A 228,428-nucleotide genomic window follows, 5' to 3' on the forward strand; every position below is an offset into this window, starting at 1 on the left:
ATGCAGAGCGGCATCGAAAGGGAGCTTACGGGCGACCTCCCATTTCCTGGAACTTTGATCGGAGCAAACGAGATGGCGGTCTCCAGCGACGCGGAACAGAAGTTCGACCGGGTCAAGACCCAGTTGAAGGCGCGCCTGGGAGCTGAAGTCTATTCGAGCTGGTTCGGCCGGATGAAGGTCGCGGAGGCATCCAAGGGCATTGTCCGCATCTCGGTGCCCACCGCGTTCCTGCGCTCGTGGATCAACGGCCACTATCTCGACCTCATCTCCGAGTTGTGGAAGCAGGAGGATGCCGATCTCCTCAAGATCGAGATCGTGGTGCGCACGGCCACCCGCCAGGGGCGCAGCCATGCGGAACCGGAATTGGCCCCGGCACGCAAGATGACACGGCAGACGCAAACGGCATTGGCCGCCGGCACCGTGAGCCCCGGCAGGGTGGAACGTCCCCCGGTGCCGCGTCCGGGCGCCGCGATCGAGAGCGAGTTCCGCCATAATGTGCTGGGATCCCCGCTCGACCCGCGCTACACGTTCGGTTCCTTCATCGAAGGCCCGTCGAACCGGGTGGCTTTCGCCGCCGCCAAGGCCGTGGCGGAATCGCAGTCGAGCGCGGTGCGCTTCAATCCGCTTTTCCTGCACGCGACCGTCGGGCTCGGCAAGACCCATCTGCTGCAGGCCATCGCGGCGGAATCGCTTAAGCAGAACCCCAAGTCGCGCGTCGTCTATCTGACCGCGGAATATTTCATGTGGCGCTTCGCCACGGCGATCCGCGACAACAATGCGCTGACGCTCAAGGAACAGCTGCGCGACATCGACCTCTTGATCATCGACGACATGCAGTTCCTGCAGGGCAAGTCGATCCAGCATGAATTCTGCCATTTGATCAACATGCTGCTCGACAGCGCCAAGCAAGTCGTTGTCGCCGCCGACCGGCCGCCGTCGGAGTTGGAATCGCTGGAGCCGCGGGTCCGCTCGCGCCTCAACGGCGGCGTCGCGCTCGAAATGTCGGCGCCTGATTTCGCCATGCGCCTCGGCATGCTCAAGCTGCGCCTGGCCACGGCCCGGGTAGACGACGCGTCGCTCGACATTTCAGACGAAATCCTCAATCACGTCGCCCGCACCGTGACCGGCAGCGGACGCGAACTGGAAGGCGCGTTCAATCAGCTGCTGTTCCGCCAGTCGTTCGAGCCGCAGATCACCATCGACCGCATCGACGAGATCCTCGGCCATATCTATCGCACCGGAGAGCCGAAGCGGGTTCGCATCGAGGATATCCAGCGCATCGTGGCACGCCACTACAATGTCTCGAAGACGGAGTTGCTGTCCAACCGGCGCACGCGCACCATCGTCAAGCCGCGGCAGGTCGCCATGTACCTGTCGAAGGTGATGACGCCGCGCTCGCTGCCCGAAATCGGACGGCGCTTTGGCGGCCGTGACCACACCACGGTGCTGCACGCCGTGCGCAAGATCGAGGACCTGTCCGGTAATGACAACACGCTGGCGCAGGAACTCGAGCTGCTGCGACGGCTGATCAACGACCAGGCCTGATGGATCCGAGACAGGCAAGCCAGAACCGCATCGGAATTCAATGGCTTGCCTGCTCGGCGGCACCCCTGAGATGGGCTCGAGCCAGTGGCTGGCGACGATCCGGATTCCGGTTTCAGTACCCTGCGCGGCGGTCTTCGCGGCCTTTATCCCCAGAAAGCCCGCGCGGCCGGCCGGAACCGGCGGCGCGGGCTTGCGTTTGCTGGCTTTTTCCTGTCAGTTTACGCAGATTCTGAGCCTGTTCAGACCTTTCGCGGGGCGCCGCCAGCCGGAGACCCGCTCATCCTTTCAAGCGAGCCTGTTTCGTCATGCGTGTTATCCTGGAACGGTCAAATCTCCTGAAGTCGCTCAACCACGTTCATCGCGTGGTCGAACGGCGCAACACGATACCGATCCTGTCCAATGTGTTGCTCAGCGCCGAGGGCGCCAGCCTCGAAATGAAGGCGACCGACCTCGATCTGGAGGTGACGGAAGCGACGCCCGCCAAGGTCGAGCGCGGCGGCGCGACGACGGTGCCGGCGCACCTGCTCTACGATATCGTGCGCAAACTCTCGGACGGCGCCGAGGTGATGCTGAAGACGGATGAAGACGGCAACGCCATGACGGTGACGTCGGGCCGATCGAGCTTCCGCCTGCAATGCCTGCCGCAATCCGATTTCCCCGAGCTCTCGGCCGGATCCTTCTCGCATATCTTCCGGCTCGACTCGGTTGCTCTGAAGGGGCTGATCGAGAAGACGCAGTTCGCCATTTCCACCGAGGAGACACGCTACTATCTCAATGGCATCTACCTGCACACGCATGAAGTCGGCGGCAAGCTGAAGCTGCGCTCGGTGGCCACCGACGGCCACCGCCTGGCGCGCGCCGAAATCGATGCGCCGGCGGGCTCCGAGGGTATGCCGGGCATCATCATTCCGCGCAAGACGGTGAGCGAGCTGCAGAAGCTGGTAGACGACCCGGATGTCGCCGTTACGACCGAACTATCCGACACCAAGATCCGCTTCACCATCGGCAGCGTGGTCCTGACCTCGAAGCTGATCGATGGCACCTTCCCCGATTATCAGCGAGTCATTCCGACCGGCAATGACAAGAAGCTGATCCTCGACCGCCAGAGTTTTGCCGCCGCGGTCGACCGCGTCTCGACCATCTCCTCCGAACGCGGCCGCGCGGTGAAGCTTTCGATCAGCGAAGGCCAGGTGACGCTTGCGGTCAACAATCCGGATTCGGGCAGCGCCACCGAGGAACTGGCGGCCGATTATTCGTCCGACCCGATCGAGATCGGCTTCAACGCCAAATATCTGCTCGATGTCGCCGCGCAGCTGACCGGCACGGAAGCCAAATTCATGCTGGCCGACGCCGGTTCGCCGACGCTGATCCACGACATGGCCGACGAGACGGCGCTTTACGTGCTGATGCCGATGCGGGTATAGCCGGCGCCGCATCATCGATCCGGCTCTGCGACGGGACCCGCGGCAGCAACAATGGCGACTTCTACAGGCGGATAGCGGTTGCCGGCACAAACTCATATAAGTAAGCTTACACTTACTAATTTTCGCAACTACGCCTCGCTGGCGATCGATCTCGCCCCGGGGCCCGTGGTCTTTTCCGGCGACAACGGCGCCGGCAAGACCAATCTCCTCGAAGCAATCTCCTTCCTGACGCCGGGACGCGGCTTGCGCCGTGCGCCCTACGCCGACGTCGCACGCGAGGGCGGCGATGGCGGCTTTGCGCTGCACGCCCGTCTCGACGGGCCTGACGGCCAGGTCGAGATCGGCACGGGTATTTCCGGCGGTGAGGGCGAAGGCGGCAGGCGGGTTCGCATCAACGGCGCGACCGCGAGATCGGCCGAAGACATGCTGGAATGGCTGCGGGTGGTGTGGCTGACGCCCGCAATGGACGCGCTGTTCACTGGACCGGCCGCGGATCGCCGACGCTTTCTCGACCGGCTGGTCCTGGCAATCGATCCCGGCCATGGGCAGCGGGCGCTCGACTACGAAAAGGCGATGCGCGGCCGTAACCGGTTGCTGACGGATGGGTCTCGGGACGACCGCTGGTTCGAAGCGATCGAGATACAGATGGCCGAAACCGGCGTCGCCATTGCTGCGGCACGCGCCGAACTGGTGCGCCTGCTTGCCGCCATGATCGACAGGCTGCCCGACACGGGGCCGTTCCCGCAGGCCGACATCAGCCTTTCTGGCGATCTGGAAACAGACGTTTCCGCCGCGCCGGCAGTCGACGTCGAGGAGCGGTTCCGACGGGCGCTCGCCGATGGCCGCGATCGTGACCGTGCCGCGGGACGAACGCTCGAAGGGCCGCACCGCTCCGATCTCCTGGTGAGACACAGGCCCAAGGCAATGCCGGCCGAACTCTGTTCCACCGGCGAGCAGAAGGCACTGCTGGTCGGCATCGTCTTGTCACATGCCCGGCTGACCGGCGAAATGTCGGGCCTGACGCCGATCCTGCTGCTCGACGAGATCGCCGCTCATCTCGACGGCGGGCGGCGGGCGGCGCTGTTTTCGATCCTCGAGGAGTTGAATTGCCAGGCATTCATGACGGGAACCGATGCCGCGCTGTTTTCCAGCTTGCAAGGCCGCGCCCAGTTCCTCACCGTAGACCACGGCACGGTTGGGCCAACCGAAGGGCCCTGACAAGGTTTTTCAGCCGCTATATGGTCCTGACATGACCACCGCGCTGACCTCCGACGAAATCGAACGCTACGCCCGCCACATAGTGCTGCCCGAGGTCGGCGGCCCGGGCCAGCAGAAACTCAAACAAGCACGGGTCCTGGTGATTGGCGCCGGCGGGCTGGGCGCCCCAGTGCTCGAATATCTCGCGGCCGCAGGCGTCGGCACGCTCGGCATCATCGACGACGACACCGTGTCGCTGTCCAATCTGCAACGCCAAGTCATCCACGGCACCGATACGGTCGGCATGCTGAAAACCGACAGCGCCAAGGCGGCAATCACCCGCATCAATCCCAACACCGCGGTCGAGACGCACACGTTCCGGATGAGCGCGGAGAACGCCCCGGCCCTTGTCTCTCGCTATGACATTGTGGTCGACGGTTCCGACAATTTCGAGACCCGTTATACGGTGGCCGATGCCTGCGCAAGCGCGTGCAAACCGCTGGTGCATGCCGCTGTCGGTCGCTTCGACGGCTCGGTGACGGTGCTGAAGCCCTTCGAGAACGGTAAGGATGGCAAGCCGAACCCGGGCTATCGCGATCTCTTCCCCGAAGCTCCACCGCCGGGCCTTGTGCCGTCCTGCGCCGAGGCCGGGGTGCTTGGAGCGCTGACCGGCGTCGTCGGAACGCTGCAGGCGATGGAAGCGATCAAGCTGATCACCGGCATCGGCGAGCCGCTGGTCGGCAGGCTATTGCTTTACGATGCGCTTGCCGCACGCTTCGAAACGATCCGCTACGCCAGGCGCTGACCTTGACGCAAAAAATGCCCCTTTCCATCGACCGCATTTCGGTCGGCTTCAATCGTTGGGACGAGCTGCTTTCCCTGATCATGCGTGCCTTCGCCTTCATGGACGGCGTTATCGACCCGCCGTCCTCTGCTCACCTGCTCACCGTAGACACACTGCGCGACAAGGCCGGGCGGGAGACCGGTTTGGTGGCCCTCGACGGTGCCAGGATCGTCGGCTGCGTCTTCGCTCTTGAAAGGGCACATGATTTTTACGTCGGCAAGCTCGCCGTCGACCCGGACTGCCATGGGCAAGGCATTGGCCGGCGGCTGATGCGGTCGGTCGAACTGCTCGCTCTAGACCACGGCAAGGCAGCCCTGGAGTTGCAGACACGGATCGAGCTCACCGCCAACCACGCCGTCTTTGCCCGCCTCGGCTTTCGCGAGACCGAACGGACGGCGCATGACGGCTACGTCAGGCCGACCTCGATCACCATGCGCAAGGCGCTTTCGTAACCTTTGGCTTTCACTTGAAGGCGTCGAGCCCGTCAGGTCCTGAGCGGCAGAACGCGGTCCGGCGGGCGGTGGCCATCGACGAACGCCCGGATATTGATGATGACCTTCTCGCCCATGTCAATGCGGCCCTCGAGCGTCGCCGAGCCCATATGCGGCAGGAGCACGACCTTGTTCCTGGCGGCGAGCTTGAGCAGCTTGGCATTGAGCGCCGGCTCGTGCTCGTAGACGTCGAGGCCGGCGCCGGCGATCTTGCCGTCCTGGATCAGCTTGACCAGCGCTTCCTCGTCGATGATGTCGCCGCGCGCGGTGTTCACGACGTAGGCCGTGGGCTGCAGCAGAGCCAAGCGCCGTGCCGACAGAAGATGGAAAGTCGCCGGCGTCGACGGACAATTGACCGAGATGATGTCCATACGGGCCAGCATCTGGTCGAGGCTTTCCCAATAGGTCGCCTCAAGCCCGTCCTCGACGGCCGGCAGGACGCGATGGCGGTTGTGGTAGTGGATGGAGAGGCCGAAGGCCTTGGCGCGCCGAGCGACGGCCGTGCCGATGCGCCCCATGCCGACAATGCCGAGCCGCTTGCCCCAGATGCGCCGGCCAAGCATCCAGGTCGGCGACCAGCCGGCCCATTTCTTGTCGCCGGTGAGCACATTGGCGCCTTCCGCGAGCCGGCGCGGCACCGCCAGCATCAGCGCCATGGTCATGTCGGCGGTGTCTTCGGTGAGGACATTGGGCGTGTTGGTGACGGTGATGCCCTTCCTGGCGGCCGCGGCCACGTCGATCTTGTCGACGCCGTTGCCGAAATTGGCGATGAGCTTGAGGTTGTCGCCGGCCTGGGCGATCAGCGCCGCGTCGATCTGATCGGTCACCGTCGGCACCAGCACGTCGGCCTCCTTGACCGCGGCAACCAGTTCCGGCTGCGTCATCGGCCTGTCCTCGACATTCAGCCTCGCGTCGAACAGCTCGCGCATGCGGGTCTCGACCGGGTCGGGGAGCTTTCGCGTGATGACCACGAGAGGCTTCTTTTTGCCTGGCATTGTTTCCCTCGTTGAGACCTCTTTAACCAAGACCGGCGAAACTGAAAGCCGGTCGCGGTAGCCGATTTACCCATGTAACAAGCGGTGCCGCCGAAGACAAAGAAAAAGGGGCGCCGAGGTCATCGAGCCCGCGCCGAAAGGAACGAAAGTGTCTGGTTTCGCGTCGCTTCGCCTGACCCTAAGCGCAGCATTTCTCGGCGCTCTGCTTTATTCTCCCTTTGCCGTGGCGCAAAGCGCGGCAGCACCCGCCCAAAGCGTCACGCTCGGGCCGAGCGGCCTGCCGCTGCCGCGATTCGTCAGCCTCAAGCCAGCGCGCGTCAACTCGCGCGTCGGTCCGGGCGCCAACTACTCCGTCAACTGGATGTATGTGAAGGCCGGCCTGCCGATGGAGGTCATCCAGGAATTTGATACATGGCGCCGCGTGCGCGATGCGGACGGTTCGGAGGGCTGGATCAACCAGTCGATGCTTTCGGGCCGGCGCACCGCCATCATCGCGCCTTGGCAGCGCGGCAAGGGTGGCCAGATCAATCTCATGAAAAGTCCGGACAAGGACGCCAGGGTCGTGGCGATCGTCGAGCCGGGCGTCATGGGCACGATCAAGACCTGCGACGGCCAGTGGTGCGAAATGACGCTTGACGGCCACACCGGCTGGCTCGCCCAGTCGGCGGTCTGGGGCGCCTATCCCGGCGAGCGGGTCAAGGACTGAGGTCGCTCCGTTCGCGGCCGATACAGCCGGGATGGGTATCCTGAAAGCCGGTTGGCAGCTTCAGGCCATAAGCCCGATGCGCGGTCGATGGCGATTTGGGCGGTGCAGGCCGCCACGACTGCCGATTCGAGCCGGATTGTCAGGTCGGGGGTTTCATCCCTTGCCGATTATTCCGGCCTGGTCGATTGTTCTGGTCCTGCCGGTCATTCCCGGCGCTTGGGGCGCAATCTCACCACGATATCGACATTGGCGATTTCCATGCCCTCGGGCGGGTCCGGCAGGTTGGTGATCGTCACCGGGCCGCTGGCAATGTCGAAAATCCGGTTCTCGCCTTCGACGTAGAAATGGTGGTGGTCGGAGGTGTTGGTGTCGAAATAGGTCTTGGCGCCCTCGACGGCCAGGATGCGCAGCAGTCCCGCCTGGGTGAACTGGTGGAGTGCGTTGTAGACCGTGGCCAGCGACACCGGCACGCCGGCGGCCAGCGCCTCCTCATGCAATTCCTCGGCCGACAAATGGCGGTCGCCCTTGGCAAAAAGCAGGTCGGCCAGCGCAATACGCTGGCGCGTCGGCCTCAGGCCGGCTTCGCGCACCCGCTTGTCCACAGCGACATTTTCCTTCCGGCAGCCCCGGTCCATCTGGTCTTCCAAGCTTGCAGTCCCGCTTCAAGACACGCCCAGAATGGCAAAAAAATGAACGTCTGCCGAAACCGGACCCCTGCTGACATATATTCTGTCGTCCGAATGCGATCAATAGCGCGCATTGACCCGGGCAGACTGGCGGGTTAAGCGCAAACGCCGGTTTCCGGCCTGAAACAGATTGTGTTAGGACACCAACGACAAGGGCGCGCTACCGCCCGGACGATATGGGGACGAGATTGATGGCGGGTAAATCCAGCTACGACTACGAAGAATTGCTGGCCTGCGCCCGCGGCGAACTGTTCGGAGAGGGCAATGCCCAGCTGCCCTACCCGCCCATGCTGATGTTCGACCGCATCACCGAAATCAGCGAGACGGGCGGCGCCTTCGACAAGGGCTTCATCCGGGCGGAGTTCGACATCAAGCCGGACCTGTGGTTCTTTGCCTGCCATTTCATCGGCAATCCGATCATGCCGGGATGCCTCGGCCTCGACGCCTTGTGGCAGTTGACTGGCTTCTATCTCGGCTGGCTCGGCGAACCCGGCAAGGGAATGGCGCTGTCTACCGGTGAGGTCAAGTTCAAGGGCATGGTCACCCCATCGGTCAAGAAGGTCGAGTATGGCGTGGATTTCAAGCGCGTGATGCGTGGCCGGCTGGTGCTCGGCATCGCCGATGGCTGGATGAAGGCGGATGGCGAGCCCATATATGCGGCTACCGACCTGAAGGTCGGTCTGTCCAAGCAGTCGGCGGTCGCTTGACCGCAGTTCTGGCCGACCCACTGGCCAGCATCCCTGGAAGGAGTTGCGAATGAGACGTGTCGTAGTCACCGGCCTCGGCATCGTGTCGTCGATCGGCAACAATGCCAACGAGGTGCAGACCTCGCTGCATGACGCCAGATCCGGCATCAGCTTTTCCGATTCCTTCGCCGAACATGGCTTCCGCTGCCAGGTCTGGGGCGCACCTACACTCGACCCGACCGCCATGATCGATCGTCGCGCGATGCGCTTCCTGTCACAGGGCGCGGCCTGGAACCACGTCGCCATGGATCAGGCGATCGCGGATGCCGCCTTGAGCGAAAGCGACGTCACCAACGAGCGCACCGGCATCGTCATGGGCTCGGGCGGCCCCTCCACCCGTACCATTGTCGAGGCGGCCGAAACCACGCTCAAGAACGGCAGCCCCAAGCGCATCGGTCCGTTCGCGGTGCCAAAGGCGATGTCGTCGACCGCGTCGGCGACGCTTGCCACATGGTTCAAGATCCACGGCGTCAACTATTCGATCTCATCAGCCTGCTCGACCTCGGCGCATTGCATCGGCAATGGCTACGAGCTGATCCAGTGGGGCAAGCAGGACATCGTCTTTGCCGGCGGCCACGAGGATCTCGACTGGACCATGTCGGACCTGTTCGACGCCATGGGCGCCATGTCGTCGAAGTTCAACGACAGGGCATCAGCCGCGTCCCGCGCGTATGACGTCAACCGCGACGGCTTCGTCATCGCCGGCGGCGCCGGCGTGCTGGTGCTGGAAGAGCTGGAGCATGCCAAGGCGCGCGGCGCCAAGATCTATGCCGAGATCGTCGGCTACGGCGCGACCTCGGACGGCTACGACATGGTCGCGCCTTCCGGCGAAGGCGCGGTCCGCTGCATGCGCCAGGCGCTGGCGACGGTTTCCACGCCGATCGATTACATCAACACCCACGGCACCTCGACGCCGGTGGGCGATTCCAAGGAAATGGGCGCCATCCGCGAGGTGTTCGGCGAGAAGATGCCGTTCATCACCTCGACGAAATCGCTGACCGGCCATTCGCTGGGCGCGGCCGGCGTGCAGGAATCCATCTATTCGATCCTGATGATGCAAGGCGGCTTTATCGGCGAGAGCGCCCATATCGAAACGCTCGATCCTGAATTCGAGGGCATGCCGATCGTGCGAAAGCGCATCGACAACGCCAAGATCGACACCGTCCTGTCAAATTCCTTCGGTTTCGGCGGCACCAACGCGACGCTCGTTTTCCAGCGCTATTCCGCATAACGCCAGCGTTTTTCTAGAAGGATTGCCTGACATGGACGGATTGATGAAGGGCAAGCGCGGGCTTGTCATGGGTGTCGCCAACGATCATTCGATCGCCTGGGGCATCGCCCAGAAATTGTCCGAACATGGGGCGGAGCTCGCCTTCACCTACCAAGGCGAGGCCTTCGGCCGCCGGGTCAAGCCGCTCGCGGACAGGCTGGGCGCGTCGCTGGTCGTTCCCTGCGATGTCGAGGACAGCGCTTCGGTCACCGCCACGTTCGAGACGCTTGGCAATGCCTGGGGCGGACTGGATTTCGTCGTCCATGCCATCGGCTTTTCCGACAAGAACGAGTTGAAGGGCCTTTACGCCGACACCAGCCGCGACAACTTCGTCCGCACCATGGTGATCTCCTGCTACTCCTTCACCGAGGTCGCCCGCAATGCCGCGCCCCTGATGACGCAGGGCGGCTCGATGATCACGCTGACCTATGCCGGTTCGGTCCGCGTCATGCCGAACTACAATGTCATGGGCGTCGCCAAGGCCGGCCTCGAGGCCAGCGTGCGTTACCTCGCCAATGACTATGGCCCGCGCGGCATCCGGGTGAACGGCATCTCGGCGGGGCCGGTGCGCACGCTTGCCGGCGCCGGCATTTCGGACGCCCGCCACATGTTCTCCTACCAGCAGCGCAACTCGCCGCTGCGCCGTACCGTGACCATCGACGAGGTCGGCGGCTCGGCGCTTTATTTGCTGTCCGACCTGGCTTCCGGCGTCACCGGCGAAATCCACTATGTCGATTCCGGCTATCACATCGTCTCGATGCCGACGCTCGATGAATTGAAGCAGACGGATGGCTAACGAGTACTGAAACGGGTCAAGGCGACACGTTTCGGGAAACATGGATGGTGCCGTTTCGCGGAAATGGTCCTTTTCCAGTAAAGAAATAATCCTCTCCAGTAAAATTGGATGCATTCGCGGAAACTCATTTTAAGAGGATTTCCGCTATAGAGGCCCGCAATCTGGGGACCTTTGAATGCCTGCCGTCAGCAACCCGAAGCGAACACCGGTGTTCCGACTGCTCACGATAGCAAGTTCGGGCATTGGCAGTTTCGTCCTCGGCATCTGGGGTCTGAAGCACGGTCTCGGCGCCGGGTTTGCCGGCATATCGGCGGACATGATGGTCGCGATCATGGCTGCGCTTTGCGCGCTCGCGGCATCGGTGGCTGCAATGTCCTTCTTCGCCGGCGTCGATGAATCGGCGGATTTCGTTTTCAACGAAACCCATTTCGACAAGCTGACGGGACTTCTGGCGCGGCCGGCGATGGTCGGCAAGATCGCCGAGGCGGCATGCGTGACAAGCCGGACCGGGGAACCGGTGTTCCTGATCGACATCGACATCGACCGGTTCAAGCAGATCAACGATGCGATTGGCTATAGCCAGGGCGACGAGCTGATCCGCGCCTTCACCAGGCGACTACAAGACAGCGTGCCCGCACGCGCCCTGATCGGGCGCATCGGTGCCGGGGAGTTCGCGGTACTGCTGCCGGATCACCAGATCCAAGGGACGATGGAGGGCATGATCGAGCGGCTCATCGACGAGATGATGGAACCCTATGAACTCAGCAGCCATCAGCAATCGGTGAGCCTGTCCGTGGGCATCGTGGCCATGCCCAAGGATGGTGTCGATCCGGTCCTTATCCTGCGCAGGTCCAACCTGGCGCTGCAGCATGCGCGCGCCAGCGGCGTTGGCAACTGGTCGGTATTCGACAGCGAGATGGGACGAGTCGCCGATTATCGCCAATGGGTGGAATCCGAGCTGCACACGGCTTTCGAGCGTGGCGATTTCGACCTCCACTATCAGCCACAACTCGACCTGCCGAGCGGCCGCATCGTCGGCTATGAGGCGTTGATCCGCTGGAACCATCCTGAGCGAGGCATGATCCCGCCCATGGAGTTCATCCAGATTGCCGAGGAAACCGGAATGATCAACCCGATCGGCGAATGGGTCCTGCGCAAAGCCTGCAACGACGCCCGGCATTTGCCAGACGACTGTTTCGTCGCCGTCAATATTTCGCCGGTCCAGTTCATGACCAAGGACTTCGTCGGCATCGTGCGCGACACGATGCGGGCCACCGGGATCAAGCCGTCACGGCTGGAGCTGGAAGTCACCGAGACGGCGATGATGCAGGACCGCGATCGCGCTGCCGTCATCCTGAAAGAGCTGGCCGAAATGGGCATCTCCGTTGCCGTCGATGATTTCGGCACCGGCTACTCGAACCTCAGCTATCTGATCGATTTCTCCTTCGGCAAGCTGAAGATCGACCGCTCCTTCGTCAGCCGCATCGATACCGATTCCAGCTCCGGCGCCGTCGTCTCGACCATTGTCGGGCTTTCGCGTGCACTTGGCGTCAGCATCATTGCCGAAGGCGTCGAGACCGAGAGCCAGGCCACGCTGCTGCGGGCAGCCGGCTGCGAGGTGGTGCAAGGTTACCTGTTCGGCCGGCCGGCGCCGCTCAGGATCGGCCTTGGTGGCGGGCAAGCCACCGACGAGGTCCGACGCGTCGCCAATCTGCACTGAGCGCGATACGCATCGTTTCAGCGACGCGCGACAAACACCTTGAACATGCCGTCGCGGGCAAGCTCGGCGTGGCTGGCAAAGGCGGCCGACAGCACGGGCTCGTAGGGAAGCTGGCGGTTGGCGACCATGACCAGCCTGCCACCGGGCTTGAGCGCCTTGGCTGCCGCGCGGATCATGCCGGCGCCGATCTCCGGCTCCGCCGCACGGCTGCGGTGAAAGGGCGGGTTCATGGCGATGACGTCGTAGCGGCGCTCGACAGGCTCGGCGAGCAGATCCGTCCAGAAGAAGCCTTGCGCCACGGTGCCGCCGAGGTTGCCCTTGGCAGCCTCCAGCGCATCGAAATCCGCCTCGTAAAGATCGAGCCCCGACAAGCCCGGCGAACGGGTAGCCATCTCAGCCGCCACATAGCCCCAGCCGGCGCAGAAATCAGCCGCATTGCCACGGAGATCGCCAGGCAAATTGTCGGCCAGTAGTTTCGAACCCGCGTCGACGCGATCGAAGGAGAACATGCCAGGCTCGGTGCGGAACCGGCCCTCCACCAGTTGCGCCGGGTTGGCGGCACGCAGTGCCGCGGCAGCCCGCATATCCGCCGGACAGCGCAGCCAAAAGGCAATGCCGTGATATTTCGGCATATGCCCGTCGAGCGGCACGAGTTCGTCGACGCGCTTGCGCAGGCTGGCAACGCCCTCGTCCTTGCCGCCGGCGATGACGATCAGTCCGCCCGGCACCACGCGCTCGAGAGCCTCGGCGATACGCTGTTCATTCTGGCCGCGATGGCGGCCAGCGAGCACCAGGGCGGCATCAAAACCATCACCCACCGGTTGCGGCGCGACCGTGAAACCCGCCGCCTGCAACGCGCGGAAATGCGGCCGGAAGCCTTGTACGAGATGTAGCCCGGCCTCGAACGCCGACGGCAAGCGCAGGCCAGGCTCGGCGCCGAGGAAAAGAATGCGCTCACCCTTTCGCGGCATGGCAAGAGCCTCGGCCTCGAACGGATGGAAAAGCGTCTTCAGCGCCTCAGCGGGCATAGCCGTGTTCCCCATGGTCTTGCGCAATTCCCGTGGGGAAAGCGCCACGCACTTTTCCTGGAATTGCTCCAAACGAAAACGGGCGCGACATAAGCCGCGCCCGTTCCGCTTTTTCTGTCAGGTCGCTCAGGCGGCGTCTTCTTCGCCTTCGGCCTTCTTCTCGCGCACGATTTCCTTGCCGGTGGCCTGGTCGACGACCTTCATCGACAGGCGGACCTTGCCGCGCTCGTCGAAGCCCATCAGCTTGACCCAGACCTTGTCGCCTTCCTTGACGACGTCCGAGGTCTTGGCAACGCGCTCATTGGCGAGCTGCGAGATGTGGACGAGACCATCGCGGGGACCGAAGAAATTGACGAAAGCGCCGAAGTCGGCAGTCTTGACGACCGTGCCTTCGTAGATCTCGCCGACTTCCGGCTCGGCGACGATGGTGTGGATCCACTTCTTCGCCGCCTCGATCTCCTTGGCGTTCGAGGAAGCGATCTTGACCGTGCCGTCGTCCTCGATGTTGATCTTGGCGCCGGTCTTCTCGACGATCTCGCGGATGACCTTGCCGCCCGAACCGATGACGTCGCGGATCTTGTCGGTCGGGATGTGCATGACCTCGATACGCGGCGCGAACTCGCCGAGTTCGGCGCGGGCGCCGGTCAGGGCATGCGCCATTTCGCCGAGGATGTGCTGGCGGCCATCCTTGGCCTGGTCCAGCGCGATCTTCATGATCTCCTCGGTGATGCCCTCGATCTTGATGTCCATCTGCAGCGAGGTGATGCCGTTGGCGGTGCCGGCGACCTTGAAGTCCATGTCGCCGAGGTGATCTTCGTCACCCAGAATGTCGGACAGAACCGCGAAGCGCTCGCCTTCCTTGATCAGGCCCATGGCGATACCGGCAACGGGCTTGGCCAGCGGCACGCCAGCATCCATCAGCGCCAGCGAGGTGCCGCAGACGGTGGCCATCGACGAAGAGCCGTTGGACTCGGTGATCTCCGAGACGACGCGCAGCGTGTAGGGGAACTGGTCAGCGCTCGGCAGCATCGGCCGGATGGCGCGCCAGGCGAGCTTGCCGTGGCCGATTTCGCGGCGGCCCGGCGAACCCATGCGGCCGGTCTCACCGACGGAATAGGGGGGGAAGTTGTAGTGAAGGAGGAACTTCTCCTTGTACATGCCGGTCAGCGAATCGACATACTGCTCGTCTTCGCCGGTGCCGAGCGTGGCAACGACCAGCGCCTGGGTCTCGCCGCGGGTGAACAGCGCCGAACCATGGGTGCGCGGCAGCACGCCGACTTCGGAAACGATCTTGCGGACCGTCTTCAGGTCGCGGCCATCGATGCGCGAGCCGGTGTCGAGGATGTTCCAGCGCACGACCTTGGCCTGGAGTTCCTTGAACACGGAACCGATCTGCTCGGAGGTGTATTTGGGCTCTTCGCCTTCGGCCGGAGCGAACGCGGCCTTGACCTTGGCCTTGACGGCGTCGACGGCGGCATAGCGCTTCTGCTTGTCGGTGATCTTGTAGGCTTCACGAAGCTCGTCGCCGACGATGTTGAGCATTTCGCCTTCGAGCGCGGAATAGTCGGGCGCGGTGAAGTCGCGCGGCTCCTTGGCGGCAACTTCGGCCAGCTTGATGATGGCGTCGATAACCGGCTGGAAGCCCTTGTGGCCGAACATGACAGCGCCGAGCATCAGCTCTTCGCCAAGTTCCTTGGCTTCCGACTCAACCATCAGCACGGCGTCGGCGGTGCCGGCGACGACGAGGTCGAGCTTGGATTCCTGCATCTCGTCGATGTGCGGGTTGAGAACGTATTCGCCGTTGATGTAGCCGACGCGCGCGCCGCCGACCGGGCCCATGAAGGGAACGCCCGACAGGGTCAGAGCGGCCGAGGTGGCAACGATCGACAGGATGTCCGGATCGTTCTCGAGGTCATGCTGGACGACCGTGACGACGATCTGGGTGTCGTTCTTGTAGCCGTCGGCGAAGAGCGGACGGATCGGGCGGTCGATGAGGCGCGAAACCAGCGTTTCCTTTTCGCTCGGACGGCCTTCCCGCTTGAAATAGCCGCCCGGGATCTTGCCGGCGGCGTACGTCTTTTCCTGGTAGTTGACGGTCAGCGGAAAGAAATCCAGGCCGGGCTTGGGCTCCTTCATCGAAACGACGGTCGCCAGAACCTTGGTCTCGCCGTAGGTGGCGAGTACAGCGCCGTCAGCCTGGCGCGCGATCTTGCCGGTTTCGAGGATGAGCGGGCGACCGCCCCATTCGATTTCCACTTTGTGTTGATTGAACATGTCTTGTCCTTTGTATGAGGAAAGGCCGCGCCGTTTCAGCGTGCGCGGGTGCCCTTTCCTCTGGCTTCCTTTCTCGGGCAGCCACGGGCAAGACAACGGGAGGCTCGGGTTTCATCGGCGCGGTGGCCTTACGAGCGTCCTGCAATCCTGCCCCATGACCGTCCATGGGTGGCTTCGAGTGGCCCTCTGCGCGCTCGAAGCCGGATATGACCAATCGATCGACTGGCCTGCGCACAACCCCGAAACCCACGGCTTACGGAACGCGTCATGCGCAAATTCTACTTTTGGAGCGTCCGTCCGGCATCCGGAAGGGTGCGCGGCGCTCCAGTCATGCATTCGAGATCAGGTTGACCCGGGCTCGAATGCGCGACCGGCGGACTCCTTGAAGGAGCCCGCCGGTCAATTCGTCAACGGCGCAGACCGAGCTTCTCGATCAGTGTCTGATAGCGCGCGTCGTCCTTGCGCTTGAGATAATCAAGCAGGCTGCGGCGCTGGGACACGAGAGCGAGCAGACCACGGCGGGAATGGTTATCCTTCTTGTGGTCCTTGAAATGGTCGGTCAGGTTCTTGATGCGCTCGGAAAGGATGGCCACCTGGACTTCCGGAGACCCGGTATCGCCCTTGGCGGTAGCGAATTCACCCATCAATTCCTTCTTGCGCTCGGCAGTAATCGACATCGTGTTTTTCCTTATCTGTTTGAGGAAACGGGTCGCCCTCAGCCGGGATGTCGTCCAGCAGGGGCCGGTGCAAGCAAAGCGTCGTGGCGCTATGCTGCGGCGCATATAGTGCAATTCCCGGCAAAACACCAGCCCAATTCACCAAGCCGGCTTTTCAGCCCAAAATGGCAAGTTTCGCCGCAGTCAAAGCCATTTCTTCCATTTGAAGAACGCAACCAGGCCGACCGCGATAACAGCCATGAACAGGAGCGCTTCCGGATAGCCGTAATAGGCCTTCAACTCCGGCATGTTCCACGGCGAGCTCTGGGGGTCGAAATTCATGCCCCAGACACCGACCAGGAAGGTGAGAGGCATGAAGATGACCGAAACGATGGTGAGATAGCTGATGACGTCGTTGGTGCGCGCCTGGCTCAGCGACAGATGCATCTCGATCAGGCCGGTCAGCATGTCGCGCTGGGTCTCGACGAGTTCGATCAACCTGAGCGAATGGTCGAGCGTGTCATTGAGGAAGACTTTGGTCTCGGCTCTGACATAGGGCACCTCGTTACGGATCAGCGTCGCCAACGCATCGCGCATCGGCCACAGCACGCCCTTCAGCACATTGGCGTCGCGCCGCAATTCGTGCAGCTGCCGCATCTGATGCTTGTGCGGCGAATGCAGCATCTCATCCTCGATGCTGTCGACCAGGTCGCCGGCTCCCTCGATCGGCGGAAAATAGCTGTCGACGATAGCGTCGATAAGCGCGTAGGCCAGATAGTCGGCGCCACGGGTCCGCAACCGGTTGGGCGCCGAACTCTCGATGCGCTTGCGCACCGGGTCGAACGGATCGCCCTCGCGCTCCTGGAAGGTGACGACGAAGTTCTCGCCTAGGAAGAGAGCGATCTGTTCGTAGCGATGCGAGGTGACATCGTCGATCATGCGCACGACGACGAAGGCATGATCCTCGAAGAAGTCGACCTTCGGCCGCTGGCCGGTGTTGACGACATCCTCAAGCGCCAGCGGATGCAGGCTGAAGATGCGGCCGATCTCCTCGATCAGCCCGATGTTGGCGAGGCCGGTGCAGTCGAGCCAGATCACCGGCCATTTCCGGCAATTGGCCTCGACATCGGCGATGCTGGCATTGTCGATGGTCTTGAACTTCTGCGGCGAGATCAAGGTCAGCCGCAATTCGGAGCGCCGCGCCGCCGGATCGGCGATCAGCGTACCCGGCGAGGCGCCGACCGGCGGCCGCCTTGTCTTCACCGGCGCCCGCTTTTTCACCGCCTCGGCTTTTGCCATGTGCCCCTCGAGCGTAGAGTCGACGTGAAGTTAGAACCTTGTTCTCGCAATTTCGAACGCCGTTTCACCCTTTTCCCGGAATTGCGTCAGCCGGCAAAGACCCGCTTGGGCTTGAACATGCCCTGTTCGATCGCACCGATGGCGACCAGCTTGCCGCGCGCCGTCGCGCAGGCCTCCTCGGCTTCCACCGGCGCATCGCGGCCGCGAATGATGACCGGATTGCCGAGACGGATCTTGGTCGCCGCATCATCGCTGATGGCGATCTGCGGCAGGCAGTCGAGAGCCGCCGATGTGTCGACAAGAAGCGCATCGATGGCATCGAAGTCGACGGGGATTTCTATCGGCTCGGCGCCGTCGGCGGGCTCCGGTCTGTCCTCACCTTGTACTCCGAAGCGGGCCGCCTCTAGTTCGGCGATGGTGACGAAATCCTCTTGCGTGAACGGCTCGACCTCGACCCGGCGCAGGTCGGAAATATGGCCGAAGCAGCCGAGGTCGCGGCCCATGTCACGAGCCAGCGAGCGCACATAGGTGCCCTTGCCACATTCGACCTCGAAAACCGTGCGATCGGCGTGATGCTCGATGATCTCCAAACGACCGATCTCGATTTCGCGCGGGGGGATGTCAACCGTCTCGCCTTCCCGGGCAAGGTCATAGGCGCGTTCGCCTGATATCTTGATGGCCGAGAATTGCGGCGGCGTCTGCATGATGACGCCGGTGTATTTCGCCAGCAGCGCCCTGACCTCGGCTTCCGCCGGACGCACGTCGGAGCTCTTCGTCACCGGCCCTTCGAGATCGTCGGTGGAGCGCTCATCGCCCCAGGCGACGGTGAAACGATAGATCTTGGCGCCGTCCTGCACGTAAGGCACGGTCTTGGTGGCTTCGCCGAGCGCGATCGGCAGCATGCCGGAGGCCAGCGGATCGAGCGTGCCGGCATGGCCGGCCTTTTCCGCCTGGAACAGCCACTTGATCTTGGAGACAGCCTCGGTCGAGCCCATGCCGACCGGTTTGTCGAGCACCACCCAGCCGGAGACCGGCCGGCCCTTCTTCTTGCCGCGGCGCGCCATTATTTGCTGTCCTTGTCTTCGTCTTTGTCCTGGCCGTCCGCATCGAGATCGCGCGCCACTTCGGGCGACTTCAGCAGGTCGTTGATCCTGGCGAAATTGTCGAAGGAGGTATCCAGCCGGAAGCGGAACTCCGGCATGTATTTCATCTGCCGGAGCGCGCCGGAGACACGGCCACGGACGAATTTCGCATGCTTGTTGAGCGCCTCGATGACGGCGCCGGCATCCTTGGCGCCGAGCGGGGAAACAAAGGCGGTGGCGATCTTCAGATCGGGCGACATGCGCACTTCCGAGACAGAGACGACCGAATTTTCAATCAACGGGTCGAGGATCTCGCCGCGCTGCAGGGTTTCGGACAGGGCATGGCGCACCTGTTCGCCGACGCGCAGCATGCGCTGGGATGGGCCGGATGTGGTGGAACGGGGCATTTTTCTCAATCCTGAAAGCGTGAGGCGCGGGGTGGGACCGTGCCGCATGTCTCAAACGGGTCATTCTCAAAAGGCTTGGGGCGGCGGTCTTTCGACCACCACCCGATACCGACAAGTCACGCGAACTCAGAGTGTCCGGGTCACCATCTCGACACGGAAGCACTCGATGATGTCGCCGACGCGCATGTCCTCGTAGTTCTGGAAGGCCATGCCGCACTCCTGGCCGCCGGGAACTTCCGAAACCTCGTCCTTGAAGCGCTTCAGCGTCTTCAGCGTGCCTTCGTGGATGACGACGTTGTCGCGGATCAGGCGTACGCCCGCGCCACGCTCGACCTTGCCTTCGGTGACACGGCAGCCGGCGATCTTGCCGACCTTGGTGATGTCGAAGATCTCGAGGATCTCGGCATTGCCGATGAAGGTCTCGCGACGCTCCGGCGACAGCAGGCCCGACAGAGCCGCCTTCACATCATCCACGAGGTTGTAGATGATCGAGTAATAGCGGATCTCGATGCCCGCGGCCGCGGCCGCGGCGCGCGCCTGCACGTTGGCGCGAACGTTGAAGCCGATGATCGCGGCACCCGAAGTCTCCGCCAGCGAGACGTCGCTTTCGGTGATGGCGCCGGCGCCGGCATGGACGATGCGCGCACGCACCTCGTCGGTGCCGAGCTTGTCCAGCGCGGCGTTGATCGCCTCGATAGAACCCTGAACGTCGCCCTTGATGACCAGCGGGAATTCCTTCAGCCCGCTCGTCTGCAGTTGCGACATCATCTGTTCGAGCGAGCCACGCTGGCCGGCATGCCTGGCCACCGCCTTCTCGCGCGCCAGACGCTGGCGATACTCGGTGATCTCGCGGGCGCGGGCCTCGTTGTTGACGACCGCGAAGCGATCGCCAGCCTGTGGCGTGCCTTGAAGGCCGAGCACCTCGACCGGCATCGCCGGCGGCGCTTCCTTGATCTGCTCGCCGCGATCGTTGACCAGAGCGCGCACCCGACCCCATTCGTTGCCGGCGACGAGGATGTCGCCCGGCATCAAGGTTCCGGTCTGTACCAGCACGGTGGCGACGGGACCACGGCCCTTGTCAAGCTGCGCCTCGATGACGACGCCCTCGGCGGTACGGTCCGGATTGGCCTTCAGGTCGAGGATTTCGGCCTGCAGCAGGATCGCCTCGAGCAGCTTGTCGAGATTGGTGCCCTTGGTCGCCGACACTTCGACGTCCAGCACTTCACCGCCCATGGATTCGACGAAGACCTCATGGCGCAGCAGTTCCGAGCGCACCTTCTGCGGATCGGCGTCATGCTTGTCGATCTTGTTGATCGCCACGATGATCGGAACGCCGGCCGCCTTGGCATGGCTGATCGATTCGATCGTCTGCGGCATCACGCTGTCGTCGGCGGCCACCACCAGGATGGCAATGTCGGTGGCCTGGGCGCCGCGGGCACGCATCGCCGTGAAGGCGGCGTGGCCGGGCGTATCGATGAAGGTGATCTTCTGACCATTCTTCTCGACCTGATAGGCACCGATATGCTGGGTGATGCCGCCGGCCTCGCCGGAGACGACATTGGCATTGCGGATCGCATCGAGCAGCGACGTCTTGCCGTGGTCGACGTGGCCCATGATGGTCACCACCGGCGGACGCGACACGAGGTCTTCCGGACGATCGGCGATGTTGAACAGGCCTTCCTCAATGTCGGACTCGGCGACGCGGCGGACCGTGTGGCCGAATTCGGTGGCGACCAGCTCGGCCGTATCGGCGTCGATCACGTCGCCCGGCTTCAGGATCTGGCCCTGCTTCATGAAGAACTTGACCACATCGACCGCACGTTCGGACATGCGCTGCGCCAGTTCCTGGATGGTGATGGTCTCGGGCAGAATCACTTCGCGCATGACTTTCTCGCGCGGCTCATTGTGCATCGCGCGCTTGAACTTCTCCTGGCGTCGACGCATCGACGACAGCGAACGAGCCCGCGCATCCTCGTCGGAAAGCGCGGAATTCAGTGTCAGCTTGCCACGGCGACGATCTTCCTCGCCCTTGGTCGGCTTGGCCGGACGCGCCACTTCGGGCGTGACCAGGCGACGTACCGGCGCACCTGCGCCCGTCCGCTTCGGCTTGACCTCTTCCTCTTCGTCGACGGTTGCCAGTTCCGCGGCCTGCGGCGCGCGGCGGCGTGCCTCTTCCTCGGCGCGACGGCGCGATTCGGCCTCGGTCTGCAACCGTGCCTCTTCCTCGGCCTGGCGGCGCGCGGATTCCTCGCGTTCCCGCTTGCGGCGCTCTTCGTCCTCGGCGCGGCGCTTGGCTTCCTCGGCGGCGCGCTGACGGTCTTCGACCTCGCGGACCTTGGACCCTTCAAGCGCCCTGCGGCGGGCTTCCATTTCACTGCGCGACAATTCGTTCAGCACCATGCCGCTGCGCTCGACCGGAGCTGGCGGCGGAGGCGGAGGCGGCGCCTTGGGCGCTTCCTGCACGACAGGCGCTGCCGCGACCGGCGGCTTCGGCGTGAAGACAGGCACAGGGGCAGCGGCAACCGGCTCCGGCTTGTCGCCGGGCAGGGAGAACTTGCGCTTCTTGGTCTCGACCACGACCGACTTGGTACGGCCATGCGAGAAGTTCTGGCGCACGGTGCCCTGTTCCATGCCGGGGCGCTTCAGCGTCAAGGTCTTCTTCGGTGTAACACTCAACGTCTTGTCGTCGCCCGATTTCGTATCGCTCATTCCATATCCTCTGCGGGCTCATCTTCGTCAGCAACGGCCGCAAGCATTGCCAGATCGTCCGGGGTACCGCCCCGATATCGGTCGAGCGCAACCATGCGCTTCTGGACCGCCTTACCCGCGTCTCCCGCGAGGACGGCAGCATGTATCACATTTGTACCCCCCAATGCCAAGCTCAACTCGGCCTCGGAGAAAAGTTTGTAGGCAAGGGTGGAAGGGCCACCGAGATGGACAGTCGCCCGTCGCGCCTGGCTGATCTTGCGCACGCCATCGTCGGATGCCTCGGTCGCGTGGAGCACGAAAAGCGCCAGCCCGCCGCGCACGGCGCTCTCAACCTTGGTGGCGCCCAGCGCGATCGCGCCTGCCTTGCGGGCGAGACCCAACATGCCCAGCGCGGATCGGGAGAGCAGCCCGTCGACCATGCCGCCAAGATCCGGCGGCACAACCACCTGTGCCTTGAAGGCGCGGGCAAAAAGGTTCTTGGCCGCCGCCTTGTCAATATGTAGGCGGTCGGCGCTCACCCAGCAACCACGGCCGGGCAGATTTCTCTTGAGATCGGGAACGACGGCCGAATCCGGGCCGACGACGAACCGGATCAGTTCATCCGGTTCGGCCTGCTTGCGGGTGACGATGCAGGTGCGATCGTTCATCTCGTCCAAGGGCGGGTTCTGTGCGATGCGGTTTCACCTCACGCACCAACGGCTTCGTCAGCCGATGCTTCCTCGGCCGCAAGCTCGTCTTCGGAAATCCAGCCGGCCTTGAGACGGGCATTGAGCACCATCTGCTCGGCGTCGGCGCGCGAAACACCGTGATTGGCCAGCACGCCCGGATAGACCTTGGTCTCGCCGTCCTTGCGTTCCTTCCAACCGGTCAGGTCGTCGGCGGCATAGCCGGCGAAATCCTCGATCGTCTTCACGCCGTCCTCGCCGAGCGTCACCATCATGGCGGTGGTGATGCCGGGGATTTCGCGCAACTCGTCCTTGACGCCCAGCGCCTTGCGCTTCTCATCATGCTCGGCCTCGATCTTTTCGAGATATTCGCGAGCACGGGTCTGGATTTCGGAAGCGGTGTCGTCGTCGAAGCCATCGATCGAGGCGATCTCGCCGGCGTCGACATAGGCGACTTCCTCGACGCTGGTGAAGCCTTCGGAGGCCAGCACCTGGCCGACCATCTCGTCGACATCGAGGGCTTCCATGAACAGCGCCGAGCGCTCGACGAATTCCTTCTGGCGGCGCTCGGATTCCTCGGCCTCGGTCAGGATATCGATATCCCAGCCGGTGAGCTGCGAGGCGAGACGCACGTTCTGGCCGCGGCGGCCGATGGCCAGCGACAGCTGATCGTCGGGAACCACCACTTCGATGCGCTCGGCGTCCTCGTCGAGCACGACCTTGGCCACTTCCGCCGGCTGTAGCGCGTTGACGATGAAGGAGGCGGCCGAGGGCGACCACGGAATGATGTCGATCTTCTCGCCCTGCAGTTCGCCGACGACGGCCTGGACGCGGCTGCCGCGCATACCGACGCAGGCGCCGACCGGATCGATCGAGCTGTCACGCGAGATAACGGCGATCTTGGCGCGAGAGCCCGGGTCGCGGGCCACCGACTTGATCTCGATGATGCCGTCATAGATTTCCGGCACTTCCATGGTGAAGAGCTTGGCCATGAACTGCGGGTGCGTGCGTGACAGGAAGATCTGCGGGCCGCGCTGCTCGCGGCGCACATCGTAGACATAGGCGCGAACGCGGTCGCCATACTTGTAGTTTTCGCGCGGGATCAGCTCGTCACGGCGGATGATGGCTTCGCCACGGCCGAGATCGACGATGACATTGCCATACTCGACGCGCTTGACGGTGCCGTTGACGATCTCGCCGATGCGGTCCTTGTATTCGTCGTACTGACGGTCACGCTCGGCCTCGCGCACCTTCTGCACGATGACCTGCTTGGCCGACTGGGCGGCAATGCGGCCGAAATCCATTGGCGGCAGCTGTTCGGCGATGAAGTCGCCGAGCTGGGCGTCGGGATTGCGCTCGCGAGCCGAGGAAATGGCGATCTGCGTGGCATAGTCGTCGACCTTTTCGACCACTTCCATCAGCCGCTGCAGCTTCATCTCGCCGGTGTTCGGGTTGATGTCGGCGCGGATGTTGGTCTCCTGGCCATAACGCGAACGCGCCGCCTTCTGGATCGCATCGGCCATGGCGGCAATGACGATCGACTTGTCGATCGACTTTTCACGCGCGACCGCGTCGGCAATCTGCAGCAGTTCAAGTCTGTTGGCGCTTACAACCATCTTATTTCTCCCGAGCTTGTTGCCGAGCTTTTACGCCCCGCCGCTCAATCATAGTTCCTGTTAGATTTCGTCTTCCGCGCCGCCTTCAACACCCTCGGGTGCGTCATCAGGCTCACCGCGGCGTTTCTTGGCTTCCTTGCGTTCCCGGTTGTCCTTCGACAACGCCTCACGGATGAGGTCGTCGGTAAGGATCAGCCGCACATCGGCGATCGCGTCATAGGGAACACGCACCGTCGGCTCCTCGCCATAGGCTGCCTTGTCGCGCTCGATCAGCACATCGTTCTCGCCGGCCTCGGCGATCTTGCCCTTGAAGCGCTTGCGATCCGCGACGATGACCGACGTTTCCATCTTCACCAGATGACCGGTCCAGGTGACGAAATCCGATTTGCGCACCAACGGCCGGTCGATACCAGGCGAAGAGACTTCGAGATGATACGCCTTTTCGATCGGATCATCGACATCGAGCGCCGGCGACACCGCGCGGCTGACCTCTTCGCAATCCTCGACAGTCATGGTGCCGTCCTCGCGCTCGGCCATGATCTGTAGCGTCAGCCCGTTCTGGCCGGACAGATGCACGCGCACGAGGCGAAAGCCGATGCCGCGCAGCACCGGTTGGACGATCAGCGCAATGCGCGCATCGATGCCGCTTTCGCGGATGATGCGGTCGTCACTTTCGCTTGCCGTTGCAGTCATCAATTACCTGTCGTTCGTTTCGAACCTATCGGCAGGTAATAAAAAAGAGCGGGACCGGGTGGACCCACTCTTCGTCATACCGACCAAGAATTTGAGCCTGATATAAACGAACACTGCTCGTATTTCAAGCCCGCCGTGGCAAACCGACGAGGTGTCACGCCGCCGCGCCAGCGTTGCGTCAGACGCATGGCCTCCATGCAGCCGCGCCTCTGTGAGCTTTGATGCCGCATCCCCATCTGTACGGCATCACAAAAATTCAAAGGGATTTCGCAGACGCGAAAGGGCACGACCATGAGCAACCGTAAGATTTTTTCCGCCATAGGCGATCTGTTCACGACATTCGGCAGCGCGGTGGCCGCGTCGCGCGCAGTGGAAGCCGGGCGCAAGCCGCGCGCTGATGATCTGCGCCAGCTTGGCATGGATCCGGCTGTCTTCAACCGCATCGGTCGTTTCTGAAAATCCGGCGGGAGGCGCCGTAGAGAAGTTCACCGCTTTGCGAAAACGGTGAACTTCTCTAGTTTTGTTTGACGCAATTCCAGACGGAAAGCCGTTATGCACTTTCCTGGAATTGCTCGAAGGCGCCTAAATCCGGATAAAGGTCAGATAGGCCGGCGGCCGGCCCTCGCGAATGGCCTTCGCTTCGTAACGGGTGCCCGGCCAACCATCGTAAGGGCGATGCCAATCCGCCGCTTCCGCTGCCTGCCATGCGAAGGCGCCGTGCGCCCGGCAGTGGAGCAAGGTCCAGTTGACATACGTATCGATGTCTGACGCGAAGCGGAACTTTGAACCCGGCTTCAGCACGCGGGCGAAACGGTCAAGATTGACCGGGCTGACGAAACGCCGCTTCCAATGCTTCTTCTTCGGCCAGGGATCGGGATAGAGAAGGTCTATGCCGTCGAGCGAGGCCGGGGGCAACCAGTCGAGCAGCCGGGTGGCATCGTCGTCGTAAACCCTGAGATTGGCCAGCGGCCTCGCCCGCACCGCCATCATCATCTTGGCCATGCCATTGACGAAGGGCTCCACACCGATGAAGCCGACCGTCGGCGTCTCGATTGCGCGATGCAGAAGATGCTCGCCGCCGCCAAAGCCGATTTCGAGCCGAACCGCCGAAATGTCAGCCTCAAACAGAGTGCGCAGATCCGATGGCGCCTCAGCCGTCAGATCGAGCCGGTAGGCGCCAAGCCCGCTTTCCAGGGCCGCCGCCTGCTGCGGGCGAACGGGCTTGCCGCGTCGACGACCGAAGAAGGCTTCGGTCGCTCGGCTTGGCCTGTCTTCAGGGCTCATCTGGCTGGCGCGGGGTCTGTCGCGGCTCAGGCCGCGACAGCATCCTTGAGCGCCTTGGCGAGATCGGTCTTCTCCCAGGAGAAAGACCCGTCTCGGCCGGCCTTGCGGCCGAAATGACCGTAGGACGACGTCTTGGCGTAGATCGGCTTGTTGAGGTCGAGATGCCGGCGGATGCCGGACGGCGACAGGTCCATCACGCTGCGCAGCGCGTCCTCGAGCTTTGCCTCGTCGACCTTGCCGGTGCCGTGCAGGTCGACATAGACCGACAGTGGCTGGGCGACGCCGATGGCGTAGGAGAGCTGGATGGTGCAACGGTCGGCAAGCTTCGCCGCCACGACATTCTTGGCCAGGTAGCGCGCCGCATAGGCAGCGGATCGGTCGACCTTGGTGGTATCCTTGCCGGAGAACGCGCCGCCGCCGTGCGGTGCCGCGCCACCATAGGTGTCGACGATGATCTTGCGGCCGGTGAGGCCGGCATCGCCGTCCGGGCCACCGATGACAAACTTGCCGGTCGGGTTGATGTACCACATGCAATCGTCGGCAATCTTGAGATCACCAAGCGCCTCGCGGATATAGGGTTCGACGACCTTGCGGACTTTCTTGGAATCCCAGGTCGCATCGAGATGCTGGGTCGACAGCACGATCTGCGTTGCCTCGGCGGCCTTGCCGTCGATGTAGCGGACGGTGACCTGGCTCTTGGCGTCGGGTCCGAGCTTGCCAGCCTCGCCGTTGTTTTCGTGACGGGCGGCGGCCAGCAGTTCGAGGATCTTGTGGCTGTAGTAGATCGGCGCCGGCATCAGGTCCGGCGTCTCGCGGCAGGCATAGCCGAACATGATGCCCTGGTCGCCGGCACCTTCCTCGCCCTGGCGGTCGGCGGCGTTGTCGACGCCCTGGCCGATGTCTGGCGACTGGCCGTGCAGGAGAACCTCGATCTTGGCTGTCTTCCAGTGGAAGCCGGCCTGCTCGTAGCCGATCTCGCGGATCGCCTTGCGGGCGACGGATTTGAACTTCGCCGGATTCACGACCGGGTGGCCCGCCGCGTCCTTGAGGATATTGCCGGCCTTGTCCTTCTTCAACAGCGTCTCGGGGACGCGCACTTCGCCGGCGATGACGACACGGTTGGTAGTCGCCAGCGTCTCGCAGGCGACACGCACTTTCCATGGGTCCATGCCGGTCTTCTTGGCTTCACGGTAAACCAGATCGACAATCTCGTCGGAGATCCGGTCACAGACCTTGTCGGGATGGCCCTCGGCAACGGACTCCGAGGTAAAGAAGTAATTCTGCCGCGTCACGGGTGTCCCCTCTTGAAAAACGATCGGCAGGCTGCCGATTTTGGCGCGCCACGTGTTAGCGGGGCAAAGCGCCGCTCGTCAAGCGTTGCCGCCATTCTGGCATGACTGTCGATGTCAATATCTTGTGCCACCGGCGGCGGATGCCGCCGGTTCGAGTCGCGTTGAGCGTCAGTCGAGGTCGTCCGCGGCGAGCGACTTCACCAGATCGATGATCCTGCGGCGTACCTTGACGTCGGCGATCTTGACAAAGGCCCGGTTGAGCTGGAGGCCTTCGGGGCTGCCGCAGAATTCCACGGCGAAAGCCATCGACGCATCCTCGGCAAAGCCACGACTGGCCGCGGGCTCCTGGCCCGGCGCGTCCTCGAAAAAGAAGGCGACGGGCACGCCGAGTATGGAGGCAATTGCCTGCAGGCGACTGGCGCCGACGCGGTTGGTGCCCTTTTCATATTTCTGGATCTGTTGAAATGTGATGCCGAGATTCTCGCCCAGCTTTTCCTGGCTCATTCCGAGCATGTTGCGCCGAAGCCGGACGCGACTTCCAACGTGGATGTCGATGGGATTGGGTTTTTTCTTGTTTTCTTCTGTCATTTTTTCCTCGCCGAATTTTTTCGGCTTTGTGATTTTTTTCCGCCCAAACAAAGCCGGGGGCGACTGCCCCAACAGAACGATCCACCAGCTTCGAGAAATTTTCAGGCGATACAGTATGAGTTTCTAATGTGTCGACTGTCAATTCACCCGTAGCCTTTGCCTTACGTTCAACAGCGCCCCCACCACCGCAAACAGCAACATGATCAGCATTCCGTTAATGCGCCGCTGGCCCGAGGAAACGACCGTCTGTCCGGAAATCGGCACCTTCACATCGATGGCGCCACGCGCGTCGATCGCCAGCGCATCGACGATGCGTCCGTATGGATCGACGACCGCCGAAATGCCGTTATTGGCAGCACGCAGCAAGGGCAATCCGTTCTCCACCGCGCGAATCTGGGCCTGTCTGAAATGCTGATACGGGCCTGGCGTGTCCCCAAACCAGGCATCATTGGTAACGTTCACAATAAGCTGCGCTGACGTAGCGTCAACTGCCACAAGATCCGGAAAGATCACCTCATAACAAATAAATGGCAGGGCTCGGATGCCACCGGGCAGCGTGATGGCGTGCCGCTCGTTGCCGGCCGCGAACGTCACCGGCCCAGCAACAAGCTGTGCGATGCCGAACCGGTTGAGCAGGTCGGCGAAAGGCAGGTATTCGCCGAACGGCACCAGATGGACTTTATCAACGGCATCGGTGATTTCGCCCTTGTCGTCGATCGCCACCACGGAATTGTAATACCGGCTGTCGGTGGCCGCGGAGCCGCCTTCCTCGCGGACGACGCCGGCGATCAGCATCTGGCCATCGGCCAGCATGTCGCCCAGCGCCGTCAACGCATCCGGACGCTCGGTGAACAGGAATGGCACCGAGGTTTCCGGCCAGAGAATGAGTTGTGGCTTGCCGTGACCAGGGTCCGGCGCCTTGGCGGACAGGCCCAGCAAGGTGGCGAAGATGCGGTCGCGCACCGAGGCGTCCCATTTTTCACTGAGGTCGACGGCAGGCTGGACGATGCGCACATCAAGGCTGCGCTGCGCCGGCTTTTCAGGAGCGGCAAGCCTGATATAGCCGAACCCGACATGGGCGGCGGCAAGCAGCACGAACAGCGCCGCGCCCAGGCGAAGATGCCGGCGCGCCGCCAGCAGCGCGGGCAGCGAAAAAAGGAACACCGCAAGCGCATTCATACCGATCATGCCGGTCACCGAGACGCTCTGCATCAAGAGAGGCACGGGCATTGCCGCGTAACCGATCGCATTCCAGGGAAAACCGGTGAACAGGAAGCCGCGCAGCCACTCCGTCAGCCCGAAGCCGAAGGCCAGGGCGGCAATGCGGCCGATATCGCTGCTCCACAGCAGCCGGGCAACCATCGTTGCGAAGCCATAGAAAAAGGCGAGCGCGAAGGGAATACCGACCACGGCGAAGGGAAGCGCCCAGGCAAAATCATCAGCCTCGACCAGCAACGCCGAGCCGATCCACCAGAGACCGGCGAGGAAATAGCCGAAACCGAACCACCAGCCGACGGAAAAGGCCGGCCGCAGGCGCCGAAACAGGCTGCCGGAGGCATCGCCGGTCGCGCCGTCAAGCAGCCAGACCAGCATCGGAAACGAGATGAAGCAGGCTGCGAAGAAATCATAGGGCGCCTGCCCAAGCACCGTCAGCGCTCCGGCAAGAAAGGCCACGAGCGCCCGCCGCCAACCCCAAAGCAGAATTATCCGGCCGGCAAGGCGCTCCATGCATACTTCCGAGTCGCGCGAATCAGGACGCAAGATTTATCAGGCCGCGGCCTGTGCTCCAAACGGCCGATCAGCCGGGATGCCTCGACCGCCGCTCAAAAGCGCGTCGCGTCGAAACGGATTCATGCGACGCGCTTCAGGTCTTTGTTTTTATGCATCTCGTTCCCCCGAAGCCGAGGTCACTTCTGGCGACGCCCATTAACGGTGCCAGCCGTCGATGCGCAAGCCACTCAACCGCTCGGCTTCTTCGCGGGAAACGGAACGGATGGGCTGGGTGAAGGTCCAGACATGACCCTCGGGATCGCGGGCCCGATACTGGCGTTCGCCGTAGAATTGATCCGTCGGCTCCTGGATTATTTCGGCGCCGCTCGCGCGCGCCTGCTCGCAATGCGCATCCAGCCCGCCCACGAGCCTGACATAGACCGACTGCGTGTTCTTGCCCGACACCGAAGCAGGACTCGCGACATAATCGCTCCATTCTGAATCGACGATGATGTAGCAATCGCCGAACCGCATCTCGGAGTGGACGAGCTTTCCCGCGGCATCGGTCACCACCATGCTGGGCTCGAAGCCGAAAGCCGCTTCTAGCCAAGCCAGCGCTGCGCGAGGATCCCTGTAGAAGACGCCGGACCCCAGACTTGCGTGCCTGAACGGGTCGTCGATCGTCATCTAGAAGCCGAACCGTTCAGGCTTGTTCGGTGCGCGCCGTGGCCCGCCGGCGGCGCTCGCCCTTCTGGCTCTGCACGATGCGCACGCGCTTGACGCGGCGCGGATCTGCATCGAGCACATGGAACTCGAAGCCCGGAATGGCCTGTACCACCTCGCCACGCGTCGGCACGCGTCCGAGCGTGTTGAAGATCATGCCGCCAATGGTATCGACATACTCGCCGTGCTCGCCGGCGGCGAAGTCCTCGCCGATCATCTTGGCGACGTCGTCGATCTCGGCCTTGCCGTCGACGATGAACACGCCGTCACCGGCCTGGGTGATCATCGGCTCGTCATCGTCATGCTCGTCCTCGATATCGCCGACGACCATCTCGACAATGTCCTCGAGCGATACAAGTCCGTCGGTGCCGCCATATTCATCGATGACCAGCGCCATCTGCGTGCGCGTCGTCTGCATGCGGCCCATCAGGTCGGAAGCAAGCATCGATGGCGGCACGAACAGAACCTGGCGGATCAGGTTGAGTTCGCCGATGGTGCGTGCAAGGTCGACCTGGGCGAGATCGAGCTGCGTGGTGGCAGGCGTCTTCCTGGTCGTACGCCCCTTCTTGACGCGCGCGAGCTTGGTGATGTGGGCCAGCACGTCGCGGATATGGACCATGCCGCGCGGGTCGTCGAGCGTCTCGGAATAGACCGGCATACGGGAATGGCCGGACTGCTCGAAGGTGCCCAAGAGGTCGCCGAGCGTCGTGGCGATCTCGACCGCCTCGATGTCGGCGCGCGGCACCATGACGTCCTCGACGCGCACCTCGCGCAGGCGCAGGATGTTGTTGAGCATGGCGCGCTCGCCGGGCGAAAAGGATTCGGCGTCGCTCGCCGTCTCGGCCAGCGCGCCGGCGATTTCCTCACGCAGGCTGGTGCCGTTGCGTTGCCTGAACAGGCCCAGAACGCGGTCGAACAGGGAGGGGCCGGCAGACGAAGACTCGCTGGCAACGCTGCCGGTGTTGGCAACACCAGTGGTAACGGTACTCGGACTTGACCCCTCTTCCGACGTATCGGAAGCCTTGGTCGCACTGCCGGCGTCGGGGCGGGCGGCAGTCTCTGGTTTGTCGTTCATCGTCGTCCGGTCAATTGTCAGATGTAGTTACGCGTAGGGATCGGGAATGGCAAGCCTTGCAAGTGCCACGCGTTCGATGGCTTCCATCTCCTCGGCCTCGGCGTCGGTCTCGTGATCATAGCCCAGCAAATGCAGCAGGCCGTGGATGACGAGATGGGTGATATGGTTCTCCAGGGGCTTGTCTTCCAGTGCCGCCTCGCGCGCCACTGTCTCGGCGGCAAGCACGATATCGCCCAACATCGGCGGCAGAGGGCCACCGGGCACGGGCGGGAAGGCCGGGAAAGACAGGACGTTGGTGGGTTTGTCCTTGCCGCGCCAGCCGGCATTGAGCGTGCGGATATGGGCGTCGTCGGAAAAAACGATGCTGAGCTCGGAACGACCGGCCACGCCGGTCTCGGCGAAAGCAGCGTCAACCGCTCGATCGACCAGCCGCGTCAGGCTTGCCTCATCGGGCCAGTCGCCCGCTTCGACCGCTATATCGATGTCGACGGGCACCGAAGGACCCCCGTCGCCGGATAAATTGTCCTCAGGCATGAGGCCGCATCGCTGAAATCAATTCTCCGCGCCCAGGCCGCGCGCCAGCTTGGCATCGCGGTCATAGGCCCTGACGATCTCCGCCACCAGCGGATGGCGAACGACGTCGACATCGTTGAAGCGCACGGTTACCGCGCCGGCCACACCGTCGAGGACACGCAAGGCCTCGACCAGGCCCGATTTGGTGCTTGGAGGAAGGTCGATCTGGGTCGGATCGCCGGTGACAATCATGCGCGAATTCTCGCCAAGACGCGTCAGGAACATCTTCATCTGCATCGGCGTGGTGTTCTGCGCCTCGTCAAGGATAACAGCGGCATGCGCCAACGTGCGGCCGCGCATGAAGGCGAGCGGCGCGATTTCGATGACTTCGGCGGCAATGGCGCGCTCGACCTTGTCGGCCGGCATCATGTCGTAGAGCGCATCGTAGAGCGGCCTCAGATAGGGATCGACCTTCTCCTTCATGTCGCCGGGCAGGAAGCCCAGCCGCTCGCCGGCCTCGACGGCCGGCCGCGACAGAATGATGCGCTCGACCATACCGCGCTCGAGCAGCATCGCCGCATGCGCCACCGCCAGATAGGTCTTGCCGGTGCCGGCCGGACCGATGCCGAACACCAGTTCCGAGCGCTCGAGCGCCCGCATATAGGCGTCCTGGTTCAACGAGCGGGCATAGATGGTCTTCTTGCGGGTGGCGATCTGGGCGGCGGAGACCTTGCCCTTGCGCTCCAGCGTCGGCAGCGTCAGCTGATCGTCGGCGGCGACCGCCATGCGCACGGCACCGTCGACATCGGACTGGCCGATATCGACGCCTTTCTGCAGAATCCCGTAGAGATTGTCCAAGGCGCGGCGCGCCTGCTCGGCGGCCGAAGCGGACCCCTTGATGGTCAGCTGGTTGCCGCGCGAGCGGATATCGACGCCGAGCTTCTGCTCGAGCCGGGCGAGGTTCTCGTCGAACTGACCGTAAAGGGCGCTGGCAAGCTTGTTGTTGTCGAAAGTCAGAACGATGTGCGCCATGTCAGAAGCCCCAGATGCCGGTACCGGGGGCAGGTTCTTCAGCTCTGCTGCGCTCAACCGTCTCTCCTCATCTGCCGAGACCATCAGGCCAATTCGGCGAACAGGCTGTTGTAGCCCGTCTTCGTGATTCGCACCTGGATAATGTCACCGATTTCGCCGGCCTTTTCATCAACAATAACGGGCTGCAGCCAAGGCGAGCGGCCGACCTTCTGACCAGCCTGGCGGCCGGGCTTCTCGATCAGCGTGTCGATGGTGGTGCCGACAAGGCTCAAGCCGAAATCCTGCTGTTGTTTGAGGAGCAGTGCCTGCAGGCGCTGCAGGCGCTCGTCCTTGATCGTTTCGGGCACATGATCAGGCATGTCGGCGCCCGGCGTACCCGGGCGCGGCGAATATTTGAACGAGAAGGCCGAAGCGTAGTTCACCTGGCGCACCAGTTCCATCGTCGCTTCGAAATCAGCTTCCGTCTCGCCGGGGAAGCCGACGATGAAGTCACCGGACAACGCGATATCGGGACGCCCGGCGCGGATGCGATCGAGCAACGCCAGATAGTCCCTGGCCGTATGCCTGCGATTCATCGATTTCAGGATGCGGTCGGAGCCCGATTGCACCGGCAGATGCAGATAAGGCATCAGCGACGGCAGGTCGCGGTGGGCCGCGATCAGTTCGTCGTCCATGTCGCGCGGATGGCTGGTGGTGTAGCGCAGCCGGGCCAGGCCCGGAATTTCAGCCAGCCGGAACAGCAGCCGGCCAAGGCCCCACTCCTCGCCGTTCTCGCCCTGGCCGTGCCAGGCATTGACGTTCTGGCCAAGCAGCGTCACCTCGCGCACGCCGGCTTCGGCCAGGCGCTCGGCTTCAGCGACGATCTGCACCACCGGCCGCGAGACTTCCGAGCCCCTGGTATAGGGCACGACGCAGAAGGTGCAGAACTTGTCGCAGCCTTCCTGCACGGTGAGGAAGGCGGTGACGCCGCGCTTGATCACCTCGGCGCGCTTGGGCTGCGGCAAGTGCTCGAATTTGTCCTCGATGGCGTAGTCGGTCTCGACGATCTTTTCGCCGCCGCGCACTCTTGCCAGCACATCGGGCAGGCGGTGATAGGTCTGCGGCCCGATTACCAGGTCGACGGCCGGCGAACGCCTGATGATTTCCGCACCCTCGGCCTGCGCCACGCAGCCGGCGACGCCGATCAGCAGTTCGCGACCGGCAATGGCGCGCTCCGCCTTCATGTCGCGGATGCGGCCGAGTTCGGAATAGACCTTTTCGGCCGCCTTCTCCCTGATATGGCAGGTGTTGAGCAGCACCAGGTCGGCCTCACCGATGGCGTCGGTCGCGGTATAGCCGTCGGCGGCCAGCGCGTCGGTCATGCGCTGGGAGTCATAGACGTTCATCTGGCAGCCATAGGTCTTGATGAAGACCTTCTTCGTTGCCATGGCGCGAGATGCCGGCTGTCCGGCCATGGTGCCGATGTCGTCGCTTTCAATCGTGTTCAAGTCCATCCGGCGGCTTCTAACGCCTTTCCGTGACAAAAAACAGACGATTCTCGGCGTGCGCCCCCAAGGCGCATGTCGGGCTAGCGGCTCGGGCGCGGATCGGCGAGTGCCGCCTGCATCATCCCGCGCACCTGGCCTTCCATCAGCTTCGACGTTTCCTTGCGGTTCGAACCCTTCGCAAAGGCGATCGGTTCGCCGAAATGCACTTCGACGTCGAGCGCGCCTTCCGCCATCAGCACCTTGAGATGCGGCATCAGATCCTCATCGCCGATCCAGGCCGCGATCGGCCGGTGCCGCCGGCCGAGCGGCACGCCATGCAGGCGCGTATAGGTGATCGCCACCGGCTGGATAAACACCTGCTCGGCCGCACCCTCCGAAATCGCCATCGAGGCGGCGCCGAACAGCGTGCTCTTGAACGGCAGGATGACGTTGCCGTCACCGGTCGACCCCTCGGCGAACAGCACCATGGCGTCGCCCTTGGCCATGCGGCTGGCGATCTCGCTTGCCTGGTCGCCGGACGAACGCTTGCGCTCGCGCTCGATGAAGACGGTGCGCTGCAGCTTGGACAGCATGCCGATCAGCGGCCAGCCTTCCATATCGGCCCTGGCGATGAACTTCACATCGGCAAAAGAGCCCAGCACCATGATGTCGGTCCAGGAGATGTGGTTCGAGGCAACCAGCAACGGGCGCTTGGCCGACAGGGCCCCCTTGACATGGACGCGCATGCCGAGCGCCCTGAGGACAAGCCTGTGCCAGATCTTGAGGATGAAGGTTTCCGGCCACCAGCCGGTCTTCATCGACAGTATCTGCAGCGGCACCAGGACCAGCGAACCAGCAACGACTAGGCCCAGGGCCAGGAAAATCCTGATTTTTCCGATCATGCTGTCCTGGTCCTGCCATCACAGCGCCGCGCGTTCTCTTGGACGCGCAAAGGACGCCGTAATGATTTAATTTCGGCGTCTGGCTAGCGAAGATCGCGACGCATGACAAGCGCGCCGGTCGGCCCGCGATCGGGCGACCTGTAATAGTCGGGACGCTTGCCGACTTCGCGGAAGCCCAGCCGACGGTAGAGGGCGATCGCGGCGATGTTGGTCTCGTCGACCTCCAGGAACAGCGCTTCGGCGCGTTGCACATGCAGTTCGCGCAGCACGGCGTCCATCAGCTGCCAGCCCAGTCCTTGGCGGCGATGGGATCGCGCCACCGCGACAGTCAGGATCTCGCCCTCGCCGGCGGCCAGCCGGGCCAGCACGAAGCCGACGGGCGGCTTGGCGCCCTGCCCGGTTTCGCGCGCGGCATAACCGAACACGGTGTCCTGCTCGAGCAAGGCGGCGAACTCGCCATCGGTCCACGGGCGGACAAAGTCCTCGCGATGCAGCAACGAGACCGCGGGGCTGTCGGTGATCCTGAGCGGCTCGAGCGCATAGTCCCGGCGCCGCGGCTGTAAAAAAGGTATGCGCATCAATTTTGTTGCCTTGAAAGAATAAATCCGGCTTGCGGCTTTGCATCGGCGCCGCGCAGGTAAAGTGGTTTCGGCCTTTCACCCTCGCCTTTGGCGGCGGCGAGGCGGGCGTATGTGACAATGTCGGCGGTGGCCGTCCGAGGCCCGATGTCGGAAACCCGACCCGCCGACGCGGCGATCCGCACCGCCGCTGTGCCGGCAAGCACCGCAAGGTTCTCCACCGCCAAGGCCGTGGCTTCCGGCAATGTGGCCACCGCCGGACCGTAAGTCAAAACTGACATTTTGTCGTAGAGCGCGGCATGGATTTCGTCGCGGCCGGCATCGAGCGCCGCCAGTACGGCGCGGCCGGGAAATGCCGATGCGGCCTCGGCGGCCAGTGCCTCGAGCGTCGTCACCCCGATCGCCGGTATTTTCAACGCCAGCGCCAGGCCACGCGCGGTCGAAACGCCGACGCGCAGACCGGTGAAGGACCCTGGGCCGACAGAGACGGCAATGGCGCCGAGGCCGGGATAGTCGGTCGCGCCCGCCTTCAGCGCCTCGGCGATGACGGCCATCAGGTGCTCGGCATGGCCTTTGCCGAGATCGAGCACCGCGCGGCCAAGCTCCCGCCCGGCCACCGCGTCGTAGACGCAGGCGGCGCAGAGGCTGGCGGCACAGTCGATGGCAAGCACTTTCATGAAACGAACGCTTCCGAGAAACACTTCCCTGTGCCCGCCAAGGCGCGGCACCGCAAGCATAATTTGTTAAGCGGCTTCGCTTCGCCGCCTCGACGTCAAACCTGCTCGATGCGCAGCATGTGGTTGTCCCAGACATAGTCCGGTTCCGACCGTGTCGCGCCGCTGCCCTCGATGATCTCGCCGGCGCCGGTGGTTGCCATGAAGCCAGCTCCGTCCGGCGCCAGGCCGCAGACCTCGACCAGCGCACTGGTCGAGACCACCCTGCCGCTCGCCACGTCGATCACGGCAAGCGAATTGCCTTCCGGCGACGAAACGGCGACGGTGCCCGCCAAAGGATTGGCGGCGACCGAGCCGATATAGTTGCGGAAGCCGGACAGCACGTCCGGCGACATGTCGAGCAGTTGCAAATCCTTGCCGCGCGCGGCGCGCCCAACCAGCAGCGGGCGATCGATGCCCGGCCCCCTATACTGGCAGCCGAACCAGACGGTACTGGATGCGTCGGTGTCCATATGGCGGATCGACAGTTGGTGCAGGGAAGCCGGTAATTCATGCTTCTCGATCAGGTCACCGGTGACACGGTCGATCAGGACGTAGGACGGCTTCATGGTGGCGATGTTGAGTTCCGCGCGGCCATAATCGGGATGGGTCTCGATGCCGCCATTGGCGACCGCGATCGTCCTGCCATCGCTCAGCAGCAGAAGCTCGTGCGGACCCATGCCGTAAGTCGGGAATTCACCGATGCGGCTGAACTTCGCCCGCGCGTCGTAGATGCCGACGACGCCGGCAGCGTTGTCGAAGTCGTTTTCGGTGGCATAGAGCAGGGCGCCGTCGGGCGAGAACACCCCATGGCCGAAGAAATGCCGGCCGGTGACGCTGGCGATGGTCAACGGGGCGTCTCTGCCGGTATGATCGAACACCACGGCGAAGGTGCCGGGCTGGCGGGCAAAGACCACTGAACGCTTCGATACGGGATCGAAGGTGACGTCATGGCCGCGATCAGGCAGGTCGATCGCATGCAGCACCTTGCCCGCCTCGGACAGGACGGCGGCGCCAAAACTGCCGTCGCGCTTGACGAAGGCGGTGGCGAAGACGGCGTCGGCGGCAAGTGTCCTTGCCCAGGCGGACGGCGCCACCACAGCGGCAAAGCCGATGCCCGCGGCTCTCAGGAAATCCCGACGATCGATCAGCGGCGTTTTCAAGGATCAATCTCCATCGAGCGACGAGAAGCCTGCGGTCAGGCCGAATTCGGCGGTCAGCCGGGTGCCGATCAGGGTCGACAGGCTGGAGGTGATCAGGGCGAAATGCTCGAGTTTTTCGCCCAGAGCCGGGTCCGCGAGCGCCTTGTCGATCGGACCCGGGACGGACTTCGCGGTGGCGACACCGTTGACCAGCTGGATATGGATCGACTCCGCCATCCAGCGCGCATCGGGCGGCAGCGCGTCGCCAAGTTTGGAGGCCTGGAACAACGCATCGATGCCGGCGAGATTTCCCGCCAGCGAATTGGTGGTGTTTTGCGAACGCCAGTAGATCGCCTGCTTGGGCTTGTCCGCCTCGGGCTTGCCGCCAAGGAAACCTTTCAGGCGGACATCCCGGACCATCTCCAACTCGTTGATGAAGACGCCGACCAGTTCGGTCACCGCCTCGTTACCGTCGCGGTAGAGCGCGTTCTGCGGCCCCGGATTGGCCCAGAGCGCGGCAAAACCGTCCGGCTTGTTCCAAGCTGCGCTGACCTCGCCGGCCATGGTTTCGATATTGCCGGCAACCGCCGCGCCATAGGCGCAGCGATAGGGATCATCCTTGCCCGCCAGCGCATCGGCGCCGTCGCCGAAAAGCACGAATTCCAGCGCGCCCAGCCCCTGCATGGCGACGCTCTTGCCAGCAAGCTGTGCCGGATCGGTGGCTGCCGGATCCTTGTCCGACAAGGCCGCCTGCACCTGTTTGAGGCCGATGCTCTTGCGGTCCGGCCAGAACAGCATGCGCTCCAGGCGGTTGTTCTCCTTGATCGGTCCAAAACCGATGATCTCGACCGATGACCAGGCATGGACCGTGGCGGAAAACTCGGTGCGCGTCGCGTCGAGTTCGCCTTGCGACGGCGCCTCGCAGAGCTTGTGCATCGCTTTTGTCAAGGTTTCGGCATGCTGGTGCAAATCGGCATAGGCCGGGCGGACGAAGCCGTCGATCGCCGGCTGGATGATGTCGGAGGCTTTCACCGCCGCCGATGCGGGGAAGGTAACCAGCAGGGCCAGCGGAAGAGCGAGAACCAGGGCGGAACGCTTCAACATCAGAGTGACTCCAGGAATTTGACCAGTGCGTCGCGCTCGGCCGCATTGGCGGCGGCAAAGCGGTCGCGCGCCTTCTGCGCCTCGCCGCCATGCCACAGGATCGCCTCGGTCAGGCTGCGCGCACGACCATCATGTAGAAAGAAGGAATTGCCGTTGACGGTCTCGGTGAGGCCAATACCCCACAGCGGCGGGGTGCGCCACTCGCTGCCCGTCGCATCGCCCACCGCCTGGCCGTCAGCCAGGCCGGGACCCATGTCGTGCAGCAGGAAGTCGGAATAAGGCCAGATCAGCTGGAACGCCTGCGCCTTGTTAGGCGCATCGCGACGGGTGACGAATTTCGGCGTGTGGCAGGAAATGCAGCCCATCTCGTAGAAGACCTTCTTGCCGGCGAGCACATCAGGCGCTGCGAGATCGCGGCGTGCCGGCACGGCCAGGTTCTGCGAATAGAAGGTGACGAGATCCATCACCGGCGCCGGCGCCTCGACCGGACCGAGGCGCTCCTGCACGCCATTCGGCATTGCGAGGCATTCCGCCTGCGCGGCGGTGCAATCGCCCCAATGTCTTGGTTCCTCGGGTGTCGAGATGCCGATGTCGCCGGCAAAGGCATCCGCGGCCTGCTGCCGGATCGATGCGGTCTGTGCCTTCCAGCCGAAACGGCCAAGCGTCAACTCACCGCTCGGACCGTCGAGCACGATGTTGGGCCTGCCGGAAATGCCGTCATTGTCGTGGTCGACCGGATCGGCGTGGGCCAGAATGTCCGCCGGCGCGATCTGCTCAATCAAGCCAAGGCCGATCATCGGCGGCGTCAGGCGCGGCGACAGCGTGGTATGCGGATCGAGCGGCCCATAGCCGAGATCGGTGACGGAATAATTGGGCTTGCGCAGGGAAACGACGGTGCCATCCGTCAGTTCCACCTCACGTTCCTGATAGTCGACACGCATCCGGCCTTCGCCGCGCAGGCCGGGCACCGCCAGTTCCTGCAACTGCGTGCCGTAGACCGGGTCGGGAAAATTGAGCATTTGGCGGTTGGCGATGGCCGCTTTTTCCTCGGCGCTGCCGGCGTCCCGCGCCAGGCGCAGGAACATCGAGGTGGTGTCGGCATCGCCTTGCGGCGGACGGCCGCGGCCGTCCTTCAGATGGCAGTTCTGGCAGGCGCGCTCGTTGAACAGCGGACCAAGCCCGTCCGACGCCTGCGTCGAGGATGGCGACGAGACCCAGTTCTTGCGGAACAAGGCGTTGCCGAGCTTGAAAGTGCCCTCCTCCTCGAAGGTGATGTTGGTCGACGATTGCGAGAAGGCATCGCGGCTGACGTCCTTCTCAGACGTGCCGGCGCCACCTTGCATCAGCTCGAACGGCTCGGGTTTGGAGAAATCCGTGGTCGGCCTGGTGACGGCGGTGACACGCGCCTGATCCCGGGCATCGAGGTCGCCGCGCGTGGTGGCAAGGCTGGCTGGCTGAAGGTCACCCGCAATCGCGGATGATGTCAGCGCCAGGACAAGAATGGTGCAGCGCCGGCCAGCCGGGCGGGCTGGTCTTTTCGGCAGGAGCGGCGAGCCGGCGGCCCTCAGCAAGCGGCGCAGGAATTCTAAGGGGCGCCGCATTCCCGCATGCCTTTACTCCGCCTCGTTGGCCGCATCGGCGTTGAGCTGGCCGTACTTCTCCTCGCCGATCGAGGCGAGCAGGTCGAGCTGCGTCTCGAGAAAGTCGATGTGACCTTCCTCGTCGGCCAGCAGATCCTCGAACAGTTTCATCGTCACGTAATCGCCCACTTCGTGGCAGATCTCGCGCGAACGCTTGTAGGCAGTGCGCGCGTCATATTCGCCGGCAAGGTCGGATTCGAGCACTTCCTTGACGTTCTGCCCGATGCGCAGCGGCGCCACGGACTGCAGGTTCGGATGGCCTTCAAGGAAGATGATGCGCGCGATGAGCTTGTCGGCGTGGTGCATCTCCTCGATCGATTCGGCCCGCTCCTTCTTTGCCAGCTTGGTGTACCCCCAATCCTCCAGCAGACGGAAATGCACCCAATATTGGTTGACGGCTCCAAGCTCCAGAAAAAGAGCCTCGTTAAGCCGCTCGATGATCTGACTTTCGCCCTTCATGGGTTCTGCTCCCGTATTGGATGCGCAGGCCTCTGACGCGATCCAGATGTGAAACGACATCCACGCCGGTCGCCTCCGAGCGGGCGTGGTAATTTTCGGTGACCCGAATGATCGTTTCCACCACATTTGGGAAGCAGCCGCAACAGCGACCGCGCTTTTGCATGGAGTGGTAGATCTTTGCCGGCACGATAAGCTGCCAAGGGTCCTGGTCCAGCAGCCCGATGATCGTCTGCTCGATCTCCCTCTCCGTGATGATATTGCAATGGCAGATCAGCATTTATAGTGCTCGGATGGCTGACGGCGCCTTCCGCGCCGCGTGGCTTGATTGGTCCCGGAGCCCATTCCGGAGCCAATTGTCAGGCTCCGGAACCGCGCACCAGGTTCGGTCTTACTTGAACACCTTGTCGGGCGCGTCGAGGCTGTCGGAGCCTTCGAAGGCGATGGCGTTGAGTTTCAGCGAGCCGACGGCACGTTCGATCGACTTGGTCTGATCAACCAACGCGTCGATCGCCGCCTGCACGGTGGCGTTGCCTTCCTTGTTTCCTTCGGCGATTTGCTGGTCATAGGCCTCACCGGCCTCGGCCCGCGCCTTGATCGCCTCCATCTTGGCGACGGTGACATCGAGCTTGTCGGACAGTTCCTTGTCGATCGCCGGATCGGCTGCCTTGACCATGTCATGCACCGAAGGCCCCGAAACGGCGGTGCCGTCGAGCCTGGTATAGCTGGCGAGGTAGGCAGCACGAATGCCGATCGCGTCATAGAGATGCGAGTTGTAGGTGTTGTCGGAGAAGCAGTCATGCTCCTCTTCGGGGTCGTGCAGCAACAGGCCGAGCTTCATGCGCTCGCCGGCAAGTTCACCATAGGATAGCGAGCCCATGCCGGTGAAGATGACCGAGATGGCGGTGTTCGGCTCTTCCTCGATGAGGGCCTTGCGCGCGGTGCCGTCCTCCTTCCAATTACCGACCATTTCCTGCAGGTCCGAAACCAGAAGGGTGGTGGCCGACTTCAGATACTCGGCACGGCGGTCGCAATTGCCACCGGTGCAGTTCTTGAGGTCGTAGTCGGTGTAGGGGCGTTCGCCGGCGCCCGGGCCGGTGCCGTGCAGATCCTGGCCCCAGAGCAGGAATTCGATGGCGTGATAGCCGGTGGCGACATTGGCCTCGATGCCGCCGGCCTCCTGCAGCGTGCCGGACAGGAATTCCGGCGAAAGTTTCGAGGCATCGACCTTCTTGCCGTTGATCTCGATTTCCTTGTTGGCGATCACATTGGCGGTATAGAGCGAATTCGCATCCGATTCGGTGCCGTAGCTCTTGGCGACATAGTCGATCAGCCCTTCGTCCAGCGGCCAGGAGTTCACCTTGCCTTCCCAATCGTCGACGATCTTGTTGCCGAAGCGGTAGACCTCGGTCTGCTGGTAGGGCACGCGCGATGCCTTCCACGCGTCGCGAGCGGCCTTGAGCGTGTCAGCGGACGGATTGGCAAGCAGCGCGTCGACCGCCTTGTCGAGGGCCTGGGCCGTGGTCAGCGAATCCTCATATTTGGCAAGCGCGATGTCGGAGTAGGTCTTGATCACCGCTTTCGCATCGGTATCCGCCTTGGCCGGCAGCACAAACACCGCCGCCGTCAGCAGTGCCGTGGCGCCAATCGCCGCAAGCCTGCCGCCATATCGTGCCGTCATTATCGCTCTCCAGTTTTTTGAAAATTTTATAAACGGCGCGTGCGGCGGCCGGCGCCAGGCCATGCTGATGCCATGGGACGCAAGACTGGCCACGCGATCGCGCGGTTGGGGGAAGAAAGACACCAAAATGCCTCCAATCGAACGGGTTCAAGGCCCAGACATCAAAGGGATGCGCTAACGCGCGAGCTTCCATAAAGCTTCGACGCCAATGGAAGTCAATGAAAATCGTCCGGAAAAGCCAATTGAAACAATAGTTTAGAATTATTCTAAACTACAATGGTCAACTTTATGCCTCGGCTGTGCCGGCCTTGCCGCCGAACTGTACGATTGACAGCTGTCATCCCGGGTGCGACCCGCAAACGCTCTCTTGCGGCGGCGCCAGACAATTGCCACCTGGCGAGACGCTCTAGGATCGAATCGGGATTGGAATGCGATGAAGAACGGTGTGGTCATTGTCGGCGCGGGTCATGCGGGCGTGCAGGCGGCCGCCAGTCTGCGCGAGGACGGCTATGACGGGCCGGTGATCCTCGTCGGCGACGAGAACGAGTTGCCTTACCACAAGCCGCCGCTGTCGAAGACCTTCATCAAGGATGCCGAGGCCAAGCCGCAACCCTTGCGTGGCGAGGCCTTTTATACCGGCAACGCGATCGACTACCGGCCGGGCATCCGGATCGAGCGCATCGATGCCGGCCGCCGCAACCTGGAGATATCAGGCGGCGGCGAACTTGCCTTCGACCACCTGCTCCTGGCGACCGGGTCGCGCCCGCGCGTCCTGCCGCTGCCGGGCTCGGACCTGTACGGCGTCTTGTCGCTGCGTTCGCTGGCCGACGCACGGCTGATCCGGAAGCTCAGCACAACCAGCGAGGATGTCGTCATCCTCGGCGGCGGTTTTATCGGACTGGAGATCGCCGCGACGCTGCGCGCGGCCGGCCGCACGGTGACTGTGGTGGAAGCGGTCGACCGTCTGCTCGGCCGCGCCGTGGCACCCGTGGTGGCCAACCATGTCCGCCAGCGGCTGGAGGCGACCGGCGTACGCATCCTGACCGGGACCTCGATTTCAAGGCTCGAAGGCGAAAACGGCCATGTCGTGGCCGCGATCACCTCGTCGGGCGAAAGGCTGCCGGCGCGCATGGTCATCGTCGGCATCGGCGCCGTGCCCAATGTCGAGCTGGCGCAGCAAGCTGGCCTTGCCATCGCCAACGGCATCCGCGTCGACCACCAGATGCGCAGTTCGGTGCCGGAAATCCTGGCCATCGGCGACGCCGCCTCCTACCGGCACTGGTTCACCGGCGGCGACGTGCGGCTGGAATCGGTGCAGAACGCCACCGACCAGGCGCGGCTCGCGGCCCGCACGATCACCGGTCACGCGGACGCTTATTCAGCGGTGCCATGGTTCTGGTCCGATATTGGCGACATGAAGCTGCAGATGGTCGGGCTGACTGCGGGCGGCGACAGCCATGTCGTGCTGGGCGACCTGCCCGACAACAAGTTTTCCATCTATCACTACGCCGGTGACCGGCTGCTCGGCATCGAATCCGTCAACCGCCCCGGCGACCACATGCTTGGCCGCAAGATGCTCGGTGCGGGTTTCTCACCGACGCCGGAAACCGTTGCGGCTGGACCGGATGGGCTGAAGGCGGCGCTGGCCGCGTTTCAGCAGGATGAGCCGGCAAGGGCTGCGGGCTAGGCGCCCTTACCCTCCCCCCTTGTGGGGAGGGTCGCTGCGAAGCCGCGGGGTGGGGGTCGGCGCCCCCCCACCCGGACCTTTGGTCCGACCTCCCCACGAGGGGGAGGTAGAACGCTAGGCAGCGCAGACTTCGCGGATCGAGCTTTCCAGGATGTCGAGCGCCTCGTTCATGACCTCGTCCTGGATGGTGATCGGCGCCAGGAAGCGGATGACGTTGCCGTAGACGCCGCAGGTCAGCAGGATCAGGCCTTTGTCGAGTGCCTTCAGCCGGATGGCGTTGGCAATCTCCGCCGAGGGCAGGCCCTTCTTGACGTCGTTGAACTCGACCGCGTTCATGAAGCCGAGGCCCCTGATATCGACGATCTCGGGCACGTCGTCGCGAATCGACTGCAGGCGCTGCTTCAGCCGCGCGCCAAGCGTGTTGGCGCGGTCGCACAGCTTTTCGTCCTCGATCACGTCAAGCACTGCGTGTGCCGCGGCGACGCCGATCGGGCTGCCACCATAGGTGCCGCCGAGGCCGCCCGGGCCAGGCGCGTCCATGATCTCGGCGCGGCCGGTCACCGCCGACAGCGGGAAGCCGCCAGCGAGGCTCTTGGCCATGGTGGTGATGTCGGCCGCGACCTCATGATGATCCATCGCAAACATCTTGCCGGTACGGGCGAAGCCCGTCTGCACCTCGTCGGCGATCAGCAGCATGCCGTGCTGGTCGCAGAGCTTGCGCAGCGCGGTCAGGAGTTCACGGGGCGCGTCGTAGAAGCCGCCCTCCCCCTGGACAGGCTCGATGATGATCGCGGCGACGCGTGCCGGATCGACATCGGCCTTGAACAGCTTGTCGAGCGCGGCAAGCGAATCGGCGACCGAGACACCATGCAACGCCACGGGAAACGGCACGTGGTAGACGTCGCCCGGCATGGCGCCGAAGCCGACCTTGTAGGGAACGACCTTGCCGGTCAGCGCCATGCCCATGAAGGTGCGGCCATGGAAGCCGCCGCCAAAGGCGATGACGGCCTGGCGGCCGGTGGCGTTGCGGGCGATCTTGATGGCATTTTCGACCGCCTCGGCGCCGGTGGTGACGAAAATGGTCTTTTTCTCGAACTTGCCGGGCAGCATGGCGTTCAGCCGCTCGGCCAGCCTGACATAGCTCTCATAGGGCACGACCTGGTGGCAGGTGTGGGTGAAACGGTCGAGCTGCGCCTTGACGGCCTCGATCACCCTGGGGTGGCGGTGGCCGGTGTTGACGACGGCGATGCCGGAGGAAAAGTCGATGTAGCGGCGGCCTTCGACATCCCAGATCTCCGAGTTTTCAGCCCGGTCGGCGTAGATTTGCGTGGTCATGCCGACGCCGCGCGAGATCGACTGGTTCTTGCGTTCGGAAATGGCTGAATTCTTCATAATATCCCTCATCGGGCCGGCGCCCGCTCTCGTTGATCAGATGTCTTCTGACCTTATTTCATGTTTTCCTCAAGTCGGCACCACCGGATGGCGATTGGGCCTGCGACGGGCATATCTCCGCCCTTAACCAGTCGGGCGATACACGTACGAGAGCGGTTTCCTTTTTCGGGGGATCGATTATCCTCCGGATATCGGCGAGGCATCGCCGTCAACGAGTGGCCCGCGGCTGGGGGAGCCCATGAGCAGAAACGCGTCATCATCCGTGTCGCCGCCATCCGTCAAAACCTCCAGTCTTTTGTCTTTTCCCTCGGCAGTCTGCGTCTGCGCGGCCGCCCTGCTGCTGGCCGGTTGCCAGAAGCAGGAAGCGGCGACCAGGAAATTGCCGGTCATGGTGCGCGCGGAAACGGTGGCGATGGCCGACTACGCACCGAGGACCTCGCTGACCGGGGTGATCGCGGCGCGTACGCTGAACAATCTGTCGTTTCGTGTCGGTGGCCGGGTCGCCGAGCGGTTTGTCGATGTCGGCCAGCATGTCGACCAAGGCGCGGTGCTGGCCCGCATCGATCCACAGGAACAGGAATCCGATCTGCGCTCCGCACAGGCCGATCTCGATGCGGCGAAGGCGCAGTTGACCCAGTCCGCCGCCGCCTTCCAGCGGCAGAAGACGCTGCTTGCCCAGGGCTTCACCACCAGGCGCGACTATGACGCTGCCGACCAGGCGATGAAGGTGGCGCAAGGCAGCGTCGATGCCGCGCAGAGCGCCTTCGCCAATGCCCAGCAAAACCTGTCCTTCACCGAGCTCAAGGCTGGCGCCCCCGGCGTCATCACCGCCCGCCAAGTCGAAACCGGCCAGGTGGTGCAGGCGGCGCAAACTGTCTTCACCGTCGCCGAGGACGGTGACCGTGACGCCGTGTTCAACGTGCAGGAAACGCTGGTCGCCAGGACGCCGGTCTCGCCGGCGGTGACGATCACGCTGTTGGCCGATCCGCAGGTCCGGGCCACAGGCAAGGTGCGCGAAATCTCGCCGGTGGTGGACCAGGCCTCCGGTTCGATCCGGGTCAGGGTCGGCATTCCCGCCACGCCCCCCGGCATGCCGCTGGGGGCGGCCGTGATCGGCTCGATCAGCGCCAAGCCAGCGAAGGCGATCCTGTTGCCGTGGCAGGCGCTGACGTCCAGTGCCGGCAGGCCGGCCGTCTGGATTGTCGACCCGGCGACCAAGGCAGTTTCGACGACACCGATCGAGGTGCTGGCCTTCGATTCGGGCACGGTCGTCGTCGCCGGCGGTCTGAACGAAGGCCAGAGTGTCGTTACCGCGGGCGGGCAGTTGCTCAGTCCCGGCCAGACGGTGGAGATATCGAGGGCGGGCCAATGAACCGGCTGCCGCCAATCGTGCTCGGCTTGTTCGCGCTTGGCGCGCTCGCCGCCTGCTCGAAATCCGAAGAAAAACCGACGGAGATCATCCGGCCGGTGCTTTCGGTGGTGGTCGAGCCGCGCACCACCGAGACCTTCGGCTTCGCCGGCTCGGTCGAGCCGCAGGTCAGCGCCGACCTTGCCTTCCGCCTGCTTGGCCGGGTCGTCTCCCGCGACGTCAAGGTCGGCGACATCGTCACCAAGGGCACCACGATCGCCGCGCTCGACCCGACCGCGCTGGAACTGGCCGTGCAGGCGGCCAAGGCGGAGCTCTCCAATGCCGAGGCACAGTTCGCCAACGCCGCGGCGAGCGAGGAGCGCCAGCGCCAGCTGCTTGCCTCGGCCAACGCTTCCCAGGCAGTCTTCGATGCCGCTCAGCAGGCACGCAAGGCCGCGGAAGCCAGCGTCGAGCGAGCCAGGGCCTCGCTGGCCAAATCGCAGGAACAGCTTGGCTATGCCAGGCTGTTCTCCGACTTCGACGGCGTCATCACCGCGGTCGGCGCCGAGGTCGGGCAGACGGTTTCGGCAGGCCAGACAGTCGTCACCGTGGCGCGCTCCGACCTGCGCGAAGCGGTCGTCGACATTCCCGACCAGCTGGTCGGCGATCTCACGGCCGGCACACCGTTCCAGGTCATCCTGCAATCGCTGCCGACGATCCAGACCGAGGCCAAGCTGCGCGAAATCGCGCCACAGGCGGAGGGCTCGACGCGCACCCGGCGCGTGCGGCTGACGCTCTCCGATCCGCCGCAGGCCTTCAGGCTCGGCTCAACGGTAACGGCAACCCGCATGACCAAGGTGGCGCCGACGATCGAACTGCCCATGTCGGCGCTGCTCGAAAAGAACGGTTCCGACAAAGTGTGGATCGTCGACCCGCAGACATCGAGCGTGAGTACGCGCGACATCAAGATCGCTTCCAGGAATGGCGGCACCTTCACGGTGGCCGATGGACTTGAGGCCGGCATGCGCGTGGTCACCGCCGGCGTCCATAGCCTGAGCCAAGGCCAGAAGGTTAGAGTGCCCGGGGGTGGCGTCTGATGAAGGGCTTCAATCTCTCCGACTGGGCGCTCAGCCACCGCTCCATGGTCTGGTATTTCATGCTGGTCTTCGTGGTGGCCGGCATATTCTCCTATCTCAACCTCGGCCGTGAGGAAGACCCCAACTTCACCATCAAGACGATGATCATCCAGGCCAACTGGCCGGGCGCGTCGGTCAAGGAGACGCTGCAGCAGGTGACCGACCGCATCGAGAAGAAGCTCGAGGAGCTCGACAGCCTCGACTTCACCAGATCCGTCACCACCGCCGGCCAGACCGTCATCTTCGTCAACCTGAAGGACACCACCAAGGCGCGCGATGTCGTGCCGAACTGGCTTCAGGTGCGCAACATGGTCAACGATATCAAGGCGCAGTTTCCGCAAGGCGTGCAGGGGCCGTTCTTCAACGACCGCTTCGGCGATGTGTACGGCAACATCTATGCCTTCACATCGGACGGGCTGACGTCGCGCCAGTTGCGCGACTATGTCGAGGAGGTCCGAACAAAAATCCTGACCGTGCCCAATGCCGGCAAGGTCGATCTCGTGGGGGCGCAGGACGAAGCCATATATCTCGAATTCTCGACGCGCCAGATCGCGGCCCTTGGCCTCAACCAGCAGGCGATCATCGCCAGCCTGCAGGCGCAGAACGCGATAACGCCGTCCGGCGTCATCCAGTCCGGACCGGAGCGCATCAGCGTGCGCGTCGGCGGCCAGTTCACGTCCGAAGAGAGCCTGCGTGCCATCAATCTGCGCGTCAACGACCGCTTCTTCCGGCTGAGCGACGTGGCCACGATCACACGCGGCTATGTCGATCCGCCGACGGCACTGTTCCGCTTCAACGGCCAGGACGCCATCGCGCTCGCCATCGGCATGAAGCCCAACGCCAATCTGCTCGAATTCGGCGCGGCGCTGCACAGGGAGATGGACAAGGTGCTGGCCGACCTACCGGTCGGCGTCGGCGTGCATCTGGTCGCCGACCAGCCGGTGATCGTCGAGGAAGCGGTCTCCGGCTTCACCCGCGCGCTGTTCGAGGCGGTGGCCATCGTGCTTGCCGTCTCATTCATCAGCCTTGGCATGCGCGCCGGCTTCGTCGTGGCGCTGTCAATCCCGCTGGTGCTGGCCATCACCTTCACGGTCATGGAGTATCTCGGCATTTCACTGCAGCGCATTTCGCTGGGCGCGCTGATCATCGCGCTCGGGCTTCTGGTCGACGACGCCATGATCGCGGTCGAGATGATGGTGGCGCGGCTGGAGGTTGGCGACAACCTGCGCAAGGCGGCGACCTATGTCTACACCTCGACCGCCTTCCCGATGCTGACCGGCACGCTGGTGACGGTCGCCGGCTTCATCCCGATCGGCCTCAACTCAAGTGCCGCCGGCGAATACACCTTCACCCTGTTCGTCGTCATCGCCGTGTCGTTGCTGGTGTCGTGGATCGTGGCGGTGCTGTTCGCGCCGCTGCTGGGCGTAACCATCCTGCCGGCGACGATGAAGACCAAGCATCACGACCAGCCTGGCCGATTCACCTCGGCGTTCCGGCGGTTGCTGGTATTTTCGGTGCGCCGGCACTGGATGACCATCATCGTCACGGTGCTGTTGTTCGCGGCCTCGATCGCCGGCTTCGGCCTCGTCCAGCAGCAGTTCTTCCCGCCATCCGACCGGCCGGAGCTGATCGTCGACTGGAACCTGCCACAGAACTCGTCGATCGCCGAGACGCGCGACCAGATGGAGCGGTTCGAGCAGCGGGCGCTGGTCGGCAATCCAGACATCGACCATTTCTCGTCCTATATCGGCCAGGGCGCGGTGCGCTTCGTGCTGGCCTATGACGTGCAGCCGGCCAACCCCTATTTCGGCCAGACCGTGATCGTCACCAAGAGCCTCGAGGCTCGCAATCGGGTCAAGCCCGCGCTGGAGAAGTTGCTGCGCGAGGAGTTTGTCGGCACCGACGCCTTCGTCAAACTGCTCGAACTCGGACCGCCTGTCGGCCGTCCGGTGCAGTATCGCGTCGGCGGTCCCGAAATCCAGACCGTGCGCGAGTTGGCGCAGCAATTCGCCGGCCTCATCTCGGCCAATCCGAAGCTCGCGGCACCCACCTTCGACTGGAACGAGCCGCAGCGCGTGCTGAGGGTCGACGTGCTGCAGGACAAAGCGCGCCAGCTCGGCATCACCTCCTCCGACATCGCCAGTGCGCTCAACAGCACGGTCGGCGGCGCCACCATCACCCAGGTGCGCGACGCCACCTATCTGATCAATGTCGTGGCGCGCTCACGCGATGCCGAACGCGGCTCGATCGGGACGCTGCAGAACATGCAGCTGCCGACCAGCACCGGCGAAGCGATCCCGCTCGCGGCGGTGGCCAATTTCAGTTACGACCTCGAGCAGCCGACAGTGTGGCGGCGTGACCGCATTCCGACGATCACCGTGCGCGCCGGCATGGTGGGCGACACGCTGCCTGCCACGGTGGTCAACGAGCTGAAGCCATCGGTGGATGCCTTCATCGCCAAGCTGCCGGCGGGCTATTCGGTGGAAACCGCCGGCTCGGTCGAGGAAAGCGCCAAAAGCCAGGGGCCGATCGCGGCCGTGGTGCCGCTGATGCTGTTCATCATGGCGACCATCCTGATGGTGCAGCTGCAGAGCTTCCAGCGTCTGTTCCTGGTCGTGGCGGTGGCGCCGCTCGGGCTGATCGGCGTGGTGGCCGCCCTGGTGCCGAGCGGCGCGCCGCTCGGCTTCGTCGCCATCCTCGGCGTGCTGGCGCTGATCGGCATCCTGATCCGCAACTCGGTCATCCTGATCGTGCAGATCGAGGATCTCGTCCGAGAGGGTAAGGACCGATGGACGGCCGTCATCGAGGCGACCGAACACCGCATGCGGCCGATCGCTCTGACGGCGGCCGCAGCCAGCCTGGCGCTGATCCCTATCGCGCGCGAAGTGTTCTGGGGCCCGATGGCCTACGCGATGATGGGCGGCATCATCGCCGGCACGGCGATCACGCTGCTGTTCCTGCCGGCGCTTTATGTGACGTGGTTCAGGATCAAGGAGCCCAAGCAAGGGGACGAACCATCCGCTCCGGAGAACGGCGAACTGGCGCAAGGTTCGAATTAAGACCCTGCTGTATCCTCGTTATCGTTGGACGGCACAGGGAGTGATTTCGCGCGCTGCCACGGCGACGACTTGGAACTGCGCCAAGCATGCCAACCTTTCGGCAATCGGCCAATGCCAAGAGGGTTTCATCCCGCCGAACCACCTGCCGCAGGCCGACCAGCATTATCTCGCGTTCGTTCCGCTCTGGCGTGTCGCTGCGTGGATTTGCCAGCTGCCACCTTCTTCGTTGTAGATGTCGTCGTCGTCAGCTTCATGCACAACGTATGCAATCCAATCGTCAGATTTGAATATACTCTTGTCCGATAGCACCGGTCCGCCACGGGAAGAACGAGTCACGCCGTTCTCACAAACCCGTCGCTCGCCCGCAAAAGATTGCGCGTATAATCCTTGGTGACATGGCGCTCGACAAGGTCGCCCGCCGTCAGGTTCTCCACCGCCTCGCCGCTTTGCATCACCATCAGCCGCTCGCACATATGGGTGATGATGGCGAGGTCGTGGCTGACCATCAGGAAGGTCAGCTTGCGCCGCCGGCGGACCTCTTCCAGAAGATTAAGCACTTCCGCCTGCACCGACGCGTCGAGCGCCGAGGTCGGCTCGTCAAGCAGCAGGATCGATGGTTCGAGGATGAGCGCGCGTGCGATCGCCACGCGCTGGCGCTGGCCGCCCGACAATTGGTGCGCGTAGCGGAAGCGGAAGCCGTTGCCGAGGCCGACTTCGTCGAGCGCGCGCTCGATGCGCTTTTCACCATCGGCAAAGCCGTGGATGGCAAGCGGTTCCTGCAACAGGCGGTCGACGGTCTGGCGCGGATGCAGCGAGCCATACGGATCCTGGAAGACCATCTGCACTTCGCGGTAAAAGGCCTTGTCGCGGCGCGCGCCGAGCGTCTTGCCATTGACGGCGATGCTGCCCGACGCGACCGGCGCAAGGCCGGCGATCGCCCTGAGCAGCGTCGATTTGCCGGAACCGCTCTCGCCGACCAGGCCGAAGGATTCGCCCGGCCGCACGTCGAGGCTGACGCCCTTCAGCGCGCGAAAACGGTCGAAGATCACCTCCAGCCTGTCGACGGTAATCGCAGCAGTCATGCCGCCCACTCCGGCTTGCGGTCGAGCACCGGCAGCGGGTGGCGGTCGGCGCCGATCTTGGGCATGCAGTTGAGCAGGCCGCGCGTGTAGGGGTGCTGGGCCTGGCCCAATTCCGAGGCCTTGAGCTGCTCGACCACCTTACCGGCATACATGACGATGACGCGGTCGCAGAAGGACGAGACCAGCCGCAGATCGTGGGAGATGAAGATCAGCCCCATGCCGCGCTCACTGACCAGCCGGTCAAGAATGCCGAGAACGTCGAGCTGCACCGTGACGTCCAGTGCCGAGGTCGGCTCGTCGGCGATCATCATTTCCGGCCCGGCGATCAGCATCATGGCGATCATGGCGCGCTGGCCCATGCCGCCGGACACTTCATGCGGATGCAGGTCGAAGACGCGCTTGGGGTCGCGGATCTGCACCGCCTCCAGCATGGCCAGCGCCCGCTCGCGGGCCTCGGCCTTGGAAACCCTTTCGTGCGTGCGCAGCGTTTCGACGATCTGGCGGCCGATGCTCATCACCGGGTCGAGCGAGTATTTCGGATCCTGCAGGATCATGGCGATGCGGTTGCCCCGCAACGCCCGGCGTTGGCGCGCCGAGATGCCGAGCAGGTCGATGCCGTCGAAGGCCAGTTTCCTGGCCGATATCCGGGCCTGCGGCGGCGTCAGGCCCATGATGGCGCGGCCGGTCTGCGATTTTCCGGAGCCGCTTTCACCGACAATGCCGAGCCGTTCGCGGCCGAGCGAAAAGGAGACGCCGCGCACCGCTTCGATCAACCCGGTGCGGGTTGGGAAGGTGACACGCAGGTCCTCGACGTCGAGAAGCGCGCTCATTGGTCACCACTGCGCGGATCTAGCGCGTCGCGCAGGCCATCGCCAAGCAGGTTGAAGCCGAGGCTGACGATGAGGATTGCGAAGCCGGGCGCGCCGGCCACCCACCACTGGTCGAGGATGAAGCGGCGGCCGGACGCGATCATCGTGCCCCATTCGGGCAGCGGCGGCTGCGCGCCGAGGCCGAGGAAACCGAGGCCGGCGGCGGTGAGGATGATGCCGGCCATGTCGAGCGTCACGCGAACGATCAGCGAGGAGATGCAGAGCGGCATGATGTGGCGCAGCACGATACGGGCCGGCGAGGCGCCCATCAGTTGCACCGCCTTGATGTAATCGGAATTGCGCACCGTCAGCGTTTCGGCGCGCGCGATGCGGGCATAGGGCGGCCAGGAGGTGATGGCGATGGCAAGCACCGCGTTTTCGATGCCGGGGCCGAGCGCCGCCACGAAGGCCAGCGCCAGAACCAGCTTCGGGAAAGCGAGGAAGATGTCGGTGATGCGCATCAGGACGGCATCGGTCCAGCCGCCGGCATAGCCGGCGACGGTGCCGACCAGCAGACCGATGGGGGCCGCGATGATGGCAACCAGGATGACCACATAGAGCGTCCAGCGCGAGCCGTAGAGGATGCGTGAGTAGATGTCGCGGCCGAGGTCGTCGGTGCCGAACAAGTGCTGCTCGCTCGGCGCCAGCAGCCGCGCGTTCTTCAGATCGCCAAAGGTCGGCGAATAGGGCGCCAGCACGCCGGCAAGGGCGGCGATGACCAGCAGGGCGATAATGATCAGCAGGCCTACGAAAGCCAGCCGGTTGGCGGAAAAGCGCCGCCACGCGACATAGGCGCGGCCAAGCCTCGCCTGCATGCGCGAGGCCGGCCGCTCGCTGAGCAACCAGTCGCGACGAGAGAGAGGGCGGGCGTCGGAGGCGGTCATGACGATGCCTCCTGAGGCTGTCGAACCCCACTCCGGTCTGCTTCGCGGACCACCTCTCCCCCGTTCGATGGGAGAGAGGAAAGGAGCCAAGCGTGCGGCCGGCTTTTCCTCTCCCCCGGGCAGGGGGAGAGGTGGCCCGAAGGGCCGGAGTGGGGGTGATTGGCCGCAGCCGAACCCGAAAGTGAGATACCTCTGCTCATGCGGATTTCGTCCTCGGATCGAGCAGGCGGTAAAGGAGGTCGGACAGAAGATTGATGCCGATGAAGACCGAGCCGATGACGATGGTGCCGCCGAGCACGGCGTTCATGTCGGCGTTCTGCAGCGAATTGGTGATGTAGAGGCCGATGCCCGGCCAGGAAAAGACGGTTTCCGTCAGCACCGAGCCTTCGAGCAGGCCGGCATAGGAGAGCGCGATCACCGTGACCATCGGCACGGCGGCGTTGCGTAGCGCGTGGCCCCAGATGATGCGGGTTTCCGACAGACCCTTTGCGCGCGCCGCGACGATATATTCCTGGGCGAGTTCGTTGAGCATGAACGAGCGCGTCATGCGGCTGATATAGGCGAGCGAGAAATAGCCGAGCAGCGAGGCCGGCAGGATGATGTGCCGGAAGGCGTCCCGGAAGACATCCCACTGACCCTGCATCGCAGAATCGAGGAGGTAGAAACCGGTGATCGGGGTGAAGGTGTATTCGTAGACGACGTCGAGCCGTGCCGGAAAGGCCACCCATTGCAGCTTGGCGTAGAACAGCACCAGGCCCAGCAGGCCGAGCCAGAAGATCGGCACGGAATAGCCGATCAGCCCAATGACGCGCACGATCTGATCGATGATGCTGCCGCGCTTGACCGCGGCCAGTACACCAAGCGGCACGCCGAACAGCGCACCGATCAGTGTCCCGAGCGTCGCCAGTTCCGTGGTTGCCGGAAGCGCGCGGCGGATGTCGGTCATGACCGGGTTGGTGGTCAGCACCGAAGTGCCGAAATCGCCGTTCAGCGCGCCTTTCACGTAGATGTAGAACTGCTCGATCAGCGGCAGGTCGAGGCCCATCTCGCGACGCGTGCGCTCGACGACATTGGCCGGCGCCCGGTCGCCGAGCACCGCCAACACCGGATCGATCGGGATGACACGGCCAATGAAGAAGGTCACCGCGAGAAGACCAAGATAGGTCGTCACCGCGATGACCAGGAAACGGCCGAGCGATGATGCAAGGGCAACGGCGCGGGCGCCACCGCGCCCGCCTTCGTTTTCAACCGCACTCATGCGGCGCGTCCGCGGGCACTATTCCTTCGAGACCGGCCCGACGAAATTGGTGTCGAAGCTCGGGCCGAGCGCGAAGCCCTTGAGGTTCTTGCGCAGGCCGGCGACTTCCAGCTGCTGATGGATGACCACGAAGGGGCTGGTGTCGAGGATCTTCTTCTCGAGGTCCTTGTACATGTCGGCGCGCTTGCCCGAATCCTTTTCCAGCAGCGCCGCTTCCGTCTGCTTGGTCAGGTCCGGAATATCCCAGGCATTGCGCCAGGCAAGCGTCTTGGTCTTGCCTTCGTCCGAATTGTCCGGGTTCGAGGCAAAGGTCTGGGCGTTGGAGTTCGGATCGAAATAGTCCTGGCCCCATTGGCCGATATAGATGTCGTGATTACGAGCACGATACTTGGTCAGCGTCTGCTTGCCGTCACCCGGGATGATCTCAAGCTTGATGCCGGCTTGTCCGAGCGTCTGCTGGATCGATTCCGCCATGCCGGTCGTCGGCTGGCCGGTGCGCACGTCCATGGTTACGCTGAAGCCGTCGGGCAGGCCGGCCTTGGCCAGCAATTCCTTGGCCTTGGCGACGTCGAGCTTGAACGGGTTCTCGTCCAGTTCGCCAAGCACGCCCTTGGGCAGGAAGGTCTGGTGGATCTCGCCGATCCCCTTGAGGATGGTCGAGCTCAGCGCGTCATAATCGACCAGATATTTGAAGGCCTGGCGCACTTCGGGTTTGGCGAGGTTCGGGTTCTTCTGGTTCAGGCTGATGTAGTAGACCGTGCCCTTCGGCGCGCTGGTCGAGGTGAGGTCGGCGTTCTTGGCGATGGCGTCGAGATCGTTCGGCTCGAGGTTACGGGCGACGTCGATGTCGCCGGCTTCCAGCGCCAGGCGCTGTGCCGAGCTTTCCTTCATGTTGCGATAGATGACACGGGCAAGCTTGGCTTTCTCGCCGTAGTAGTTGTCATTGCGCTCCAGCACGACAGCCTCGTTGGCGCGCCATTCGCGCAGCTTGAAGACGCCGGAGCCGGCATAGCCGGTCTTCAGCCAGGCATTGCCGAAATCATTGTCCCATTTGTAGTCCGCGCTCGGCGTCACCGCCGCGACATGTTCCTTGACCAGCTTTGCATCGACAACCGAAGCGACGGTTGCCGAGAGACAGTTCAGCACGAAGCTCGGTGCATAGGCCTTGTCGACGACGAACTGGAAGGTGGTGTCGTCGACGGCCTTGGCCTTTTCGGTGACATTGTCGCCGCTGATGCCGAACTGATCGATGATGAAGGCCGGGCTCTTGTCGAGCTTGACGGCGCGCTCGAACGAATAGGCGACATCGGCAGCGGTGATCGGATTGCCGGAGGCGAATTTGAGGCCGGGCTTGAGCTTGAAAGTATACGTCAGGCCGTCGTCGGATACGGTCCAGCTTTCAGCGAGATCGCCCTTGACCTTGGAGGTGTCGCTGAGGTCGAGGCGGACCAGCAGGTCATAGGTATTGCCGGTGACTTCGGCGGTCGACAGTTCGAACGCCTCGCCCGGATCCATGGAGATGATGTCGTCGATCGCAAAACCTTCGACCAGCGTGTCGGCGGGTGTGACCGCGCCGGCCGGCGCTCCGGCCAGAAGCAGTGCCGACATGGCCGCGCCCGCGAGCAGGATGCGGGATCGTAGAGCAAGCTTTTCCATCATCATGGTGACTGTTCCCTTTTTTGTTGTTGACCTGAGTTCCCGGCTCAGGATTGAGGTCTTCTTTTCAGGGCGTATGACGGCCCCTTGTCCACTTACCGTCGTGGTTTTTGTCCATTTGGTCAACACCATATCCGGCGGCTCCGTGGCCGGCAACGAGCATTTATACGACGGCTCATTGAAGCAGGATGGCGGGTCGCGCGTCGACGCGTAGTTCGGCCAATCGAGGCAGCCGATCGAGAATAATCTGCTAGAGGCTCACCGTTTCGTGGAAACGGCGAACCTCTCTATCTCTTTGTTTTGACGCAATTCCTGACGGAAAACCGTTCACACTTTTCCTGGAATTGCTTTGATTTCGGCGCTATTTCAGCGCGGCGACCAGGCCGGCGTCGGGAAAACAGGTCGCGGCCTGGCCGTTCTTGGCCTGCCACTTGCCGATCGAGCGGCGGGTCTTGAAGCCGGGCAGGCCATCGGCGCTGCCGACATCATAGCCCTTGGCTTCCAGCGCCCGTTGCAGGGCGGCAATATCGGAACGATGCAGATCGCCGACAGGCCCCCAGCTGCCGGAAAAATCCTGATCGCCATGCGCGATGCGGTCGGCGCCATGGCCGATGAACAGTGCGTAGAGGTCGCTGGTGTTGTATTCCTTCAGCACGTAGAAATTGGGGGTGGCGATGAAAGCCGGTCCGCTGCGGCCGGCCGGCATCAGCAGGAAGCCCTCCGCCTTCAGCTCGCTCGCCGGAAACAGCTTGCCGCCGACGCGCTTGATGCCCATGCCGGCCCAGTCGGAGATCTTCTTGCCCTGATCGGGACCTTCCAGCGAGCAGGAGACGCTCTCGGGCACGGTCACCTCGAACCCCCAGCCCCGTCCCCTCACCCAGCCATAATGGACGAGATAGTTGGCGATCGAGGCAAGCACGTCGGGCGTCGAGTTCCAAATATCGACGCGTCCGTCGCCATCGAAATCCACGGCATGCTTGAGAAAGGAGGTCGGCATGAATTGCGGCTGGCCGAGCGCGCCGGCCCAGGAGGATTTCATCGCGCCGACAGGGGCCAGCCCACGTTCGACGATTTCCAGTGCGGCCAAAAGCTCGGTGCGGAAGAAGTCCTTCTTCGTCGACATGAATGCCTTGGTGCCCAGCACCTCGAATGCGTCGTAGGGCATCTTCGCCGCGCCGAAACCGGTCTCGCGGCCCCAGATCGCCAGAACGATCTCGCCGGGCACGCCATAGCGCTTCTCGATCGCGGCAAGGGTCCTGGCGTTGGCCGCCTCGCGCGTGCGTCCACCCGACGTCACGGCGCGAACCGTCTTTTCGGCGAAATAGGCGCCGGGCGAGCCGAACTCGGCCTGATGCTGCTTCTGCGGCGTCTTCGGCTTCTCGCCGGGCATGACAAGGTCGGGCAGCTTCAGGTTGGGTTTTATGCCGTCGAAGGCGGCATCGAAGGTCTTCTTGGAAATGCCTTTGGCCTTGGCTTCGGGCCAGAGATCGTTCTGCAGCCACGCGCGGTACTGGTCGTCGATCCTGGCTGCCGAGACCGAGGTGGCGAGGAAGACACCGATAAGCGTAGCGACAAGGGCGAAGGTGATCGTACGAAGGAATGCAGTCATTTCGGCAAACATCCCGCCAATTGCGTCAAAACGCCGTCCGCGAGCGCAGCGCGGCGGCCAGCGTGCCCTCATCGAGATAGTCGAGTTCACCGCCAACCGGCACGCCATGCGCCAGCCTTGTCACCTTGATGTCGAAGCCGGACAATTGGTCGGTGAGGTAGTGCGCGGTGGTCTGGCCCTCGACCGTTGCGTTGACGGCGAGGATGATTTCCTTGACCTCGCCGCCGGCGACGCGGTCGATCAGCGAGCGGATGTTGAGCTGATCCGGGCCGACGCCGTCGAGCGGCGACAGCGTGCCGCCGAGCACATGGTAGCGTACGTTCATCGCCGCCGCGCGTTCGAGCGCCCAGAGATCGGAGACGTCCTCGACGACGATGAGGGTGGCGGCATCGCGGCGCGGGTCCGTGCAGATCATGCAAGGATCCGACGTATCGACATTGCCACAGGTGGAACAGATACGCACCTTGTCGGCAGCCTCGCCCATGGCGGCGGCGAGCGGCGACAGAAGCTGCTCCTTCTTCTTGATCAGATGCAGTGCCGCGCGCCGGGCCGAACGGGGACCAAGCCCCGGCACCTTGGCCAGGAGCTGGATCAGACGTTCGATCTCGGGACCGGCGATTCGCTTGGACATCGCTCTGATCTAGAGCAATTCCAGGAAAAGTGCGAAGCGGTTTTCCGTCCGGAATTGCGTCAAAACGAAAAGCTGGAGCAGTTCGCCGTTTCCACGAAACGGTGAACTGCTCCAGGATTTTTCCGAGCGCCTTGGAACATCCGTGTCAGCGTATGGTCCGCCATGCCGCCACGCGAAGCCGTGGCGATGCGAATCAGTTGACCTCGAGCGGTCGACTCTGGCTGGCGATCATCGCGCCGATGGCGTCGGTGTTCTCCGGCGTCGACTGGAACCCCATCGCCGCCTCTTGCGGCTCACCCTGAACCGAACTGATAACCTTTTTGTTCAAGGTTCCGCCGAACCGGGCGGCATCCGGTTCTTCCATCGGCTCCTGCATCGCGACCATCGTCTGCTTCACGGTCACACGCGCCGACTTCGCCGTGGGCACCGCGGCCGCGGTCACATAGGTCTCTTGAACTGGAGCGGCCTTGGCCTTGGGCTGACGGGCCGGTTCCACAGAGGCGGTCATAAAGACTTGCTGCGCCGGAGCGACGCGGGACGTTTTGGCCGGAGGCGCCGGCTCGGCCGAGGCAACCATCGTCACCGGTGCGGCCGGCTTCACGATTTCGGACCCAGCCGAGGCAACCGCCACGGTCGGCTCATCGGGCAGCGGCTGCCAGTTACGGCCGCGCTTCTCATAGAAGGCATTGCCGCCGGCGACCATGGTGTAATGCATGTTCTTGTAGGGGAAGCGCAGGCCCGCCGTGTGGAAATACATGGTGTTCTTGAGCTTGGCCTTGCGCTCGCCCTTGAGCACGGCGTTGGCCGCTTCCTCGACATCGGGCATTGCGCGCGAATTCATCGGCCTGGTCATGACGCCCGGCGCGAATTGGCCCGGCTCGCCCACCACTTCGCAGATGGTGCTGCCATGCTGGCCGGAGCGCAGGCGGTTCATCACCACGGTGCCGACAGCGATCATGCCGTCGCGGCTCGACCTGTTGGATTCGAAGAACATCGCCCTTTCCAGGCATTCCCTGTCCTTCGGGGTGTGGCTGTAAGGCCGCGAGCTCAGGAAACTCGGCGTGATGGCATCGGTGAGGCCGGCGACGGACATGCCGTGCGAGGTTGTCTGGCTGCACGCAGCCAAAAACAGGGGAGACGTAATGACGCCGAGCAACAGCGGCGTCTTCCATCGCGTGACGATCAACAGGTTACCCTCTCACTTCGATGCCCGCCCCCAGGCTGCGGCAAGAATGAGACACTTTCGGGCAAAATGATGGCCAAAACGTTATTAACAACGTACTGTTGCCGAAAAGGCACAATTTCGAGGCTTTCCAGATAGATCGAGCCATCATTTCACAAAAGCGATGACCGCTATCCCTTCGTTTCGCCGCAATTGTCCAGGGAAAACCGCGGCGCGCTTTTCCGGAAATCGCTACCGCCCCGCCGCCATCGCGGCCGGCCGACCAGGCTCAAGCTCCTCGACTTTCTCGGAAAACAGGCCGCGCCTGAGGAACAACGCCCGCGCGTTCCTGGCCGTCGGCGCGATCTTTCCCGGCCAGTCGCTATCGATGAATTCGGCCTTGGTGAAATCGGGATTCGTCTCGGAAGCCGCCTCGAGGAATTCAGCGATTTCCAGCACGATCGCACGCTCCTCCTTCGAAAGCGCCGATGTGCCGGCCTCGATCGACGGGCGGTGCACGAAATCCTCGAACAAATAGAAATAGCCCTTGATGCCGACGATATCGACGCCGGCATCGCAATCCGCGAGGATTTCCAGGATCTCGTAGATCCTGTTGCGGATACGCTGCTCGATCAGTCTTTCAGACGGCTCTTCGGTCATGGGCGCATCACCGCTGGCTCAACTTTCGTGCACGCCGTTGCCCCAAAACCGCTGCACGGTTTTGGGCGCCATGCATCAGAACGGCAGTTTCATTCCCGGCGGGATCGGCAGGCCTGATGTCAGCGCCTTGGTCTTTTCCTGCATGATCTGCTCGACCTTGGCCTTGGCGTCATTGTGGGCGGCAAGAATCAGGTCCTCAAGGATCTCGACATCGTCCTCCTTGAACAGAGACGGGTCGATCTTCAGCGACTTCATGTCGAACTTTCCGCTCAGCGTGACGCTGACCAGGCCGCCGCCGGCCTGGCCGACGGATTCGACCGTGGCGATCTCGTCCTGCATGGCCTGAAACTTGGCCTGCATTTCCTTCGCCTTGCCCATGAGGCCGAGAAGATCTTTCATGGTCCAATCCTTGGTTCTTGGTTTGTCAGGTTCTTGGTTTATCAGGTCTCGTCGTCATCCGCCGGCGGCTCGACCGGCACTTCCGCCTCGGTCTCGTCTGCCTCCGGCGCATCGGGAATGCGCACGTCGATGATCTTGGCGCCCGGGAAACGCGCCAGTATGGCGGCCACGGCCGGATCGCTCCTGGCATCGAGGAAGGCATTTTCGCGCTTCGTCGATTCCATTTCAGCCAGCGTCTGGCCGCCCTCTTCCTTGGACAGCGAGACAAGCCAGTTGCGGCCGGTCCAGGCGCGCAGTTTCGTTGTCAGATCGTTGAGCAGCAGCTTGGGCGCATCTTCGGTCAGGCTGACGTCGATGCGACCGGGTTCGATGCGCACGGGACGGATGCAGCGCTTGACCAGCACCTTTAGGGCGATGTCGCGTTGTGCGTCGGCGAGGGCAACGATGTCGGCCAGCGATTTCAGGGGTACCGGCGGCGTCTCCGGCGCCGGTTGGGGAGGGGCGACGAAAGCCACCGGCGCGGGCGTGGCCTCGACCAACCGCATGGTCTGCGCGCCACCGCCCTGTCCGGATGGCATGCGCGTTTGCGCGACCGCGCTGGCACCACCGCCATTGCCAGCACCAGCGGGCGCCCCGTTTGGACGAGATGCGCCATTTTGAACCGGTCCCGCGCCCTCGAGCGATCTCAGCGCCTCGTCGAGCGTCGGCAGGTCGGCGGCATGCGCCAGCCGGATCAACACCATCTCGGCCGCGCTCACCGGCCGGTTCGAGGATTGCACCTCGGGAATGCCCTTGAGCAGCATCTGCCAGGTTCGCGACAGCACCTTGACGGACAACGTCCTGGCAAAATCGGCGCCGCGCTGGCGCTCGTCCTGCGACAGCGAAGCATCATCCATGGCGGTCGGAACGAAACGCAGCCGGGTGACAAGGTGGTTGAACTCGGCAAGATCGGTCAGTACGGCGGCCGGATCGGCGCCGGTGTCGTATTGAGCGCGGAACTCGGCAAGCGCCGCCGCCACGTCGCCCTTCATCACATGTTCGAACAGGTCGACGATGCGGGCGCGGTCGGCCAGGCCCAGCATGCCCCGCACGGCCTCGGCACTGACGGAGCCGGCGCCATGGGCGATCGCCTGGTCGAGGATGGAGAGCGAATCGCGGGCCGAGCCTTCGGCGGCACGCGCGATCATCGCCAGCGCGTCGTCGTCGACCGAAATGCCTTCCTTGGCGGCGATCGAAGAGAGATGCGCTACCAGCGATCCGGCATCGATGCGCCTCAGGTCAAAACGCTGGCAGCGCGACAGGACGGTGATCGGAACCTTGCGGATTTCGGTGGTGGCGAAGATGAATTTGACGTGCGGCGGCGGCTCTTCCAGCGTTTTCAGCAGGCCGTTGAAGGCCTGCGTCGACAGCATGTGCACTTCGTCGATGATGTAGACCTTGTAGCGGGCCGACACCGGCGCATAGCGCACACGCTCGATGATGTCCCTGATGTCGTCGATGCCGGTGTGCGAGGCGGCGTCCATCTCGATGACGTCGACATGGCGGCCTTCCATGATCGCCTGGCAATGCTCGCCGAGGACGGCAAGGTCGACCGAAGGCTGGTCCACGGTCGATGTCTTGTAGTTCAGCGCCCGCGCCAGGATGCGCGCCGTGGTGGTCTTGCCGACGCCGCGCACGCCGGTCAGCATCCAGGCCTGGGCAATGCGGCCGGTGGCAAAGGCGTTGGTGAGGGTGCGCACCATCGGCTCCTGGCCGACCAGTTCGGAAAAGTTCGACGGACGGTATTTGCGCGCCAGCACGCGATAGGCGGCGGCCTTTGCGTTTTCCGGGCTTTTTGGCTCCAGGCTTTTTGGCCCCGAATTTCCGGCTTCGCTCATTCGCCCGTTAAGCTCCAAAAGGCCGCGCCCAAAGGCGCCGATTCCTGCGCATAGTCTCGCCCGCGCTGCAATGCGTCGTCAATGTCGCGAGGGGGGCCGATGAGGTGGGAGGCTGGAACAATGACCCGTTCCGGGCTCGTTAGGGCTGCTTCCTTCCGGACCTGACCCGGTTGGCGAGTGGATCGTCCACCACCAACCTCCCACCGTCCATATCGGCAATTGCGCGATGAAATGCAAGTGCGCATGCGATTTGGCGCACCAAACCCTTAGAGGAACAATGATTCGCTTGCAGCCCTCTTGCCGCCGCTCTAGCGTCGTGAGTTCAAGGAAACCAAGAAAAGCAAGGGAAACGCCGATGCTGCCGGGCCTGAAGGCCGGATTCATGCTGGATGCCCGGCTGGAAGCGGACAGCGAGCAGTTGATGTGGCTTGGGCTCTGCGAATTGCGGGTAATGAACGATCGCCGCTGGCCATGGCTGCTTTTGGTGCCGCAGCGGCCGGGCGCGGAGGAAATCCACGACATGACGCCGCTCGACCAGGCCATGCTGACCTTCGAGACCAACATGGTGGCGCAGGCGCTCAAGAAAGTGAGCGGTTGCACCAAGATCAACACCGGCGCGCTCGGCAACATCGTGCGCCAGTTGCATATCCATATCATCGCCCGGTCCGAAGGCGATCCCGGCTGGCCCGGCCCGGTGTGGGGGCACGGCCTGCGCGAACCTTATGAGCGCTCCGACCTGCGCCGGTTTGCCGAAACGATAAGGGCGGCGCTATAAGCTCCCCTGTATTCATTCCAAAACATGTCCATCCCAAAGAACCAGAGTCCGCATGAGCTTCAGCCTGTTTGACGCGCCCCTGCGCGAGCCGAGCCAATTTGTCGGCTTTGCCGGCAATACCATCGACCGGCAATCCGAGAGTCGCGCCGACGATTCGGTCGACAAGGCGCTGGCCGATCCAACGACGCGGCTGCTGTTGATGAATGGCGGCCGGCTCTATCTGAAATTGGGGAATGGCAGCGGTCTTGATCCCTGGTTCGGCGCCTCCGAGAGCCAGTCTTTCAACCCTTCCCTCGACCAAAGTGTCCTGCTCGGCTTTTCCGATCAAGGACCGGTGCTCGCGGTGGTGGCCGGCGTTGACGCCGAACAGTTGCCGGAGACCGTCAAGGCGATCGACTACCGGTCGGTCTACATGCAAGGGCTGATCGACGAAGCGGCCGCCGGCGCGATGGCACAAGGGGCCGCCCTGCTCGCCTGGCACGCCAGCCACCGTTTCTGTAGCAAATGCGGCACCCAATCGCAGATGCGGGCCGGCGGCTACAAGCGCCATTGCCCGAATTGCGGCACCGAGCATTTTCCACGCACCGACCCGGTGGCGATCATGCTGACGGCAACGCGGGAGAAATGCCTGCTTGGGCGAGGCCGGCACTTCGCGCCGGGCATGTATTCGGCGCTCGCCGGCTTCATCGAGCCGGGCGAGACGATCGAGGCGGCGGTGCGCCGCGAGACGCTGGAGGAGGCCGGCATTCGGCTCGGCCGCGTCGTCTACCACGCCAGCCAGCCCTGGCCGTTCCCCTACTCACTGATGATCGGCTGCTTCGGCGAGCCGCTCAATGAGGACATCCAGGCCGACCTCAACGAGCTGGAGGACTGCCGCTGGTTTGGCCGCGACGAGGTGCGCCTGATGCTGGCCAGGGAGCACGCCGATAATCTGGTCACGCCGCCGAAAGGTGCGATCGCGCATCACCTCATCCGCGCCTGGGTCGACAGCGAATAGCCGATACTGAAAGTCATTGCAGGAGAGACAAATGATCCGCCACACCGTCGTCTTCACGCTGAAGCACCCGCCGCATTCGCTGGAGGAAAAGCGATTCCTCGTCGACGCCAAGAAAATCCTCACCGCGATCCGGGGCGTCACGCATTTCGAGCAATTGCGGCAGATCAGCCCCAAGAACGACTATCAGTTCGGCTTCTCGATGGAGTTCGCCGACCAGGCCGCCTACACCAGATACAACGACCATCCCGACCATGTCGCCTTCGTGCGCGACCGCTGGGTGCCGGAGGTCGAGAAATTTCTCGAGATCGACTATGTGCCGCTGGGCGCGGTGATCTAGAATTCACCGTTTCACGGAAACGGGGACCCGCTCCAACTCTTTGTTTTGACGCAATTCTCAAGGGAAAGCGCCAAGCGCTTTTCCTGGAATTGCTCTAATCCGCTACCTTCCATTGCTCGCGCGACTGGCTGGCCGGATAGACGCCCAGGATGCGCACTTCACGGGAGAAGAAGCGAAGCTCGTCCAGCGCCAGCTTGACCAGCGGATCGTCGGGATGGCCCTCGATGTCGGCGTAGAAAAGCGTCGCCGTGAAAGCGCCGAGCTGGTAGCTCTCCAGCTTGGTCATGTTGATGCCGTTGGTGGCAAAGCCGCCCATCGCCTTGTAGAGCGCGGCCGGCACGTTACGGACGCGGAAGATGAAGGTCGTCATCATCTTGGTGTCGGCAGTCGGCCGTTCGGCCCATTGCTTGCTCTTGGTCAGGACGACGAAGCGGGTGACGTTGGAATCGGTGTCCTCGACGTTCTCCTCGATGATGTCGAGCCCATAGAGCGTCGCCGCCAGCGCCGGCGACAGGGCGGCCATCGTGCGGTCCTTGACCTCGGAGATCATCTTGGCGGCGCCCGCCGTATCGCCGGCCACGACGGCCTTCCAGCCGTTCTTGCGGATGTATTTGCGGCACTGGCCAAGCGCATGAATGTGGCTGTGAACGGTCTTGATTTCTTCCCGCTTGACGCCGGGCAGCACCATCAACTGGAAATGGATCGGCAGGAAATATTCGCCGACGATGTGCATCCTCGATTCCGGCAAGAGATGATGGATGTCGGCGACGCGTCCGGCGATGGTGTTCTCGATCGGGATCATGGCGAGATCGGCCTTGCCGGTCTCGACCGCGTTGAAGGCATCCTCGAAAGTCGGGCACGGCAACGGCTCCATCGAGGGATAGACGTTGCGGCAGGCGGTATCGGAATTGGCGCCCGGCTCGCCCTGGAAGGATATTCTGTTGGTTTTTTCAGGCATGGCGGAGGAATTTCTCAGTTTGAAAGGATGATTCGGGCGCGCTCAAGGTCTTCCGGCGTGTCGACGCCTAGCGGCAGCGACCGGACGATCTCGGCATCGATGCGCATGCCGGCTTCCAGCGCCCGCAGCTGCTCCAGCCGCTCGCGGCGTTCCAGCGGCGACGGCTTCAGCGCGACGAAGCGCTCGAGTGCCGCGCGGCGATAGGCGTAGAGGCCTATGTGGTGATAGAGCGGCCCCTCGCCCCAAGGTGCCGTGGCGCGGGTGAAATAGAGCGCCCTCAGCCTCGTGGCAGACAGCGGCGAGCCCACGATCTTGACGACATTGGAATTGGTCTTTTCCTCCTCGCGGACGATCTCGACACCGAGTGTGGCGATATCCACCGCCCCGTCCTCGAATGGCCTGAGCGAGGCGGCGATGATGCCGGGATCGATGGTCGGCAGGTCGCCCTGCACATTGACGATCGTTTCGACCTTATGTCCAGGATCGAGCGCGACCAGCGCCTCGTGGATGCGGTCGGAGCCGGATTCGTGGTCGATGCCCGTCATCACCGCCTCGAATCCATGCGCGCGCACCGCTTCGGCCACGCTTTGCGTGTCGGTCGCCACCACCACCCGGCCAAGGCCCGCTTCGGCGGCACGGCGGGCGACATGGACGATCATCGGCACGCCGGCGATGTCGGCCAGAGGTTTGCCCGGCAGGCGGGTGGAGGCCATGCGGGCCGGTATCAGGATCAAGGTGGACATCGCTATGGCAAGGCGTTCGAAAAGAGGAGGGGAAAAGTGGCAAAAGGTCTCACTGGCAGCGCCCTTATAGGTGTTGCAACGCCCGAGCAAAAGACCTAGTTTCCGCCCGATTTGACCGGCTCTGGAGGGCGGGTCTCGATACCGACGGACGGAGTGGACGGTTCGGTCCGCCGGAAAAGGGAGCAAGGGGCGTATGGATTCCAACGAAGTCAATAAACTGCTCGCCGGATTGCTCGGAACCGTTTTCGTCGTTTTCTCGGTCGGCCTGGTGTCGGACGCACTGTTTGCCTCGCCGGCCCCGGAAAAGCCCGGCTTCGCCATCGAGGCGGCTGAGCCCGCCGAAGGCGGCCCGGCCGCGCCGGCCGCCGCGGCCAAGCCGATCGCCGACCTGCTGCAGACCGCCAATGTCGAGGCGGGCGCTGCCGTCTTCAAGAAATGCCAGGCCTGCCATTCCGGCGAAAAGGGCGGCCCCAACAAGGTCGGCCCCGACCTGTGGGATCTTGTCGACCGCCCCGTCGCCGAACATGAAGGCTTCGCCTATTCGGCCGGCATGAAGGAATTCTCCAAGGGCGGCACCGAGAAGTGGACCTACGACAACATCAACCACTTCATCACCTCGCCGAAGAAATTCGTTAAGGGCACCGCCATGGGCTTCGCCGGCCTGCCCAAGGACGAGGACCGCGCCAACGTCATCGCCTATCTGCGCACGCTGTCGGACAATCCCAAGCCGCTGCCGGCACCGGGTGCCGCCGCGGACGCCAGCGCGCCCGCCAAGCCGGCCGATGCAGCCGCCCCGGCGAAGCCGGCTGAAGGCGCCGCACCGGCCAAGCCTGCCGCTCCAGCGCCGGCACCCGCCCAGTGAACAATTTGTAATCTCCACGATCTTGAAAAAGCCGGGTTCAGCCCGGCTTTTTTGTTGGGAAAATCCAGGGTGCGGCGACAAAGCCGGCGCATTGCGGTTTTCACCAGCGCCAAATCATCTAGGATCGCGTCCTGGATGATCTGGCACGCATCGCGAAGAGGATAGTGCATGACGGTTGGCCGAACGCTTCTCAAGTCGCTGCTGGCGGCGGCCCTGCTGGCGGCGGGGTTGCAGACGACCCTGGCCGACGAGTGGCGGACCACCTCATCGCTGATCGGCCAATCCAAATACGGCGACAATTTCCAGCATTACGACTACGTCAACCCGAACGCGCCGAAAGGCGGTACGCTGAATTCGGTGCTGCTTGGCACCTATGACAGTTTCAACCCCTATATCGTCCAGGGATCGCCGGCGGCGGGCCTGGTCGGGTTTGGCGGCGGCCTGCTCTACGACACGCTGATGGAGCAGGCGACGGACGAAGGCAGCACCAGCCACCCGCTGATCGCCGATGCCTATAAATATCCTGACGACTATTCCTCGGCCACGTACCGGCTTGACCCGCGCGCGAAGTGGCATGACGGCCAGCCGATCACCGTCGACGACGTGATCTGGTCGTTCCAGGTGCTGAAGGCCAACAGCCCGCAATACAACCGGTATTTCGAAAATGTCACCGACGCGGTGGCGATCTCCGATCGCGAGGTCGAGTTCCGTTTCAACCAGAAGGGCAATCGTGAACTGCCGAAGATTATCGGCGACCTCGTCGTTCTACCGAAGCATTGGTGGGAAGGCACCGACGCCAGTGGCAAGAAGCGCGACATCACCAAGGGAACGCTGGAACCGCCGCTGGGCTCGGCCGCATACAAGATCGCCAGCTTCAAGCCGGGCTCCGAAATCGTCTGGCAGCGCGTGCCGGACTATTGGGCGGCCAAGCTGCCGGTGAAGATCGGCCGCGAGAATTTCGACACGCGCCGATATACCTACATCCTCGACGACAATGCCGCCTGGCTGGCCTTCACCAAGGGCGGACTGGAAGACATCAACCGCGAATACAGCTCCCGCAAATGGGCGACGGCCTATAATTTCCCGGCGATCCAGGTCGGCGACGTCATCAAGAAGGACTTCCAGACCCAGTCGCCACAGCCGATGCAGGGCTTTGTCCTCAACCAGCGCAGGCCGCTGTTCCAGGACCGGCTGGTCCGCGAGGCACTGACCATACCGTTCGATTTCGAGAGCATGAACCGCACCTTGTTCTTCGGCTTCAACACCCGCACATCGAGCTATTTCCAGGGCACCGAACTGGCATCCAGCGGGTTGCCACAGGGCAAAGAACTGGAAATCCTGGAAAAATACCGTGACAAGCTGCCGCCCGAACTCTTCACCCAGGAATTCAAGCTACCCGTCTACGATTCGCCGCAAGCGGAGCGAAAGTACCTGAAGCAGGCTGTCGATCTCTTCGCCAAGGCCGGATGGGTCATAAAGGGCGGCAAGATGGTCAACGCCAAGACAGGCACGCCGTTCAAATTCGAGATCCTCGGCTGGAACGACACCGACCAGGTAATCGCCAGCCCCTACATTGCCAATCTGCGCAAGATCGGCGTCGACGCCTCGCTGCGCATCATCGACCAGACGCAGTACATCAACCGCGTCAACAACTTCGATTTCGATGTCGTCACGGGCCTGTTCGGCCAGTCGGATTCGCCCGGCAATGAGCAGCGCGACTTCTGGAGTTCGAAGGCCGCCGACGCGCCTGGCTCGCGCAATCTGATGGGCATCAAGGATCCGACCGTCGATGCGCTGGTCGACCGCATCATCTTTGCCACGGATCGCGATGATCTGGTTGCCGCCACCCATGCGCTCGACCGGGTGCTGCTGTGGAACTTCTACGTCGTGCCGCAATATCACCGGTCGGCGGTCTGGCTAGCCTATTGGGACAAGTTCAAATTTCCCGACAAGCAGCCTGCCTATGTCGGTGTCGATATCGATTCCTGGTGGATCGACGTCGACAAGGAAAAGGCGCTGGCGGCCAAGTACAAGGGCGGCAATTGATGGCGCAGCGACCGATGACGGCCGTGCCCCGCCGCGATTTCCTGGCTTTGGGTGGCGCCGCCGCTGCCGCCGCCTTACTGCCGGGAAAAGCGTTCGCCGACATTGCGACCGGCACCAAGCTGCATGGCCTGTCCGCCTTTGGCGACCTCAAATATGGACCGGACTTCACCCATTTCGACTATGTGAATGTCGACGCACCTGCCGGTGGAATTTTCAATTTCTCGCCGCCGAACTGGGGCTACAACCAGGACACACAAACCTTCAACACGATGAACTCCTTCGCCGACAAGGGCGATGCGCCGCCGCGCATGGAGATGTGTTTCGACGGGCTGATGGTGCGCGCACTCGACGAGCCCGACGCCGTCTACGGCCAGATCGCCGACGGCGTGACACTGTCGGAAGACCGCAACTCCTTCACCTTCTCGCTTCGCCCCGAGGCGCGCTTCCACGACGGCACGCCGCTGACCGCCCAGGACGCCGCCTTCACCTTCAAGCTTTACAAGGACAAGGGCCATCCCGACTTGTCGTTGTCGCTGACGCACATGGTCGACGCCGTTGCTGTCGACGACCGCACGCTGCGGCTCACCTTCTCCGGCAAGCAATCGGCCCGCACCGTGCTCAACGTCGTGGAGTTCCCCATCCTGTCGAAGGCCTTCTATACGGCCAACCCGTTCGACTCTTCGCAGTTGAACCCGCCGCTCGGCTCCGGTGCCTACAAGGTCGGCCGGTTCTCGGCCGGCGCATGGATCGAATATGATCGGGTCGCGGACTACTGGGGCCGTGATCTGCCGGTCAATCGCGGCCAGAACAATTTCGATCGTATCCGCATCGAATTCTACCAGAACCGCACCGCCGGCTTCGAAGCCTTCAAGAAGGGCGAAATCACCTACCGCGAGGAATTCACCTCGCGCGTCTGGGCGACCGCCTACGACTTCCCGGCGCTGACCGCCGGCAAGGTGGTCAAGCACGAATTCCCGGCCGAGAAGCGGCCGACCATGCAGGGAACGGCGGTCAACCAGCGGCGCGAACAGTTTCGCGACGCTCGCGTGCGCCAGGCGATCGCGCTCTGCTTCGATTTCGAATGGACGCGGCGCAACTTCTTCTACGGCTCCTACGAGCGCTCGCAATCCTGCTTCGAGAAATCGGATTTTCGCGCCGAAGGTGTGCCACCGACACAAGAGCTGGCGCTGCTCGAGCCGCTGCGAAGCCAGGTGCCGGCTGAGGTCTTCGGCCAGGCCGTGGCCCAGCCGGCATCCGACGGTTCCGGCCGCGACCGCAAGCTGCTTGGCCAGGCGGCAAAGCTTCTGGCCGCAGCCGGCTGGAAACGGTCAGGCGATTTCGTCGTCAACGGCAGGGGCGGCCGGCTTTCGGCCGAATTCATGGTCGACGACGACACTTTCGTACAGGTCTATTCGCCCTGGGTCGCCAACATGAAGGCGATCGGCATCGATGCCACGATCCGGCTGGTGGATTCGGCACAATACCAGGCCAGGCAGGCGACCTTCGATTTCGATCTGCTGTCAGCGGCTTTCTCGTTCAGCGCGACACCGACGCGCGACGATCTCGAAGGCTTCTTCCATTCCAGGACGGCCAACCTCTCCGGGTCGCGCAACCTGCCGGGCACCTCAGACCCCGCGATCGATGCGCTGATCGCCACGGTGGGCGCGGCAAAAGACCGTGAAAGCCTGACGGTCGCGATGCGAGCGCTCGACCGGGTCTTGCGCGCGCGGTGCGATTGGATTCCTAGTTGGTTCCTGGCGAATCACCGAAGCGCCTATTGGGACATGTTCGGCTTTCCCGAGCAAAAGCCCGATTTCGGCTTTCCGGTCGAGACGCTGTGGTGGTTCGATAAGGGCAAGGCGGCAAAAATTGGCAAAGGCTGAGATATCGGTCCGCAGAGGGCAGGAAGCCTGATGGGCGCCTATATACTGCGCCGCATCCTTTTGATGATCCCGACCCTGTTCGGCATCATGGCGATCTCCTTCGCGGTCATCCAGTTCGCGCCGGGCGGCCCGGTCGAGCAGGTCATCGCCAAGCTGACCAATCAGGGCGGCAGCGACCGCCTCGGCGGTGGCGGCGGCGATGCGGGCGGCTCCAACTTCGACGCCGCCGGCGATGTCAGCTCGAAATATCGCGGCGCGCAGGGACTCGATCCGGAATTCATCAAGAAGCTGGAGAAGCAGTTCGGCTTCGACAAGCCGCCGCTAGAACGCTTCGGCATGATGCTGTGGAACTATGCCCGGTTCGATTTCGGCAACAGCTACTTCCGCGACATCTCGGTGCTCGACCTGATCCTGGAAAAGATGCCGGTGTCGATCTCGATCGGGCTTTGGATCACGTTGCTGTCCTATCTGATTTCCATACCACTCGGCATCCGCAAGGCGGTGAAGGATGGCTCGCCTTTCGACGTCTGGACCAGCGGCGTCGTCATCGTCGGCTATGCCATTCCCGGCTTCCTGTTCGGCATCATGCTGATGGTGCTGTTTGCCGGCGGCTCGTTCTGGGACTGGTTCCCGTTGCGCGGCATCGTCTCGGACAACTGGGACCAGTTGTCGTGGCCGGCCAAGATCGCCGACTATATCTGGCACATGACCTTGCCGCTGACGGCGCTGGTGCTGTCGGCTTTCGCCACCACCACGCTGCTGACCAAGAACTCGTTCCTGGAGGAGATCCGCAAGCAGTATGTTGTGACGGCACGCGCCAAGGGCCTGTCGGAGCGGCAAGTGCTCTACGGCCACGTCTTCCGCAACGCCATGCTGATCGTCATCGCCGGCTTCCCCGGCGCCTTCATCTCGGCCTTCTTCACCGGTTCGCTGCTGATCGAGAACATCTTCTCGCTCGATGGCCTGGGCCTGCTCGGCTTCCGGTCGGTGGTCGAGCGCGACTATCCCGTGGTGTTCGCCAATCTCTACATCTTCTCGCTTCTCGGCCTGTTCGTCGGATTGTTGTCCGACCTCATGTACACCTGGGTCGATCCGCGCATCGATTTCGAGCGGAGAGACATCTGATGTCGGAGGCAAGCGTGACCGCCGGAGTGGTGCCGGAGCGGATGCCACGGCCATTCCTGTCGCCGCTCAACAAGCGCCGCCTGCAGAATTTCAAGGCCAACCGGCGCGGCTACTGGTCGTTGTGGATTTTCCTCGTCCTGTTCGTGCTGTCGCTGTTTGCCGAATTCATCGCCAACGACAAGCCGATCATCGCTTCCTACAAGGGCGAGATCCTGTTTCCGGTGCTGGTGGCCTACCCCGAGGAAAAGTTCGGCGGCTTCTATGCCGTCACCGATTATCGCGACCCGGTGATCCAGGACGAGATCAACGCCAATGGCTGGATGATCTGGCCGCCGATCCGCTATTCCTACCAGACAGTCAACAACGCCATTCCGGAGGCCGCGCCCGCCAGGCCGTCCTGGCAGTATGACGCCGCGAAGCGCTGCAACCAGTACCCGCAAGGGGCTGCCGACCCGGCCTGCATCGTCGGCAACTGGAACTGGCTCGGCACGGACGACCAGGCGCGCGACGTCCTGGCGCGGGTCATCTACGGCTTCCGCATCTCGGTGCTGTTCGGGCTGATCCTGACCGCCGGATCGGCGCTGATCGGCGTCGGCGCCGGTGCCTTGCAGGGCTATTTCGGCGGCTGGACGGACCTGCTGTTCCAGCGCTTCATCGAAATCTGGTCGGCGATCCCGGTGCTCTATCTCTTGCTGATCGTTGCCGCCATCCTGCCGCCGGGCTTCTTCATCCTGCTCGGCCTGATGCTGTTGTTCTCCTGGGTGGCGCTGGTCGGCGTGGTGCGGGCCGAGTTCCTGCGCGCCCGCAACTTCGAATATGTCAACGCCGCCCGCGCCCTCGGCGTGCCCAACCGCACCATCATGTTCCGGCATTTGTTGCCCAACGCCATGGTGGCGACATTGACGTTCCTGCCCTTCCTGCTCTCAGGCTCGATCTCGACGCTGACCTCGCTCGACTATCTCGGCTTCGGCCTGCCGCCCGGCTCCGCCTCGCTGGGCGAGTTGCTGAAGCAGGCGCAGCGCAACCTCAATGCGCCGTGGCTCGGCATTTCCGGCTTCGTCGTCATCTCGCTGATGCTGTCGCTGCTCGTCTTTGTCGGCGAGGCAACGCGCGACGCCTTCGATCCGCGCAAGACGTTCAAATGAGCGAAGCTCCCCTGCTCAGCGTACAGGACCTCAGCGTCGCCTTCAGCCAGGGCGGCGGCCAGTCTGTCGCCGTCGACCACATCTCCTTCGACATCGCGAAGGGCGAGACAGTGGCGCTGGTCGGGGAATCCGGCTCCGGCAAGTCGGTCTCGGCGCTGTCCGTGCTGAAGCTCCTGCCCTATCCCAGCGCCAGCCATCCCTCTGGAAAGATCCTGTTCCAGGGCGCCGACCTGCTGGCGATGAGCGAGAAGCAGTTGCGCCAGGTGCGAGGCAACAAGATCACCATGATCTTCCAGGAGCCGATGACCTCGCTCAATCCGCTGCACACGATCGAGCAGCAGATCGTCGAGATCCTGAAGCTGCATCAGGGCATGGCCGATCGCCCCGCCAAGGCACGCACGCTGGCTTTGCTCAACGAGGTCGGCATCCGCGACCCGCAGAAGCGCCTCGACGCCTATCCGCACCAGTTGTCCGGCGGCCAGCGCCAGCGCGTGATGATCGCCATGGCGCTGGCCAACGAACCGGAACTGCTGATCGCCGACGAGCCGACGACGGCGCTCGACGTCACCGTGCAGGCGCAGATCCTCGAACTGCTCGCCGGCCTGAAAAGCCGCAAGGGCATGTCGATGCTGTTCATCACCCACGATCTGGGCATCGTGCGCAAGATCGCCGACCGGGTCTGTGTGATGACCAAGGGCAAGATCGTCGAGACCGGTCCGACCAAGGAGATCTTCGCCAACCCGCAGCACCCCTATACGCGCCACCTTCTGGCGGCCGAGCCGAAAGGCAAGCCACCGGCGGCCAACGCCGACGCCAAGCCGGTAATGACCGGCAAGGACATCAAGGTCTGGTTCCCGATCAAGCAAGGCTTCTTCCGCCGCACGGTCGACCATGTGAAGGCGGTCGACGGCATCGATGTCACCGTGCGCGCCGGCCAGACGCTGGGCGTGGTCGGCGAATCCGGTTCGGGCAAGACCACGCTCGGCCTGGCGCTGGCGCGGATGATCTCATCGACCGGGACCATCCAGTTCAACGGGCGCGACATCAACCAGCTCACCTTCAATGCCATGCGGCCGCTCAGGCGCGAATTGCAGATCGTCTTCCAGGATCCGTTCGGTTCGCTCAGCCCGCGCATGTCGATCGCCGAGATCATCGAGGAAGGGCTCAAGATCCACGAGCCGAAGCTGTCGCCCGATGAACGCGACGACAAGGTTGCCGACGTGCTGAAGGAGGTCGGCCTCGATCCGGCGACCCGCAACCGCTATCCGCACGAATTCTCCGGCGGACAGCGACAGCGTGTCGCCATCGCGCGCGCCATGGTGCTCAACCCGCGCTTCGTCATGCTGGACGAGCCGACATCGGCGCTCGACATGAGCGTACAGGCGCAGGTCGTCGACCTCTTGCGCAATCTGCAGGCCAAGCACGACCTCGCCTATCTCTTCATCAGCCACGACCTCAAGGTCATCCGGGCGCTTGCCAACGATGTCATCGTCATGCGCAATGGCCGGATCGTCGAAGCAGGCCCTTCCCAGCAGATTTTTGAAAATCCGCAAACCGACTATACTCGGGCGCTGATTTCGGCGGCCTTCAAGATAGAGACGGCGCCGGTCGGCATCGTCAGTCAGTGATTAGAGGGACTAAACGAACAACGATGGAAAAAGGCCGCATCCTGCTCGCCGTCACCGGCTTTCACCCGCAGCGCTGGCGCGAGCTGCTGTCGGCCGAGCGCGAGGTGGTTCTGGAGCCGGACGGTGCCAAGGATCCATCGATCACCTATGCGGTGGTGTGGAAGCAGAAGCCGAACCTTTTGTCGTCGCTGCCCAATCTGCGCGCCATCTTCTCGATCGGTGCCGGCGTCGACCATATTTTCGCCGATCCGGGCCTGCCCGATGTGCCGATCGTCAAGGTCGTCGCCGACAACCTCACGCAGTACATGACGGAATATGTCGTCTGGCGGGTGCTCGATCACCATCGCCACGGCCTGCTCTACCGGTCGCAGCAGCCAAAGAAGATCTGGCACGAGCCGCAGCAGCGGCCGGCCGGCGACATTTCCGTTGGCATTATGGGGCTCGGCAATCTCGGCCGCGCCGCGGCCTCGGTGCTCCTTTCGCTCGGCTTCGCCGTCAATGGCTGGTCGCGCAACGACCGGCCGATGCAAGGGGTCGCGACCTATTCCGGCGAGGCCGGCCTGATCCCGTTCCTAAAGGCAACCGACATACTCGTCGTGCTCCTGCCGCTGACGCCGGACACGCAGGGCATCATCAATTATGGCGTGCTGAAGGAACTGCGCAAGCGCAACGGCCTTGGCGGCTCGGTGCTGATCAACGCGGGACGCGGCCGCCTGCAAAAGGACGCCGACATCGTGCGGGCGCTGGACGACGGCACGTTGAAGGAGGCGAGCCTCGACGTGTTCGAGGTCGAGCCGCTGCCCAAGACCAGTCCGTTATGGAGCCATCCGAAGGTGTTCGTGACGCCGCACGCCGCGGCGACCTCCGATCCGATGCACCTGGCGCCGATCATGCTGCGCCAGATGGATGCCTTCGAGCGCGGCGAGAAGCTCGACAATCTGGTAGATCGCAAAGCGGGGTATTAGAGCAATTCCAGGAAAAGTGTGAGCGTTTTTCCGTCCGGAATTGCGTCAAAACAAGGAGTTAGAGTGATTCGCCGTTTCCGTGAAACGGTGAAGTGCTCTAGCCAGGATTCTTATCTGGCCAGATCCCACTGCCTGAAGCATTGCTTGATTGCTCTCACGGAGGATAGCCGCAGCTTTGGCAGGTCGAGCCGATCGAACATCGCCTGGTATCTCCGGCGGTTTTTCGGCGTAGTCACGGCAATATGGTGGATCATGTCCCATTTGACGCTGTCGCGCCCGCCTTGCAGGCCACCGCGCCTGCTCTTCTCAAACCAGCTTCGCCTGAAATAGCGCAGCAGACTTGCCGGCGTGGAGACATCCAGCAGGATCAGTCCCGTCGCTCGGCGTAAGCGTTGCGGCATGCAGATCGAATAATTTCCGTCCATCACCCAGCGCTCGCCGGCGATCGCGGCGTCATGCAAGACAATGAACTCGCTCTCGGGACGCGGTTCCCAGTCGGTGTTGGGCAGATGATGAAGCAGATCGAGGTGGACGGGCTCCAGGCCACGTTTGCGGGCAATCGCGTCGGCCAAGGTCGACTTGCCGCTGTTGGACGGCCCCAAAATGCAGATGCGATCTCCGAGGTCAGACAGTTTCATCCGATAGTACCCCTGCGCCAGCGCAACATGCTGCCGGCGATAAATCTCGCCCAAATGCCTGTCTCGTATCGTCAGCCCGGCAGAGCGAACTTCTTCTTCTGATTGTCCGGCTTGCCGCAGTCGCGGCGGTCGATGGACCGGTTCATGGCGTCGATCTCGCCAGTCGCCTTGTCGCTGTCGCGCTGGGCCTTGGAGCGCATGTCGGGCGTGAACGGACCGAAACCCATCGCGGGATTGGAGAAGGTCGGCTTCACGGTCGTCGCAAGATTGTATTGCTGTGCCAACCCATTGCGCTGCGCCAGCAACTGATCGCACGGCACGGTGTCGTATTGCAGGGAGGATTCTATGTTGGCGTCCTGCCGCTCGGACATCGAATTGCCGACGCAGCCGGCCATTGCCAGGCAAGAGGCCAAGACCGTCATGTTCCTGCGCATCCGATATGCTCCTCCTGATATCCCGCCCCTGACGCAACCAGATCGCAAATATCAGTCGCGCACGCAAATCGGACTTTTTCGCAGCAGCGCGGAGCGGTGTCGGGATTCACCGCAATGATCATGCACACTTCAAGTGGCGTGAGCCTTCAGGGCCAAGACGGCCAAGCCTTTGACGGGCTCGCGGCGATCCTGACGGATGGTCGTTGGCTCCAGCGCCAGGATCGAAAGCCCGTTGGCCTCGAGTGTCTGCCTGACATAGCTGTCGGAATGAGCGTAGCGCCGCGAGGGCCGCAGCGCGAAGTCGCCGCTTGCAAGGCTCTCGACAGAGAAAGCGAACAGGCCGCCGCCGGCGAGCACACCAGCGACCCTCCCGATCAGGCCTTCGAGCGCGCCGACATAGATCAGGACGTCGGCCGATGTCACCAGATCGGGGTTTTCGCCCGAGTGGGAGAAGCAATGCAGATCAGCCTTTGTCAGCGTGTCGTAGATGCCTTTCGTCCGCGCCTTCTTGAGCATCCTGGCCGAGATGTCGATCCCCTCCAGCCGGTCAACGATCGGCCTCAGCCTCTCGCCCATCAGCCCGGTGCCGCAGCCCAAGTCGAGCGCCAGACGAAAGCGTCCCGACCTTGCCTTGCGAACCATCTGCTCGAGGACTTCGGGCAACCGATAATCGAGCTTGCCGACCAGCATCTCTTCGAATGTCTCGGCGTAATGGTCGAACAGCGTTTCGACAAAGGCGCTGGGCGGCGCGCTGGAAACCGGGCCTTTGCCGATCAGCTGCAATTTGAGGGCCGCGCCTTGGCGATCGGCTGGATCCAGGTTCAGCGCCATCACCCAGGCCTGCGCCGCCAGGTCGAGCCTGCCTGATGCCTCCTGCATCTCGCCAAGGCGAAACCAGCCCATTGCCCATTGCGGCGCCAATTCCAATGCGCCGAGCAGGAGCTCGGCCGCCGCCACGTGATCGCCGGAGGCAAAGAGCATCTCGGCATAGTCGGCACGGCGATCAGCGTTCAAATCGCCCGATAAGGTCTGCAACGGCTTCATGATAGCGGGTTCCGCCGGCGGAGGCGGCCGGGCCGCCATCTCTGTAATGCAAAGGATGCGGAAGCTGAACCAAATTGAGCGTTCTTTGCCAGGAGAGTCAGCAGTCTCCGATGACAGGCTTCCCGCGGCGGAATTATATCCTATCTTGCAGACCATGCGCGCCAGCGACCTGCTTCATCCCCGGCCAGAAGGCCTTTACTGCCCGCCGGGCGATTTCTTCATCGATCCGGTGCGGCCGGTGGACCGCGCGCTGATCACCCACGGTCATTCCGACCATGCGCGTTCCGGCCACCGCTCGGTGCTGGCAACGCAGCAGACGCTCGACATCATGGGGCTGCGCTATGGCGAGGGCTTCGCCGGCACGATGCAACCGGCACGGCTGGGCGAGACGATCGTCCTCAACGGCGTCAGCGTCAGCTTCCATCCGGCCGGCCATGTGCTGGGCTCGGCGCAGATATCGGTCGAACATCCGGGCATGCGTATCGTCGCCTCCGGCGACTACAAACGGCGAAAGGATGCGACCTGCGTGCCGTTCGAGCCAATCCGCTGCGACGTGTTCATCACCGAGGCGACCTTCGGCCTGCCGGTGTTTCGTCACCCGCCCGACACGGAAGAGATCGCCCGCCTGCTGAAATCGGCGGCGCAGTTTCCCGAACGCTCGCATCTGGTCGGCGCCTATGCGCTGGGCAAAGCGCAGCGGGTGATGCGGCTGTTGCGCGACGCCGGATACGACAGGCCGCTCTACATCCATGGCGCGCTGGCCAAGCTCAGCGAGTACTATCAAAGCCAAGGCATCGACCTGGGGATACTCGAGCCGGCGACGGTGGAAGGCGGCAAAGGGGATTTCGCCGGCGCCATCGTGGTTGGCCCGCCATCGGCCTTCGCCGACCGCTGGGCGCGGCGTTTCCCCGATCCGATCTCCTGCTTCGCGTCCGGCTGGATGCGCATCCGCCAGCGCGCCAAGCAGGGCGGTGTCGAACTGCCGCTGATCATCTCGGACCATGCCGACTGGGACGAGCTCACCGCCACCATCAAGGAGACCGGCGCCGAGGAAATCTGGGTCACGCATGGCCGTGAGGAAGCACTGGTGCGCTGGTGCGAACTCGAAGGCATTGCCGCCCGACCATTGCATCTTGTGGGCTATGAGGACGAAGGCGATTGATGGCATGAACCGCTTCGCCGAACTCCTCGACCGCCTGGTGCTGACTCCATCGCGCAACGGCAAGCTGACGCTGCTGGTCGACTACTTCCGCAGTGTCGAGGACCCGGATCGCGGCCTGGCGCTGGCCGCCATCACAGGCGATCTGAACATAGCCGCGGTCAAGCCGGCGATGCTGCGCACCCTTGTCACCGAACGCATGGACCCGGTGCTGTTCGGCTATTCCTACGACTATGTCGGCGATCTGGCCGAGACGGTGTCGCTGGTCTGGCCGCAAACGCCGGGACATATCCCGAACCGTGAACCGACGCTCGGCGAGGTCGTGGCCAGATTGCAGACGGCAAGCCGCTCCGACGGACCGAAGGTGTTGGCTGGGCTGCTCGACAGCGCCGGTATTTCGGCGCGCTTCGCCATCATCAAGCTGGTCACCGGCGGCCTGCGCATCGGGGTGTCGGCGCGGCTCGCAAAGCAGGCACTGGCGGATTTCGGCGAGGTCGACGTCGCCGAGATCGAGGAACTCTGGCACGGGCTGTCGCCGCCCTACACGGCGCTGTTCGCGTGGCTGGAGGGCAAGGCTGAAAAACCCCGCAACACGGCGATGGCGCTGTTCAGGCCGGTGATGCTGTCGAACCCGGTCGGCGACGGCGATCTGGAAAAACTCGATCCGGCGGACTATGCGGCCGAATGGAAATGGGACGGCATCCGCGTCCAGGCAGTGGCGGAAGGCGGCATTCGCCGGCTCTATTCGCGCACCGGCGACGATGTCTCCGGCGCCTTTCCCGACCTTGCCGACGCAATGGATTTTTCCGCGACGCTGGATGGCGAGTTGCTGGTTGGCGATCTCCGACAGGCGACCGGGACGTTCTCGGATTTGCAGCAAAGGCTGAACCGCAAGACGGTGACGCCGAAGATGCAGCAGCAATATCCGGCCTTCATGCGCTGCTACGATCTGCTGCAGATCGGCGCCGAGGATTTGCGCGGGCTATCCTTCCGCGAGCGGCGCGAGCGCCTCGAAGCCTTCGTCAAGACGCTCGACCCCAGCCGTTTCGACCTGTCGCCCTTCGTCGACTTCGCGGATTGGCAGGCGTTGGAGGAGATGCGCCGCGCGCCACCTCACCCGATCATCGAAGGCGTAATGCTGAAACGCTGGGATTCGCCCTATGTCGCCGGGCGGCCCAAAGGCCCGTGGTTCAAATGGAAGCGCGATCCGCACACAGTGGATGCCGTGCTGATGTATGCCCAGCGCGGCCATGGCAAGCGCTCGAGCTTCTACTCCGACTACACGTTCGGCGTCTGGTCCGGACCCGAGGGCGAGGAGGAACTGGTGCCGGTCGGCAAGGCCTATTTCGGCTTCACTGACGAGGAGCTGAAGCAGATCGACAAATATGTCAGGGACAATACGATCGAGCGCTTCGGCCCGGTGCGCTCGGTGCGGGCGGACCGCGACAATGGCCTGGTGCTGGAAGTCGCCTTCGAGGGACTCAACCGTTCGACCCGGCATAAATCCGGCGTCGCCATGCGCTTCCCCCGCATTTCACGGCTGCGCTGGGACAAGCCGGCCAACGAGGCCGACCGCATCGAGACGCTGCAGGCGCTGCTCGATCGCTGAGTTCCAGCCGCCTAAGGCTCGATCGAGACGCGGATCTCGTAGATGTTGACCGCCTTGCCTTGCTTGTCGAAATCGGAATTGACGGCGATGGTTCCGGCCGAGCCCGGACGCTTGTTGGGGAACTGCACGTCGAACAGATATTCGTTGCGCTGCTGGCCGACCGCGTAGCGCTTGCGGCCACAGTCGCCGAGTTCGCCGAAATTGCAGTCGACGGATATTTGCGTGTCCTTGCCGTCCTCGGCGCGGGCGATGATATCGAACACGGCATGCTTGCCGGCGAGCTTTTCCAGCACGCCTTGCCCGACATCAAAGGCGATCGCCGACCCGGAGGCGCCGGACCGGATGCGCAGGAACGGACCGGTGTCGTCCTTCATCACCTCGGCCTTGGCGTCCGAAGGGGCGGCGACATGCGTCGGATCGGCCGGCGAGAACACATTGATCCAGTCGCGCGACTGGTCCACGGCACCGGGCTTTGCCGGCGCGTTGGCGCCGTCGGCCGGCGTGAAATCGTCGTCCTCCACGGTCGGCGGCGCCTCCGGCGGTGCCGTATCGAGTTGCGCCGCGGTCTTGAACACGCCGGTCTGCATGGCGAAAAACAGGCCGATGCCGATCGCCGCAAGCAGGGTCACGGTGAAGAAGATGGCGGTCAGCGGCAGGCGACGTCCGCGAATGCGGCGCTCGTCGCGATCGGGCGCCACTTCGGCCGCGGCTCCCGAAGCGGCAGGAGAGGACATGTCGATGGCAGGCGCGCCGGGCAGCGTAGCGTCCGGCATGATGTCGGGAACGACCGGCAGCACGCGTGAGCGCGGCGCGTCGGATGCGGGCTGCGCGGGGCCGTCGACGGCGACCGCGGGCGGCGCCGTGTCGCCGATCTCGATCGCGGGCGCGGCGGCGGCCGCGGGCCCGGCCGCCGGGGCATCGACCTGCGGACCAACATCCGGCACCGCCGGCAGGAACTCGGATTCGATTTCAGCGATCTTCGCCTGGATCGCCTTGCGGCGCTTGATGGCGACTTCCACGGTCACGCCGGGATTGGCCTGGAGCGCACGATCTAGCGCGGCAAAGGCCGACCGGTAGACCCTCTCGCGAAACGCCCGGTCCTCGGCATTGCCCTTTTCCAAGGCGTTCCGGATCGCTTTTTCGATGGCGTCCAAGCGAGATCCCTCTGCAAATTGCACCAATCTTCCCTGATGGTTAGCCGTAGGCGACCAATCAATCAACGGGCGTGCGCGTGCATTCTGCCTCGACGGGCCGTCGAAAGTCCATCTTGGCGATGTTCCGGCAAATAAAATCGGACTATCCTGGCGATTCTTCGGAGGCAGCGACACTCCAACCCTGGTTTTGACCGTGTTGGGCGCTCGTGCATGATTTGCCAAGTCGCATCTTGAATTCGCGGCCGGTTGAGTCTATCACCCAGCCCATCTTGGAGGCCTTGGCCTCCCGGGCCGCTTTAGCTCAGTTGGTAGAGCACATCATTCGTAATGATGGGGTCGCGTGTTCGAGTCACGCAAGCGGCACCAGTTTCCCCCCCGGTTGTCGTCCCATATGCCGCAAATGGCACATGCACTCTGCGATATGGATCGCGACGCCAGCGATCCATATCCGCCATTGTCGCGACTCAGCTTTGGTGGGAAACTCGCGGGCCTCAGCATGGGAGGTCCAAAATGCCTAACACTTTCAAGACCGGAGACGTCGTCAAGCTGAAGTCGGGAGGGCCGAGGATGACGGTCAGCGATGGGGCCGCTTCCGGCATGTATCTCTGCCACTGGTTCAACAAGGAAGGTGACGTTTGGACGCCGCAGCATGCGGGTTTCAAACCCGACCAGTTGGTCGCCGCCGATCAACCGGCGTAGTCCCTGCCCCGCCAGGAGTGGTGGCCGGCCCGGCGTGAATTCAGGCGGCGCGGAATTGCGTCACGGCGGTCGCTCTGTGGAGTGATGCCGATTCGGCATCGCAATCGAAGGTACAGGCGACCGACGGATTTTCCCGATCTCGGCGTTTAACGGTTGAAGCGTGACCACGGCATGGGCCGTGGCCGACGCGCCAACCGGAGACGCCGAAGCATGATACGCCGTTCGATCCTTGCCGCTGCCTTGAGCCTGCTGACCGTCGCGGCTCTCGCCCAGACAGCGACACAGCCCCCAGCCGCCACGCCGCCAGCCGCTGCCCCCGCGGCGTCAAATGCCAAGTCCGAACTCACGCTGGCCAAGTTCCAGAAGCGGCGGGAGAAGGCGGTCATGGCCGCCGACACCGACGGTGACGGCAAGATCAGCCTCTTGGAATGGGAAGCCTTTCAAGCCAAGCGCAACGTCAAGGGAGACGCCGCCAAATCCTTCGAGCGTATCGATTCCAATCATGACGGCTTCGTCGATCGCGCCGAGCTCGATGCGTTCTTCGCCAAGCGTTTTGCCAGGCTGGACAAGAATGGCGACGGCGTTCTGACGGCCGATGAAATGCCAGGCCACAAATCCGCTCCCAAGCCGGAGCAATGACCAAGAGGCCATGACGGGTGATGGATATCGGGAGTGCGCGAGCCGATGAGCGCCGATCCGGACGAGGAGCTGGTTCGTCGGGTCGGTGCTGGCGATCCCGCGGCGGTGCAGACGCTCGTCGCACGCAAATTGCCGCGCATCCTTTCACTTGCCGTGCGCATGCTGGGCGACGCGGCGGAGGCCGAGGACGTCGCGCAGGAAACCTTCGTGCGCATCTGGCGTCATGCCTCCAGCTGGCGACGCGGCAATGCACGCTTCGACAGCTGGATCCACCGGGTGACGCTCAACCTTTGCTACGACCGGTTGCGCCGGCGCCGCGAGCTGGTGACCGACAATTTGCCGGAAATGGCCGACCCTGCCCCGCTTCCCGACGCCCGCGAAGAGCCACATCGGGTAGAGCAAGCCTTGCAGGCCATCGCGCCGCGCCAGCGCGAGGCCATCATCCTGGTCTACTATCAGGAGATGTCCAACATAGAGGCGGCCGCGACGCTGGAGATCAGCGTCGACGCCCTGGAGAGCCTGCTCTCACGCGGCCGTCGGTCCTTGCAGATGATTCTGGCCAGGGACGGCGTCCATGACTGAGAAAGGTGCGATCATGGACGCCGGACATTCATCGCGCCTTGCGGGCGCCCGGTGGGGACCGGTCGGCCTCGTTTCCAACCCGCGTGGGCACGCGGCACCAAGGGGCAAGGGGAAAACACATGGCTGAAGACATCGAGGACGGCCCGGCAATGGATGCCAAGCGCTTCGCGGCGCTCGCCGAAGCCTATGGCGGTGATCTGCGGCGCTGGCCGAAAGCGGAGCATGAGGCAGCCACCATCTTTGCTTCAACCGAGGCGGGCCAGGCCATTTCGCGGCATGCCGGCACGCTTGACGCCCGGCTTGACAGCTATAACGTCCCGCACCCCGGCAAGACACTGCACGACACCATCCTGCGGACCGCCGGCCGGCACATCGTCCGGCGCCGGCGTCAGCGGTTCTGGTGGCTCGGGCTGGGGTTGGCCGGCATTGGGGTCGCCGGCGCCATCGCCGGACTGGCCCTGGTGACCGTCGTTACGCCCGAGGTTCAGCCCGACCACTATGTGCTCGACGCCAACGCGACGGCTTTCGGCGATGCCGGGCCCGACACGATCGAGGAAGACCTATGAGCACCGGGCGTAACCTCCTCATTGCGTCGGTGGTGGTGAATGTCTTCCTGGCCGGTGCGCTTGCCGGCGGAGCCGTCTGGATAAGAAGCGGCAAGCCGGCCCAGGGCTATTCGCTGGAAGCGGCCGGGGGCCGGCTGCCCGACCAGCAGCGCACGCTGTTTCGCAAGGCGCTGCGCGAGGTCCGCCAAGAGTCGCGCGAAATCATTCGCGATGGCCAGCAGGCGAGGCGCGAGGCGGCCGACCTGCTGCGGCAGCCTGTCCTCGACACGGCGGCCCTGTCGGCCGCCCTGGAGCGGGCCCGCAATGCCGACGTCACCGTGCGCACGCGGCTGGAGCAGCGCATCGTCGAGTTCGCGGCAGCAGCGTCCACCGAGGATCGCAACATGCTGGCGGAGGGCCTCGCGAGACGCGGCGGGACGCAGCCATCCGCCACGCCCAAAAAATCGCCCTGACGACCGACGGAAAATGTCGATGGCGCCCGTTTAACGAGATGAAGGGCAGGATCTGCCGGGCAACCTGGCGCCGACAGGTTTCAACCTCGGACAACTTCGGAGTTTGGTCATGAACCATCTGTCAAAATACGCGATCACCGCCGCTCTCGCGGTGACCGGAACGGCTGCGACGGTTGCGGCGTCCTCGGCAATGCCGCTGGCGCCGCTTGCCGCCCCGGCGGTGGTCGAGCAAGTCGCCTGGGGTTGCGGCCCTGGCTGGCATCCCAATCCCTGGGGGCGCTGCGTCCCCAATCGCGTGGTGGTCTACCCCCGCTATTACTACTGGCACGGCCCGGCCTACTACGCCTGGCATCCGCACCGCCACTGGCACCGCTGGCATCGCTGGTAAGGGCCGTGGGGCCGCCCACCGCGCCGGCCCCATGATCCCGTCTAAGCAGGCACGAACCGGCTCGAACGGGCTTCAGGCGCTGCTCGCCGGAAGCCCCAGCAATGGAGAGTTGACTTGGCTATCCCGGCCTCCAATTCCCCGCCAGACCCGACCCTCGTCGCTTTCAACCGCTTCGGGCTCGGGGCAAGGCTCGGCGACCGAGACAGGATTGCCGGCGACCCGCGCGGCTATCTGAAGGCGGAACTGCGGCAACCCGACATCGCCCTGATCCCGCTTGCCGATCCGGCCTATGGGGGCCTGCTGGGCAGCACACCGGCCATCCAGGCCAGCATGGCGGCAAATGTCCAGCGCAAGCTCGACCGCGAACGCATGGCCGCGGCACAGCCGGCGATGGCAACGGCGAGCATCCAGAACATGCCTGCCCAAGCCGCGCCGATCCAGCTCACGCCGGTCCAGAGCACACCGGTCCGGGTTGCGCCCGTCCAACCCACGCCGTCGCCCGCCGCGCCGCCAAAGCCAGCGGTTCCGCCGGTCGAGGCCACGCTGTTCCGCGCGGAAGCCCAGGCGCGCTTCGACAAGGCTCTGCGGGCCGATGCCGGCTTTGTCGAACGTCTGGTCTATTTCTGGTCGAACCATTTCTGCGTTTCCGTGGCCAAGGACAACGTCGTGCGGGCGAGCGCCGGTGCCTTCGAACGGGAAGCGATCCGCCCTTTCGTGCTCGGCCGTTTCGCCGACATGCTGATGGCCGTGGAGCGGCATCCCGCGATGCTGTTCTATCTCGACAACCAGCAGTCGATCGGCCCGGATTCGCGCGCCGGCAAGAACCGCCAGCGCGGCCTCAACGAGAACCTCGCCCGCGAGATCATGGAACTGCATACGCTCGGCGTCGGCAGCGGCTATACCCAAGCCGATGTCACCAGCTTCGCGCGCATCCTGACCGGCTGGACGATGGCCGGGCGTGAAGGTCGGCTGGGTGAACCCGGCAGTTCCGTCTTCAACGCCAATGCGCATGAGCCGGGTGACGCGGTGCTGCTCGGCAAGACCTATCCGGCCGGGGGCATGGCCCAGGCCGAGGCTGCGCTCAACGACATAGCCAGCCATCCGGCGACGGCGCGGCACATCGCCACCGAGCTTGCCCGCCATTTCATATCCGACGATCCGCCGCCGGCCGCGGTGGCGCGGCTGGCCAAGGTTTTCGCCAAGAGCGACGGCAATCTCAGGGCACTGGCCTCGACCCTTATCGATATGCCGGAGGCCTGGTCGACGCCATTGGCCAAGATGCGCTCGCCGTTCGACTACATCGCCGCCATCCGGCGGGCGGTCGGCCCGGGTGCGGCGAGCGATCCCGGCCAATCGCTCGGCTGGCTTAACGCGCTGGGCGAGCCGCTCTGGCAGCCACCGGGACCGAACGGCTTTTCCGACCAGGCGGACAGTTGGGCGTCGGCGGAAGGCATGAAGATCCGCCTCGACATCGCCTGGCAGGCGGCCCGTCAGGTCAAGGACATAGGCAATCCCAACGACATACTCGACGCCGTGATCGGGCCTTCCGCCTCGCCGGAGACGCGGCAGGCGATCGCCCGCGCCGAGTCCAGGCAGCAAGGCCTGGCGCTGCTGCTGATGGCGCCCGAATTCCAGAGACGATAGCTCGAGCGATAGGTCCGGCGCCGACAACTCCCATGGAGATGAAGTCATGAGCCTGCTGTGTGAAACCCCTCATCCCTCCCGCCGTGCCGTGCTGATGACCGGCGGCGCGCTGTTTGCCTGGGCCTATCTGCCCCGCTTCGCCCGCGCCGCCGACAATCGCGACCCACGGCTGATCGTCATCGTCCTGCGCGGCGCACTCGACGGCCTGTCGGCGGTCGGCCCGGTCGGCGATCCCGACTATGCCGGCCTGCATGGCGACATCGCTTTGTCGCTCACCGGCCCGCACGCGGCCCTGCCTCTCGATGGCTTCTTCGCCGTCAATCCGGCGATGCCGGTGTTCGCGCGGCTGTTCAAGGCAAGCCAGGCGGCGGTGGTGCATGCGGCCGCGACGGGCTATCGCGAACGCTCGCACTTCGACGGGCAGGATGTGCTGGAAAGCGGTTTTGCCGGACCCGGCCATGTCGCCACCGGATGGCTCAACCGGGCGCTGGAAAACCTGCCGGCGGGCGATCGCGTGGCCGCGCTTGGTGGTCTCGCCGTCGGCCCCTCGACGCCGCTGGTGATCCGCGGTGCTGCTCCCGTGCTCGGCTGGGCGCCGCAATCCCTGCCGGAGCCGGCCGGCGACCTCGCGGCGCGGGTTCTCGATCTCTACCAGCATCGCGATCCGGTTCTGGCGGTGGCGCTGCAAAAAGGACTAGATGCCGACCGCATGGCGCTGGACGACCAGATGGGCGGCAATGCGATGAAATCGAAGGGCGGGGCGATGAAGCCGAAAGGCGGCCTCGACAGCGCCGCCGGGATGCGGCAGGCCGCGCAAGGCGCCGCCAAGCTGATCGCCGCCGATGACGGTCCGCGTGCTGCCGCACTGGCCTTTGACGGCTGGGACACACATGTCAACGAAGGTGGCGCGACAGGCCGGCTCGCCACGCTGCTCGGCGGCCTCGACGGCGCCTTCGAGGAGTTCGAGAAGGGTCTTGGCGAACGCTGGAAGGACACGGCGATCGTCGCCATCACCGAGTTCGGGCGCACGGCACAGATCAACGGCACGGTCGGCACCGATCACGGCACCGGCACGGTGGTGCTGCTCGCCGGCGGCGCGATCAAGGGCGGCCGGGTCATCGCCGACTGGCCGGGCTTGAAGCCGGCTCAGCTTTACCAACAGCGTGATCTGGCCCCGACCAGCGATGTCAGGGCAGTGCTGAAGGGGTTGCTCGCCGACCAGTTCGGCCTTTCCGCGGCCGTGCTCGGTGACAAGGTGTTTCCGGAGTCCACGCAAGTGAAGCCGATGCGGGATCTCGTCGCCTGATGGCCCGAACGAAAAACACCCGCGCCGTTTCCGGAGCGGGTGTTCCGATCGCCCGTCTGATCGCTCGAGGGATCACCAGCCCCAATAGCCGGGGTGCCAACGGTGGTGGGCCCAGAAGCCAGGATGCCAATGGCGCGCCGGCCGGATCATCATGCGGCGGTTCGGCACGCAATTGCCCCAACGGTTCATGTGCCAGCCGGGACCGCAGCGCCAGCCGACGGTCTCGATCGGCAAAGGGGCACTTGGCCTGGCCATCGGCATGGCTTGCGAGCCGGCGCCGGACAGCATCAAAGTGCCGGCCACCAGTGCAAAGGGCAGCAAGTATTTTGTGAACATGCGTTGTCTCCGTGGTTTCGTCCCTAACCACCGTGAAACGCGGCGCACGGCCCAAACCCGTCGAAACGGGATGGATCACATCTTCGTCAGATCAGCACAGCGTTCCGGGCTCGGCACACAATGCCTCGCGATTCATACCGGCTGCGCCCGCCGAAGTTTCGATCGGCGGCGGCGCGGCTTCGTACTGACAGGACAGACCTCGACCTTTGCCGCACGGCAGATTGATCCAGATCAATGAGCGGTCCCGCGCTTGGGTTGATGGAGGCCAATTAACAGAAGTGCTCGGGCTGAAGGCCGGGTTAAGACCAGGAGATCATACCGATGATGATCCGCACGCTCTCTACCTTGGAATGCACGAAATTGCTGGCGGCCAACCGCACGGGCCATCTGGCATGCGCCAAGGACGCACAACCCTACGTCGTGTGCTTCAACTACGCCTATGCCGACAGTCACCTCTATGCATTCTCCCTGCCGGGTAAGAAGATCGACTGGATGCGGGCCAATCCCCTGGTGTGCGCCCAGGTGGAAGAACACACAAATAGGCGCGGATGGAGAAGCGTGATTGTCGACGGCCGCTATGAGGAACTGACGGATCGGATCGGCCACAAGGTTCAACGGGACCATGCATGGTCTGTGTTGAGCAAGCACGCGGACTGGTGGGAGCCTGGCGCGCTCAAGCCTGTCACGCCTCCCGTATCAGACAGCTTGCCGCACGTCTTTTTCCGGATCCTTGTCGAAAAGGTTTCTGGTCGGGAAGCAAGCGAATAGGCGCCCGGCGCCGCCTCGCGCTGGCGGCGGATCCGGCTGATGGCGGCGTCGGCGCCTTGAGCGGAATCGAGCGCCGACAGTTCCCGGCCGAATTTCGGCCGGGCACGGGGCATGGGGGCGCTGTTGGCCTTTGATCACGCAGCCTCGACCTTGGCGACCGGCACATCCTCCCCGCGCACCAGTTTGGTCACGCCAGCAAAATCGAGCTTGCCGGAGCCAAGCACCGGGACTTTCTGGACGACGCGCACTTCAGCGGGCACCATGAGGTCCATGGCACCGTTCGCCTTGGCGAACGCCAGGAACTCTGTACGTGTGGCACCGAGTGCTTCGGTGATGAGAATGAGCTTTTCGCCCTTGCGCGCATCCGCCACAGCCGCCACGGCCGACAACGAGCCCTTCCATAATTCACCCGCCAGCACTTCGACGGCGGCGAGCGAAATCATCTCGCCACCGATCTTGGCGAAACGCTTGGCGCGGCCGCGAATGGTGATGAACCCTCCGTCGTCGACCGAGACGACGTCACCGGTGTCATGCCAGCCATCCGGCAGCGGTTCGAGCACGCCCGGCTTCTCGGCGCGCAGATAACCCGCCATCACGTTGGGACCACGGACATGCAGCCGGCCGCCATCGTCGACACCGGGCACCGGATCGAGACGATACTCCATGCCGGGCATGATCTTGCCGACACTGCCGGAGCGGTTGTACATCGGCGTGTTGATGGAGATCACCGGCGCGGTCTCGGTGACGCCATAGCCCTCCAGGATACGCACGCCGAACTTCTCCATATAGGTCATGCGTGTGGACGCCTTGACCGGTTCCGCGCCGGCAAAGCAATAGCGTATCGAGCGGAAGTCGTACGGGTGCGCGGTCCGCGCATAACCGCTGAGGAATGTATCGGTGCCGAAGATGATCGTCGCGTTGGATGCGTAGATCAGTTCCGGCACGATGCGGTAGTGCAGCGGCGACGGGTAGAAATAGACCGGCACACCCGAAATCAGCGGCAGCACCGTACCGGCCGTCATGCCGAAGGAATGAAAGATCGGCAGCACGTTGAACACCTTGTCGCCCGAGTGGAAGTCGATGCGCGAGGCCGCCTGCGCGGCGTTGGCCAGGATGTTGCGGTGGGTCAGTACAACGCCCTTCGGCGTGCCTTCCGAACCCGAAGTGAACAGGATTACCGCCGGGTCGTTGGGCTTGCGCGGCGCGCGCGGCGTCGACTTGCGCAGCAGGCCGAGCAGCTTGTCCTTGAGACCGATCGTCTTGCGCAAATCGTCGAGCCAGACGATGTCGACCGAGCGACCGATTTCCTCGACCACCGCGCCGAGCTTTGCCTGCTCGACAAACGCGCGGGAGGTGAGCACCGTGCGCACCTCGGCGGCCTTGCAGGCGGACAGTATGTTGGCGGCGCCTGCGGTGAAGTTGATCATCGCCGGCACCTTGCCCGCCGACATCACACCAAGCAGCGTCGCGCATGAGCCGTTGGCGTTGGGCAGCATGACGCCGAGCGTCCGCTGATCGGCATGGAGGTTCTTGAATTTCTCGCCAAGCACTGCGGCCGCCGTCAGCAGCTTGCCATAGCTTAACGAGCCGGTGACCGGATCCTGCACGGCGAGCCGTTTCATGCCACGTTCGTTCGCGGTCAGGATGATCTTTTCCAGGACCGTCCTGTCGATGTCCTGGGTGCGGAAGACGAGATCGGACATGACCTGATAGAGGGCCGAACCCGCCGCGGCGCGGCGCTGGCGGCCTTTCAGCTCGGGCGGCACTTCCAGCTTGACCGGCTCCAGAATGGTCACCTTGACCTTCGGGAACAGGCGGCGGCGCACATGCTGCGACGTCAGCCGGGAGAAGGGGCTTTTCTCCAGGCCGTCGATGCGGATCGGCACAACCATCGAGCCGGTCTTGTCCGCCACCATGGCGGCTCCGTCATAGACCTTCATCAGCCCGCCGGTGACGGTAATGCGGCCTTCGGGAAAGATGACCAGCGGATCGCCGCCCTGCACGATCTTGATCAGCGTGCGGGTCGACATCGGCTTGGCCGGATTGAGCGGCAAAGCACGGGCGAGCTTCATGAACGGCTTCATCCACCAGGCCTGGGCAATGGTGTAGTCGATGGCGAAGACCGGTTCCTCATCGGTCAGCGTCAAGGCGAGCGGACCGTCGAGGAAGCTGACATGGTTGAGCGCCAGGATCGGCGCCTTGCCAGCCGCCTTGAGGTTCTCCATGCCCTCGACCTCAAGGCGCAGGAAGGCGCGGAACAGGATGGAAACGAAGTCGCGGAACGCGTTGGTCGGCAGGAATTTCAGCATCAGCCAGGCTGCAATGGCATTGGCTGCGGCCAAGCCGAACAGGATGCCGCCAGTGGAGACTTTCGTCTGGATCACCGCGACAACAATGCCGCCGACCGTCATGAAGCCGGCATTGACGATGCTGACGGCGGCGACGACGCGGGCGCGGCGCGCTTCGGGCGACCAGGCCTGCACCGCGGCAAAGGTCGGCACGACGAGAAAGGCGCTGGCGATAGCCATGCCGGCGAGGTCGATCGCGACACGGATCGTGTTTGGCCCGGCGAAGAACAGGGCAAGGGTTTCGGCCCTCGGCGAGGGCTGCATGCTCCAGATGGTCCAGGCCAGATGCAGGCCGAACAGCGCCAGCAGCGCGGTGCCGACCGGCGCGGGCAGCAGCACGATGCGTCCCTGCGACATCCAGGCGGCAATGGCCGAGCCGATGGCGATCGAGACGGCAAAGACCGCGAGATAGACGGTGACGGCGATCTCGTTGCCGCCGAGCGAATCCTTGGTCAAGGTCGGCAGGATCGACAGTACGATGGCGCCGATCAGCCAGAACCATGAAGTCATCAGGCCGGCGCGCCAGATGCGCTTGTCAGTGCGCAACTCGCTGACCTGGCGCCAGGTCGAGCGGAAGATGTTCTTGTCGATGACAAGGTCGGGCGCTGCGGAACCCGTGGACGGGATGTAGCGGCTGACGAACCAGCAGCCGACCGCCAAGGCCATCATGATCGGCCCGAAGACCGCGACGCCGATGCCATCGGCCGAGACGACGCCGCCGGCAATGGTGCCGCCGAGGATGGCGGCAAAAGTGGCCGACTCGATCCAGGCGTTGGCCTTGGGCAGTTCCTTGCGCTCGAGGTGATCGGGCAGGATGCCGTATTTGATCGGTCCGAACAGCGCCGAGATGATGCCGAACATCAGCAGGGCCGTCATCAGCACCGGGATCGACGACAGCGCGATGCCGGCGACGGAGACAGCCGCGGCGGCAATCTCGGCGAATTTCAGCCGCCGGGCGATGAGGGCCTTGTCAAAGCGGTCGGCGATCTCGCCGCCAAGCGCGGACAACAACAGGAAGGGCGCCATGAAGACGGCCCCCGCCAAAGTGACCAGCGAAGCCGCCTGATCGGCGGCCAGCGTGAAAAGAATCAGGAACACCAGCGTGTTCTTGAGGAAATTGTCATTGAAGGCGGACAGGAACTGCGTCCAGAACAGGGGCGCAAAGCGCCGGGACAACATCAGATGCGTGTTCATGGCGATTTCCATTTGGCGGAACCCTACGACGGCGTGCCGGAAGGCCCTGCGGGGTTGCAGGCGCTGTTTCAATCTCAGTGATATCAGTGAGCTGATTAAACTTCCTTACTGCGCTTGATGCCCATCCATGGCTTTCGGCCGTCGGAAATGAACATCGTTCACAATCGGAGCTTATCATTTTTTGAACAGCGTTCAAGCAAAAAATGAACAACGTTCACCGCAGCTGGAAACAGCGGCGGCGGCCAACGCCGTTTATAAGGGGTCAGGGCGTCCCGGTTGCCGGACCTGGTCCGAGCGTCGCCACGGTCTTCAGCGCGCCGTCGAGCATGTCGCCCTTCTCGTCCTTCAGCGCCGCCTCGCGCAGGCGGCGAATCCAGTCGGCGGCATCGGTTCGACCCTTGAGCATGGGAAGCGCCGACAGCACGCGGTCGAATTTCGATTGGGCGCGCACATGGGTGTCGCTGTAGCCCTTGATCAGCCGGCGACAGTTGAGGATTTCGACGGCGAGCGCATAGTCCTGGGACACATGGGCGAGCGCCAGCGCATACCAGCGATCGAGATGGCTCATCTCGACCTTGTGGCGCAGCAGGCGGCGGCGCCAGCGGCGCAGGCCGCCGATGAACCAGAGGGCCGCAAAGCCGGCGAAACTGTCGGTGCGGATGCGGCGACCATGGTTGATGCGCCGGTCGAGGAAGGCGGCGAGTTTCGGCCGGTTCTCGATGTAGCTGCCGAGCCCCGCCGGCAGCGTGCCGCAGAATTCCTCGATGCGCGGATGGAAATATTCGGTCACCTGCAGGACCGAGCCTTCCTTGACGCCGACCTCCTTGCGCACACGCCGATCACGGGTCGAACGCGTCTTCAGGTCGGCAACGCGGATCATGTCGTCGTAGCACAGCGCGTTGGCGAGATGCTTGGCGGCTGCGATGGACAGCGCATGGGCATGGTCGGCGCTGTCCTGCGCGGCGGCCTTGTCCAGCCGGTCGAGATACTCGCCACCATAGGCGATGTCCTGATAATCGACGACCTTCCTCAGGCCCCGCAGCGCCATTTCGCGCACGGCGACGGGCATCAGGTCGATGCGAGCGGCGAGCACCTGCCAGCCCTGCAGCAGGTTTTGCGGGCCACTCACCTGTCCGGCACCCTGGGCGGATTCCGCGATAGCAGGTTCAACTGGCCTTGGCGCCGGCGCGGCCGTGCCCCGCGCGCGGTCAAACGCGGCGCCAAAGGCGGCGAGGCTGGCCTTGACGCCACGGCCCCCGGCGCCAATCGCCTGCTCATAGCTTTCGCGCATGAACGGCAACGCGTCCGATCCCGCCAGCGCGCCAAGCAGGCTGGCCGAGATCATCGAACCGTTGTCGGCGGCGATCTTTTCCATGTCGAAGGCGATGAAGCGCTTCGATGCGGCCTCCGCCGTCGCATGCACCTTGGAGGACGAGGCCCGGCCGTCGCCCGGCTCGATCTTTTCCGACACGGCGGCAATGCGGTGCGAGGAGGCGATCAGCGTGGTGCGTTCCGGCGTAACGAAACCACGGATGATGGCGCGGCCGGCCTCCATCAATTCGGCGGCGATCAGGATGTCGACATCGCCTTGCGAAGGCGACAGCGCGAAGACCGGCAGCCGGCCGGTATCGCGGGCCATCTCGACATAGTAGATCGTCGCGCCGGTGCGCTGGGCGACGCCGGCGACCGAGGTCGATTGCGCGACGTAACCATTGCGCTCGGCGACGTCGGTGATCCAGTCGGCCAGCACGCCGCCACCTTGGCCGCCGACCGCCAGCACGGCGAGCTTGATGACGCGCTCGTCGTCCTGGGCGCCGGCCTTGGCGCGGAATGGCGGGACAGCGTCAAGCATCGGCGAAGGTCAGGCGCCGGCTTTCGCGGCGGCGCTGCAACAGGCTGATCACGGCGCGGCGCGCGCTTTCCAGGAAGCGGTCCCAACGGCTCGGATTGTGCACGACGTCGGCACGATAGAAGGACGGGCACAGCACCGCCGCATCGGCGACCTCGCCGCAATTACCGCAGCCGACGCAGTTCTGGTCGATGGACGCCACCGGATCGTCACGCAGCGGATCGTCGAGCGACTTGACCGACAGCGACGGGCAGCCGGACAGCCGCATACAGGCATGGTCGCCGGTGCAGATGTCCTCGTCGACGCCGAACTTCGGTTTGACGACCCTTGTCCCGCCCTTGATCGCCTTGTCGACCAACGGTTTTTCGCGGCGCTGGCGGTTGAGCATGCATTCGGACGAGGCGACGATGACCTTCGGCCCTTTCTCCTCCGTCGTCAGCGCCTCGCGCAGCGTGGCTTGCATCTTGCCGACATCGTAGGTGCGGTCGACATGGCGCAGCCATTTGACGCCCATGCCCTTCACCGCTTCGCTGATCGGATGTTTTGTCGACTTTGTCTTGTTGCCCGCGCGCGACGACAGGATGTCCTGCCCACCGGTGGCGGCCGAATAGAAATTGTCGACGATGACAATGACGCCGTCATTCTTGTTGAACACGGCATTGCCGATCGAGGAGGTCAGGCCGTTGTGCCAGAAGCCGCCATCGCCGACGAAGGAGATCGAGCGGCGCTTGGCATCAGGCGAATTGAACGCCGAGGCCGAGGCCGGGCCGAGACCATAGCCCATTGTGGTGGCGCCGAGTTCGAAAGGCGGCATGATCGAGAACAGATGGCAGCCGATGTCGGAGGCGATGTGATGCTTGCCGAGTTCCTGCTCGACCAGTTTGGTCGCGGCGAAGATCGGCCGCTCCGGGCAGCCGATGCAGAAGCCCGGCGGGCGGCCCGGCACGACGTTGATCAGGTCCGCGGTGTCGACGCCCTCGCCGATCTTGTTGGGCGCGCGCACTTCACCTGGGAGCAGATGCGGCGCCTCGGCGCGCAGGAACGTGCCAATGCCGTCGAGCATGACCTGGCCGGTGTATTCGCCGGCCATCGGCAGATATTCCTTGCCGACCAGCCTCGTGCCCCGCCCGGCCTTGTGCAGCATCGCGGCAAAGGCCTGTTCGATGTAGTTGGGCTGGCCTTCCTCGACGACCAGCACCGCCTGCTTGCCCTCGCAGAACGACAGGAACTCGTCGTCGATCAAGGGATAGACGGCGTTGAGCACATAGAGCGGCACATCGGTGTCGCCATAGGTGTCGGCGAGACCGAGACGCTGCAAGGCGCGGATGACCGAATTGTACATGCCGCCCTGCATGACGATGCCGACCGAGCCATGGTCCGACCCGAAGAATTCGTTGATCTTGTTCCTGGCGATGAAATCCACCGCCGCCGGCCAGCGCTTCGCCACCTTCTCCTTCTCATGCAGGAAGGAGGCGGGAGGCAGCACGATGCGGCCGGTGTCGCGACGAGGGGCCTCCAGCGCGTCGGCCACCGTCATCGGCGGGCGCTTGTTGTCCTTGGCGATGAAATGGCCGTGGACGTGGCAGCAGCGTATGCGCACCTGCAACATGACCGGCGTGTTGGAAACCTCGGACAGCTCGAAGCCGTCCTCCACCGCCTTTACGATCGACGGCAGGTTCGGGCGCGGGTCGAGCAGCCAGACCTGGCTCTTCATGGCGAAGGCATGGCTGCGCTCCTGCATGATCGAGGAGCCCTCGCCATAGTCCTCGCCGACGATGATCAGCGCGCCGCCGGTGACGCCGCCGGACGCGAGGTTGGCGAGCGCGTCGGAGGCGACATTGGTGCCGACGGTCGACTTGAAGGTCGCCGCGCCGCGGATCGGATAATGCACCGAGGCGGCCAGCATGGCGGTGGCGGTCGCTTCCGAGGCGCTGGCCTCGAAATGCACGCCGAGTTCGCCCAGAATGTCCTGCGCGTCGGCCAGCACGTCCATCAGATGGCTGATCGGCGCGCCCTGGTAGCCGCCGACATAACCGACGCCGCATTGCAGCAGCGCCTTGGTGATGGCGAGGATGCCTTCGCCGGCGAATTCCTCGCCTGCGCCGAGCCTGAGTTTCTCGACTTCCTTGGCAAAAGACCGTTCGGCCATTTCTTCAATCCTTCCGTTACCGCCCAGCCCGTTATCGGCTGGCACTGGCGGCGCGTAGGTCTAGATGTCGTGCTTGCGAATGTTCTTCAGCATCTTCTGCAGCGTCGCGATGAGTGCCGCGTATTCGGCATCGTCGACATCGTCGAACATTGCCTCGAACGCATCATGCATGGCCGGCCAGGCGCGCGTGAACTCGGCGCGCCCCTCGTCGGTCAGGAACACATGGCGGATGCGGCTGTCGGTGACGCCCTGCTCGCGCCGCACGAAGCCTTGCCCCTCCAGCGTGTCGAGCGTGCGGCTCAAGGTCGACTGCTCGATGACCGTATAGACCGAGAGGTCGTTGACGGTGACGCCGTCCGTGACCGACAGGACGGCCAGCGTGCGCACCTGCGGAATGGTCAGGCCCTGCTTGCGGAAATCGTCGCGCAAGGTGGCGTTGTAGCGGCCCATGATGCGGTTCATCAGATAGGGCGCGAATTGCTGCAGGCCGATCTGCCCCAAGGTCGAGATGCGCTGGCGCTTTTCCGCAACCTTCTGTTCCATCAGAGCCTCCCCGCCAGGAGAAAGCCGGAACCGCCGCCGAGGCCGGCACCGGGATGGGTCGAGGCGCCGATATGGTAGAGGTTCTTGATACCGGTCTGGTGGTTGCGGCTGGTCTTGAACGGCCGCCACAGGAAGGACTGGTCGATGGTCGAGGAGCCGCCATAGGGATCGCCGCCGACCAGATTGATGTTCATCGCCTCAAGATCGGCTGGCGAATAGGCGCGGCGGGCCAGGACGCTGTCCTTGAAGCCGTCGATGTGGCCGGCGAGGATCGCTTCGGCGCGGTCGGCGTAGGCCTCGCGCAATGCGTCGGTCCATTGCCCGTCAGCCGGGGCCTGCAGCTTGCCGGCGGCGTCGCCCTTGATGTGCCGGGGCGCCTCGGGCAGTTGCAGCCACAGGATCGCCTTGCCCGCCGGACAGCGCGAGGGATCAAGCGCATGCGGCTGGCCGACACAGATGGTGGGCACCTCCGGCAGCATGCCGCGCGCCGCCTCGTTGCAGGCCTTGGAGACGCCATCCAGTCCAGGCGTCAGGTGCAACAACGCCACCTTGTCCAGCCCCTCGCCGCGCCATGCCGGCGGCTTGTCGAGGGCGTAGTGGATCTGGAAGTTGCCCTTGCCGTAGCGATATTTCCGCGTCGCATCGACATCGGCCTGGGCAGCATCCGTGCCGAGCAGCCGACCGTAGAGCTGCGTCGGCGTGACCGAGCAGATCACGCTCTTCTTCGCATGGACCGTTTCGCCCGAGGCCAGCCGCACGCCGGTGGCGCGGCCTCCATCCAGGATGATGGAAGCAACGTCCGCTCCCGTCGAGATGACGCCGCCGCGCTCGGTGATCAATGCCTCGAAAGCCGATAGCAATTTCCTCGCCCCGCCTTTGACGATCGGCGCGCCGGCCGCCTCGAGCGCGAAGGCAATCACCTTGGCGATCTGGCCGGAGAACGCATCCTCGGGTCCCAGCCCGGCATGCAATACCCAGGGCGCCCAGAGTGCCCGGATGGTTTCGGACTGGTAAGTACTTTCCAGCCAGCCACGCGCCGGCACCAGGGCGTCGCCGAGAAAGGCGGCAAGGCCGCGCGAACCACGCCGCCAGGCATCGCCGGCCAACAGCTTCGCCGTCGGATAAGACCAGAGCGCCCCGCCGAGCAGGCCGAACAGCAGGCCGGCATTGCGCTCGATGCCGCCGACATCGTCCGCGTGCCGGTCGCCGTCACCCGCCGCGATCGCGTTGAGTGCGGCGACATTGGCGGCGCGGTCGGTGCCGAGCACCGCATGGCTGCCGTCCGGCCGAAGCACGCCGGTCGGCGTTGCCGTGTGGCAGAACTCCAGCCCATGCCGGGCGAGGTCGGCGCCCAGCGCCGCGAAGGCCGGCGAGGTGATGAACAGCACGAAGGTCGTCGCCATCACATCGTGGACGAAGCCGGGCGCGGTGATCTCCTCGGTGCGCATACAGCCGCCGATACGGTCGTTGCGCTCGAGAACGAGGACATCGGCGCCCTTGCCGCCAAGCATCGCCGCGCAAACCAGCGCGTTGATGCCGCTGCCGACGATGATGTGGTCGGGCGCCTTCATTGACAGTTTCTCTCGACCGTCGGGCCTGCGCGCATGATCTTCTCCCGAAGACCCACCTCGCTCTATTTGCCCGATACCAGCGCCAGTGCGCGGATCGGGCTGCCGGTGCCGTGCTCGATCTTGAGCGGCGCCGCAATCAGGATCGCGCCCTTCGGCGGCAATTGATCGAGGTTGCAGAGGCTGGCGAGGCCGTAGCGGTTGGCCTTGTGCATCAGCGTGTGCGCCGGGAATGGCGGCTCCATGCCGCCGGCCTTGCCGGCGTCGGTGCCAATGGTCTCCGAGCCCCAGCCCTTGATGTCCTTGCTGATCAGGAACTGGATGGCTTCAGCCGTCGGGCCGGGCGTATGCGGACCGGTCTCGTTGGCGTTGAGGAACTCGGCTTCCGAGCCGTTTCGCTTGTACCAGTCGGTGCGCATCACCACCCACTCGCCGGCGTTGATGGCGCCATGCTTGGCTTCCCATGCCTTGATGTGATCGACGGTGAGCAGGAAATCGGGATCGGCGGCGGCTTCCTTCGAGCAGTCGATGACATTGACCGGGCCGACGAAGTTCTGCGCCGGAATGGTGTCGGTGGCGCCGTCCGGGTAATCCTTGCCGCTGATCCAGTGCTGGGGCGCATCGAAATGCGTGCCCGAATGCTCGCCAAGCTTCAGCCAGTTCCATGCCCACCAGGGACCGTTCTTGTCGTAGCGGGAGATGTTGTGGATCTCGACCTTCGGCGTGTCGACCGCGAGTTCCGGCGGCAGCTTGATCAGCGGTGTATCGGGACCGAGCGGTGCCGACAGGTCGACCACCCTGATGGCGCCGGAAAGAAGCTGGCCGGCGACCTCGCCGAGGAGTTTTTGGGTGTCCATGGTCTCTGTTCCCTCTTTTCGATGATGATCAAGGCTCGTCTCGGCCCTTAATATCCTACTAGACGAAAACATATGCATCTGCAATTATCTTTAAGCATAAAGGAAATGGGAACGGGGCGTGAGCGAGTTCGACGCCATCTTTGTCGGGGCGGGCCACAACAGTCTGGCATGCGCTGCGCATCTGGCGCTCAAAGGCTGGAAAACCGGGATTTTTGAGCGCAGTGCAACAATCGGTGGCGCTGTCCAGACCCGCGAATTCACCCTTCCTGGGTTCCGCCACGATTTCGGCGCGATGAATCTGAGCCTGTTTGCCGGCTCGGCCTTCCATCGGAAATATGCAAATGAATTGAAAGCGCAGGGGCTGGAATTCGCGCCCGTCGCCGACTGTTTTGTCAGCGCCTTTCCGGATGGACGCTGGTTCGGCGTCAGCAACGATCTGGAAAAGACCGCGGCGCGCATGGCGGCTTTCTCCGCTGCCGACGCCGCGACATGGCGCAAGCTGGTCGCCGCCTTCCCGGCGGAGGCCGAGCATCTGTTCCGGCTGCTCGGCTCGCCGATGGGCGCCCGCGCGCTTGCCGGCACGGCGTGGAACCTGTGGCGCAAGAAGGGTGTCACCGGTGCGCTCGACACCGGTCGGCTGCTGCTGTCGTCGCCACGCGCGTGGCTGGAGGAGACTTTCGAGTCCCCACATGTGCGGGCAACGCTCGCCACCTGGGGCATGCATCTCGATTTCGCGCCCGATATCGCCGGCGGTGCGGTGTTCCCCTACCTGGAATCGATGGCCAACCAGAGTTTCGGCATGGTGCTGGGCAAGGGCGGGGCAGACACCATCATCCGGGCTCTGGCCGGCATGGTGACGTCCGCCGGCGGCCAGATCATCACTGGCGCCGATGTGGCCGAGATCACCGTATCCGGCGGCAAGGCGACGGGGGTTCGGCTCGCTTCGGGCGAGACGCATACCGCCACCAGGGCGGTCATCGCAGGCGTCGCGCCCCGGGCGCTGACCGGCAAGCTGCTGCCCAACGGTTCCGGCGACGCCGGTTTTGACACCGCGATGCAGAAATTCCGCCACGCGCCCGGTACGATGATGATCCACCTGGCGCTCGACGATCTGCCGGACTGGAGCGCGGGGGCCGAGCTTCGGAAGTTCGCCTATGTGCATCTGTCGCCCTCGCTCGACGCGATGTCGCGCACCTATCAGCAGGTCATGGCGGGCAAGCTGCCGGACGAGCCGGTGCTGGTCGTCGGCCAGCCCTCGGCGATCGACCCGTCGCGCGCGCCGCAGGGCAAGCATGTGCTGTGGGTGCAGGTGCGCATGCTGCCAGCCGACATCCTGGGCGATGCATCGGCCAGCATCGCGCCCGCGCATTGGGATCAGGTCAAGGAGGCCTACGCCGAGCGCGTGCTCGACATCATCGAGACCTATGCGCCCGGCCTGCGGGGCAAAATTCTCGGCCGGGCGGTGTTCTCGCCCATCGACCTCGAACGCGAGAACCCGAACCTCGTCGGCGGCGACCAAGTCTGCGGCAGCCACCATCTGGCGCAGAACTTTTTGTTCCGCCCGGCGCGCGGCTATGCCGGCTGGAACACGCCGGTCAACAATCTGCATCTAACGGGCGCCGCGACATGGCCGGGCGCCGGCACCGGCGCGGCCTCGGGCTTCATGCTCGCGCAACAGCTTGGCGGGAGGTAGGCCGACGATTTCATCGGGGTGACGAGAGGCAAGGCGCTGCTGCCCGCGAAGCCTGAACCAATGACCAGACACTGCCGCGCAACGACAATAACCAACAAGGGGAACGACCATGACAATCAATAGACGCGAACTGCTTGGATACAGTGCCGCCGCACTTGGTGTGGCCGCCGTTGGCCTGCCGCGGATCGCCAAGGCGGCCGCCGGCGAACTGACCATCGCCTACAATGTCAACCTGCCCTCCTGGGATCCGACCACCGGTCCCTCGGCCGTCAACCCGACGATCCAGGGCCTTTATCAATCAGTCTTCGACCAGTTCATTCCACAGAAGCCGGACCTGTCCTTCGCGCCGGGCCTGCTTACCGAATGGGGCTGGAACGACGACCGCACCAAGGTGGCGATGACGGTACGCGAAGGCGTGACCTGGCATGACGGCTCGCCGTTCACGCCCGAGGACGTGGTCTGGTCGCTGCAGCGGGCAGGCGACGAAAAAACCGGCAACCCGATCCAGTTCGTCTGGAAGAACGTCAACAACTTCAAGATCGACGGCAACAAGATCACCGGCGACGTGGTGCAGTTCGACCCGGTCTATTTCAAATGGATGTCGTTCCTGACCGGCTACATCCTGCCGAAGGCCTATTACGAGAAGGTCGGCGCCGAAGGTTTCGAGAAGGCGCCGATCGGCACCGGCCCGTACATGGTCGAAAAATTCGAACGCAACGCCTTCCTGCGGCTCAAGGCCAATCCGAACTATTGGGGCGGCAAGCCGGCCTTCGAGAATGTGACGATCAAGTTCGTCACCGACGCGGCGAGCCGCGTGGCCGAGATCGAGTCCGGCTCCTCGCAGGTGACGCTTGAAATCCCGTACGAGGAATATGACCGGCTGATCGCCAAGGACGGGCTGGCGGGCTCGTGCAAGAACGTCTCCGACATCGGCATGATCTTCTTCAACAACAAGGACGCCATGCTGGACAAGAATGTCCGCCAGGCGGCCGTGATGGCGGTGGACAAGGAGCTTCTGGTCAAGCGGCTGCTGCGTGGCTATGGCCAGCCGATCGCGACACTGGAGACACCGGAATACGCGGCCTTCGATCCATCGATCAAGGTCGAGCACAATCCCGAAAAGGCCAAGGAGTTGCTCGCCGCCTCCGGCTACTCGCCAGAGAAGCCCGCCAAAGTCACCATCCAGACGACCAAGGGCTTCAAGCCCAAGGACTACGAGATGGTGCAGGCGATCGTCGGCATGTGGCGCAAGGTGGGCATCGAGGCGACGATCGAGGTCTACGAGATTGCCAAGCACTATGAACTGCGCGCCGCGCACAAGCTGGCGCCGGCGGCCTTCTACAACTGGGGCAACGCCATCGGCGATCCGACCACCTCGACCGGCTTCGCCATGTTCGGGCCGTCGCCGCACTCGTCCTGGAAGACCGACGACCTCGACGCCAAGATCGGTCCGCTCTGGGGGGAAAAGGACGAGGCCAAGCGCATCGCCGGCTGGAAGGCGGTCGACAAATACATCGCCGAGCAGGCCTATGTGCTGCCGCTGCTGCAGTTCGCCCAGCCGATCGTGCATGCCAAGGGCGTCAACGTCGTGCAGCATATCTCCGGCGCGCTGCTGCCCGCCCTGATGACCCCGGCCTGACATCGGCCTGGGCTTGCCGCGCGCCGTCCATAGCGACGGCGCGCATTTTTCTATCAGGCATACGAGCCCGCGGGCTCCTGCAAAGATTTACATGCTCCTGCAACGATTCCTGATCCGTCTGCTGACGATGCTGATCACGCTGTTCGGCGTGGCGATCGTCGTCTTCGTCGTGATCCGCGTCGCGCCAGGCGATCCGATCGCGATGATGCTGCCGCCCGGCGCGACGGATGACGACATCGCCCGGCTGCGCGCGCTCTACGGCCTCGACAAGACCATCATCCAACAATTCTTCATCTGGCTGTCCGGAGTGGTGCGCGGCGATTTCGGCACCTCGATCTCGCTGCGGCAAGACGTGCTCGGCCTCGTCTTCAACCGGCTGCCGGCGACGCTGGAGCTGGCCATCGTCGCACTGGTCATGGCCGTGGTGCTTGGAGGCACCACGGCCGTGCTCGGCGCGCGCGAACGTGGCACGGCGGTGGAAGCCGGCATCGACATCGCCAGCGGCGCCGCGCTTTCCATTCCCGATTTCCTGTGGGGGCTGGTGCTGATCCTGCTGTTCGGCGTGCTGGTGCCGATCTTCGATATTTCCGGCCGGGTCTCGCCACAGCTCGACCTGCCCTTCGTCACCCAGTTCTATCTCTTCGAGAGCCTGCTTCGGCTGCGCTTCGACCTGACCTGGGACCTGTTGAAACACATGCTGATGCCGGCGGTGGCGCTGGCGTTGCCGCTGGCGGCGATCATCGCGCAGTTGCTGAAGCAGTCGCTGAAGGAAGTGCTCGACCTCGACTATGTCGTGCTGGCCCGGGTGAAAGGATTTTCCGAGACGCAGGTGATCCTGCGCGAAGCGCTGAAGAACGCCGCACTACCGACACTGACCCTGGTCGGCGTGCAGTTCACATTCCTCATCGGCGGCACCGTCATCGTCGAGCGGCTGTTTTCCTATGAAGGCCTCGGCAACATGGCGATCGATGCCGTCATCAACCGCGACCTGCCGCTGATACAGGGCATCGTGCTGGTCTTCGCGCTGCTGTTCGTGCTGATCAACCTGACCGTCGACATGATGTATGCGCTGCTCAATCCGAGGCTGCGCCATGGATAGAGCCACAAGACGCGGACTGAGCCCCAGGCTGTGGCTCGCCGGCGGCTGGCTGCTGCTGGCGCTGCTGGCGGCGATCTTCGCGCCGCTTGTCGCGCCGCAGGATCCGCTGGCACAGGATCTGATGCTGGAGCGACTGCCGCCGTTCTGGCTCGATGGCGCCGAGCCGGGCTATTGGCTGGGCACCGACAGCCTCGGCCGCGATCTGTTGTCCCGGCTGATCTTCGGCGGCCGCATCGCCTTCATCGTCGCCTTTGCCGCGGCCATCGCCGCCTGCCTGGTCGGCTCGACGCTCGGGCTGATCGCGGGCTATTTCGGCGGCTGGGCCGACCGCATCATCTCGCGCATCGTCGATGTCTGGATGGCGTTTCCGCCGGTGCTGTTCGCCATCCTTTTGGTGGCCGTGCTGGGCACCGGCATCAGTTCCGTCATCCTGGCCATCGCGATCATCGACTGGACGCGCTTCTGCCGGGTGATCCGCGCGGAGGCGATGGGCCAGTCGCGCATGGACTATGTCGAGAATGCCCGCATCGCCGGCTATGGCCGCATCGGCATCATGCTGCGCGAAGTGCTGCCGAATGTGGTGCCGTCGATCGTGGCGCTGCTGTCGCTGGAGATGGGCATCGCCGTCATCGTCGAGGCGATCCTGTCCTTCGTCAACCTGTCGATCTCGACCGACGATCCAACCTGGGGCGGCCTCATCGCCGAGGGCCGGCTGTCGATCCACCAGGCTTGGTGGGTGCTGGTTTTTCCGCTGATCACGCTGATCCTCACCGTGCTGTCGTTCAGCCAGTTCGGCGAAGCGCTGAAGGCGCGTTTCGACCCGGTGCTGCGATGAACGCCTGTCTCGACATCGCCAATCTCAGCGCGGTGCTGCCGAACGGCGCCCGCGTGCTGCGCTCGGTCTCGCTTGCCGTGCAGCCCGGCGAGGTCCGCGCCCTGGTCGGCGAGAGCGGCGCCGGCAAGACGATGATCGGCAAGGCGGTGCTCGGCGTGCTGCCGTCCAGCGTGCGTATCGTCGAAGGCGACATGCTGCTCGAGGGCGAAGACCTCGGCAAGATGCCACCGAAGGCACGGCGCACGCTGATCGGCGCCCGCACCGCGCTGATCCCGCAGGACCCGCTGACCGCGCTCAACCCGTCGCGCCGCATCGGCCCGCAAATGACCGATCGGCTGGTGCGCATTCTCGGCTGGAGCGGCGACCAGGCCGACACCCGCATCCGGCACTTGCTTGACGAGGTGCAGATCCGTGACCCCGACCGCGTATTGAAAAGCTATCCGCACGAGCTCTCCGGCGGCATGCGTCAGCGCGTGCTGATCGCCGCCGCCTTCGCCGCCGAACCCCGGCTGATCGTCGCCGACGAACCGACCACGGCGCTCGACGTCACCGTGCAGAAGCAGATCCTGCGGCTGATCGCTGCGTTGCAGCGCGAGCACGGCACCGCGATCCTGTTCGTCACCCACGATCTCGGCGTCGTCGCCAAGATCAGTCAGAAGGTCTCGGTTCTCTATGCCGGCAAGGTGGTGGAGGAGGCTGAGACGGCCGCTCTCTTCGCGGCGCCGCAGCATCCCTACACGCGCGCGCTGATGGCGGCGACGCCGCGCTACACCGATCCGTTCGCCTCGCTGAAACCGGTGGACGAAGCGGTGCTGGCCGGGCTTGCGGCGGAGATCGCGGCGGCGGACCAGGCGTGGAGGCCAAGCCATGGCTGAGCCGCTGTTTTCCGTGCGCGGGCTGAAGGTCGCGCTGCCCGACATGACACGCAAACCGCTGATCGGCCGCGCACCCTTGGCCGAGATCCTGAAAGGCCTGGATTTCGACCTGCCCAGGGGGTCGGTGACCGGCATTGTCGGCGAATCCGGTTCCGGCAAGTCGACGCTTGGCCGCGCTTTGGTGCGGCTCTTGGAACCCAGCGCCGGCTCGATCAGCTTCGATGGCCGCGATATCACGCATCTGCCGGAAGCGGAGTTGCGGCCGTTGCGCCGCGACCTGCAGATGATCTTCCAGGATCCGATGTCGTCGCTCAATCCACGCCGCACCATCGCCAGCATCATCGCCGCGCCGCTCAAGCAGAACGGGCTCGGCGACAGGCTCAAGGAACGTGTCGCCGAGGCGCTGCAGCGCGTCGGGCTGCCGCAGAGCTTCGCCGGCCGCTATCGCCACGAACTGTCGGGTGGCCAGCGCCAGCGGGTCGGCATTGCGCGCGCCCTGGCGCTGTCGCCGAAATTCGTGCTGGCCGACGAGATCGTCTCCGGGCTCGACGTGTCGACACAGGCGCAGATCCTCACCCTTCTGGAAAAGCTGGCGGCGGAGATGGGCCTGACCGTCGCCTTCATAAGCCACGATTTGTCCGTCATCCGTCGGCTGTGCCGGCAAGTGATCGTCATGCGCGAAGGCGTGATCGTCGAAGCCAGCGCCACCGATGCCTTGTTCGACAACCCTGGAAAGGCCTACACGCGCGATCTCATCGCAGCCATTCCGCTGCCCGAGATCGATGCCGGCTGGCTGGACATCCCTTCCGCCGGCAAGGCGCCGCCATGATTGCATAAGCACGCCGAAAAGCGGGCCTCGGACGTGCGACCGGCAAACAACCAGGTCCCGCCAATGGAGAGGACTGACATGAAAACGATACTTCGAAACGCAACGCTCGCCGCCGCTGTCCTTGGCAGCGCCGGCATGGCCTCGGCGGATTCGATCCCCGGCATGCGCGGGCACGATCACACCGGCATTACCGTTCCCGACATGAAGCAGGCGGTCGACTTCTTCACCGAAGTGGTCGGCTGCAAGAAGGCGATGTCCTTCGGCCCGTTCGCCGACGACAAGGGCACCTTCATGCAGGATCTTCTGGGCGTCGATCCCAAGGCTGTCATCGAACAGATCACCATGGTTCGTTGCGGCTATGGATCGAACATCGAGTTGTTCAAATACACCGCCCCCGACCAGAAGAACCTGACGCCGAAGAACAGCGACATTGGCGGTTTTCACATCGCCTTCTATGTCGATGATGTCGCCGCGGCGAAAGCCTATCTCGACGGCAAGGGCGTCAAGACGCGCATGGGCCCCTTGCCGGTCAAGGAAGGCCCCGCCGCCGGCCAGACCATTCTCTATTTCCAGGCGCCCTGGGGACTTCAACTGGAAGCGATCAGCTATCCCGACGGCATGGCCTATGAGAAGGGTGCCGAGACCGTGCTGTGGAGCCCGAAGAATCCGGAGAAGTGACATCAGGCGCGCGCTTGCGGCTCGAGACGCAAGCGCGCTGCCCAATATCAGCACAATGATTTCGATATAAAACTTTAAGCTTGAAATATCTTGCCGCCGGCGCGATACTTGAGGTCACAGCAAGCGAAGAGGAGATCGCACACATGAAGGTTGCGGTTCTCGGCGGCGGACCAGCCGGCCTCTACTTTGCCATTTCGATGAAGCTCCGGGACGCCGCCCACGATGTGACGGTGTTTGAGCGCAACCGCGCCGACGACACATTCGGCTGGGGCGTGGTGCTGTCGGCCGAAACGCTCGACAATCTCGCGAAGAACGATCCGGTCAGCGCCGTCTGGATCAAGAAACATTTTGCCTATTGGGACGATATTGCCGTCATCCATGACGGCGTGCGCACGGTCTCGTCGGGCCACGGCTTCTGCGGCATCGGCCGCAAGCGGCTGTTGATCCTGCTGCAACGCCGCGCCCGCGAACTCGGCGTCAAGCTGATGTTCGAGACCGATATCGCCGACCCCAGGCCATACATGGAGACGCATGACCTGGTCGTCGCCGCCGACGGGCTGAACTCCAGGGCGCGCAACACATTTGTCGACATCTTCAAGCCCGATATCGACACCCGCAAATGCAAGTTCGTCTGGCTCGGCACCAACCAGAAATTCGACGACGCCTTCACCTTCATCTTCGAGAAGACCGAGCATGGCTGGGTGTGGGCGCACGCCTACCAGTTCGACAGCGACACCGCGACCTTCATCGTCGAGTGCAGCGAGCAGACCTGGGCTGCTTTCGGCTTCGGCGCGATGACGCAGCAGGAATCCATCGCGGTATGCGAACGCATCTTCGCCAAGCATCTCGGCGGCCATGCGCTCATGACCAATGCCAACCATATCAGGGGTTCGGCCTGGATCAATTTCCCGCGCGTGCTGTGCGAGCGCTGGTCGTACAAGAACCTGGCACTGATGGGCGACGCCGCCGCATCGGCGCATTTCTCGATCGGCTCAGGCACCAAGCTGGCGCTGGAAAGTGCCGTGGCGCTGGCCGACTATGTCGAGACCGAGCCGGATCTCGATGCGGCGTTCCGTAAATATGAGGATGCCCGCCGCACCGAGGTGCTGAAGCTGCAATCGGCGGCGCGCAATTCGCTCGAATGGTTCGAGGAGGTCGAGCGCTATCTCGGCCTCGACCCGGTGCAGTTCAATTATTCGCTGCTGACACGCTCGCAGCGCATCAGCCACGAGAATTTGCGGCTGCGCGATGCCGAATGGCTGGGCGGCGCGGAGGAATGGTTCCAGCGGCAGGCGGGTGCCGGCGGCAACAGGCTGCGCCGCGCGCCGATGTTCGCGCCGTTCAAGCTGCGCGAACTCAGGCTCAACAACCGCGTCGTCGTCTCGCCGATGGCGCAGTACAAGGCCGTCGACGGCTGCCCGACCGACTGGCATTTCACCCACTATGCCGAACGCGCCAAGGGCGGCGCCGGCCTCGTCTATATCGAGATGACCTGCGTCAGCCCGCAAGGGCGCATCACGCCGGGCTGCCCCGGCTTCTACGCGCCTGAGCACGAGGTGGCATGGAAGCGGCTTGTCGACTTCGTCCATACCGAGACCGAGGCCAAGATCTGCGCGCAGATCGGCCATTCCGGTGCCAAGGGTTCGACCCGGCTGGGTTGGGAAGGCACCGACGTGCCGCTGGCCTCGGGCAACTGGCCGATCATGGCGGCATCGGCCGTCGCATGGTCGCCCGAAAACCAGGTCCCGAAGGCGATGGACCGAGCCGACATGGATCTGGTGCGCGACCAGTTCGTGGCTTCGGCCGAGATGGCCGACCGCTGCGGCTTCGACATGCTGGAGATCCATGCCGCGCACGGCTATCTGCTGTCGTCCTTCATCACGCCGGTCACCAACCGGCGCACGGACGCCTATGGCGGTTCGCTTGAGAATCGCATGCGCTACCCCCTCGAAATCTTCCACGCGGTGCGTGCCGCCTGGCCGGCAGGCAAGCCGATCTCGATGCGCATCTCGGCCAATGACTGGGTCGGCATCGAAGGCGTGACACCGGCCGACGCGGTCGAGATCGCGCGACTGCTGCATGAAGCCGGCGTCGACATATGCGACGTCTCGGCCGGCCAGACTTCGGCATTGGCAAAGCCGGTCTACGGTCGCATGTTCCAGACGCCTTTTTCCGACCGCATCCGCAACGAGGTCGGCATGGCGACGATGGCGGTCGGCAACATCTACGAGCCGGACCATGTCAATTCGATCCTGATGGCCGGCCGCGCCGACCTGGTGGCATTGGCTCGGCCGCATCTTGCCGACCCCTACTGGACGCTGCATGCGGCGGTGACGCTTGGTGACCGCAGCGTCAAATGGCCCGATCCCTACCTGCCGGGGCGTGACCAGCTCTACCGGCTGGCGGAGCGCGATGCGGCCGCGGGGCTGAAAGTATGACTGCCGCAACAGCGATCCCCGGCAAGCACGCGCTGGTCACCGGCGGCGGCTCCGGCGTCGGCCGGGCCATCGCCCTGGCACTGGCTGGCGCTGGCATCAATGTGACCATCTGCGGCCGCCGTGAAGCCGAGCTTGCCAAGGTTGCGGGCGAAAGCGACCGCATCTTCGCCATCGCCGCCGATGTCACCAACGAGGCGGCGATAGCCGCGCTCTACGAGACGGCGCAAACCGCGCGCGGGGCCTTCGACATCGTCGTCGCCAATGCCGGCATGGCCGGCAGCACGCCGGCGCACAAGACCACGCTCGCCGACTGGCAGAAGACGCTCGACGTCAATTTGACCGGCGCCTTCCTGACGGTGAAGCCGGCGTTGGCCGGGATGGCCGCGCGCAAGGCAGGCCGCATCGTGTTCATCGCTTCGACGGCGGGATTGAAGGGCTACGCCTATGTGGCGCCTTATGTCGCGGCCAAGCATGGCGTCGTCGGGCTGATGCGGGCGCTTGCCGCCGAGACGACGAAATCCGGCGTCACCGTCAACGCCGTGTGCCCGGGCTTCGTCGAGACCGACATGCTGGAGGAGTCCATCCAGCGCATCATCGAAAAGACCGGCCGCTCGGCCGGTGAGGCGCGGGCAAGCCTCGCCTCGACCAACCCGCAAGGCCGCTTCATTCAGCCGCAAGAGATCGCCGCCGCCGTGCTGTGGCTGTGCGGCGACGCGGCGGCATCGATCACCGGACAGGCAATTTCGATCTCAGGAGGCGAGACATGGTAGCCGGCCCCCTGCCCGCACCGTCGGGACCCGGCAAGGATAGGCTGCGCCTGTGGATCAGGCTGCTGCGTGCCTCGCGCACGATCGAGGCCGAACTGCGCGAGCGCCTGAAGAAGGAATTCGATACGACCCTGCCGCGCTTCGATGTGATGGCAGCCCTCTACCGCGCCCCCGAAGGCATGCTGATGAGCGACCTGTCGCGCTTCCTGCTGGTCTCCAACGGCAATGTCACCGGCATTGTCGACCGGCTGGTTTCGGAAGGGCTGGTCGCCCGCGCCCGCCGCAATGGCGACCGCCGCACCTCGATGGTGCGGCTGACGGAGGAAGGCACCAAATCCTTCGCCACCATCGCCGCGGCGCATGAGGGCTGGATCGGCGAATTGCTGGGCAAGGTCAGCGAGGAAGATGCGCGCCGGCTGACCGGCATGCTGACCTCGTTCCGCAGCAACTGGGAGGGACGCGAATGACCGGGATGGCCGGCCTCAAGCCGAAGCATTTCCTCTGGGAGGTCGAGGGCAGGATCGCCAAGGTCCGGCTCGACCGGCCGGAGCGCAAGAACCCGCTGACCTTCGACAGCTATGCGGAACTACGCGACACATTCCGCGACCTTGTCTATGCCGACGATGTCGACGCCGTGGTGTTCCTCTCCAATGGCGGCAATTTCTGCTCCGGCGGCGATGTCCACGATATTATCGGCCCGCTGGTCAAGATGGACATGAAGCAGCTTCTGGCCTTCACCCGCATGACCGGCGATTTCGTCAAGGCGATGCTGAATTGCGGCAAGCCGATCATTGCCGCGGTCGACGGTGTCGCGGTCGGCGCCGGCGCCATCATCGCCATGAGTTCCGACATCCGCATCGCCACGCCGGAAGCCAAGACCGCGTTCCTGTTCACCCGCGTCGGCCTGGCCGGCTGCGACATGGGCGCCTGCGCGATCCTGCCGCGCATCATCGGCCAGGGCCGCGCCGCCGAACTGCTCTACACCGGCCGCACCATGACGGCGGCCGAGGGCGAGCGCTGGGGCTTCTACAACAGGCTGGTCGATGCGGCAGCGCTCGAAGCCGACGCGCTCGACATGGCGGCGCGCATCGTCTCCGGCCCGACCTTCGCCCACGGCATCACCAAGACGCAGCTCAACCAGGAATGGTCGATGGGCCTCGACCAGGCCATCGAGGCGGAAGCCCAGGCGCAGGCGATCTGCATGCAGACGCGCGATTTCGAACGCGCCTACAAGGCATTCGTGGCCAAGGAAAAGCCGATGTTCGAGGGCAATTGATGGCTGACAAGAGTTTCCTCAACTGGCCGTTCTTCGAAGACCGTCATCGCGAGTTGGCCGAGCGCCTGGAGGCATGGTGCGCCAAGAACCTGCCGGTCGATCACCATGATGTCGACGCCGCCTGCCGCGAGTTGGTGGCGAAGCTCGGCCGCGACGGCTGGCTGAAGCCGACGGCTGTTGACACCGACAATCCGGGGCCGCTCGACGTGCGCACCTTGTGCATCACGCGCGAGACGCTGGCGCGCCATGACGGGCTCGCCGATTTCGCCTTCGCCATGCAGGGACTGGGCACAGGAGCGCTCAGCCTGTTCGGCACACCGAACCAGCAGCAATGGCTGGCCAAGACGCGTGCCGGCAAGGCGATATCGGCCTTTGCCCTGTCGGAGCCGCGGTCGGGATCGGATGTCGCCAACACCGAGATGACGGCGACCCACGATGGCGACAGCTACATCCTGACAGGTGAGAAGACCTGGATTTCCAATGGTGGCATCGCCGACCTCTATGTCGTCTTTGCCCGCACCGGCGAGGCGCCGGGCGCCAAGGGGATCTCGGCCTTCCTGGTGCCGGGTGATGCCAAGGGCCTCGGCATCGCCGAGCGCCTCGAAGTGATCGCGCCGCATCCGCTGGCGCGGCTGTCCTTCGACCAGGTCCGGCTGCCGGCCTTGGCTTTGATCGGCAAGCCCGGCGACGGCTTCCGCATCGCCATGTCGGTGCTGGACGTGTTCCGTTCGACGGTTGGCGCAGCAGCGCTCGGCTTTGCCCGCCGGGCGCTCGATGAAAGCATCAAAAGGGTGGCCGAGCGCAAACTGTTCGGCGCGCCGATGGCCGAATTGCAGATGGTGCAGGGGCATGTCGCCGACATGGCGCTCGACGTCGACGCGGCGGCGCTTCTGGTCTACCGCGCCGCCTGGACCAAGGACATGGGCGCGGCGCGGGTCACGCGCGAGGCGGCGATGGCCAAGCTGTTCGCCACCGACAAGGCGCAAGAGGTGATCGACAAAGCGGTGCAGTTGCATGGCGGCGACGGCGTCCGCAAGGGCCACATCATCGAAAGCCTGTATCGCGAGATCCGCGCGCTGCGCATCTATGAGGGCGCTTCCGACGTGCAGAAGGTGGTCATCGCCAGGCAAGTGATGAGCGCGGGCTGACAGCGGCATTGACGGCATTCAATTTTGACACTTGGTTTCTGGAATACGGGGAGGCTTGAAATGCACGAGGTTCTGCAGCCGGAAGGCTGGGCCAAACCGGTCGGCTACGCCAATGGCGTCGCGGCGCGTGGGCGTCTCATCTTCGTCGGCGGACAGGTCGGCTGGAACGGGCAGTGCCAGTTCGAGACCGACGACTTTGTCGGCCAGGCGAAACAGACACTGGAAAACATCGTTGCGGTGCTGGCGGAGGCGGGCGCCACGCCTCAGCACATCACCTCGATGACCTGGTATTTCACCGACAAGACCGAATATCTGGCCAATCTCAGGGGCATCGGCGAAGCCTATCGCGAGGTGATCGGCCGGCATTTTCCGGCGATGGCCGCCATGCAGGTGGTGGCACTGGTCGAGGATCGCGCCAAGGTGGAGATCCAGGCGACCGCGGTCATACCGGATTAATCTGTCGTCATTACCCGCGAAGGCCTGTCTGCCTCAGCAGCGGCAGCACGTGGTCGCAGAAATAGGGGAGTTCCTGCGTGTAGTTGACGAAGGAAAGCGCGATGCCCTGATAGCCGTGGCCGGCAATGGCGGCCATGTCGGCGGCGATCGTTTCCGGGGTTCCAATCAGGGGATAGGTGCCGGCGCCGCCGGCGAAGCGCTGGCGGTAGCGGTCATAGGCGTGCGGGTCGTGCGACTGCGAGAATTCCTTCTTGCCGGCCATATGGGCATCGACCGCGTCATGGTCGGCCAGATCGACCGCGTATCTGTTATAATAGGCCTGCGCCTCTTCCATCGTCGGGCGGCAGACGACGTGCGCCACCGTATAGACACCGACATCGCGGCCGACCTTGTCGGCCCGTTCGCGGATGTCGGCGACATGTTTGCCGGCATCGCTCATTTCGGAAAAAGTCGTGAACAGATAGTCGCACCGGGCGGCGGCGAAATCGCGGCCCGGACCGCCGAATGCGGCGTTCATGGTCACCGGACGCGGGGTCTGCACACTGGCCGGCCGGCTGACCGCTTCCTTGAGACGATAGTAGGTGCCTTCATAGTCGAGAGGCTCGGGAGAGGCATAAAGCTTTTCGAGGATTTCGATCCATTCGGCCGCCTGGTCGTAGCCCTTTTCGACGAGCGGCGTGCCGAACATGCCGAACTCCTTCGGGTTCCAGCCGCAGACGATGTTGAGGCCGGCGCGACCTTGGCTGACGTGGTCGACGGTCGCCAGCGCCTTGGCGGCATAAAGCGGATGCACCAGCGGCACATGCACGGTCATGAACAGGCCGATCTGTTCAGTGGCCACCGCCAGAGCCGCCGCCCAGGTGAAGGTCTCGAACGACCATTCGCGCACCTTGTTGCGGCCGCCAAAGCCGCGCCAGCGGGCGATCGGCAGCAGAAACTCCAGCCCGGCGCGATCGGCGATTTGCGCCGCCGTCAGATTGTCCTGCCAACTCGCCGCCCAGCGTTCCGGCACATCGGTGATGGCGAGGCCGCCATCGGCATTGGTCGAGAAGACGCCGAGCTTCAGTTTGTTCGGGCCGTGCAGGGGATGCGCTTTGATCATCTCGGGAACTCGTGGCGGGAGGCTACACGCTAGGCCCGCGTCAGAATATTTCAAGCCTGAAATAGCTTCGCCTCGCGGTCGTTTGCGGATATGGATTTGGGCAGGTCGAAAAAGAGGATGGACATGAGCGAGTTCCGCCAGAAATGCCTCGGCAAGACGGGCCTCGTCGGTTCCTTTGCCGCCATTCCCCATCCCGTTGCGGTCGAAGTGATGGCGCTATCCGGCCTCGACTTCCTCTGCATCGACTGGGAGCACGCCCAGATTTCGCGCGACATGATCGAGACCATGGTGCGAGCCGCAGACGTGCATCGCGTGCCGGCGATGGTGCGTGTTCCCGGCCATGCGCCGGAAGCCATCCAGGCGGCGCTGGACAGCGGCGCGCAAGGCGTGCTGGTGCCGCGCGTCTCGACCGCTGCCCAGGCCGAAGCAACAGTGAAAGCCTCGCGCTATCCGCCACAGGGCGAGCGAGGCGTCGGACCCGGTCGGGCCGCCGGCTATGGCTATCGTATTCCCGAATATCTTGCCGGTGCCAACGACAGAACCGTCGTCGCGGTCCAGGTCGAGACAGCGGAGGGGCTCGCCAACATCGACGCGATCGCGGCGGTCGACGGCGTCGACGTGATCTTCGTCGGCCCCGGCGACCTTTCGGTGTCGATCGACGCGATCGGACCGCAAGGCGCCGATAAGCTCAATGCGGCGATCCGGACGATCATTTCTGCCACGATCGCACATGGCAAGACAGCAGGCATATTTTGCGCCAGTCCACAGACGATCGGCCGTTGGGCAGCCATCGGTGCGAGTTTCTTCGTGCTGGCCAGCGACACGATGTTTCTGGGTGCCGGCGCGGCGGCCAACTTTGCCGCGGCGCGCGACGAATTGGCATGAAACGTGCGCATCGGGGCAAAAAAGGCGTATCGGCAGGGCAACAGGCCGCCCAAACTTTTTAAGCTTAAAACTTTCGCCTTGAAAAGTGCCGCACTTTGGATAGCATCCAAGGATCGATGGCGACCGCGATGCCGGAGGGGTTGCCGGCCAGTTCATCGCAGTGCTTCGGGTGGGAGGGGTTCAGTCCTTGTCGTTCATGCTGCCCCAGTCATCGTCCAGCGCGCGCTATGCTTTTGATGGCGTCCGCGCGCAGATCCGTGATCTCCATACCGAAAACATCGCCAACCTTGCCGTGCGCGCGCGTGAATTGGGCGACGTCATCGCGCTCTGGTACGGCGAAGGCGACATGGTGACGCCCGCCTTCATCCGCGACGCGGCCAAGGCGGCCTTCGACGAAGGTCAGACTTTCTACGTGCCGAACATGCGCGGGCTCGGGGCTCTGAATGAAGCGCTGTCGGAATACCAGACGCGCATCCACCGCCGGCCGATCCCGATCACACGAACCACCGTCACGCCGGGCGGCATGCAGGCGCTGTACCTTGCACTGGAACTGCTGGTCGATACCGGCACAAACGTCGTCTACGTCGCGCCGCAATGGCCCAACATCCACAACGCCATCCACCTGATCGGCGGCGAGCCACGGCCGTTTTCGCTCGACTTCGAGGGTGACTGGCGGCTCGACCTCGACAGGCTGTTCGCCAGCTGCGACGCCCGCACCCGCGCCATCTTCCTGTCGACGCCGTCCAACCCGACCGGCTGGACCGCCTCGGCCGAGGAGATGCGGGCCCTGCTTGATTTCAGCCGGCGCACCGGCATCTGGATCATTTCCGACGAGGTCTATGGCCGGCTCTATCTCGACGGCGACGTCGCGCCCTCGATCCTGCAGATCGCCGAGGACGGCGACCGGGTGCTGTCGGTCAACAGCTTCTCCAAGGCCTGGGCCATGACCGGCTGGCGTATCGGCTGGCTGACGCATCCATCGGGAGTGGCCGACCAGCTCGGCGCCATGACCCAATACGTCAACAGCGGCACCGCCGCTCCTATCCAGGCTGGCGCCGTTGCCGCAATTCGCCAGGGCGAGCCACTGGTCGAAGAAATTCGGCAGCGGATCAGAACCGGCCTCGACCTCGCCTATATCAGGCTGGCACAGATTCCGGGCGTCATTTTGCCGACGAAACCGCGTGGCGGCATGTATGCCTTCTTTGCCATGGAAGGCGAAAGCGATGCCAGTCGCGCCTGCGCCAAAATCCTGGAGACGGCGCGCGTCGGGCTGGCGCCCGGCCATCTCTTTGGAAGCTCGGCGACGGCATTCCTGCGCATGTGCGTCTGCCGTGACCGCGACCAGATAGCGACCGCGCTCGACCGCATGGTCGCTGCCATGAATTGACGCCCCGCTGGGAGGTGGGACGGCAAGAAACCGTGCGGGGCCAGCCCGCCCGATCAACAACCAGAGGGAATACCCCAGAGGGACGACCAATGAAGCTCACCCGTCGCAATCTCATCCTGCTCGCTGCAGCCATCGGCATCGCCGCCGGCCCCGCCACCGCCCATGCCGCCGATGTGCTCAATGTCGGCGCCTACCCGACCAATCCGCCCTTCGAATACAAGAACGAGAGCGGCACTTTCGAGGGCTTTGAAGTCGATATCGTCAACGAAGCGGCCAAGCGCATCGGCATGACCACCGACATCGCCGATCTCGGCTTCCAGGCGCTGTTTGCGGCCACCACCTCGAAGCGTATCGATGTCGCCATCTCCTCGATCACCATCACCCCGGAGCGGCTGAAGTCGCAGTCCTTCACGCAGCCCTATTATGATTCCGACATGGGCATCGCCACCAAGACCGATAGCGCTGTCAACACCGAGGCCGACCTCAAGGGTAAGATCGTCGGCGTGCTGTCCGGCTCGACCGGCGAGACCTGGGTCAAGGCGCATCAGGAAGCCGATGGCTTCAGCGACGTGAAGGGCTATGACACGCAGCAGAACCTTTTGCTCGACCTCAGCGCCGGCCGCGTCGATGCCGCCGTCAGCGACATTCCGGGCATGGAATACTCCTTCACCAAGATGAAGGACCTGAAGGTGAAGCAGCGCATCAAGACCGGCGAACAGTACGGACTGATGATGACCAAGGACCACCCGCTGCTCGGCAAGCTCAACGACGCGCTGACGGCGATGAAGAAGGACGGCACGCTGGCCGCGATCCACAAGAAGTGGTTCGGCAGCGACGCGCCGGCCGACTCGTCGACCGTCAAGGAAATGCCGATGCCGAAGGCCTGAGCGGCGACCGAGAACAGGGGCGTGCCGGCTCAAAAGGCCGGCACGCCTCGTTTTCATTGATGATCCTTCCCCGGAGCCACAGGTCAGCGCGGCAAAGCCGCTTTCGGTGTTTCCGGGCCCTGCTCCAGCGTCACGGGACGCAAAACGGTTCGGGAACGCTCCCATGTCGCTGATCGACACCTTCTTCAACGCCGACGTCATCGCGTCGAGCCTGCCCGCGCTGCTGCGCGGCTTCCTGAACACGCTGCTGCTCGGCCTGCTCAGCATCGGCATCGGCATTCCGATCGGCCTGGTGATCAGCTTGCTGCGGCTCTATGCGCCAAAGCCGCTGCGGTGGCTGGCCGTCGGCTACACCGACATCTTCCGCGCCTTGCCGGTGCTGGTGGTGCTGATCCTGATCTACTACGCGCTGCCCTTCCTCGGCATACGCCTGTCGTCCTGGGCGTCCGCGGTGACGGCGTTCGCCATCATCATGTCGGCCTATTCGGCGGAAGTCTTCCGATCCGGCATAGAGAGCATTCCGCGCGGCCAGTTCGAGGCGTCGCAAGCGCTCGGCCTGCCGTTCCTTTTGACCTTGCGCAAGGTGGTGCTGCCGCAGGCAGTGCGTGTGGTCATCCCGCCGATGACCAGCAACTGCGTCTCGATGTTCAAGGACACCTCGCTCGCCTCGACCGTGGCGCTGCCGGAACTCTTGAAGGAGGCGACCAACGCGCAGTCGCTCTACGCCAACCCCTCGCCGCTGATCGGCGCGGCACTCGTCTATCTCATCTTCCTCTGGCCGATGGTGCGCCTCGTCAGCCTGCTTGAAGCCCGCTTCAAGACCGAAAAGACGCGCTGACCATCAGACCGTTCGCCATAGCACTCCGCAGGAGACATCCCTTGAGCAATCCCCACGCCACCGACGGCTTCCCCGTCGCCACAATCCGGGCCATGTTTCCCGCCCTGCAGCGGGCCGGCGATTTCATCTTCCTGGACAACGCCGCCGGCGCGCAGATTCCGCAGAGCGTGCTCGACGCGGTGACCAACCACCTTGTCTCGCACAATGTGCAGCGCGGCGGCCGCTATGGCCGCAGCGTAACCGTCGACCAGTCGGTCGCCGATGCCCGCACAAGCGTAGCGCTGCTGATCAACGCCTACAGCCCGGCGGAAATCTGCTTCGGCATGAACGCCACCTCCTTCATCCGCCTCGTCAGCCTCGGCATTGGCCAGATGCTTGGAGAACGCGACGAGATCGTCATCACCGACATGGACCATGACGCCAACATCGCCACCTGGCTGGCGCTGGAATCGGCCGGGGCGAAATTCAAGTGGTGGCGCATGCGCGAGGACGGCAACCTGCATGTCGACGATCTGCGCCCGCTGGTTTCCGACCGCACCCGCCTCGTCGCCTGCACGGTGACGGCGCATTCGATCGGCTCGATCGTCGATGTGGCTTCCGTGGCCAAGATCGCGCATGCGGCCGGTGCCGAAGTGTTCCTCGACTGCGTGCATTACGGACCACATGGGCTGATCGACGTGCAGGCCTGGGATTGCGACTACCTCGTCTGCTCCGGCTACAAGAACTTCTCGCCGCATATGGGCTTCCTCTGGGGCCGCTTCGACACGCTGAAGCGGCTGCCGACCTTCCGCGAGGATTTCATTCCGGACGAACCACCTTACAAGGTCGAGGCCGGCACCTTCATCTACGAGAATGTCTCCGGCATGGACGCGGCCGTGCAGTATCTGGAACTGATCGGCCGCAATCTCGCGCCCTCCAACAATCGCTCGCGGCGCGAAAACATCGTTGCCGGCATGACAGCAATCCGCGACTACGAGCTGGTTCTGGCGCGCGAGATGCTTGGCGTGCTCAAGGGCTGCGGCGCGACCATCTACGGCGTCGCGGACGAGGCGCGCATCAACGAGCGCGTGCCGACCTTCTGCTTCAACATCGGCAAGCTGTCGCCGCAAAGGATCGTCGAGGAGATGGCCGAGATGCAGATCGGCATCCGTGACGGCCACATGTACGCGCCACGCCTGATGAAGCGCCTCAACCTGTCGATGGACAGCGGCGCCATCCGCGCCTCGTTGGTCCACTACAACACGGTCGAGGAGATCCACCGCTTCGGCGAGGCGCTGCGCGCCATCATCGCAAAGCTGTCCTGATGGACGAAGGGCGCCTGACGGCTGCGGCTCGCAGCCTCAGGCGGCCGCCTTCTTCTTCGCCAACCGCGCCTTGATCGAAGCGACGTCGGCGCGCGGGGTCGCGGCGAACAACGTCCGGGTGTAGCTGTGCTTGGGGTCGGAAAACACCTCGTCGCGCGAGCCGTATTCGACCGCCTCGCCGAAATACATCACCATCACATCGTTGGCGATGTAGCGCACCACGGACAGATCGTGGCTGATGAAGACATAGGTCAGCTGGAATTCGTCCTGCAGGTCGGCGAGCAGATTGAGCACCTGCGCCTGCACCGAAAGATCGAGCGCTGAGACCGGCTCGTCTAGCACCAAGAGGCTCGGGTTCAACATCAGCGCGCGGGCGATGGCGATGCGCTGGCGCTGGCCGCCCGAGAACATGTGCGGATAGCGGTTGTAATGCTCGTGACCGAGGCCGACCTTCTTCAGCATCTTCATGGCGAGGTCACGCCGCTCGGCGGCCGATTTGTCGGTGTTGATCAGCAGCGGCTCGCCCAGCACGTCGCCGATCTTCTGGCGCGGATTAAGCGAGCCGTAGGGGTTCTGGAAGACGATCTGCACCTTGCGGCGCATCTCCTTGGTCAATCCGCCCCTGGCGATGTCGACCTTGTTGCCGTCGATGAACAGATCGCCCGCCGTCGCCGGATCGATCAACGTGATGATGCGGGCAAGCGTGGACTTGCCGCAGCCGCTTTCGCCGACGATGGCGAGCGTCTTGCCCTTGTCCACGGTGAAGGAGACGCCCTTGACCGCATGCACGGTGCGCGGTCCGGTGAACAGGCCGCCGCCGATGTGATAGTCGCGAACGATGTTCTTGCCTTCGAGAACCGTAGTGCTCATGCGGAGGCTCCCGCGGCAGAGGGAGCCGGCTCGAACAGCATGTCGGACACGGTCGGCAGCCGGTCGCCGACGGCGTTTTCCGGCAGCGCCGACAGCAGCGCGCGCGTGTAGTTGCTCTTCGGCGATTCAAACAGCGACAGCACGTCGGCCTCTTCCATCTTGCGGCCCTTGTACTGGACGATGACGCGGTCGGCGGTCTCGGCCACCACGCCCATATTGTGGGTGATCATGATCAGGCCCATGCCGTATTTGGCCTGCAGCGAGACCAGGAGATCGAGGATCTGCTTCTGGATGGTGACGTCGAGCGCGGTCGTCGGCTCGTCGGCGATCAACAGCTTGGGATTGCAGGCAATGGCGATGGCGATCATGACGCGCTGGCACTGGCCGCCCGACATCTGGTGCGGAAACGAGCTCAGCCGTTCCTCCGGATCGGCAATGCCGACCAGCTTCATCAGTTCGATGGCCCGCGCCCGGCGCTGAGCGCGATCCATGCCCATGTGGAAGCGCAGAACCTCCTCGATCTGGAAGCCGACCGTGAAGCACGGATTAAGGCTGGCGATCGGTTCCTGGAAGATCATCGAAATGTCCTTGCCGACGATCTTGCGCCGTTCGGACGGACTGAGCTTCAACAGATCGACGCCGTCGAAGGCCATGCGGTCGGCCCTGACCGTCGCCGTATTGGGCAACAGCCCCATCACCGCCAGCATCGACACCGATTTGCCGGAACCGGACTCGCCGACGATCGCCAGCACCTCGCGCGGTTCGATCGAAAGGTCGATGCCTTGCACGGCCATGAACGGTCCGGCCGCGGTGTCGAAGGAAACGGTGAGGTTCTTGATCTCGAGCAGGGGCATGCTCACGACCTCTTCAGCTTGGGGTCGAGCGCATCGCGCAGACCGTCGCCGATCAGGTTGATGGCGAAGACGGTGATCAGGATGGCGAGGCCGGGGAAGGTCACCACCCACCAGGCGCGCAGAATGAACTCACGTGCTTCGGCAAGCATGGTGCCCCATTCCGGCGTCGGCGGCTGCGCGCCCATGCCGAGGAAGCCGAGCGCGGCCGCCTCGAGAATGGCGTTGGAGAAGGACAGCGTCGCCTGGACGATCAAAGGCGCGATGCAGTTGGGCAGGATGGTAACCAGCATCAGCCTGAGATGGCTGGCGCCGGCAACCTTGGCCGAGATTACATATTCGCGGTTCTTTTCCGCCATCACGGCGGCGCGGGTGAGCCGCGCGAAATGCGGTTGCAGCACGAAGGCGATGGCGATCATGGCATTGACGAGGCCAGGGCCAAGGACCGCGACCAGCACCAGCGCCAGAAGCAGCGACGGGAAGGCCAGGATGATGTCCATGATGCGCATGATCAGCGTATCGACCCAACCGCGGCAATAACCGGCGAGCAGGCCGAGGATGACGCCGGAGATCAGCGCCGTGGTCACGACGACGAAGCCGATGGCCAGCGAGAAGCGTGAGCCGTAGATCAGGCGCGACAGCATATCGCGGCCGACGGCGTCGGTGCCGAGCAGGAACTGCGCATTGCCGCCCGCCTGCCAGGCCGGCGGCGTCAGGAAGAAGTCACGGAACTGATCGTCAGGCGAATGCGGGGCGAGCAGCGGCGCGAAGAGCGCGACCAGGATCAGCAGCGCGAAGACGAAGAGGCCTATCACCGCGCCCTTGTTGATGGAGAAGTAATGCCAGAATTCCGCGAACATCTGCAGCCGCGCGTCCTGCGGCTTGACGACGGTGGCGGCTTCGACGGTGGCTGGGCCTTCGTTGGTCATGTCAATTGGCCCGTATGCGCGGGTTGATGACGGCGTAGAGCACGTCGACGATGAGGTTCACCGACATGACGATCAGCGCGATCAGAAGCAACCCGCCCTGGACGGTGAAATAGTCGCGCTTGGAAATGGCGTCGATCATCCATTTGCCGATGCCTGGCCAGGAGAAGATGCTCTCGGTCAGGATGGCGCCGGTGAGCAGCGTGCCGACCTGCAGGCCGATGGTGGTGACGACCGGGATCAGCGCGTTGCGGAAGGCATGCAGGCCGATGACGCGGCGCGGCGCCAGGCCCTTGGCACGCGCGGTACGAACATAATCCTCGCCCAGCACTTCGAGCATGGCCGAGCGCGTCTGCCTGGCGATGACCGCCAGCGGGATGGTGCCGAGCACGATGGTCGGCAGGATGAGGTGCGACACCGCCGAGCGGAATGCGCCCTTCTGCCCGGAAATCAGGGAATCGATGGTCATGAAGCCGGTCACCGGCTTGAAGAAGTAGAGTAGGTCGATGCGGCCGGAGACCGGCGTCCAGTGCAGCGTGCCGGAAAAGACGATGATCAGCAGCAGCCCCCACCAGAAGATCGGCATGGAATAGCCGGCCAGCGCGGTGCCCATGGTGAGTTGGTCGAACCAGGAGCCACGGCGGATCGCGGCGAAGATGCCGAAGGCGACGCCGAAGACGACGGCGAAGATCATGGCGAAGATGGCGAGTTCGACCGTTGCCGGGAACCGCACCAAGAAATCCTTCAGCACCGGCGTCTTGGTGGAAAACGAGGTGCCGAAATCGCCGCTGAGGATGTTGGTCAGATAGGTCAGATATTGCTGCCAGATCGGCAGGTCGAAACCGAACTGGTGCATCAGTGCCGTGTGACGTTCGGGCGACAGGCCACGTTCGCCCGCGAGCACCAGCACCGGATCACCGGGCAGGATGCGCACGAAGCCAAAAGCGAGGATGGTTATCCCGATGAAGGTCGGGATGATGAGGGCGAGCTTGCCGAGGATATAACGCAGCATGGCGGGCGAGGTGGGGCGGCACCTTGTGGCGCCGCCCCGTTTCGCGAACCTTATTCGGCGATATCGACGCCGTCAAAGCGATGGATGCCGAGCGGATCCATCGCAAAGCCGGAGACGGTCTTCTGCATCGGCATGAACACCTTGGAATGGGCGAGCGTTGCCCACGGTGCCTGTTCCTTGAAGATGACCTGAGCCTGTTCGTAGAGCTTGGTGCGCTCGGCCTGGTCGGAAACCGTCTTGGCCTTGTTGATGAGCGCATCGAAGTCCTTGTTGCACCATTCCGCGCGGTTGTTCGAACCGACGGAAGCGCAGCTCAGAAGCACGCCGAGGAAATTGTCCGGATCGCCATTGTCGCCGGTCCAGCCGACGATGACGGCGCCGTCGTGATCGACCGCCGAAGCGCGCTTGAGGTACTCACCCCAATCATAGCTGACGATGTTGACGGTGACGCCGACCTTGGCGAAATCCGCCTGGATCAGTTCGGCGGTGCGGCGCGCGTTCGGCATGTAGGGGCGCGAAACCGGCATCGCCCAGACGTTCATCTTGAGATCCTTGACGCCGGCTTCCTCAAGCAGCTTCTTGGCAGCGTCCGGATCGTACGGATCGTCCTTCACGTCCTTGTTGTAGGACCACATGGTCGGCGGGATCGGGTTGATCGCCACCTGGCCGGCACCCTGGAAGACCGCGTCGATGATGGCCTTCTTGTTGATGGCCATGTTGAGCGCCTTGCGGACGCGCACATCGTCAAACGGCTTCTGCTGGGTGTTGTACATCAGCGCGCCGACGTTGAGGCCCTCCTGCTCGTCGACCTTCAGGTTCGCATCCGCCTGCAGGCCGGCAATGTCGGCCGGGGCCGGGTACGACATGATGTTGCACTCGCCGGCCTTGAGCTTCTGCGCGCGCACCGCCGGGTCGGTGGTGATGGCGAAGACCAGGTCGTCGATCTTCTGCTTGCCGCCCCAATAGTCCGGGTTGGCCTTGTAGCGGATGGCGGCGTCGGTCTGGTAGTCGACGAAGATGAACGGGCCGGTGCCGACCGGCTTCTGGTTGAACAGTTCAGGCGTCTTGTCGGCCTGCAGCTTGTCGGCATATTCCTTCGACACGACCGAGGCGAAGTCCATGCCCAGCGTCGGAATGAAGGTGATCGCCGGCTCCTTGAGGGTGAACTTCACCGTCATGTCGTCGACCTTCTCGACCTTGGTGATGTTGTCGCCGAACTGGTCATTGTAATACTGGTAGGCAATACCGGGAATGTACTGGAACCACGGGCCGTTCTTGTCGACCTGACGCTGGAACGAGAACACCACGTCGTCGGCGTTGAAATCGCGCGTCGGGGTGAAATAGTCGGTGGCGGCGAACTTGACGCCCTTGCGCAGCTTGAACGTATACTCCTTGCCGTCGTCGGAGATCGTCCAGCTTTCAGCCAGTCCGGGCGAGACCGTGGTCTTGCCGTGATCGAATTCGACGAGACGGTTGAAAACGGTACGCGAGGACGCGTCGAACGTCTGGCCCGCGGTGTACGGCGCCGGATCAAAACCCTCCGGCGATGCTTCCGCGCAATAGACCAGGGTTTTCGCGTTGGCCACGCCTCCCAGGACGCTTGCAGCCAGCAACGCGGCTGCAAAAGTCAATTTCTTCTTCATTGAGCACTCCCTGATGTTCTTCCAAGCCCCTCTATCAGGCTCGCGAAGCGCGCATATAAGCACCGTTTTTCCGGCTTTGGAACACCCCGTTTGCTTACCCCGCGGGAAGCAGGAAAAAAATCCGTAATTTTGCTAAATGGCAGAAAAAATTAGCAGTTTTTTCCATTCACGATATTGTTAACAACCGCATTTTTTTATTGATCCGGCATCTGGCGCCATCATTGCCGCGTCGCGTCTTCAGCCGGCCGCGGACGCGGAAAGATACCGTTCCAGTGTCGCCGGCGGGGAAGATTTTCGACGGCAAATCTTTCGGCGCCTTGCCGCAAGGGCAAGACTTGCACCCCCGCCGATAGAGGCAATACATAGATGGTCTGGCTGGCGGCAGCGGAGGACGTCTCTGTTATCTGGAGGCGGGTGCGGCACCAGGCGACCAAGAGACGGGCGAACAAGAATTGCTAGGGAGGAACGGGTGGCTAAAGCATCGAAGGCGCCGGTGAAAGTGTCGGCCAAGGCGGTTTCGAAACCAGCCGCCGCCGCCGACGGTCAAGGTGAAGCTGCCGCCAAGGCCGCGACCGCCAAGGCAGGCGCAAAGCCCGCCAAGACAGCACCAGCGGCAAAGGCGGCGACCACGGCCAAGGGCGCCACCAAGCCGACCGTGAAAGCCGCCCCCGCAAAGACTTCGCCGAAGGCTTCTCCCACAAAAGCGGCTCCGATGAAGGCAGCGGCGAACAAGACCGGCGCAACGAAGGCCGCATCGCCAGCGAAAGCGACACCGACACCGGCGCCCGCACCAGGCCGGCGACTGCCGAAGGCACTCACCGAACTCGTCGCCGGCCTGCCGGAAAAACCATGGCTGAAAAGCTATCCGAAGAACATGCCGGCCGAGATCGGTCCCCTTCCCCACAGTTCCATCGGCGATTTCCTTGTCGCCGCATGCAAGCAGTTTTCCGGCCAGCCGGCCTTCACCTGCATGGGCAAGTCGATCACCTATGCGGAGCTCGAGCGGCTTTCGGCGGCATTCGGCGCCTATCTGCAGTCGACGGGACTGCAGAAGGGCGCGCGCGTCGCGCTGATGATGCCGAACGTACTGCAGTATCCGGTGGCGATGATGGCGGTGGCCCGCGCCGGCTATACGGTGGTGAACGTCAATCCGCTCTACACGCCGCGCGAACTGGAACATCAGCTCAAGGATTCCGGGGCGCAGGCCATCGTCATCCTCGAGAACTTCGCAGGTACACTGCAGGCCGTGGTCTCCAGGACCTTGGTCAAGCATGTCGTGGTCGCTTCCATGGGCGACATGCTCGGCGGGCTTAAGGGCACGATCGTCAATCTGGTGGTGCGCCGCGTCAAGAAAATGGTGCCGGCCTGGTCATTACCCGGCCATGTCAAGTTCAACGCGGCGCTGAAGGCAGGCCGCGGCATGAATTTCAAGCCGGCCACGGTGGCCGCCAATGATGTGGCCTTCCTGCAATATACCGGCGGCACAACGGGGATCTCGAAAGGCGCGACCCTGTTGCACAGCAATGTGCTGGCCAACGTCGCGCAGAACTCGCTCTGGGTCGAAGACGCCTACACGATCAAGCCGAAGCCCGCGCATCTCAACTTCGTCTGCGCACTGCCACTCTATCATATCTTCGCGCTGACGGTGAACGCGCTGATGGGCATGCAGCAAGGCGCCCAGAACATCCTCATTCCCAACCCGCGCGACATTCCGGGCTTCGTCAAGGAACTCGGGAAATATCCGGTCCACATCTTTCCCGGTCTCAACACGCTGTTCAATGCGCTGCTCAACAATGAGGATTTCCGCAAGCTCGACTTCAAGCCGCTGATCCTGACGCTGGGCGGCGGCATGGCGGTGCAGAAGGGCGTTGCCGAGCGCTGGAAGGCGCTGACCGGCTGTCCGGTCTCGGAAGGCTATGGCCTGTCGGAAACCTCGCCGGTGGCGACCGCCAACAAGTTCACATCGAGTGAGTTCACGGGCACCATCGGCCTGCCGCTGCCCTCGACCGAAATCGTCATCCGCGACGATGACGGCAACAATTTGCCGCTGGGCGAGGTTGGCGAGATCTGCATCCGGGGGCCACAGGTGATGGCCGGCTACTGGAACCGGCCCGACGAGACCGCCAAGGTGATGACCAAGGACGGCTTCTTCAAGTCGGGCGACATGGGCTTCATGGACGAGCGCGGCTACACCAAGATCGTCGACCGCAAGAAGGACATGATCCTGGTCTCCGGCTTCAACGTCTATCCGACCGAACTCGAGGAGGTCGTGGCCATGCATCCGGGCGTGCTTGAGGTCGCGGCGATCGGCGTGCCGGACGAGCATTCGGGAGAAGTGCCGAAGCTGTTCATCGTCAAGAAGGATCCAGCCCTGACCGTGGAAGCCATCACCGCTTTCTGCCGCGAGAACCTCACCGGCTACAAGCGGCCCAAATACATCGAGTTCAGAACCGAATTGCCGAAGACGCCGGTGGGCAAGATCCTGCGGCGGGCGCTGCGCGGCTAGTGATCCTTGCCGACAATGATGCACCGGACCGGCGCCTTCGCCTCGATGCGGCGGAATTCATCAAGGCCAACATGCACCTTGTCCCGGTGCCCGCACTTCCTGAAATCCGGCTCTACACCGCCCATCCGGGCAGCGGATTGAGACGGCTGGTCGAGCCTGAAGACGACGCCGGCGCGGACGCTGACGCGCCAGAACCGCAGCCGCCCTACTGGGCCTATGCGTGGGCCGGCGGCGCCGTTCTGGCGCGCTATATCCTCGACCATCCGATGAGCGTGGCGGGCCGCAGCGTGCTCGACCTGGGCGCAGGGTCCGGCCTGGTCGGCATCGCCGCCGCGAAGGCCGGCGCGTGCGAGGTGGTTGCCGCCGAAATCGACCGCAACGGCATCGCCGCGCTCGGCCTCAACGCAGCCGCCAACGGCGTCGCCATCACGGTGGTGGACGGCGATATCACCGGGGGCCCGCCCCCCTTGGTCGACCTCGTGCTTGCCGGCGATGTGTTCTACGGACAAGACGTCGCGGCGCGCGTCATGCCTTTTCTCGATCGCTGCCTCGCGGCCGGCGTCGAGATCCTTGTCGGCGATCCGGGCCGGGCCTATCTGCCACGGTCGCGGTTGCGCCTGCTTGCGGAATACAAGGTGCCGGACTTCGGAGAGACAAGAGACGCCGCGCTGACGCCGAGCGGCGTCTTTCGCCTCGAGGCCGAGACCGCGCCTGCCTGAAGCGCATCGCCGTGAACCGGACTCGTGCCGCGCACCTCGGGTCTTTGCTCCATGCATGTCGTTCTCCCAAAACCGGGGTCACTTGGGCGACATGCATCAGTGGAGGCGATCAAACCGTCTCCTTGACCCGCGTTGAAAGGAAATCCGGCAGGTCGGCAACCGAATCCAGGATGACGTCGGCGATCTCGGCCAGCGATTCGCGCGTACCGGTGCCGGAAAGCACGCCGACCGCCAGGCCACAACCGCCGGCACGCGCCATTTCGAGGTCGTGGCGGTTGTCGCCGACCATGGCGATCTGCGCCGGCTTCAGCCCAGTGAGGTCGCAGAAGGCCTGGATGGTGTCCGGCGCGGGTTTGGGATTGGCGACCGCGTCGTAGCCATAGGCTGCGTCGAAGAGCTGCGCGACGCCGAGCGTGACCAAGGTCTTTTCCGCGCCGCTGGTCGAATCATTGGTGGCGACGCCAAGCCGGTAGGATGTTTTGTGCAGCACCGCCAAGGTGTCGACGACGCCCGGCAGGGCCACCGCCATCGCCGAGCCCTGCACCGAGGTGATCTCGTTGAAGCGGGCGACGGCCAGCATCTGGTCTTCGTTCGAAAGGCGCGGAAACCAAAGTTCGACGACGTCGAGATTGGTGCCGGAAGCAAATATGGAGTCGGGCTTGAAGCGCCGGTTGGCGAAATCGAAGCCGGCGGCCGCGAGCAGCCTGTCGGCCTTCCAGCGGTCGCCATCGGATGCGTCCATGGCCATGAAGTCGGCAACGCCGAGCCAGGTCGCGTTGAAGTCGACAAGTGTCCCGTCCTTGTCGAACAATATCCCCTTGATGTCTGCCAAGTCGTTCACTCCGAACCACGCAATTGGTGGATGCGTTCCACAAGGCCCCTTGTAGAGGCGTCGCGGTTTGCGGCGCTTTCCTTGCCTTCAACGACAGGCAGCAGGCCGGTCGCCAGTTCCTTGCCGAGCTCGACACCCCACTGGTCGAAGGAATTGATGTTGAACAGCGTGCCCTCGACGAAGACGCGGTGCTCGTAGAGCGCGATCAGCCGGCCGAAGGTGCGCGGGTCGAGCTTGCGATAGAGGATGGTCACCGACGGCCGGTTGCCGGAGAAGACGCGATGCGGTGCTATCTTGTCGACATCCGCCGGCTTCATGCCCTTGGCCAGCATCTGCGCGCGGGCTTCGTCCAGCGTGCGACCCTTCATCAGGGCTTCCGACTGCGCCAGGCAGTTGGAGAGCAGCAGATCGTGTTGATGCCGCAGGTTCGGCTCATGGCCAACGGCCGCGGCGAGGAATTCGACCGGGATGAGGTCCGTGCCCTGGTGCAGCAACTGGAAGAAGGCGTGCTGGCCATTGGTGCCGGGTTCGCCCCAGACCAGCGGCCCGGTCGGCGTCGTAACGGGCGTGCCGTCGAGGGTGACACCCTTGCCGTTCGATTCCATGTCGAGCTGCTGCAGATAGGCAGGCAGCCTGGACAGGCGCTGGTCATAGGGGATGACCGCGCGCGCCGGATAGCCGCAGATGACCCGATGCCACCAGCCGACCAGCCCCAGAAGCGCCGGCAGGTTCCCGGCCAGCGGGGTGCTGCGGAAGTGCTCGTCCATCTCATGCGCGCCGTCGAGGAAGGCGCGGAAATTTCTTGGGCCGACGGCGATCATGACAGGCAGGCCGATCGCGCCCCAGACCGAATAGCGGCCGCCGACCCAGTCCCAGAAGCCGAAGACGCGATCCTGCTCGATGCCGAACTTGGCCACCAGGTCGAGCGCCGTCGAGACGGCGGCGAAATGCTTGCCGACCGCTTCCTTGCCGAGCGCCTTCTGCACCCAGTCGCGCGCCGTCTGCGCATTGGTCATCGTCTCGACCGTGGTGAAGGTCTTGGAGGCGATGATGAACAGCGTGGTCTCGGCGGACAGGCCCTTCAGCGTGTCGTGGATATGAGCGCCGTCGATGTTGGAGACATAGTGCGCGCGCGGTCCGTCATGATAGGGGGCGAGCGCCAGCGTCGCCATGGCCGGGCCGAGGTCGGAGCCACCAATGCCGATGTTGACGATATCGGTGATCTTCTTGCCGGTGGCGCCGGCTGCCTTGCCGGAGCGGATCGCGTCGGCAAAGGCACCCATCGCGTCGAGCACGGAAATGACATCCGCCTTGACGTCCTGGCCGTCGACCGTGACGCCCTTGCCGCTGAGGTTGCGCAGCGCCGTGTGCAGCACGGCGCGGTCTTCGGTGATGTTGATCCTCTTGCCGGCAAACATGGCGGCGCGGCGCCCCTCGAGATCGGCGGCGGCGGCCAGCTTTTCCAGCAGATCCATGGTGGTGGCGTCGACGGCGCATTTCGACCAGTCGAGCAAAAGGTCGCCATCGGTGGCGGAGAATGTCTTGAACCGCTGTGGATCGGCAGCGAAGGCCTGGCGCATGTCGGCTGGCGCCCCGGCGCGATGATCGCGCAAGGCGGCAAGCTGTTTCTGGAAGGCTGACTTATCCACTGGCGGGGACTCCTGGCGTTTTTCGACGCACTCTATCAGACCGGATGTTTCCGGCGCGTGTCGTCGCGACAAAACTATTGAGCCGAATTCCGTCCGGTCAATACGCGGCGATGACGCAGCGCGTCACGAAGTGATGGCATGGATTGTCACAGGAACGATACAGCGCCCGATTTCGGCTGGAAGGATCACTGGTATAAATCCCAAAGATCAGAAAAATTGATTGGCGCAACCCCTTGTGCCACCGTTACATTCGACTGGTCCAGCAAAGCGAAAAAAGCTGGCCATCGAGGAACATCTTCCATGCCACAGAGAAACGACACGGCGATATGGTCCGGCCTGTTCCGGATTTCGGCTGAATCCGGCCAGACCCTGCAGGCGCAGATCCGCCAAGCCATCGTGGCCGCCATCCTGGACCGACAGATCGCCGCTTCGATGCCGCTTCCCTCCTGCCGGATCCTGGCCGAGAAACTCGGCGTGGCGCGCGGAACCGTGGTTCTCGCCTTCCAGCAGCTCGTCGACCAGGGTTTCCTGGTGGCGCGCGAACGGCGCGGCCATTTCGTCAATCCAGACGTGCTGGCGACGCCGGCCAAGCCGCATCAGAAGGCGCCTGACCAGGCCAATGAGATCGACTGGAAGGCGCGCCGGCAGATCGCCGCCAGCGACATGCCGCCGCCGGCCAAGCACGAAAACTGGATCAAGTCGTCCTACCCCTTCGTCTATGGCCAGTTCGACCCGGCGCTGTTCCCGACCGCCGAATGGCGCGAGTGCAACCGCATGGCGCTGGCCGTGCTCGAGATCCGCAACTGGGCGTCCGACATGGTCGATCGTGACGATCCGCTCTTGATCGAGCAGATCCAGGCGCGGCTCCTGCCCCGGCGCGGCATCTTCGCCAATCCCGACGAGATCATCGTCACGCTGGGCGCCCAGAACGCGCTCTACATGCTGGCTTCGCTGTTGATGACCAAGGGCTCGAAGGTGGCAATGGAAGACCCGGGCTACCCCGACGCGCGCTCGATCTTCCGCCTTGCGGGCGCCGAGATCCAGCCTGTGCCGGTCGACCAGTCCGGCATCGTAACCTCTTCTATCCCCAATGATTCCGGCTTCGTGTTCGTCACGCCCAGCCATCATTGCCCGACCATGGTGCCGTTGTCGGCCGAGCGGCGGCAGGATCTGCTGGCACGTGCCAACCGTCACAACCAGATCATCATCGAGGACGGCTATGACAGCCAGCTACTCGACGAGGCGCCGCAGCAGGCATTGAAGAGCCTCGATCGCTCCGGCCGCGTCGTCTATGTCGGCTCGATGTCGAAAACGCTGGCTCCAGGCCTGCGGCTTGGCTACATCGTCGCGTCGGCTGGACTAATCGCGGAACTCAGGGCATTGCGCCGTTTCATGCTGCGCCATCCGCCGGCCAACAATCAGCGCGCCGTGGCGCTGTTCCTGTCGCTCGGCCATCACGAGGCCCTGGTGCGGCGTCTGTCGAGCGCCTTTGACGAGCGGCGCAAGCGTCTGGTCCATGCGATTTCCGCTTTCCTGCCGGAATGGCGTTCGACCGATTCGGCCGGCGGCACGTCGCTCTGGCTCGAGGGGCCGCGGGGCACCGATTCCCGTGGTTTGGCCGAGGCCGCCGCCTCACGCAGCGTCATCATCGAGCCGGGAGACCGCTTCTTCGACCGCACCGAAAAGCCTTCGCGTTTCATGCGGTTGGGCATTTCCTCGATCGCGCTGCAGCACATCGAGCCCGGCATCCGCGAGCTCGCCACCGCGGCCGGACGCAGGCCGGCGGCTGCCTGATCCATCCACCCGATGCTTGGACCAGAACCCCAAAGGCGGCTCCGGTTCCTTTAGCTCTGGCACATGCACCCGAACAGGCTGGCCCATAGGCTGTGCCAAAGCCGGCGGCATAGTCGTGGCACAAAGGGGAAGAAGCAGCCGATGGTGGACCAACCGCCGCCCTGCTTCTGAGAAAGCTGGAGTGTCTCCATGTCAGTGGTTCTTGAAAAGCAGGAAGCGGCGGCGGATCAGCGCTCGCGCCGCTCCGGTGGACGCGAAGCGCGCCGCGCCATGCGGGCCGCGCCGCTCGCCGACGACATCAGGCCGGTGCGCGCCGGCCTCGAGGGCGGCAGCTACGGGCCCTTGCGTGGGAACGATCAGGAGCGCATCCACGAGGCCGTGCTGACGCTGCTGGAGACGGTCGGCTTCGCCAATGCCATCCCTTCCTGCATCGAGGCACTGACCAAGGTCGGCGCCACCCATGGCGATGATGGCCGCATCCGTTTTCCGCGCGCGCTGGTGCTCGACACCATCAAGAAGGCAGCGCGCAATTTCACCTTGCACGGCCAGGACCCGAAACACGACATGGTGATCCAGGGCAAGCGCGTGCACTACGGCACGGCGGGTGCCGCCGTGCATCTGGTCGATGTGGAGAAGCGTGAATATCGCGAATCGCTGCTGCAGGACATCTATGACGCGGCCCGCATCGTCGAGGGGCTCGACAACATCCATTTCTTCCAGCGGCCGATGGTGCCGCGCGACATTCCCGATCCGCTCGAAATGGACTTCAACACGCTCTATGCCTGCGTGATGGGCACGTCCAAGCATGTCGGCACCTCGTTCACGGTGCGCGAGAACGTGCAACCGGCGCTGGAGATGCTCTATGCCATCGCCGGCGGCGAGGAGAATTTCCGCGCCCGGCCTTTCGTTTCGAACTCCAACTGCTTCGTCGTGCCGCCGATGAAGTTCGCCGAGGACGCGTGCGGCGTGCTCGAGGCCTGTGTCGAGGGCGGCATCCCGATCCTGCTTCTGTCGGCTGGCCAGGCCGGTGCGACCGCCCCGGCGGCGATTGCCGGCGCGGTCGTGCAGGCGGTGGCCGAAGTGCTGGCCGGTCTGGTTTATGTCAACGCCATCAAGCCGGGACACCCGGCGATCTTCGGCACCTGGCCGTTCGTGTCGGATCTGAGGACCGGCGCCATGTCGGGCGGCTCGGCCGAGCAGGCGGTGCTGACCGCTGCCTGCGCGCAGATGGCGCAGTTCTACGATTTGCCCGGCGGCTCGGCCGCCGGCATGACGGATTCGAAACTGCCCGACATCCAGTCCGGCTATGAAAAAGGCATCACCGACGTGATGGCCGGCCTTGCCGGGCTCAACCTGGTCTACGAATCGGCCGGCATGCATGCCTCGCTGCTCGGCTTCTGCCTGGAAAGCCTGATCATCGACAATGACATGCTCGGACATTGCCTGCGCTGCGTCCGCGGCATCGAGGTGACCGATGAGGCGCTGTCGATCGACACCATCGCCGAAGTCTGCCTGAAGGGACCGGGCCATTATCTCGGCAACGAGCAGACGCTTCGGCTGATGCAAACCGAGTATTTCTATCCGGCTGTCGGCGACCGGTTTTCGCCGAAGGAATGGAACGAAAAGGGCCGGCCCGACATATTGCAGCGCGCGATCATCGAGAAGAAGCGCGTCCTTGCCGAACGCTTCCCGCGCCATGTGCCGAAGCTGCTCGACGACAGGCTGCGCGCGCGCTTCGGCGACATGATCAAGCTGCCGCGCGCCAATATGGGCGGCTGAGCCTCGTCAAAGCAGTCAGTCGGCGCCCAGGCCGTAGCGTTCAACGACTTCGGCGTTGATCAGCTTGGCGTGCAGCGTCATCAACACGATCCGGGCGTCGAAACTGTCGCCGGCCTCGACCGCGTCCTCGATACGGCGCTCCACGTCCTGCCGCTGCTGCAAGCCGTGGGAGCGCTCGAACGTCTCCGGTCCGGCAACGCAGTAGCTGAACAGTCGCGCCACATCCGGGTAGGCCTGTGGCGGCGGCTCGTCGGACCAGCGATCCTTCATCAGATTGACGAGGGTGAGTTTCACCCCCTCCGGCACAAGCGCGGGATGAAGGTCGGCGTCACGCAATGCCGCATCAAGCTGCCTCAGATCGCCCGATCGTCCGAACATGCCAAGGAAACCGAGGGAAGAGCGTCGCTGCGCCATGATGTTCCAATCCGTTTCCAACCACTTAAATGGTCGGCGAGCGGAATACAAAGGCAGGCGAGCCTCTATCCCCTCGCCGCCAGCAGCAAGACACCGGCAAGGGCCGATCCGGCGAGCGTCGGCAGCACGCCGATCTTCAGCCTCAGGATGGCGATCATCGCGGCGCAGGAAAGCAGCGCCGCCCGCCAGTCGATCGACGAAAGCACCGGGACATTCATGCCGAGACCCATCGCGTGCACCTCGCGGAAAACGACGTGCAAGGCAAACCAAAGTGCGAGGTTCATGACGACGCCGACAACAGCGGCGGTGATCGCCCCCAACGCGGCCGACAACACCCTGTTGCCGCGCAAGGCCTCGATGTAGGGCGCGCCAAGGAATATCCAGAAGAAACACGGCGTGAACGTCACCCACAAAGTCAGCAGCGCGCCAAGCGATCCGCCAAGCAACGGGTTCAGTGACCCGGCGTGACGGAACGCGGCGATGAAGCCGACGAACTGCAACACCAGGATGAGTGGACCAGGCGTGGTCTCGGCAAGCCCAAGACCATCGACCATCTCACCGGGCGCGAGCCAGCCGAAGGACTGGACAGCCGCCTGCGCGACATAGGCAAGCACCGCATAGGCACCACCGAAGGTGACGACCGCCATCAGACTGAAGAACCGGCCTATCTCCGTCCACACGCTGGCGGAGCCAGTGAACCACCAGATAACAAGAACCGGTCCGAGCCAGATCGGCAGCCAGATCGCGACAGTGCGCGGCGCATGCCATCTGGTCGGTTCGACATGGGTCAGTTCGCCGCGCTCGAACATCAGGTCGACGGCTCCCTTGATGTCGGCAACATCGCCCTTGCCGTGCGCGGCGCCGGAAAACAGGCCGGGAACAACGCGGTCTCCCAGCCATCCTGTCAGGCCCGCGAGCAGGATGATGAGCGGAAACGGCACATTTAACGCATAGATGGCGAAGAAGGCGGCAACCGCGATCGACACCATGGCGGGGTTTTTCAGCGCACGCCGTCCGATGCGGATCACCGCCTCGATGACGATGGCAAGCACCGCCGCCTTCACCCCGAGGAACAGTGCCGCGACGAGCGGCATGTCGCCATAGAGCACGTAGAGACTACTCAAGACGAGCATGACGAGCGCGCCCGGTAGGACGAACAGGATGCCGGCGACAAGGCCACCGATCGTCCTGTGCAGCAGCCAGCCGATATAGATGGCGAGTTGCTGGGCTTCCGGGCCGGGCAGCAGCATGCAGTAATTCAGTGCATGCAGGAAACGCTGTTCACCGATCCAGCGTCGTTCCTCGACCAGTTCCTTGTGCATCAGCGCGATCTGCCCTGCCGGCCCGCCGAAGCTGAGCAGCCCGATCTCCGCCCAGACCTTCACGGCTTCGGCAAGGGTCGGTGCCGCCGGCGCTTCGGCGTTCCCCGACCTGTGTGCAGGCACAACGGCGCTCATGACGGTTTACCTGCACCGGGCCAATTGTGCGTTTCCTCGGTGGCATCACGGCACCAGCGGAAGAACGCATCGTAGAGCAGCATGCCTGCTTCCAGTTGCTCCAGATCGTCGCGAAACATCCGCGACAGGCCAAGCGAGGCAGCCAGAAAGCCGGCGGCCTGGGGCACCAGATCGAGACTTGCAGTGTCGGCCGCGCGCACAATCACCGCAAGGCGATCGAGTGCGGCGGATTCCAGGCCGAATTCCTCGATCATCGTATCGAAGGTGCAGCGTTCGCCACGATGGCTCCAGAACACGTTGTCGATGTCGAACGGCTCGGCCTGAAAGCGGTCGGCCACGGCAGGCACTTCGGCCGCCTCGACGAACAGGAAGACAGGGCGAGGATCGATGAAACGCCGGATCAGCCAGGGGCAGGCGATGCGGTCGACCTTGGGGCGGGCGCGCGTCACCCAGACCGTGCGGCCCTTTTCGTCGCGCGGCGGCAATTTGTCGGTGCGGACCAGAAGCGCGTCCGCATCGCGCCAGGCTTCGAAGCCACCTTCGAGGGTTTCGGCGGGAATCCCCCCGTGGCGCAGCCATGCGGCTACACCTTGCGAGAGTTTCCGGCCTTTCTGGCAGACCACCACCACGGGCTTGCCGGCGAAGTCGGATGCCCACGTCGAAACGGTTTTGAAATCGCGACGGACCGAGGCCGGCAGCAGGCGCGGATCGGCGTCGAAATCCTCATCAATACGGACGTCGATGATTGCAGGCGCGCCCGGCAGGCCGACCAGCCGGGAGAGTTGCGATACGGTGATAGCGGTTGTTGACGGCATGGCGTCCACCTCCTGACAGAGAAGCCTGGACGCGAACGTTGGGCTGACGCCTCACGGGGTCGTCGCGATGCACCCCTTGTTATGATCGTGGATTTGTTGGGCACGCTTGTCAAGGATCGTGACCGGTCTCGAACCACGGTCAGGACGCACAATGCCAAATGGAAGAACGGCTGGCGGCCTGATTGATCAAGCTGCCAGCCGTCGATCCGATGTCAGTGATTGTCCCCGGAGCAATCAATGATTGTCCCCGGTGTAATCAATGATTGTCCCTGGGAACGCCGCTGGTATGGGCGACGTCCAGGTATTTCACGGCCGGCTTCAGAACCATCCCTTCGGAGAACTGGTCGACCATGCCGCGCTGGATCTCCTGCCACGGCGTCTGGTGCTTGGGGTAGTGGTAGCCGCCATCGCTCTCCAGCTCGGCGCGCCGCCTGGCAAGCTCTTCATCGCTGATCAGCATGTTGGCGGTGGCCTTGCGCAAGTCAATGCGCACGCGGTCGCCGGTCTTGAGCAGCGCCAGTCCGCCGCCGATCGCGGCTTCCGGCGAGGCGTTGAGGATCGATGGCGAGCCCGACGTGCCCGACTGGCGGCCGTCGCCGATGCAGGCCAGCGAGTGGATGCCCTTCTTGATGAGATAGGCCGGCGGCTGCATGTTGACGACCTCGGCGCCGCCGGGATAGCCGACCGGGCCGGCGCCGCGCATGAACAGGATGGTGTGCTCGTCGATGCCTTGCGCCGGATCGTCGATGCGAGCGTGGTAGTCCTCCGGACCGTCGAAGACCATGGCGTTGCCCTCGAAGGCTTCCGGGTCGTTGGGGTTGGACAGATAGCGCTCGCGGAATTCCGGCGAGATGCCGCTCATCTTCATGATCGCGGAATCGAACAGATTGCCCTTGAAATTGATGAAGCCGGCATTGGTCTTGAGCGGTTTGTCGACACTGTGGATGACGTCGGCGTTTTCGTTTGCGACACCCTTGCAATTGTCGCCGATCGATTTGCCGTTGACGGTCATGGCTTCAGGATAGGGCAGCAGCCCGGCCTTCATCAGTTCGGCAACCACGGCCGGCACGCCGCCGGCATGATGATAGTCCTCGCCCAGATACTCGCCGGACGGCTGCAGATTGACGATGAGGGGCACTTTGAGGCCGACCTTCTGCCAGTCGTCATTGTCGAGCGGCACGCCGAGATGGCGGGCGATGGCATTGAGATGAATCGGTGCGTTGGTGGAGCCACCGATCGCCGAATTGACGACGATGGCGTTCTCGAAGGCCTTGCGCGTCATGATGTCTGATGGCTTCAGATCCTCATGCACCATGTCGACGATGCGCTTTCCCGTCTCGTAGGCGATCTGGCCGCGCTCACGGTATGGCGCGGGGATGGCGGCCGAGCCCGGCAGCTGCATGCCGAGCGCCTCGGCCAGGGAATTCATCGTGGTGGCGGTACCCATGGTGTTGCAGTAGCCGGTGGAGGGCGCCGAGGAGGCGACGATGTCCATGAACTCGTCATAATTGATCTCGCCGGCCGACAGGCGCTGGCGCGATTCCCAGACGATGGTGCCGGACCCGGTGCGCTTGCCCTTGTGCCAGCCGTTGAGCATCGGGCCGACCGACAGCGCGATGGCGGGAATGTTGACGGTGGCCGCCGCCATGAGCAGCGCCGGCGTGGTCTTGTCGCAGCCGATGGTGAGCACGACGCCATCGAGCGGATAGCCGTAGAGCACCTCGACCAGGCTGAGATAAGCAAGGTTGCGGTCAAGGGCCGCGGTCGGGCGCTTGCCGGTCTCCTGGATCGGATGGCAGGGGAACTCGAAAGGGATGCCGCCCATCGAGACGATGCCTTCGCGCACGCGCTTGGCGAGCTCGATATGGTGCCGGTTGCAAGGCGACAGATCAGAGCCGGTCTGGGCAATGCCGATCAGCGGCTTGCCCGACATCAGTTCGGCGCGGGTCAGCCCGTAGTTCAGGTAACGCTCCAGATAGAGCGCCGTCATTCCCGGATTATCGGGATTGTCGAACCACTCCTGCGAGCGAAATTTCTTCTTTCCTGTGGGGGCGCCAGCCATCATGGTCTCCGTATTTGTATGACAAATCGATATGACAACGCGCGGATGCAGGCAAGGGGCACGCGCGATCTGAATCCGGACTTTGGTGCGATAGACATGTATCGGGCCGCGCGCTAGGACCAATCGACATCAATTGCACGGGAGGTCTTGATGGCTTTGGTGATCGAAGGCGAGGAACGCATCGCGGCGCCCGTCCAGAAAGTATGGGAAGCCCTGAACGACCCGGCGGTGCTCAAGGAGAGCATTCCCGGTTGCCAGAGCCTGGAGAAGACGTCGGACACCGAGATGGCGGCGACGGTCGTGCTGAAGATCGGACCGATCAAGGCGACCTTCAATGGCGAGGTGACGCTAAAGAACCTCAAGCCACCGCATTCCTACACGATCCAGGGCGAAGGCAAGGGCGGCATCGCCGGCTTCGCCAAGGGCGGCGCCGACGTGACGCTGACGGCGGATGGGCCGAACGCCACGGTGCTCAGATATGCCGCCAAGGCCGAAGTCGGCGGCAAGATCGCCCAGCTCGGCAGCCGGCTGATCGAGTCGACGTCGAAAAAACTGGCCGGGCAGTTCTTTTCGACATTTGGCGAGAAGGTCGGCGGCTGACCATCCTCCCGGGAGGTCACTCGAAGACGATGCTCGGCACCGCCGCTTCGGCCGCGCCGCGCTCTTCATTGACCCTGTCCCAGACCTTGGCGGCGATGTCGCGATAGGTTTTCGCCGCGGCGCCGTCAGGCTTCGAGACGACCACCGGCGCCCCGGCATCCGAGCTTTCGCGGATGCCCATTTCCAGCGGCACTTCGCCGAGGAAGGTGACGCCGAGGCGTTCGGCCTCGCGGCGCGCGCCGCCATGGCCGAAAATGTCGTAGCGCTTGCCGGTGTCCGGCGCGATGAAATAGCTCATGTTCTCGACGATGCCGAGCAGCGGCACGTCGACCTTCTTGAACATGTTCAGCCCCTTGCGGGCATCGATGAGGGCCAGGTCCTGCGGCGTCGAGACGATGACGGCGCCGGCCAGCGGCACCTGCTGCGCCATGGTCAATTGCGCATCGCCGGTGCCGGGCGGCATGTCGACCACAAGCACGTCGAGCCGGCCCCATTCAACCTCGCGCAGCATCTGTGTGAGTGCCGACATCACCATCGGCCCGCGCCAGATCATCGGCGTTTCCTCATCGACGAGGAAGCCCATCGACATCACCTTGAGGCCGTAATTCTCCATCGGCTTGAGGATCTTGCCGTCAACCGTCTGCGGCCGGCCATGGATGTCGAGCAGCTTGGGCATGGACGGGCCGTAGATGTCCGCATCGAGCACGCCGACCCGCAAGCCATTGGCGGCAAGGCCAAGCGCCAGGTTGACGGCGGTGGTCGACTTGCCGACGCCGCCCTTGCCGGAAGCAACCGCTATGATCGCCTCGATGCCGGGCACGCCGCGCTTCCCCTGGCTGTGCGAAGCGGGGGCATGCGGAGCGGAACGTGGTGCGGCGGGCGGAGCCGGCCTGGGCGCGGGACGCGTCGGAACAGGCGCCTCCATGCCGCCGCCCTTCTTTTCCGCCGTCAACGCGACAACGGCACCGGCAACACCTGGAATTGCCTTGACGACACGTTCGGCGGCGGCGCGCAGCGGCTCCATCTCCTGCGCCCTGGCGGCGGGAACGGTGATCGAGAAGAACACTTTCGAATCGGCGATGAAAATCTCGGAAACCATGCCGAGGTCGACGATGTTGCCGGTGAAATCCGGCCCATTGACCGTCTTCAGACGCTCGGTGACGATTTCCTTGGTGACGGACATGATTTTATCCTGGCGTTGGGCTGCCGCTCAGATAGTGCAGATTGAAGCCGACTCCAAGCGCCACGATGCCTGCGGTCAACCCGTCAGGTTGACGGCGAGATAGGTAAGAGCCGAAATCGCCGCCGTCGCCGGCAAGGTAATGATCCAGGCGATGACGATGTTACCGGCGATGCCCCAGCGCACCGCCGAGACGCGGCGGGCAGCACCGACGCCTATGATGGCACCGGTGATCGTATGCGTGGTCGATACGGGAACGCCGAGCCAGGTGGCGGCGAACAGCGTGATGGCGCCGCCGGTTTCAGCGCAGAAGCCCTGCATCGGATTGAGCCGGGTGATCTTCGAACCCATCGTGTGGACGATCCGCCAGCCGCCGAACAGCGTGCCGAGCGCCAGGGCCGACTGGCAGGTGAGGACGACCCAGAGCGGCACGTAGAATTTCTCGCCGAGCATGCCTTGCGAATAGAGCAGCACGGCGATGATGCCCATGGTCTTCTGCGCATCGTTGCCGCCATGCCCGAGCGAATAGAGCGAGGCGGAAAAGAACTGCAGGACGCGAAAGGTGCTGTCGACGGCGAACGGCGTCTGGCGCACGAACAGCCACGAAACCACCAGGATCAGGACAAGCGCCAGGACAAATCCGGTCGCCGGCGAGAGCACGATCGCGGCGACCGTCTTGCCGAGTCCCGACCAGACGATGGCACCGATGCCCGCCTTGGCAACCCCGGCGCCGACCAGCCCGCCGATCAGCGCGTGCGAGCTGCTCGAAGGGATGCCGGCAATCCAGGTGACGATGTTCCAGACAATGGCGCCGACGAGAGCCGAGAAGATCACCGCCGGCGTGACGATGCTGACATCGACGATGCCTTTCCCCACGGTCTCGGCGACATGCAGGCCGAAGAACATGAAGGCGATGAAATTGAAGAAGGCTGCCCACAGCACTGCATATTGCGGCCTGAGCACACGCGTGGAGACGATTGTGGCGATGGAATTGGCGGCATCGTGCAGGCCGTTGAGAAAATCAAAGAACAGCGCGACGGCGACAAGGCCGGCCAGCAGGGGGAAGGCGATCGCGACGTCCATCGCCTAGACGTTCTCGATGACGATGCCGCTGATCTCGTTGGCGACGTCCTCGAAGCGATCGACCACCTTCTCCAGCTGACCATAGATTTCCGAGCCGATCAGGTAGGCCATCGCGTCACCGCGGCCGTGGCGCCTGAACAGATCCTTCAGACCCTGCTCATGCAAATCGTCGGCCCGGCCCTCGGCGCGCATGACTTCCTCGGCGAGAGCGTTGAGGCGTGCGCTGTTGGCGCCGACCTTGGCGAGCAGCGGGATCGCCTCCGCGACCAGCCGCGCGGCGTCGACGATGACGGCGCCCATTTCCTGCATCAGCGGATCGAACTCCCGCTTCTCGAACAGTCTTACCGTCTTGACGGTCTTGTGCATCATGTCGATGGCATCATCCATCGACTGGATCAGATCCTTGATGTCGCCGCGATCGAAAGGGGTGATGAAGGAGCGTCGTACGGCCAGCAGGACTTCCGCGGTGACGTGATCGGCCTCGTCCTCGAGATCGACGATCTTCTGGCACCAGCGATCGATGTCCTTGCCTTGGAGAAGCTGCTGCAGCGCCTCAGCGCCGCCGACCACCGTGCGGGAATGCCGCTCGAACAGGTCGAAGAAACGATCTTCGCGTGGCAGCAGCTTGCGGAACCAGCCCAGCATGTCAGTCTCCCCTCGCGCCCGGTCCACGACCGTTTCATTGACATAACGCCGCGCGATGCCGCGGGAAACAGTAAGCCGGCTGAAAGATGTGGATGCGGAACGATTGCGCATATCGCTTGCGGCAAAGAACAATTTCCCCGAGCCTGTGCGTGACGACCGGAAGGATGGCATGATCGACAAACTCGAATTCTTCATCGCGCTGGCCAAGGAAGAGCATTTCGGCCGGGCGGCGGAAGCATGTGGCGTGACCCAGCCGACCCTGTCGGCCGGCATCAAACAGCTGGAGGGGCAGCTCGGCGTCATGCTGGTCAATCGCGGATCGCGTTTCCAGGGGCTGACGCCGGAGGGCAAGCAGGTGCTGGTCTGGGCGCGCCGCATCGTTGGCGATTCGAGGACCATGCGCGAGGAGATGCGGGCGGCGCGGCACGGCCTTTCCGGCCGCATCCGCATCGCCGCCATTCCGACCGCGCTCGCCATGGTGGCGCGGCTGACGACGCCGTTTCGCGAAAAGCACCCGGGCGTCACCTTCTCGGTGCTGTCGCGCACTTCGATCGAGGTGCTGTCGTTGCTCGGCAATTTCGACATCGATGCCGGCATTACCTATCTCGACAACGAGCCGCTTGGACGGGTGACCAGCGTACCGCTCTACGACGAGCGCTATCAATTGATCACAGCCATAGGCAACCCTTATTCGGATCGCGACAAAGTGTCATGGGCCGAGATCAGTCAGCTGCCGCTGTGCCTCCTCACGCCTGACATGCAGAACCGCCGCCTCATCGACCAGCATCTGGCCGAGGCCGGCGTGCAGGTGCGGCCGACGCTCGAATCCAATTCGATGATTGTGCTGTTCTCGCATATCCGCACCGGCAAATGGTCGTCGATCATGCCGCTCAACCTCGCGGAAACATTCGGCTTTTCGGAGCCGATCCGGGCCATTCCGATCGTCGAGCCGGATGCCAGCCATACGGTCGGCCTGGTGGCCGCGCCGCGCGAACCGCACACGCCGCTGGTGCAGGCGCTGCTGGACGAGGCAATGGCGCTGGCAGACGATTTCCGCACCCATCGCTAGTTTAGACACGGTGAGCTGACCGTCATCGATAGAAGATTTCTATCGAGCAACGGATCAGCTTTATTGATTTCGCGGGTTTCCTCTGTTTTTGTAACGACTTAGCGCTCGAGCGCTACCGACCAGGGAGGGCGCTGCTTGACGATGCAGCCTGCAAGTACCGAGATCGTATCGCGCACGGCCGCGATTATCCACGAGCTGAAAGGCCTCGAAGGCCCGCTGCTGCCGATCCTCCATGGCATCCAGGAAGAATTCGGGCATGTGCCGCAGGACGCCGTGCCCGTCATCGCCGATGAACTGAACTTGTCCAGGGCCGAGGTGCATGGCGTCGTGACCTTTTATCATGACTTCCGTGCGCGGCCGGCCGGTCGGCACGTGCTCAAGCTGTGCCAGGCGGAAGCCTGCCAGTCGATGGGTTCGGATGCGGTGGCCGCCAGGGTCAAGCAGCTGCTCGGCATCGATTTCCATGAGACGACCCGCGATGGATCGGTCACGCTTGAGCCGGTCTATTGCCTCGGGCTTTGCGCCTGTTCGCCGTCGGCGATGCTGGACGGCGAGGTGATCGGGCGGCTCGATGACGACAAGATCGACGAGATCGTTGCCGAGGTGCGCTCATGATCCCCCGCATCTATATTCCCGGCGATTCGGGCGCGCTGGCGCTCGGCGCGGAAAAGGTCGCCAACGCCATTCGCGCTGAACTCGCCGAACGCGGCATCGAGGCCAAGATCGTGCGCAATGGGTCGCGCGGCGCCTATTTTCTCGAGCCCATGGTCGAGGTGGCGACCGCCAACGGCCGTGTCGCCTACGGGCCGGTCAAGCCGTCGGACGTCAAGAGCCTGTTCGATAGCGGCTTCCTGACCGGCGGCCATCACAAGCGCTGGCTGGGCGCGCCGGACAAGATTCCCTTCCTGGCCAAGCAGACCAGGCTGACCTTTGCGCGCTGCGGCATCAACGACCCGCTGTCGCTCGACGCCTACAAGTCGCTCGGCGGGCTGAAAGGCCTGCAGAACGCGGTGGCCATGGCGCCCGCCGATGTCGTCAAACAGGTTACCGAGTCGGGCCTGCGCGGCCGTGGCGGCGCGGGTTTCCCGACAGGCATCAAATGGAAGACGGTGCTGGATACGGCGGGAGACCAAAAATACATCGTCTGCAACGCCGATGAAGGCGACAGCGCCACCTTCGCCGACCGCATGATCATGGAGGGCGATCCCTTCGTGCTGATCGAAGGCATGACGATCGCCGGTGTCGCGACAGGCGCCACCAAGGGTTTCGTCTATATCCGCTCGGAATATCCGCATGCGGTGGCGACGATGAACAAGGCCGTCGAGATCGCCCGCAAGGCAGGCGTGCTCGGCGTCAACGTGATGGGTTCACCCAACGCCTTCGACATGGAAATCCGTGTTGGTGCCGGCGCCTATGTCTGCGGCGAGGAAACATCGCTGCTCAACAGCCTCGAAGGCAAGCGCGGCGTCGTGCGCGCCAAGCCGCCGCTGCCGGCGATCCAGGGTCTGTTCGGCAAGCCGACGGTGATCAACAATGTCATCTCGCTGGCTTCAGTCCCTATCGTCATGGACAAGGGGGCGGCGTTCTACAAGGATTTCGGCATGGGCCGCTCGCGCGGCACGATCCCGATCCAGATCGCCGGCAACGTCAAGCATGGCGGCCTGTTCGAGACGGCCTTCGGCCTGACGCTGGGCGAGATCGTCGACGATATCGGCGGCGGCACCGCCACTGGCCGGCCGGTGAAGGCCGTGCAGGTCGGCGGCCCGCTCGGCGCCTATTTCCCGCGCTCGCTGTTCGACACCGCCTTCGACTACGAAGCCTTTGCCGCCAAGGACGGGCTGATCGGACATGCCGGCATCACCGTGTTCGACGATACGGCCGACATGCTGAAGCAGGCGCGCTTCGCCATGAAGTTCTGCGCCATCGAAAGCTGCGGCAAGTGCACGCCCTGCCGCATCGGCTCGACGCGTGGGGTGGAGACCATCGACCGGCTCGCCGCCGGCATCGAGCCGGAAAAGAACCTCGCTCTGGTCACCGATCTCTGCAACACGATGAAGTTCGGATCGCTCTGCGCGCTGGGTGGTTTCACGCCCTACCCGGTGATGAGCTCGATCACCCATTTCCCCGAGGATTTCAAGCCCGCGCCCGCGCGCGTGGCTGCTGAATAGGAGCTGGCAGATGAACATCAAGGCCGACTTCCCGATACTCATCGAAGAACTCGACTACGGGACCCCGGAATCGAAGGCGCAAAAGCAGGTCACGCTGGTCGTGGACGGCCGCAGCATCAGCGTGCCGGAAGGCACCTCGATCATGCGGGCGGCGATGGAAGGCGGGGTTGAGATCCCGAAGCTCTGCGCCACCGACATGCTGGACTCGTTCGGCTCGTGCCGTGTCTGCCTGGTCGAGATCGAAGGGCGCGGCGGCACGCCGGCATCCTGCACGACGCCGGTCGGCGAAGGCATGGTGGTGCGCACACAATCCGACCGGCTCGACGCCATCCGTCGCGGCGTCATGGAACTCTATGTCTCCGACCATCCGACCGGCTGGAACGAGAAGGCCGGAACCGGCGCCAGCGAGTTCGACGCGGTGGCGAAGTCGGTCGGCCTGACAGAGAACCGCTACGGCATCGAGGGCCGCAACCACGTCAAGCAGGAAGATGGCGTGGCGCCCGGCCATGGTTCGCTGGCGGTCGATTATATCGCCCGCGACGAATCCAACCCCTATTTCACCTATGATCCGGCACAGTGCATCGTCTGCTCGCGCTGCGTGCGCGCCTGCGAGGAGGTGCAAGGCACCTTCGCCCTGACGATCGAGGGCCGCGGTTTCGAGTCGCGCATGGTTGCCGGCATGCATGAGGACTTCATCGCCTCCGAATGCGTGTCCTGCGGTGCCTGCGTGCAGGCCTGCCCGACGGATGCGCTGCGTGAGAAGACCGTGCTCGAGAAGGGCATGCCCGAGCGCTCCGCCGTCACCACCTGCGCCTATTGCGGCGTCGGCTGCTCGTTCAAGGCCGAGGTGAAGGGCGACGAAGTCATCCGCATGATGCCGTACAAGGATGGCAAGGCGAACCATGGCCATTCCTGCGTGAAGGGCCGTTTCGCCTATGGCTACGCCACCCACAAGGACCGCATCCTGTCGCCGATGATCCGGGAAAAGGTCAGCGATCCCTGGCGTGAAGTGAGCTGGGAAGAGGCAATCGCCCATACGGCCAAGGAATTCCGCCGGATCCAGTACCAGTATGGACGCACCGCGATCGGCGGTATCACCTCGTCGCGCTGCACGAACGAAGAGACCTATCTCGTGCAGAAGATGGTCCGGCAGGGCTTCCGCAACAACAATGTCGACACCTGCGCACGCGTCTGCCATTCGCCGACCGGCTATGGGCTCGGCCAGACCTATGGCACCTCGGCCGGCACGCAGGATTTCGATTCCGTCGAGTTCACCGACGTCGCCGTCATCATCGGCGCCAATCCGGCTTCCGCCCATCCGGTCTTCGCCTCTCGGCTGAAGAAGCGTCTGCGCCAGGGCGCCAAGCTGATCGTGCTCGATCCGCGCCGCACCGAAATGGTGAAATCGGCACATGTCGAAGCGGATTATCATCTGCCGCTGAAGCCCGGCACCAATGTCGCGGTGCTGACGGCGCTGGCCCATGTCATCGTCACCGAGGGCCTTTTCAACGAAGCCTTCATCCGCGAACGCTGCGACTGGACGGAGTTCCAGGACTGGGCGTCGTTCGTCGCCTTGCCGGAAAACAGCCCCGAAACCGTCGGCAAGCTTTCCGGCGTCGATCCCGAGCTGATCCGTGGCGCTGCCCGGCTCTACGCCAAGGGCGGCAATGGCGCGATCTATTACGGCCTCGGCGTCACCGAGCACAGCCAGGGCTCGACCACCGTCATGGCGATCGCCAACCTTGCGATGGCGACAGGCAATATTGGCCGCCCAGGCGTCGGCGTGAACCCGCTGCGCGGCCAGAACAACGTGCAGGGTTCGTGCGACATGGGGTCCTTCCCGCATGAACTGCCGGGCTATCGCCACATCTCCGGGGAAGCCGTGCGCGACATCTATGAAAGCCTGTGGGGCGTGAAGCTCGACGACGAACCTGGCCTGCGCATCCCCAACATGCTGGATGCCGCCGTCGACGGCTCGTTCAAGGGCATCTACATCCAGGGCGAGGACATCCTGCAGTCCGATCCCGACACCAAGCATGTCGCCGCCGGCCTTGCGGCGATGGAATGCGTGGTCGTGCACGACCTGTTCCTGAACGAGACGGCGAACTACGCGCACGTCTTCCTGCCGGGTTCGACCTTCCTGGAGAAGGACGGAACCTTCACCAATGCCGAGCGCCGCATCAACATGGTGCGCAAGGTCCTGGAGCCGAAGGCACGCTACGCCGACTGGGAAGCAACGCAGGAGCTCGCCCGCGCGATCGGGCTGGACTGGAACTATGAGCATCCCTCGCAGATCATGGACGAGATCGCCAAGACAACGCCAAGCTTCGCCGGCGTCTCCTTCGAGTTGCTCGACCGTGTCGGGTCGGTGCAATGGCCCTGCAACGAGAAGGCTCCGCTCGGCACGCCGATCATGCATGTCGATGGTTTCGTGCGCGGCAAGGGCAAGTTCATCCGCACCGAATATGTGGCGACGGACGAGAGAACCGGGCCACGCTTCCCGCTGCTTTTGACCACCGGCCGCATCCTCAGCCAGTACAATGTCGGCGCGCAGACGCGGCGTACCGACAACGTCATGTGGCACTCGGAAGACCGGCTGGAGATCCATCCGCACGATGCCGAGAACCGCGGCCTGCGCGATGGCGACTGGGTGCGGCTGACCAGCCGTTCCGGCGAAACGACGCTGCGCGCGCTGATTACCGACCGGGTGTCGCCGGGCGTGGTCTACACGACGTTCCACCATCCCGACACGCAGGCCAACGTCATCACCACCGACTTCTCCGACTGGGCGACCAACTGTCCCGAATACAAGGTCACCGCCGTGCAAGTCGGTGCCTCCAACGGGCCGTCGGAATGGCAACGCGAGTACGATGAACAGGCAAAAAACAGCCGCCGCATCGCCTCGCTGCAAGCGGCGGAGTAACCTTGGCCGCGCGCCGCAAAGCAACGACTGAGATATCGCGGCTGGCGCACCGTGCCAGTGGCACGGCTGCGGCCAACCGCATGGTGCCGGAGGAGACGCCGGTGGCATTCTCCTTCGCCGGCACCACGCATGCGGTAATGATGGCAAGCCCGGCCGACTTCGAGGATTTCGCGCTCGGCTTCTCGCTGACCGAAGGCATCATTGCTTCCCCTGAAGAGATCGAGGCGATCGAGGTCGAGGATCATGGCGCCGGAATCGATATCCAGATCCGGCTGAAGGACCTTGCCAATACGCGCTTCGAGGCGCGGCGCCGCAGGCTTGCCGGGCCGGTCGGCTGCGGGTTGTGCGGCATTGAATCCATCGAGGAAGCACTGCGGTCGGCTGACGCCGTTGGTGCGTCAAAACTTACGCTTGATGCCGATGACATCGTGCGCTCCGTCAGGCTGTTGTCGAAGGTGCAGCCGCTGCACACGGAAACCGGAGCCGTGCATGCCGCCGGCTTCTACATCCCGGGCAAGGGCGTCGTGATGGCACGCGAGGATGTCGGCCGCCACAATGCGCTGGACAAGCTGGCCGGCGCGTTGGCCAAAGCCGGCATCGACGGCGCGTCGGGCGCTGTCGTGGTGACGTCGCGCGTCTCGGTCGAGATGGTGCAGAAGACGGCGGCGATCGGCTCGGCCTTCATCATTGCCGTCTCGGCGCCGACCGCGCTTGCCATCCGCACGGCGCAGGAGGCGGGCATGACGTTGGTGGCGCTGGTGCGCGGCGACGATTTCGATGTTTTCACTCACCCCGACCGGGTGATCTATGGAGCCGCCCAGCATGTCGCATGACGAAGACCACATCACGAGCACGAGCGAAAAGCTGGTGCGCATGGCCAATCAGATCGCGACCTTTTTTCATTCGAGGCCGCGCGAGGAAGGTGTCGCGGGCGTCGCCGAGCATATCAACAAGTTCTGGGAGCCCAGGATGCGGCGGCAGTTCTTCGAGATGCTGGACAGCGGCGAAGGCTTCGACGAACTCGTCGTGGCCGCATCCGCCAGGATCAAGCGCCCGATCTCGCCGGCCGAGGCCGACATCAAGCTCGGACTGAACCCCTCCCCAGCCGACCTTGCCGCCTCGCAAAAGTAGCCTCCGGACCGCACGGACTTATATTTCCTTTTGCTAAAGTTTGAGCTGCCGCTATCGATGCGGCTCTGCTATGTTCGACGATCAGAAATCGTCAGGCCGGGCGGAAGAACTCGTGAGGCCGATCGAGACCCGATATGCCCTCAGTGGCGAGGTGCGGATCGCCTATCAGGTGGTCGGCCAGGGATCACTTGATCTCGTTTTCGTGCCGGGCTTCATTTCCAATCTCGACCTGCATTGGGAAGACGAGGGCTATACCAGGCTCTTGAGACGGCTGTCGGCATTCTCCCGGCTGATCCTGTTCGACAAGCGCGGCACGGGTCTTTCCGATCGTGTCGATGTCCATCACTTGCCCAGTCTCGAAATGCGCATGGATGATGTGCGCGCGGTGATGGACGCGGCGGGCAGTGGCCGGGCGGCACTGCTTGGCGCTTCCGAAGGCGCGCCCATGGCAATGCTGTTCGCCGCCACCTATCCGGAACGGACGCGGGCGCTGGCGCTCTATGGCGGCTATGCGCATTTCCACAAATGGGTGATGCCGCCCGAACGCCTCGATGCCTTCATCGCGACGGCCGAAACGGCCTGGGGCACCGGCGCCACCTTGCCCAGTTTCGCGCCGGGACGGGTGGATGACACCCGTTTTTCGACCTGGTGGGCGCGCTTTGAGCGCTTGTCGGCGAGCCCGACAGCAGCGGCGGCACTGGCGCGGATGAACGCGGAGATCGACGTGCGCGGCGTGCTGCCCGCAATCAGCGCGCCAACGCTGCTGATCCATCGCCGCAACGATGCCCGGGTCGATCCCGACGCCAGCCGCTTCCTGGCCAGGAAGATCGCGAATGCGCGGCTGGCCGAAATCCCGGGACGCGACCATCCGATCTGGACCGGCGATGTCGACCGGGTGGCCGACCTGATCGAGGAATTCCTGACCGGCGAGTGCGCCGTGGCGGAAGCCGAACGCGTCCTGGCCGCGCTTCTGGTGACGCGCATCTACGACACCGCGCGGCTTGGCGACCGGATGTGGAGCGAACGCTGTGAGCGTTTCCAGGAAACATGGCGGACGCTTGTCGGGCGCCATGGCGGGCGCTGCGTGGACATGCATGGTGAAACGATGATTTCGCGCTTCGATGGGCCAGGGCGCGCCTTGCGTTGCGCGGCGTCGTTGCGCGAGGCGGCGCAGCAGATCGGCGTGGCGAGCGCCCAGGGGGCGCATGTCGGCGAGATCGAGTTGCGCGGGCCACCGACCGGATTGACGGGCCGCGTCACGATGCACCTCGCCACGCATGCCGGGCGCGGCGACATATTGGCGTCGCGGCTGGTCGCCGACCTGGCCGCCGGGTCAGGGCTTCATTTCACCGACGCCGGCCGCATCGGCATCGACGAACTGGACGAGCCGCTGGCGCTTGTCCTGGCGATGTCCGAACAGCATCTGGAACCGGCTTGCCGCCCAAAGGCCAAGGCGACCGAGCCTGCCTGCCTGACGGCGCGCGAAAGCGAGGTGGTGAACTTGATTGCCGACGGCAAGAGCAATGCCGCGATCGCCGCCGAGCTCAGGCTGAGCGAGCACACGGTCAAGCGCCACGTCGCCAACATATTGCTCAAACTCGACCTGCCATCGCGAGCCGCGGCGGCGGCATTTTCCGTCAGGCACACTGGCCCGGACGGGCCATGAGAGCCATGGCGCTTTCGGGCGAAGCGGGCATGCCGATGTAGCGCTATCAATTTCCCCCATGCAGGCCAGGCGGATGCCGCCGGGAAGGCGCTGCGAACGGAGGAGGAAATGCTCAAGTCAAAACCGAATGTCAGATCATTTGTGATCGCGGCAGGCATTGGCGCGCTGTCCGCGATCGCTCCCGCAAAGGCCGAGGATGCATCGGCGACAGCCGCCTACAAGGACATCCAGGCGACGCTCGGCTCGGTGCCGGACATGTTCAGGACACTGCCCGACGTCGCGGTCGCCGGTGCCTGGGCCGAGATCAAGGGGGTGCAGCTCAACCCCAAGACCGCGCTCGACGGCAAGACCAAGGAGCTGATGGGCCTTGCGGTGGCCTCCCAGATCCCCTGCCAGTACTGCATCTATTTCCACACCGAGGCGGCCAAGCTCAATGGCGCGAGCGACGAGGAGATCAAGGAGGCGATCGCCATGGCGGCGATCGTTCGCCATTGGTCGACGATGCTCAATGGCAGCCAGGTCGATCTCGCCACTTTCAAGAAGCAGACCGACGACGTCTTCGCGGCTGTCAAGGCGAAGTCGCAGTGAAAGACCCTGCCCGCCGATAAGCGCCGGGCAGACTTGCAAACGTCAACCGCCCGATCGTGAAGACGGGCCATGGAGGATAAAATGCTGACCAAGACCCAAGCCGTGGATGGCGCGGCCATCAAGAAGGCGATCGAAACCCGTGACGGCAAGATGCTGTCGAGCTTCTATGCCGATGACGCGCTGGTGCGGGTGATCGACCGCAACAACCCGCCGAGCAAACCGCGCGAAATCCGTGGGCGGGCGGCGATCACCACCTTCTGGGATGATATCTGCAGCCGGGCAATGACCCACAAGGTCGATACAACGATCGCCGACGGCAACAGCCTGGCCTTTACCCAGGCCTGCGCCTATCCGGACGGCACAAAAGTGTTCGCCGCGGCGATGCTGGAACTGAAGAACGGGCAGATCGCACGCCAGACGGTCGTGCAGGCCTGGGACGAGTGAGGCCGCCATGTTCAGCGCCAGATGGCAGATCGACGCCAAATTCGGCCACAAGCAGACCGTGCTCGAATTGCTGAAGAAATGGGAACGCGAGATTGGCTCACAGGTCGGTCTCGCCGACCTCCAGTTCCAGATCATGACCGGATCGATCGGCGCGCGGGAGGCGACGGTCGAATCCCATCACCAGGTCGAGAGCCTGGCCCAGCTGGAGGCGTTTTTCGCCAAGATCGGCAAGATCGACGCACACGCCAAATGGGGCAAGGAGATGGAGCCCTACGTCGTGTCAGGCACCAGCCTGTGGAACATCTATCGTATTGTCGAGTAGCGGCCGACACCCTTTTCCCCGGCAACGGGGAGAAGGGTGCAGACACACCGTTGTTACATGAGACCGAGCTGCTTGTAGAAGCCGAGCGCGTCGTAGTAGTCGCTCTGGGTCGCGATCTTGCCATCCTTGATCGAGAACATCGAGGCACCGGTGAAAGAGAACTTCTTTCCGGTCGCAGCCGTGCCGTCACCCCAGGCCCCGGTGTTGGTGCCGGAAAATTCCCATTCGAACGAGACGCGGTCGCCGTCGACGACGGGCTTGCCCTTCATCGTCCAGACGGCGTCGGGAACAGCCTTCAGGAAATTGTCGATGACGCCTGTCTTGGCGGCGTCCTTGCCCGCGACCGGCTTTCCGACTGAAGCATCGTAGTAGGTGACGTCGTCGGCAAAATAGCCGGCGGCCTTGGCCGAGTCATGCGCATTCCAGGCCGCGACATAGGCTTCGACCACCGACTGCGCGGTATCGGCGGCGAAGGACGGCGCCACGGCAAGAAACGTGGCGGCGATGGCTGCGGATGTCAGAAACTGTCGGCGCTGCATTGTCTTTCTCCCTCTCGTTGAATGCTTGCCTTCCTTCCCAGCCTATCCATGCGCCACCATTACGTGGCGGACGGCGGTGTAGTCTTCCAGCGCATAGAGCGACATGTCCTTGCCGTAGCCGGACTGCTTGAGGCCGCCATGCGGCATCTCGTTGGTCAGCATGAAGTGGGTGTTGATCCAGGTGCAGCCATATTGTAGGCGGGCGGCCGTCGCCATGGCGCGCGAGACATCCTTCGTCCACACCGATGAGGCCAGGCCGTAGTCGCTGTCATTGGCCCAGTTCACCGCCTCGTCGACTTCCGAGAACCGGGTGACCGAGACGACCGGGCCGAAGACTTCGCGGCGCACGATCTCGTCTTCCTGCAGCGCGCCGGCGACGACTGTCGGCTGATAGTAGAAGCCGGTGCCCTCGCCCGGCTTGCCACCGGTGGTGATCTCGATGTGCTTCAGTTCCGAGGCGCGCTCGACGAAGCTCGACACGCGATCGCGCTGACGGCGCGAGATCAGCGGCCCGATCTCGTTCTCGGTATCGTCGGGCAAATTGTACTTGATGGTCGACACCGCCGAGGACAGATCGGCGACAAGCTTGTCGTAAATCTTCTTGCCGGCATAGATGCGGCAGGCGGCGGTGCAATCCTGGCCGGCATTGTAGTAGCCGAAGGCGCGCAGGCCATTGACCACGGCGCCAAGATCGGCGTCGTCGAAGACGATGACCGGCGCCTTGCCGCCAAGCTCGAGATGGGTGCGCTTGACCGACTTGGCGGCCGCCTGCAGCACCTTCTTGCCGGTGGCGACGTCACCGGTGATCGAGATCATGTTGACCTTTGGGTGGTTGATCAGCGTGTTGCCGACGCTGTCGCCACGGCCAAGCACGACATTGACGACACCTTCGGGCAGGATCTCGGCCAGGATTTTCGCCAGCTTCAGCGCCGTGAGCGGCGTCTGTTCGGAGGGCTTGAAGACGACCGTGTTGCCGCCGGCGATCGCCGGCGCCAGTTTCCAGGCCATCATCATCAGCGGGTAATTCCAGGGCGCGATCGAGGCGACGATGCCGATCGGGTCGCGCCGCACCATCGAGGTGTGGCCAGGCAGATATTCGCCGGCGACAACGCCCGGCATCGAGCGCACCGCGCCGGCAAAGAAGCGGTAGCAGTCGACGATCGCCGGGATCTCGTCATTGAGCACGGCATTGATCGGCTTGCCGCAGTTCAGTGCCTCGAGCGTGGCGAAATCCTTGGCCTCGGCCTCGATGCGGTCGGCGATCCTCAGCAGATAGCCGGAGCGCTGCGCCGGCGTGGTGCGCGACCACAAGACGAACGCCTGTTCGGCGGCACTGACAGCCGCCTCGATCTGCGCCTGGCTGGCCTCGGGCAGGTTGAGAATGGTTGCCCCTGTCTTGGGATTGAGGATCGGCTCCTCGGTCTCGGCGCCCTTCTCGAACTTCGAGCCGATCAGCATCTGGGTGTCCATCGGGTTTCTCCTTGAACCGAGGTGAGTAGTGAATAGTGAGTAGTTGGTAGTCAGTGATGAGCAGGCTCCGGCTGTGGATTTCCCTACTCACTACTCACTGTTCTCATTTGCCCGAACCCGCGATCTGATCACCGTCGCGGGTCAGGTAGTAGGCAAACAGGATGGGCAACAGCGTCACCAGCACGACGACCATGGCCACGACATTGGTGACCGGGCGCTGGCGCGGACGGATCAGTTCCTCCAGCATCCAGATCGGCACAGTCTGCTGCTGGCCGGCGGTGAAGGTGGTGACGATGACCTCATCGAAGGACAGCGCGAAGGCCAGCATGCCGCCGGCAAGCAGTGCGGTGGCGATGTTGGGCAGCACGACATGGCGGAAGGTCTGGAAACCATCCGCGCCGAGATCCATCGAGGCCTCGATCATCGAGCCGGAGGTGCGGCGGAAGCGGGCGACAGCGTTGTTGTAGACCACGACCACGCAGAAGGTGGCGTGGCCGAGCACGATCGTCCAGAACGAGAAGGGAATATCGGCCAGCGCAAAGGCCGAGCGCAGCGCGATGCCGGTGATGATGCCGGGCAGCGCGATCGGCAGGATGACCAAAAGCGAAATGGTTTCGCGGCCGAAGAATCTTGTGCGCGACACCGCGGCGGCACACAGCGTGCCAAGTACCAGTGCGATCGCCGTCGAGATGGCGGCGACGCGCACCGACAGCGACAGCGCCTCCCAGACGTCAGGCCGGTTCCAGGTGACGGCGAACCACTGCGTGGTCAGCCCCGGCGGCGGCCAGACGAAGCTCTTTTCCTCGGTGGTGAAGGCATAGACGAAGATCAGCAGGATCGGCAGGTGCAGGAAGAGCAGGCCGCAGGCCGCGGCGATCTTCAGGCCGAGCGGAGCGGATTGACCACGATCAGAGCGCATCGAAAGCCCCCATGCGCTTGGCGCCCCAGAGGTAGAAACCCATGATGACGATGGGCACCACGGTGAAGGCGGCGGCGAGCGGGATGTTGCCGGCCGTGCCTTGCTGCGAATAGACGGCCTGGCCGATGAACAGGCGCGACGTGCCGATGATCTGCGGGATGATGTAGTCGCCCAGCGTCAGCGAGAAGGTGAAGATCGAGCCGGCAACGATGCCGGGCAGCGCCAGCGGGAACAAAACATTGCGGAAGGTCTGCCCCGGCGACGCGCCGAGGTCGGACGAGGCCTCGACCAGATTGCCGGGCACGCGCTCAAGCGCTGCCTGAACCGGCAGGATCATGAAGGGCAGCCAGACATAGACGAAGACGATGAAGGTGCCGGTGAACGACACCGACAGCGAGTTGCCGCCGACGACCGGCAGCGACAGCCAGGCATCAAGCAGCCACAGCAGATGCAACTTGGCGAGCAGCCAGGTCAAAATGCCTTCCTTGGCCAGGATCAGCTTCCACGCGTAGATCTTGACCAGGTAGCTCGACCACAGCGGCAGCATGACGCCGAGATAGAACAGCGCTTTCCAGCGGCCGCGTGCATAGCGCGCCGCATAGTAGGCGATCGGAAAGGCGACGACGGCCGAGGCCAGCGTGACGAGTGCCGCCATCGTCACCGTGCGCAGGATGATGTCGAGATTGGCGGCCTGGAACAGGTCGCCATAGGTCTTCAGCGTGAATTGGCGGTTGATCAGGCCGGAGTACTCGTCGATGGAGAAAAAGCTCTGCGCCAAGAGCGCGAAGAGCGAGCCGATATAGACGATGCCGAGCCACAGCACCGGCGGCAACAGCATCAGGAGCAGAAGCAGTCGCGGCCGGCGCCAGAACAGGTCCGACAGCGCACCGCGCATGCCGCCGCTGCCCGGCAGGATGGCGGGAGCCGTGGCGCGCGGCATGGTGGCGTCGACGCTCATGCCGGCTCGTCCATCAGATGCAGGTGCTCGCGGTTGAAGGTGAGCACCACCGCCTCGCCTTCCGCCGGCAGGGCAGTGCCGGCCGGCACCACGGCGTGCAGCTTCAATCCGTCGGCATCGAGCGCCAGCCTAGTGGTGGCGCCGAGATAGTTGGTCGAGACGAGGCGGGCAGAAACCCCTTCGCCGCTTGCGGCACGGCCGACACGAATGGATTCGGGACGGAGACTGCCCCAGCGATGCTGGCCGGAATAGCGCTGGACAAAATCCGGCGGCAATACATTGGAGGAACCGACGAAATCGGCGACGAAACGGGTTCTCGGCCGCTGATAGATATCCTCCGGCGTGCCGATCTGCATGATCCTGCCGTCATTGAAGACGGCAACGCGGTCCGCCATCGACAGCGCTTCGCCCTGGTCGTGGGTGACGAAGACGAAGGTGATGCCGAGCGCCTTCTGCAGCGATTTCAGCTCTTCCTGCATGTTCTCGCGCAGCTTGAGATCGAGGGCGCCGAGCGGCTCGTCGAGCAGCAGCACCTTGGGCTGGTTGACCAGCGCGCGGGCGAGCGCGACACGCTGGCGCTGGCCGCCGGAAAGCTGGCCGGGCCGGCGGGCGCCGTAGCCGGGCAGCCTGACCAGCGACAGCGCTTCCTCGGCCGCCTTGTGGCGCTCGGCCTTGCCGACGCCCTTGACCATCAGCCCATAAGCGACGTTGTCCAGCACATTAAGATGCGGGAACAGCGCATAATCCTGGAAGACGGTGTTGACGTTGCGGCGGTAGGGCGGCACGCCCTCGGCACGCTCGCCGAAGATCGAGATCGAACCAGCGGTCGGCTGTTCGAAACCGGCAATCAGGCGCAGACAGGTCGTCTTGCCCGAACCCGACGGCCCAAGCATGGCGAAGAACTCGCCCGGCGTTATGTCGAGATCGACCGCGTCGACGGCGCGAACGCTGCCGAAATGGCGGGAGACTTTATGAAAGGAGACGGCAGAGGTCATGGGCTGTCAGTCTGTTGCCGGTTTTGTTCTATTGAATCATCTTCGCCTGCAAATCATGGCTTGGATGGCAAATTCGCGGGCCACTTTACCTCCCCCATCCATGGGGGAGGTCGCGGCGAAGCCGCGGGTGGGGGTGATCCGGCACGAACGCCCGCGCTGCCCCCAACCCGACGTTGCGCGTCGGCCCTCCCAACAAGGGGAGGGTAAAGACGATCACCGTCCGCCGATGACGCCGATATAGTCCGACACCCAGCGGTAGTAAGGCACGCACTGGTCGTTCTGGGTGACGCATTTCGAGACCGGCGTCTTCCAGAACTTGATCTTGTCGAAATTGTCGTAGCCGTTGGTCTTGCAGCCTTCCTCGCCGAGCAATTCATTGCCCTTGCAGGCCGCAGGCACGACCGGCAGCGAACCGAACCAGGCCGAAACATCGCCCTGCACTTTCGGGGACAGCGAATGCTCAAGCCACATATAGGCGCAGTTCGGATGAGCCGCGTCGGCTTCCATCATGGTGGTGTCGGCCCAGCCGGTGACGCCTTCTTCCGGCACGGTCGAGGCGACCGGCTTCTTGGCGGCGACCAGTGTGTTGACCTGGTAAGGCCACGAACCGGATGCCACGACGCCTTCATTCTGGAAATCGTCGACCTGGATGGCGGCATCGTGCCAGTAGCGGCCGACCAGCGTGCGCTGGACGCGCAGCAGGTCGAGAGCGGCCTTGTACTGGTCTTCGTTGAGCTCGTAGGGGTCCTTGATGCCGAGTTCCGGCTTGTGGAACATCAGATAGTTGGCGGCGTCCGCGATGTGGATCGGCCCGTCGTAAGCCTGGACGCGCCCCTTGTTGGATTTGCCGTCCGGCAGCTTCATCTCCTCGAAGACGACGTTCCAGCTCTTGGGCGCTTCCTTGAACACCTCGGTGTTGTACATCAGGATGTTGGGGCCCCACTGATAGGGAACGCCGTAGTGCACCTTGTCGACGGTGAACCAGGGCGCATCCTTGAGACGATCGTCGACCGCCTTCCAGCTCGGGATGAGATCGGTGTTGATCGGTTGCACGCGCTTGCCGGCGACCAGGCGCAGCGAGGCGTCGCCTGAAGCCGTGACGAGGTCGAAGCCGCCTTCGTTCATCAGCGAGACCATCTCGTCGGACGTGTTGGCGGTCTTGACGTTGACCTTGCAGCCGCTCTCCTTCTCGAAGGCGGTAACCCAGTCATAGCCCTTGTCGGTCTCGCCGCGCTCGATATAGCCCGGCCAGGCAACGATGTTGACCTGGCCTTCACCCTTGCCGAGTTCCTTGACCTGGGCAATGGCCTGACCCGAGAAGGTCAGCGCGACCGTCAGCGCAGTGCATGACTTCAGGAATGAATTCATCATCGATCTCCCATTTTGGCGCCTGATCCCGAAACCGCTCCGGTTTTCGCCAGATCAAGCGCGGACTGAAAAACTGCCGGTTCGTCCTATGGACTTGATGTCGCTCTGGTGGCGGCTTGGTCCGTGGAACGGAAGGTGCTTGGAAAATTCCGGTTTCGCAAATTCATTTATCAGAAAGGCGATATCGGTTTTTCCGATAGATGAACGCTCTTCAATCAGGGGCGTTGGCGGACCGTGCGCTGCGACTGGGCAAGGCCGACGAAGTCCCGTGCCGCCTGCGGCAGGCCGGAGCCGCGCCGCCAGACCATGCCGACCTGAACCACCGGCAAGGAGCCCGAAATATCGCGCGATTCGATGCGGTCGCCTTCCAGCGACCATGGCCGGTAGACAAGATCGGGCAGCAGCGCCACGCCGGCCCCGGTGGCGACCAGGCTGCGCACTGCCTCGACCGAGCGGGTGCGGAAGGCGACATGCGGCTTGGCGCCGATCGCCGTCAGCAGCTTGCCGGTGTTCTCCTCGATCTCGTCGACGGTGAGCATGATCAGCGGTTCGCCGGCGATGTCGCCAATGCCGATGATGTCGGCGCCGGCGAGCGGATGGCCGAGCGGCAGCCACAGGCGGTAGGCCGAGACCTCGAGGATTTCGGACTGCAGCGCCGTGCGATCGCGCAAATTGGAAGTGACCATGACGGCGATGTCGAGTTTGCCGCCGATCAGCAGATGTTCAAGGTAGTCGCCATTGTCCTCGATGGCCGAAACCTCGACGCCCGGATAGGCGCGGCGATAGCGGGCGAGCAGGTCCGACAGCACATAGCCGGCGACCAGCGAGGTGACGCCGAGCTGCAGCCGGCCGCCCGCCACGGCCTGCTCGCCAGAGAAAGAGCGTCGCGCATCGGACACGTCGGCGAGGATCTTGGTCGCATGACGCAGGAATTGATGGCCCTTGTGGGTGATGTTGAGGCCACGGGGATGGCGCTCGAACAGCTCGACGCCGAGATCGCTTTCGAGTTCCTTGATCGCTTCGGTGACCGAGGATTGCGAGATGGAGAGGTTCTGTGCCGCGCCCGACACCGTGCCTTGCTCGGCGACGGCGATGAAGAATTGCAACTGTCGGATGGTGAAAGCCATCGCCGGACTAAACACCGGCGGCCGGGCGAAGAAAAGCCGACGGCGGAACTTATCCCATGACCGGAGACTGGGGCAGCGCGCTCAGCCGAGCACCAGCCGGATGCGCCGCCGCCATGCGGGCCCATAGCGCAATGCCAGCATGAACGCCGTTTCCAGCGCCACGACAATAACGATGATGCGCAAGCCCACCGTGAAGGAATCCTGGCTGCTGCCGCGCAAGAGATAGCCTGTCAGGAGGAAGCCCGCATTCCAAATGGTGGCGCCGAGCAGCGTCGCGATCGCGAAGGGCAACGCCGGCAGACTGAGGGCGCCCGCCGCGATCGGCAGGTAGTTGCGCACTGTCGGGATGAACTGCGCCAGCAGCGATACGCGGACATGATTGCAGCGATAGGCCTGGCCGAGCTTGCGGTAGGTTGCGGGGCGCAGGAAGACATATCTGCCGACCCGTTCGATCAGGCGATCGGCACGGTCGAATCCGATCCGGCGGCCAACCCCATACCAGACAAGGCAGCCAAGGAAGGAGGCAAGCGTCGTCACCACCAGCAGGATCGCCAGTGTGAAGCCATCCGGTGCAGCCGTCATGCCGAGGAACAGCAGCAGCACATGCGAGGGCGGAACCGGCAGGATCTTCTCGGTGAAGGCAAGGCAGAAGACGCCGAACAGGCCGAAGCCGAGAATGGCCGACAGCGGCCCGGTCATGCGAAGCGCCAGTCATAGGACGTAGCAGTCTTGATCCTGGCGACGCGATAGACCGTTGCCGGCGGGAAATTGCGAAAGGTATGACCGACCCGCGTGACCTCGAGATCGAGCCGGTCGAGCAACGACTGGTCGAACGGACAGCGCCGGCCGAGCGTGAACTGATAGAGCGCCCCGCCCGGGCGAAGGTTCGCGAAAACGCCTTCGAGAATGGCAAGCGTCTTGCGCGGCGAAATCAGTCGGAAGGGCAACCCGCTGACGGCAGCGCCAACCACCGGCCCGGGAAACAGCGACAGATGGCGCAGACCGACGGCATCCGTCTCGAAAATTCGGGCGGCGGGAAAGCGGCGCATGAGAAGTGCCGCAAAATCCGGATCGGATTCGATCAACGTCAGATCCTCTTCCCTCACCCCGCGTGACAGCAGCGCCCGTGTGAACGGGCCGGTCCCGGGACCGAGTTCCAGCACGGGGCCGGTTTCGGGACCGATATCGCGCGTCATCAAGGCCGCCAGGCTGGAACTGGACGGCGTGACGGAGCCGACCCGGAACGGCGCGAAGGTCCACGCCATGAGAAAAGACAGGGCATCATGTGCAGGCATAAGCAAACCTCAATCCCGGACAACAGCACCCCAACCAATTTGGCGTGCCGCTTGATTTCGTTTCAGCGTCGGACCCGAATCCGTTGCATATCCGGGCCCGACACCTTGATGCCGGCATGGCGATTCCTGCCGGCCGGCGCTGTTTGCCGTGGCTGGATTTCATAGACATTGCGCAATAGCGCGGACGCAAAGAAAGGACTTGCCGGTCTCGGGCCATTCGGCTTTGCCATGTCTACGCAATGTTGGCGCGGTAGCGCCCGATACGGTGTGCTCGTTGCCGGGGGAGTGTGGATGCGTATCTTGCTGGTCGAAGACGAGCCCGAAATGGTCTCGGCGCTGCGTGCGGCGCTGAAGCGCCACGACATGGTGGTCGATCACGCCGGCACGTTGCTCGATGCGGAAGGCTTCGTTGCCGTCGACGGCTACGACGCCATCCTGCTCGACCGCCAGTTGCCGGATGGCGACGGGCTGTCGCTGGTGCCGAGATTGCGCGCGGCGAACAACACCACGCCCGTACTGGTGCTGACGGCCAAGGGCGAAACGTCCGACAAGGTCGACGGGCTGGACATGGGCGCCGACGACTATCTGGCAAAGCCGTTCGCCTTCGAGGAATTGCTGGCCCGTTTGCGCGCTTTGCTCAGGCGGCCGGCGCCGATGCAGTCGCAATTCATCCGTGCCGGCCATCTGGTGCTCGATGTCGGACATCGCGAGGCGGCGATCCGCGGCGAGCCGCTCAGCCTGCCGCGCCGCGAACTGCTGGTGCTGGAGGCGCTGATGCGGCGCACCGGCCGCATGGTGCAGCGCGAGGCGCTGATGGAAGCGGTGTTCGGCCTCGACGACGAGATCCAGTCCAACGCGCTCGACACCCATGTCTCGCGCCTGCGCCGCAAGCTCGCCGACGCGGAGAGCGGCGTGACGATCAACGGCATTCGCGGCGTCGGCTATCTCCTGCGCGAAACGCCATGAGTGTCGAGCGATGAGCCTCAAACGCCCGCGTTCGCTCAAATGGAGCCTGGTGCTGCGCATCGCCTTGCTGCAATGCGCGATGCTGACGCTGATCATCGTCGGTATTCTCGGCGCGTTGCTCGCCACCGGCCTCATTCCGCACGACTATGAGGACGGCACGATGGACGTGCTGGCGGATGCCGTGGCGCGCGATACGGGCGGCAAGCTTGTGCTGCGCGAGACTTCGGATCTGACGAAGCTGCGATCCGATATCCCCGGCCTGTGGTTCATCATCCGCGACAAGCAGGGGCAGCGGCTGCAGGAAGGCACGGTGCCGGCCATCTTCCAGCCCTTCGCCGACCTGCTGGACACCATCAGCGACGCGCGTATCGACAATTCCATCGGCGAGAGCGCACCGCCGGATGCAAAGATCCGCTGGACCGAGACGGCCGCCGGCAATGTCCAGATCTTCACCGGCACCAAGGGTGGGCTTTCGCTGCTGCGCCTGCTCGGACAGGCGCCGCAATTCTTCCTGCAAGGCATATTGCCGCTGGCCGGATTGATGGCACTTGCCACGCTGTTCGCGACGCCCTGGGTGGTGCGCGGCGCGCTGTCGGGGCTTGGCCATGCGGCGGCCGAGGCCGAGCGCATCGACATCGACCAGCGCGGTGTGCAGCTGCCGCTGAAGGATGTGCCAAAGGAGGTCGCGCCGCTGGTCAAGGCGGTGAACGCCGCCCTCGCACGCCTGGACAAAGGCTATGAACGCCACAAGCGCTTCCTGACCGATGCCGCCCATGAACTCAGGACACCGGTCGCCATCCTCAACACGCGCCTGGCCTCGCTGCCGGCAACACCCGAGCGGGCCCGGCTGCTGCAGGACGCGGCACGGCTTTCGACGCTGACCGACCAATTGCTCGACCTGCAACGGCTCGACCGGCAGACTTTGCCTTTCGAGAAAGTCGATCTCGTGGCAATCGCGCGCGGCGTCGTCGTCGATCTCGCGCCGATGGCGTTCTCTGCCGGGTATGAAATGTCGTTCGAGCCGGCAAAGGACACGGTTTTCGCGACCGGCGACCGTACCGCCATCGAGCGCGCGGTGACCAACATCGTCCTGAACGCCATCGAGCATGGCGGCCGCGCGGGCAAGATCACCGTCAGCGTCACCGCTCCGGCCGTCATCGAGGTGCGGGACGAAGGCGTCGGAGTGCCGCCAGCCGAGCGCGAACGCATCTTCGAGCCGTTCTACCGGCTGCGCCCTCAAGATCACGGCGCGGGGCTCGGCCTCAACCTCGTGCAGGAAATCATGCAACTACATGGCGGGCACATCGAGATTTTCGATGGCAAGCCGAGCGGCGCCTGCTTCCGGATGAGTTTTCGCGCCTCGCCGACATAGCTTTGCCTTAACGAAAAAAAGCGTTGGCGGGTTTGACATCGCCGAAATCGTAACTAATTAAGTTGCATGAAACGCAACAGCCGGCTCTCATCCATCTTGCACATTCTCGTCCACATGGCCGAGAAGCCCGAACAGGCGCTGACTTCCGAGCAGCTTGCCACCTTCATCCACACCAATCCGGTGGTGGTGCGCCGCACCATCGCCGGCTTGCGTGACGCCGGTATCGTCACCTCGTCACGTGGGCATGGCGGCGGCTGGCTGCTCGGGCGCACGCCCGAAGAAATCTCGCTGGCCGAGATCAGCGCGGCACTTGGCGAGACGCTGCTGCCGTTCAGCACCGAGCCGGAAAGCCCCGGCTGTCTCGTCGAGCAAGCCGTGATCGCCGTGCTCGACGATTTCCGCATCGCGGCGGAGAGGCTGCTGGCGGAGAAGCTCAGCCGCATCACGCTGGCCGACCTGACCGCCGATTTCCGCCGTCGTTACGACCTCACCGGAGCCTCCAGCCATGCAATATGACCTTGCCGTCGTCGGCGGCAGCTTTGCCGGCCTGTCCGCCGCGATCCAGGCGGCGCGGGCCCGGCGCAACGTCCTGGTGATCGACGCCGGCCAGCCGCGCAACCGCTTTGCCGCGCATTCGCATGGCTTTTTCGGCCAGGACGGGCGCGCACCCGGCGCCATACTCGACGATGCAAGGCGGCAATTGCTGGCCTATCCGACAGCCAAGCTCATCCAGGCGCGGGCAAACAACGCCGTCGCCAACAGCAGCAGCGATTTCGACATCACCACCGATGGCGGCGAGGCATTCGGCGCCGCGCGACTGGTTCTGGCCACCGGCGTGCGCGACATCCTGCCGGAGGTTCCCGGGCTTGCCGGGCAATGGGGCAAGACCGTGCTGCACTGCCCCTATTGCCATGGCTTCGAGGTTTCCGGCGGGCCACTTGGCGTGCTCGCAACCGGCCCGATGTCCATGCATCAGGCGCAATTGATTGCCGACTGGGGCGACGTCACGCTGTTCGGCAACGGCCAGATGGAGCCCGACACCGAGCAGATGCACGCCATGGAGGCCAAGACCATCAGGTTCGAACCCGCCACGGTCAGCGAACTCAGCGAGGACCGCTCCGGCGGCCTGATCGTCCACCTCGACGGCGGCCGACAGGTTGGTGTCAGGGCGATGTTCACCGCACCGCGCAACACGATGGCGAGCCCGCTGGCCGAACAACTCGGCTGCGGCTTCACCGACGGCTTCCTCGGCCCGATAATCACGGTCGATGACCGGCAGCAGACGACAGTCGCCGGCGTCTACGCTGCCGGCGACGCGGCGCGCGCCATGCACAACATCGCCTTTGCCGTATCGGGCGGGACTTTCGCTGGCGTGTGCGCCCACCAATCCTTGGTGTTCGGCTAAAAAGCGACTTCGCCGCCGGCAATGCTGAGCCGCGCGCCCGCCTGCGCCAGCGCCGCGGCTACATCGTGCGGCGGCGCGCGGTCGGTGGCGAGTTCGGAAAAGCCGTCGAAGCCGCAGACCTGGACCAGGCCCTGGCGGCCGAATTTCGTGTGGTCGGTGACGACGAGCGAGCGCTGGCCGCGTGACAGCACCATGCGGGCGAATTCCGCCTCCTCCAGATCATAGTCCATGACACCCGTCACGGCATCGACGGCACCGGTGGAGATGATGGCATGGCTGACGGAGAAGCGGCTGACGAACTCGATGGCCGAAATCCCGAACGCGGCCCCGGAATCACTGCGCAGTTCGCCGCCGGCCATATAGACCTTGTTGCCGTTGATCGTGGCCAGCGTGCGGGCGATATCAGACGAATTGGTGACGACCGTCAGCCGCCGGTGGCCGAGCAGTTCCCGCGCCAGGAAAGAGGTCGTGGTGCCGGTATCGAGCATGATGGACTCGCCATCGCGGATGGTGGCGGCGACCATGCGGGCGATGACGCGCTTGGCATCGGCATTCTCACGCATGCGTCGCTCGAACGGCGCTTCGCCGATCATCGACGGCAGGCCTATCGCGCCATGCATCTTCAGCACCGACCCATCAGCGGTGAGCGGCTTGACGTCGCGGCGCACGGTTTCGAGCGAAACACCCAGCCGGTCGGCGAGGCTGGCAATGGTGACGGTTCCCTCTTCCTGCAGCAGCCGAAGGATCTCGCCGTGGCGTTTGGAATGGACCATTGGGTTTCCCAGACTTAGGCTTTTGACCGGTTTTAAGGTAATTCAAGCGCTTTTAAAGGGATCGACTTCTGGTTTCGGGCAAAATACCCAAAAAAAGTCACATCTTTTTGTTGACAACCGGGCAACCTTGGCGTGAAATCCGTTGATCGACAGGCGTTTCGGAGCTGCAACGGGAGGGCGATGGCAGAGCCGCAACTCACTGGCCGGGCAGTCTCGAACGTGCCTGGCGCAAGGAATTTTCAGATCCGCGGGGGCGGATGCCGGGATCAAAAACCTGGCCAAGGGGCTCGTCGGTGCGGTGCGGGATACCGATCCTGGCGTCCCGCACCGGCGAGATTATTTGCGCTTCTCCCCGCCGTCGCTGCGCTGTCCATGGCGCCTTGTCGAAGCCCAGCAAACCAGGGATGATCCCGTGATTGCCGAAGACCGCATCCGTGCCCTGCCCTGCTGGACCGGCGCCATCGAGATCGCCCCGCTGCCCGGCGGCCTGAGCAACGCCAATTATGTAGTCAGCGACGGTGCCGGACGGCATGTCGTGCGGTTCGGTCAGGACTACCCATTCCACCATGTCTTCCGCGAACGCGAGGTGATGACCGCGCGCGCGGCCCACGCCGCCGGTTTCGCGCCGGCGGTCCATTACGCCGAACCGGGCATCATGGTGACGGCGTTCCTTGGCGCCAGGACCTATCTTGCCGAGGACGTGCGCGCCAATCTCGGCCGCGTCGCGGCCTTGATGCGCGGCTTCCATCGGGAGATGCCCAACCATATTTCCGGCGCCGGCTTCATGTTCTGGGTCTTCCACGTCATTCGCGACTACGCGCGCACGCTCGAGGAAGGCGGCAGCCGCAAGCGCGGTGACTTGCCACGGCTGCTGACGCTGGCAGACGAGTTGGAGCGGGCGCAGAAATTGCTGCCGATCGTCTTCGGCCACAACGACCTTTTGCCGGCAAACATTCTCGACGACGGCAGCAGGCTGTGGCTGATCGATTTCGAATATGCCGGCTTTAACACGGCGATGTTCGACCTTGCCGGCGTCGCTTCGAACGCGGGCATGAGCGACGAGGAATCCTTCGCCTTCCTGACCGCCTATTTCATGAAGGAACCAGACGATGCGATCCGCCGCTCGCACGCCGCCATGCAATGCGCCTCGCTGTTGCGCGAGGCGATGTGGAGCATGGTGTCGGAACTCTATCTCGACGCGCCAGGCATCGACTACGTCGCGTACACCGAAGAAAACCTGGTGCGGCTCGACGCGGCGCTGGAAAACTACCAGACAAAATACGGGATCCTGAAATCATGACCTTGCCCAGCCAGGCCGCCATCGTCGTCATCGGCGGCGGCATCATCGGCTGCTCGACGGCCTATCATCTCGCGCGCGATCACAAGGCCGACGTCGTGCTGCTCGAACAGGGCAAGCTGACCTCGGGCTCGACCTGGCACGCCGCCGGTCTGGTCGGGCAATTGCGCTCGTCGGCATCGATCACCCGGGTGCTCAAATATTCGGTCGACCTCTACAAGGGACTGGAAGCTGAAACCGGTCTTGCCACCGGCTGGAAGATGACCGGCTGCCTGAGGCTCGCCACCAATGCCGACCGCTGGACCGAATACAAAAGGCTGGCGACGACGGCGAAGAGCTTCGGCATGGACATGCATCTTTTGTCGCCGGACGAGGTCAAGGCGATGTGGCCGCTGATGGAAACCGGCGATCTCGTCGGCGCCTCCTGGCTGCCGACCGACGGTCAGGCGAGCCCTTCCGACATCACGCAGTCGCTGGCCAAGGGCGCGCGCATGCATGGCGCGAAGCTGTTGGAGGATGTCCGCGTCACCGGTTTCGAGATGAAGGGCGGCCGCATCACGGCCGTTAAGACCAATCAAGGCGACATCGCCTGCGACAAGGTGGTGAACTGCGCCGGCCAATGGGCGCGGCAGGTGGGCGCCATGGCCGGCATCAATGTCCCGCTACAGCCGGTGAAGCACCAATACATCATCACCGAGAAGATCGATGGACTGGCGACCGACGCGCCGACGCTGCGCGACCCCGACCGGCGCACCTATTTCAAGGAGGAGGTCGGCGGGCTGGTGATGGGCGGCTATGAGCCCAACCCGCAGGCATGGACGACGGGTGACGTGCCCGACGACTGGGAATTCCGGCTGTTCGACGACGACTACGACCATTTCGAACAGCACATGACACAGGCGATCGCGCGGGTGCCGGCGCTGGAAACCGTCGGCGTCAAGCAGATGATCAACGGACCGGAAAGCTTTACGCCGGACGGCAATTTCATTCTCGGCACGGCACCCGAATGCGCCAACATGTTCGTCGGCGCCGGCTTCAACGCCTTCGGCATCGCGTCCGGCGGCGGCGCCGGCTGGGTGCTGGCGCAGTGGGTGGTCGACGGCGAGGCGCCGCTCGACCTGTGGGTGGTCGACATTAGACGGTTTTCCGCCCTGCACCGCGACCGGCAATGGGTGTGCGAGCGCACGCTGGAGGCCTATGGCAAGCACTATACGATCGGCTTCCCGCACGAGGAATATGCCAGCGGCCGGCCGCGCATCATCTCGCCGCTCTACGACAGGCTGAAGCAGCGGCGCGCGGTATTCGGCTCCAAGCTCGGCTGGGAGCGGCCGAACTGGTTCGCGCCCGAAGGCGTCGAGCCACACGACATCTATTCCATGGGCCGGCAGAACTGGTTCGCGGCGGTCGGCGACGAACACCGGCATGTGCGCGAGCATGTCGGCATCTTCGACCAGTCGTCCTTCGCCAAATACGAGCTGAGCGGACCCGATGCGGCCAAGGCGCTGGACTGGATCTGCGCCAACGATGTCAGCAAGCCGGTCGGCCGGCTGACCTACACCCAGCTTCTCAACACGCGCGGCGGCATAGAGGCCGACCTGACCGTGGCGCGGCTGGCCGAGGACAAATTCTATATCGTCACCGGCACCGGTTTCCGCACGCATGACGCCTCCTGGATCCGCGACCATATCGACGAGGGCCTCGATGCCAACCTGACCGATGTCACCGAGGAATTCGGCACGCTGTCGCTGATGGGACCGCGCGCCCGCGATGTGCTTTCCGCGGTGACCGAGGCCGATGTGTCGAACACGGCATTCCCGTTCGGCCATGTGCGCGAGATCGCCATTGCCGGCCACACGGTGCGGGCGCTGCGCGTCACTTATGTGGGCGAACTCGGCTGGGAATTGCATGTGCCGATCGCGGCCACTGGTGAAGTCTTCGACGCATTGACGGCGGCGGGCGAGAAGCACCGCATCCGCCCGGTCGGCTACCGGGCGCTGGAATCGCTGCGCCTGGAAAAGGGCTACCGCGCCTGGGGCTCCGACATCACGCCCAACGACACGCCGCAGGAAGCCGGGCTCGGCTGGGCGGTCAAGCTGCGCAAGAACACCGATTTCGTCGGACGGCGCGCGCTCGAGAAACTCGATGGCATGCCTTTGAAGAAGCGCTTTGCCGGCTTCACGGTCGACAATCCGGAGATCGTGCTGCTCGGCCGGGAGACCATCCTGCGCGATGGCGAGCCGGTCGGTTACCTGACCAGCGGCGGCTATGGCTACACGATCGGCAGGAATATCGGCTACGGCTATGTGCGCAACGGCGACGGGGTGAGCGACGATTTCCTCGCCTCGGGCGACTATGAACTGGTGGTCGCTATGGAGCGGACGCCGGCCAAGATCCATCTCGAGCCGATGTACGATCCAGCGGCGGAGAGGGTAAAGGCCTAGATAAGGTTCATCGGTTCACGGAAACGCCGAACCGCCTCTTTGTGTTGACGCAATTCCCAAGGGAAAACAGCGACACGGTTTTTCCTGGAATTGCTTCAGTTTACCCGCAGGACAAGGCCCCGGCTGGGCACGGTGTCGGCCTCGCCTGGCATGGAGACGTAAGGGCGTGTCTCCTCGGCGCGGGTGACGATGCCTTGCGCCTCGAGTTCGGCGATGCGCGCTGCAAAACCCTGATCCCACAGCGTGTTCTTGACCGTCAGCACGATCACCCCGCCGGGCCGGCAGATGCGGATCAGGTCGTCCAGCCCTTCGACGCCGACATGGCCCGAGGTGAAGACGCCGGCCGAAACGATTCCGGCATAGGCATTGTCGGCAAAAGGCAGCCTACCGCCAAGCGCGAGGCAATGCAGCGCGGAATAAACCCCTTTGCGGGCGGCCTGATCCAGCATGCCTTGCGAGATGTCCAGCGCCTCGACTTCGGGATAGCCCGCAATGTTCAACCATTCACCGATGAGCCCGGTGCCCGCGCCGGCATCGAGCAGCGGCGCCAAGCCACGCGGCAGATGGCGGGCGAGCAAGGCGAGGCAGATCGTCGGATGGCGATAACCGGCGGCTGACATGTCGGCGTCATAGGTCTGCGACCAACGGTCATAGAGGGCGGCCACTTCCTCTGGCCGCTTCGACGCGTAGGCGGCGCCGAGTGCCCCATGATGTTTGCCGTCCACCATCGCCGTTCCGCCAGCCGCTCTCTTGCTCACCACGATCGGATGATAGCCAAACGGCGAAAATTGTGGAACCGTTGCGATGAGAAATAATCGCGTGGGGGCGCAGGCATGGTGACAGACGAGGCGCGGGCAGAACTTGCCGCCATTCCGGTGCTGGCCGACTATGCCGGACCACTGGACCGGCTTGGCGGCCTCACCAATCTCGTCTTCAAGGCCGGCGACTTCTGCCTGCGCATTCCGGGCAAGGGCACCGAGGAATACATCAACCGCGCCAACGAAGCGGTGGCGGCGCGCGAGGCGGCAAAGGCCGGCGTCAGCCCCGAAGTGCTGCATGCCGACGCCGGCACCGGCGTGATGGTGACGCGCTTCATCGCCGGTGCGGAAACGATGTCACCGGAGAAATTCAGGGAACGGCCGGGCAGCCCCGCCCGCGCCGGCGAAGCGTTCCGCAAGCTGCACGCGTCCGGTGCGGTGTTTCCTTTCCGCTTCGAACTGTTCGCGATGATCGACGACTATCTCAAGGTCCTGTCGACCAAGGACGTCGCCCTGCCCGCCGGCTATCATGACGTGGTTCGCGAGGCCGGGAGCGTGCGCTCGGCGCTGGCCACCCATCCCCTGCCGCTCGTCGCCTGCCATTGCGATCCGCTGTGCGAGAACTTCCTCGATACGGGCGAGCGGATGTGGATCGTCGACTGGGAATATTCGGGGATGAACGACCCGCTCTGGGATCTCGGCGACCTCAGTGTCGAAGGCAAGTTCGACGCTACGCAGGACGAAGAGCTGATGCGCGCCTATTTCGGCGGCGAGGCGAAACCGGCGGAGCGCGGACGTGTCGTCATCTACAAGGCGATGTGCGACCTGCTGTGGACGCTGTGGGGGCTGATCCAGCTTGCCAACGACAATCCCGCCGACGATTTCCGTGCCTATGCCGACGGCCGCTTCGCGCGCTGCAAGGCGTTGATGGAGACGCCGGAGTTTTCGCGGCATCTGGCGGCAATACGCCGGGGTTAGCCCCGCAATCCGGATTTAAATCTTATCCGTGCCGCCGTCCCAGGAACGCCGCGCACTTTTGGGCGACAGGCGTCAATTCACACCCTTCGGCACATTTTCGGGCGGCACCGTGGTGTCGACCACCTTTTGGCGGTGGAAAATGAAGATGCCGGCCAGAACGACGATGGCGGAGCCGATCAGGATGCGCGGGCCGGGGACGTCACCGAAGAACACCAGTCCGAACACCACGGCCCATAGCAGCAGCGTGTAGTGCAGCGGTGCCAGCGTCGAGGCCGGCGCCAGCTTCAATGCCCTGGTGATCATCAGATGGGCGGCACAGGAGACGATGCCAAGCAGGAGCATGGCGCCGAAATCGAGCGCCGACGGTGTCCGCCACGCGCCGATGGTCAGCGCGCCGCCGACCAGCAACGTGCCGATCGTCTGCCATGTCACAAGGTTGGTGTCGCTGGTGCCGCGCAAACGCCGGTTGAGGATGATGGCGAAGGCAAAGGCGATGCTGCCGACGAGGGCGAAGGCCGAGGATAGCGAGAACGCCTCCGAGGACGGCTTCAGGATGATCAGCACGCCGCAGAAACCGAGCAGGATCGCCAGCCAGCGCCGCCAGCCGACCTTCTCGCCCAGCAGCAGGTGCGACAGCGCCGCAACGTAGATCGGTCCGGCCATGTAGAAGCTCATCACGTCGGCGAGCGGGAGATAGACGACCGCGGCGTAGAACAGCCCGGTATCGGCCGTGGTCGCGAGCACGCGCAGGAGTTGGAGGATAGGCCGCTCCAAGTGGAAAAGCTTTGCGGGGCCCTGGTTGGCGATCATCGGGCCGAGCACGATGAAGGCGCCGACAGAGCGGATCAGCACCACCTGACCGACGGAGAAGCTTGCGACCAGCCATTTGCCCATCGCATCGTTCAGCGCAAACATGAAATCGCCGGCCAGCATCAGCAGAATGCCGGCCAGAAGAACGTTCCTGATTGTGGAATTCTGCGCCACGGGCTGCGTCATGCCGATCCCGATTCCTCCCTCGCGTAGAGCATTCCTGTGGAAAGACCGTCTTATACTTTCCTGGAATTGCTCCAGGCCGCGTCGTAGACGGAAGCGGCGGCTTTGACGAGGAGAAATCCCGAAATCGGCAAGGCCAGCACCGGGAATCGGCTGGCTCTGGCCCGTCCCAACCTACTTCGGTTGCGGCCTGACGATGATCGGCCGATAGATCACCGGCCGGTTCCAGGGATCGAAGTCCGGCGTGTTTCTCAGTTCCGCGCGGCGATCGAGATCAATGCGCTGCAGGCATTCGGCGAACGCGTCATTCTTCTTGAGAAAACCGTAGGACCGGCATTTGGCTTCGTCGGCGGCGCGTCGATCCTCCGCCGACATCGTCGTGCAGCCGGCGCAAAGCGCCGTCAGCGCCATCGCCACAAGAGTCTTGCGCCACATGGAACCCTCCTCGATTAAAAGTGGAGTATCACTGTAGACTTATTCGCGGACGGGCAAAGCGGCGAAGCTTGATGCAGATGCTGGCGTCCTATTGGGCCTGATGCCTGCGGTTCACCGCCGCCGGCCTGCCAGGCAGGGAAAGCCTGGTATCCTGCCTTGTCCGTTCCGCCACCACCTTGCCCCTGGCGATGACGCAAATGCGCTCGGCGCGCAGGCGCAGGGCCTCGATCGGATTGCCGGCGTCGAGGACGACGAGGCTGGCGCGCTTGCCGACGGCCAGGCCCAGATGATCCAACCCCATGATCGCGGCGTTGACGTTGGTAACCATGTCGAAGCAGCGCGCCATGTCGGCCGGGCTCGACATCTGGGCGACGTGCAGGCCCATGAAGGCGACGTCGAGCATGTCGGCGGTGCCCAGCGAATACCAGGGATCGAGCACGCAATCCTGGCCCCAGCCGACGCGGATGCCGAGCGCCTGCATTTCCTTGACACGGGTCATGCCGCGCCGCTTCGGAAAAGTATCGTGGCGGCCCTGCAGCATGATGTTGATCAGCGGGTTGGGGATGGCGGAAACGCCGGCCTCGGCGATCAGGGGCAGAAGTTTCGAGACATAATAGTTGTCCATCGAATGCATCGAGGTGAGGTGCGAGCCGGCCACCCTGCCCTGCAGGCCCAGGCGCTGCGTTTCATAGGCCAGTTGCTCGATGTGGCGCGACAGCGGGTCGTCGGTCTCGTCGCAATGCAGGTCGACCATCAGGCCGCGTTTTGCCGCGATCTCGCAAAGCTCGGTCACCGAGCGCGTGCCGTCCGTCATGGTACGCTCGAAATGCGGAATGCCGCCGACGATGTCGACGCCCATGTCCAGCGCGCGGATGGTGTTTTCACGCGCCTTCGGCGAGCGGTAAAAGCCATCCTGCGGAAACGCCACCAGTTGCAGGTCTATGTAAGGGGCAATGGTTTTCTTGACGTCGAGCAGGGCCTCGACGGCCAGCAAACGGTCATCGCAGACATCGACATGGGTTCGGATGGCGAGCAGGCCCATCGACACCGCCCAGTCGCAATAGGCGAGCGCCCGGTCGCGCACCGCCTCATGCGTCAGCAACGGCTTCAGTTCGCCCCACAATGCAATACCTTCGAGCAGCGTGCCCGAGGCATTGATGCGCGGAATGCCGTAGGACAGCGTTGCATCCATATGAAAATGCGGATCGATGAAGGGCGGCGAGACCAGATTGCCGCGGGCGTCGACCTCGGTCCGGGCGGAACTTTGCAGTTTGGGCTCGATCGCCGCGATCGTCTCACCGCTGATGCCGATATCGGCAATCCCGCCATCCGGCAGCGTGCCGCCACGAACGATAAGGTCGAAATCCATCTCTCGTCATCCCGTTCCAGAATCACCCAGCCATGGTGGCGTAAAAGACAGCTTGCCGCAGCCGTTTCTTTCGGCGATCGCGAAAGGTTTCCTCCCGCGGCAACTCCCTCTATAAGCCGCCTCTCGTCCACGCTGCGATCGGCTTCGGACTCAAGGCCATAGTCGCAAACCATGGAAGTCCCGTGTGAACTTCAACTTGCCGTTCCTGAAACGCGACGAACGCTCGATCGAGAACCAGCGCCTTATCGTGCGGCTGGTCAAAGAGTCCTTCGGACAGCATAAGTTCGGATACGGCGCCGCCATCCTGTCGATGCTGGTGGTGGCTGGCATGACGGCTGCAAGCGCCTGGATCCTGCGCGAAATCACCAATGAATTCGTGATCGACAAGCGGATCGACCGTGTCAACATGATTGCCGGCGCGGTCGCCGGGATCTTCATCCTCAAGGGCCTCGCCAATTTCGTCCAGGCCTACTTCATGAGCCGGGTCGGCAATGCCATCATCGCCGACCGGCAGCGCAAGATCTACGACCGCATCCTGGCGCAAGGCATCGAATTCTATCATTCGACCTCGTCATCCGACCTGATCACCCGCATTACCAACAATGCCCAGGCGGCACGCAACGTGCTCGACCTGATCGTCACTTCCTACGTCCGCGATCTGGTGACCCTGCTCGCCTTGATTGGCGTCATGATCTGGCAGCAACCGGCACTGTCGCTGATCTGCTTCGTCGTCGGGCCGCTGGCCATCTACGGCGTCAATCGCATCCTGAAGCGTGTGCGCAAATTCGCCGCCATGGAGTTCCGCTCGGTCGGCCAGATCATTCAGGTGATGCAGGAAACCGCGATCGGCGTGCGCGTGGTCAAATCCTTCAACCTCGAAAGCTTGATGCGCAAGCGCATGTACAAGGCGGTGGCGGACGTCGAGGATCGGGCCAACAACATCGCCGCGCTGGAAGCGGTGACCAGCCCGGTGATGGAGACGCTGGCAGGACTGGCGATCGCCGGGGCCGTCATGGTCAGCGGCTTCCTGGTCCTGCAGGGCGGCCAGATGCCTGGCAACATCATGGCCTTCATCGCGGCGCTGCTGCTTGCCTATGAGCCGGCAAAGCGGCTTGCGCGCGTGCGCATCTCGCTGGAAAGCGGCATTGTCGGCGTGCGCATGATGTTCCAGCTCGCCGACGAACCGCTGACCCTGGCCGAGAAACCGAGCGCGACGCCGCTTCGGGCCGGACCAGGCGAGATCCGGTTCGATGCCGTCAGCTTCGCCTATCAGAACGGCCCGCCGGTTCTCGACGGTTTCGACCTGACCTTCGCGCCCGGCAAGATGACGGCGCTGGTCGGCCCGTCCGGCGGCGGCAAATCGACGATCCTCAACCTGATCATGCGCATGTACGACCCGAAGAGCGGCAAGGTGCTGCTCGACGGCCAAGACATTTCGCATGCGACGCTCGCCTCGCTCAGGGAAAAGATCGCCTATGTCAGCCAGGACACGTTCCTGTTTGCCGGTACGATCATGCACAACATCCGGCTCGGGCGAGAGGGCGCGACCGACGACGAAGTGATCGCCGCCGCCAAGGCCGCCAACGCCCATGACTTCATCAAGGCGCAGGCGAAAGGCTATGAGACCGATGTCGGCGAGAATGGCGGCCTCTTGTCGGGCGGCCAGCGCCAACGCATCTCGATCGCACGCGCCATGCTGCGCAATGCCGAAATCCTGCTGCTCGACGAGGCGACCAGCGCGCTCGACGCCGAATCCGAAGCGCTGTTCCGCGAAGCACTGCAGCAACTGACCGAAGGGCGCACGACGATCGTCATCGCCCACCGCCTGTCGACCGTGCACCAGGCCGACACGATCGTGGTGCTGGAAGCCGGCAAGGTGGTGGAGAGCGGGCCACATCGTGCGCTGCTCAATCAGGGCGGGCTTTACCAGAAGCTGTATGAGTATCAGCTGATGCCGTGAGGGCCCTTTCCTTCTCCCCTTGTGGGAGAAGGTGGCCGAGCGAAGCTCGGCCGGATGAGGGGGTGCTCCAGCTTGGCAATGATGGCGATCTGTCACCCACCCCTCAACCGTCTCGGCGCTGCGCGCCGATCCACCTTCTCCCACAGGGGGAGAAGGAAGAATCGCTCTTACTCCGGCACGTGGCGCACCGCGCCCTTGTCGGCGCTGGTGGCGAAGGCGGCGTAGGCGCGCAGCGCGGTCGTCACCTTGCGCTTGCGCTTTTCCTCCGGCTTCCAGGCCAGGGCGCCCTTGGCCGCCATCGCCGCGCGGCGTGCCTCAAGCTCGGCCTCGCTGACGGCCAGGCGGATGGTGCGGTTGGGAATGTCGATCTCGATCGTATCCCCTTCCCTGACCAACCCGATCGTGCCGCCTTCGGCGGCTTCGGGCGAGACATGGCCGATCGACAGTCCCGACGTGCCACCGGAGAAGCGGCCATCGGTGACCAGGGCGCAGGCCTTGCCGAGGCCCTTCGACTTCAGATAGCTGGTCGGATAGAGCATTTCCTGCATGCCGGGACCGCCACGCGGTCCCTCATAGCGGATGACGACGACATCGCCGGCCTTGATCTCGTTGGACAGGATTGCCTTGACCGAAGCGTCCTGGCTTTCGAACACCCGCGCCGGGCCGGTGAATTTCAGGATCGACTCGTCGACGCCCGCCGTTTTCACGATGCAACCGTCGAGCGCCAGATTGCCCTTCAGCACGGCAAGACCGCCATCCTTCGAAAACGGCGTCTTTGCGGAACGGATGACGCCCGTCTCACGGTTGGTGTCGAGCTCGTCCCAGCGCCGGTCCTGGCTGAAGGCGACCTGCGTCGGCACGCCGCCGGGCGCGGCGAGGAAGAAATCGCGGACATTCTGGCTGGAGGTGCGCGAAATATCCCAGTGATCGAGCGCCTCGCCGAGGCTGGCCGTATGCACCGTCGGCAGGTCGCGGTTGATCAGCCCTGCTTCGTCGAGCTGGCCAAGGATCGCCATGATGCCGCCGGCGCGGTGGACGTCTTCCATGTGCACGTCGGACTTTGCCGGGGCCACCTTGCAGAGCACGGGAACCCGCCGCGACAGCCGGTCGATATCCTCCATGGTGAAGTCGACCTCGCCCTCATGCGCGGCGGCCAGGATGTGCAGCACCGTATTGGTCGAACCGCCCATGGCGATGTCGAGCGTCATGGCGTTCTCGAAGGCGCCCTTCGAAGCGATGCTGCGCGGCAGTGCCGTCTCGTCATCCTGTTCGTAGTAGCGCTGGGCGAGATCGACGACGAGATGGCCGGCCTCGACAAACAGGCGCCTGCGGTCGGCATGCGTCGCCAGCGTCGAGCCGTTGCCCGGCAGCGACAGGCCGAGAGCCTCGGTCAGGCAATTCATCGAATTGGCGGTGAACATGCCCGAGCAGGAACCGCAGGTCGGGCAGGCCGAGCGCTCGATGACCTTGACGTCCTCGTCGGAGATCTTGTCGTCGGCGGCCGCGACCATGGCGTCCACCAGGTCGAGCGCCTGCGCCTTGCCAGCCAGCACCACCTTGCCGGCTTCCATCGGTCCACCGGAGACGAACACGGTCGGGATGTTGAGGCGCAGCGAGGCCATCAGCATGCCGGGGGTGATCTTGTCGCAATTGGAGATGCAGACCATGGCGTCGGCGCAGTGGGCGTTGACCATGTATTCGACGGAATCGGCGATCAATTCGCGCGACGGCAGCGAATAGAGCATGCCGTCATGGCCCATGGCGATGCCGTCATCGACGGCGATGGTGTTGAACTCCTTGGCGACGCCGCCGGCCTTCTCGATCTCGCGCGCGACCAGCTGGCCGAGGTCCTTCAGATGGACATGGCCCGGCACGAACTGGGTGAAGGAATTGACCACGGCGATGATCGGCTTGCCGAAATCCGAGTCCTTCATGCCGGTGGCGCGCCACAGGCCGCGGGCGCCGGCCATGTTGCGGCCGTGGGTGGTGGTGCGGGAGCGATAGGCAGGCATGTTTTTTCCTTGGTGGCTGGCCGCGGCCAAAGCGTGGCGCGGCGGAGCTGAATTTGGATCGCAGGCGTTATAGCCGCCAGAGCTTGGTCTGGCCACATTTTTGCGATGCGCCAGATTCCGCCGAAAAACGAGAATCGACGAAAAATCGGATGCCGCTGTCGGATTGCGCGGCGCACGGCCGTCCTTGGGTAGACGGCACGGAAATGGCACCATTCTCGGGGTCAGCCGTTTCACTGCAGAAGCAAGCGAGGAGCACGACATGCAAAAGATCACCACCTGCCTGTGGTTCGACGGCCAGGCCGAAGAGGCGATGAACCACTATGTGTCCATCTTCAAGAATTCGAAGGTGCTGAGCGTTCTGCGCTGGCCCAAGGGACATGCCAATGAGGGCAAAGTGCTGATGACCACGTTCGAGCTCGACGGCGTGCCGTTCCAGGCGCTCAATGGCGGGCCGCAATTCAAGTTCAACGAGGCGATGTCACAGTCCATCGACTGCAAGACGCAGGAAGAGGTGGACTATTTCTGGGAAAAGCTCACGGAAGGTGGCGAGCCGGGCGTCTGCAGCTGGCTGAAAGACAAGTTCGGCGTCTCCTGGCAGGTCGTGCCGGAGCAATTGCCGAGGCTGCTTCTCGATCCAGACCGGGCCAAGGCCGGCCGGGTCATGTCGGCGATGATGCAGATGGGCAAGATCGACATCGCTAAGATCGAAGCAGCGGCCAAAGGGTGAGAAGCAGTCCGCGTAGCGGACGAAAAGCCAATTGCTTGGCTTTTCGAGCTTAGGCTGAACACCCGAAAGGCGGGGAGCCATTCGGAGGGCGGAGGCGCATCTCAGCCGCTAATCCTTGAGATTTGCGCTGTCCCTCATCCCCCTTCGGGCACCTTCTCCCCGTGAACGGGGGAGAAGGAAGAATGCGCTCACGCCGCCTTGTCGCGGACCTGGTAGTCCTTGATCGTGGCGAAGCGGATTGCCTTCCAGCGTTCCGCTTCGTAGTTCAGCGAGAAGGCGTGCTGGGCGAGGAACACCGGATCGTTATCGAGGTCGCGGGCGATGTCGCCGCGATGCGCCTCGATGAAGCGCAAGACTTCCGCCTTGTCGTCGGCCGATATCCAGCGGCAAACGGAAAAGCGCGACATCTCGAATTCGACGGGCAGCGTGTATTCGAAATTCAGTCGCTCCTTCAACACGTCGAGCTGCAGCGCGCCGACGACGCCGACGATGGCCGGCGAGCCGTCCTCGGGCGAGAACAGCTGGACGACGCCTTCCTCGGCCATCTGGTGCAGCGCTTCCTTGAGTTTCTTCGCCTTCATCGCGTCGCCGAGGCGGACGCGGCGCAGGATCTCCGGTGCGAAATTCGGCACGCCGCGGAACAGTATCTCCTCGCCTTCGGTCAGCGTATCGCCGATGCGCAGCGTGCCGTGATTGGGGATGCCGACGACGTCGCCAGCAAAGGCTTCGTCCGCCGTGACGCGAGTGCGGGCAAAGAAGAATTGCGGCGCGGACAGGGACATCGGCTTTCCCGTGCGAACCAGCTTGGCCTTCATGCCGCGCTCGAGCTTGCCCGAGCAGACGCGAACGAAAGCGATACGGTCGCGGTGATTGGGGTCCATGTTGGCCTGGATCTTGAAGACGAAGGAGGTCATCTTGTCCTCCGTCGCCTCGACGGTTCGCGTATCGGCGTCCTGCGCGCGCGGCGGCGGGCCGAAGGCGCCGAGCGCCTCGATCAGGTCGCGCACGCCGTAGTTACGCAGCGCCGAGCCGAAATAGACCGGCGTCAGATGGCCCTCGCGGAAGGCATCTATATCAAGAGGTCGGCAAGCCTCCCGCGCGAGCTCCAGCTCCTCGATGAAGGCCTCGCGCTCGTTTTCCGGCAGCAGGCCGGCGACGCGGTTGGAATCGGGACCGTTGACCGGCGTGCGCTCCTTCTCGTCGTCGCCCTTGCGCACCGCGTTCAGCGCCAGGTGATAGGTGCCGGAGAACGTCTTGCCGCGGCCGATCGGCCAGGTGATGGGGGCCGTGTCCAGCGCCAGCTTCTGCTCGATCTCGTCCAGGATCTCGAACGGGTCGCGGCTTTCGCGGTCCATCTTGTTGACGAAGGTGATGATCGGGATGTCGCGCAGCCGGCAGACCTCGAACAGTTTCAGCGTGCGCGGCTCGATGCCCTTGGCGGCGTCGATGACCATGACGGCCGAGTCGACCGCCGACAGCGTGCGATAGGTGTCGTCGGCGAAATCCTCATGGCCGGGCGTGTCGAGCAGGTTGAAGACATTGTCCTCATATTCGAACGTCATCACCGAGGTGACGACCGAAATGCCGCGCTCGCGCTCTATCTTCATCCAGTCGGACCGGGTCTGGATGCGGTCCTTCTTGGCCTTGACCTCGCCGGCAAGCTGGATGGCGCCGCCGAACAGCAGCAGCTTTTCGGTGAGCGTGGTCTTGCCGGCGTCCGGGTGGGCGATGATCGCGAAGGTGCGGCGACGCGCCACTTCCTCTGGTATTGTGTCGGGCATTTTTGGGATTTCCGTGTGACAGGCCGGGCTTCTAGCAGCGCAGTGCCGGGCTGTCGACCGGTCCGGCGGCGTGGACGCCGCCGGACCCCATGGCTTGCGTCAGGCCAACTCGCTCATGCGGTTCGCCTGAACGACCTCCGGAAGCCAGTTGGCGATGGCGCCGCCAATCGCGTCGGCATGGTCTTCCTGCAGATAGTGCGCGCCAGGTCCGAGATTGATGAACCGGCAGTTCTTCAAGTTGGCCGCGAATTCCTTCGCCGCCTGCGGCGAGATCAGGGCACCGGGATCGCCAGCAAACAGCAGTTTCGGATAGGTGGAGAGCCACAGCGCGCGATGGTCGTGTTCGCTGATGGCGGCAACGTCGGCGGGCTGGCCCTCGATCGGCAATTCCCGCGGCAGACGCAGCACCGGCTTGCGCGATTGCGGCGTCGGGAACGGCGCCCGGTATCCGGCCATCTCGTCGTCGCTCATGGTCCGCAACACCGAGGCCGGCAGCACCTTTTCGACGAAGACATTGTCTTCCAGGACGAGCTTTTCGCCGACACCGGGCGTGCGCAGCGCCTTGAACATTTCGCGGGCTTGCGCGCGTTGGTGGAAATCCTCCCAGCGCTCGAAGGGACGGATGAATTCCATGAAGGCGAGGCCAAGGATGCGCCGCGGCCGCCTGGCCGCGAGATGAAACGCAAGGGCCGTGCCCCAATCCTGCGCGACCACCACCGCATCGCCGATGTCGAGCGCATCGAGGAAGGCGTCGAGATAGCGGACATGGTCGAAGAAACGATAGTCGATATCGGGCTTGCCGGACTGGCCGTAGCCGATCAGGTCAGGCGCGATGCAGCGGCCGAAGGGCGCGACATGCGGGATGATGTTGCGCCAGATATGGGATGAAGTGGGGTTGCCGTGCAGGAACAACACGATCGGACCAGACGCGCCCGCTTCAACATAAGACATGGTGGAATCGAGCACGGGAACCTGAGAACGCCTTGCCGTGGTGGCACCCGTCTGGGGCATATCGATTTTCGAGTTCATGAAGCCGTCTCCTTTGCAAAAACCGTGCTGAAGATGATTTTCTTGAACCGCTCGAGCGGCGCGGGGCTGCGCTCGACCTTCATGCGCAACATTGCCCCTTGCCAGGACGACAGCAGGAAGTCGGCGAGGTCCTCTGCCTCGAACGCCCTGGTGATGTCGCCAGCCGCCTGGCCTTCGGCGATGCAGGCCGCGAAGGGCTGGCGCCAACGCTCGAAAATGGCGACGAGCCGCAAACGCAGCGGCTCACTGTGCACCGCTGTCTCGAGGCTGAGATTGCCGATCATGCAGCCGCGTGCCCAGTCATGCGCTTCAAGCTTCGAGGTGATGACGTCTAGGTAGCGGCGCAGCCTGCCGATGGGCGGCGTGCCGTCTCGCTCCAGCGCTGCTTCAACCAGCCCGCCGACATAGGCGAAGTAGCGGTCCAGCACCTCGCCGGCGAATTCCTCCTTGGAGGCAAAATGGTTGGTGAACGAGCCCGGCCGGGCGTCGGCAGCAGCAACGATGTCGCGCACGCCAGCTGCGGCATAGCCGGACTCCCATATCGTCCGGAAGCCGGCATCAAGAAGTTTTTCGCGGAGTGATTGTCTAGCCATGGCGAAATAATACGTACGTACGTATTGATGTCAAGTGCACTTTTTTTGCCGTGTCGGCTGTTGGCAAGTGACGAGCAGGGTGGCACTGGAAGAGTGTCCTCGGCGGACCACAAGGCAAGGGAGCGAACATGGCTGCGGCGAAACAGATTATCGTCGTCGGCGCCGGCATCATCGGCGCTTCGATCGCCTGGCACCTGGCCAAAGCCGGTGCACAGGTCACGGTCGTTTCCGAAAGCGGCGCAGGCGGCGTCGCGACGCCCAATTCCTTTGCCTGGATCAACGCCAGCTGGGGCAACCCCGAAATCTATTTCCGGCTGCGCACCCGCGCCATGGCCGAGTGGAAACGGCTGGCAAAAGAGTTGCCCGGGCTTCCGCTCGCCTGGTGCGGTGGCCTGTGCTGGGACCTGCCGGCCGACCGGCTCGAAGCCTACGCGGCCGAACACTCCTCCTGGGGCTACGGCATCGAACGCGTCGACCGGGAGCGGGCGGCGCAAATCGAGCCCGACCTCGCCAAGCCCCCTGAATTCGCTGTTTATGTCGCCGAGGAAGGCGTGACCGAACCGGTTGCCGCGGCCAGGACCCTGCTTGCCGATGCCGAACGGCACGGCACGCGGGTCATTGCCAGCACGGTCTCGGCGCTGGCCCAGACCAATGGCCGGATTACCGGCGTGGACACATCGCATGGGCTGATTGCCGCCGACGAGGTGGTGATCGCCGCCGGCGTCGGCGCTCCGGACATTGCCGCCACGGCGGGGATCAGCCTGCCGATCGAGACGCCGCCTGGCCTGATTATCCATTCGCGGCCATACAAAAGGCTGCTTAACGGCCTGGTGCACGACGAGAAGCTGCATATGCGCCAGACGGCCGAAGGCCGCATCATCGCCGGCTCGGATTTCGCTGGCGGCGATCCAGGCGATGACCCCGCCGCTACGGCGCGCGAATTGTTTGCAGTAGCGAAGGCGGCGTTGCGCGACGCCGGGGATCTGGAGCTCGATTTCCATACGGTCGGCTACCGGCCGACGCCGATCGACGGCTTTCCGATCATCGGTCGCCCCGAGGGCATGGACGGCCTGTATATTGCCGTCATGCATTCCGGCATCACGCTGGCGCCGGCCGTCGGCCTGTTCGCTGCGCGGGAAATCCTCGACGGCGAGCGCGACCCGCTGCTGGCGCCCTATGGATTGTCGCGTTTCGCTCAGTAGCCCGGCGGACGACGGAAGCCGCCGACGTGCGGCTCGATCGTCGCGGCAATACCAAGCAGCCGCGATTCCGACCAACGTTTGCCGACCAGTTGCAGGCCGATCGGCAGGCCGTCGGGACCTTCACCGTACGGCATCGAAAGTGCCGGATGGCCGCTGTAGTTGAAGACGGCACCGTAGGCCGGCAGCATCCAGTAGCTCTGTTCCCGACCGTCGACCTTGATCGGCTTGCCCGGCTCGCAATGCGGGAAGGCGGTGGTCATGGCGACAGGGCAGAGCAGCGCATCCCAGTCGTCGAAGAACCGATCCCAGGCGAGAATGGATTTGTCGCGGCGGGCGAGCGCCTCGAACCAGCGCGAAACCGATGCCGGCTGCGCCGGGGGCTGGGGTTGGGCAGCCTCCATCATCATGCCGATCAGCGCGCCGCCTTGCGCGAGATCGTCGTGCAGGTCGAGCCTGGGCAGTTTCGCTTCCTCCACGGTCGCCCCGGCCGAGCGCAGATTTCCGGCGAGATCTTCGACCGCCGCACCGATGCGCGCAGCCACCAGGAAGCCGGGAAAGGACGGTGCGAAGGCGATGCGCAGTGCCTTGAGGTCGAGCTTCGGCACGGCCTCGACCGGCACCGGCGCAAGATCGGTATCCCGCCCGTCCGGCCCGGCGATGATCCGATAGATCAACGACAAATCGCCCACGCTGCGTGCCAGCGGTCCGAGACAGGACATCAGCCGCACACTGCGCGCCGCGCCGCCCGGGTCCGGGAAGGCACCGGCCAGCGAGACGCGATGCTCCGTCGGCTTCAGCCCATAGACACCGCAGAAGGCGGCAGGCAGGCGGATCGAATCCTGCATGTCGGTGCCGACGTCGAATGGTGTCATCCCGGCGGCGACCGCCGCGGCGGCGCCGCCGCTGGAGCCGCCGGCGGTGCGCTCAAGGTTCCACGGATTGTTGGTGCGGCCGAACAGCGGATTGTTCGACTGCCAGTCGGAGAGCATGGTCGCGACATTGGTCCTGGCCATCAGCACGCCGCCGGCGGCCTTCAGCCTCGCAACCACCGGGCTGTCGCGGCTGGCGACATAGTCGACGAAGGCCGGGAAGCCGACCGTGGTTTTCATGCCTGCGGTCTCGTGCGTGTCCTTCAGGGTGAACGGAACGCCGTGCAGCGGCCCGGGCGTGGCGCCGCGCGCAAGTGCCGCGTCGGCGTTTTTGGCGCGCTCACGAGCGCCTTCCCTGTCGAGCGAAATGACGGCGTTGACGCGTTCATTGCGGCTGTCGATCTGCGCCAGATGGGCGTCGAGCGCTTCGACAGCGGAGATCTCGCGCTGGGCTATCGCGCAGGCGAGGTCGACGGTTGAGGAGAAGGCGACGTCCATGGTGAATGCTCCGGCTTGGCCGCGCTCATCCAATCGAGATGGGCCAACGGCGGCGTTGCTTCAGCGGAGTTGAGCATTCAGGGATAGCTTGCGTTTGATCGAGATTGCGCCGAGGCCAATTGAGGTCGGCACTCTACGGCGGCGTTTCCGACCAAGATTACCCTACCAGCGCCAGCTTCGCCGCCGTTGGCGCAAACGGGCGAATGCTGATCCCATCCCGGGTCATCGTGACAAAGCTCGACGGCGGGATCGCCTGCCAGTCGCCGCCTTCGCGGTCGAAGGGCTCGGAGACGATGCAGCGGCCGCCGCCCTTGCGCAGGATAGAGGTGTAGAGTGTCGGCGCATGCGCATCGGTGGCATAGCGAACAGCGTGCAGCGCCTGCCCGTCCGAGAAGGCGGCGGTGAGTTTCAGTGCCGGTTCGAGGCCGGCGCGGCGCGAGGCTTCGAGAACCCGGCTGGTGGCGCGCGACACCGCGCCCTGCGGGTCGCCGGCCAATCCTTCGTCCATCATAAGGAGAAAAAAGAGTTCGGAATCGGTGGTGCCTTCGCGCTGGTCGAAGACGGCATCGGACAATGAATTCTCCAGCGCGCGACGGATTTTCTCGAAACCGCCTATCTGCCCGTTATGCATGAACGACCAGCGGCCGGAGATGAAGGGATGGCAGTTCATGCGGCTGGTGGCGCCGCCGGTCGAGGCCCGCACATGGGCGAGGAACAGGCCGGATTTGATCTGCCGGCACAGGCTCTTCAGATTGGGATCGGACCAGGCCGGCAGGATGTCGCGGTAGAGGCCGGGTTCCGGACGGTCGCCGTACCAGGCAAGACCAAAGCCGTCCCCATTGGTCGGTGACTTCGCCTCCTGGGCGCAATGGCTCTGGGCGATCAGCGAGTGACAGGGCGCTGTGAGGATGTCTTCGAGAAAGACCGCTTCACCGAGATAGGCCGCCCAACGGCACATCGCTTCTGTCGTCCTCTAGGCGCGATCCGGAAGAGCCGCGGGCTCCCTGGTAGCGTGTGTGCCTCTGTTGTGCGTCCGCTCGTAAAGCTCACGGACGATTCGGCTTGCGGTAGTCTCGAAGAGAAACGGCAAGAAAGCGTGAACGAGCGCGGCACCCGCAGCCATCAGCAAACGCGAGGAAAACCAGGCGGCGAAGGCCATATGGCCGAAATAGGTTTCGCCGACCTTGGCCGGATGAGAGGTGAAGATGCTTGCGACCGACATGCTGGTCCCCTTCAGCGTGATTTCCGATATGAGTATCCTGACACGCTTCGCCGGTTCATCGGTCTCAAAATATCCTTGTATTTTGCTACCTCATGGGACAATCATCCCAACATGACGCTGGGAATCGACGAAATCGACCGAAAACTGCTCGCCGAATTGCAACGCGACGGCACGCTGTCGGTCGACCAGCTATCGGAGCGGGTGGCCTTGTCGCGCAATGCCTGCTGGCGGCGCGTCAAGCGGCTGGAGGAAGAAGGCGTCATTACCGGCCGCGTGGCGCTGGTCGATGCCGACAAGCTCGGGCTTGGCCTGTCTGTGTTCATCCTGGTCCGGACGTCGAATCATGACCCGGACTGGCTGCAGAAATTCCGCGCCGCGGTGACCGGCTTCCCCGAGATCACCGGCGTCTACCGCATGTCCGGCGACCTCGACTATGTCCTGCGCGCCCGTGTCGCCGACGTGAAGGCCTATGACCGGCTCTACCAGCGGCTGATCGCCAAGGTAGCGCTGTCGGATGTTTCGGCCTCCTTCGTGATGGAGGAAATCAAGGAAACGACGGTGGTTCCGATGGAAGTACGCTAGGCGTGCTCAGTCATAGTGATGCCCTAAAGAAAGCCGTTAATACCCCGGCGGGCGAATTGACCGAATCGGCAATCGCGCCGATAGGATCGATTTTATGCGCGCAGCCCTCCAAAACTCCTCCGTCATCGGTCCGACCGTCGGCTTCGTCAGGTTGCCGCATGCTGAAGGACTACCCCTCCCCGCCTATGAAAGCGCCGGCGCCGCCGGCATGGATCTGCGCGCCGCGGTGCCCGACGACCGGCCGCTGCTGCTCCTGCCGGGAAAACGCGCCCTGGTGCCGACCGGGCTGATCCTGGAAATCCCCGAAGGCATGGAAGGCCAGGTGCGGCCGCGTTCCGGGCTTGCTTTCAAGCATGGCCTCACCGTCCTCAATTCGCCAGGCACGGTCGACAGCGACTATCGCGGCGAGGTGAAGGTGCTGCTGGTTAATCTCGGCGATGAGGATTTTGCCGTGACGCGCGGCATGCGCATCGCCCAGATCGTTTTCGCCGCCGTGACGCAGGTGGCCGCCGAAGAACGTTCGCTGGCCGGCGGCACGGCGCGTGGCTCGGGCGGGTTCGGATCGACCGGCACCGCCTGATGCCTATCCCGAAACTTGTCATCTTCGACTGCGACGGCATTCTCGTCGACACGGAGAACCTCGCCAATCGGCGCCTCGCCGAGTGGTTGAGCGCGGCTGGCTATCCGACGAGCTTTGAATATTGCCGCAAGAATTTCTCCGGCCGCAGCATGCTCTCGGTGCAGAAGGAAATCGAAGGGCAGACCGATGTCCGCCTCGGCACCGATTTCGTCGATCGCTGGAATGCCGGCCTGCCGGACCTGTTTTCCCATGGCGTCGAGGCGATCCCCTATGTCCGGGAGTTCATCGAGGCGGTTCGCGGGGCCGGCATCCCCTATTGCGTCGCCACCTCGGCCAGGATTTCGAAGATGCACATCACGCTTGGCCAGACCGGACTGCTGCCGCTGTTCGAACATGCGATGTTTTCCTCGACCATGGTCTCGCGCGGCAAACCGTTCCCGGACCTGTTCCTGCATGCGGCCAAGACCATGGGGGTCGTTCCCGCCGATTGCATCGTCATCGAAGACAGCGTCGCCGGCACACAGGCCGGCATAGCCGCTGGCATGCGGGTGTTTTCCTATCATGGCGACCCCTATTCCGACCGCGACGGCCTGATCCAGGCCGGCGGAATCCTGTTCGACGACATGCGCGAATTGGCCGGCCTGGTGCCGATCCACTGATCCTGTTTCGACACGGCTGCACGATGCAGGAACCCGTGCTAGCGTAAGTGGCCTGATCTCCGGGGGGACACTCATGCCGACGAACCTGCTCCGCTTCACGCTCGCATTGATGCTGTTGCCGTTGTTGTCGACGGCGGCCGGCGCGCAGGCGGTAAGCTTCCCCGAACTCAGCAGCCCGCTGGCCGGCCGCAGCGATGTCACCTATCTCGACCTGGCCAAGATGGTCATCCCGGACCTCGCCGCCGACAAGGACGGTTTCTACAAGGGCGGATTGCCGATCGACATGCGCCACATTGCCGGTGGCGATGACGGCGGCTCGCCGCCAGAGACGACGAGCCTGCCCAATGCGGCAGTGCTTCCCATCAAGGCCGGCGGCAAGGATCGGCTGGCGATGCTGTTCGATCTCGGCGATTCTCCCGACAGCGCCGAAGGCTATGCGGTGCTGGCGCTCTACGACGTCGCGGCCGAGCCGAAACTGCTCGATGCGGCCAATGTCGCGGTCGATCGCAGCACCTATTTCCGCGAACCGAACAAGCTTTCGATCGGCGCCGGCGACGATGTGCTCATCTCCATGAGCACGCATTTCAATTCGAACCAGGGCTATGTGAGCACGCTGCTGATCCTGCCTCGCGAGGATCGCCTCCAATTGGTCGACACGATCAACACGTTCGACGAAAACGTCTGCGCCTACAAGCGCACCCAGGACCTGGCCTTCCTGACGCTGGACGACGGAAAGCCTTATGCGGCAATCAAGGTGACGGCGACCGACGCCACGGTGCCGAGTGGTGAAAATTGCGACGAGGCTGCGCCCAAGGCGTCGTCGCACGACATTTCCGTCACCTACCATTGGGACAAGAAGACATCACACTACGTCAAGGATTCCGACGCGTTCGAGAAATTGTCAGCAGAGAACGCGAAACGCTTCTGAGCCAAACGCATTCGTTTGCCCGACTTGAGACAGCGCGGTAGCATCCGCCCAAAACTCGTGATGGGGAGCATTCATGGACAAGGGCAAGATCTTTCGCGACCTGCATGCCTCGGCCTTCGTCATGCCCAATCCCTGGGATCCGGGCACGACCAAGCTGCTCGGCTCCTTCGGTTTCAAGGCACTGGCGACGACCAGCGCCGGCTTCGCGTTTTCGCGCGGCCTGCCGGACGGCTCGGTGACCTTCGAGCAGATGATCCATCACTGCCGCGAGGTGACGGCGGCGACCGACCTGCCGGTCTCGGCAGATCTCGAGAGGGGCAAGGGCGACAGCGCCGAGCGGGCCGCCGAAACCATCTTCGCGGCGGAAGCGGCCGGCCTTGCTGGCTGCTCGATCGAGGACCACACCGGCGATCCCGACAAGCCGATCTACGATTTTTCGCATGCGGTCGAGCGCGTCGCCGCGGCGGTGGAGGCGGCGCGGGCGCTGAAGCGAGATTTCGTGTTCACCGCGCGCGCCGAAAATTTCCTCTGGGGCAGAACCGATCTCGACGACACGATCAAGCGGTTGCAGGCCTTCGAGAAGGCTGGAGCCGACGTGCTCTATGCGCCGGGGATCGGCGACATCGAGATGGTGCGTACGATCTGCTCGGCGGTCGGCAAGCCGGTCAATGTCATGGCAAAGCCGGGCTTTACCATCGCCGATCTTGCCATGGCCGGCGTGAAGCGCATTTCACTCGGGCCATGGCTGACCAATTTCGCCTATGGCATGCTGGAGACGGCGGCGCGCGAGATCCAGCAGGACGGCACCTTCGGCTTCACCCGCGCCGCCATGCCTTTCGGCAAGTTGCAGGCGCTATACAGCAAGCCATCATGATGAACAGGCTGGGCGCATGACGCTGACCGTCGTCGACATGCATACGGGCGGCGAACCGCTGAGGATCGTCACCGGCGGCTATCCCCGTATCCCGAAGGGCACCATCCTGGAAAAGCGCGCCTATGTGCGCGACCATCTCGACCATCTCAGAAAAATCCTGATGTTCGAGCCGCGCGGCCATTACGATATGTACGGCGCCCTGCTGGTCGAGCCCGACTTGCCGGGGGCCGATCTCGCGGTGCTGTTCATGCACAATGAGGGCTATTCGACCATGTGCGGCCACGCCATCGTCGCCCTCGGCCGCTACGCCATCGATGAAGGGCTGGTGGCGAAGCAGGAGCCGATCACGACCGTCAACATCGAGGCGCCGTGCGGCCTGGTCGTCGCTTCGGTCGAGGTTCTGGACGGCAAGGCCGGCGCCGTGTCGTTCGAGAGCGTGCCGGCCTTCCTGTTAGCCGGTGACCAGCAGATCGAGCTGACAGGGTATGGCAAGATCGGCTTCGACATCGCTTATGGCGGCGCTTTCTACGCGCTGGCGGACTGCCATCAGTTCGGACTGGAATTCGGCCGTGATCGCGTGCGCGATTTTGTCGATGCCGCAACGACGCTGACGAACAGGCTCAAGGCAGAATTCCCGCTGTCGCATCCCGACCACGCCGACCTCGCCTTTCTCTACGGCACAATCCTGACCGACGGACGCGACGCGTTTTCCGGCGAGGTGACCAAGAACATCTGCGTCTTCGCCGAGGCCGAGGTCGACCGCTCGCCGACCGGCTCTGGCGTCACCGCCCGCCTCGCCGCCATGCTTGCCAAGGGCGAGATCGCTATCGGGCAGACGCGGACCTTCGAGAGCATCGCCGGTTCGCGCTTTTCCGGCGCGGTGGCGCGGACGGCTCGGGCCGGCCCGCATGAGGCGATCATCGCCCGCGTCGGCGGCCGCGCCTACTATTGCGGGCGGACGGAATTCATCGTCGAGCCCGATGACGAGCTGGGGCGAGGTTTCCTGCTCCGTTGAGCCGCGCTTAGCTCCGCGAGCGACGTGCCGCTTCCCGCGCCGAAATCGCCTTGTGCAGGTGCACCATCATGGCGGCGGCGAAGAGCGGCGTCACCAAATTGAGCAACGGCACGGCGAGGAAGGCGGCGATGACCAGCCCGGCGACAAAGACCGTGCCGGCATACTGCCTTCGCAAGGCCCTGGCTTCGTCTTCGCCGCGAAAGCGCATGGCGGCAAATTCGAAGAATTCGCGGCCGAGCAAATAGCCGTTGACGACGAAGAAGGCGGCAATGTTGATGCCCGGCACCAGCAGGAGCAGCAAGGCGACGATGTTGCCGAGGATGACGACGCCGAGGAATTTTATCGCCAGCACCAGCGAGCGCAGCGCCGGCATTGAGCGCCCAATCGGGTCACCGGGATAGTCGGTGCGCTCGACCACTTCGGCGACATCGTCGAGGAACAGGCCGGCGATCACAGCCGTCACCGGCGCGACGAGCAGCGCCGTGCCGAAGGCAAGCGCTATTGCCGCGATGATGCCGCCCAGCCAGCCGGCCCAGGAGGGCATGCCGGGCAACAGGGCCTGCAGCCACGGAAGCGCCAGCCATTCGACCAGGCTGGTCAGGCCGAACCACAAGGCGACCAGCGCCAGCACGGTCAGGCCAAGCGTCTTGATGAACACGGCGCGAAACGGCGGCGAGAGCAGTTCGAGGGCCGCGGTGCGGGCAGCGTCGAAAATCACCGTGCTTCAACCCCAAGTCAGCGACAGCGCCGTAAAGGCGGGACGTTCACGAGATAGGCAGCGCGGCTCTTGAGCACAAGCGCGTATCGCTATCGGGCAAACGCCGGCTTTCTGACCGGGATCGTCATGGCCGCGACGCCCACCACGACAAAGGCCATACCCAGCCATGCCGTTGGCCCCAGGCTTTCGCCGAGGAAGACAGCGCCGATGCCGACGCCGATCGGTACGCGCAGATAGGCCTGCGATGTCGTGCCGACCGAACCCAGCGTGTGGATGAGGCGAAAATAGATGACGAAGGCCAGCGCAGTCGAAAACACCGACAGGCCAAGCAGGGCCAGGGTCGATGCCATCGAGGGTGTCAGCGTCCATGGCTGGTCGACCAACAGGCTGAGCGGCACCAGCATGAACGCGCCGCACAGCATCGAACCGGCGGCCGGCAACATCGGATCGAGGCCCTTGAAGCCACGGCCGAAGATCGCCGCACCCGCATAGCAGATCGTTGCCACGACGATGGCGACCTGCGCCCAGAGTTCGTGACCGAGACCACCCAGCGCCTGCGTGCCGACAATGAAGCAGATGCCTGCCATGCCGGCGCCGACACCGATCAGCTTGCGCACGGTCACCGGCTCATGGCGGGTGATGAGCGCGGTGAAGACGAAAGTGAAGATCGGCGAGGTCGCATTGAGGATCGTGGCCAGGCCGGCATCGACCGAGCGCTCGGCGGCAGCGATCAGCGTGAATGGTATGACGCTGTTGAGGCATGCCTGGAAGGCGAAGCGGCGCCAGCTTGCCGCATCGACGGGCATGGCCAGCCCGCGCCAGCGGATGATGGCGAACAGGATGCCGCCGGCGATCAAGGTGCGGGCGGCGATGAAGGTGACCGGCGGGATCGTCTCGACGCCGATCTTGATGAAAGTGTAGGAGGCGCCCCACAGTACCGCCAGTACGGCAAGCAGCGCCAGGTCGATGGTCGTGTCGTTCTTCGCGGACATGGGCTCGCCGTCTTCCGGTGCTGTCGATCAGGCCCGATTTGTAGGCAATGCGGTGATGAAACGCTTCGTCCACGGTCGAATTGTCGTTAGCGCCTGGATGTTGATGCGCTGTTCTGGGGCGATCCCGCCAAAGTTGAGTCGTGCTCTAGGCAAAGCTGTCGTTAATCGCTAAACCCGCGCCCGGCCAGCGTGGCAAGAAGCCGGCTCGGGTTTTGGCGGAGATATTGATGCCGGATTATGACGTGCTTTGCATCGGCAATGCCATTGTCGACATCATCGCCCAGTGCGAGGAGGAATTCCTCGAAACCAACGGCATCATCAAGGGCGCGATGAACCTCATCGATACGCGGCGCGCCGAACTGCTCTACAGCCGCATGGGCCCGGCGATCGAGGCCTCCGGCGGCAGCGCAGGCAACACAGCGGCAGGCGTCGCCTCCTTCGGCGGACGTGCCGCCTTCTTCGGCAAGGTCTCCAACGATGCGCTCGGCGAAATCTACGCGCACGACATCCATGCGCAGGGCGTCGCCTTCGACACCAAGCCGCTCAACGGCGAGCCGCCGACGGCGCGCTCGATGATCTTCGTCACCCCCGACGGCGAGCGTTCGATGAACACCTATCTCGGTGCCTGTGTCGAACTCGGCCCCGAGGATGTCGAGGCCGAAAAGGCCTCGGGCGCCAAAGTCACTTATTTCGAGGGCTATCTGTGGGACCCGCCACGCGCCAAGGAAGCGATTCGGCAGACGGCGAAGCTGGCGCACGCGGCGGGCCGCGAAGTCTCCATGACGCTGTCGGATTCGTTCTGCGTCGACCGCTACCGCGACGAGTTCCTCGACCTCATGCGCTCGGGCACGGTCGACATCGTCTTCGCCAACAGTCACGAGATCAAGTCGCTCTACCAGACATCGTCCTTCGACGAGGCGCTGGCCAAGATCCGCAAGGACTGCAGACTAGCCGCCGTGACCCGTTCGGAAAAGGGTTCGGTCATCGTGCGCGGCGACGAGACCGTGGTCATCCAGGCGACGGCGATCCGGGAGCTGGTCGACACGACCGGCGCCGGCGATCTCTACGCCGCCGGTTTCCTGCATGGCTACACGCAAGGCCGCGACCTCAAGACCTGCGGCGACCTCGGCTCGCTGGCGGCCGGACTGGTGATCCAGCAGATCGGCCCAAGGCCGCGGCAAAATCTGCGCCGCGAGGCGGAACTGGCGGGGTTGTTGTAACAGCGTCTGCAGCTCTCCCCCACGAGGGAGGAGATCGGCAGCCGGACTATCCCGCTCGCCGTCGCGCGGTTGTCACATATCGCCCCTACACGAAATCGTGAGTGTCCCGTGACTGACATTTCGGGACGCCCGCAGCCAATGGGGTGTTGAAAAATGCAAGACAGCAAGCTGTCGGGCAGCGCGATGCGTTGCCGCCGCGATCTCCGTTTTCCGTACTAGAAATTCAGCAGTCGGCCGCGGCTGAGGGAGGAACGCGCGCGGCCGGAAGACATATGCATGAGCAGATTTCAGACACCTGGTCTTGGACAGGACGACTTCGCGGAAATGGTCGCGGAGGATGTCGAGCGCGCGCTTGCCCACTATGACGAGGCCATAAACCAGTCCACCGTGGTCTCTGTCGGCAAGATCGCCGGCAGCATAGCATCCGCCGTCACCTTGCTGTCGCCGAAGCACCAGAGGGCCATCGACGCCATCCATGCCGACCTTCCCGGCCTTGCCTCGAAATTCGTGCGCGCGCTGGCGGCGGAAGCCGCGCGCCGCAGCGAAGCCGGCACTGCCGGCACAAACCGATTGACAGCTTTGCTGGCCGATGAGCCGCTTTCTGCACCGCAGCGGTCCGACGACCTCGAATCGATGCTGATCGAGGACTGGGCCGGCCGTGTCGCCGGTTCGACCTACCTGGAAGAAAACCTTGGCATCGCCCGCTCGACCCTGCATCGCTGGCAAAGGCGCGGCGATGTCATCGCCTTGCGCAAGGGCGGCCGCAAACACGTCTTCCCGCTGGCGCAGTTCGTCGACGGCAGGCCGGTGGCAGGCATAAGCGACGTGCTCAAGCAGATCGGCAATCCGAGGCTGGTGTGGCTGTGGCTGACACGCCCGGCGGCAGAGCTCGACGGGCGCATTCCGATCGACCTGTTGCGGCAGGATCAGGTGGGGGACGTGGTCGAAGCGGCGCGGGCGTTCGCGCCAGGCTAGCCTAACGGCTGTTGGCTTTCGTCTGCAATGGCTCTCGCCTTAAGCCCTCTAGGTGACGCACGCATCTTCCGTGATTAGGGCGGCTGATCGGCCCGAAACTTGATTGCGATGTGGTTCCCCCAATCCGCCGCTGCTTCGCAGCGCCACCTTTCCCCCCTCCGGAGGGAAAGGGAGCGTTGCCGGACAAGCGTTGACGATAAAGAACTTGGTGCCTTTCCTCTACCCCGTCGATCGGGGGAGAGGTGTCTCGGCGAAGCCGAGACGGAGTGGGGGTCGACCAGCGCGGCACAAGGGAATGCATGCGCCAACCTGCCATGCACGTTATCGCCAAAGACCGGCTGCTTGGAAATGTGTGATGCCGTAGTCAAGTACCCGCCGTGTACGCCGCGATCACCGCCATATTGACGATGTCGCTATCCTTGGCGTTCAGCGACACGATCTGGACCGGCTTGTTCAAGCCGACCAGCAGCGGGCCGATCACCGTCGAGCCGCCCAGTTCCTGCAACATCTTGGTCGAGATCGAGGCGGAGTGGAAGGCGGGCATGACCAGGACATTGGCCGGGCCGGTGAGGCGGATGAACGGGTATTGCGCCATGGCGCGCGCGTTGAGCGCGACGTCGGCGGCCATTTCGCCGTCATATTCGAAATCGACGCGGCGCTTGTCGAGGATGCGCACCGCTTCCTGGACGCGCTCGGAGCGCTCGCCCTGCGGATGGCCGAAGGTGGAATAGGCGAGCATGGCAAGCCTCGGCTCATAGCCCATTCGGCGGGCAAAGCCAGCCGCCTCCTCGGCGATGTCGGCGATCTGCTCGGCGTTCGGCATGTCGTGCACGGCGGTGTCCGCGACCAGCACGGTCTTGCCCCGCGCCAACACGATCGACACGCCGATGACGCGGTGGCCGGGCTTGGCGTCGATGACGCGCCGGATATCGTCAAGCGCGGTCGAATAGTTGCGGGTCACACCGGTGACGATGCCATCGGCGTCGCCCAGCGCCACCATGCAGGCGGCGAAGTGGTTGCGGTCGTTGTTGATCAGGCGCTGGCAGTCGCGGAACAGGAACCCCTTCCGCTGCATGCGCTCATAGAGATAGTCGGTGTAGATGCCGTTGCGGCGAGACAGCCGGGCATTGATGATCTCGATGCCTTGCTTGTTGAGGTCGATGCCTGCTTGCTTGGCGTTTTCCTTGATGACATCGTCACGGCCAAGCAGGATGGCGGTGCCGAGCCGCTGGTTCACATAGGAGACGGCGGCGCGCATCACCTGCTCCTCCTCGCCCTCGGCGAAGACGATGCGCTTTGGCTGGCGGCGCACGCGGTCGTAGATGCGCTGCAGGGTCGAAGCGATCGGGTCGCGGCGGGCCGACAGTTCCTGCGCGTAGCGATCGAGGTCGAGGATCGGCTTGCGGGCGACGCCCGAATCCATCGCCGCTTTGGCCACCGCCAGCGGAATGGCCGAGATCAGGCGCGGGTCGAACGGCACGGGAATGATATAGTTGGGGCCGAACTTCGGCCGGTTGCCCTGGTAGGCGGCGGCGACGTCGTCGGGCACGTCCTGGCGCGCCAGCTCGGCGAGCGCTCTGGCCGCGGCGATCTTCATGTCGTCATTGATGGTGGTGGCCCGCACGTCCAGCGCACCGCGGAAGATGTAGGGGAAACCAAGCACGTTGTTGACCTGGTTCGGATAGTCCGAACGCCCCGTCGCCATGATGGCGTCGGTGCGGATCTCGGCCACTTCCTCCGGCGTGATTTCCGGATCGGGATTGGCCATGGCGAAGATGATCGGGTTCTTGGCCATCGACTGCACCATGGCGGTGGTCAGCGCGCCCTTGGCCGAGAGTCCGAGGAAGACGTCCGCGCCGTCGAGCGCCTCGGCGAGGCTGCGCGCGTCGGTCCTGACCGCATGCGCCGACTTCCACTGATTCATGCCTTCGGTGCGGCCCTGGAAGACCACGCCCTTGGTGTCGCACAGGATGATGTTTTCCGGCGCGAAGCCCATCGCTTTCATCAGCTCGATGCAGGCGATGCCGGCGGCACCCGCACCGTTGCAGACCAGCTTCGTGGTCTTCATGTCGCGGCCGGTGACTTCCAGCGCGTTGATCAGGCCGGCGGCCGAGATGATGGCGGTGCCGTGCTGGTCGTCATGAAAGACTGGGATGTCCATCAGCTCGCGCAGCCGCTGCTCGATGATGAAGCATTCCGGCGCCTTGATGTCCTCGAGGTTGATGCCGCCGAAGGAAGGACCGAGGAAGCGTACGCAGTTGATGAACTCGTCGGCATCCTCGGTGTCGACCTCGAGGTCGATGGAATCGACATCGGCGAAGCGCTTGAACAGCACCGCCTTGCCTTCCATCACCGGCTTGGAGGCCAGCGCGCCGAGATTGCCGAGGCCAAGGATGGCGGTGCCGTTGGAGATGACGGCGACCATGTTGCCGCGCGTCGTGTAATCGAAGGCACGGCTGGGATCCTCGGCGATGGCGCGCACCGGCACGGCGACGCCTGGCGAATAGGCAAGGCTCAAATCGCGCTGCGTCGTCATCGGCTTGGTGGCGACGATCTCCAGCTTGCCAGGCCTGCCCATGGCGTGGAATTCGAGCGCTTCCTGCGCGCTGACGGACGGACCGCTGTTCTCGGTTTTCCTTGCCATGATGCTTTTTGATTTCCTCGCCGCTGCTGCACCTCCTTGAAGCGGGTGCTTTGTTTCGGTCCGAATTAAGACCACGCGCCGCCGCGTGTAAACCGCCCCCACGCCTGAATCGCGGATCGTACAGAAATTGCGGGCACCTCTCGCCTCGGTCTTCCCCTGCTTTTCGATGACCCGGCATTAAACCCGGCCATCACATCTGCTAGCGTGCCGGGCCATGAACATGCACAGCCCGAACGAGCCCGACGCCCCCGAGGTGATGACGCCGCCACAGCCCGGCACGGCCGCGGTGACGCCGATGATGGAGCAGTTCATCGAGATCAAGGCGGCGAACCCGGATTCTCTGCTGTTCTACCGCATGGGCGATTTCTACGAGCTGTTCTTCGACGATGCCGAAAAGGCGAGCCGCGCGCTGGGCATCGTGCTGACCAAGCGCGGCAAGCACCAGGGCCACGACATCCCGATGTGCGGCGTGCCGGTGCATGCGGCCGACGATTATCTGCAGAAGCTGATCGGCCAGGGGTTCCGCGTCGCCGTCTGCGAACAGATCGAGGATCCGGCAGAGGCGAAGAAGCGCGGCTCCAAATCCGTGGTGCGCCGCGACGTGGTGCGGCTGGTGACGCCGGGCACCATCACCGAGGACAAATTGCTGGCGCCGTCGGAATCAAGCTTCCTGATGGCGCTGGGGCGGGTGAAGGGCGGGGCGGACCATTCGTTTGCGCTGGCCTGGATCGACATCTCGACGGGCGCCTTCCGCGTCGCCGAGACCACCGCCGACCGCCTGCTCGCCGACATATTCCGTGTCGATCCGCGCGAGCTGATCATTGCCGAACCGGTGTTTTATGATCCGGAGCTGAAGCCTGTGTTCGACGTGCTTGGCCGCGTCGCCAACCCGCAACCGCCGTCGCTGTTCGATTCGGCCTCCGCCACCGGGCGCATCGCTCGTTTCTTCGAGGTGGCGACACCCGACAGCTTCGGCACGTTTTCGCGGGCCGAACTGTCGGCGATCTCGGGCGCCATCGCCTATGTCGAGAAGACGCAGAAGGCCGAGCGCCCGCCGCTGTCGCGCCCTGAGCGCGAAGAGCAGGGCTCGACCCTGTTCATCGATCCGGCGACACGCGGCAATCTCGAACTCCTGCGCACGCTGTCCGGCAGCCGCGAAGGCTCGCTGTTCAAGGCGATCGACCGCACGGTAACCGGCGGCGGCGCAAGGCTGCTTGCCGACCGGCTGATGGCGCCGCTGACCGACCCGGCGGCGATCGGCGCACGGCTGGACTCGGTGTCGTTCTTCCGCACCGAAACACGGCTTTGCCAAGCGGTGCGGGCGAGCCTGAAAAGCGTCGCCGACATGCCGCGCGCTTTGTCCAGGCTGGCGCTCAACCGCGGCGGCCCGCGCGACCTCGGCGCGTTGCGCGCCGGCTTCGAAGCGGCGGGCGCCATCGCCGAGATCTTTGCCGCGATAACCCTGCCCCCGGAATTGGCGGACGCACTTGCCGCCATTCATGCGTTGCCCAAGCCGCTTGCACAGCACCTGACGCAAGCGCTTGGCGACGAACTGCCGCTGCTCAAGCGCGATGGCGGCTTCGTTCGCGGGGGCTACCACCCGGAACTCGACGAGATGCGCGCGCTGCGCGACGAGTCGCGAAAGGTGATCGCGGCGTTGGAACGTTCGCTGATCGAGGAGACCGGCATCCGTTCGCTGAAGATCCGGCACAACAACGTACTGGGTTACTATATCGAGGTGACCGCCAACCACCACGCGGTCATGACCGGCAGCGATGGCGCCAAGGCGCGCTTCATTCACCGCCAGACCATGGCCAACGCCATGCGCTTCACCACGACCGAGCTTGCCGAACTCGAGACCAAGATCGCCAACGCCGCCGACCGGGCGCTGAGCATCGAACTGGCCGCCTTCGATGCGCTGACGGCGGAAGCGGTCGGCGAGGCCGAGGCGATCCGCGCCGGCGCCGATGCGCTTGCCGTGCTCGACGTGTCGGCGGCACTCGCGCTGCTTTCGGAAAGCGAGGCGTGGTGCCGACCGGTGGTGGATTCCAGCCTCGCCTTCGAGATCTCCGGCGGCCGGCATCCGGTGGTCGAACAGGCGCTGCGCCGTTCCGGCGAGGGACCGTTCGTCGCCAATGATTGCGATCTCTCGCCGGAGGGAAGCGCCAAGAACGGCGCGATCTGGCTGCTGACCGGCCCGAACATGGGCGGTAAATCGACGTTCCTGCGGCAAAACGCGCTGATCGCGATCCTGGCGCAGACCGGGTCATTCGTGCCGGCGGCATCGGCCCATATCGGTGTCGTCGACCGGCTGTTCTCGCGCGTCGGCGCTTCGGACGACCTGGCGCGCGGCCGTTCGACCTTCATGGTCGAGATGGTCGAGACGGCGGCCATCCTCAACCAGGCCGGCGAGCGAGCGCTGGTGATCCTCGATGAGATCGGCCGCGGCACCGCCACTTTCGACGGCCTGTCGATCGCCTGGGCGGCGGTGGAGTATCTGCATGAGAAGAACCGCTGCAGGGCGATCTTCGCTACCCATTTCCACGAGATGACGTCGCTGGCCGGCAAGCTGGCGCGGCTGCACAACGTCACCATGCGGGTCAAGGAATGGGAAGGCGACGTCGTCTTCCTGCACGAGGTCGGCAAGGGTGCGGCCGACCGTTCCTACGGCGTGCAGGTAGCACGGCTGGCCGGCCTGCCGGAGGCGGTGGTGGATCGGGCGAAGGAAGTCCTGCACCAGCTGGAGGAAGGCGAGGTTTCCGGCAAGACCAACCGGCTGGTCGATGACTTGCCGCTGTTTTCCGTGGCGATGAAGCGGGAGGCGCCGAAGCCGGTGAAGAGCGACGCGCTTGGCGCGGCCCTCGGCGAGATCAATCCCGACGAGATGACGCCGAGGGAAGCGCTGGAAGCGCTGTACCGGCTGAAGGGGCTGGCCGGGAAGTAGTCAGATCATCTCCAGCCCGCGCTTGCGGGTGGGCGGGGGGAAGGCGCGGTCGAGATCGGCGAGGTCTTCGCTCGTAAGGGCGATGTCGAGCGCGGCAAAATTCTGGCGGACGTGCTCCTGGCTGCTGGCCTTGGGGATGGCGACGACGCCGTCCTGATGCATCACCCAGGCCAGGGCGATTTGAGCGGCGGTCGCATTGTGGCGGGCGGCGACGGCTTCGAGCCTGGCATTGCGCGCCAGCGCGCCCTGCTCGACCGGCGAATAGGCCATCAAGGGAATGCCGCGCTTGCGGCTCCAGGGCGCCAGATCGAACTCAAGCCCGCGCCGGACCAGATTGTAAAGCACCTGGTTGGTCTGGACGTTGCCGCCGTCGGGCAAGCCGGCGAGCTCCTCCATGTCCTCGGTGTCGAAATTGCTGACGCCCCAATGGCGGATCTTGCCGGCCTTCTTCAAGGCTTCGAAGGCCTCGACCGTCTCCGCCAAAGGCACGCTGCCCGGCCAATGCAAGAGATAGAGGTCAATGCGGTCGGTGCGCAGGCGCTTCAGGCTGTTCTCGCAGGCGCGCTGCACGCCCGCGCGCGAAGCGTTCGACGGTAGAACTTTTGAAACCAGGAAGGTCTCGGCGCGGCGCCCGGCAATGGCCTCGGCGACCACTTCCTCGGCGCCGCCGCTGGCATACATTTCGGCGGTATCGATCAGCTTGACGCCGAGATCGAGGCCAAGCTTGAGAGCATCGACTTCCGTGGAGCGCCGGCGGGAATCCTCGCCCATCTTCCAAGTGCCCTGGCCGAGAACGGGTATGGCCTCGCCAGACGGCAACGCGGTGGTTCTGACGCTCGACGGCATGGCAGGCTCCAGCTGAGGCCCGATCGCATCACAGGCCGGACAAGAAATCCAGAGCGTTCTCGCCGCGGCCCACGTTCCGATGCCTCGAAAGCTCTATTTCACCGGATGGGCGGCAAGCCAGTCCTGCATCTGCTTGATCTCGGCTTCCTGGGCGGCGATGACGCCTTCGGCGAGCTTGCGGATCTCCGGGTCCTTGCCGTTGGCGAGCTCGACCTTGGCCATGTCGATAGCGCCCTGATGATGCGGGATCATGCCGCGGACGAAATCGACGTCGGCATTGCCGGTATACTGCGATGCCATCATGTCGGCATGCATCTTGTCCATCGCCGCCTTGTAGCCTTCGGTCGAAGGGCTGGTCGCGTCCGTCGACATGCCGGCCATGTCGTGTTTCATCTCTTCGCTCTGCGCCGGAACGCTTTCGAGGAAGACGGCGAGCAGCATTCCGGCCGCCATCAGCAAAAGCACGAGTTTCTTGGCCAAGGTCATTCATGATCTCCTGTTGGTTGGGTTTTGTATTTGGGGGCTTGGATCAGAGTTTCAACGTGCGCAGCCGCAATGCGTTTGCGATGACCGAGACCGAGGACAGGCTCATCGCCGCCGCCGCCAGCATCGGCGACAAAAGCATGCCGGTGAGCGGATAGAGCACGCCGGCGGCCACCGGCACGCCAAGGACATTGTAGAGGAAGGCGAAGAACAGGTTCTGCCGGATGTTGCCGATCGTCGCCTGGGCCAGCGTTCGAGCCCGAACAATGCCGTTAAGGTCGCCCTTGACCAGGGTGATGCCGGCGCTTTCGACCGCGACATCGGCGCCGGTGCCCATGGCGATGCCGACATCGGCGGCGGCCAGGGCCGGTGCGTCGTTGACGCCATCGCCGGCCATGGCGACACCGGCGCCCCTGCGGCGCAGTTCGTCGACCAGAGCCGCCTTCTGCTCCGGCAGCAGCCCGGCACGAACCTCGTCAATGCCGAGACTCCCGGCGATGGCCCTGGCCGTGCGCTCGTTGTCGCCCGTCGCCATGATTATCCTCAGGCCGCTGTCATGCAGGGCCTTGATCGCTTCGGCGGTGGTTGCCTTGATAGGATCGGCGACGGCGACGATGCCGGCCAGCGTCTTGCCGGCAGCAACAAACATCACCGTCTTGCCTTCAGCCTGCAGCGTCTCCGTCCTGGCAGCGATGGAGGCGATGTCGATACCAAGATCGGCCATCATCGCCGCATTGCCGAGCGCGACTTTCTGTCCCGAGACGGTGCCAAGAACACCCTTGCCGGTGACCGCCTCGAAATCGCTGGCCTCTGCGATCCTGAGGTCACGGGAGCCGGCGCCCTCGACGATTGCCTCGGCAAGCGGGTGCTCCGAGCCTTTTTCCAGGGCGGCGGCAAGCGCCAGCAGTTCATTCTCAACCATGCCCCCGGCTGCGACAACATCGGTCAGTTTCGGCCGGCCTTCGGTCAGCGTGCCGGTCTTGTCGACGATCAGGGTGTCGACGGAGGCGAAGCGCTCGAGCGCGGCGGCTTCCTTGATCAGCACGCCGGCATGCGCCCCGCGCCCGGTGGCGGTCATGATCGACATCGGCGTGGCGAGGCCGAGCGCACAGGGACAGGCAATGATCAGCACCGAGACCGCCGAGACGACGGCGAAGATCAGACTTGGCTGGGGGCCGAAGACCGCCCAGGCCATGAATGCCACGATGGCGACCAGGACGACCGCCGGGACAAAGTAGAAGGAAACGCGATCGGCAAGGCCCTGGATCGGCGCGCGCGAACGCTGTGCCTTGGCGACGAGTTCGACGATGCGCGCCAGCGTGGTCTCGGCGCCGATCCGCTCGGCGCGCATGATCAGCGAGCCGTTCCTGTTGAGCGTGCCGCCGGTGAGCGCGTCACCCTCGGCCTTTTCGACCGGCAACGGTTCGCCCGTGATCATCGATTCGTCTGTGGCGGAGCGCCCTTCAATCACGGTGCCGTCGACCGGCACGGCATCGCCGGGCCGGATGCGCAGGCGGTCTCCAGCCTGAACGCTGTCCAGCGGCACATCGGTCTCGGAACCGTCTTCGGCGATGCGCCGCGCGGTCTTTGGCGCCAGATCGAGCAAGGCGCGGATCGCCGATCCGGTCTTTTCGCGGGCGCGCAGTTCCAGCACCTGGCCGAGGAAGACCAGCGCGACGATGACGGCGGCAGCTTCGAAATAGACCGGCACCGCGCCGCCATGGCCGCGGAACTGGTGCGGAAAGATGTCCGGGAAAAGCGTGGCGACGACGCTGTAGAGATAGGCAGCACCGACGCCGAGCGAGATCAGCGTCCACATGTTCGGACTGCGGTTGAGGATCGACTCCCAGCCGCGATGAAAGAAGGGAAAGGCGGCCCAAAGCACCACCGGGCTTGCCAACACCAACTCCAGCCAGGTTTTTGTCCGATCGCTGACGATGTTTTCGAAGCTCAGGCCGACCATCGGCGCCATGGCGACGATCAGAAGCGGGATCGACAAAGCAGCACTGACCCAGAACCGCCTGGTGAAGTCGACCAGTTCGGGATTTGGCCCTTCATCGCCTGTTGGTACGCCCATCGGCTCAAGTGCCATGCCGCAGATCGGGCAGGAGCCGGGCTTGTCGCGGACGATTTCCGGATGCATCGGGCACGTGTATTGCGTGCCTTTGGGTGCCGGCACCGGCGCCGGCCTGTCGCCGAGATAGGTTTGCGGTGCCGCCTCGAATTTCGCCTTGCAGCCGGCGGAACAGAAATAGAAGCCCTGGCCTTCATGGCGCACGAAATGCTTCGCCGCCGAGCGGTCGACCCTCATGCCGCAGACCGGGTCGGTGGCCGTCATGTATTTTTCCGGCTCGGCCTGGAATTTCGTGCGGCAACCTTCGCTGCAGAAATGATAGAGGCGGCCGCCATGCTCCGATGTCGGCTTGGCGGCGCCCGGATCCACGGTCATGCCGCAGACCGGATCGCGCAGAACGGCCGCATCGGCACCCTTGGGCGTGCAACAGCTGCCGTGCGCGCCATGTGAATGGTGATCGCCGCGATGGTCATGGTCTGAATGCGTCATTCCAGGAATGCCTCTATCCTCTGCCTGTTTGCGGAGGTAGTGCTTCCAGTAACTGGAAGGTCAAGGGCTGTTTTGATTTTTCGTGCTTCCCAGATCCAGCACGGGCTGTTCGCCCCGAAAAAGCCCAGATTCCGTAGCGCAGCCTGCTAATATATAAGCCGATCCCTCCAACGCGATGCCGATCCCGTCAAGACATGAAGTGTCTGGTCATCAATCTTGATCGGTCTCCTGACCGCCTTGCCCATATTACGGCGGAGTTTGCCCGCATCGGCATCGCCTTCGAGCGTATCGTCGCGATCGACGCGCGTGACCATCCCGACCTGATGCTGCAGCCGCAGCATGCGATGTATTCCATCCGGCGCCTGTCCCACAGCGAGATCGCCTGCATGCACAGCCATCGCGCCTGCTGGGCCATCATCGCACAGGACGATGCTCCTTATGGCGCCGTCTTCGAGGACGACGTCGTGTTTTCCGCGAAAGCCGGCGCCCTGCTTGCCGACGTGAGCTGGATCCCGGCCGATGCCGATGCCGTCAAGCTCGAAACATTCTTCATCAAAACCATGACCCAAAGGAAAAGAACCGCCGTCGGCCACGGCTTTTCCTTGGTCAGGCTCCGCAGGAACCACGTCGGAACCGCCGGCTACATCCTGTCGAGGCAAATGGCGCGCGACCTCCTCGATGCTTCCGCACAGGCCAGCGCGGCGGCCGATGATCTCGTCTTCAATCCGGCGTTCCCCACGTCGGGCGAAAAGGCGATCTACCAGCTTGTTCCCGCGCTTTGCGCACAGGATCAGTTCGTCGGCGACAGACTGCCAAGTTTGCTTGTCGAGGAACGCGATGCGGCATGGGACGCAAGCGGGCTGACCATCAAACGCAGAAGACCGGTCACCGAGAAAATGAGGAGGGAGACCAGACGCGTCGTCGAATGGATCATTGATTACTGCCGAATGCGGCGATACACGGTCGTTCCCTTCGACCCACCCGAAGCAGACCGATAGACTTGTTTCCAGGCTCAGGCATCCTGATACACAGATCGGACAAAACCTGCATAGATATCCGTGAAAGCTAGTTTATCTCGCACTTGCGGCCGGCAACTCGTCAAACTCATCGCGGAAAACTTGGTCTCCGTCTCGTATTTCGCCTTGCCGTGAGCGGCCCTGAATAGAAAATTCACCGCACTTCCTGTCGCATCTACTCTGCCAGTAATCCTGGGAAGATCGGCTGGGTTTAAATCTTGGCTTTCTGATCTGGCGTAAGATATCCCCAGAAAAGATCAACAAATCACGACGTCATCTGTGCTAGAGGACTCCCGCTGGACGGCTGTTCCGGTTTCGTGAAAGCAAAAGTTTCGTAGAAAAGTCGCTGGTGGAACATGAGGTGCCTGGTCATCAATCTCGATCGGTCCCCCGAGCGGCTTGCCCACATGACAGCGGAGTTTGCCCGCATCGGGACCGCCTTCGAGCGGGTGGTGGCAATTGACGGCTGCCAGCATCCGTATCTGGGGCTGCAACCACAGCATGCGCTGCACGCAGTACAACGCCTTTCCGGCAGCGAGGTTGCTTGCCTGCACAGCCATCGCGCCTGCTGGGCCATCATCGTTCAAGGCGACGCGCCCTACGGCGCCGTGTTCGAGGACGACGTGGTGTTCTCGGCGAAGGCCGGTGCGCTGCTGGCCGATGCGAACTGGGTTCCGGCCGATGCCGACATCGTCAAGCTGGAGACAACCTTCCACACGACCGTGATCCAGAGAGAACGGTTTTCCGTGGGCCACGGCTTTTCCATGTTCAGACTGCGCAAGAACCACATAGGAGCCGGAGGCTACCTGCTCTCCAGAGAAGCGGCCCGCGACCTTCTCCTGGCAACCGAGGAGGTCAACGTGGCAGTGGACAATCTCATTTTTGATCCCGCATTCGCAACATCGACCGGCAAGACGATCTACCAGCTCGTTCCAGCCCTGTGCACGCAGGAGCAGTTCGTTGGCGCCAAATTGCCCAGTCTGCTTGCGCCGGAACGGGACGCCGCGTGGGTCGCCAGCGGGCTTGCCAACAAGCGCAGGAAGCCGCTCACGGCGCGAATCAGGAGAGAGGTCCGGCGGACCGCGCGGTGGATTGCCGACTTCTGCAGGTTCCGGCGGCAGATTGTCGTCCCTCTCGGCGCGATCGAGGCAGCGGACTAGCGGCTCATCGATTCACGGAAACGCCGGACCGCTCCATCTCTGTGCTTTGACCCAACTCCAAGGGAAGGCGCTACGCGCTTTTCCCGGTTCTACGCTTTTCCCGGAATTGCTTCGGCCCGCTTGCCGGGCTGCGCGCCGGCCCCATACCCAGCGCCGCGAAAACGCGCTATAGACGCCGCCCAAAAGGCAAGGCCGACCGGTACCTATGGCGAAAATCTCCCTGAAGCTCGATGAACTGATCGACGGCGAAGCCTTGCGCCGCGAGATGACCGCGCTGACGGACGCCACGGCCGGCGACGGTTCCGGGCAGGCCGCCCGCGCCGGTGTGCTCCAGCTTCTCAAGGCCCGGCTCGCCGAAGGCCGAAAGATCGCCGAGGCCATGCTGAGGCAAGATGGCGGCGGCAACGCCTGCGCCGAGCGGCTGTCGCATCTGATGGATGAGCTGATCCGGGCGCTCTACGATTTCGCGGCGACGCATGTCTACCGGGTGAAGAACCGCTCCGTGGCCGAACGCATGGCCGTTGTCGCCGTCGGCGGCTATGGCCGCGGCACGCTGGCGCCGGGATCGGACATCGACCTCCTGTTCCTGCTGCCCTACAAGCAGACGCCGTGGGGCGAACAGACCGTCGAATACATGCTCTACATGCTGTGGGACCTGGGCTTGAAAGTCGGCCACGCCACCCGCAACATCGACGAGTGCCTCAGGCTGTCGCGCACCGACATCACCATCCGCACCTCGATCCTGGAAGCGCGCTTCCTGTGGGGCGAACGCAAGCTCTATGACGAGCTGATGCTGCGCTTCGACCACGAGGTGGTGCGAACGACCGGCCCGGAATATGTGCAGGCCAAGCTTGCCGAACGCGACGAGCGCCACGCCAAGGCCGGCGAAAGCCGCTACCTGGTCGAGCCCAACGTGAAGGACGGCAAGGGCGGCCTGCGCGACCTGCAGACGCTGTTCTGGATCGGCAAGTACTTCTACCGGGTACGCACCGGCGAGGAACTGGTCGAAAAAGGCGTCTTCACCGAGGCCGAGTACCGGGAGTTCCAGAAGGCCGAGGACTTTCTGTGGGCGGTGCGCTGCCACATGCATTTCCTCACCGGCAAGGCCGAGGAGCGGCTGCATTTCGACATCCAGCGCGAGATCGCCGAGCGGCTGGGCTACACCACCCATCCCGGCCTGTCGGCGGTCGAACGCTTCATGAAGCACTACTTCCTGGTGGCCAAGGATGTCGGCGACCTGACGCGCATCTTCTGCGCCGCGCTAGAGGAGGAGCAGGCCAAGCATGTGCCGGGGTTCAACCGCATCTTCCTGACCTTCCAGCGCCGCAAGCGCAAGCTCGCCGGCACGTCGGACTTCATCGTCGACAACCACCGCATCAACATCGCCGATGATCAGGTGTTCGAACGCGACCCGGTCAATCTGCTGAGACTGTTCTGGTTCGCCGACAAGCACGGGCTGGAGTTCCACCCCGATGCGCTGAAGTTGCTTACCCGCTCGCTCGGCCTGGTCAACAAGTCGCTGCGGCGCGACGAGGAAGCCAACCGGCTGTTTCTCGACATATTGACCTCGGACCGCAACGCCGAGCTCAATCTGCGGCGCATGAACGAGGCCGGGCTGCTGGGCCGGTTGATCCCCGATTTCGGCAAGATTGTCGCCATGATGCAGTTCTCGATGTACCACCACTACACGGTGGACGAGCACCTGATCCGCTGCATCGGCGTGCTGGCCGAGATCGAGCGCGGCGACGGCGAGAAGATCCATCCGCTATCGCACTCGCTGATGCCGGGCCTGAAGAAGAGCCGCGAGGCGCTCTATGTCGCCGTACTGCTGCATGACATCGCCAAGGGCAGGCCGGAAGATCATTCCGAGGCCGGCGCCCGGATAGCGCGGCGCATCTGTCCGCATATGGGGCTGTCGGCGGCGGATACGGAAACGGTCGCCTGGCTTGTCGAGAACCACCTCGTTATGTCGATGACGGCGCAGACCCGCGATCTCAACGATCGCAAGACCATTGAGGATTTTGCCTCGATCGTGCAATCGGTCGAGCGGCTGAAACTGCTTTTGATCCTCACTGTCTGCGACATCAGGGGCGTCGGCCCCGGTGTGTGGAACGGCTGGAAGGGCCAGTTGCTGCGCACGCTCTATTACGAGACCGAACTGCTCCTGACCGGCGGCTTTTCGGAGGTGTCGCGGGCACAGCGCACCGCCGCGGCGCGCGAACGCCTGGCCGAGGCGCTTGCCGACTGGCCCGACAAGGCCCGCAAGCGCTATGTTGGGCTGCATTATGAAAACTACCTGCTGACCGTGGATCTGCCGGACCAGCTTCGCCACGCCGTATTCATCCGCGAGGCGGACGCGGCCGGCAACAAGCTCGCCACCATGGTCAAGACCCACCAGTTCGAGGCGGTGACCGAAATCACCGTGCTGGCGCAGGACCATCCCCGCCTTCTCTCGGTCATTGCCGGGGCATGCGCCGGCGCCGGCGGCAACATTGTCGACGCGCAGATCTTCACCACCTCGGACGGCCGCGCCCTGGACACGATCCTGATCTCGCGGGAATTCGACCGCGATGAGGACGAGCGGCGGCGCGCCGAGCGCGTCGGACGGCTGATCGAGGACGTGCTGTCGGGCAAGAGCTGGCTGCCGGAGATGATCGAGAAGCGCACCAAGCCAAGGCGCGGGTCCAAGGTGTTCAAGATCCCACCGCGCGCCGAGATCCGCAACACGCTGTCGAACCGCTTTTCCGTCATCGAGGTCGAGGGGCTCGACCGCCCGGGGCTACTGTCGGAGATCACCGGGACGCTGTCCGACCTGTCGCTCGATATCGCATCGGCGCACATCACAACCTTCGGAGAGAAGGTCATCGACACCTTCTATGTCACCGACCTTACCGGCCAGAAGATCGACAGCCCGGCCCGCATCGCCACCATCCGCAACCGGCTGATGGCGACGCTCGAAGGCATCGCACCCGAACGCGGCGGCAAGGCCAAGGCGGCCGCCGAGTGACTGCCATCCCCACCTTGTCCCAATCCCTGGAGCTGTTCACCGTTTCACGAAAACGGCGAACCGCTCTAACTCTTTGTTTTAACACAGTTCCCAAGGGCAATGCGCTATGCGCTTTGCCCGGGAAAACCGCTCACACTTTTCCTGGAATTGCTCCAAGGCAGTCTTCAAACGCATGAGCCTCGTCAAGAAATTCGCTACCGTTGCTTCCGGCACGCTGATGAGCCGCGCGCTCGGTTTTGGCCGCGAGATGCTGATGGCCGCGGCACTCGGCACCGGGCCGGTCGCCGACGCCTTCAACGCCGCTTTCCAGTTTCCCAACACCTTTCGCCGGCTGTTCGCGGAAGGCGCGTTCAACGCCGCCTTCGTGCCGCTGTTCGCCAAGGAGATCGAGACGCACGGCACCGACGGCGCCAAGCGTTTTTCCGAGGAAGTGTTCGGCGTCCTGTTCTCGGCGCTGCTGGTGCTGACCATCGCCATGGAACTGGCCATGCCACTGATCGTACGCTACCTGGTGGCGCCGGGCTTCGCCGACACCCCGGGCAAGTTCGAGACGACCGTCCGGCTCGCGACGATCATGTTCCCCTACCTGATCTGCATGTCGCTCGCGGCCATGATGGCGGGCATGCTGAATTCCCTGCGCCGCTATTTCGCCGCGGCGATCGCGCCCGCTTTCCTCAACATCATCCTGATCAGCGTGCTTGGCTACGCCTGGTATCATGGGCTGGATGCACATGCTGTCGGGTTCAGCCTGTCTTGGGGCGTTCTGGCGGCGGGCATCGTGCAACTCGCCATTGTCTGGGTGGCGGTGCGCAATGCCGGCATCTCGATCGGCTTCCGCCGGCCGAAGATGACGCCGAACGTAAAACGCCTCCTTATCCTGGCGCTGCCGGCGGCGATCACCGGCGGCATCACCCAGATCAACCAGTTGATCGGCACCGCGATCGCCTCGGCGCAGGACAGCGCCGTCTCCTCGCTCGCCTACGCCGACCGCGTCTATCAGCTGCCGCTCGGTGTCGTCGGGGTCGCGGTGGCAATCGTGCTTCTGCCGGAACTGTCGCGGGCGCTGAAGTCAGGCAATCTCATCGAGGCCGCCAACCTGCAGAACCGTTCCGTCGAGTTCACCTTGTTCATGACCTTGCCGGCGGCCGCCGCACTCTGGGTGATGTCGGAGCCGATCGTGCGGCTGGTCTACGAGCGCGGCGCCTTTGCCGCCAACCATTCGACGCCGACGGTGGCGGCGATCCTGGCGATCTTCGGCCTGGGCCTGCCGGCCTTTGTGCTGATCAAGGCCTTCACCCCGGGCTATTTCGCCCGCGAGGACACGCGCACGCCGATGATCTTCGCCGCGATCTCGGTGGCGGTGAACGTCGCCACCGCGCTGACGCTGTTTCCCAGGATGGGCGCACCCGGCATTGCGGTCGCCTCGGCCGTGGCCGGCTGGGTCAACGCGCTGATGCTGCTTGCCGTGCTGATCCGACGCGGCCACTGGGGCCGCGACGTGCCGCTGCTGAAGCGCATTCCCCGGCTGGTTCTGTCGGCGGCGGTGATGGCGGTGGCGCTGTATTTCGCCGAGCATTGGCTTGCCGTCAGGCTCGGCCCCGGCTCGCCGCTGGTCGTCAAGGCGACGACGCTGCTGACGCTGGTGGCCGGCGGCGCGCTGCTCTACTTCGTCACTGCCTTTGCCACCGGCGGCGCCGATTTCGGCATGATCCGGCGCAACGTCAAGCGCAAGGGACCACCGGCGCCCAAGGAACAGTCTCCGGATCCGTGAGCCCAAGACATTCTCACAAATGTTGATGTCGGCGCCGCCCCTCATTGCCCTGCCGGGCATTTCTCCCCGTAAACGGGGAGAAAGAAGCTGAGTGCGACGACGGCGCTTCCTGCAAACCTGGCGATTGGCGAAACCGGCGATGACGACGTCCTTCTCACCGTCACCATACGGGGAGAAATGTCCGGCAGGACAATGAGGGGCGGTGCGCACCTGTCAGACTGAGAGATAGGCGCAACAAGCGCGACGCCTGCAACGAACAGACAATTCAGCCTGAAGCAATGGCGCCGCGGGCTCTCCTGCCTCTTGATCCTCCCCACACTCTCGTTCATAAGCGCGCCGTCGAAAAGACTTTCGCCGCGCGCGAAACGGCCCTCCACAAGCCCTGAGGAACCCCATGTCCGCCTTCAAGCCCCTCGTCTTCTCCGGCGTCCAGCCGACCGGCAACCTGCATCTCGGCAACTATCTCGGCGCCATCAAGAAATTCGTCGCCCTGCAGGCCACGTCCGACTGTATCTACTGCGTCGTCGACCTGCATTCGCTGACGGCGCAGCTCGTCCATGACGACCTCGCCGACCAGACGCGCTCGATCACCGCCGCCTTCCTTGCCTCCGGCATCGACCCCAAGAAGCACATCGTCTTCAACCAGTCGCGGGTGATGCAGCATGCCGAGCTCGCCTGGATCTTCAATTGCGTCGCGCGCATCGGCTGGATGAACAAGATGACGCAGTTCAAGGACAAGGCCGGCAAGGACCGCGAGAATGCCTCGCTGGGGCTGCTTGCCTACCCCTCGCTGATGGCCGCCGACATCCTGCTCTACCGCGCCACGCATGTGCCGGTGGGAGAGGACCAGAAGCAGCATCTGGAACTGACCCGCGACATCGCCCAGAAATTCAACAATGACTTTTCGAGCCGCATCGCCAGCCTTGGGGTCGGCGTCGAGATGCATGTTGGCGAGGAGACGGTGAACGGCTTCTTCCCGATCACCGAGCCGGTCATCGGCGGCCCGGCGGCACGCATCATGAGCCTGCGCGATGGCTCGAAGAAGATGTCGAAGTCGGATCCGTCGGACCTTTCGCGCATCAACCTGACGGACGATGCCGACACCATCTCGAAGAAGATCCGCAAGGCCAAGACCGATCCGGAAGCCTTGCCGAGCGAAGTCGACGGGCTGGAAAGCCGGCCGGAAGCGGAAAACCTGGTCGGCATCTATGCGGGCCTGGCCGAGATTTCGAAGGCCGACGTGCTCAAGGAATTCGGCGGCCAGCAGTTTTCGGTGTTCAAGCCGGCGCTGGCCGACCTCGCGGTGGAGAAGCTGGCGCCGATCGCCGACGAGATGCGCCGCATCCAGGGCGACCGCGCCTATGTCGACGCGGTGCTCAGGGATGGCGGCGAACGCGCCGGCGTGCTGGCCGAAACGACCATGAAGACGGTGCGCGACATTATAGGCCTGCTGCAGGGCTGATCCCGGCGGCGGTGCACCGCATTGACACTGGCACAAGGCCGGCCGCTTGCGGCCGGTCGAAGCGGGTGGCAGATTGCGGCCGAAAACAAACTCGTGTCCCTGATTTTGAAATTCGCCAGAGTTGTAATGCGAATTTCAAAATCAGGGACACGAGCAAACTATTGATTTCTAGTGTCGTTTTTGATTTCGAAGTTCGCTCGGGGCGGGATATCGAAAGCAGGCGAACTTCGAAATCACGACACTAGGTAGATAGACATGGTCTCCAAACGCCTTAGCCGCGAAGCCGGTCATCGCAGGAAATTCCTGGCGATCATCGACGACACGCCCGAGTGCGAACGCGCCGTCGCCTACGCTTCGAAACGGGCGCTGAGCACCAGTGGCACGCTGGTGCTGCTCTATGTCATCGTACCGGACGATTTCCAGCACTGGCTGGGCGTCGAGAAGATCATGCGCGAGGAGGCGACCGCAACGGCGCGCGCGGCCCTCGACGGCCATGCCAACAAGGTGCGCCAGAAGCTCGGCATCGAGCCGGAAATGGTGGTGCGCGAAGGCAAGCCGACGGAAGAGATCCACAGGCTGATCGAGGAAGACCAGGATATCGCCATCCTGGTGCTGGCAGCCGGCGCCGGCAAGGAAGGGCCGGGACCGCTGGTCGGTGCCGTTGCCGGCAAGGGGGCGGCCTTCCCTATTCCGGTCACCGTCGTGCCGCAAAACCTTTCGGACGAGGAGATCGACAGCCTCGCCTGAGATGTATTGAGATTCAGGTGAGGCCGGCCTGCCAATGGCGGCTTCCAGCGCTGCCGGTGCTCACGCACTTCAAGTACGCTCCGCTCCGGTTCTCGGAAACCGCCATTCTCGACTCGGCCTGACCTCATTCTCAACACATCCCGCGTGAGTGCAGGTGAGCAAAAACATTCCGCCAGCCAGCCGTTCCGGCGACGCGTTTCGCTTGAATGTCCAGCCAATAGAGCCTATTTAGAACTATTCCAAACTAGCTGCCCGAAATGGGCACGGAGACGGCCATGTTCATCCAGACCGAATCGACGCCCAATCCGGCGACGCTGAAATTCCTGCCCGGCAAGGAAGTGCTCCTGGAAGGTACCGCCGATTTCCGCGACGCCGATAGCGCGGCCACGGCCTCGCCGCTGGCCGGCCGGCTGTTCGAAATTCCCGGCGTCACCGGCGTCTTCTTCGGCTACGACTTCATCACCGTGACCAAGGATGGCCCCGACTGGCAGCACCTGAAGCCGGCGATCCTCGGCGCCATCATGGAGCATTTCATGTCCGGCGCGCCTGTCATGGCCAAGACCGGCCCGGCCGCCGAGACGAGCCAGACCGGCGAATTCTATGACAAGGCGGACGAGGAACTCGTCATCACCATCAAGGAACTGCTCGATACACGGGTGCGCCCGGCAGTGGCCCAGGACGGTGGCGACATCACCTTCCGGGGCTTCGAGAACGGCACGGTGTTCCTGCACATGAAAGGCGCTTGCGCCGGTTGCCCGTCATCGACGGCGACGCTGAAGCACGGCATCCAGAATCTGCTTCGCCATTTTGTGCCCGAAGTTCAGCAGGTCGAGCAGGTCGCCTGATGTTTTTTGCGCGCCGCCTCGTCGGCGTGCGGGCGCACCTGAAGCATCCTGTTCGTGAATAACAAAAAACCGGGCCGAATTGCCCGGTTTTCTGTTTGGGACGTCCGTTGTTGCCTAGACGGTCCGCGCACGAAAGGTTTGACCTGATCCTGAGATCAGGATGCTTACATCACGATGACCTTGGCGCCGACCGAGGCGCGGTCATAGAGATCGATAATGTCCTGGTTCATCAGCCGGATACAGCCAGACGACATCGCCTTGCCGATCGAATTCCATTCCGGGCTGCCGTGCAGGCGGTAACCCATGTCGCCGCCCTTGTTGAAGAGATACATGGCGCGCGCGCCGAGCGGGTTCTTGAGGCCCGGCTCCATGCCATTGGCGAACTTCGCCAGTTCCGGCTGGCGCTTGATCATTTCACGGGGCGGCGTCCAGGTCGGCCACTCGCGCTTCAGCGCGATATGAGCGGTGCCATGCCACTCGAAGCCCTCGCGGCCAACGCCGATGCCGTAGCGGATCGCGCGGCCGTCACCCTCGACGAAATAGAGGAACTTGTTCTGCGTATCGACGATGATGGTGCCTGGCTTTTCCTTGGTGTCGTAGTTCACCTCCTGTCGGTGATACTGCCTCGGCACTTTTTCGATCGGGATGCGCGGCAACTGGTAGCCAGCGTCGGACACCGCGCCGTAGTCGTTTGAGAAAATCTGCCCGCCGATGGTGCTGCAACCGGCGATAGCAGTGGACAGCGCCAATGCGGCAATTATTGCAAGCGACTTCATGCGCATGGATGATCCGGTGCCCTGCCCAACGCCAGCGGCACGAGTCGGCCGCTTTCTCACCATCATTCATGCTGGCATTTGCTTTGCTTGCCAAGCACACGATGCCTATATCCGTGGCCTTACGTGCTGGTAAGCGTATCAGTATGGCATTTCGGCAACAGCCTTCACCAGATTGTGAAGTAAATTCAATGGGCCTGAACCGCGCGGGCCACAGGATCGAGGATCTCCGCCATGAATGTCGGCGACGCCGCCCACCGTTCAGGACTGCCAGCCAAGACCATCCGCTACTATGAGGAGATCGGCCTGATCGCGCCCGCGCGTGCCGCCAACGGCTACCGTGATTATTCAGGCGACGACGTCCACCGGCTGGCCTTCCTGCGCCGCGCGCGCAACCTCGGCTTTTCCATCGACGATTGCCGCCAGTTGATGGCACTCTACCGGGATCGCGGCCGCGCCAGCGCCGACGTACGCGAGATCGCCGCCGCCCATGTCACAGCAATCGAGGAGAAGGTGCGCGAACTGCAATCCATGCGCTCGACGCTGCAGAAGCTGATCCATGCCTGCCATGGCGACGACAGGCCGGACTGCCCGATCCTGGATGACATGGCGGGGACGGCGGCGGGAGCCGACCAGGCGGTCCGCTGACCGGATCAGTCCAGGCCGCCCGAAAAACCTACCCGCCGCGATACTGCGTGGGCGACGCACCGAACGGCACCCGGAAGCGGCGATTGAAATAGGACACGTCGTTGAACCCGGCGGCAAGCGCGATATCGCTTATCTTCATCGCATCCTTGCGGACGTCCGACAGCATGGCGGATTTCTGGCGCGCCGAGAATCTGCTCGCCACGGTTCGGCGAACCAGGGACTTCAGTCTTATTTGCGCAATTGCTAATATATATGTAGGTTAGTCCGCGCGGGGACGATCATACCCAAAGCCCAAACCCGCAATGGCCGGCGCAGCCCCCCTATAGACCCAAAGCCAAACTGCGCCGGCCATTCCGCCAGCCACCTTCCGCAACGTCAAGCTTCATATGCTGAATAACTAAAGTAATGGAACGTCCAATGGACATTGACGGAACCAAAACGGTAACGTCAGACCTTTGCTTTTCTGACGCAAGACTTTAGTCCTGCCGTCCTATGGTTAGGATCGGAAGTTGATCGAGGCGAGATAGGGCCGTCTCGCAACAGGTCAATAGCAGACCGCACTTGACCGGATCATGGTGCGATCGCGGAAGGTCGCTTCCGGTTCAACGGGTTTGTCAACCATATAATCGCCCGGCACAAGGCGATTATCTGGTTGACAAACCCAAACCGGAGAGGTAGAAAGATTCCAACAACTTAGGAACTTTCGCCATGTCCGTTCTGTCTCGCCCCGAGTTCCACGACGAAGCCAAGGCTTTCGAGCATGTGGAAGGCATTCTTTGGCCGAATGGTCCCGTCTGCCCCAAGTGCGGCTCTGTTGACCGTCACTATTCCCTGAAGGGCGTTCGCACCAAGCCCTCTAAGAAGAACCCCCACGGCGTCGAGCGTCATGGCCTGTACAAGTGCAGCGCCTGCCGCTCGCAGTTCACGGTTCGCATGGGATCCATTTTCGAGGAAAGCCATTTGCCACTGACCAAGTGGCTTCAGGCCATCCACCTTATGTGCGCCTCTAAGAAGGGTATCAGCGCCCACCAGATGCACCGCATACTCGAATGCACCTATGAAGCGGCTTGGTTCCTGTGCCATCGCATTCGGCTTGCAATGGCATCTGGCGACTTCTCCCCGCTTGGCGGCAACGGCAAGACCGTAGAAGTTGACGAGACGTACATCGGTCGCCTCAAGGGTACCCCGGTTAAGTCGGGCGGCGGCGCACACAAGAACACTGTCGTTACGCTTGTCGAGCGTGGTGGCCGTGCCCGTTCCTTCCACGTCGATACCGCCCGCATGGGCAACGTGATGCCGATCGTTCGCGCCAACATCGCGAAGGAAAGCGCTTTGATGACGGACGAGAGCGGTGTCTATCGCCGCGCGGGCCAGGAATTCGCCTCGCATGATGTAGTGACGCATTCCAAGGACGAATATGTTCGCTACGAAGGCGAAAAGACCATCCACACCAACACCGTGGAAGGCTTCTACAGCGTCTTCAAGCGCGGCATGAAAGGCGTTTACCAGCATTGCGCCGAACACCATCTGCACCGCTACCTTGCCGAGTTCGACTTTCGTTACTCGAACCGCATCGCCCTTGGCGTTGATGATGGCACGCGTGCTTTCATCGCCTTGAAGGGTGCATCCGGTAAGCGCCTCACCTATCATAGACCTGCTTGACGAGAAGCGGACGCACTTCCGAAAGCCGGTGCAGCTAGAGCTTCCGCTTTGGCGCTACACGAAGCCCTCCAGTCCCGGCAAACAGATCAAAGAGATTCACAAACGAAAGCGGCGGTGATATGCTCACCGCCGCTTCCAGTTTTTGACTTGGTGGCCCACTTCGAGGCTTCGTGACCCTGCCGGTTGCGAAGCCTCTTTGTTTATCCCGCGCCATGTCCGTGGACCGTGACTACGGCTAGGGGGACTCTCCTTATCGTCACTACAGCCTCCTGTGTTCGATGCGACTCAATCTACACGCGGCCATGATGTCTGTCTAGACATTTTGAATAAGCCAGTGTATATAAGCCAGCATAAAGCCAAAGGAGATCGCGATGAACGTTTCCGACAAGCCAACGCCGGCCGTGCTGCCGAAGATCACTCAGGGGCGCAGCCCTGCATATCCATCCATCCCTTTGTCGAAGGCGGTGGAGCGTCTGCAAACCGTCATTGATGCGGGGGTTGCGCGCAATGCCTATCCGCCTGAAACGTTCTACAAGCTCTGGGAGATAGGCGCTCAAAGCAGCGGAGCCCGGGCTACAATGGCGGCCCTCAACCATTTCGGGCTTGTTGACTATGATGGGCGCGGAGATGTCCGCAAGGTCAAGGTGAGCGACCTTGGCATCAAGATTGGCTTGGACAAGGTACCTGGGAGCCCCGAGCGGGCGCAGGCATTGCAACTGGCTGCGTTAACACCAGCTATCCATTCCGATCTCTATCAACGGTATCAGAACATGCTGCCGGCCGATGTTGTGCTGGCGACCTATCTAACGCGGGATCGTGGCTATAATCAGTCGACGGTAGCGTCATTGATTGAGGAGTACAAAGACACATTGGCCTTTGCCGGCCTTGACAAGCCAGTCTCAAAAGCCGATTCTGCCATAGCGCCGCCAAGTGACCCGCCGCCCCCTCCGCAGGTCAAGGTAGGCGACTTCGTGCAGATCGAAATCAACGGGTCGTTCCTGCTAAAGGAGCCAAAGCCCATCGACGAGATTCGAGAGCACGAAGGCGAACTGTGGGTGTTCGTGAAGGGGGAGAAAGCAGCGGTAAAGATGGAACAAGTCACTTTGCAGGCTGCGCCGCCTGCTGCCGCTAAGATACCGCCGGTGCGCGAACTCCAGAACGATCCGCCGCCGCCGAACATGCCAGATGTTCGCATGGTTGGTGACCGGCTTATCATCTCGGCGGACGTAGATCTGAAAGGGCTGCGAAAGCTGCGAAAGCAACTTCGCATGTTTGAATCCATGCTATCAATGGGCGATGACGAAGAACCCGAACAAGACGACGCATGAGCGTCAAATCGATAAGTTCAAAGAGGCGGCGCGCGAACTGAAAACCGATCAGTCCGACGCCGCCTTTGAAGCCGTGGTGGACAAGATTGCCCACGCGCCGAAGCTGACCCAGGAACAGATAAAGGAATTGGTTAGGCGGCGACGCGAAACCTAAGTTCGTGGGTCGTTCGGGAGAGAACTTCCATCCGCGTTCGGAGGATAGGCTTCATCGATTGGTGCGGGTTGCACAACGGGCGCTGGTGAATAGTCCTCATTGAGTTTTATCGCTTCGTCACTCCAAGCCTCGGCGACGGATTGGAAGTGAGTGAAAAGAGCGTGATAGTACTGCCATTCGTCCTTGGCGCTATCCCACTTCCAACGCTCTCTCTGGATAAATTGAGACGCCGCATTCCAATCCCGTACAAACGGTCCGCGCATCCAATTGCGGTAAATGTCCGCATCTAGGATGTTCTGTAGAATGCCAATTGAGACCAGCTCGTAGTGATTGAGATAGTCCAAGACCTGGTGACGTTCTAATTTAAGAACGTCGGTCGCCGGGTTGTGCAAATGGGCGAAGCTTCCTTGTAACCTATTGGCCGAAAAAACCTTCTGACGGTCACGATAATGGGGTGTGGATTCGACTTTTTCGATCATATCTAAGGTCGCGCGCTGTCTCCCCATCGCTCTGGCTGACATGACGCCAGCCCATGCGACTAGCACGGAAATTAGAATGATTGCAGGCGATAAGAGATCAACCCAGCTAAACGACGGAGCGGCACAAACGTATATCGCTTGTGCCGCTCCTGAATTAGCTAGTGATGTGCAATCCACGGGTTAGTCCCGCGCACCTTCCCTAACGAGCATCGTAACCTCCATAGCTACAACCCTTGTAGTCGTAATTGACACTGACCAAAAACGGGTTTCGTGTCAACAGAGTTCCAGAAAGGGGCCAACTTTCCGTTAATAAATATGTGGAGGATCACGATCACCTTTTCAAGCGACTGACAATCCGTTTTTGCGGCCATTCCCCTATGGCTGGGTAGCGCGCCTAGCCATACAATGCGCGAGAGTCAGCAGGCGCCTCTGTGCGGTTTCCCATGCTGTAGTCCCAAAGGACGGCGCTGGCCCGTATGTGATAGTCGCGGAGTATGCCGCCACGGCCTTTAGCCATAATCACGCGATGCTCTTCGAGATTGCGCCAGCGCGCCAACGCGGCTTCGTCGCGCCAGAGTGAAAAGGACAGGTACTTTCCTGGCTCTATGGTACTCTCAAACCGCTCCGCCGATATGAAGCCGTCAATAGCTTCGAGTTGCGGCCGTATTTCCTTGGCCAAAGCAAAGTAGTCGGCGAGCCGTTCTGGGTAAGGCCACAGTTCCGAGACGACAGCTATCACCATGGGGATACCCCTCTAGTATGCAGCGGACGTTTTTTCGTCAGCTTCAACTCGTTCCCTTGGGCACGAAGAAACACGTCCACCTGAATCTATGATAGGCCTCGAACTTCATGTGGGGAATGATCGTTCGGTAGAACGTCATTAGACGCTCACAGAGATGGTAGCGGTCATCTAGGGAGGCTTGGGCGCGCTCCTTGGGGATAAACCACTCTGGCTCTTGTGGCTCATTCAGATAGGCAGGACGGGGCATGCGGACGTAGTAGCCGTCTTTGGTCTCTCTCACAGAGTGAGAGTCTATCGGATAGCAATCTTTGTTGCCGCAGCAATCATAATGCAGGACCGGGTCTTTTTTGCCGGTATACCAATCGTGTGCATCTACGTCGCCCGCAAAGAGAAGCCCTGCCAGCGCGATCCATCCCCGTGGCTGTTTCATGATCCCCTCACTTTTTGAGGGATAGAATATATTAGCTAGCTCTAATTGTCAGCATGCCGGCCTGTCAGGTTTATATTCCTATTTCACTTTGGGTTTGTCAACCAGATAATCGCCCGGCACAAACGGGTTCAAACCGTGAACAGAATCTGGCATGGTGCTTGTCATGCCAATCATCTCTCCCATCGCAATCAACCCTCTCATCGACGGTCGCCAGTCCGAACGCGCCATGCTGGTGCGGCGTGGCGTGCAGCGGCTGCTGATGGAAATGGGCGCGCATGTGCTGCCTGAACTGTCGCTGGCCACCGGCCGCCGCGCCGACCTCGTGGCACTGACCCGCCAGGGCGATATCTGGATCATCGAAATCAAATCCTCGATCGAGGATTTCAGGGTCGACCGCAAATGGCCGGACTACCGGCTGCATTCCGACCGCTTCTTCTTCGCCACCCATCCCGGCGTGCCGGCCGAGATATTTCCGGAGGAGTGCGGCTTCATCCTGTCCGACGGCTACGGCGCCGAAATCATGCGCGATGCGCCGGAGCACCGCGTGGCGGCGGCGACGCGCAAGGCGCTGATGCTGCGGATTGCGCGCGCCGGTGCCTCGCGGCTGCTGGCGGCGGAACTGGCCGGCGTCTCGGTGCCGGTTCTGGAAGGGGAAAGCGAGTAGTTCGCGGGCCTGCCCGGCATCCGCCGCTACTCGTCACCGCCCTCCGCTCCAGCAGCAGGCGCCATCAGCAGCACGGCGGCGCCGAGGATGGCGGCGATGAAGGAGCCGGCGAGAATGCCGACCTTGACCGCGTCCTGCAGGGCCACGTCGCCGGCGAAGGCAAGCAGCCCGATGAACAGGCTCATGGTGAAGCCGATGCCGCAGAGCAGCGAGATGCCGAGCATGTGTGACCAGCCGGCATGGGCCGGCAAGTCGGCCAGGCCAAGCCTTATGGCAAGCGCGGACGAGCCGAGCACACCGACGAGCTTGCCGACCACCAGGCCGGCGGCGACGCCCAGCGTCAACGGCTCGATCAGCGCGCCAAGGCTAAGGACGGCGAGCGAAACGCCGGCATTGGCAAAACCGAAAATGGGGATGATGACGAAGGGCACGATCTTGTGCAGGCCATGCTCCAGCCGGTGCAGCGGCGAATGGTCGAGGTCGTGGCCGATCCCGGCCGCGCGTTCGAGCGGGATGGTCAGCGCCAAGGCGACGCCGGCAAGCGTGGCGTGGACACCTGATTTCAGCACCAGCACCCACAGGATGGCGCCGAGCACGAGATAGGGCACCAGCGTCATCACCCGCATGCGGTTGAGCACGACGAGCACGGCAATGACGGCGAAGGCGGCGCCGAGATAGGCCAGCGACAGGCCGCTGGTGTAGAAGATGGCGATGATGATGACGGCGCCGAGGTCGTCGATGATGGCGAGCGCGGTGAGAAAAACCTTCAGCGAGGCCGGCACGCGGCTGCCGAGCAGCGACAGCACGCCGAGCGCGAAGGCGATGTCGGTGGCGGTCGGGATCGCCCAACCGGACAGTGCGGCCGAATTGTCGCGGTTGATGGCGACATAGACCAGCGCCGGAACCAGCATGCCGCCCGCCGCCGCGATGCCAGGCAGGACACGGCGCGGCCATGTCGAAAGCTGGCCATCCAGCATCTCGCGCTTGATCTCCAGCCCGACGAGCAGGAAGAACACCGCCATCAGCCCGTCATTGATCCAGTGCGAGACGCTGAGCGGGCCGAGATAGGCGTGGAGCACGGAGAAATAGGTTCCCGACAGCGGCGAGTTGGCGACGATCAGGGCAAGGGCCGCCGCCACCATCAGGACGATGCCGCCGGCTGCTTCGCTATCGAGAAATTCGCGGAAGACGGAAACCGGCCGCTGTTTCAAGTCCTGCATGTCGCCTCCGTTATACTCTGCCAAATGCCCTTACAGACGTTTGCGCTGCCCCCTCACCTGCCTGCCGGCCCCCTCTCCCCGTATAGTGACGGGGAGAGGGGGCGCTGTCATTGGCCGATTTCGCCAACCGCCGACGTCACAGGACGGGCGCCGACATTGCGGCCAGCTTCTTTCTCCCCGTCGCTATACGGGGAGAAATGCCCGGCAGGGCAATGAGGGGCGGCGCCTGCTTCGTCAATTGGCATCGTCGCCATGGGTCGAACCCGGTCCGATCCTAGCGCGGTGCGCGCTTGGCCAGTATCCGCTGCAGCGTGCGGCGATGCATGTTGAGCCGGCGAGCGGTCTCGGAAACGTTGCGCTCGCACATTTCGTAGACGCGCTGGATGTGCTCCCAGCGAACGCGGTCGGCCGACATCGGGTTCTCCGGAGGCGCGGCGCGTTCGCCCGAGGTGCGGGTCAGCGCCGCGAAGATGTCGTCGGCGTCGGCGGGCTTCGACAGATAGTCGACGGCACCGAGCTTCACGGCGGTCACCGCGGTGGCGATGTTGCCGTAGCCGGTCAGAATGATGGTGCGGGAGTCCTCGCGCTTCTCGCGGATGGCGGCGACCACGTCGAGACCGTTGCCGTCGCCGAGCCGCATATCGACCACGGCGTAAGCCGGCGGATTGGCGCGGGCCTTGCCCACGGCCTCCTCGACACTCTCGGCGGTCTCGACCACGAAGCCCCTGGTTTCCATGGCGCGGGCCAGACGGGTGAGGAACGGCTTGTCGTCATCGACGATCAAAAGCGAGGTGTCTTCGCCTTCAACCATTGCGCCAATATTTTCATCGCCTGTCATTGTCTTGAAAATTCCTGCTGCCTTAATTTTACGCAGATATAGTTTTGCGCCGCTATTGTCCAATTTACGCAGTGTCAAACATGGTGGCGGGGGCCGTTTCCGGGTTCAGGAAGACTGTTCTCGGCCACGAAATCTGGACCACGGCGCCCTCGCCCAGGCCGCTTGAATTGCGGAAATCGAGCGCGGCACCCGAGCGTTCGAGCAGTGTCTTGGCAATGAAAAGGCCGAGCCCAAGGCCTCCACCAGCCTCCGTGCCCTGGCGGGTCGACATATAGGGCTCGCCGATGCGATCGATGATCTCGGGTGGAAAACCCGGCCCGTCGTCGATGATCGAAAAGGTGACGGTCGCCTCGTCCCAGCTCCAGCGCACGGTAACGCTCTTGCGAGCGAAATCGACGGCGTTCTCGACCAGATTGCCGAGACCATAGATGACGCCGGGATTGCGGCGGCCGACCGGCTCGGGCCCGATGCGCTCGCCCGGGCGAAGCTTGATCGAGATGCCGAAGTCGCGATGCGGCGCGGTGACCTCCTCGACCAGCGAGGTCAGCGGCAGGCGGGAAAGATGCGCCTCGCCCTCGGACGACAGGCTGGTCAGGCGCTTGAGGATTTCGCGGCAGCGCTCGCTCTGCGAGCGCAGCAGCTTCACGTCTTCCCCGTATTTCGGGTCGCTGCCGAGCGCTTTTTCCATCTCCTTGGCGACAAGCGTGATGGTGGCGAGCGGCGTGCCAAGCTCATGCGCCGCGGCCGCCGCCAGGCCATCGAGCGCCGAAAGGTGCTGCTCGCGCTGCAACACCAGTTCGGTGGCGGCAAGCGCATTGGCCAGAAGCCGGGCTTCGGCGGCCACACGGAAGGCATACATGGCCGTGAAGGCGATCGAGGACAGCACCGCCATCCACATGCCGGCGACATAGATGAAAGGCATCGCCAGCGGCGCGCCTTCATACCAGGGCAAGGGCAGATGGATGAAAACCAGCAACGTCGCCGCGATCATCACCAGCCCGCCGAGAATGGCGGTCAGGCGCAAGGGCAGCGAGGTCGCCGAAATGACGACGGGCACGGTCATCAGCAGCGAGAACGGATTGGTCAGGCCGCCGGTCATGTAGAGCAGGCCGGCAAGCTGCAGGCTGTCGAAGATAAGGATGCCGAAAGCGGCTAACGGAGTGAGCCGGTGCGCGGCCGGAAAGCGGAACGCCAGGAACAGGTTCATCCAGGCCGAACAGGCGATCAGCGCGAAGCACAGGCTGACCGGCAGCGGGAATTTCAGGCCATAGGCGACGACGAGCACCGTTACGCTCTGGCCGACAATGGCAAGCCAGCGCAGCCGGATCAGCGTGTTGAGACGCAGCCTCTGGCTTTGCTGGAAATCGGGCGCACGCAAAACATTGATCATGGCCATGGATTACAGCCGCGGAGCGTCCAAGGCTAGGTCCCGCGCGGTTTAGCGCGGGCGGTAGCGGCGGCAAGCAGCGGATTCTCCGGCCAGACATGCTTGGGATAGCGCCCGCGCATGTCGGCGCGCACATCGGTCCAGGAGCCGCGCCAGAAGCCGGGCAGGTCGCGTGTCGTCTGGATCGGCCGGTGCGCCGGCGACAACAGTTCGAGCGTCAGCGGCACCGTGCCGTTGGCGATCGAGGGATGGCGGTCGAGGCCGAACAGTTCCTGCACACGAACCGCCAGCACCGGCCATTCGCCGTCATAGCGGATCGGCACATGGCTGCCCGACGGCGCGTCGAAATGCGTCGGCGCCAGGGTATCGACCTTGCGCTGGAGGTCGTGCGGCACCAGCGAGGCAAGGCCGGCCGCAAGAACCCCGGAATCGACGGCGGCCAGGGATGCGGCGCCTGACAGGAACGGCAGCAGCCAGTCGTCGAGGCGCTCGATCAACGCTTCATCCGACATATCGGGCCAAGGCGCTCCGAGGCCGCGATGCAACCAGGACAGCCGCTGACGCAGCGTCTCGGCCTCCTTGCTCCAGCTCAGCAGCGACAGCCCATGCTCGCGCAAGGCGTCAAGAATGGCGCGGTCGGCCTCGGCGCCTGAAGGAGCGGGCAACATGCGCTCCGCGAGCGTGATGGCGCCCAGGCGAACGGTCTCGCGCACCCGCACGGCGCGCCGGTCGCGATCGAAGCTCGTTTGCCGGCGCGTTTCGATCCGGTCGGCCAGCGTGGCGCGGATGTCGTCCTCGCCAATTGCCGCGGCCGCGGCGATGCGCGCGTTCTGCGCCTTGCCCTGCAGGTCGGCGACAACCAGGAACGGCTCGCCCGCCAGCGGGTCGGCGGCATCGAGCATGGCGCCGGAACCATTGGCCAGCACGAAGCGGCCGCGCTCGCCCCGCGCCTTGGCGACGCGGTCCGGCCAGGCGTGAATGAGCAAGGGACCAGCAGGAACAGCCGCGCTGTCCTTCGCGCCGCTCGCCTGTCTTGCCAACCGCTCCGCCAGCTGCCGCGCGGCGACGGCGCGCGGCGATCTTTCCGCGCGAAAGCGCATCAGCCGCCGTTCGAGGTCGGCGCCGTCGCCACCAAGGCCGCGCTCGGTCAGCAGTACGGCCAACATAGCCGCCTCCCCGGCATGGCCGCTCCTCGCCGACTCGGCGACCATATGCGCGAGCCGCACCGGCAGAGCGAGCTTGCGCATGGCCATGCCCGCTTCCGTCAGGCGGCCTGCCCCGTCGAGGGCGTCCAGCGCGCGCAGCAGCACCCTCGCCTCGTTGAGCGCCGGCGCGGGCGGCGGATCAAGGAAGGCGAGCGCCGTTGGATCGGCAACACCGAAGGCGGCGCAGTCGAGCAGCAGGCCCGACAGATCCGCCTCGAGAATTTCCGGCGGCGTGAAAGCGGGAAGCGCCGCCGTCTGTTCGGCGCGCCACAGCCGGATGGCAACGCCGGCCTGCGTGCGCCCGGCGCGGCCGGCGCGTTGGTCCGCGGAAGCCTTGCTGACACGCACGGTTTCCAGTCGCGTCAGTCCGCTCGCCGGCTCGTAGCGCGGCAGCCGCGACAGGCCGGAATCGATGACGACGCGCACGCCGTCGATGGTGATCGAGGTTTCGGCGATGGACGTTGCCAGCACCACCTTGCGGCGACCGGGCGGCGCGGGCTTGATCGCGGCGTCCTGCGCCTTGCCGTCGAGCTGGCCATAAAGCGGCACGATGTCGGTGTCGGCGCCGACCTTGTCGGCCAGCCGTTCGGCCGTGCGCTCGATCTCGCGCTGGCCGGGCAGGAAGGCAAGCACGCTGCCGCTTTCGTCGGCGAGTGCAGCGCGGATCGCCTTGGCCATGGCGTCCTCGATCGGAATACCGGCCGGCCGTTCGTCGTAGCGGATGTCGACGGGAAAGGCGCGGCCCTCGCTTTCGATCACCGGCGCGCCCGACAGGAGCTTGCCGACGCGGGCGCCGTCCAGCGTCGCAGACATGACAACCAGGCGCAGATCCGGCCGCAGCGCGCCTTGCACGTCGAGCGCCAGGGCAAGGCCGAAATCACCGTCCAGCGAACGCTCGTGGAATTCGTCGAAAATGACCGCCGAGACACGGGGCAGTTCGGGATCATCGAGGATCATGCGTGCCAGCACGCCCTCGGTGACGACCAGGATCCTGGTCCGGGCCGAGGTGCGGTTCTCCATGCGCATGGCATAGCCGACCGTACCACCCGGCTCCTCGCCCAGCAATTCGGCCATGCGCCGCGCGGCAGCGCGGGCGGCGAGCCGGCGCGGTTCGAGCAGAACGATCCGGCCGCTTCCCAGCCAGGACGCGTCCAGCAGCGCCAAGGGCACCAGGGTCGTCTTGCCGGCGCCGGGCGGCGCCACCAGCACGGCGCTGTTGCCATTGCCAAGCGCTTCGCCGAGCGCCGGCAACACAGCTGTGACCGGAAGCTCCGGCAAGGGTTTCGTCTTCATCGCGCCCGCATATCAGCGGTCCCGGTCGCCGTGCAACTTTATCGCGCTAGCGCCTGGTCAAAGCCGGGTCCGCGAAAACGGGTTCCAGCGCA

At 63.8% G+C, this 228,428-nt stretch carries 208 protein-coding genes, 1 tRNA gene and 1 other RNA gene (1 of these 210 running past the window's edge); 102 read left to right on the top strand and 108 right to left on the bottom strand.

What is annotated here, in order from left to right:
- The 5 genes from dnaA to EB230_RS00025 all read left to right on the top strand — a co-directional run bounded on the left by dnaA (window position 1) and on the right by EB230_RS00025 (window position 5,462).
- A complete protein-coding gene (gene dnaA, locus EB230_RS00005; RefSeq protein WP_056569957.1) occupies window positions 1–1,545 on the top strand; it encodes a chromosomal replication initiator protein DnaA in 1,545 nt (514 codons plus the stop codon).
- A 305-nt stretch (window positions 1,546–1,850) separates the two neighbouring features.
- Entirely contained in the window at window positions 1,851–2,969 is a 1,119-nt protein-coding gene (dnaN, locus tag EB230_RS00010) for a DNA polymerase III subunit beta (RefSeq protein WP_010913340.1), read from the top strand.
- 78 nt (window positions 2,970–3,047) lie between these two features.
- Window positions 3,048–4,187 (top strand): DNA replication/repair protein RecF, encoded by a 1,140-nt coding sequence (recF, locus tag EB230_RS00015; protein ID WP_056569953.1) that lies wholly within the window; start codon window positions 3,048–3,050, stop codon window positions 4,185–4,187.
- Window positions 4,188–4,218: 31 nt separating this feature from the next.
- Window positions 4,219–4,971 (top strand): molybdopterin-synthase adenylyltransferase MoeB, encoded by a 753-nt coding sequence (locus EB230_RS00020; protein ID WP_056569951.1) that lies wholly within the window; start codon window positions 4,219–4,221, stop codon window positions 4,969–4,971.
- 14 nt (window positions 4,972–4,985) lie between these two features.
- Complete coding sequence (locus tag EB230_RS00025; protein ID WP_056570451.1) at window positions 4,986–5,462, top strand: GNAT family N-acetyltransferase; 477 nt, start codon at window positions 4,986–4,988, stop codon at window positions 5,460–5,462.
- Between the two features lie 32 nt (window positions 5,463–5,494).
- Here EB230_RS00025 and EB230_RS00030 read toward each other — a convergent pair whose 3' ends face one another.
- Window positions 5,495–6,496: a D-glycerate dehydrogenase gene (locus tag EB230_RS00030; protein WP_056569949.1), complete on the bottom strand. Its 1,002-nt coding sequence runs from the start codon at window positions 6,494–6,496 to the stop codon at window positions 5,495–5,497.
- Between the two features lie 148 nt (window positions 6,497–6,644).
- Between EB230_RS00030 and EB230_RS00035 the strand changes: the two genes are divergently transcribed.
- Window positions 6,645–7,202, top strand: coding sequence for an SH3 domain-containing protein (locus tag EB230_RS00035; protein ID WP_056569947.1), 558 nt, complete (start codon window positions 6,645–6,647; stop codon window positions 7,200–7,202).
- Window positions 7,203–7,405: 203 nt separating this feature from the next.
- Here the strand turns inward: EB230_RS00035 and irrA are convergent, their stop codons facing one another.
- Entirely contained in the window at window positions 7,406–7,837 is a 432-nt protein-coding gene (irrA, locus tag EB230_RS00040; protein ID WP_056570449.1) for an iron response transcriptional regulator IrrA, read from the bottom strand.
- A 242-nt stretch (window positions 7,838–8,079) separates the two neighbouring features.
- Here irrA and fabA point away from each other — a divergent pair, with 242 nt between their 5' ends.
- The 4 genes from fabA to EB230_RS00060 all read left to right on the top strand — a co-directional run bounded on the left by fabA (window position 8,080) and on the right by EB230_RS00060 (window position 12,420).
- Window positions 8,080–8,595 (top strand): 3-hydroxyacyl-[acyl-carrier-protein] dehydratase FabA, encoded by a 516-nt coding sequence (gene fabA, locus EB230_RS00045; protein ID WP_010913332.1) that lies wholly within the window; start codon window positions 8,080–8,082, stop codon window positions 8,593–8,595.
- A 49-nt stretch (window positions 8,596–8,644) separates the two neighbouring features.
- Window positions 8,645–9,865, top strand: a complete 1,221-nt coding sequence (gene fabB, locus EB230_RS00050) for a beta-ketoacyl-ACP synthase I (protein WP_056569945.1) — start codon at window positions 8,645–8,647, stop codon at window positions 9,863–9,865.
- A gap of 31 nt (window positions 9,866–9,896) precedes the next feature.
- Window positions 9,897–10,700 carry an enoyl-ACP reductase FabI gene (gene fabI / locus EB230_RS00055; protein WP_056569944.1) on the top strand — a complete coding sequence of 268 codons (804 nt, stop codon included), beginning with the start codon at window positions 9,897–9,899 and terminating at the stop codon, window positions 10,698–10,700.
- A 175-nt stretch (window positions 10,701–10,875) separates the two neighbouring features.
- Window positions 10,876–12,420, top strand: a complete 1,545-nt coding sequence (locus EB230_RS00060) for a bifunctional diguanylate cyclase/phosphodiesterase (protein WP_056569943.1) — start codon at window positions 10,876–10,878, stop codon at window positions 12,418–12,420.
- 17 nt (window positions 12,421–12,437) lie between these two features.
- On the opposite strand, the gene EB230_RS00065 is transcribed toward EB230_RS00060, so the two are convergent.
- From EB230_RS00065 to rimP, 10 genes are all read right to left on the bottom strand, one after another.
- A complete protein-coding gene (locus EB230_RS00065) occupies window positions 12,438–13,448 on the bottom strand; it encodes a class I SAM-dependent methyltransferase (protein WP_056569940.1) in 1,011 nt (336 codons plus the stop codon).
- A 126-nt stretch (window positions 13,449–13,574) separates the two neighbouring features.
- On the bottom strand, window positions 13,575–15,722 hold the full coding sequence (pnp, locus tag EB230_RS00070) for a polyribonucleotide nucleotidyltransferase (RefSeq protein ID WP_056569938.1): 2,148 nt from the start codon (window positions 15,720–15,722) through the stop codon (window positions 13,575–13,577).
- A 407-nt stretch (window positions 15,723–16,129) separates the two neighbouring features.
- Window positions 16,130–16,504: a 30S ribosomal protein S15 gene (gene rpsO / locus EB230_RS00075; protein WP_269465810.1), complete on the bottom strand. Its 375-nt coding sequence runs from the start codon at window positions 16,502–16,504 to the stop codon at window positions 16,130–16,132.
- A 78-nt stretch (window positions 16,505–16,582) separates the two neighbouring features.
- Window positions 16,583–17,677 carry a magnesium/cobalt transporter CorA gene (corA, locus tag EB230_RS00080; RefSeq protein WP_056569933.1) on the bottom strand — a complete coding sequence of 365 codons (1,095 nt, stop codon included), beginning with the start codon at window positions 17,675–17,677 and terminating at the stop codon, window positions 16,583–16,585.
- A gap of 86 nt (window positions 17,678–17,763) precedes the next feature.
- Window positions 17,764–18,741 carry a tRNA pseudouridine(55) synthase TruB gene (gene truB / locus EB230_RS00085; protein ID WP_056569931.1) on the bottom strand — a complete coding sequence of 326 codons (978 nt, stop codon included), beginning with the start codon at window positions 18,739–18,741 and terminating at the stop codon, window positions 17,764–17,766.
- Window positions 18,741–19,166, bottom strand: a complete 426-nt coding sequence (gene rbfA / locus EB230_RS00090; protein ID WP_056569929.1) for a 30S ribosome-binding factor RbfA — start codon at window positions 19,164–19,166, stop codon at window positions 18,741–18,743. Before rbfA ends, truB begins: the two co-directional genes overlap by 1 nt.
- Before the next feature lie 126 nt (window positions 19,167–19,292).
- Window positions 19,293–21,875, bottom strand: a complete 2,583-nt coding sequence (gene infB / locus EB230_RS00095; protein WP_056569927.1) for a translation initiation factor IF-2 — start codon at window positions 21,873–21,875, stop codon at window positions 19,293–19,295.
- Complete coding sequence (locus EB230_RS00100) at window positions 21,872–22,522, bottom strand: RNA-binding protein (protein ID WP_056570447.1); 651 nt, start codon at window positions 22,520–22,522, stop codon at window positions 21,872–21,874. The genes infB and EB230_RS00100 overlap by 4 nt, the downstream gene beginning before the upstream one ends.
- Before the next feature lie 38 nt (window positions 22,523–22,560).
- Window positions 22,561–24,156 (bottom strand): transcription termination factor NusA, encoded by a 1,596-nt coding sequence (gene nusA, locus EB230_RS00105; RefSeq protein WP_010913320.1) that lies wholly within the window; start codon window positions 24,154–24,156, stop codon window positions 22,561–22,563.
- Between the two features lie 60 nt (window positions 24,157–24,216).
- Window positions 24,217–24,849 (bottom strand): ribosome maturation factor RimP, encoded by a 633-nt coding sequence (gene rimP / locus EB230_RS00110; RefSeq protein ID WP_056569925.1) that lies wholly within the window; start codon window positions 24,847–24,849, stop codon window positions 24,217–24,219.
- 291 nt (window positions 24,850–25,140) lie between these two features.
- Here rimP and EB230_RS00115 point away from each other — a divergent pair, with 291 nt between their 5' ends.
- On the top strand, window positions 25,141–25,305 hold the full coding sequence (locus EB230_RS00115) for a hypothetical protein (RefSeq protein ID WP_081294923.1): 165 nt from the start codon (window positions 25,141–25,143) through the stop codon (window positions 25,303–25,305).
- Window positions 25,306–25,431: 126 nt separating this feature from the next.
- Here EB230_RS00115 and EB230_RS00120 read toward each other — a convergent pair whose 3' ends face one another.
- From EB230_RS00120 to EB230_RS00205, 18 genes are all read right to left on the bottom strand, one after another.
- Window positions 25,432–26,133, bottom strand: coding sequence for a tRNA (guanosine(46)-N(7))-methyltransferase TrmB (locus EB230_RS00120; protein WP_056569922.1), 702 nt, complete (start codon window positions 26,131–26,133; stop codon window positions 25,432–25,434).
- A 26-nt stretch (window positions 26,134–26,159) separates the two neighbouring features.
- Window positions 26,160–27,425 carry a methionine adenosyltransferase gene (gene metK / locus EB230_RS00125; RefSeq protein WP_056569917.1) on the bottom strand — a complete coding sequence of 422 codons (1,266 nt, stop codon included), beginning with the start codon at window positions 27,423–27,425 and terminating at the stop codon, window positions 26,160–26,162.
- Between the two features lie 168 nt (window positions 27,426–27,593).
- Entirely contained in the window at window positions 27,594–28,013 is a 420-nt protein-coding gene (locus tag EB230_RS00130) for a helix-turn-helix transcriptional regulator (protein WP_056570445.1), read from the bottom strand.
- A gap of 138 nt (window positions 28,014–28,151) precedes the next feature.
- Window positions 28,152–29,741 (bottom strand): apolipoprotein N-acyltransferase, encoded by a 1,590-nt coding sequence (gene lnt, locus EB230_RS00135; RefSeq protein WP_172370974.1) that lies wholly within the window; start codon window positions 29,739–29,741, stop codon window positions 28,152–28,154.
- A gap of 198 nt (window positions 29,742–29,939) precedes the next feature.
- Complete coding sequence (locus EB230_RS00140; RefSeq protein WP_065005399.1) at window positions 29,940–30,410, bottom strand: VOC family protein; 471 nt, start codon at window positions 30,408–30,410, stop codon at window positions 29,940–29,942.
- Between the two features lie 16 nt (window positions 30,411–30,426).
- Complete coding sequence (locus tag EB230_RS00145; protein WP_172370985.1) at window positions 30,427–31,521, bottom strand: hemolysin family protein; 1,095 nt, start codon at window positions 31,519–31,521, stop codon at window positions 30,427–30,429.
- 27 nt (window positions 31,522–31,548) lie between these two features.
- On the bottom strand, window positions 31,549–32,055 hold the full coding sequence (gene ybeY, locus EB230_RS00150; RefSeq protein ID WP_056569906.1) for an rRNA maturation RNase YbeY: 507 nt from the start codon (window positions 32,053–32,055) through the stop codon (window positions 31,549–31,551).
- Between the two features lie 18 nt (window positions 32,056–32,073).
- Complete coding sequence (locus EB230_RS00155; RefSeq protein ID WP_019863063.1) at window positions 32,074–33,066, bottom strand: PhoH family protein; 993 nt, start codon at window positions 33,064–33,066, stop codon at window positions 32,074–32,076.
- Window positions 33,067–33,149: 83 nt separating this feature from the next.
- The gene (miaB, locus tag EB230_RS00160; RefSeq protein ID WP_244494039.1) at window positions 33,150–34,520 is read right to left on the bottom strand and encodes a tRNA (N6-isopentenyl adenosine(37)-C2)-methylthiotransferase MiaB; all 1,371 of its coding nucleotides are present in this window, start codon (window positions 34,518–34,520) and stop codon (window positions 33,150–33,152) included.
- Between the two features lie 113 nt (window positions 34,521–34,633).
- On the bottom strand, window positions 34,634–35,434 hold the full coding sequence (locus tag EB230_RS00165) for a 1-acyl-sn-glycerol-3-phosphate acyltransferase (RefSeq protein ID WP_056569903.1): 801 nt from the start codon (window positions 35,432–35,434) through the stop codon (window positions 34,634–34,636).
- 83 nt (window positions 35,435–35,517) lie between these two features.
- Complete coding sequence (locus EB230_RS00170; RefSeq protein ID WP_056569901.1) at window positions 35,518–36,012, bottom strand: N-acetyltransferase; 495 nt, start codon at window positions 36,010–36,012, stop codon at window positions 35,518–35,520.
- Complete coding sequence (gene tsaB / locus EB230_RS00175) at window positions 36,012–36,689, bottom strand: tRNA (adenosine(37)-N6)-threonylcarbamoyltransferase complex dimerization subunit type 1 TsaB (protein ID WP_056570443.1); 678 nt, start codon at window positions 36,687–36,689, stop codon at window positions 36,012–36,014. Before tsaB ends, EB230_RS00170 begins: the two co-directional genes overlap by 1 nt.
- Before the next feature lie 95 nt (window positions 36,690–36,784).
- Window positions 36,785–37,888 carry a DUF1513 domain-containing protein gene (locus EB230_RS00180; RefSeq protein ID WP_056569894.1) on the bottom strand — a complete coding sequence of 368 codons (1,104 nt, stop codon included), beginning with the start codon at window positions 37,886–37,888 and terminating at the stop codon, window positions 36,785–36,787.
- A 3-nt stretch (window positions 37,889–37,891) separates the two neighbouring features.
- The gene (locus tag EB230_RS00185) at window positions 37,892–38,971 is read right to left on the bottom strand and encodes an imelysin family protein (protein WP_056569890.1); all 1,080 of its coding nucleotides are present in this window, start codon (window positions 38,969–38,971) and stop codon (window positions 37,892–37,894) included.
- The gene (locus tag EB230_RS00190) at window positions 38,971–40,572 is read right to left on the bottom strand and encodes a di-heme oxidoredictase family protein (RefSeq protein WP_172370987.1); all 1,602 of its coding nucleotides are present in this window, start codon (window positions 40,570–40,572) and stop codon (window positions 38,971–38,973) included. The genes EB230_RS00185 and EB230_RS00190 overlap by 1 nt, the downstream gene beginning before the upstream one ends.
- Before the next feature lie 12 nt (window positions 40,573–40,584).
- Window positions 40,585–41,070, bottom strand: a complete 486-nt coding sequence (gene bfr / locus EB230_RS00195; protein ID WP_027043556.1) for a bacterioferritin — start codon at window positions 41,068–41,070, stop codon at window positions 40,585–40,587.
- Entirely contained in the window at window positions 41,036–41,347 is a 312-nt protein-coding gene (locus EB230_RS00200; protein WP_056569879.1) for a (2Fe-2S)-binding protein, read from the bottom strand. Before EB230_RS00200 ends, bfr begins: the two co-directional genes overlap by 35 nt.
- Window positions 41,348–41,458: 111 nt before the next feature.
- Window positions 41,459–42,748, bottom strand: coding sequence for an imelysin family protein (locus tag EB230_RS00205; protein WP_056569878.1), 1,290 nt, complete (start codon window positions 42,746–42,748; stop codon window positions 41,459–41,461).
- 433 nt (window positions 42,749–43,181) lie between these two features.
- On the opposite strand from EB230_RS00205, the gene EB230_RS00210 reads away from it, so the two are divergent.
- Window positions 43,182–44,435, top strand: coding sequence for an FAD-dependent oxidoreductase (locus EB230_RS00210; RefSeq protein ID WP_172370989.1), 1,254 nt, complete (start codon window positions 43,182–43,184; stop codon window positions 44,433–44,435).
- Between the two features lie 114 nt (window positions 44,436–44,549).
- Here the strand turns inward: EB230_RS00210 and EB230_RS00215 are convergent, their stop codons facing one another.
- Entirely contained in the window at window positions 44,550–45,827 is a 1,278-nt protein-coding gene (locus EB230_RS00215; RefSeq protein ID WP_056570441.1) for a 4-aminobutyrate--2-oxoglutarate transaminase, read from the bottom strand.
- Window positions 45,828–46,065: 238 nt separating this feature from the next.
- Between EB230_RS00215 and EB230_RS00220 the strand changes: the two genes are divergently transcribed.
- The 3 genes from EB230_RS00220 to EB230_RS00230 are packed head-to-tail and all read left to right on the top strand — an operon-like array spanning window position 46,066 to window position 51,370.
- Window positions 46,066–47,199: an efflux RND transporter periplasmic adaptor subunit gene (locus EB230_RS00220; protein WP_172370991.1), complete on the top strand. Its 1,134-nt coding sequence runs from the start codon at window positions 46,066–46,068 to the stop codon at window positions 47,197–47,199.
- The gene (locus EB230_RS00225; RefSeq protein WP_172370993.1) at window positions 47,196–48,272 is read left to right on the top strand and encodes an efflux RND transporter periplasmic adaptor subunit; all 1,077 of its coding nucleotides are present in this window, start codon (window positions 47,196–47,198) and stop codon (window positions 48,270–48,272) included. Before EB230_RS00220 ends, EB230_RS00225 begins: the two co-directional genes overlap by 4 nt.
- Entirely contained in the window at window positions 48,272–51,370 is a 3,099-nt protein-coding gene (locus tag EB230_RS00230) for an efflux RND transporter permease subunit (RefSeq protein ID WP_081294924.1), read from the top strand. Before EB230_RS00225 ends, EB230_RS00230 begins: the two co-directional genes overlap by 1 nt.
- Before the next feature lie 332 nt (window positions 51,371–51,702).
- On the opposite strand, the gene EB230_RS00235 is transcribed toward EB230_RS00230, so the two are convergent.
- The 5 genes from EB230_RS00235 to EB230_RS00255 all read right to left on the bottom strand — a co-directional run bounded on the left by EB230_RS00235 (window position 51,703) and on the right by EB230_RS00255 (window position 57,125).
- On the bottom strand, window positions 51,703–52,452 hold the full coding sequence (locus EB230_RS00235; protein WP_056570439.1) for an ABC transporter ATP-binding protein: 750 nt from the start codon (window positions 52,450–52,452) through the stop codon (window positions 51,703–51,705).
- Window positions 52,449–53,282 carry an ABC transporter ATP-binding protein gene (locus EB230_RS00240; protein ID WP_056569857.1) on the bottom strand — a complete coding sequence of 278 codons (834 nt, stop codon included), beginning with the start codon at window positions 53,280–53,282 and terminating at the stop codon, window positions 52,449–52,451. Before EB230_RS00240 ends, EB230_RS00235 begins: the two co-directional genes overlap by 4 nt.
- Window positions 53,279–54,205, bottom strand: a complete 927-nt coding sequence (gene nikC, locus EB230_RS00245; protein ID WP_056569855.1) for a nickel transporter permease — start codon at window positions 54,203–54,205, stop codon at window positions 53,279–53,281. The genes EB230_RS00240 and nikC overlap by 4 nt, the downstream gene beginning before the upstream one ends.
- A gap of 196 nt (window positions 54,206–54,401) precedes the next feature.
- Window positions 54,402–55,463 (bottom strand): ABC transporter permease, encoded by a 1,062-nt coding sequence (locus EB230_RS00250; protein ID WP_056569852.1) that lies wholly within the window; start codon window positions 55,461–55,463, stop codon window positions 54,402–54,404.
- Window positions 55,464–55,481: 18 nt separating this feature from the next.
- Entirely contained in the window at window positions 55,482–57,125 is a 1,644-nt protein-coding gene (locus EB230_RS00255) for an ABC transporter substrate-binding protein (RefSeq protein WP_056569850.1), read from the bottom strand.
- Between EB230_RS00255 and EB230_RS00260 the strand changes: the two genes are divergently transcribed.
- Window positions 57,070–57,333: a hypothetical protein gene (locus EB230_RS00260; RefSeq protein ID WP_171883264.1), complete on the top strand. Its 264-nt coding sequence runs from the start codon at window positions 57,070–57,072 to the stop codon at window positions 57,331–57,333. The two genes, EB230_RS00255 and EB230_RS00260, sit on opposite strands and share 56 nt — an antisense overlap.
- A gap of 147 nt (window positions 57,334–57,480) precedes the next feature.
- Here the strand turns inward: EB230_RS00260 and EB230_RS00265 are convergent, their stop codons facing one another.
- The 7 genes from EB230_RS00265 to ffs all read right to left on the bottom strand — a co-directional run bounded on the left by EB230_RS00265 (window position 57,481) and on the right by ffs (window position 63,658).
- Window positions 57,481–58,728, bottom strand: coding sequence for a lytic murein transglycosylase (locus tag EB230_RS00265; protein ID WP_056570436.1), 1,248 nt, complete (start codon window positions 58,726–58,728; stop codon window positions 57,481–57,483).
- Between the two features lie 25 nt (window positions 58,729–58,753).
- Window positions 58,754–59,359 (bottom strand): recombination mediator RecR, encoded by a 606-nt coding sequence (recR, locus tag EB230_RS00270; RefSeq protein ID WP_056569846.1) that lies wholly within the window; start codon window positions 59,357–59,359, stop codon window positions 58,754–58,756.
- 193 nt (window positions 59,360–59,552) lie between these two features.
- Window positions 59,553–60,545 (bottom strand): cell wall hydrolase, encoded by a 993-nt coding sequence (locus EB230_RS00275; protein ID WP_056569844.1) that lies wholly within the window; start codon window positions 60,543–60,545, stop codon window positions 59,553–59,555.
- Between the two features lie 228 nt (window positions 60,546–60,773).
- Complete coding sequence (locus EB230_RS00280; protein WP_056569840.1) at window positions 60,774–61,181, bottom strand: hypothetical protein; 408 nt, start codon at window positions 61,179–61,181, stop codon at window positions 60,774–60,776.
- A 75-nt stretch (window positions 61,182–61,256) separates the two neighbouring features.
- Window positions 61,257–61,580 carry a YbaB/EbfC family nucleoid-associated protein gene (locus EB230_RS00285; protein ID WP_056569838.1) on the bottom strand — a complete coding sequence of 108 codons (324 nt, stop codon included), beginning with the start codon at window positions 61,578–61,580 and terminating at the stop codon, window positions 61,257–61,259.
- A gap of 41 nt (window positions 61,581–61,621) precedes the next feature.
- Complete coding sequence (locus EB230_RS00290; protein WP_056569832.1) at window positions 61,622–63,457, bottom strand: DNA polymerase III subunit gamma/tau; 1,836 nt, start codon at window positions 63,455–63,457, stop codon at window positions 61,622–61,624.
- A gap of 104 nt (window positions 63,458–63,561) precedes the next feature.
- Window positions 63,562–63,658, bottom strand: an RNA gene (gene ffs / locus EB230_RS00295) — signal recognition particle sRNA small type.
- A 154-nt stretch (window positions 63,659–63,812) separates the two neighbouring features.
- Between ffs and EB230_RS00300 the strand changes: the two genes are divergently transcribed.
- From EB230_RS00300 to EB230_RS00310, 3 genes are read left to right on the top strand one after another with little or no spacing between them, the layout of a single operon-like run.
- The gene (locus tag EB230_RS00300; protein ID WP_056569830.1) at window positions 63,813–64,232 is read left to right on the top strand and encodes an HIT family protein; all 420 of its coding nucleotides are present in this window, start codon (window positions 63,813–63,815) and stop codon (window positions 64,230–64,232) included.
- Between the two features lie 52 nt (window positions 64,233–64,284).
- Window positions 64,285–65,229: an NAD(+) diphosphatase gene (nudC, locus tag EB230_RS00305; protein ID WP_056569828.1), complete on the top strand. Its 945-nt coding sequence runs from the start codon at window positions 64,285–64,287 to the stop codon at window positions 65,227–65,229.
- 31 nt (window positions 65,230–65,260) lie between these two features.
- Entirely contained in the window at window positions 65,261–65,566 is a 306-nt protein-coding gene (locus EB230_RS00310) for a Dabb family protein (protein WP_056569826.1), read from the top strand.
- 94 nt (window positions 65,567–65,660) lie between these two features.
- Here the strand turns inward: EB230_RS00310 and EB230_RS00315 are convergent, their stop codons facing one another.
- Together EB230_RS00315 and EB230_RS00320 are read right to left on the bottom strand one after the other, a co-directional pair.
- Window positions 65,661–66,524 carry a prephenate dehydratase gene (locus EB230_RS00315; protein ID WP_056569822.1) on the bottom strand — a complete coding sequence of 288 codons (864 nt, stop codon included), beginning with the start codon at window positions 66,522–66,524 and terminating at the stop codon, window positions 65,661–65,663.
- 14 nt (window positions 66,525–66,538) lie between these two features.
- Window positions 66,539–67,267 (bottom strand): 3-deoxy-manno-octulosonate cytidylyltransferase, encoded by a 729-nt coding sequence (locus EB230_RS00320; RefSeq protein ID WP_056569820.1) that lies wholly within the window; start codon window positions 67,265–67,267, stop codon window positions 66,539–66,541.
- 193 nt (window positions 67,268–67,460) lie between these two features.
- Here EB230_RS00320 and EB230_RS00325 point away from each other — a divergent pair, with 193 nt between their 5' ends.
- From EB230_RS00325 to EB230_RS00355, 7 genes are all read left to right on the top strand, one after another.
- A complete protein-coding gene (locus EB230_RS00325) occupies window positions 67,461–68,129 on the top strand; it encodes a cytochrome c family protein (RefSeq protein ID WP_056569818.1) in 669 nt (222 codons plus the stop codon).
- A gap of 168 nt (window positions 68,130–68,297) precedes the next feature.
- Window positions 68,298–70,175, top strand: a complete 1,878-nt coding sequence (locus EB230_RS00330) for an extracellular solute-binding protein (RefSeq protein WP_056569816.1) — start codon at window positions 68,298–68,300, stop codon at window positions 70,173–70,175.
- Window positions 70,176–70,189: 14 nt separating this feature from the next.
- Window positions 70,190–72,058 (top strand): extracellular solute-binding protein, encoded by a 1,869-nt coding sequence (locus EB230_RS00335; RefSeq protein WP_056570434.1) that lies wholly within the window; start codon window positions 70,190–70,192, stop codon window positions 72,056–72,058.
- A gap of 30 nt (window positions 72,059–72,088) precedes the next feature.
- Entirely contained in the window at window positions 72,089–73,183 is a 1,095-nt protein-coding gene (locus EB230_RS00340) for a microcin C ABC transporter permease YejB (RefSeq protein ID WP_056569814.1), read from the top strand.
- Complete coding sequence (locus EB230_RS00345) at window positions 73,183–74,328, top strand: ABC transporter permease (protein ID WP_044548852.1); 1,146 nt, start codon at window positions 73,183–73,185, stop codon at window positions 74,326–74,328. The genes EB230_RS00340 and EB230_RS00345 overlap by 1 nt, the downstream gene beginning before the upstream one ends.
- Entirely contained in the window at window positions 74,325–75,956 is a 1,632-nt protein-coding gene (locus EB230_RS00350) for an ABC transporter ATP-binding protein (protein ID WP_056569812.1), read from the top strand. The genes EB230_RS00345 and EB230_RS00350 overlap by 4 nt, the downstream gene beginning before the upstream one ends.
- A gap of 23 nt (window positions 75,957–75,979) precedes the next feature.
- Window positions 75,980–76,921: a glyoxylate/hydroxypyruvate reductase A gene (locus EB230_RS00355; RefSeq protein WP_056569810.1), complete on the top strand. Its 942-nt coding sequence runs from the start codon at window positions 75,980–75,982 to the stop codon at window positions 76,919–76,921.
- Between the two features lie 110 nt (window positions 76,922–77,031).
- On the opposite strand, the gene EB230_RS00360 is transcribed toward EB230_RS00355, so the two are convergent.
- The 3 genes from EB230_RS00360 to EB230_RS00370 all read right to left on the bottom strand — a co-directional run bounded on the left by EB230_RS00360 (window position 77,032) and on the right by EB230_RS00370 (window position 79,037).
- Entirely contained in the window at window positions 77,032–77,559 is a 528-nt protein-coding gene (locus EB230_RS00360) for an AAA family ATPase (protein WP_056570432.1), read from the bottom strand.
- A gap of 71 nt (window positions 77,560–77,630) precedes the next feature.
- On the bottom strand, window positions 77,631–77,993 hold the full coding sequence (locus tag EB230_RS00365) for a hypothetical protein (RefSeq protein WP_056569808.1): 363 nt from the start codon (window positions 77,991–77,993) through the stop codon (window positions 77,631–77,633).
- 129 nt (window positions 77,994–78,122) lie between these two features.
- Window positions 78,123–79,037 carry a class I SAM-dependent methyltransferase gene (locus tag EB230_RS00370; RefSeq protein WP_172370996.1) on the bottom strand — a complete coding sequence of 305 codons (915 nt, stop codon included), beginning with the start codon at window positions 79,035–79,037 and terminating at the stop codon, window positions 78,123–78,125.
- A gap of 154 nt (window positions 79,038–79,191) precedes the next feature.
- On the opposite strand from EB230_RS00370, the gene EB230_RS00375 reads away from it, so the two are divergent.
- Window positions 79,192–80,199 (top strand): ligase-associated DNA damage response exonuclease, encoded by a 1,008-nt coding sequence (locus tag EB230_RS00375; RefSeq protein ID WP_056569806.1) that lies wholly within the window; start codon window positions 79,192–79,194, stop codon window positions 80,197–80,199.
- A gap of 4 nt (window positions 80,200–80,203) precedes the next feature.
- Window positions 80,204–81,805: a cisplatin damage response ATP-dependent DNA ligase gene (locus EB230_RS00380; RefSeq protein WP_172370998.1), complete on the top strand. Its 1,602-nt coding sequence runs from the start codon at window positions 80,204–80,206 to the stop codon at window positions 81,803–81,805.
- Window positions 81,806–81,816: 11 nt separating this feature from the next.
- Here the strand turns inward: EB230_RS00380 and EB230_RS00385 are convergent, their stop codons facing one another.
- On the bottom strand, window positions 81,817–82,959 hold the full coding sequence (locus EB230_RS00385; RefSeq protein WP_172371000.1) for a hypothetical protein: 1,143 nt from the start codon (window positions 82,957–82,959) through the stop codon (window positions 81,817–81,819).
- 290 nt (window positions 82,960–83,249) lie between these two features.
- Between EB230_RS00385 and EB230_RS00390 the strand changes: the two genes are divergently transcribed.
- The 9 genes from EB230_RS00390 (at window position 83,250) to EB230_RS00430 (ending at window position 89,235) form a co-directional block, all read left to right on the top strand.
- Window positions 83,250–83,325, top strand: a tRNA-Thr gene (locus EB230_RS00390).
- Window positions 83,326–83,469: 144 nt separating this feature from the next.
- Entirely contained in the window at window positions 83,470–83,658 is a 189-nt protein-coding gene (locus EB230_RS00395) for a YodC family protein (RefSeq protein WP_056569801.1), read from the top strand.
- A 210-nt stretch (window positions 83,659–83,868) separates the two neighbouring features.
- Complete coding sequence (locus tag EB230_RS00400; RefSeq protein WP_056569799.1) at window positions 83,869–84,297, top strand: acid-shock protein; 429 nt, start codon at window positions 83,869–83,871, stop codon at window positions 84,295–84,297.
- Between the two features lie 45 nt (window positions 84,298–84,342).
- Window positions 84,343–84,879, top strand: a complete 537-nt coding sequence (locus EB230_RS00405; protein ID WP_081294926.1) for an RNA polymerase sigma factor — start codon at window positions 84,343–84,345, stop codon at window positions 84,877–84,879.
- A gap of 119 nt (window positions 84,880–84,998) precedes the next feature.
- Window positions 84,999–85,445: a hypothetical protein gene (locus EB230_RS00410; RefSeq protein WP_171883266.1), complete on the top strand. Its 447-nt coding sequence runs from the start codon at window positions 84,999–85,001 to the stop codon at window positions 85,443–85,445.
- Window positions 85,442–85,897 (top strand): periplasmic heavy metal sensor, encoded by a 456-nt coding sequence (locus EB230_RS00415; protein ID WP_056569794.1) that lies wholly within the window; start codon window positions 85,442–85,444, stop codon window positions 85,895–85,897. Before EB230_RS00410 ends, EB230_RS00415 begins: the two co-directional genes overlap by 4 nt.
- 109 nt (window positions 85,898–86,006) lie before the next feature.
- Window positions 86,007–86,285 (top strand): hypothetical protein, encoded by a 279-nt coding sequence (locus EB230_RS00420; protein ID WP_056569792.1) that lies wholly within the window; start codon window positions 86,007–86,009, stop codon window positions 86,283–86,285.
- Between the two features lie 114 nt (window positions 86,286–86,399).
- The gene (locus EB230_RS00425) at window positions 86,400–87,929 is read left to right on the top strand and encodes a DUF1800 family protein (RefSeq protein ID WP_172371003.1); all 1,530 of its coding nucleotides are present in this window, start codon (window positions 86,400–86,402) and stop codon (window positions 87,927–87,929) included.
- A gap of 46 nt (window positions 87,930–87,975) precedes the next feature.
- On the top strand, window positions 87,976–89,235 hold the full coding sequence (locus tag EB230_RS00430) for a DUF1501 domain-containing protein (protein WP_056569788.1): 1,260 nt from the start codon (window positions 87,976–87,978) through the stop codon (window positions 89,233–89,235).
- A gap of 72 nt (window positions 89,236–89,307) precedes the next feature.
- Here the strand turns inward: EB230_RS00430 and EB230_RS00435 are convergent, their stop codons facing one another.
- Window positions 89,308–89,571 (bottom strand): hypothetical protein, encoded by a 264-nt coding sequence (locus tag EB230_RS00435; protein WP_056569785.1) that lies wholly within the window; start codon window positions 89,569–89,571, stop codon window positions 89,308–89,310.
- Window positions 89,572–89,892: 321 nt separating this feature from the next.
- On the opposite strand from EB230_RS00435, the gene EB230_RS00440 reads away from it, so the two are divergent.
- A complete protein-coding gene (locus EB230_RS00440; protein WP_056569783.1) occupies window positions 89,893–90,339 on the top strand; it encodes a pyridoxamine 5'-phosphate oxidase family protein in 447 nt (148 codons plus the stop codon).
- A gap of 134 nt (window positions 90,340–90,473) precedes the next feature.
- Here EB230_RS00440 and EB230_RS00445 read toward each other — a convergent pair whose 3' ends face one another.
- From EB230_RS00445 to EB230_RS00470, 6 genes are all read right to left on the bottom strand, one after another.
- Window positions 90,474–93,881 (bottom strand): acyl-[ACP]--phospholipid O-acyltransferase, encoded by a 3,408-nt coding sequence (locus tag EB230_RS00445; RefSeq protein WP_056570425.1) that lies wholly within the window; start codon window positions 93,879–93,881, stop codon window positions 90,474–90,476.
- A 262-nt stretch (window positions 93,882–94,143) separates the two neighbouring features.
- On the bottom strand, window positions 94,144–95,733 hold the full coding sequence (locus EB230_RS00450) for an indolepyruvate oxidoreductase subunit beta family protein (RefSeq protein WP_056569781.1): 1,590 nt from the start codon (window positions 95,731–95,733) through the stop codon (window positions 94,144–94,146).
- Window positions 95,726–97,879: an indolepyruvate ferredoxin oxidoreductase subunit alpha gene (locus tag EB230_RS00455; RefSeq protein WP_065005406.1), complete on the bottom strand. Its 2,154-nt coding sequence runs from the start codon at window positions 97,877–97,879 to the stop codon at window positions 95,726–95,728. Before EB230_RS00455 ends, EB230_RS00450 begins: the two co-directional genes overlap by 8 nt.
- A gap of 60 nt (window positions 97,880–97,939) precedes the next feature.
- Window positions 97,940–98,422 (bottom strand): MarR family transcriptional regulator, encoded by a 483-nt coding sequence (locus EB230_RS00460; protein ID WP_056569777.1) that lies wholly within the window; start codon window positions 98,420–98,422, stop codon window positions 97,940–97,942.
- Window positions 98,422–99,993, bottom strand: a complete 1,572-nt coding sequence (locus EB230_RS00465; RefSeq protein ID WP_172371005.1) for an NAD(P)/FAD-dependent oxidoreductase — start codon at window positions 99,991–99,993, stop codon at window positions 98,422–98,424. Before EB230_RS00465 ends, EB230_RS00460 begins: the two co-directional genes overlap by 1 nt.
- A gap of 62 nt (window positions 99,994–100,055) precedes the next feature.
- Window positions 100,056–100,847, bottom strand: coding sequence for a cyclase family protein (locus tag EB230_RS00470; protein ID WP_056569772.1), 792 nt, complete (start codon window positions 100,845–100,847; stop codon window positions 100,056–100,058).
- A gap of 118 nt (window positions 100,848–100,965) precedes the next feature.
- On the opposite strand from EB230_RS00470, the gene EB230_RS00475 reads away from it, so the two are divergent.
- The 13 genes from EB230_RS00475 to EB230_RS00535 all read left to right on the top strand — a co-directional run bounded on the left by EB230_RS00475 (window position 100,966) and on the right by EB230_RS00535 (window position 114,580).
- Window positions 100,966–102,540, top strand: coding sequence for an NAD(P)/FAD-dependent oxidoreductase (locus EB230_RS00475; protein ID WP_172371007.1), 1,575 nt, complete (start codon window positions 100,966–100,968; stop codon window positions 102,538–102,540).
- 109 nt (window positions 102,541–102,649) lie between these two features.
- Window positions 102,650–104,179, top strand: a complete 1,530-nt coding sequence (locus EB230_RS00480) for an ABC transporter substrate-binding protein (RefSeq protein ID WP_172371009.1) — start codon at window positions 102,650–102,652, stop codon at window positions 104,177–104,179.
- Window positions 104,180–104,270: 91 nt separating this feature from the next.
- On the top strand, window positions 104,271–105,278 hold the full coding sequence (locus EB230_RS00485; protein WP_056569766.1) for an ABC transporter permease: 1,008 nt from the start codon (window positions 104,271–104,273) through the stop codon (window positions 105,276–105,278).
- On the top strand, window positions 105,244–106,113 hold the full coding sequence (locus EB230_RS00490) for an ABC transporter permease (RefSeq protein ID WP_172371011.1): 870 nt from the start codon (window positions 105,244–105,246) through the stop codon (window positions 106,111–106,113). The genes EB230_RS00485 and EB230_RS00490 overlap by 35 nt, the downstream gene beginning before the upstream one ends.
- Complete coding sequence (locus tag EB230_RS00495; RefSeq protein ID WP_172371013.1) at window positions 106,110–106,988, top strand: ABC transporter ATP-binding protein; 879 nt, start codon at window positions 106,110–106,112, stop codon at window positions 106,986–106,988. The genes EB230_RS00490 and EB230_RS00495 overlap by 4 nt, the downstream gene beginning before the upstream one ends.
- Window positions 106,981–107,817 (top strand): ATP-binding cassette domain-containing protein, encoded by an 837-nt coding sequence (locus tag EB230_RS00500; RefSeq protein WP_056569760.1) that lies wholly within the window; start codon window positions 106,981–106,983, stop codon window positions 107,815–107,817. The genes EB230_RS00495 and EB230_RS00500 overlap by 8 nt, the downstream gene beginning before the upstream one ends.
- Before the next feature lie 78 nt (window positions 107,818–107,895).
- Window positions 107,896–108,495: a VOC family protein gene (locus EB230_RS00505; RefSeq protein ID WP_172371015.1), complete on the top strand. Its 600-nt coding sequence runs from the start codon at window positions 107,896–107,898 to the stop codon at window positions 108,493–108,495.
- Window positions 108,496–108,638: 143 nt separating this feature from the next.
- The gene (locus EB230_RS00510) at window positions 108,639–110,933 is read left to right on the top strand and encodes a bifunctional salicylyl-CoA 5-hydroxylase/oxidoreductase (protein ID WP_172371017.1); all 2,295 of its coding nucleotides are present in this window, start codon (window positions 108,639–108,641) and stop codon (window positions 110,931–110,933) included.
- Window positions 110,930–111,703, top strand: coding sequence for an SDR family NAD(P)-dependent oxidoreductase (locus tag EB230_RS00515; protein ID WP_172371019.1), 774 nt, complete (start codon window positions 110,930–110,932; stop codon window positions 111,701–111,703). The genes EB230_RS00510 and EB230_RS00515 overlap by 4 nt, the downstream gene beginning before the upstream one ends.
- Complete coding sequence (locus tag EB230_RS00520; RefSeq protein ID WP_056569752.1) at window positions 111,697–112,167, top strand: MarR family transcriptional regulator; 471 nt, start codon at window positions 111,697–111,699, stop codon at window positions 112,165–112,167. The genes EB230_RS00515 and EB230_RS00520 overlap by 7 nt, the downstream gene beginning before the upstream one ends.
- Window positions 112,164–112,976 carry an enoyl-CoA hydratase family protein gene (locus EB230_RS00525; protein ID WP_056569750.1) on the top strand — a complete coding sequence of 271 codons (813 nt, stop codon included), beginning with the start codon at window positions 112,164–112,166 and terminating at the stop codon, window positions 112,974–112,976. The genes EB230_RS00520 and EB230_RS00525 overlap by 4 nt, the downstream gene beginning before the upstream one ends.
- The gene (locus tag EB230_RS00530) at window positions 112,976–114,124 is read left to right on the top strand and encodes an acyl-CoA dehydrogenase family protein (RefSeq protein ID WP_172371021.1); all 1,149 of its coding nucleotides are present in this window, start codon (window positions 112,976–112,978) and stop codon (window positions 114,122–114,124) included. The genes EB230_RS00525 and EB230_RS00530 overlap by 1 nt, the downstream gene beginning before the upstream one ends.
- A gap of 60 nt (window positions 114,125–114,184) precedes the next feature.
- Window positions 114,185–114,580 (top strand): RidA family protein, encoded by a 396-nt coding sequence (locus EB230_RS00535; RefSeq protein WP_056569746.1) that lies wholly within the window; start codon window positions 114,185–114,187, stop codon window positions 114,578–114,580.
- 10 nt (window positions 114,581–114,590) lie between these two features.
- Here EB230_RS00535 and EB230_RS00540 read toward each other — a convergent pair whose 3' ends face one another.
- Window positions 114,591–115,682: an LLM class flavin-dependent oxidoreductase gene (locus EB230_RS00540; protein ID WP_172371024.1), complete on the bottom strand. Its 1,092-nt coding sequence runs from the start codon at window positions 115,680–115,682 to the stop codon at window positions 114,591–114,593.
- Between the two features lie 123 nt (window positions 115,683–115,805).
- Here EB230_RS00540 and EB230_RS00545 point away from each other — a divergent pair, with 123 nt between their 5' ends.
- The 5 genes from EB230_RS00545 to EB230_RS00565 all read left to right on the top strand — a co-directional run bounded on the left by EB230_RS00545 (window position 115,806) and on the right by EB230_RS00565 (window position 120,983).
- Window positions 115,806–116,567: an HpcH/HpaI aldolase/citrate lyase family protein gene (locus tag EB230_RS00545; RefSeq protein WP_081295037.1), complete on the top strand. Its 762-nt coding sequence runs from the start codon at window positions 115,806–115,808 to the stop codon at window positions 116,565–116,567.
- Window positions 116,568–116,763: 196 nt separating this feature from the next.
- Window positions 116,764–117,954, top strand: a complete 1,191-nt coding sequence (locus EB230_RS00550) for a pyridoxal phosphate-dependent aminotransferase (protein WP_056569740.1) — start codon at window positions 116,764–116,766, stop codon at window positions 117,952–117,954.
- 89 nt (window positions 117,955–118,043) lie between these two features.
- Window positions 118,044–118,841 carry an ABC transporter substrate-binding protein gene (locus tag EB230_RS00555; RefSeq protein WP_056569737.1) on the top strand — a complete coding sequence of 266 codons (798 nt, stop codon included), beginning with the start codon at window positions 118,044–118,046 and terminating at the stop codon, window positions 118,839–118,841.
- 163 nt (window positions 118,842–119,004) lie between these two features.
- On the top strand, window positions 119,005–119,679 hold the full coding sequence (locus tag EB230_RS00560) for an amino acid ABC transporter permease (protein ID WP_056569735.1): 675 nt from the start codon (window positions 119,005–119,007) through the stop codon (window positions 119,677–119,679).
- A gap of 41 nt (window positions 119,680–119,720) precedes the next feature.
- Complete coding sequence (locus EB230_RS00565) at window positions 119,721–120,983, top strand: cysteine desulfurase-like protein (protein WP_172371026.1); 1,263 nt, start codon at window positions 119,721–119,723, stop codon at window positions 120,981–120,983.
- 36 nt (window positions 120,984–121,019) lie between these two features.
- Here EB230_RS00565 and EB230_RS00570 read toward each other — a convergent pair whose 3' ends face one another.
- From EB230_RS00570 to EB230_RS00590, 5 genes are all read right to left on the bottom strand, one after another.
- Window positions 121,020–121,853 carry a dipeptide ABC transporter ATP-binding protein gene (locus tag EB230_RS00570; protein ID WP_172371028.1) on the bottom strand — a complete coding sequence of 278 codons (834 nt, stop codon included), beginning with the start codon at window positions 121,851–121,853 and terminating at the stop codon, window positions 121,020–121,022.
- A complete protein-coding gene (locus EB230_RS00575; RefSeq protein WP_056569729.1) occupies window positions 121,850–122,707 on the bottom strand; it encodes an ABC transporter ATP-binding protein in 858 nt (285 codons plus the stop codon). Before EB230_RS00575 ends, EB230_RS00570 begins: the two co-directional genes overlap by 4 nt.
- 2 nt (window positions 122,708–122,709) lie before the next feature.
- The gene (locus EB230_RS00580; RefSeq protein WP_171883339.1) at window positions 122,710–123,564 is read right to left on the bottom strand and encodes an ABC transporter permease subunit; all 855 of its coding nucleotides are present in this window, start codon (window positions 123,562–123,564) and stop codon (window positions 122,710–122,712) included.
- A gap of 70 nt (window positions 123,565–123,634) precedes the next feature.
- Window positions 123,635–124,642, bottom strand: coding sequence for an ABC transporter permease subunit (locus EB230_RS00585; RefSeq protein ID WP_056569725.1), 1,008 nt, complete (start codon window positions 124,640–124,642; stop codon window positions 123,635–123,637).
- Window positions 124,643–124,692: 50 nt separating this feature from the next.
- Entirely contained in the window at window positions 124,693–126,285 is a 1,593-nt protein-coding gene (locus EB230_RS00590) for an ABC transporter substrate-binding protein (protein ID WP_056569724.1), read from the bottom strand.
- A gap of 469 nt (window positions 126,286–126,754) precedes the next feature.
- On the opposite strand from EB230_RS00590, the gene EB230_RS00595 reads away from it, so the two are divergent.
- Window positions 126,755–128,791 (top strand): long-chain-fatty-acid--CoA ligase, encoded by a 2,037-nt coding sequence (locus EB230_RS00595; protein WP_056569721.1) that lies wholly within the window; start codon window positions 126,755–126,757, stop codon window positions 128,789–128,791.
- A gap of 71 nt (window positions 128,792–128,862) precedes the next feature.
- Window positions 128,863–129,510 (top strand): 50S ribosomal protein L11 methyltransferase, encoded by a 648-nt coding sequence (locus tag EB230_RS00600; protein WP_081295038.1) that lies wholly within the window; start codon window positions 128,863–128,865, stop codon window positions 129,508–129,510.
- Between the two features lie 109 nt (window positions 129,511–129,619).
- On the opposite strand, the gene EB230_RS00605 is transcribed toward EB230_RS00600, so the two are convergent.
- Together EB230_RS00605 and pgi are read right to left on the bottom strand one after the other, a co-directional pair.
- Window positions 129,620–130,342 (bottom strand): HAD family hydrolase, encoded by a 723-nt coding sequence (locus EB230_RS00605; protein WP_056570422.1) that lies wholly within the window; start codon window positions 130,340–130,342, stop codon window positions 129,620–129,622.
- A gap of 5 nt (window positions 130,343–130,347) precedes the next feature.
- A complete protein-coding gene (gene pgi, locus EB230_RS00610; RefSeq protein ID WP_056569717.1) occupies window positions 130,348–131,991 on the bottom strand; it encodes a glucose-6-phosphate isomerase in 1,644 nt (547 codons plus the stop codon).
- 300 nt (window positions 131,992–132,291) lie between these two features.
- On the opposite strand from pgi, the gene EB230_RS00615 reads away from it, so the two are divergent.
- Window positions 132,292–133,785 (top strand): PLP-dependent aminotransferase family protein, encoded by a 1,494-nt coding sequence (locus EB230_RS00615; protein WP_056569714.1) that lies wholly within the window; start codon window positions 132,292–132,294, stop codon window positions 133,783–133,785.
- A gap of 189 nt (window positions 133,786–133,974) precedes the next feature.
- On the top strand, window positions 133,975–135,564 hold the full coding sequence (locus EB230_RS00620; RefSeq protein WP_056569711.1) for a trimethylamine methyltransferase family protein: 1,590 nt from the start codon (window positions 133,975–133,977) through the stop codon (window positions 135,562–135,564).
- A gap of 15 nt (window positions 135,565–135,579) precedes the next feature.
- On the opposite strand, the gene EB230_RS00625 is transcribed toward EB230_RS00620, so the two are convergent.
- The 4 genes from EB230_RS00625 to EB230_RS00640 form a co-directional block, all read right to left on the bottom strand.
- Window positions 135,580–135,978, bottom strand: coding sequence for a hypothetical protein (locus EB230_RS00625; RefSeq protein ID WP_081295039.1), 399 nt, complete (start codon window positions 135,976–135,978; stop codon window positions 135,580–135,582).
- 65 nt (window positions 135,979–136,043) lie between these two features.
- Window positions 136,044–137,435, bottom strand: coding sequence for a chromate transporter (gene chrA, locus EB230_RS00630; RefSeq protein WP_056569708.1), 1,392 nt, complete (start codon window positions 137,433–137,435; stop codon window positions 136,044–136,046).
- Entirely contained in the window at window positions 137,432–138,250 is an 819-nt protein-coding gene (locus EB230_RS00635; RefSeq protein WP_172374958.1) for a chromate resistance protein ChrB domain-containing protein, read from the bottom strand. The genes chrA and EB230_RS00635 overlap by 4 nt, the downstream gene beginning before the upstream one ends.
- A 256-nt stretch (window positions 138,251–138,506) precedes the next feature.
- The gene (locus EB230_RS00640; protein ID WP_056570418.1) at window positions 138,507–140,312 is read right to left on the bottom strand and encodes an IlvD/Edd family dehydratase; all 1,806 of its coding nucleotides are present in this window, start codon (window positions 140,310–140,312) and stop codon (window positions 138,507–138,509) included.
- A gap of 150 nt (window positions 140,313–140,462) precedes the next feature.
- Between EB230_RS00640 and EB230_RS00645 the strand changes: the two genes are divergently transcribed.
- Window positions 140,463–140,912: a carbon monoxide dehydrogenase subunit G gene (locus tag EB230_RS00645; protein ID WP_056569701.1), complete on the top strand. Its 450-nt coding sequence runs from the start codon at window positions 140,463–140,465 to the stop codon at window positions 140,910–140,912.
- A gap of 16 nt (window positions 140,913–140,928) precedes the next feature.
- Here EB230_RS00645 and EB230_RS00650 read toward each other — a convergent pair whose 3' ends face one another.
- The 3 genes from EB230_RS00650 to EB230_RS00660 all read right to left on the bottom strand — a co-directional run bounded on the left by EB230_RS00650 (window position 140,929) and on the right by EB230_RS00660 (window position 143,820).
- Window positions 140,929–142,095 (bottom strand): Mrp/NBP35 family ATP-binding protein, encoded by a 1,167-nt coding sequence (locus tag EB230_RS00650; protein ID WP_056569698.1) that lies wholly within the window; start codon window positions 142,093–142,095, stop codon window positions 140,929–140,931.
- Between the two features lie 75 nt (window positions 142,096–142,170).
- Window positions 142,171–143,175, bottom strand: coding sequence for an inorganic phosphate transporter (locus tag EB230_RS00655; protein ID WP_056569695.1), 1,005 nt, complete (start codon window positions 143,173–143,175; stop codon window positions 142,171–142,173).
- A gap of 3 nt (window positions 143,176–143,178) precedes the next feature.
- A complete protein-coding gene (locus tag EB230_RS00660; protein WP_140769831.1) occupies window positions 143,179–143,820 on the bottom strand; it encodes a DUF47 domain-containing protein in 642 nt (213 codons plus the stop codon).
- 169 nt (window positions 143,821–143,989) lie between these two features.
- Between EB230_RS00660 and EB230_RS00665 the strand changes: the two genes are divergently transcribed.
- From EB230_RS00665 to EB230_RS00710, 10 genes are all read left to right on the top strand, one after another.
- Window positions 143,990–144,889 (top strand): LysR family transcriptional regulator, encoded by a 900-nt coding sequence (locus tag EB230_RS00665; protein ID WP_172371030.1) that lies wholly within the window; start codon window positions 143,990–143,992, stop codon window positions 144,887–144,889.
- A gap of 135 nt (window positions 144,890–145,024) precedes the next feature.
- A complete protein-coding gene (locus tag EB230_RS00670; protein WP_056569689.1) occupies window positions 145,025–145,504 on the top strand; it encodes a formate dehydrogenase subunit gamma in 480 nt (159 codons plus the stop codon).
- A complete protein-coding gene (locus EB230_RS00675; protein WP_172371032.1) occupies window positions 145,501–147,057 on the top strand; it encodes an NADH-quinone oxidoreductase subunit NuoF in 1,557 nt (518 codons plus the stop codon). The genes EB230_RS00670 and EB230_RS00675 overlap by 4 nt, the downstream gene beginning before the upstream one ends.
- 10 nt (window positions 147,058–147,067) lie before the next feature.
- Window positions 147,068–149,980, top strand: a complete 2,913-nt coding sequence (gene fdhF, locus EB230_RS00680) for a formate dehydrogenase subunit alpha (protein WP_172371034.1) — start codon at window positions 147,068–147,070, stop codon at window positions 149,978–149,980.
- Window positions 149,981–149,982: 2 nt separating this feature from the next.
- Complete coding sequence (gene fdhD / locus EB230_RS00685; protein WP_056569678.1) at window positions 149,983–150,813, top strand: formate dehydrogenase accessory sulfurtransferase FdhD; 831 nt, start codon at window positions 149,983–149,985, stop codon at window positions 150,811–150,813.
- The gene (locus EB230_RS00690) at window positions 150,803–151,111 is read left to right on the top strand and encodes a formate dehydrogenase subunit delta (protein ID WP_172371037.1); all 309 of its coding nucleotides are present in this window, start codon (window positions 150,803–150,805) and stop codon (window positions 151,109–151,111) included. The genes fdhD and EB230_RS00690 overlap by 11 nt, the downstream gene beginning before the upstream one ends.
- A gap of 112 nt (window positions 151,112–151,223) precedes the next feature.
- On the top strand, window positions 151,224–152,777 hold the full coding sequence (locus EB230_RS00695) for an alpha/beta fold hydrolase (RefSeq protein WP_172371039.1): 1,554 nt from the start codon (window positions 151,224–151,226) through the stop codon (window positions 152,775–152,777).
- A 108-nt stretch (window positions 152,778–152,885) separates the two neighbouring features.
- The gene (locus EB230_RS00700) at window positions 152,886–153,365 is read left to right on the top strand and encodes a carboxymuconolactone decarboxylase family protein (RefSeq protein WP_056569675.1); all 480 of its coding nucleotides are present in this window, start codon (window positions 152,886–152,888) and stop codon (window positions 153,363–153,365) included.
- An 81-nt stretch (window positions 153,366–153,446) separates the two neighbouring features.
- On the top strand, window positions 153,447–153,809 hold the full coding sequence (locus tag EB230_RS00705; RefSeq protein ID WP_056570412.1) for a nuclear transport factor 2 family protein: 363 nt from the start codon (window positions 153,447–153,449) through the stop codon (window positions 153,807–153,809).
- 7 nt (window positions 153,810–153,816) lie between these two features.
- Entirely contained in the window at window positions 153,817–154,131 is a 315-nt protein-coding gene (locus tag EB230_RS00710) for a hypothetical protein (RefSeq protein WP_023775764.1), read from the top strand.
- A 53-nt stretch (window positions 154,132–154,184) separates the two neighbouring features.
- On the opposite strand, the gene EB230_RS00715 is transcribed toward EB230_RS00710, so the two are convergent.
- The 9 genes from EB230_RS00715 to EB230_RS00755 all read right to left on the bottom strand — a co-directional run bounded on the left by EB230_RS00715 (window position 154,185) and on the right by EB230_RS00755 (window position 162,802).
- Window positions 154,185–154,670: an ester cyclase gene (locus EB230_RS00715; protein WP_056569672.1), complete on the bottom strand. Its 486-nt coding sequence runs from the start codon at window positions 154,668–154,670 to the stop codon at window positions 154,185–154,187.
- A 42-nt stretch (window positions 154,671–154,712) separates the two neighbouring features.
- Window positions 154,713–156,140, bottom strand: coding sequence for a gamma-aminobutyraldehyde dehydrogenase (locus EB230_RS00720; RefSeq protein ID WP_056569669.1), 1,428 nt, complete (start codon window positions 156,138–156,140; stop codon window positions 154,713–154,715).
- Between the two features lie 103 nt (window positions 156,141–156,243).
- Window positions 156,244–157,059, bottom strand: a complete 816-nt coding sequence (locus tag EB230_RS00725; protein WP_056569667.1) for an ABC transporter permease — start codon at window positions 157,057–157,059, stop codon at window positions 156,244–156,246.
- Window positions 157,049–158,017, bottom strand: coding sequence for an ABC transporter permease (locus tag EB230_RS00730; RefSeq protein ID WP_056569664.1), 969 nt, complete (start codon window positions 158,015–158,017; stop codon window positions 157,049–157,051). The genes EB230_RS00725 and EB230_RS00730 overlap by 11 nt, the downstream gene beginning before the upstream one ends.
- Window positions 158,014–159,012, bottom strand: a complete 999-nt coding sequence (locus EB230_RS00735; RefSeq protein WP_056569662.1) for an ABC transporter ATP-binding protein — start codon at window positions 159,010–159,012, stop codon at window positions 158,014–158,016. The genes EB230_RS00730 and EB230_RS00735 overlap by 4 nt, the downstream gene beginning before the upstream one ends.
- A gap of 213 nt (window positions 159,013–159,225) precedes the next feature.
- Window positions 159,226–160,380 (bottom strand): ABC transporter substrate-binding protein, encoded by a 1,155-nt coding sequence (locus EB230_RS00740; RefSeq protein WP_056570411.1) that lies wholly within the window; start codon window positions 160,378–160,380, stop codon window positions 159,226–159,228.
- A gap of 215 nt (window positions 160,381–160,595) precedes the next feature.
- On the bottom strand, window positions 160,596–161,507 hold the full coding sequence (locus tag EB230_RS00745; protein WP_056569659.1) for a LysR substrate-binding domain-containing protein: 912 nt from the start codon (window positions 161,505–161,507) through the stop codon (window positions 160,596–160,598).
- Between the two features lie 81 nt (window positions 161,508–161,588).
- The gene (locus tag EB230_RS00750; protein WP_056569657.1) at window positions 161,589–162,206 is read right to left on the bottom strand and encodes a DedA family protein; all 618 of its coding nucleotides are present in this window, start codon (window positions 162,204–162,206) and stop codon (window positions 161,589–161,591) included.
- Window positions 162,203–162,802: an rRNA adenine N-6-methyltransferase family protein gene (locus EB230_RS00755; RefSeq protein WP_056569655.1), complete on the bottom strand. Its 600-nt coding sequence runs from the start codon at window positions 162,800–162,802 to the stop codon at window positions 162,203–162,205. The genes EB230_RS00750 and EB230_RS00755 overlap by 4 nt, the downstream gene beginning before the upstream one ends.
- Window positions 162,803–163,093: 291 nt before the next feature.
- On the opposite strand from EB230_RS00755, the gene EB230_RS00760 reads away from it, so the two are divergent.
- From EB230_RS00760 to EB230_RS00775, 4 genes are all read left to right on the top strand, one after another.
- Window positions 163,094–163,768 carry a response regulator transcription factor gene (locus tag EB230_RS00760; RefSeq protein ID WP_056569652.1) on the top strand — a complete coding sequence of 225 codons (675 nt, stop codon included), beginning with the start codon at window positions 163,094–163,096 and terminating at the stop codon, window positions 163,766–163,768.
- Between the two features lie 10 nt (window positions 163,769–163,778).
- Entirely contained in the window at window positions 163,779–165,140 is a 1,362-nt protein-coding gene (locus EB230_RS00765; RefSeq protein WP_056569650.1) for a HAMP domain-containing sensor histidine kinase, read from the top strand.
- Between the two features lie 66 nt (window positions 165,141–165,206).
- Window positions 165,207–165,656: an Rrf2 family transcriptional regulator gene (locus EB230_RS00770; RefSeq protein WP_056569647.1), complete on the top strand. Its 450-nt coding sequence runs from the start codon at window positions 165,207–165,209 to the stop codon at window positions 165,654–165,656.
- Window positions 165,646–166,545 carry an NAD(P)/FAD-dependent oxidoreductase gene (locus EB230_RS00775; protein WP_056569644.1) on the top strand — a complete coding sequence of 300 codons (900 nt, stop codon included), beginning with the start codon at window positions 165,646–165,648 and terminating at the stop codon, window positions 166,543–166,545. Before EB230_RS00770 ends, EB230_RS00775 begins: the two co-directional genes overlap by 11 nt.
- Here EB230_RS00775 and EB230_RS00780 read toward each other — a convergent pair.
- Window positions 166,542–167,318, bottom strand: a complete 777-nt coding sequence (locus EB230_RS00780; protein WP_056569642.1) for a DeoR/GlpR family DNA-binding transcription regulator — start codon at window positions 167,316–167,318, stop codon at window positions 166,542–166,544. The genes EB230_RS00775 and EB230_RS00780 overlap by 4 nt on opposite strands.
- Window positions 167,319–167,730: 412 nt before the next feature.
- On the opposite strand from EB230_RS00780, the gene EB230_RS00785 reads away from it, so the two are divergent.
- A complete protein-coding gene (locus EB230_RS00785) occupies window positions 167,731–168,618 on the top strand; it encodes a phosphotransferase family protein (protein ID WP_056570409.1) in 888 nt (295 codons plus the stop codon).
- Window positions 168,615–171,056 (top strand): FAD-dependent oxidoreductase, encoded by a 2,442-nt coding sequence (locus EB230_RS00790; RefSeq protein WP_056569639.1) that lies wholly within the window; start codon window positions 168,615–168,617, stop codon window positions 171,054–171,056. Before EB230_RS00785 ends, EB230_RS00790 begins: the two co-directional genes overlap by 4 nt.
- A 95-nt stretch (window positions 171,057–171,151) precedes the next feature.
- Here the strand turns inward: EB230_RS00790 and EB230_RS00795 are convergent, their stop codons facing one another.
- On the bottom strand, window positions 171,152–171,784 hold the full coding sequence (locus EB230_RS00795; protein WP_056569636.1) for a class I SAM-dependent methyltransferase: 633 nt from the start codon (window positions 171,782–171,784) through the stop codon (window positions 171,152–171,154).
- Window positions 171,785–171,889: 105 nt separating this feature from the next.
- Between EB230_RS00795 and EB230_RS00800 the strand changes: the two genes are divergently transcribed.
- Window positions 171,890–172,792 (top strand): phosphotransferase family protein, encoded by a 903-nt coding sequence (locus EB230_RS00800; RefSeq protein WP_056569633.1) that lies wholly within the window; start codon window positions 171,890–171,892, stop codon window positions 172,790–172,792.
- A 72-nt stretch (window positions 172,793–172,864) separates the two neighbouring features.
- Here EB230_RS00800 and EB230_RS00805 read toward each other — a convergent pair whose 3' ends face one another.
- The 3 genes from EB230_RS00805 to EB230_RS00815 form a co-directional block, all read right to left on the bottom strand.
- Window positions 172,865–173,788, bottom strand: coding sequence for a DMT family transporter (locus EB230_RS00805; protein ID WP_056569630.1), 924 nt, complete (start codon window positions 173,786–173,788; stop codon window positions 172,865–172,867).
- 171 nt (window positions 173,789–173,959) lie between these two features.
- Window positions 173,960–174,220 (bottom strand): hypothetical protein, encoded by a 261-nt coding sequence (locus tag EB230_RS00810; protein WP_056569627.1) that lies wholly within the window; start codon window positions 174,218–174,220, stop codon window positions 173,960–173,962.
- 88 nt (window positions 174,221–174,308) lie between these two features.
- Window positions 174,309–175,589, bottom strand: a complete 1,281-nt coding sequence (locus EB230_RS00815) for an amidohydrolase family protein (protein WP_056569625.1) — start codon at window positions 175,587–175,589, stop codon at window positions 174,309–174,311.
- Between the two features lie 205 nt (window positions 175,590–175,794).
- On the opposite strand from EB230_RS00815, the gene EB230_RS00820 reads away from it, so the two are divergent.
- On the top strand, window positions 175,795–177,549 hold the full coding sequence (locus EB230_RS00820) for an ABC transporter ATP-binding protein (RefSeq protein ID WP_056570407.1): 1,755 nt from the start codon (window positions 175,795–175,797) through the stop codon (window positions 177,547–177,549).
- A gap of 167 nt (window positions 177,550–177,716) precedes the next feature.
- Here EB230_RS00820 and ilvD read toward each other — a convergent pair whose 3' ends face one another.
- Complete coding sequence (gene ilvD, locus EB230_RS00825) at window positions 177,717–179,561, bottom strand: dihydroxy-acid dehydratase (protein ID WP_172371041.1); 1,845 nt, start codon at window positions 179,559–179,561, stop codon at window positions 177,717–177,719.
- A 259-nt stretch (window positions 179,562–179,820) separates the two neighbouring features.
- On the opposite strand from ilvD, the gene EB230_RS00830 reads away from it, so the two are divergent.
- A complete protein-coding gene (locus EB230_RS00830; protein WP_056569621.1) occupies window positions 179,821–180,288 on the top strand; it encodes a VOC family protein in 468 nt (155 codons plus the stop codon).
- Between the two features lie 188 nt (window positions 180,289–180,476).
- Here EB230_RS00830 and EB230_RS00835 read toward each other — a convergent pair whose 3' ends face one another.
- The 3 genes from EB230_RS00835 to EB230_RS00845 form a co-directional block, all read right to left on the bottom strand.
- Window positions 180,477–182,069 carry a peptide chain release factor 3 gene (locus tag EB230_RS00835; RefSeq protein WP_172371043.1) on the bottom strand — a complete coding sequence of 531 codons (1,593 nt, stop codon included), beginning with the start codon at window positions 182,067–182,069 and terminating at the stop codon, window positions 180,477–180,479.
- A 99-nt stretch (window positions 182,070–182,168) separates the two neighbouring features.
- Window positions 182,169–183,098: a haloalkane dehalogenase gene (locus EB230_RS00840; protein WP_172371045.1), complete on the bottom strand. Its 930-nt coding sequence runs from the start codon at window positions 183,096–183,098 to the stop codon at window positions 182,169–182,171.
- Window positions 183,095–183,691, bottom strand: coding sequence for a TetR/AcrR family transcriptional regulator (locus tag EB230_RS00845; protein ID WP_172371047.1), 597 nt, complete (start codon window positions 183,689–183,691; stop codon window positions 183,095–183,097). The genes EB230_RS00840 and EB230_RS00845 overlap by 4 nt, the downstream gene beginning before the upstream one ends.
- A gap of 128 nt (window positions 183,692–183,819) precedes the next feature.
- Here EB230_RS00845 and EB230_RS00850 point away from each other — a divergent pair, with 128 nt between their 5' ends.
- A complete protein-coding gene (locus EB230_RS00850; protein WP_172371049.1) occupies window positions 183,820–184,893 on the top strand; it encodes an FAD-binding oxidoreductase in 1,074 nt (357 codons plus the stop codon).
- Here EB230_RS00850 and EB230_RS00855 read toward each other — a convergent pair.
- From EB230_RS00855 to EB230_RS00865, 3 genes are all read right to left on the bottom strand, one after another.
- Complete coding sequence (locus tag EB230_RS00855) at window positions 184,887–186,260, bottom strand: amidase (protein WP_172371051.1); 1,374 nt, start codon at window positions 186,258–186,260, stop codon at window positions 184,887–184,889. The genes EB230_RS00850 and EB230_RS00855 overlap by 7 nt on opposite strands.
- Window positions 186,261–186,417: 157 nt before the next feature.
- A complete protein-coding gene (locus tag EB230_RS00860; RefSeq protein ID WP_172371053.1) occupies window positions 186,418–187,218 on the bottom strand; it encodes a class II glutamine amidotransferase in 801 nt (266 codons plus the stop codon).
- 15 nt (window positions 187,219–187,233) lie between these two features.
- Window positions 187,234–187,482 (bottom strand): DUF6356 family protein, encoded by a 249-nt coding sequence (locus EB230_RS00865; RefSeq protein ID WP_056569603.1) that lies wholly within the window; start codon window positions 187,480–187,482, stop codon window positions 187,234–187,236.
- A gap of 111 nt (window positions 187,483–187,593) precedes the next feature.
- Here EB230_RS00865 and EB230_RS00870 point away from each other — a divergent pair, with 111 nt between their 5' ends.
- The 6 genes from EB230_RS00870 to EB230_RS00895 all read left to right on the top strand — a co-directional run bounded on the left by EB230_RS00870 (window position 187,594) and on the right by EB230_RS00895 (window position 192,120).
- Complete coding sequence (locus tag EB230_RS00870) at window positions 187,594–188,064, top strand: Lrp/AsnC family transcriptional regulator (protein WP_172371055.1); 471 nt, start codon at window positions 187,594–187,596, stop codon at window positions 188,062–188,064.
- Between the two features lie 94 nt (window positions 188,065–188,158).
- A complete protein-coding gene (dut, locus tag EB230_RS00875) occupies window positions 188,159–188,644 on the top strand; it encodes a dUTP diphosphatase (protein ID WP_172371057.1) in 486 nt (161 codons plus the stop codon).
- Window positions 188,644–189,303 carry an HAD family phosphatase gene (locus EB230_RS00880; protein WP_172371059.1) on the top strand — a complete coding sequence of 220 codons (660 nt, stop codon included), beginning with the start codon at window positions 188,644–188,646 and terminating at the stop codon, window positions 189,301–189,303. The genes dut and EB230_RS00880 overlap by 1 nt, the downstream gene beginning before the upstream one ends.
- Window positions 189,304–189,376: 73 nt before the next feature.
- Window positions 189,377–190,231, top strand: coding sequence for a hypothetical protein (locus EB230_RS00885; RefSeq protein ID WP_172371061.1), 855 nt, complete (start codon window positions 189,377–189,379; stop codon window positions 190,229–190,231).
- 73 nt (window positions 190,232–190,304) lie between these two features.
- Window positions 190,305–191,105 carry an oxaloacetate decarboxylase gene (locus tag EB230_RS00890; protein WP_172371063.1) on the top strand — a complete coding sequence of 267 codons (801 nt, stop codon included), beginning with the start codon at window positions 190,305–190,307 and terminating at the stop codon, window positions 191,103–191,105.
- Window positions 191,106–191,121: 16 nt separating this feature from the next.
- Complete coding sequence (locus EB230_RS00895; protein ID WP_172371065.1) at window positions 191,122–192,120, top strand: proline racemase family protein; 999 nt, start codon at window positions 191,122–191,124, stop codon at window positions 192,118–192,120.
- Window positions 192,121–192,127: 7 nt separating this feature from the next.
- Here EB230_RS00895 and EB230_RS00900 read toward each other — a convergent pair whose 3' ends face one another.
- Both EB230_RS00900 and EB230_RS00905 read right to left on the bottom strand, forming a co-directional pair.
- Window positions 192,128–192,838, bottom strand: coding sequence for a sulfate transporter family protein (locus EB230_RS00900; protein ID WP_172371067.1), 711 nt, complete (start codon window positions 192,836–192,838; stop codon window positions 192,128–192,130).
- 89 nt (window positions 192,839–192,927) lie between these two features.
- Window positions 192,928–193,830, bottom strand: a complete 903-nt coding sequence (locus tag EB230_RS00905) for an EamA family transporter (protein ID WP_056569582.1) — start codon at window positions 193,828–193,830, stop codon at window positions 192,928–192,930.
- A 227-nt stretch (window positions 193,831–194,057) separates the two neighbouring features.
- Between EB230_RS00905 and EB230_RS00910 the strand changes: the two genes are divergently transcribed.
- Together EB230_RS00910 and EB230_RS00915 are read left to right on the top strand one after the other, a co-directional pair.
- Window positions 194,058–195,050 (top strand): adenosine kinase, encoded by a 993-nt coding sequence (locus EB230_RS00910; RefSeq protein WP_056569580.1) that lies wholly within the window; start codon window positions 194,058–194,060, stop codon window positions 195,048–195,050.
- A 276-nt stretch (window positions 195,051–195,326) separates the two neighbouring features.
- On the top strand, window positions 195,327–196,025 hold the full coding sequence (locus tag EB230_RS00915) for an antitoxin Xre/MbcA/ParS toxin-binding domain-containing protein (protein WP_056569577.1): 699 nt from the start codon (window positions 195,327–195,329) through the stop codon (window positions 196,023–196,025).
- Window positions 196,026–196,389: 364 nt separating this feature from the next.
- On the opposite strand, the gene EB230_RS00920 is transcribed toward EB230_RS00915, so the two are convergent.
- Window positions 196,390–198,669: an NADP-dependent malic enzyme gene (locus tag EB230_RS00920; RefSeq protein WP_172371069.1), complete on the bottom strand. Its 2,280-nt coding sequence runs from the start codon at window positions 198,667–198,669 to the stop codon at window positions 196,390–196,392.
- Between the two features lie 256 nt (window positions 198,670–198,925).
- On the opposite strand from EB230_RS00920, the gene mutS reads away from it, so the two are divergent.
- Window positions 198,926–201,613 (top strand): DNA mismatch repair protein MutS, encoded by a 2,688-nt coding sequence (gene mutS, locus EB230_RS00925; protein WP_246738972.1) that lies wholly within the window; start codon window positions 198,926–198,928, stop codon window positions 201,611–201,613.
- Here the strand turns inward: mutS and EB230_RS00930 are convergent, their stop codons facing one another.
- The 3 genes from EB230_RS00930 to EB230_RS00940 form a co-directional block, all read right to left on the bottom strand.
- Window positions 201,614–202,459, bottom strand: coding sequence for an aldo/keto reductase (locus EB230_RS00930; protein WP_172371073.1), 846 nt, complete (start codon window positions 202,457–202,459; stop codon window positions 201,614–201,616).
- A gap of 93 nt (window positions 202,460–202,552) precedes the next feature.
- A complete protein-coding gene (locus EB230_RS00935) occupies window positions 202,553–202,945 on the bottom strand; it encodes a DUF305 domain-containing protein (protein WP_140769913.1) in 393 nt (130 codons plus the stop codon).
- A gap of 43 nt (window positions 202,946–202,988) precedes the next feature.
- Window positions 202,989–205,505: a heavy metal translocating P-type ATPase gene (locus EB230_RS00940; RefSeq protein WP_172371074.1), complete on the bottom strand. Its 2,517-nt coding sequence runs from the start codon at window positions 205,503–205,505 to the stop codon at window positions 202,989–202,991.
- Between the two features lie 194 nt (window positions 205,506–205,699).
- Between EB230_RS00940 and EB230_RS00945 the strand changes: the two genes are divergently transcribed.
- The 7 genes from EB230_RS00945 to EB230_RS00975 all read left to right on the top strand — a co-directional run bounded on the left by EB230_RS00945 (window position 205,700) and on the right by EB230_RS00975 (window position 215,513).
- Window positions 205,700–206,503, top strand: a complete 804-nt coding sequence (locus EB230_RS00945; protein WP_172371075.1) for a glycosyltransferase family 25 protein — start codon at window positions 205,700–205,702, stop codon at window positions 206,501–206,503.
- A gap of 374 nt (window positions 206,504–206,877) precedes the next feature.
- Window positions 206,878–207,681, top strand: a complete 804-nt coding sequence (locus EB230_RS00950; protein ID WP_172371076.1) for a glycosyltransferase family 25 protein — start codon at window positions 206,878–206,880, stop codon at window positions 207,679–207,681.
- A 205-nt stretch (window positions 207,682–207,886) separates the two neighbouring features.
- Window positions 207,887–210,688 (top strand): [protein-PII] uridylyltransferase, encoded by a 2,802-nt coding sequence (locus EB230_RS00955; RefSeq protein ID WP_172371077.1) that lies wholly within the window; start codon window positions 207,887–207,889, stop codon window positions 210,686–210,688.
- Between the two features lie 172 nt (window positions 210,689–210,860).
- Window positions 210,861–212,459 carry a murein biosynthesis integral membrane protein MurJ gene (gene murJ / locus EB230_RS00960; protein WP_172371078.1) on the top strand — a complete coding sequence of 533 codons (1,599 nt, stop codon included), beginning with the start codon at window positions 210,861–210,863 and terminating at the stop codon, window positions 212,457–212,459.
- Window positions 212,460–212,853: 394 nt separating this feature from the next.
- Window positions 212,854–213,921 carry a tryptophan--tRNA ligase gene (trpS, locus tag EB230_RS00965; RefSeq protein WP_172371079.1) on the top strand — a complete coding sequence of 356 codons (1,068 nt, stop codon included), beginning with the start codon at window positions 212,854–212,856 and terminating at the stop codon, window positions 213,919–213,921.
- A gap of 255 nt (window positions 213,922–214,176) precedes the next feature.
- Entirely contained in the window at window positions 214,177–214,668 is a 492-nt protein-coding gene (locus EB230_RS00970; protein ID WP_056569549.1) for a universal stress protein, read from the top strand.
- A gap of 275 nt (window positions 214,669–214,943) precedes the next feature.
- On the top strand, window positions 214,944–215,513 hold the full coding sequence (locus tag EB230_RS00975; protein ID WP_056570395.1) for a NifU family protein: 570 nt from the start codon (window positions 214,944–214,946) through the stop codon (window positions 215,511–215,513).
- A gap of 164 nt (window positions 215,514–215,677) precedes the next feature.
- Here the strand turns inward: EB230_RS00975 and EB230_RS00980 are convergent, their stop codons facing one another.
- On the bottom strand, window positions 215,678–216,295 hold the full coding sequence (locus EB230_RS00980) for a L,D-transpeptidase (RefSeq protein WP_056569547.1): 618 nt from the start codon (window positions 216,293–216,295) through the stop codon (window positions 215,678–215,680).
- 225 nt (window positions 216,296–216,520) lie between these two features.
- Here EB230_RS00980 and cueR point away from each other — a divergent pair, with 225 nt between their 5' ends.
- Window positions 216,521–216,934 (top strand): Cu(I)-responsive transcriptional regulator, encoded by a 414-nt coding sequence (cueR, locus tag EB230_RS00985; RefSeq protein ID WP_172371080.1) that lies wholly within the window; start codon window positions 216,521–216,523, stop codon window positions 216,932–216,934.
- Window positions 216,935–216,962: 28 nt separating this feature from the next.
- Here cueR and EB230_RS00990 read toward each other — a convergent pair whose 3' ends face one another.
- Window positions 216,963–217,136, bottom strand: a complete 174-nt coding sequence (locus EB230_RS00990; RefSeq protein ID WP_244494023.1) for a helix-turn-helix domain-containing protein — start codon at window positions 217,134–217,136, stop codon at window positions 216,963–216,965.
- A gap of 506 nt (window positions 217,137–217,642) precedes the next feature.
- Here EB230_RS00990 and EB230_RS00995 point away from each other — a divergent pair.
- The 3 genes from EB230_RS00995 to EB230_RS01005 all read left to right on the top strand — a co-directional run bounded on the left by EB230_RS00995 (window position 217,643) and on the right by EB230_RS01005 (window position 220,078).
- Window positions 217,643–218,596 carry an IS1595 family transposase gene (locus tag EB230_RS00995; protein ID WP_172371082.1) on the top strand — a complete coding sequence of 318 codons (954 nt, stop codon included), beginning with the start codon at window positions 217,643–217,645 and terminating at the stop codon, window positions 218,594–218,596.
- Window positions 218,597–218,967: 371 nt separating this feature from the next.
- Entirely contained in the window at window positions 218,968–219,924 is a 957-nt protein-coding gene (locus EB230_RS01000) for a hypothetical protein (protein WP_172371084.1), read from the top strand.
- Entirely contained in the window at window positions 219,893–220,078 is a 186-nt protein-coding gene (locus EB230_RS01005; protein ID WP_172371085.1) for a hypothetical protein, read from the top strand. Before EB230_RS01000 ends, EB230_RS01005 begins: the two co-directional genes overlap by 32 nt.
- Here EB230_RS01005 and EB230_RS01010 read toward each other — a convergent pair.
- From EB230_RS01010 to EB230_RS32445, 3 genes are all read right to left on the bottom strand, one after another.
- Window positions 220,075–220,734 carry a DUF4760 domain-containing protein gene (locus EB230_RS01010; protein ID WP_348646676.1) on the bottom strand — a complete coding sequence of 220 codons (660 nt, stop codon included), beginning with the start codon at window positions 220,732–220,734 and terminating at the stop codon, window positions 220,075–220,077. The two genes, EB230_RS01005 and EB230_RS01010, sit on opposite strands and share 4 nt — an antisense overlap.
- A 217-nt stretch (window positions 220,735–220,951) precedes the next feature.
- The gene (locus tag EB230_RS01015) at window positions 220,952–221,296 is read right to left on the bottom strand and encodes an antibiotic biosynthesis monooxygenase family protein (protein WP_172374960.1); all 345 of its coding nucleotides are present in this window, start codon (window positions 221,294–221,296) and stop codon (window positions 220,952–220,954) included.
- A gap of 46 nt (window positions 221,297–221,342) precedes the next feature.
- Window positions 221,343–221,729, bottom strand: a complete 387-nt coding sequence (locus EB230_RS32445) for a hypothetical protein (protein WP_210261334.1) — start codon at window positions 221,727–221,729, stop codon at window positions 221,343–221,345.
- 163 nt (window positions 221,730–221,892) lie between these two features.
- Between EB230_RS32445 and EB230_RS01020 the strand changes: the two genes are divergently transcribed.
- On the top strand, window positions 221,893–222,393 hold the full coding sequence (locus EB230_RS01020; protein WP_172371087.1) for an MmcB family DNA repair protein: 501 nt from the start codon (window positions 221,893–221,895) through the stop codon (window positions 222,391–222,393).
- A gap of 26 nt (window positions 222,394–222,419) precedes the next feature.
- On the opposite strand, the gene nhaA is transcribed toward EB230_RS01020, so the two are convergent.
- The 5 genes from nhaA to EB230_RS01045 form a co-directional block, all read right to left on the bottom strand.
- Entirely contained in the window at window positions 222,420–223,613 is a 1,194-nt protein-coding gene (gene nhaA, locus EB230_RS01025; protein ID WP_056569541.1) for a Na+/H+ antiporter NhaA, read from the bottom strand.
- 274 nt (window positions 223,614–223,887) lie between these two features.
- The gene (locus EB230_RS01030) at window positions 223,888–224,451 is read right to left on the bottom strand and encodes an ActR/PrrA/RegA family redox response regulator transcription factor (RefSeq protein WP_010913121.1); all 564 of its coding nucleotides are present in this window, start codon (window positions 224,449–224,451) and stop codon (window positions 223,888–223,890) included.
- A gap of 64 nt (window positions 224,452–224,515) precedes the next feature.
- Window positions 224,516–225,847, bottom strand: coding sequence for an ActS/PrrB/RegB family redox-sensitive histidine kinase (locus tag EB230_RS01035; protein ID WP_056569538.1), 1,332 nt, complete (start codon window positions 225,845–225,847; stop codon window positions 224,516–224,518).
- A gap of 26 nt (window positions 225,848–225,873) precedes the next feature.
- Window positions 225,874–228,336 carry an ATP-dependent helicase HrpB gene (gene hrpB / locus EB230_RS01040; protein ID WP_172371088.1) on the bottom strand — a complete coding sequence of 821 codons (2,463 nt, stop codon included), beginning with the start codon at window positions 228,334–228,336 and terminating at the stop codon, window positions 225,874–225,876.
- 57 nt (window positions 228,337–228,393) lie between these two features.
- Window positions 228,394–228,428, bottom strand: the end of a protein-coding gene (locus tag EB230_RS01045) for a DMT family transporter (RefSeq protein ID WP_056569532.1). 856 nt of this gene lie beyond the right edge of the window; the window shows 35 of its 891 coding nt (coding positions 857–891); the start codon falls outside the window, past its right edge — the gene reads right to left on this strand; it ends in the stop codon at window positions 228,394–228,396.

Origin of the sequence: Mesorhizobium sp. NZP2234, from assembly GCF_013170765.1 — a bacterium.
In the GTDB taxonomy this organism is placed as follows: Bacteria; Pseudomonadota; Alphaproteobacteria; order Rhizobiales; family Rhizobiaceae; genus Mesorhizobium; species Mesorhizobium loti_D.

Bases quoted from the DNA above. Each gene is read 5' to 3' on its own strand.
- EB230_RS00515 (WP_172371019.1), top strand. From the start codon at position 110,930: ATGACTGCCGCAACAGCGATCCCCGGCAAGCACGCGCTGGTCACCGGC.
- EB230_RS00365 (WP_056569808.1), bottom strand. From the start codon at position 77,993: ATGCGCAGGAACATGACGGTCTTGGCCTCTTGCCTGGCAATGGCCGGC.
- EB230_RS00465 (WP_172371005.1), bottom strand. From the start codon at position 99,993: ATGAAGGCGCCCGACCACATCATCGTCGGCAGCGGCATCAACGCGCTG.
- dnaN (WP_010913340.1), top strand. From the start codon at position 1,851: ATGCGTGTTATCCTGGAACGGTCAAATCTCCTGAAGTCGCTCAACCAC.
- EB230_RS00665 (WP_172371030.1), top strand. From the start codon at position 143,990: ATGATCGACAAACTCGAATTCTTCATCGCGCTGGCCAAGGAAGAGCAT.
- EB230_RS00185 (WP_056569890.1), bottom strand. From the start codon at position 38,971: ATGTTGAAGCGTTCCGCCCTGGTTCTCGCTCTTCCGCTGGCCCTGCTG.
- recR (WP_056569846.1), bottom strand. From the start codon at position 59,359: ATGTCCAAGCGAATCGCCGGTCCCGAGATCGAACGTCTGATCCAGCTC.
- nikC (WP_056569855.1), bottom strand. From the start codon at position 54,205: ATGACCGCCTCCGACGCCCGCCCTCTCTCTCGTCGCGACTGGTTGCTC.
- EB230_RS00065 (WP_056569940.1), bottom strand. From the start codon at position 13,448: ATGCCCGCTGAGGCGCTGAAGACGCTTTTCCATCCGTTCGAGGCCGAG.
- fdhF (WP_172371034.1), top strand. From the start codon at position 147,068: ATGAACATCAAGGCCGACTTCCCGATACTCATCGAAGAACTCGACTAC.
- rbfA (WP_056569929.1), bottom strand. From the start codon at position 19,166: ATGCCCCGTTCCACCACATCCGGCCCATCCCAGCGCATGCTGCGCGTC.
- EB230_RS00470 (WP_056569772.1), bottom strand. From the start codon at position 100,847: ATGGACACCCAAAAACTCCTCGGCGAGGTCGCCGGCCAGCTTCTTTCC.
- EB230_RS00715 (WP_056569672.1), bottom strand. From the start codon at position 154,670: ATGCAGCGCCGACAGTTTCTGACATCCGCAGCCATCGCCGCCACGTTT.
- EB230_RS00980 (WP_056569547.1), bottom strand. From the start codon at position 216,295: ATGCGCATGAAGTCGCTTGCAATAATTGCCGCATTGGCGCTGTCCACT.
- EB230_RS00770 (WP_056569647.1), top strand. From the start codon at position 165,207: ATGAAACGCAACAGCCGGCTCTCATCCATCTTGCACATTCTCGTCCAC.
- EB230_RS00060 (WP_056569943.1), top strand. From the start codon at position 10,876: ATGCCTGCCGTCAGCAACCCGAAGCGAACACCGGTGTTCCGACTGCTC.
- EB230_RS00155 (WP_019863063.1), bottom strand. From the start codon at position 33,066: ATGGCGCACATCGTTCTGACTTTCGACAACAACAAGCTTGCCAGCGCC.
- EB230_RS00935 (WP_140769913.1), bottom strand. From the start codon at position 202,945: ATGACCTTGGCCAAGAAACTCGTGCTTTTGCTGATGGCGGCCGGAATG.
- EB230_RS00405 (WP_081294926.1), top strand. From the start codon at position 84,343: ATGAGCGCCGATCCGGACGAGGAGCTGGTTCGTCGGGTCGGTGCTGGC.
- EB230_RS00490 (WP_172371011.1), top strand. From the start codon at position 105,244: ATGCGCTGCTCAATCCGAGGCTGCGCCATGGATAGAGCCACAAGACGC.
- ybeY (WP_056569906.1), bottom strand. From the start codon at position 32,055: ATGCCTGAGGACAATTTATCCGGCGACGGGGGTCCTTCGGTGCCCGTC.
- fabB (WP_056569945.1), top strand. From the start codon at position 8,645: ATGAGACGTGTCGTAGTCACCGGCCTCGGCATCGTGTCGTCGATCGGC.
- tsaB (WP_056570443.1), bottom strand. From the start codon at position 36,689: ATGAAAGTGCTTGCCATCGACTGTGCCGCCAGCCTCTGCGCCGCCTGC.
- EB230_RS00450 (WP_056569781.1), bottom strand. From the start codon at position 95,733: ATGCTTGACGCTGTCCCGCCATTCCGCGCCAAGGCCGGCGCCCAGGAC.
- EB230_RS00620 (WP_056569711.1), top strand. From the start codon at position 133,975: ATGTCAGTGGTTCTTGAAAAGCAGGAAGCGGCGGCGGATCAGCGCTCG.
- EB230_RS00870 (WP_172371055.1), top strand. From the start codon at position 187,594: ATGACGCTGGGAATCGACGAAATCGACCGAAAACTGCTCGCCGAATTG.
- bfr (WP_027043556.1), bottom strand. From the start codon at position 41,070: ATGAAGGGCGAAAGTCAGATCATCGAGCGGCTTAACGAGGCTCTTTTT.
- EB230_RS00545 (WP_081295037.1), top strand. From the start codon at position 115,806: ATGAGCGAGTTCCGCCAGAAATGCCTCGGCAAGACGGGCCTCGTCGGT.
- EB230_RS00130 (WP_056570445.1), bottom strand. From the start codon at position 28,013: ATGACAGAAGAAAACAAGAAAAAACCCAATCCCATCGACATCCACGTT.
- EB230_RS00950 (WP_172371076.1), top strand. From the start codon at position 206,878: ATGAGGTGCCTGGTCATCAATCTCGATCGGTCCCCCGAGCGGCTTGCC.
- EB230_RS00855 (WP_172371051.1), bottom strand. From the start codon at position 186,260: ATGGACGTCGCCTTCTCCTCAACCGTCGACCTCGCCTGCGCGATAGCC.
- EB230_RS00800 (WP_056569633.1), top strand. From the start codon at position 171,890: ATGGTGACAGACGAGGCGCGGGCAGAACTTGCCGCCATTCCGGTGCTG.
- EB230_RS00210 (WP_172370989.1), top strand. From the start codon at position 43,182: ATGAAGAACGGTGTGGTCATTGTCGGCGCGGGTCATGCGGGCGTGCAG.
- EB230_RS00720 (WP_056569669.1), bottom strand. From the start codon at position 156,140: ATGGACACCCAGATGCTGATCGGCTCGAAGTTCGAGAAGGGCGCCGAG.
- EB230_RS00235 (WP_056570439.1), bottom strand. From the start codon at position 52,452: ATGACTGCTGCGATTACCGTCGACAGGCTGGAGGTGATCTTCGACCGT.
- EB230_RS00280 (WP_056569840.1), bottom strand. From the start codon at position 61,181: ATGACCGAAGAGCCGTCTGAAAGACTGATCGAGCAGCGTATCCGCAAC.
- EB230_RS32445 (WP_210261334.1), bottom strand. From the start codon at position 221,729: ATGAAACAGCCACGGGGATGGATCGCGCTGGCAGGGCTTCTCTTTGCG.
- EB230_RS00020 (WP_056569951.1), top strand. From the start codon at position 4,219: ATGACCACCGCGCTGACCTCCGACGAAATCGAACGCTACGCCCGCCAC.
- EB230_RS00830 (WP_056569621.1), top strand. From the start codon at position 179,821: ATGCAAAAGATCACCACCTGCCTGTGGTTCGACGGCCAGGCCGAAGAG.
- EB230_RS01030 (WP_010913121.1), bottom strand. From the start codon at position 224,451: ATGACAGGCGATGAAAATATTGGCGCAATGGTTGAAGGCGAAGACACC.
- fabI (WP_056569944.1), top strand. From the start codon at position 9,897: ATGGACGGATTGATGAAGGGCAAGCGCGGGCTTGTCATGGGTGTCGCC.
- EB230_RS00555 (WP_056569737.1), top strand. From the start codon at position 118,044: ATGAAGCTCACCCGTCGCAATCTCATCCTGCTCGCTGCAGCCATCGGC.
- EB230_RS00905 (WP_056569582.1), bottom strand. From the start codon at position 193,830: ATGTCCGCGAAGAACGACACGACCATCGACCTGGCGCTGCTTGCCGTA.
- EB230_RS00100 (WP_056570447.1), bottom strand. From the start codon at position 22,522: ATGAACGATCGCACCTGCATCGTCACCCGCAAGCAGGCCGAACCGGAT.
- EB230_RS00760 (WP_056569652.1), top strand. From the start codon at position 163,094: ATGCGTATCTTGCTGGTCGAAGACGAGCCCGAAATGGTCTCGGCGCTG.
- hrpB (WP_172371088.1), bottom strand. From the start codon at position 228,336: ATGAAGACGAAACCCTTGCCGGAGCTTCCGGTCACAGCTGTGTTGCCG.
- EB230_RS00740 (WP_056570411.1), bottom strand. From the start codon at position 160,380: ATGAATTCATTCCTGAAGTCATGCACTGCGCTGACGGTCGCGCTGACC.
- EB230_RS00265 (WP_056570436.1), bottom strand. From the start codon at position 58,728: ATGACTGCATTCCTTCGTACGATCACCTTCGCCCTTGTCGCTACGCTT.
- EB230_RS00550 (WP_056569740.1), top strand. From the start codon at position 116,764: ATGCTGCCCCAGTCATCGTCCAGCGCGCGCTATGCTTTTGATGGCGTC.
- nusA (WP_010913320.1), bottom strand. From the start codon at position 24,156: ATGGTTGTAAGCGCCAACAGACTTGAACTGCTGCAGATTGCCGACGCG.
- EB230_RS00835 (WP_172371043.1), bottom strand. From the start codon at position 182,069: ATGCCCGACACAATACCAGAGGAAGTGGCGCGTCGCCGCACCTTCGCG.
- EB230_RS00370 (WP_172370996.1), bottom strand. From the start codon at position 79,037: ATGAAGCCGTTGCAGACCTTATCGGGCGATTTGAACGCTGATCGCCGT.
- EB230_RS00660 (WP_140769831.1), bottom strand. From the start codon at position 143,820: ATGCTGGGCTGGTTCCGCAAGCTGCTGCCACGCGAAGATCGTTTCTTC.
- EB230_RS00885 (WP_172371061.1), top strand. From the start codon at position 189,377: ATGCCGACGAACCTGCTCCGCTTCACGCTCGCATTGATGCTGTTGCCG.
- EB230_RS00865 (WP_056569603.1), bottom strand. From the start codon at position 187,482: ATGTCGGTCGCAAGCATCTTCACCTCTCATCCGGCCAAGGTCGGCGAA.
- EB230_RS00915 (WP_056569577.1), top strand. From the start codon at position 195,327: ATGAGCAGATTTCAGACACCTGGTCTTGGACAGGACGACTTCGCGGAA.
- EB230_RS00805 (WP_056569630.1), bottom strand. From the start codon at position 173,788: ATGACGCAGCCCGTGGCGCAGAATTCCACAATCAGGAACGTTCTTCTG.
- EB230_RS00215 (WP_056570441.1), bottom strand. From the start codon at position 45,827: ATGAAGAATTCAGCCATTTCCGAACGCAAGAACCAGTCGATCTCGCGC.
- EB230_RS00635 (WP_172374958.1), bottom strand. From the start codon at position 138,250: ATGCCGTCAACAACCGCTATCACCGTATCGCAACTCTCCCGGCTGGTC.
- EB230_RS00930 (WP_172371073.1), bottom strand. From the start codon at position 202,459: ATGCCGTCGAGCGTCAGAACCACCGCGTTGCCGTCTGGCGAGGCCATA.
- EB230_RS00640 (WP_056570418.1), bottom strand. From the start codon at position 140,312: ATGGCTGGCGCCCCCACAGGAAAGAAGAAATTTCGCTCGCAGGAGTGG.
- EB230_RS00625 (WP_081295039.1), bottom strand. From the start codon at position 135,978: ATGGCGCAGCGACGCTCTTCCCTCGGTTTCCTTGGCATGTTCGGACGA.
- EB230_RS00585 (WP_056569725.1), bottom strand. From the start codon at position 124,642: ATGCTGCGTTATATCCTCGGCAAGCTCGCCCTCATCATCCCGACCTTC.
- fabA (WP_010913332.1), top strand. From the start codon at position 8,080: ATGGCGGGTAAATCCAGCTACGACTACGAAGAATTGCTGGCCTGCGCC.
- chrA (WP_056569708.1), bottom strand. From the start codon at position 137,435: ATGAGCGCCGTTGTGCCTGCACACAGGTCGGGGAACGCCGAAGCGCCG.
- EB230_RS00285 (WP_056569838.1), bottom strand. From the start codon at position 61,580: ATGAAAGATCTTCTCGGCCTCATGGGCAAGGCGAAGGAAATGCAGGCC.
- EB230_RS00165 (WP_056569903.1), bottom strand. From the start codon at position 35,434: ATGATCGGAAAAATCAGGATTTTCCTGGCCCTGGGCCTAGTCGTTGCT.
- EB230_RS00455 (WP_065005406.1), bottom strand. From the start codon at position 97,879: ATGGCCGAACGGTCTTTTGCCAAGGAAGTCGAGAAACTCAGGCTCGGC.
- EB230_RS00745 (WP_056569659.1), bottom strand. From the start codon at position 161,507: ATGGCTTTCACCATCCGACAGTTGCAATTCTTCATCGCCGTCGCCGAG.
- EB230_RS00330 (WP_056569816.1), top strand. From the start codon at position 68,298: ATGACGGTTGGCCGAACGCTTCTCAAGTCGCTGCTGGCGGCGGCCCTG.
- EB230_RS00575 (WP_056569729.1), bottom strand. From the start codon at position 122,707: ATGCCCCTGCTCGAGATCAAGAACCTCACCGTTTCCTTCGACACCGCG.
- EB230_RS00775 (WP_056569644.1), top strand. From the start codon at position 165,646: ATGCAATATGACCTTGCCGTCGTCGGCGGCAGCTTTGCCGGCCTGTCC.
- EB230_RS00435 (WP_056569785.1), bottom strand. From the start codon at position 89,571: ATGTTCACAAAATACTTGCTGCCCTTTGCACTGGTGGCCGGCACTTTG.
- EB230_RS00250 (WP_056569852.1), bottom strand. From the start codon at position 55,463: ATGAGTGCGGTTGAAAACGAAGGCGGGCGCGGTGGCGCCCGCGCCGTT.
- EB230_RS01000 (WP_172371084.1), top strand. From the start codon at position 218,968: ATGAACGTTTCCGACAAGCCAACGCCGGCCGTGCTGCCGAAGATCACT.
- EB230_RS00310 (WP_056569826.1), top strand. From the start codon at position 65,261: ATGATCCGCCACACCGTCGTCTTCACGCTGAAGCACCCGCCGCATTCG.
- EB230_RS00910 (WP_056569580.1), top strand. From the start codon at position 194,058: ATGCCGGATTATGACGTGCTTTGCATCGGCAATGCCATTGTCGACATC.
- EB230_RS00790 (WP_056569639.1), top strand. From the start codon at position 168,615: ATGACCTTGCCCAGCCAGGCCGCCATCGTCGTCATCGGCGGCGGCATC.
- EB230_RS00395 (WP_056569801.1), top strand. From the start codon at position 83,470: ATGCCTAACACTTTCAAGACCGGAGACGTCGTCAAGCTGAAGTCGGGA.
- EB230_RS00810 (WP_056569627.1), bottom strand. From the start codon at position 174,220: ATGTGGCGCAAGACTCTTGTGGCGATGGCGCTGACGGCGCTTTGCGCC.
- pnp (WP_056569938.1), bottom strand. From the start codon at position 15,722: ATGTTCAATCAACACAAAGTGGAAATCGAATGGGGCGGTCGCCCGCTC.
- EB230_RS00495 (WP_172371013.1), top strand. From the start codon at position 106,110: ATGAACGCCTGTCTCGACATCGCCAATCTCAGCGCGGTGCTGCCGAAC.
- rimP (WP_056569925.1), bottom strand. From the start codon at position 24,849: ATGACTGCAACGGCAAGCGAAAGTGACGACCGCATCATCCGCGAAAGC.
- EB230_RS00535 (WP_056569746.1), top strand. From the start codon at position 114,185: ATGCACGAGGTTCTGCAGCCGGAAGGCTGGGCCAAACCGGTCGGCTAC.
- EB230_RS00590 (WP_056569724.1), bottom strand. From the start codon at position 126,285: ATGAAGAAGAAATTGACTTTTGCAGCCGCGTTGCTGGCTGCAAGCGTC.
- EB230_RS00995 (WP_172371082.1), top strand. From the start codon at position 217,643: ATGTCCGTTCTGTCTCGCCCCGAGTTCCACGACGAAGCCAAGGCTTTC.
- EB230_RS00500 (WP_056569760.1), top strand. From the start codon at position 106,981: ATGGCTGAGCCGCTGTTTTCCGTGCGCGGGCTGAAGGTCGCGCTGCCC.
- EB230_RS00940 (WP_172371074.1), bottom strand. From the start codon at position 205,505: ATGACGCATTCAGACCATGACCATCGCGGCGATCACCATTCACATGGC.
- EB230_RS00530 (WP_172371021.1), top strand. From the start codon at position 112,976: ATGGCTGACAAGAGTTTCCTCAACTGGCCGTTCTTCGAAGACCGTCAT.
- EB230_RS00975 (WP_056570395.1), top strand. From the start codon at position 214,944: ATGTTCATCCAGACCGAATCGACGCCCAATCCGGCGACGCTGAAATTC.
- EB230_RS00380 (WP_172370998.1), top strand. From the start codon at position 80,204: ATGAACCGCTTCGCCGAACTCCTCGACCGCCTGGTGCTGACTCCATCG.
- EB230_RS00860 (WP_172371053.1), bottom strand. From the start codon at position 187,218: ATGTGCCGTTGGGCGGCCTATCTCGGTGAAGCGGTCTTTCTCGAAGAC.
- EB230_RS00755 (WP_056569655.1), bottom strand. From the start codon at position 162,802: ATGCCTGCACATGATGCCCTGTCTTTTCTCATGGCGTGGACCTTCGCG.
- miaB (WP_244494039.1), bottom strand. From the start codon at position 34,520: ATGGCCGGACAGCCGGCATCTCGCGCCATGGCAACGAAGAAGGTCTTC.
- EB230_RS00970 (WP_056569549.1), top strand. From the start codon at position 214,177: ATGGTCTCCAAACGCCTTAGCCGCGAAGCCGGTCATCGCAGGAAATTC.
- EB230_RS00510 (WP_172371017.1), top strand. From the start codon at position 108,639: ATGAAGGTTGCGGTTCTCGGCGGCGGACCAGCCGGCCTCTACTTTGCC.
- EB230_RS00140 (WP_065005399.1), bottom strand. From the start codon at position 30,410: ATGACGATCGACGACCCGTTCAGGCACGCAAGTCTGGGGTCCGGCGTC.
- EB230_RS00815 (WP_056569625.1), bottom strand. From the start codon at position 175,589: ATGGATTTCGACCTTATCGTTCGTGGCGGCACGCTGCCGGATGGCGGG.
- EB230_RS00945 (WP_172371075.1), top strand. From the start codon at position 205,700: ATGAAGTGTCTGGTCATCAATCTTGATCGGTCTCCTGACCGCCTTGCC.
- infB (WP_056569927.1), bottom strand. From the start codon at position 21,875: ATGAGCGATACGAAATCGGGCGACGACAAGACGTTGAGTGTTACACCG.
- murJ (WP_172371078.1), top strand. From the start codon at position 210,861: ATGAGCCTCGTCAAGAAATTCGCTACCGTTGCTTCCGGCACGCTGATG.
- EB230_RS00355 (WP_056569810.1), top strand. From the start codon at position 75,980: ATGGAAAAAGGCCGCATCCTGCTCGCCGTCACCGGCTTTCACCCGCAG.
- EB230_RS00200 (WP_056569879.1), bottom strand. From the start codon at position 41,347: ATGCTGATCTGCCATTGCAATATCATCACGGAGAGGGAGATCGAGCAG.
- EB230_RS00895 (WP_172371065.1), top strand. From the start codon at position 191,122: ATGACGCTGACCGTCGTCGACATGCATACGGGCGGCGAACCGCTGAGG.
- EB230_RS00690 (WP_172371037.1), top strand. From the start codon at position 150,803: ATGTCGCATGACGAAGACCACATCACGAGCACGAGCGAAAAGCTGGTG.
- EB230_RS00025 (WP_056570451.1), top strand. From the start codon at position 4,986: ATGCCCCTTTCCATCGACCGCATTTCGGTCGGCTTCAATCGTTGGGAC.
- EB230_RS00145 (WP_172370985.1), bottom strand. From the start codon at position 31,521: ATGAACGACAAACCAGAGACTGCCGCCCGCCCCGACGCCGGCAGTGCG.
- EB230_RS00240 (WP_056569857.1), bottom strand. From the start codon at position 53,282: ATGAGCGCGCTTCTCGACGTCGAGGACCTGCGTGTCACCTTCCCAACC.
- EB230_RS00315 (WP_056569822.1), bottom strand. From the start codon at position 66,524: ATGCCTGAAAAAACCAACAGAATATCCTTCCAGGGCGAGCCGGGCGCC.
- EB230_RS00320 (WP_056569820.1), bottom strand. From the start codon at position 67,267: ATGTCCACCTTGATCCTGATACCGGCCCGCATGGCCTCCACCCGCCTG.
- EB230_RS00730 (WP_056569664.1), bottom strand. From the start codon at position 158,017: ATGAGCGTCGACGCCACCATGCCGCGCGCCACGGCTCCCGCCATCCTG.
- EB230_RS00525 (WP_056569750.1), top strand. From the start codon at position 112,164: ATGACCGGGATGGCCGGCCTCAAGCCGAAGCATTTCCTCTGGGAGGTC.
- EB230_RS00840 (WP_172371045.1), bottom strand. From the start codon at position 183,098: ATGAACTCGAAAATCGATATGCCCCAGACGGGTGCCACCACGGCAAGG.
- EB230_RS00030 (WP_056569949.1), bottom strand. From the start codon at position 6,496: ATGCCAGGCAAAAAGAAGCCTCTCGTGGTCATCACGCGAAAGCTCCCC.
- EB230_RS00705 (WP_056570412.1), top strand. From the start codon at position 153,447: ATGCTGACCAAGACCCAAGCCGTGGATGGCGCGGCCATCAAGAAGGCG.
- EB230_RS00725 (WP_056569667.1), bottom strand. From the start codon at position 157,059: ATGCGCTCTGATCGTGGTCAATCCGCTCCGCTCGGCCTGAAGATCGCC.
- EB230_RS00655 (WP_056569695.1), bottom strand. From the start codon at position 143,175: ATGGACGTCGCGATCGCCTTCCCCCTGCTGGCCGGCCTTGTCGCCGTC.
- EB230_RS00580 (WP_171883339.1), bottom strand. From the start codon at position 123,564: ATGTTCGCGGAATTCTGGCATTACTTCTCCATCAACAAGGGCGCGGTG.
- EB230_RS00300 (WP_056569830.1), top strand. From the start codon at position 63,813: ATGCTGCCGGGCCTGAAGGCCGGATTCATGCTGGATGCCCGGCTGGAA.
- EB230_RS00420 (WP_056569792.1), top strand. From the start codon at position 86,007: ATGAACCATCTGTCAAAATACGCGATCACCGCCGCTCTCGCGGTGACC.
- EB230_RS00480 (WP_172371009.1), top strand. From the start codon at position 102,650: ATGACAATCAATAGACGCGAACTGCTTGGATACAGTGCCGCCGCACTT.
- EB230_RS00430 (WP_056569788.1), top strand. From the start codon at position 87,976: ATGAGCCTGCTGTGTGAAACCCCTCATCCCTCCCGCCGTGCCGTGCTG.
- EB230_RS00765 (WP_056569650.1), top strand. From the start codon at position 163,779: ATGAGCCTCAAACGCCCGCGTTCGCTCAAATGGAGCCTGGTGCTGCGC.
- irrA (WP_056570449.1), bottom strand. From the start codon at position 7,837: ATGGACCGGGGCTGCCGGAAGGAAAATGTCGCTGTGGACAAGCGGGTG.
- EB230_RS00345 (WP_044548852.1), top strand. From the start codon at position 73,183: ATGTCGGAGGCAAGCGTGACCGCCGGAGTGGTGCCGGAGCGGATGCCA.
- EB230_RS00220 (WP_172370991.1), top strand. From the start codon at position 46,066: ATGAGCAGAAACGCGTCATCATCCGTGTCGCCGCCATCCGTCAAAACC.
- EB230_RS00415 (WP_056569794.1), top strand. From the start codon at position 85,442: ATGAGCACCGGGCGTAACCTCCTCATTGCGTCGGTGGTGGTGAATGTC.
- EB230_RS00340 (WP_056569814.1), top strand. From the start codon at position 72,089: ATGGGCGCCTATATACTGCGCCGCATCCTTTTGATGATCCCGACCCTG.
- EB230_RS00350 (WP_056569812.1), top strand. From the start codon at position 74,325: ATGAGCGAAGCTCCCCTGCTCAGCGTACAGGACCTCAGCGTCGCCTTC.
- EB230_RS00485 (WP_056569766.1), top strand. From the start codon at position 104,271: ATGCTCCTGCAACGATTCCTGATCCGTCTGCTGACGATGCTGATCACG.
- EB230_RS01005 (WP_172371085.1), top strand. From the start codon at position 219,893: ATGACGAAGAACCCGAACAAGACGACGCATGAGCGTCAAATCGATAAG.
- EB230_RS00410 (WP_171883266.1), top strand. From the start codon at position 84,999: ATGGCTGAAGACATCGAGGACGGCCCGGCAATGGATGCCAAGCGCTTC.
- EB230_RS01035 (WP_056569538.1), bottom strand. From the start codon at position 225,847: ATGGCCATGATCAATGTTTTGCGTGCGCCCGATTTCCAGCAAAGCCAG.
- EB230_RS00120 (WP_056569922.1), bottom strand. From the start codon at position 26,133: ATGAGCCCTGAAGACAGGCCAAGCCGAGCGACCGAAGCCTTCTTCGGT.
- EB230_RS00335 (WP_056570434.1), top strand. From the start codon at position 70,190: ATGACGGCCGTGCCCCGCCGCGATTTCCTGGCTTTGGGTGGCGCCGCC.
- EB230_RS00890 (WP_172371063.1), top strand. From the start codon at position 190,305: ATGGACAAGGGCAAGATCTTTCGCGACCTGCATGCCTCGGCCTTCGTC.
- rpsO (WP_269465810.1), bottom strand. From the start codon at position 16,504: ATGCGCCGCAGCATAGCGCCACGACGCTTTGCTTGCACCGGCCCCTGC.
- EB230_RS00505 (WP_172371015.1), top strand. From the start codon at position 107,896: ATGAAAACGATACTTCGAAACGCAACGCTCGCCGCCGCTGTCCTTGGC.
- EB230_RS00735 (WP_056569662.1), bottom strand. From the start codon at position 159,012: ATGACCTCTGCCGTCTCCTTTCATAAAGTCTCCCGCCATTTCGGCAGC.
- trpS (WP_172371079.1), top strand. From the start codon at position 212,854: ATGTCCGCCTTCAAGCCCCTCGTCTTCTCCGGCGTCCAGCCGACCGGC.
- EB230_RS00170 (WP_056569901.1), bottom strand. From the start codon at position 36,012: ATGCGCATACCTTTTTTACAGCCGCGGCGCCGGGACTATGCGCTCGAG.
- EB230_RS00440 (WP_056569783.1), top strand. From the start codon at position 89,893: ATGATGATCCGCACGCTCTCTACCTTGGAATGCACGAAATTGCTGGCG.
- cueR (WP_172371080.1), top strand. From the start codon at position 216,521: ATGAATGTCGGCGACGCCGCCCACCGTTCAGGACTGCCAGCCAAGACC.
- EB230_RS00325 (WP_056569818.1), top strand. From the start codon at position 67,461: ATGGATTCCAACGAAGTCAATAAACTGCTCGCCGGATTGCTCGGAACC.
- EB230_RS00360 (WP_056570432.1), bottom strand. From the start codon at position 77,559: ATGAAACTGTCTGACCTCGGAGATCGCATCTGCATTTTGGGGCCGTCC.
- EB230_RS00710 (WP_023775764.1), top strand. From the start codon at position 153,817: ATGTTCAGCGCCAGATGGCAGATCGACGCCAAATTCGGCCACAAGCAG.
- EB230_RS00955 (WP_172371077.1), top strand. From the start codon at position 207,887: ATGGCGAAAATCTCCCTGAAGCTCGATGAACTGATCGACGGCGAAGCC.
- EB230_RS00650 (WP_056569698.1), bottom strand. From the start codon at position 142,095: ATGTCCGTCACCAAGGAAATCGTCACCGAGCGTCTGAAGACGGTCAAT.
- EB230_RS00190 (WP_172370987.1), bottom strand. From the start codon at position 40,572: ATGCGGCGCCCCTTAGAATTCCTGCGCCGCTTGCTGAGGGCCGCCGGC.
- EB230_RS00780 (WP_056569642.1), bottom strand. From the start codon at position 167,318: ATGGTCCATTCCAAACGCCACGGCGAGATCCTTCGGCTGCTGCAGGAA.
- dut (WP_172371057.1), top strand. From the start codon at position 188,159: ATGCGCGCAGCCCTCCAAAACTCCTCCGTCATCGGTCCGACCGTCGGC.
- EB230_RS00225 (WP_172370993.1), top strand. From the start codon at position 47,196: ATGAACCGGCTGCCGCCAATCGTGCTCGGCTTGTTCGCGCTTGGCGCG.
- corA (WP_056569933.1), bottom strand. From the start codon at position 17,677: ATGGCAAAAGCCGAGGCGGTGAAAAAGCGGGCGCCGGTGAAGACAAGG.
- EB230_RS00750 (WP_056569657.1), bottom strand. From the start codon at position 162,206: ATGACCGGGCCGCTGTCGGCCATTCTCGGCTTCGGCCTGTTCGGCGTC.
- EB230_RS00290 (WP_056569832.1), bottom strand. From the start codon at position 63,457: ATGAGCGAAGCCGGAAATTCGGGGCCAAAAAGCCTGGAGCCAAAAAGC.
- nudC (WP_056569828.1), top strand. From the start codon at position 64,285: ATGAGCTTCAGCCTGTTTGACGCGCCCCTGCGCGAGCCGAGCCAATTT.
- EB230_RS00460 (WP_056569777.1), bottom strand. From the start codon at position 98,422: ATGGAACAGAAGGTTGCGGAAAAGCGCCAGCGCATCTCGACCTTGGGG.
- EB230_RS00850 (WP_172371049.1), top strand. From the start codon at position 183,820: ATGGCTGCGGCGAAACAGATTATCGTCGTCGGCGCCGGCATCATCGGC.
- EB230_RS00795 (WP_056569636.1), bottom strand. From the start codon at position 171,784: ATGGTGGACGGCAAACATCATGGGGCACTCGGCGCCGCCTACGCGTCG.
- dnaA (WP_056569957.1), top strand. From the start codon at position 1: ATGCAGAGCGGCATCGAAAGGGAGCTTACGGGCGACCTCCCATTTCCT.
- EB230_RS00845 (WP_172371047.1), bottom strand. From the start codon at position 183,691: ATGGCTAGACAATCACTCCGCGAAAAACTTCTTGATGCCGGCTTCCGG.
- EB230_RS00570 (WP_172371028.1), bottom strand. From the start codon at position 121,853: ATGAGCACTACGGTTCTCGAAGGCAAGAACATCGTTCGCGACTATCAC.
- EB230_RS00375 (WP_056569806.1), top strand. From the start codon at position 79,192: ATGCGCGCCAGCGACCTGCTTCATCCCCGGCCAGAAGGCCTTTACTGC.
- EB230_RS00645 (WP_056569701.1), top strand. From the start codon at position 140,463: ATGGCTTTGGTGATCGAAGGCGAGGAACGCATCGCGGCGCCCGTCCAG.
- EB230_RS00600 (WP_081295038.1), top strand. From the start codon at position 128,863: ATGCACCTTGTCCCGGTGCCCGCACTTCCTGAAATCCGGCTCTACACC.
- EB230_RS00260 (WP_171883264.1), top strand. From the start codon at position 57,070: ATGGCCGCGCCCGCGAGCAGGATGCGGGATCGTAGAGCAAGCTTTTCC.
- EB230_RS00400 (WP_056569799.1), top strand. From the start codon at position 83,869: ATGATACGCCGTTCGATCCTTGCCGCTGCCTTGAGCCTGCTGACCGTC.
- EB230_RS00540 (WP_172371024.1), bottom strand. From the start codon at position 115,682: ATGATCAAAGCGCATCCCCTGCACGGCCCGAACAAACTGAAGCTCGGC.
- EB230_RS00920 (WP_172371069.1), bottom strand. From the start codon at position 198,669: ATGGCAAGGAAAACCGAGAACAGCGGTCCGTCCGTCAGCGCGCAGGAA.
- ilvD (WP_172371041.1), bottom strand. From the start codon at position 179,561: ATGCCTGCCTATCGCTCCCGCACCACCACCCACGGCCGCAACATGGCC.
- EB230_RS00675 (WP_172371032.1), top strand. From the start codon at position 145,501: ATGATCCCCCGCATCTATATTCCCGGCGATTCGGGCGCGCTGGCGCTC.
- EB230_RS00615 (WP_056569714.1), top strand. From the start codon at position 132,292: ATGCCACAGAGAAACGACACGGCGATATGGTCCGGCCTGTTCCGGATT.
- EB230_RS00230 (WP_081294924.1), top strand. From the start codon at position 48,272: ATGAAGGGCTTCAATCTCTCCGACTGGGCGCTCAGCCACCGCTCCATG.
- EB230_RS00880 (WP_172371059.1), top strand. From the start codon at position 188,644: ATGCCTATCCCGAAACTTGTCATCTTCGACTGCGACGGCATTCTCGTC.
- truB (WP_056569931.1), bottom strand. From the start codon at position 18,741: ATGGCGCGCCGCGGCAAGAAGAAGGGCCGGCCGGTCTCCGGCTGGGTG.
- lnt (WP_172370974.1), bottom strand. From the start codon at position 29,741: ATGGAGCGCCTTGCCGGCCGGATAATTCTGCTTTGGGGTTGGCGGCGG.
- EB230_RS00700 (WP_056569675.1), top strand. From the start codon at position 152,886: ATGCTCAAGTCAAAACCGAATGTCAGATCATTTGTGATCGCGGCAGGC.
- EB230_RS00255 (WP_056569850.1), bottom strand. From the start codon at position 57,125: ATGATGATGGAAAAGCTTGCTCTACGATCCCGCATCCTGCTCGCGGGC.
- EB230_RS00445 (WP_056570425.1), bottom strand. From the start codon at position 93,881: ATGAACACGCATCTGATGTTGTCCCGGCGCTTTGCGCCCCTGTTCTGG.
- EB230_RS00520 (WP_056569752.1), top strand. From the start codon at position 111,697: ATGGTAGCCGGCCCCCTGCCCGCACCGTCGGGACCCGGCAAGGATAGG.
- mutS (WP_246738972.1), top strand. From the start codon at position 198,926: ATGACGCCGCCACAGCCCGGCACGGCCGCGGTGACGCCGATGATGGAG.
- EB230_RS00560 (WP_056569735.1), top strand. From the start codon at position 119,005: ATGTCGCTGATCGACACCTTCTTCAACGCCGACGTCATCGCGTCGAGC.
- nhaA (WP_056569541.1), bottom strand. From the start codon at position 223,613: ATGCAGGACTTGAAACAGCGGCCGGTTTCCGTCTTCCGCGAATTTCTC.
- EB230_RS00205 (WP_056569878.1), bottom strand. From the start codon at position 42,748: ATGACGGCACGATATGGCGGCAGGCTTGCGGCGATTGGCGCCACGGCA.
- EB230_RS00115 (WP_081294923.1), top strand. From the start codon at position 25,141: ATGAGCAACCGTAAGATTTTTTCCGCCATAGGCGATCTGTTCACGACA.
- EB230_RS01020 (WP_172371087.1), top strand. From the start codon at position 221,893: ATGCCAATCATCTCTCCCATCGCAATCAACCCTCTCATCGACGGTCGC.